At 45.2% G+C, this 230,686-nt stretch carries 231 protein-coding genes, 3 pseudogenes and 3 riboswitches (1 of these 237 running past the window's edge); of the genes and pseudogenes, 74 read left to right on the top strand and 160 right to left on the bottom strand.

The genetic code is table 11. The features are described from left to right. Positions 1-104 precede the first annotated feature (104 nt). The 4 genes from ACMX2I_RS05665 to ACMX2I_RS05650 all read right to left on the bottom strand — a co-directional run bounded on the left by ACMX2I_RS05665 (position 105) and on the right by ACMX2I_RS05650 (position 4,222). The gene (locus tag ACMX2I_RS05665; RefSeq protein WP_414956419.1) at positions 105-1,769 is read right to left on the bottom strand and encodes a glycoside hydrolase family 13 protein; all 1,665 of its coding nucleotides are present in this window, start codon (positions 1,767-1,769) and stop codon (positions 105-107) included. 126 nt (positions 1,770-1,895) lie between these two features. Further along, positions 1,896-3,188 carry a hemolysin family protein gene (locus tag ACMX2I_RS05660; RefSeq protein ID WP_202328152.1) on the bottom strand — a complete coding sequence of 431 codons (1,293 nt, stop codon included), beginning with the start codon at positions 3,186-3,188 and terminating at the stop codon, positions 1,896-1,898. A 43-nt stretch (positions 3,189-3,231) separates the two neighbouring features. Then, positions 3,232-3,909 (bottom strand): zinc metallopeptidase, encoded by a 678-nt coding sequence (locus ACMX2I_RS05655; protein WP_087993375.1) that lies wholly within the window; start codon positions 3,907-3,909, stop codon positions 3,232-3,234. A 49-nt stretch (positions 3,910-3,958) separates the two neighbouring features. Continuing rightward, entirely contained in the window at positions 3,959-4,222 is a 264-nt protein-coding gene (locus tag ACMX2I_RS05650) for a hypothetical protein (RefSeq protein ID WP_414956418.1), read from the bottom strand. Between the two features lie 46 nt (positions 4,223-4,268). Between ACMX2I_RS05650 and mstX the strand changes: the two genes are divergently transcribed. Together mstX and ACMX2I_RS05640 are read left to right on the top strand one after the other, a co-directional pair. Next, positions 4,269-4,601, top strand: coding sequence for a biofilm formation protein MstX (mstX, locus tag ACMX2I_RS05645; protein ID WP_087993377.1), 333 nt, complete (start codon positions 4,269-4,271; stop codon positions 4,599-4,601). Beyond that, positions 4,598-5,581, top strand: a complete 984-nt coding sequence (locus ACMX2I_RS05640) for a potassium channel family protein (RefSeq protein ID WP_414956417.1) — start codon at positions 4,598-4,600, stop codon at positions 5,579-5,581. The genes mstX and ACMX2I_RS05640 overlap by 4 nt, the downstream gene beginning before the upstream one ends. Here the strand turns inward: ACMX2I_RS05640 and ACMX2I_RS05635 are convergent. From ACMX2I_RS05635 to ACMX2I_RS05615, 5 genes are all read right to left on the bottom strand, one after another. After that, complete coding sequence (locus ACMX2I_RS05635) at positions 5,578-5,982, bottom strand: YugN-like family protein (RefSeq protein ID WP_333518549.1); 405 nt, start codon at positions 5,980-5,982, stop codon at positions 5,578-5,580. The genes ACMX2I_RS05640 and ACMX2I_RS05635 overlap by 4 nt on opposite strands. A 60-nt stretch (positions 5,983-6,042) precedes the next feature. Beyond that, positions 6,043-6,417: a hypothetical protein gene (locus ACMX2I_RS05630; RefSeq protein ID WP_148964108.1), complete on the bottom strand. Its 375-nt coding sequence runs from the start codon at positions 6,415-6,417 to the stop codon at positions 6,043-6,045. Positions 6,418-6,475: 58 nt separating this feature from the next. Further along, a complete protein-coding gene (locus ACMX2I_RS05625) occupies positions 6,476-7,828 on the bottom strand; it encodes a glucose-6-phosphate isomerase (RefSeq protein WP_414956416.1) in 1,353 nt (450 codons plus the stop codon). A gap of 111 nt (positions 7,829-7,939) precedes the next feature. After that, positions 7,940-9,112, bottom strand: a complete 1,173-nt coding sequence (locus ACMX2I_RS05620; protein WP_414956415.1) for an iron-containing alcohol dehydrogenase — start codon at positions 9,110-9,112, stop codon at positions 7,940-7,942. Between the two features lie 103 nt (positions 9,113-9,215). Continuing rightward, positions 9,216-10,379, bottom strand: a complete 1,164-nt coding sequence (locus tag ACMX2I_RS05615) for an iron-containing alcohol dehydrogenase (RefSeq protein WP_414956414.1) — start codon at positions 10,377-10,379, stop codon at positions 9,216-9,218. 229 nt (positions 10,380-10,608) lie between these two features. Between ACMX2I_RS05615 and ACMX2I_RS05610 the strand changes: the two genes are divergently transcribed. Further along, positions 10,609-10,845 carry a DUF378 domain-containing protein gene (locus tag ACMX2I_RS05610; protein WP_010329881.1) on the top strand — a complete coding sequence of 79 codons (237 nt, stop codon included), beginning with the start codon at positions 10,609-10,611 and terminating at the stop codon, positions 10,843-10,845. A gap of 241 nt (positions 10,846-11,086) precedes the next feature. Here the strand turns inward: ACMX2I_RS05610 and yugI are convergent, their stop codons facing one another. The 3 genes from yugI to ACMX2I_RS05595 form a co-directional block, all read right to left on the bottom strand. After that, positions 11,087-11,479, bottom strand: coding sequence for a S1 domain-containing post-transcriptional regulator GSP13 (gene yugI, locus ACMX2I_RS05605; protein WP_087993383.1), 393 nt, complete (start codon positions 11,477-11,479; stop codon positions 11,087-11,089). A 199-nt stretch (positions 11,480-11,678) separates the two neighbouring features. After that, on the bottom strand, positions 11,679-12,839 hold the full coding sequence (locus tag ACMX2I_RS05600) for an aminotransferase (protein ID WP_414956413.1): 1,161 nt from the start codon (positions 12,837-12,839) through the stop codon (positions 11,679-11,681). Continuing rightward, positions 12,840-13,340, bottom strand: a complete 501-nt coding sequence (locus ACMX2I_RS05595) for an Lrp/AsnC family transcriptional regulator (protein WP_087993385.1) — start codon at positions 13,338-13,340, stop codon at positions 12,840-12,842. Positions 13,341-13,489: 149 nt separating this feature from the next. Between ACMX2I_RS05595 and ACMX2I_RS05590 the strand changes: the two genes are divergently transcribed. After that, the gene (locus ACMX2I_RS05590; protein ID WP_414956412.1) at positions 13,490-14,311 is read left to right on the top strand and encodes an alpha/beta fold hydrolase; all 822 of its coding nucleotides are present in this window, start codon (positions 13,490-13,492) and stop codon (positions 14,309-14,311) included. A gap of 27 nt (positions 14,312-14,338) precedes the next feature. On the opposite strand, the gene ACMX2I_RS05585 is transcribed toward ACMX2I_RS05590, so the two are convergent. After that, entirely contained in the window at positions 14,339-14,599 is a 261-nt protein-coding gene (locus ACMX2I_RS05585) for a YugE family protein (RefSeq protein ID WP_087993387.1), read from the bottom strand. Between the two features lie 86 nt (positions 14,600-14,685). On the opposite strand from ACMX2I_RS05585, the gene patB reads away from it, so the two are divergent. The 3 genes from patB (at position 14,686) to kapB (ending at position 17,695) form a co-directional block, all read left to right on the top strand. Beyond that, positions 14,686-15,849: a cystathionine beta-lyase PatB gene (patB, locus tag ACMX2I_RS05580; protein WP_414956411.1), complete on the top strand. Its 1,164-nt coding sequence runs from the start codon at positions 14,686-14,688 to the stop codon at positions 15,847-15,849. Positions 15,850-15,976: 127 nt separating this feature from the next. Next, positions 15,977-17,263: an ATP-binding protein gene (locus ACMX2I_RS05575; protein WP_414956410.1), complete on the top strand. Its 1,287-nt coding sequence runs from the start codon at positions 15,977-15,979 to the stop codon at positions 17,261-17,263. Positions 17,264-17,308: 45 nt separating this feature from the next. Next, on the top strand, positions 17,309-17,695 hold the full coding sequence (gene kapB, locus ACMX2I_RS05570) for a kinase-associated lipoprotein KapB (protein WP_148963948.1): 387 nt from the start codon (positions 17,309-17,311) through the stop codon (positions 17,693-17,695). Between the two features lie 27 nt (positions 17,696-17,722). Here kapB and kapD read toward each other — a convergent pair whose 3' ends face one another. Beyond that, positions 17,723-18,340, bottom strand: a complete 618-nt coding sequence (gene kapD, locus ACMX2I_RS05565; RefSeq protein WP_087993391.1) for a 3'-5' exonuclease KapD — start codon at positions 18,338-18,340, stop codon at positions 17,723-17,725. Between the two features lie 75 nt (positions 18,341-18,415). Further along, positions 18,416-18,619, bottom strand: coding sequence for a hypothetical protein (locus ACMX2I_RS05560; protein ID WP_087993410.1), 204 nt, complete (start codon positions 18,617-18,619; stop codon positions 18,416-18,418). Here ACMX2I_RS05560 and ACMX2I_RS05555 point away from each other — a divergent pair. From ACMX2I_RS05555 to ACMX2I_RS05545, 3 genes are all read left to right on the top strand, one after another. After that, positions 18,522-19,730: a multidrug efflux MFS transporter gene (locus ACMX2I_RS05555; protein ID WP_414958298.1), complete on the top strand. Its 1,209-nt coding sequence runs from the start codon at positions 18,522-18,524 to the stop codon at positions 19,728-19,730. The genes ACMX2I_RS05560 and ACMX2I_RS05555 overlap by 98 nt on opposite strands. 92 nt (positions 19,731-19,822) lie before the next feature. Continuing rightward, positions 19,823-21,697 (top strand): transglycosylase domain-containing protein, encoded by a 1,875-nt coding sequence (locus tag ACMX2I_RS05550; protein ID WP_414956409.1) that lies wholly within the window; start codon positions 19,823-19,825, stop codon positions 21,695-21,697. A 20-nt stretch (positions 21,698-21,717) separates the two neighbouring features. Next, positions 21,718-22,131, top strand: a complete 414-nt coding sequence (locus ACMX2I_RS05545; RefSeq protein WP_087993394.1) for a thiol-disulfide oxidoreductase DCC family protein — start codon at positions 21,718-21,720, stop codon at positions 22,129-22,131. Positions 22,132-22,148: 17 nt separating this feature from the next. Here the strand turns inward: ACMX2I_RS05545 and ACMX2I_RS05540 are convergent, their stop codons facing one another. After that, complete coding sequence (locus ACMX2I_RS05540) at positions 22,149-22,706, bottom strand: YufK family protein (protein ID WP_087993395.1); 558 nt, start codon at positions 22,704-22,706, stop codon at positions 22,149-22,151. Between the two features lie 177 nt (positions 22,707-22,883). On the opposite strand from ACMX2I_RS05540, the gene maeL reads away from it, so the two are divergent. The 3 genes from maeL to maeN all read left to right on the top strand — a co-directional run bounded on the left by maeL (position 22,884) and on the right by maeN (position 26,831). Next, positions 22,884-24,485 (top strand): two-component system sensor histidine kinase MaeL, encoded by a 1,602-nt coding sequence (maeL, locus tag ACMX2I_RS05535; RefSeq protein ID WP_414956408.1) that lies wholly within the window; start codon positions 22,884-22,886, stop codon positions 24,483-24,485. After that, complete coding sequence (gene maeM / locus ACMX2I_RS05530) at positions 24,478-25,185, top strand: two-component system response regulator MaeM (protein WP_087993397.1); 708 nt, start codon at positions 24,478-24,480, stop codon at positions 25,183-25,185. The genes maeL and maeM overlap by 8 nt, the downstream gene beginning before the upstream one ends. 299 nt (positions 25,186-25,484) lie before the next feature. Next, positions 25,485-26,831: a sodium/malate symporter MaeN gene (gene maeN, locus ACMX2I_RS05525; protein ID WP_414956407.1), complete on the top strand. Its 1,347-nt coding sequence runs from the start codon at positions 25,485-25,487 to the stop codon at positions 26,829-26,831. 292 nt (positions 26,832-27,123) lie between these two features. Here maeN and ACMX2I_RS05520 read toward each other — a convergent pair whose 3' ends face one another. After that, complete coding sequence (locus ACMX2I_RS05520; RefSeq protein ID WP_148963955.1) at positions 27,124-27,339, bottom strand: hypothetical protein; 216 nt, start codon at positions 27,337-27,339, stop codon at positions 27,124-27,126. A gap of 230 nt (positions 27,340-27,569) precedes the next feature. On the opposite strand from ACMX2I_RS05520, the gene ACMX2I_RS05515 reads away from it, so the two are divergent. The 7 genes from ACMX2I_RS05515 to mnhG are packed head-to-tail and all read left to right on the top strand — an operon-like array spanning position 27,570 to position 33,338. Then, complete coding sequence (locus ACMX2I_RS05515; protein WP_414956405.1) at positions 27,570-29,975, top strand: Na+/H+ antiporter subunit A; 2,406 nt, start codon at positions 27,570-27,572, stop codon at positions 29,973-29,975. Then, positions 29,968-30,399 carry a Na(+)/H(+) antiporter subunit B gene (locus ACMX2I_RS05510; RefSeq protein WP_414956404.1) on the top strand — a complete coding sequence of 144 codons (432 nt, stop codon included), beginning with the start codon at positions 29,968-29,970 and terminating at the stop codon, positions 30,397-30,399. The genes ACMX2I_RS05515 and ACMX2I_RS05510 overlap by 8 nt, the downstream gene beginning before the upstream one ends. Further along, complete coding sequence (locus tag ACMX2I_RS05505; protein WP_010329900.1) at positions 30,399-30,740, top strand: Na(+)/H(+) antiporter subunit C; 342 nt, start codon at positions 30,399-30,401, stop codon at positions 30,738-30,740. The genes ACMX2I_RS05510 and ACMX2I_RS05505 overlap by 1 nt, the downstream gene beginning before the upstream one ends. Continuing rightward, on the top strand, positions 30,733-32,214 hold the full coding sequence (locus ACMX2I_RS05500; RefSeq protein ID WP_414956403.1) for a Na+/H+ antiporter subunit D: 1,482 nt from the start codon (positions 30,733-30,735) through the stop codon (positions 32,212-32,214). The genes ACMX2I_RS05505 and ACMX2I_RS05500 overlap by 8 nt, the downstream gene beginning before the upstream one ends. Positions 32,215-32,219: 5 nt before the next feature. Then, positions 32,220-32,696: a Na+/H+ antiporter subunit E gene (locus ACMX2I_RS05495; RefSeq protein WP_289347983.1), complete on the top strand. Its 477-nt coding sequence runs from the start codon at positions 32,220-32,222 to the stop codon at positions 32,694-32,696. Further along, positions 32,696-32,980, top strand: a complete 285-nt coding sequence (locus tag ACMX2I_RS05490) for a Na(+)/H(+) antiporter subunit F1 (protein WP_087993404.1) — start codon at positions 32,696-32,698, stop codon at positions 32,978-32,980. The genes ACMX2I_RS05495 and ACMX2I_RS05490 overlap by 1 nt, the downstream gene beginning before the upstream one ends. After that, complete coding sequence (gene mnhG, locus ACMX2I_RS05485; RefSeq protein WP_087993405.1) at positions 32,964-33,338, top strand: monovalent cation/H(+) antiporter subunit G; 375 nt, start codon at positions 32,964-32,966, stop codon at positions 33,336-33,338. Before ACMX2I_RS05490 ends, mnhG begins: the two co-directional genes overlap by 17 nt. Before the next feature lie 39 nt (positions 33,339-33,377). On the opposite strand, the gene ACMX2I_RS05480 is transcribed toward mnhG, so the two are convergent. The 7 genes from ACMX2I_RS05480 to ACMX2I_RS05450 all read right to left on the bottom strand — a co-directional run bounded on the left by ACMX2I_RS05480 (position 33,378) and on the right by ACMX2I_RS05450 (position 38,669). Beyond that, positions 33,378-33,758 (bottom strand): hotdog fold thioesterase, encoded by a 381-nt coding sequence (locus tag ACMX2I_RS05480; protein ID WP_253268529.1) that lies wholly within the window; start codon positions 33,756-33,758, stop codon positions 33,378-33,380. Positions 33,759-33,776: 18 nt separating this feature from the next. Continuing rightward, positions 33,777-34,421 (bottom strand): two-component system response regulator ComA, encoded by a 645-nt coding sequence (gene comA / locus ACMX2I_RS05475; RefSeq protein ID WP_202328144.1) that lies wholly within the window; start codon positions 34,419-34,421, stop codon positions 33,777-33,779. Between the two features lie 80 nt (positions 34,422-34,501). Beyond that, positions 34,502-36,814 (bottom strand): histidine kinase, encoded by a 2,313-nt coding sequence (locus tag ACMX2I_RS05470; protein WP_414956402.1) that lies wholly within the window; start codon positions 36,812-36,814, stop codon positions 34,502-34,504. A gap of 15 nt (positions 36,815-36,829) precedes the next feature. Continuing rightward, on the bottom strand, positions 36,830-37,051 hold the full coding sequence (comX, locus tag ACMX2I_RS05465; RefSeq protein WP_289347988.1) for a competence pheromone ComX: 222 nt from the start codon (positions 37,049-37,051) through the stop codon (positions 36,830-36,832). Next, entirely contained in the window at positions 37,048-37,917 is an 870-nt protein-coding gene (locus ACMX2I_RS05460) for a polyprenyl synthetase family protein (RefSeq protein WP_414958297.1), read from the bottom strand. Before ACMX2I_RS05460 ends, comX begins: the two co-directional genes overlap by 4 nt. A gap of 184 nt (positions 37,918-38,101) precedes the next feature. Further along, on the bottom strand, positions 38,102-38,242 hold the full coding sequence (degQ, locus tag ACMX2I_RS05455; RefSeq protein ID WP_003220708.1) for a degradation enzyme regulation protein DegQ: 141 nt from the start codon (positions 38,240-38,242) through the stop codon (positions 38,102-38,104). Between the two features lie 289 nt (positions 38,243-38,531). Next, on the bottom strand, positions 38,532-38,669 hold the full coding sequence (locus ACMX2I_RS05450; protein ID WP_176365307.1) for a hypothetical protein: 138 nt from the start codon (positions 38,667-38,669) through the stop codon (positions 38,532-38,534). A gap of 32 nt (positions 38,670-38,701) precedes the next feature. On the opposite strand from ACMX2I_RS05450, the gene ACMX2I_RS05445 reads away from it, so the two are divergent. Then, the gene (locus ACMX2I_RS05445; RefSeq protein ID WP_087993278.1) at positions 38,702-39,067 is read left to right on the top strand and encodes a hypothetical protein; all 366 of its coding nucleotides are present in this window, start codon (positions 38,702-38,704) and stop codon (positions 39,065-39,067) included. Here the strand turns inward: ACMX2I_RS05445 and pdeH are convergent. The 7 genes from pdeH to ACMX2I_RS05410 form a co-directional block, all read right to left on the bottom strand. Continuing rightward, positions 39,046-40,275, bottom strand: coding sequence for a cyclic di-GMP phosphodiesterase (pdeH, locus tag ACMX2I_RS05440; protein ID WP_087993279.1), 1,230 nt, complete (start codon positions 40,273-40,275; stop codon positions 39,046-39,048). The two genes, ACMX2I_RS05445 and pdeH, sit on opposite strands and share 22 nt — an antisense overlap. 136 nt (positions 40,276-40,411) lie before the next feature. Continuing rightward, positions 40,412-41,884 carry a nicotinate phosphoribosyltransferase gene (locus ACMX2I_RS05435; RefSeq protein WP_087993280.1) on the bottom strand — a complete coding sequence of 491 codons (1,473 nt, stop codon included), beginning with the start codon at positions 41,882-41,884 and terminating at the stop codon, positions 40,412-40,414. A gap of 15 nt (positions 41,885-41,899) precedes the next feature. Then, a complete protein-coding gene (locus tag ACMX2I_RS05430; protein WP_414956401.1) occupies positions 41,900-42,451 on the bottom strand; it encodes a cysteine hydrolase family protein in 552 nt (183 codons plus the stop codon). A 96-nt stretch (positions 42,452-42,547) separates the two neighbouring features. Next, positions 42,548-42,946 (bottom strand): YueI family protein, encoded by a 399-nt coding sequence (locus tag ACMX2I_RS05425; RefSeq protein WP_087993282.1) that lies wholly within the window; start codon positions 42,944-42,946, stop codon positions 42,548-42,550. A gap of 71 nt (positions 42,947-43,017) precedes the next feature. Next, positions 43,018-43,266 (bottom strand): YueH family protein, encoded by a 249-nt coding sequence (locus ACMX2I_RS05420; protein ID WP_394716295.1) that lies wholly within the window; start codon positions 43,264-43,266, stop codon positions 43,018-43,020. Between the two features lie 72 nt (positions 43,267-43,338). Then, positions 43,339-43,560 carry a spore germination protein gene (locus ACMX2I_RS05415; RefSeq protein WP_087993284.1) on the bottom strand — a complete coding sequence of 74 codons (222 nt, stop codon included), beginning with the start codon at positions 43,558-43,560 and terminating at the stop codon, positions 43,339-43,341. Between the two features lie 59 nt (positions 43,561-43,619). Next, complete coding sequence (locus ACMX2I_RS05410) at positions 43,620-44,729, bottom strand: AI-2E family transporter (protein ID WP_148963972.1); 1,110 nt, start codon at positions 44,727-44,729, stop codon at positions 43,620-43,622. A 113-nt stretch (positions 44,730-44,842) separates the two neighbouring features. Here ACMX2I_RS05410 and ACMX2I_RS05405 point away from each other — a divergent pair, with 113 nt between their 5' ends. Next, positions 44,843-45,232, top strand: coding sequence for a DUF2283 domain-containing protein (locus ACMX2I_RS05405; protein WP_414956400.1), 390 nt, complete (start codon positions 44,843-44,845; stop codon positions 45,230-45,232). Between the two features lie 40 nt (positions 45,233-45,272). On the opposite strand, the gene ACMX2I_RS05400 is transcribed toward ACMX2I_RS05405, so the two are convergent. From ACMX2I_RS05400 to ACMX2I_RS05360, 9 genes are all read right to left on the bottom strand, one after another. After that, positions 45,273-45,509, bottom strand: coding sequence for a YuzF family protein (locus ACMX2I_RS05400; RefSeq protein WP_087993285.1), 237 nt, complete (start codon positions 45,507-45,509; stop codon positions 45,273-45,275). A 190-nt stretch (positions 45,510-45,699) separates the two neighbouring features. Then, entirely contained in the window at positions 45,700-46,230 is a 531-nt protein-coding gene (locus ACMX2I_RS05395; protein ID WP_414956399.1) for an HD domain-containing protein, read from the bottom strand. Positions 46,231-46,426: 196 nt separating this feature from the next. Then, a complete protein-coding gene (locus ACMX2I_RS05390) occupies positions 46,427-47,158 on the bottom strand; it encodes a (S)-benzoin forming benzil reductase (RefSeq protein WP_414956398.1) in 732 nt (243 codons plus the stop codon). A 61-nt stretch (positions 47,159-47,219) separates the two neighbouring features. After that, positions 47,220-47,675, bottom strand: coding sequence for a type VII secretion protein EssA (gene essA, locus ACMX2I_RS05385; RefSeq protein ID WP_414958296.1), 456 nt, complete (start codon positions 47,673-47,675; stop codon positions 47,220-47,222). A gap of 31 nt (positions 47,676-47,706) precedes the next feature. Then, the gene (gene esaA / locus ACMX2I_RS05380) at positions 47,707-50,952 is read right to left on the bottom strand and encodes a type VII secretion protein EsaA (protein ID WP_414956397.1); all 3,246 of its coding nucleotides are present in this window, start codon (positions 50,950-50,952) and stop codon (positions 47,707-47,709) included. Further along, positions 50,949-55,436, bottom strand: coding sequence for a type VII secretion protein EssC (gene essC, locus ACMX2I_RS05375; protein ID WP_414956396.1), 4,488 nt, complete (start codon positions 55,434-55,436; stop codon positions 50,949-50,951). Before essC ends, esaA begins: the two co-directional genes overlap by 4 nt. Before the next feature lie 60 nt (positions 55,437-55,496). After that, positions 55,497-56,849 (bottom strand): type VII secretion protein EssB, encoded by a 1,353-nt coding sequence (essB, locus tag ACMX2I_RS05370; RefSeq protein ID WP_414956395.1) that lies wholly within the window; start codon positions 56,847-56,849, stop codon positions 55,497-55,499. Between the two features lie 14 nt (positions 56,850-56,863). Then, positions 56,864-57,103: an ESX secretion system protein YukD gene (yukD, locus tag ACMX2I_RS05365; protein ID WP_010329928.1), complete on the bottom strand. Its 240-nt coding sequence runs from the start codon at positions 57,101-57,103 to the stop codon at positions 56,864-56,866. Positions 57,104-57,173: 70 nt separating this feature from the next. Further along, positions 57,174-57,467 carry a WXG100 family type VII secretion target gene (locus ACMX2I_RS05360; RefSeq protein WP_003220661.1) on the bottom strand — a complete coding sequence of 98 codons (294 nt, stop codon included), beginning with the start codon at positions 57,465-57,467 and terminating at the stop codon, positions 57,174-57,176. A 548-nt stretch (positions 57,468-58,015) separates the two neighbouring features. On the opposite strand from ACMX2I_RS05360, the gene adeR reads away from it, so the two are divergent. From adeR to ACMX2I_RS05345, 3 genes are all read left to right on the top strand, one after another. Next, on the top strand, positions 58,016-59,245 hold the full coding sequence (adeR, locus tag ACMX2I_RS05355; protein WP_414956394.1) for a sporulation transcriptional activator AdeR: 1,230 nt from the start codon (positions 58,016-58,018) through the stop codon (positions 59,243-59,245). Positions 59,246-59,346: 101 nt separating this feature from the next. Continuing rightward, positions 59,347-60,483, top strand: a complete 1,137-nt coding sequence (ald, locus tag ACMX2I_RS05350) for an alanine dehydrogenase (protein WP_394716301.1) — start codon at positions 59,347-59,349, stop codon at positions 60,481-60,483. A gap of 113 nt (positions 60,484-60,596) precedes the next feature. Further along, a complete protein-coding gene (locus ACMX2I_RS05345) occupies positions 60,597-61,274 on the top strand; it encodes a DUF2278 family protein (protein ID WP_414956393.1) in 678 nt (225 codons plus the stop codon). A 158-nt stretch (positions 61,275-61,432) separates the two neighbouring features. On the opposite strand, the gene ACMX2I_RS05340 is transcribed toward ACMX2I_RS05345, so the two are convergent. The 8 genes from ACMX2I_RS05340 to ACMX2I_RS05305 form a co-directional block, all read right to left on the bottom strand. Continuing rightward, on the bottom strand, positions 61,433-61,642 hold the full coding sequence (locus tag ACMX2I_RS05340; protein ID WP_148963982.1) for an MbtH family protein: 210 nt from the start codon (positions 61,640-61,642) through the stop codon (positions 61,433-61,435). A gap of 15 nt (positions 61,643-61,657) precedes the next feature. After that, entirely contained in the window at positions 61,658-68,794 is a 7,137-nt protein-coding gene (locus tag ACMX2I_RS05335) for an amino acid adenylation domain-containing protein (protein ID WP_414956392.1), read from the bottom strand. A gap of 19 nt (positions 68,795-68,813) precedes the next feature. Further along, the gene (locus ACMX2I_RS05330) at positions 68,814-69,749 is read right to left on the bottom strand and encodes an isochorismatase family protein (protein WP_414956391.1); all 936 of its coding nucleotides are present in this window, start codon (positions 69,747-69,749) and stop codon (positions 68,814-68,816) included. Positions 69,750-69,780: 31 nt separating this feature from the next. Next, complete coding sequence (locus tag ACMX2I_RS05325; protein WP_414956390.1) at positions 69,781-71,400, bottom strand: (2,3-dihydroxybenzoyl)adenylate synthase; 1,620 nt, start codon at positions 71,398-71,400, stop codon at positions 69,781-69,783. A 28-nt stretch (positions 71,401-71,428) separates the two neighbouring features. Beyond that, positions 71,429-72,625, bottom strand: coding sequence for an isochorismate synthase DhbC (gene dhbC / locus ACMX2I_RS05320; RefSeq protein ID WP_414956389.1), 1,197 nt, complete (start codon positions 72,623-72,625; stop codon positions 71,429-71,431). Between the two features lie 25 nt (positions 72,626-72,650). Beyond that, positions 72,651-73,436, bottom strand: a complete 786-nt coding sequence (locus tag ACMX2I_RS05315; RefSeq protein ID WP_414956388.1) for a 2,3-dihydro-2,3-dihydroxybenzoate dehydrogenase — start codon at positions 73,434-73,436, stop codon at positions 72,651-72,653. Between the two features lie 198 nt (positions 73,437-73,634). Continuing rightward, positions 73,635-74,504 carry a ferri-bacillibactin esterase BesA gene (besA, locus tag ACMX2I_RS05310; RefSeq protein WP_414956387.1) on the bottom strand — a complete coding sequence of 290 codons (870 nt, stop codon included), beginning with the start codon at positions 74,502-74,504 and terminating at the stop codon, positions 73,635-73,637. 213 nt (positions 74,505-74,717) lie between these two features. Next, positions 74,718-75,314, bottom strand: coding sequence for a sulfite oxidase-like oxidoreductase (locus tag ACMX2I_RS05305; protein WP_087993301.1), 597 nt, complete (start codon positions 75,312-75,314; stop codon positions 74,718-74,720). Positions 75,315-75,416: 102 nt separating this feature from the next. On the opposite strand from ACMX2I_RS05305, the gene ACMX2I_RS05300 reads away from it, so the two are divergent. Then, positions 75,417-76,019 carry a biotin transporter BioY gene (locus ACMX2I_RS05300; RefSeq protein WP_414956386.1) on the top strand — a complete coding sequence of 201 codons (603 nt, stop codon included), beginning with the start codon at positions 75,417-75,419 and terminating at the stop codon, positions 76,017-76,019. Positions 76,020-76,089: 70 nt separating this feature from the next. Here ACMX2I_RS05300 and ACMX2I_RS05295 read toward each other — a convergent pair whose 3' ends face one another. Then, a complete protein-coding gene (locus tag ACMX2I_RS05295; RefSeq protein ID WP_087993303.1) occupies positions 76,090-77,418 on the bottom strand; it encodes a Na+/H+ antiporter family protein in 1,329 nt (442 codons plus the stop codon). A 145-nt stretch (positions 77,419-77,563) separates the two neighbouring features. Then, positions 77,564-79,066, bottom strand: a complete 1,503-nt coding sequence (locus ACMX2I_RS05290; RefSeq protein ID WP_087993304.1) for a leucyl aminopeptidase — start codon at positions 79,064-79,066, stop codon at positions 77,564-77,566. Positions 79,067-79,223: 157 nt separating this feature from the next. Here ACMX2I_RS05290 and ACMX2I_RS05285 point away from each other — a divergent pair, with 157 nt between their 5' ends. Continuing rightward, the gene (locus tag ACMX2I_RS05285; protein WP_414956385.1) at positions 79,224-79,700 is read left to right on the top strand and encodes a divergent PAP2 family protein; all 477 of its coding nucleotides are present in this window, start codon (positions 79,224-79,226) and stop codon (positions 79,698-79,700) included. 28 nt (positions 79,701-79,728) lie between these two features. Here ACMX2I_RS05285 and spsC read toward each other — a convergent pair whose 3' ends face one another. The 4 genes from spsC to ACMX2I_RS05265 all read right to left on the bottom strand — a co-directional run bounded on the left by spsC (position 79,729) and on the right by ACMX2I_RS05265 (position 82,397). Next, on the bottom strand, positions 79,729-80,385 hold the full coding sequence (gene spsC, locus ACMX2I_RS05280) for a stationary phase survival protein SpsC (RefSeq protein ID WP_148963994.1): 657 nt from the start codon (positions 80,383-80,385) through the stop codon (positions 79,729-79,731). A gap of 102 nt (positions 80,386-80,487) precedes the next feature. Then, positions 80,488-80,808: a YuiB family protein gene (locus tag ACMX2I_RS05275; RefSeq protein WP_148963995.1), complete on the bottom strand. Its 321-nt coding sequence runs from the start codon at positions 80,806-80,808 to the stop codon at positions 80,488-80,490. A gap of 52 nt (positions 80,809-80,860) precedes the next feature. Further along, positions 80,861-81,004, bottom strand: a complete 144-nt coding sequence (locus tag ACMX2I_RS05270) for a YuiA family protein (RefSeq protein ID WP_003243733.1) — start codon at positions 81,002-81,004, stop codon at positions 80,861-80,863. Between the two features lie 172 nt (positions 81,005-81,176). Then, positions 81,177-82,397: an NAD(P)/FAD-dependent oxidoreductase gene (locus tag ACMX2I_RS05265; protein ID WP_414956384.1), complete on the bottom strand. Its 1,221-nt coding sequence runs from the start codon at positions 82,395-82,397 to the stop codon at positions 81,177-81,179. 330 nt (positions 82,398-82,727) lie between these two features. Between ACMX2I_RS05265 and yumC the strand changes: the two genes are divergently transcribed. Further along, positions 82,728-83,726 (top strand): ferredoxin--NADP reductase 2, encoded by a 999-nt coding sequence (yumC, locus tag ACMX2I_RS05260; RefSeq protein ID WP_087993309.1) that lies wholly within the window; start codon positions 82,728-82,730, stop codon positions 83,724-83,726. A 39-nt stretch (positions 83,727-83,765) separates the two neighbouring features. Here yumC and ACMX2I_RS05255 read toward each other — a convergent pair whose 3' ends face one another. Beyond that, a complete protein-coding gene (locus tag ACMX2I_RS05255) occupies positions 83,766-83,906 on the bottom strand; it encodes a hypothetical protein (protein ID WP_010329949.1) in 141 nt (46 codons plus the stop codon). 277 nt (positions 83,907-84,183) lie between these two features. Between ACMX2I_RS05255 and guaC the strand changes: the two genes are divergently transcribed. Then, complete coding sequence (gene guaC, locus ACMX2I_RS05250) at positions 84,184-85,164, top strand: GMP reductase (protein WP_414956383.1); 981 nt, start codon at positions 84,184-84,186, stop codon at positions 85,162-85,164. Positions 85,165-85,217: 53 nt separating this feature from the next. Here the strand turns inward: guaC and ACMX2I_RS05245 are convergent, their stop codons facing one another. The 4 genes from ACMX2I_RS05245 to ACMX2I_RS05230 form a co-directional block, all read right to left on the bottom strand. Further along, entirely contained in the window at positions 85,218-85,580 is a 363-nt protein-coding gene (locus ACMX2I_RS05245) for a HesB/IscA family protein (protein WP_087993342.1), read from the bottom strand. Between the two features lie 78 nt (positions 85,581-85,658). Further along, on the bottom strand, positions 85,659-86,513 hold the full coding sequence (gene dapF, locus ACMX2I_RS05240) for a diaminopimelate epimerase (protein ID WP_414956382.1): 855 nt from the start codon (positions 86,511-86,513) through the stop codon (positions 85,659-85,661). 121 nt (positions 86,514-86,634) lie between these two features. Continuing rightward, entirely contained in the window at positions 86,635-87,849 is a 1,215-nt protein-coding gene (locus ACMX2I_RS05235; protein ID WP_148964001.1) for a NupC/NupG family nucleoside CNT transporter, read from the bottom strand. Positions 87,850-87,982: 133 nt separating this feature from the next. After that, on the bottom strand, positions 87,983-88,219 hold the full coding sequence (locus ACMX2I_RS05230) for a YuzB family protein (protein WP_087993317.1): 237 nt from the start codon (positions 88,217-88,219) through the stop codon (positions 87,983-87,985). A gap of 262 nt (positions 88,220-88,481) precedes the next feature. Here ACMX2I_RS05230 and ACMX2I_RS05225 point away from each other — a divergent pair, with 262 nt between their 5' ends. Then, positions 88,482-89,549: an NAD(P)/FAD-dependent oxidoreductase gene (locus ACMX2I_RS05225; protein ID WP_414956381.1), complete on the top strand. Its 1,068-nt coding sequence runs from the start codon at positions 88,482-88,484 to the stop codon at positions 89,547-89,549. A gap of 280 nt (positions 89,550-89,829) precedes the next feature. On the opposite strand, the gene ACMX2I_RS05220 is transcribed toward ACMX2I_RS05225, so the two are convergent. Continuing rightward, positions 89,830-90,156: a YuzD family protein gene (locus tag ACMX2I_RS05220; RefSeq protein WP_414956380.1), complete on the bottom strand. Its 327-nt coding sequence runs from the start codon at positions 90,154-90,156 to the stop codon at positions 89,830-89,832. 136 nt (positions 90,157-90,292) lie between these two features. On the opposite strand from ACMX2I_RS05220, the gene ACMX2I_RS05215 reads away from it, so the two are divergent. Beyond that, positions 90,293-90,589, top strand: coding sequence for a NifU family protein (locus tag ACMX2I_RS05215; protein WP_250621913.1), 297 nt, complete (start codon positions 90,293-90,295; stop codon positions 90,587-90,589). 41 nt (positions 90,590-90,630) lie between these two features. Here the strand turns inward: ACMX2I_RS05215 and ACMX2I_RS05210 are convergent, their stop codons facing one another. The 5 genes from ACMX2I_RS05210 to cotNH form a co-directional block, all read right to left on the bottom strand. Further along, positions 90,631-92,604 (bottom strand): S9 family peptidase, encoded by a 1,974-nt coding sequence (locus ACMX2I_RS05210; protein ID WP_414956379.1) that lies wholly within the window; start codon positions 92,602-92,604, stop codon positions 90,631-90,633. A 108-nt stretch (positions 92,605-92,712) separates the two neighbouring features. Further along, the gene (gene thrB, locus ACMX2I_RS05205; protein ID WP_414956378.1) at positions 92,713-93,642 is read right to left on the bottom strand and encodes a homoserine kinase; all 930 of its coding nucleotides are present in this window, start codon (positions 93,640-93,642) and stop codon (positions 92,713-92,715) included. Then, positions 93,639-94,697 carry a threonine synthase gene (thrC, locus tag ACMX2I_RS05200; RefSeq protein WP_414958295.1) on the bottom strand — a complete coding sequence of 353 codons (1,059 nt, stop codon included), beginning with the start codon at positions 94,695-94,697 and terminating at the stop codon, positions 93,639-93,641. The genes thrB and thrC overlap by 4 nt, the downstream gene beginning before the upstream one ends. Then, positions 94,697-95,998, bottom strand: coding sequence for a homoserine dehydrogenase (locus tag ACMX2I_RS05195; RefSeq protein WP_414956377.1), 1,302 nt, complete (start codon positions 95,996-95,998; stop codon positions 94,697-94,699). Before ACMX2I_RS05195 ends, thrC begins: the two co-directional genes overlap by 1 nt. 200 nt (positions 95,999-96,198) lie before the next feature. Further along, positions 96,199-97,218, bottom strand: coding sequence for a spore coat-associated protein CotNH (gene cotNH / locus ACMX2I_RS05190; RefSeq protein ID WP_414956375.1), 1,020 nt, complete (start codon positions 97,216-97,218; stop codon positions 96,199-96,201). 152 nt (positions 97,219-97,370) lie between these two features. Here cotNH and ACMX2I_RS05185 point away from each other — a divergent pair, with 152 nt between their 5' ends. After that, positions 97,371-97,871: a phosphatidylglycerophosphatase A gene (locus ACMX2I_RS05185; RefSeq protein ID WP_087993324.1), complete on the top strand. Its 501-nt coding sequence runs from the start codon at positions 97,371-97,373 to the stop codon at positions 97,869-97,871. A gap of 25 nt (positions 97,872-97,896) precedes the next feature. Here the strand turns inward: ACMX2I_RS05185 and nucF are convergent, their stop codons facing one another. From nucF to ACMX2I_RS05170, 3 genes are read right to left on the bottom strand one after another with little or no spacing between them, the layout of a single operon-like run. Beyond that, positions 97,897-98,667 carry a 5' nucleotidase NucF gene (nucF, locus tag ACMX2I_RS05180; RefSeq protein WP_414956374.1) on the bottom strand — a complete coding sequence of 257 codons (771 nt, stop codon included), beginning with the start codon at positions 98,665-98,667 and terminating at the stop codon, positions 97,897-97,899. Positions 98,668-98,695: 28 nt separating this feature from the next. Beyond that, positions 98,696-99,130, bottom strand: coding sequence for a DUF86 domain-containing protein (locus tag ACMX2I_RS05175; RefSeq protein WP_414956373.1), 435 nt, complete (start codon positions 99,128-99,130; stop codon positions 98,696-98,698). Positions 99,131-99,153: 23 nt separating this feature from the next. Beyond that, on the bottom strand, positions 99,154-99,429 hold the full coding sequence (locus ACMX2I_RS05170; RefSeq protein ID WP_087993327.1) for a YutD family protein: 276 nt from the start codon (positions 99,427-99,429) through the stop codon (positions 99,154-99,156). Positions 99,430-99,542: 113 nt separating this feature from the next. On the opposite strand from ACMX2I_RS05170, the gene ACMX2I_RS05165 reads away from it, so the two are divergent. Continuing rightward, positions 99,543-100,178 (top strand): YhcN/YlaJ family sporulation lipoprotein, encoded by a 636-nt coding sequence (locus tag ACMX2I_RS05165; RefSeq protein WP_414956372.1) that lies wholly within the window; start codon positions 99,543-99,545, stop codon positions 100,176-100,178. 15 nt (positions 100,179-100,193) lie between these two features. Here ACMX2I_RS05165 and lipA read toward each other — a convergent pair whose 3' ends face one another. Beyond that, entirely contained in the window at positions 100,194-101,090 is an 897-nt protein-coding gene (gene lipA, locus ACMX2I_RS05160; RefSeq protein ID WP_087993329.1) for a lipoyl synthase, read from the bottom strand. A 236-nt stretch (positions 101,091-101,326) separates the two neighbouring features. Here lipA and lytH point away from each other — a divergent pair, with 236 nt between their 5' ends. Then, positions 101,327-102,307: an L-Ala--D-Glu endopeptidase gene (gene lytH / locus ACMX2I_RS05155; RefSeq protein ID WP_394716330.1), complete on the top strand. Its 981-nt coding sequence runs from the start codon at positions 101,327-101,329 to the stop codon at positions 102,305-102,307. Positions 102,308-102,333: 26 nt separating this feature from the next. Here the strand turns inward: lytH and yunB are convergent, their stop codons facing one another. The 6 genes from yunB to ACMX2I_RS05125 form a co-directional block, all read right to left on the bottom strand. Then, the gene (gene yunB, locus ACMX2I_RS05150; protein WP_414956371.1) at positions 102,334-103,101 is read right to left on the bottom strand and encodes a sporulation protein YunB; all 768 of its coding nucleotides are present in this window, start codon (positions 103,099-103,101) and stop codon (positions 102,334-102,336) included. A 71-nt stretch (positions 103,102-103,172) separates the two neighbouring features. Beyond that, complete coding sequence (locus tag ACMX2I_RS05145; protein ID WP_289348040.1) at positions 103,173-103,478, bottom strand: YunC family protein; 306 nt, start codon at positions 103,476-103,478, stop codon at positions 103,173-103,175. A 64-nt stretch (positions 103,479-103,542) separates the two neighbouring features. After that, positions 103,543-104,931, bottom strand: a complete 1,389-nt coding sequence (locus ACMX2I_RS05140; RefSeq protein ID WP_414956370.1) for a bifunctional metallophosphatase/5'-nucleotidase — start codon at positions 104,929-104,931, stop codon at positions 103,543-103,545. Positions 104,932-104,950: 19 nt separating this feature from the next. Beyond that, positions 104,951-105,772 (bottom strand): sulfite exporter TauE/SafE family protein, encoded by an 822-nt coding sequence (locus tag ACMX2I_RS05135; RefSeq protein ID WP_087993333.1) that lies wholly within the window; start codon positions 105,770-105,772, stop codon positions 104,951-104,953. A 17-nt stretch (positions 105,773-105,789) separates the two neighbouring features. After that, positions 105,790-106,638, bottom strand: a complete 849-nt coding sequence (locus ACMX2I_RS05130; protein WP_414958294.1) for a DUF72 domain-containing protein — start codon at positions 106,636-106,638, stop codon at positions 105,790-105,792. Positions 106,639-106,675: 37 nt separating this feature from the next. Beyond that, the gene (locus ACMX2I_RS05125) at positions 106,676-107,023 is read right to left on the bottom strand and encodes a hypothetical protein (RefSeq protein ID WP_414956369.1); all 348 of its coding nucleotides are present in this window, start codon (positions 107,021-107,023) and stop codon (positions 106,676-106,678) included. Positions 107,024-107,131: 108 nt separating this feature from the next. Between ACMX2I_RS05125 and ACMX2I_RS05120 the strand changes: the two genes are divergently transcribed. Beyond that, complete coding sequence (locus ACMX2I_RS05120) at positions 107,132-108,400, top strand: glycosyltransferase (RefSeq protein WP_414956368.1); 1,269 nt, start codon at positions 107,132-107,134, stop codon at positions 108,398-108,400. 16 nt (positions 108,401-108,416) lie between these two features. Here the strand turns inward: ACMX2I_RS05120 and ACMX2I_RS05115 are convergent, their stop codons facing one another. Next, positions 108,417-109,760 carry an allantoinase gene (locus ACMX2I_RS05115; protein ID WP_414956367.1) on the bottom strand — a complete coding sequence of 448 codons (1,344 nt, stop codon included), beginning with the start codon at positions 109,758-109,760 and terminating at the stop codon, positions 108,417-108,419. A 174-nt stretch (positions 109,761-109,934) separates the two neighbouring features. Here ACMX2I_RS05115 and pucR point away from each other — a divergent pair, with 174 nt between their 5' ends. The 5 genes from pucR to uraH all read left to right on the top strand — a co-directional run bounded on the left by pucR (position 109,935) and on the right by uraH (position 116,171). After that, entirely contained in the window at positions 109,935-111,530 is a 1,596-nt protein-coding gene (pucR, locus tag ACMX2I_RS05110) for a purine catabolism transcriptional regulator PucR (RefSeq protein ID WP_414956366.1), read from the top strand. 146 nt (positions 111,531-111,676) lie between these two features. After that, positions 111,677-113,026 carry a nucleobase:cation symporter-2 family protein gene (locus ACMX2I_RS05105; protein ID WP_414956365.1) on the top strand — a complete coding sequence of 450 codons (1,350 nt, stop codon included), beginning with the start codon at positions 111,677-111,679 and terminating at the stop codon, positions 113,024-113,026. Positions 113,027-113,031: 5 nt separating this feature from the next. Continuing rightward, positions 113,032-114,324, top strand: coding sequence for a nucleobase:cation symporter-2 family protein (locus ACMX2I_RS05100; protein WP_414956364.1), 1,293 nt, complete (start codon positions 113,032-113,034; stop codon positions 114,322-114,324). A gap of 12 nt (positions 114,325-114,336) precedes the next feature. Further along, entirely contained in the window at positions 114,337-115,821 is a 1,485-nt protein-coding gene (gene pucL, locus ACMX2I_RS05095) for a factor-independent urate hydroxylase (protein WP_414956363.1), read from the top strand. After that, positions 115,821-116,171, top strand: a complete 351-nt coding sequence (gene uraH / locus ACMX2I_RS05090) for a hydroxyisourate hydrolase (RefSeq protein WP_414956362.1) — start codon at positions 115,821-115,823, stop codon at positions 116,169-116,171. Before pucL ends, uraH begins: the two co-directional genes overlap by 1 nt. 197 nt (positions 116,172-116,368) lie before the next feature. Here uraH and ACMX2I_RS05085 read toward each other — a convergent pair whose 3' ends face one another. Together ACMX2I_RS05085 and ACMX2I_RS05080 are read right to left on the bottom strand one after the other, a co-directional pair. Beyond that, entirely contained in the window at positions 116,369-117,061 is a 693-nt protein-coding gene (locus tag ACMX2I_RS05085; RefSeq protein ID WP_414956361.1) for an aspartate/glutamate racemase family protein, read from the bottom strand. 141 nt (positions 117,062-117,202) lie between these two features. Next, positions 117,203-117,297, bottom strand: a pseudogene (locus tag ACMX2I_RS05080) (xanthine dehydrogenase subunit E); the annotation flags it as partial. Between ACMX2I_RS05080 and ACMX2I_RS05075 the strand changes: the two are divergent. Next, positions 117,297-117,482 carry a YolD-like family protein gene (locus ACMX2I_RS05075; protein ID WP_414956360.1) on the top strand — a complete coding sequence of 62 codons (186 nt, stop codon included), beginning with the start codon at positions 117,297-117,299 and terminating at the stop codon, positions 117,480-117,482. The pseudogene ACMX2I_RS05080 and the gene ACMX2I_RS05075 sit on opposite strands and share 1 nt — an antisense overlap. Before the next feature lie 210 nt (positions 117,483-117,692). Here the strand turns inward: ACMX2I_RS05075 and ACMX2I_RS05070 are convergent, their stop codons facing one another. The 8 genes from ACMX2I_RS05070 to allC form a co-directional block, all read right to left on the bottom strand. Continuing rightward, positions 117,693-118,823 (bottom strand): aspartate phosphatase, encoded by a 1,131-nt coding sequence (locus ACMX2I_RS05070; RefSeq protein ID WP_414956359.1) that lies wholly within the window; start codon positions 118,821-118,823, stop codon positions 117,693-117,695. Between the two features lie 354 nt (positions 118,824-119,177). After that, positions 119,178-119,687, bottom strand: a complete 510-nt coding sequence (gene pucE / locus ACMX2I_RS05065; RefSeq protein ID WP_394716349.1) for a xanthine dehydrogenase subunit E — start codon at positions 119,685-119,687, stop codon at positions 119,178-119,180. Further along, a complete protein-coding gene (pucD, locus tag ACMX2I_RS05060) occupies positions 119,678-121,915 on the bottom strand; it encodes a xanthine dehydrogenase subunit D (RefSeq protein WP_414956358.1) in 2,238 nt (745 codons plus the stop codon). The genes pucE and pucD overlap by 10 nt, the downstream gene beginning before the upstream one ends. Beyond that, positions 121,912-122,748, bottom strand: a complete 837-nt coding sequence (gene pucC, locus ACMX2I_RS05055; protein WP_414956357.1) for a xanthine dehydrogenase subunit C — start codon at positions 122,746-122,748, stop codon at positions 121,912-121,914. The genes pucD and pucC overlap by 4 nt, the downstream gene beginning before the upstream one ends. Next, complete coding sequence (gene pucB / locus ACMX2I_RS05050) at positions 122,745-123,362, bottom strand: xanthine dehydrogenase accessory protein PucB (protein WP_394716353.1); 618 nt, start codon at positions 123,360-123,362, stop codon at positions 122,745-122,747. Before pucB ends, pucC begins: the two co-directional genes overlap by 4 nt. Further along, the gene (locus ACMX2I_RS05045) at positions 123,359-124,351 is read right to left on the bottom strand and encodes an XdhC family protein (RefSeq protein WP_414956356.1); all 993 of its coding nucleotides are present in this window, start codon (positions 124,349-124,351) and stop codon (positions 123,359-123,361) included. The genes pucB and ACMX2I_RS05045 overlap by 4 nt, the downstream gene beginning before the upstream one ends. A 228-nt stretch (positions 124,352-124,579) precedes the next feature. Continuing rightward, the gene (pucG, locus tag ACMX2I_RS05040) at positions 124,580-125,830 is read right to left on the bottom strand and encodes a (S)-ureidoglycine--glyoxylate transaminase (RefSeq protein WP_414956355.1); all 1,251 of its coding nucleotides are present in this window, start codon (positions 125,828-125,830) and stop codon (positions 124,580-124,582) included. Between the two features lie 17 nt (positions 125,831-125,847). Beyond that, positions 125,848-127,086, bottom strand: a complete 1,239-nt coding sequence (gene allC, locus ACMX2I_RS05035; protein WP_414956354.1) for an allantoate deiminase — start codon at positions 127,084-127,086, stop codon at positions 125,848-125,850. 201 nt (positions 127,087-127,287) lie between these two features. On the opposite strand from allC, the pseudogene ACMX2I_RS05030 reads away from it, so the two are divergent. Together ACMX2I_RS05030 and ACMX2I_RS05025 are read left to right on the top strand one after the other, a co-directional pair. Continuing rightward, a pseudogene (locus tag ACMX2I_RS05030) lies at positions 127,288-127,359 on the top strand (hypothetical protein); the annotation flags it as partial. 81 nt (positions 127,360-127,440) lie between these two features. Beyond that, positions 127,441-128,307, top strand: coding sequence for an endonuclease I family protein (locus tag ACMX2I_RS05025; RefSeq protein ID WP_289348067.1), 867 nt, complete (start codon positions 127,441-127,443; stop codon positions 128,305-128,307). A gap of 28 nt (positions 128,308-128,335) precedes the next feature. Here the strand turns inward: ACMX2I_RS05025 and ACMX2I_RS05020 are convergent, their stop codons facing one another. Together ACMX2I_RS05020 and ACMX2I_RS05015 are read right to left on the bottom strand one after the other, a co-directional pair. Beyond that, positions 128,336-129,766, bottom strand: coding sequence for an IS1182 family transposase (locus tag ACMX2I_RS05020; RefSeq protein ID WP_414956353.1), 1,431 nt, complete (start codon positions 129,764-129,766; stop codon positions 128,336-128,338). Positions 129,767-129,881: 115 nt separating this feature from the next. Then, positions 129,882-130,985: an ABC transporter ATP-binding protein gene (locus ACMX2I_RS05015; RefSeq protein ID WP_414956352.1), complete on the bottom strand. Its 1,104-nt coding sequence runs from the start codon at positions 130,983-130,985 to the stop codon at positions 129,882-129,884. Positions 130,986-131,165: 180 nt separating this feature from the next. Between ACMX2I_RS05015 and frlR the strand changes: the two genes are divergently transcribed. Beyond that, positions 131,166-131,894 (top strand): transcriptional regulator FrlR, encoded by a 729-nt coding sequence (gene frlR / locus ACMX2I_RS05010; RefSeq protein ID WP_148964033.1) that lies wholly within the window; start codon positions 131,166-131,168, stop codon positions 131,892-131,894. Between the two features lie 24 nt (positions 131,895-131,918). On the opposite strand, the gene ACMX2I_RS05005 is transcribed toward frlR, so the two are convergent. From ACMX2I_RS05005 to ACMX2I_RS04975, 7 genes are all read right to left on the bottom strand, one after another. Beyond that, positions 131,919-132,773, bottom strand: coding sequence for a fructoselysine 6-kinase (locus ACMX2I_RS05005; protein WP_087991054.1), 855 nt, complete (start codon positions 132,771-132,773; stop codon positions 131,919-131,921). Between the two features lie 13 nt (positions 132,774-132,786). Continuing rightward, the gene (locus ACMX2I_RS05000; RefSeq protein WP_414956351.1) at positions 132,787-133,689 is read right to left on the bottom strand and encodes a carbohydrate ABC transporter permease; all 903 of its coding nucleotides are present in this window, start codon (positions 133,687-133,689) and stop codon (positions 132,787-132,789) included. Between the two features lie 3 nt (positions 133,690-133,692). Further along, positions 133,693-134,571, bottom strand: a complete 879-nt coding sequence (locus ACMX2I_RS04995; protein ID WP_087991056.1) for a carbohydrate ABC transporter permease — start codon at positions 134,569-134,571, stop codon at positions 133,693-133,695. A 57-nt stretch (positions 134,572-134,628) separates the two neighbouring features. Further along, positions 134,629-135,897, bottom strand: coding sequence for an ABC transporter substrate-binding protein (locus ACMX2I_RS04990; protein WP_414956350.1), 1,269 nt, complete (start codon positions 135,895-135,897; stop codon positions 134,629-134,631). 80 nt (positions 135,898-135,977) lie between these two features. After that, positions 135,978-136,964 carry a fructosamine deglycase FrlB gene (gene frlB / locus ACMX2I_RS04985; RefSeq protein ID WP_414956349.1) on the bottom strand — a complete coding sequence of 329 codons (987 nt, stop codon included), beginning with the start codon at positions 136,962-136,964 and terminating at the stop codon, positions 135,978-135,980. A 200-nt stretch (positions 136,965-137,164) separates the two neighbouring features. After that, positions 137,165-137,539, bottom strand: coding sequence for a nucleotide excision repair endonuclease (locus ACMX2I_RS04980; RefSeq protein ID WP_087991059.1), 375 nt, complete (start codon positions 137,537-137,539; stop codon positions 137,165-137,167). A gap of 95 nt (positions 137,540-137,634) precedes the next feature. Continuing rightward, positions 137,635-138,759, bottom strand: coding sequence for an NAD(P)/FAD-dependent oxidoreductase (locus ACMX2I_RS04975; protein WP_414956348.1), 1,125 nt, complete (start codon positions 138,757-138,759; stop codon positions 137,635-137,637). Positions 138,760-138,917: 158 nt separating this feature from the next. Here ACMX2I_RS04975 and ACMX2I_RS04970 point away from each other — a divergent pair, with 158 nt between their 5' ends. Together ACMX2I_RS04970 and ACMX2I_RS04965 are read left to right on the top strand one after the other, a co-directional pair. Continuing rightward, complete coding sequence (locus ACMX2I_RS04970; RefSeq protein WP_394716369.1) at positions 138,918-139,064, top strand: spore protein; 147 nt, start codon at positions 138,918-138,920, stop codon at positions 139,062-139,064. Beyond that, positions 139,064-139,336, top strand: coding sequence for a hypothetical protein (locus ACMX2I_RS04965; RefSeq protein ID WP_414956347.1), 273 nt, complete (start codon positions 139,064-139,066; stop codon positions 139,334-139,336). The genes ACMX2I_RS04970 and ACMX2I_RS04965 overlap by 1 nt, the downstream gene beginning before the upstream one ends. A gap of 351 nt (positions 139,337-139,687) precedes the next feature. On the opposite strand, the gene ACMX2I_RS04960 is transcribed toward ACMX2I_RS04965, so the two are convergent. The 4 genes from ACMX2I_RS04960 to ACMX2I_RS04945 are packed head-to-tail and all read right to left on the bottom strand — an operon-like array spanning position 139,688 to position 146,204. Further along, the gene (locus ACMX2I_RS04960) at positions 139,688-141,304 is read right to left on the bottom strand and encodes a type I restriction-modification system subunit M (RefSeq protein WP_414956346.1); all 1,617 of its coding nucleotides are present in this window, start codon (positions 141,302-141,304) and stop codon (positions 139,688-139,690) included. Positions 141,305-141,322: 18 nt separating this feature from the next. Continuing rightward, positions 141,323-142,513 (bottom strand): restriction endonuclease subunit S, encoded by a 1,191-nt coding sequence (locus ACMX2I_RS04955; protein ID WP_414956345.1) that lies wholly within the window; start codon positions 142,511-142,513, stop codon positions 141,323-141,325. 42 nt (positions 142,514-142,555) lie between these two features. Further along, positions 142,556-145,612: a type I restriction endonuclease subunit R gene (locus ACMX2I_RS04950; RefSeq protein WP_414956344.1), complete on the bottom strand. Its 3,057-nt coding sequence runs from the start codon at positions 145,610-145,612 to the stop codon at positions 142,556-142,558. A gap of 4 nt (positions 145,613-145,616) precedes the next feature. Beyond that, positions 145,617-146,204, bottom strand: a complete 588-nt coding sequence (locus ACMX2I_RS04945; protein WP_414956343.1) for a restriction endonuclease subunit S — start codon at positions 146,202-146,204, stop codon at positions 145,617-145,619. A gap of 611 nt (positions 146,205-146,815) precedes the next feature. Here ACMX2I_RS04945 and ACMX2I_RS04940 point away from each other — a divergent pair. The 3 genes from ACMX2I_RS04940 (at position 146,816) to ACMX2I_RS04930 (ending at position 148,172) form a co-directional block, all read left to right on the top strand. After that, positions 146,816-147,064: a hypothetical protein gene (locus ACMX2I_RS04940; protein WP_414956342.1), complete on the top strand. Its 249-nt coding sequence runs from the start codon at positions 146,816-146,818 to the stop codon at positions 147,062-147,064. A 16-nt stretch (positions 147,065-147,080) separates the two neighbouring features. Next, positions 147,081-147,695: a hypothetical protein gene (locus ACMX2I_RS04935; protein WP_414956341.1), complete on the top strand. Its 615-nt coding sequence runs from the start codon at positions 147,081-147,083 to the stop codon at positions 147,693-147,695. 144 nt (positions 147,696-147,839) lie between these two features. Further along, positions 147,840-148,172 (top strand): hypothetical protein, encoded by a 333-nt coding sequence (locus ACMX2I_RS04930; protein WP_414958293.1) that lies wholly within the window; start codon positions 147,840-147,842, stop codon positions 148,170-148,172. Between the two features lie 132 nt (positions 148,173-148,304). On the opposite strand, the gene sufB is transcribed toward ACMX2I_RS04930, so the two are convergent. From sufB to ACMX2I_RS04835, 19 genes are all read right to left on the bottom strand, one after another. After that, entirely contained in the window at positions 148,305-149,702 is a 1,398-nt protein-coding gene (gene sufB / locus ACMX2I_RS04925; protein ID WP_087991063.1) for a Fe-S cluster assembly protein SufB, read from the bottom strand. Positions 149,703-149,722: 20 nt separating this feature from the next. Continuing rightward, a complete protein-coding gene (gene sufU / locus ACMX2I_RS04920; protein ID WP_019715645.1) occupies positions 149,723-150,166 on the bottom strand; it encodes a Fe-S cluster assembly sulfur transfer protein SufU in 444 nt (147 codons plus the stop codon). Further along, positions 150,156-151,376 (bottom strand): cysteine desulfurase SufS, encoded by a 1,221-nt coding sequence (gene sufS / locus ACMX2I_RS04915; RefSeq protein ID WP_289348082.1) that lies wholly within the window; start codon positions 151,374-151,376, stop codon positions 150,156-150,158. Before sufS ends, sufU begins: the two co-directional genes overlap by 11 nt. Next, a complete protein-coding gene (sufD, locus tag ACMX2I_RS04910) occupies positions 151,376-152,689 on the bottom strand; it encodes a Fe-S cluster assembly protein SufD (protein ID WP_394716375.1) in 1,314 nt (437 codons plus the stop codon). Before sufD ends, sufS begins: the two co-directional genes overlap by 1 nt. Positions 152,690-152,706: 17 nt before the next feature. Beyond that, a complete protein-coding gene (gene sufC / locus ACMX2I_RS04905; RefSeq protein WP_174228592.1) occupies positions 152,707-153,492 on the bottom strand; it encodes a Fe-S cluster assembly ATPase SufC in 786 nt (261 codons plus the stop codon). Between the two features lie 192 nt (positions 153,493-153,684). Beyond that, positions 153,685-153,822: a hypothetical protein gene (locus ACMX2I_RS04900; RefSeq protein ID WP_087991068.1), complete on the bottom strand. Its 138-nt coding sequence runs from the start codon at positions 153,820-153,822 to the stop codon at positions 153,685-153,687. A gap of 192 nt (positions 153,823-154,014) precedes the next feature. Then, the gene (locus ACMX2I_RS04895; protein WP_003222796.1) at positions 154,015-154,392 is read right to left on the bottom strand and encodes a carboxymuconolactone decarboxylase family protein; all 378 of its coding nucleotides are present in this window, start codon (positions 154,390-154,392) and stop codon (positions 154,015-154,017) included. A 285-nt stretch (positions 154,393-154,677) separates the two neighbouring features. After that, positions 154,678-155,499, bottom strand: a complete 822-nt coding sequence (gene metQ, locus ACMX2I_RS04890) for a methionine ABC transporter substrate-binding lipoprotein MetQ (RefSeq protein WP_414956340.1) — start codon at positions 155,497-155,499, stop codon at positions 154,678-154,680. Positions 155,500-155,512: 13 nt separating this feature from the next. Continuing rightward, complete coding sequence (metP, locus tag ACMX2I_RS04885; RefSeq protein ID WP_087991070.1) at positions 155,513-156,181, bottom strand: methionine ABC transporter permease MetP; 669 nt, start codon at positions 156,179-156,181, stop codon at positions 155,513-155,515. Next, complete coding sequence (gene metN / locus ACMX2I_RS04880; RefSeq protein ID WP_414956339.1) at positions 156,174-157,199, bottom strand: methionine ABC transporter ATP-binding protein MetN; 1,026 nt, start codon at positions 157,197-157,199, stop codon at positions 156,174-156,176. The genes metP and metN overlap by 8 nt, the downstream gene beginning before the upstream one ends. A 105-nt stretch (positions 157,200-157,304) precedes the next feature. Continuing rightward, a riboswitch (SAM riboswitch) is annotated at positions 157,305-157,411 on the bottom strand. Between the two features lie 114 nt (positions 157,412-157,525). After that, entirely contained in the window at positions 157,526-157,870 is a 345-nt protein-coding gene (locus ACMX2I_RS04875; RefSeq protein WP_414956338.1) for an SCP2 sterol-binding domain-containing protein, read from the bottom strand. A 107-nt stretch (positions 157,871-157,977) separates the two neighbouring features. Beyond that, positions 157,978-158,298 (bottom strand): thioredoxin family protein, encoded by a 321-nt coding sequence (locus ACMX2I_RS04870; RefSeq protein WP_148964049.1) that lies wholly within the window; start codon positions 158,296-158,298, stop codon positions 157,978-157,980. A 1-nt stretch (position 158,299) separates the two neighbouring features. Then, positions 158,300-158,662, bottom strand: coding sequence for a toprim domain-containing protein (locus tag ACMX2I_RS04865; protein ID WP_414958292.1), 363 nt, complete (start codon positions 158,660-158,662; stop codon positions 158,300-158,302). 77 nt (positions 158,663-158,739) lie between these two features. After that, positions 158,740-158,976, bottom strand: coding sequence for a YusG family protein (locus ACMX2I_RS04860; protein ID WP_414956337.1), 237 nt, complete (start codon positions 158,974-158,976; stop codon positions 158,740-158,742). Positions 158,977-159,030: 54 nt separating this feature from the next. Further along, positions 159,031-159,414 (bottom strand): glycine cleavage system protein GcvH, encoded by a 384-nt coding sequence (gene gcvH / locus ACMX2I_RS04855; protein ID WP_010330011.1) that lies wholly within the window; start codon positions 159,412-159,414, stop codon positions 159,031-159,033. 66 nt (positions 159,415-159,480) lie between these two features. Continuing rightward, the gene (locus ACMX2I_RS04850) at positions 159,481-159,837 is read right to left on the bottom strand and encodes an arsenate reductase family protein (protein ID WP_003222779.1); all 357 of its coding nucleotides are present in this window, start codon (positions 159,835-159,837) and stop codon (positions 159,481-159,483) included. A 109-nt stretch (positions 159,838-159,946) separates the two neighbouring features. Beyond that, positions 159,947-161,731: an acyl-CoA dehydrogenase FadE gene (gene fadE, locus ACMX2I_RS04845; protein WP_414956336.1), complete on the bottom strand. Its 1,785-nt coding sequence runs from the start codon at positions 161,729-161,731 to the stop codon at positions 159,947-159,949. Positions 161,732-161,745: 14 nt separating this feature from the next. Then, positions 161,746-162,921, bottom strand: coding sequence for an acetyl-CoA C-acetyltransferase (locus tag ACMX2I_RS04840; protein ID WP_414956335.1), 1,176 nt, complete (start codon positions 162,919-162,921; stop codon positions 161,746-161,748). A 10-nt stretch (positions 162,922-162,931) separates the two neighbouring features. Further along, positions 162,932-165,301 (bottom strand): 3-hydroxyacyl-CoA dehydrogenase NAD-binding domain-containing protein, encoded by a 2,370-nt coding sequence (locus tag ACMX2I_RS04835; protein ID WP_414956334.1) that lies wholly within the window; start codon positions 165,299-165,301, stop codon positions 162,932-162,934. A gap of 174 nt (positions 165,302-165,475) precedes the next feature. Between ACMX2I_RS04835 and ACMX2I_RS04830 the strand changes: the two genes are divergently transcribed. Continuing rightward, positions 165,476-165,622: a YuzL family protein gene (locus ACMX2I_RS04830; protein ID WP_087991079.1), complete on the top strand. Its 147-nt coding sequence runs from the start codon at positions 165,476-165,478 to the stop codon at positions 165,620-165,622. A gap of 24 nt (positions 165,623-165,646) precedes the next feature. Here the strand turns inward: ACMX2I_RS04830 and ACMX2I_RS04825 are convergent, their stop codons facing one another. After that, positions 165,647-166,555: a proline dehydrogenase family protein gene (locus tag ACMX2I_RS04825; protein WP_414956333.1), complete on the bottom strand. Its 909-nt coding sequence runs from the start codon at positions 166,553-166,555 to the stop codon at positions 165,647-165,649. 95 nt (positions 166,556-166,650) lie between these two features. Here ACMX2I_RS04825 and ACMX2I_RS04820 point away from each other — a divergent pair, with 95 nt between their 5' ends. The 4 genes and pseudogenes from ACMX2I_RS04820 (at position 166,651) to mdtP (ending at position 169,491) form a co-directional block, all read left to right on the top strand. Then, positions 166,651-166,896, top strand: a complete 246-nt coding sequence (locus ACMX2I_RS04820; RefSeq protein WP_414956332.1) for a hypothetical protein — start codon at positions 166,651-166,653, stop codon at positions 166,894-166,896. 12 nt (positions 166,897-166,908) lie between these two features. Next, on the top strand, positions 166,909-167,241 hold the full coding sequence (locus tag ACMX2I_RS04815; RefSeq protein ID WP_087991082.1) for a spore coat protein: 333 nt from the start codon (positions 166,909-166,911) through the stop codon (positions 167,239-167,241). Positions 167,242-167,401: 160 nt separating this feature from the next. Further along, positions 167,402-167,873 (top strand): annotated as a pseudogene (gene mdtR, locus ACMX2I_RS04810) (MarR family transcriptional regulator MdtR). Between the two features lies 1 nt (position 167,874). Further along, positions 167,875-169,491: a multidrug efflux MFS transporter MdtP gene (gene mdtP, locus ACMX2I_RS04805; protein ID WP_414956331.1), complete on the top strand. Its 1,617-nt coding sequence runs from the start codon at positions 167,875-167,877 to the stop codon at positions 169,489-169,491. A 34-nt stretch (positions 169,492-169,525) separates the two neighbouring features. On the opposite strand, the gene ACMX2I_RS04800 is transcribed toward mdtP, so the two are convergent. Both ACMX2I_RS04800 and ACMX2I_RS04795 read right to left on the bottom strand, forming a co-directional pair. Next, the gene (locus ACMX2I_RS04800) at positions 169,526-169,909 is read right to left on the bottom strand and encodes a tautomerase family protein (protein ID WP_202328063.1); all 384 of its coding nucleotides are present in this window, start codon (positions 169,907-169,909) and stop codon (positions 169,526-169,528) included. Positions 169,910-169,927: 18 nt separating this feature from the next. After that, entirely contained in the window at positions 169,928-170,668 is a 741-nt protein-coding gene (locus ACMX2I_RS04795; protein ID WP_414956330.1) for an SDR family NAD(P)-dependent oxidoreductase, read from the bottom strand. Between the two features lie 136 nt (positions 170,669-170,804). On the opposite strand from ACMX2I_RS04795, the gene ACMX2I_RS04790 reads away from it, so the two are divergent. Beyond that, on the top strand, positions 170,805-171,692 hold the full coding sequence (locus ACMX2I_RS04790; protein ID WP_414956329.1) for a LysR family transcriptional regulator: 888 nt from the start codon (positions 170,805-170,807) through the stop codon (positions 171,690-171,692). A gap of 23 nt (positions 171,693-171,715) precedes the next feature. Here ACMX2I_RS04790 and ACMX2I_RS04785 read toward each other — a convergent pair whose 3' ends face one another. The 4 genes from ACMX2I_RS04785 to ACMX2I_RS04770 form a co-directional block, all read right to left on the bottom strand. Continuing rightward, positions 171,716-172,000 (bottom strand): YusU family protein, encoded by a 285-nt coding sequence (locus ACMX2I_RS04785; protein ID WP_148964059.1) that lies wholly within the window; start codon positions 171,998-172,000, stop codon positions 171,716-171,718. Positions 172,001-172,026: 26 nt separating this feature from the next. After that, positions 172,027-172,854 carry an ABC transporter ATP-binding protein gene (locus tag ACMX2I_RS04780; protein WP_148964060.1) on the bottom strand — a complete coding sequence of 276 codons (828 nt, stop codon included), beginning with the start codon at positions 172,852-172,854 and terminating at the stop codon, positions 172,027-172,029. 217 nt (positions 172,855-173,071) lie between these two features. Then, on the bottom strand, positions 173,072-173,509 hold the full coding sequence (locus ACMX2I_RS04775; RefSeq protein WP_394716390.1) for a YusW family protein: 438 nt from the start codon (positions 173,507-173,509) through the stop codon (positions 173,072-173,074). A gap of 109 nt (positions 173,510-173,618) precedes the next feature. Then, a complete protein-coding gene (locus ACMX2I_RS04770; RefSeq protein WP_414956328.1) occupies positions 173,619-175,415 on the bottom strand; it encodes a M3 family oligoendopeptidase in 1,797 nt (598 codons plus the stop codon). 132 nt (positions 175,416-175,547) lie between these two features. On the opposite strand from ACMX2I_RS04770, the gene ACMX2I_RS04765 reads away from it, so the two are divergent. Together ACMX2I_RS04765 and mrgA are read left to right on the top strand one after the other, a co-directional pair. After that, on the top strand, positions 175,548-176,402 hold the full coding sequence (locus tag ACMX2I_RS04765; RefSeq protein ID WP_414956327.1) for an oxidoreductase: 855 nt from the start codon (positions 175,548-175,550) through the stop codon (positions 176,400-176,402). Between the two features lie 77 nt (positions 176,403-176,479). After that, positions 176,480-176,941: a metalloregulation DNA-binding stress protein MgrA gene (gene mrgA / locus ACMX2I_RS04760; protein WP_087991091.1), complete on the top strand. Its 462-nt coding sequence runs from the start codon at positions 176,480-176,482 to the stop codon at positions 176,939-176,941. Positions 176,942-176,982: 41 nt separating this feature from the next. Here the strand turns inward: mrgA and htrB are convergent, their stop codons facing one another. Further along, complete coding sequence (gene htrB, locus ACMX2I_RS04755; RefSeq protein WP_414956326.1) at positions 176,983-178,359, bottom strand: serine protease Do-like protein HtrB; 1,377 nt, start codon at positions 178,357-178,359, stop codon at positions 176,983-176,985. A 275-nt stretch (positions 178,360-178,634) separates the two neighbouring features. Here htrB and cssR point away from each other — a divergent pair, with 275 nt between their 5' ends. Both cssR and cssS read left to right on the top strand, forming a co-directional pair. After that, complete coding sequence (gene cssR / locus ACMX2I_RS04750) at positions 178,635-179,312, top strand: secretion stress-responsive two-component system response regulator CssR (RefSeq protein ID WP_148964066.1); 678 nt, start codon at positions 178,635-178,637, stop codon at positions 179,310-179,312. Further along, on the top strand, positions 179,309-180,664 hold the full coding sequence (gene cssS / locus ACMX2I_RS04745; protein WP_414956325.1) for a secretion stress-responsive two-component system sensor histidine kinase CssS: 1,356 nt from the start codon (positions 179,309-179,311) through the stop codon (positions 180,662-180,664). Before cssR ends, cssS begins: the two co-directional genes overlap by 4 nt. Before the next feature lie 29 nt (positions 180,665-180,693). Here cssS and spxO read toward each other — a convergent pair whose 3' ends face one another. Then, a complete protein-coding gene (spxO, locus tag ACMX2I_RS04740; protein ID WP_003221681.1) occupies positions 180,694-180,858 on the bottom strand; it encodes an anti-adapter protein SpxO in 165 nt (54 codons plus the stop codon). A 168-nt stretch (positions 180,859-181,026) separates the two neighbouring features. Here spxO and ACMX2I_RS04735 point away from each other — a divergent pair, with 168 nt between their 5' ends. Next, the gene (locus ACMX2I_RS04735; protein ID WP_148964068.1) at positions 181,027-181,902 is read left to right on the top strand and encodes a TetR/AcrR family transcriptional regulator; all 876 of its coding nucleotides are present in this window, start codon (positions 181,027-181,029) and stop codon (positions 181,900-181,902) included. A gap of 40 nt (positions 181,903-181,942) precedes the next feature. Here ACMX2I_RS04735 and fumC read toward each other — a convergent pair whose 3' ends face one another. Both fumC and ACMX2I_RS04725 read right to left on the bottom strand, forming a co-directional pair. Continuing rightward, positions 181,943-183,331 carry a class II fumarate hydratase gene (fumC, locus tag ACMX2I_RS04730; protein ID WP_394716397.1) on the bottom strand — a complete coding sequence of 463 codons (1,389 nt, stop codon included), beginning with the start codon at positions 183,329-183,331 and terminating at the stop codon, positions 181,943-181,945. Between the two features lie 66 nt (positions 183,332-183,397). After that, positions 183,398-183,583 carry a YvzF family protein gene (locus tag ACMX2I_RS04725; RefSeq protein WP_014115109.1) on the bottom strand — a complete coding sequence of 62 codons (186 nt, stop codon included), beginning with the start codon at positions 183,581-183,583 and terminating at the stop codon, positions 183,398-183,400. A gap of 117 nt (positions 183,584-183,700) precedes the next feature. Here ACMX2I_RS04725 and ACMX2I_RS04720 point away from each other — a divergent pair, with 117 nt between their 5' ends. Genes ACMX2I_RS04720 through ACMX2I_RS04710 form a run of 3 tightly spaced genes read left to right on the top strand, consistent with a single transcriptional unit; the run spans position 183,701 to position 187,327 of the window. Continuing rightward, positions 183,701-185,149 (top strand): spore germination protein, encoded by a 1,449-nt coding sequence (locus tag ACMX2I_RS04720; protein WP_414956324.1) that lies wholly within the window; start codon positions 183,701-183,703, stop codon positions 185,147-185,149. Then, positions 185,118-186,215: a spore germination protein gene (locus tag ACMX2I_RS04715; protein WP_414956323.1), complete on the top strand. Its 1,098-nt coding sequence runs from the start codon at positions 185,118-185,120 to the stop codon at positions 186,213-186,215. Before ACMX2I_RS04720 ends, ACMX2I_RS04715 begins: the two co-directional genes overlap by 32 nt. Continuing rightward, positions 186,212-187,327: a Ger(x)C family spore germination protein gene (locus ACMX2I_RS04710; RefSeq protein WP_414956322.1), complete on the top strand. Its 1,116-nt coding sequence runs from the start codon at positions 186,212-186,214 to the stop codon at positions 187,325-187,327. The genes ACMX2I_RS04715 and ACMX2I_RS04710 overlap by 4 nt, the downstream gene beginning before the upstream one ends. Before the next feature lie 8 nt (positions 187,328-187,335). On the opposite strand, the gene liaR is transcribed toward ACMX2I_RS04710, so the two are convergent. The 11 genes from liaR to ACMX2I_RS04655 form a co-directional block, all read right to left on the bottom strand. Further along, a complete protein-coding gene (liaR, locus tag ACMX2I_RS04705) occupies positions 187,336-187,971 on the bottom strand; it encodes a two-component system response regulator LiaR (RefSeq protein WP_202328055.1) in 636 nt (211 codons plus the stop codon). Next, on the bottom strand, positions 187,949-189,031 hold the full coding sequence (liaS, locus tag ACMX2I_RS04700) for a two-component system sensor histidine kinase LiaS (protein WP_414956321.1): 1,083 nt from the start codon (positions 189,029-189,031) through the stop codon (positions 187,949-187,951). The genes liaR and liaS overlap by 23 nt, the downstream gene beginning before the upstream one ends. After that, positions 189,028-189,753 (bottom strand): LiaRS two-component regulatory system accessory protein LiaF, encoded by a 726-nt coding sequence (gene liaF, locus ACMX2I_RS04695; protein ID WP_414956320.1) that lies wholly within the window; start codon positions 189,751-189,753, stop codon positions 189,028-189,030. Before liaF ends, liaS begins: the two co-directional genes overlap by 4 nt. A gap of 33 nt (positions 189,754-189,786) precedes the next feature. Continuing rightward, the gene (locus ACMX2I_RS04690; RefSeq protein WP_414956319.1) at positions 189,787-190,659 is read right to left on the bottom strand and encodes a DUF4097 domain-containing protein; all 873 of its coding nucleotides are present in this window, start codon (positions 190,657-190,659) and stop codon (positions 189,787-189,789) included. Between the two features lie 99 nt (positions 190,660-190,758). Beyond that, positions 190,759-191,439, bottom strand: coding sequence for a stress responsive protein LiaH (gene liaH / locus ACMX2I_RS04685; protein ID WP_414956318.1), 681 nt, complete (start codon positions 191,437-191,439; stop codon positions 190,759-190,761). 26 nt (positions 191,440-191,465) lie between these two features. Continuing rightward, on the bottom strand, positions 191,466-191,846 hold the full coding sequence (gene liaI / locus ACMX2I_RS04680) for a cell envelope stress-induced membrane anchor protein LiaI (RefSeq protein ID WP_414956317.1): 381 nt from the start codon (positions 191,844-191,846) through the stop codon (positions 191,466-191,468). Between the two features lie 160 nt (positions 191,847-192,006). After that, positions 192,007-193,275 carry an MFS transporter gene (locus tag ACMX2I_RS04675; protein WP_414956316.1) on the bottom strand — a complete coding sequence of 423 codons (1,269 nt, stop codon included), beginning with the start codon at positions 193,273-193,275 and terminating at the stop codon, positions 192,007-192,009. A gap of 175 nt (positions 193,276-193,450) precedes the next feature. Next, on the bottom strand, positions 193,451-194,032 hold the full coding sequence (locus ACMX2I_RS04670; RefSeq protein ID WP_414956315.1) for a cob(I)yrinic acid a,c-diamide adenosyltransferase: 582 nt from the start codon (positions 194,030-194,032) through the stop codon (positions 193,451-193,453). Between the two features lie 21 nt (positions 194,033-194,053). Then, positions 194,054-195,382, bottom strand: a complete 1,329-nt coding sequence (locus tag ACMX2I_RS04665) for a heme ABC transporter ATP-binding protein (protein WP_414958291.1) — start codon at positions 195,380-195,382, stop codon at positions 194,054-194,056. Next, entirely contained in the window at positions 195,382-196,443 is a 1,062-nt protein-coding gene (locus ACMX2I_RS04660; RefSeq protein WP_414956314.1) for a FecCD family ABC transporter permease, read from the bottom strand. Before ACMX2I_RS04660 ends, ACMX2I_RS04665 begins: the two co-directional genes overlap by 1 nt. Next, entirely contained in the window at positions 196,406-197,350 is a 945-nt protein-coding gene (locus ACMX2I_RS04655; protein ID WP_414956313.1) for an ABC transporter substrate-binding protein, read from the bottom strand. Before ACMX2I_RS04655 ends, ACMX2I_RS04660 begins: the two co-directional genes overlap by 38 nt. A gap of 104 nt (positions 197,351-197,454) precedes the next feature. After that, positions 197,455-197,595: riboswitch (cobalamin riboswitch) on the bottom strand. A 152-nt stretch (positions 197,596-197,747) separates the two neighbouring features. On the opposite strand from ACMX2I_RS04655, the gene ACMX2I_RS04650 reads away from it, so the two are divergent. Beyond that, the gene (locus tag ACMX2I_RS04650; RefSeq protein ID WP_414956312.1) at positions 197,748-198,539 is read left to right on the top strand and encodes an SDR family NAD(P)-dependent oxidoreductase; all 792 of its coding nucleotides are present in this window, start codon (positions 197,748-197,750) and stop codon (positions 198,537-198,539) included. A gap of 37 nt (positions 198,540-198,576) precedes the next feature. Here ACMX2I_RS04650 and ACMX2I_RS04645 read toward each other — a convergent pair whose 3' ends face one another. The 5 genes from ACMX2I_RS04645 to sigO form a co-directional block, all read right to left on the bottom strand. Beyond that, on the bottom strand, positions 198,577-199,455 hold the full coding sequence (locus ACMX2I_RS04645; RefSeq protein WP_414956311.1) for an SMP-30/gluconolactonase/LRE family protein: 879 nt from the start codon (positions 199,453-199,455) through the stop codon (positions 198,577-198,579). A gap of 68 nt (positions 199,456-199,523) precedes the next feature. Further along, complete coding sequence (locus ACMX2I_RS04640; protein WP_414956310.1) at positions 199,524-201,266, bottom strand: sensor histidine kinase; 1,743 nt, start codon at positions 201,264-201,266, stop codon at positions 199,524-199,526. After that, positions 201,263-201,976, bottom strand: a complete 714-nt coding sequence (gene yvrH, locus ACMX2I_RS04635) for a two-component system response regulator YvrH (RefSeq protein ID WP_087991174.1) — start codon at positions 201,974-201,976, stop codon at positions 201,263-201,265. The genes ACMX2I_RS04640 and yvrH overlap by 4 nt, the downstream gene beginning before the upstream one ends. A 154-nt stretch (positions 201,977-202,130) precedes the next feature. After that, positions 202,131-202,367 carry a sigma-O factor regulator RsoA gene (gene rsoA / locus ACMX2I_RS04630; RefSeq protein WP_148964084.1) on the bottom strand — a complete coding sequence of 79 codons (237 nt, stop codon included), beginning with the start codon at positions 202,365-202,367 and terminating at the stop codon, positions 202,131-202,133. After that, positions 202,364-202,900: an RNA polymerase sigma factor SigO gene (sigO, locus tag ACMX2I_RS04625; RefSeq protein ID WP_202328044.1), complete on the bottom strand. Its 537-nt coding sequence runs from the start codon at positions 202,898-202,900 to the stop codon at positions 202,364-202,366. Before sigO ends, rsoA begins: the two co-directional genes overlap by 4 nt. Positions 202,901-203,103: 203 nt before the next feature. Here sigO and ACMX2I_RS04620 point away from each other — a divergent pair, with 203 nt between their 5' ends. From ACMX2I_RS04620 to ACMX2I_RS04610, 3 genes are all read left to right on the top strand, one after another. Then, positions 203,104-203,259, top strand: coding sequence for a YvrJ family protein (locus ACMX2I_RS04620; RefSeq protein ID WP_003221632.1), 156 nt, complete (start codon positions 203,104-203,106; stop codon positions 203,257-203,259). Between the two features lie 119 nt (positions 203,260-203,378). Next, positions 203,379-204,536 (top strand): oxalate decarboxylase, encoded by a 1,158-nt coding sequence (gene oxdC, locus ACMX2I_RS04615; protein ID WP_414956309.1) that lies wholly within the window; start codon positions 203,379-203,381, stop codon positions 204,534-204,536. Between the two features lie 60 nt (positions 204,537-204,596). Beyond that, positions 204,597-205,007: a regulatory YrvL family protein gene (locus ACMX2I_RS04610; protein ID WP_087991117.1), complete on the top strand. Its 411-nt coding sequence runs from the start codon at positions 204,597-204,599 to the stop codon at positions 205,005-205,007. A 33-nt stretch (positions 205,008-205,040) separates the two neighbouring features. Here ACMX2I_RS04610 and ACMX2I_RS04605 read toward each other — a convergent pair whose 3' ends face one another. The 6 genes from ACMX2I_RS04605 to ACMX2I_RS04580 all read right to left on the bottom strand — a co-directional run bounded on the left by ACMX2I_RS04605 (position 205,041) and on the right by ACMX2I_RS04580 (position 211,182). Then, positions 205,041-206,270, bottom strand: coding sequence for an ABC transporter permease (locus ACMX2I_RS04605; RefSeq protein ID WP_414956308.1), 1,230 nt, complete (start codon positions 206,268-206,270; stop codon positions 205,041-205,043). Beyond that, positions 206,263-206,952 (bottom strand): ABC transporter ATP-binding protein, encoded by a 690-nt coding sequence (locus ACMX2I_RS04600; protein WP_087991119.1) that lies wholly within the window; start codon positions 206,950-206,952, stop codon positions 206,263-206,265. Before ACMX2I_RS04600 ends, ACMX2I_RS04605 begins: the two co-directional genes overlap by 8 nt. After that, positions 206,936-208,129 (bottom strand): efflux RND transporter periplasmic adaptor subunit, encoded by a 1,194-nt coding sequence (locus ACMX2I_RS04595; RefSeq protein ID WP_414956307.1) that lies wholly within the window; start codon positions 208,127-208,129, stop codon positions 206,936-206,938. The genes ACMX2I_RS04600 and ACMX2I_RS04595 overlap by 17 nt, the downstream gene beginning before the upstream one ends. Before the next feature lie 171 nt (positions 208,130-208,300). Continuing rightward, complete coding sequence (locus tag ACMX2I_RS04590) at positions 208,301-209,110, bottom strand: ABC transporter ATP-binding protein (protein ID WP_414956306.1); 810 nt, start codon at positions 209,108-209,110, stop codon at positions 208,301-208,303. Positions 209,111-209,125: 15 nt separating this feature from the next. Beyond that, entirely contained in the window at positions 209,126-210,136 is a 1,011-nt protein-coding gene (locus ACMX2I_RS04585) for a FecCD family ABC transporter permease (protein WP_394715072.1), read from the bottom strand. Next, on the bottom strand, positions 210,136-211,182 hold the full coding sequence (locus ACMX2I_RS04580) for a FecCD family ABC transporter permease (RefSeq protein WP_414956305.1): 1,047 nt from the start codon (positions 211,180-211,182) through the stop codon (positions 210,136-210,138). Before ACMX2I_RS04580 ends, ACMX2I_RS04585 begins: the two co-directional genes overlap by 1 nt. A 204-nt stretch (positions 211,183-211,386) precedes the next feature. On the opposite strand from ACMX2I_RS04580, the gene ACMX2I_RS04575 reads away from it, so the two are divergent. Beyond that, the gene (locus ACMX2I_RS04575; RefSeq protein ID WP_414956304.1) at positions 211,387-212,334 is read left to right on the top strand and encodes an iron-hydroxamate ABC transporter substrate-binding protein; all 948 of its coding nucleotides are present in this window, start codon (positions 211,387-211,389) and stop codon (positions 212,332-212,334) included. A 55-nt stretch (positions 212,335-212,389) separates the two neighbouring features. After that, positions 212,390-212,659, top strand: a complete 270-nt coding sequence (locus ACMX2I_RS04570; protein ID WP_176365275.1) for a hypothetical protein — start codon at positions 212,390-212,392, stop codon at positions 212,657-212,659. 37 nt (positions 212,660-212,696) lie between these two features. Here ACMX2I_RS04570 and ACMX2I_RS04565 read toward each other — a convergent pair whose 3' ends face one another. Then, a complete protein-coding gene (locus ACMX2I_RS04565) occupies positions 212,697-214,097 on the bottom strand; it encodes an amino acid permease (protein WP_414956303.1) in 1,401 nt (466 codons plus the stop codon). Between the two features lie 103 nt (positions 214,098-214,200). After that, positions 214,201-214,380, bottom strand: a riboswitch (Lysine riboswitch). A 114-nt stretch (positions 214,381-214,494) separates the two neighbouring features. Then, positions 214,495-214,635, bottom strand: a complete 141-nt coding sequence (sspJ, locus tag ACMX2I_RS04560; RefSeq protein WP_010330072.1) for a small acid-soluble spore protein SspJ — start codon at positions 214,633-214,635, stop codon at positions 214,495-214,497. A gap of 166 nt (positions 214,636-214,801) precedes the next feature. Between sspJ and ACMX2I_RS04555 the strand changes: the two genes are divergently transcribed. Together ACMX2I_RS04555 and ACMX2I_RS04550 are read left to right on the top strand one after the other, a co-directional pair. Continuing rightward, the gene (locus ACMX2I_RS04555) at positions 214,802-215,284 is read left to right on the top strand and encodes a metal-dependent hydrolase (protein WP_414956302.1); all 483 of its coding nucleotides are present in this window, start codon (positions 214,802-214,804) and stop codon (positions 215,282-215,284) included. Positions 215,285-215,383: 99 nt separating this feature from the next. After that, entirely contained in the window at positions 215,384-217,237 is a 1,854-nt protein-coding gene (locus ACMX2I_RS04550; protein WP_414956301.1) for an LTA synthase family protein, read from the top strand. 24 nt (positions 217,238-217,261) lie between these two features. Here the strand turns inward: ACMX2I_RS04550 and ACMX2I_RS04545 are convergent, their stop codons facing one another. Further along, positions 217,262-218,188: a substrate-binding domain-containing protein gene (locus ACMX2I_RS04545; RefSeq protein WP_087991175.1), complete on the bottom strand. Its 927-nt coding sequence runs from the start codon at positions 218,186-218,188 to the stop codon at positions 217,262-217,264. Between the two features lie 110 nt (positions 218,189-218,298). On the opposite strand from ACMX2I_RS04545, the gene modA reads away from it, so the two are divergent. Then, complete coding sequence (gene modA / locus ACMX2I_RS04540; RefSeq protein ID WP_414956300.1) at positions 218,299-219,081, top strand: molybdate ABC transporter substrate-binding protein; 783 nt, start codon at positions 218,299-218,301, stop codon at positions 219,079-219,081. Next, positions 219,053-219,745: a molybdate ABC transporter permease subunit gene (gene modB / locus ACMX2I_RS04535; RefSeq protein ID WP_289348164.1), complete on the top strand. Its 693-nt coding sequence runs from the start codon at positions 219,053-219,055 to the stop codon at positions 219,743-219,745. Before modA ends, modB begins: the two co-directional genes overlap by 29 nt. Positions 219,746-219,773: 28 nt before the next feature. Here modB and pgoN read toward each other — a convergent pair whose 3' ends face one another. Beyond that, positions 219,774-220,604 (bottom strand): glyoxal/methylglyoxal reductase, encoded by an 831-nt coding sequence (gene pgoN, locus ACMX2I_RS04530; RefSeq protein WP_414956299.1) that lies wholly within the window; start codon positions 220,602-220,604, stop codon positions 219,774-219,776. Positions 220,605-220,826: 222 nt separating this feature from the next. Between pgoN and yvgO the strand changes: the two genes are divergently transcribed. Further along, positions 220,827-221,312, top strand: a complete 486-nt coding sequence (gene yvgO, locus ACMX2I_RS04525) for a stress response protein YvgO (protein ID WP_414956298.1) — start codon at positions 220,827-220,829, stop codon at positions 221,310-221,312. Between the two features lie 44 nt (positions 221,313-221,356). Here the strand turns inward: yvgO and ACMX2I_RS04520 are convergent, their stop codons facing one another. The 5 genes from ACMX2I_RS04520 to ACMX2I_RS04500 form a co-directional block, all read right to left on the bottom strand. Beyond that, a complete protein-coding gene (locus tag ACMX2I_RS04520) occupies positions 221,357-223,369 on the bottom strand; it encodes a Na+/H+ antiporter (protein ID WP_414956297.1) in 2,013 nt (670 codons plus the stop codon). Between the two features lie 242 nt (positions 223,370-223,611). Continuing rightward, positions 223,612-225,327: an assimilatory sulfite reductase (NADPH) hemoprotein subunit gene (gene cysI, locus ACMX2I_RS04515; RefSeq protein WP_414956296.1), complete on the bottom strand. Its 1,716-nt coding sequence runs from the start codon at positions 225,325-225,327 to the stop codon at positions 223,612-223,614. 25 nt (positions 225,328-225,352) lie between these two features. Continuing rightward, positions 225,353-227,173 (bottom strand): assimilatory sulfite reductase (NADPH) flavoprotein subunit, encoded by a 1,821-nt coding sequence (locus tag ACMX2I_RS04510; protein WP_414956295.1) that lies wholly within the window; start codon positions 227,171-227,173, stop codon positions 225,353-225,355. 392 nt (positions 227,174-227,565) lie between these two features. After that, positions 227,566-229,890, bottom strand: coding sequence for an RNA polymerase recycling motor HelD (helD, locus tag ACMX2I_RS04505; protein WP_414956294.1), 2,325 nt, complete (start codon positions 229,888-229,890; stop codon positions 227,566-227,568). 192 nt (positions 229,891-230,082) lie between these two features. After that, positions 230,083-230,686, bottom strand: the 3' portion of a protein-coding gene (locus tag ACMX2I_RS04500) for a trimeric intracellular cation channel family protein (RefSeq protein WP_087991133.1). Its footprint extends 5 nt past the window's final position; 604 of the gene's 609 nt are visible here — the last part of the coding sequence; its start codon lies off the right edge, out of view; the stop codon is at positions 230,083-230,085.

Genomic DNA, 230,686 nt, shown 5'->3' with positions numbered 1-230,686 from the left:
TCTTTTATTCGCTCTATTTGCTAATTCGTTCTGTGTTCTTTTTTTCCTGTTAAGCCGCTCACATAAACGTGATAAAAACAAAAAACTCCAGTCTCTCGCTGGAGTTAGCGCCACACATATATCCTTGCTTCATATGGCTTTAACAGTACTGAAGTCATGTGCTGATGCGGCTCTGTTTCAACATTTGACAATACAAGTGCGTCTGATGACAACGGCAGCCCGGCGTGCTTGAAAAAGGCCGGCGTTCCTGTCAGATTGGCCGTAATCAGGGCAGTATCGCTCTCGTTTTTCCGAAGATACGCAAAGATTTGCTGATCTTCGGGCAAAATGAGCTCGTATATTCCGTTGATAAAAACATCGTATGTTTGGCGCAGCTTGACCAAGCTTTTGTAAAAGTGGTAGACGGATGTTGGGTCGTTTTTTTGCGCCTCGGCATTCAGCCATTTGTAATTTTCATTGATTCCGATCCACGGTTTGGCATCAGAGAATCCGGCATATGGATCAGCATTCCATTGCATCGGCGTTCGTGAATTGTCCCGTCCCTTTTTCCAGACCATCTTCATCACGTCCTCGTGTGAAGCGCCTTTCGCCCTTTCTATTTCGTACAGGCGCTTCATTGCGACATCATCATAGTCAGCAATAGACGGAAACGCCACGTTCGTCATGCCGAGTTCCTGTCCCTGATAAATAAACGGTGTGCCCTTCATGAGAAAATAAACAGCAGCAAGCGCTTTTGCACTTTCTTTCAGGTACACGCCGTCGTCTCCCCACACAGAAACTGAACGGGGCTGATCGTGATTCTCCATAAACAAAGCATTCCAGCCGATCCCTTCAAGACTGTCCTGCCAGTCTGTTAAAATTCGTTTGAAGGAAACGATATCAATGCTCTCATTGACCTCTACATCCCACAGCCCGAGATGCTCAAATTGAAAAATCATGCTGAAGATGCCGTTTTTTTCTCCAGCCCAATCATCCGCTTCCTTTGCAGAGACACCATTTGCCTCACCGACTGTCATAATCGGATAGCGGGAAAATGTGTTTTCTTTCAGCTCTGTTAACAAATCCATTATGCCGTCAGCATTCATGTGATAGGGGAAAGAGGGAACGACATCCAGCCCTTTTGGATTCGGCATATCGGGAAGCCCTTCTTTTTTCTTAATATGAGTAATGGCATCCACCCGAAATCCATCAATACCTTTGTCAAGCCACCAATTCACCATGTCATAAACGGCATTTCTCACCTTTTCATTCTCCCAGTTCAAATCAGGCTGTTTTTGATCAAAAAGATGAAGATAATACTGGCTTGTCTTTTGATCATACTCCCAAGCCGGCCCACCGAAAATACTTTCCCAATTATTTGGCGCTTTTTCGTTTTTGCCGTCCTTCCAAATATACCAGTCGCGTTTTTCCGAGTGTATGGATGAACGGGATTCAATGAACCACGGGTGTTCGTCGCTTGTATGGTTCACGACAAGATCCATTATCATCTTCATGCCCAGCTTATGAATGTCATCGAGCAGCTCGTCGAAGTCAGCCATAGTGCCGAAATCGCTTAATATGTTTTTATAATCCCTGATATCATAGCCGTTATCCGCATTGGGCGAATCATACAAAGGGCAAATCCAGATGACATCGGCGCCCAGCTCTTTTATGTAGGGAAGTTTGGATCTGATACCTTGAATATCCCCGATTCCGTCGCCATTTGAATCTTTAAAACTGCGGGGATAAATTTGGTACACAACCGCTTCCTTCCACCAAGCCTTTTTCATACAGCCACTCCCTTCCTCAGTGTCCCGGTCTATATATCTTATGTAGACAAAAGGCTTTACAGCATTGCTTTTTCAGAAAACCGCCAGCCATCATAAAAAAACAGCCGTTCAATCTTCGGCTGCTTTTTATAAAAAGTCGGTTTTTTTAATTTCCACAAAACGGATGTGATGATCTGCTGCATCGCGAATTTTAAATTCGCAGCCCTCCGCGTGTATCACATCCCCTGCTTTCAGCTCCATTTTTTGCGTCAGAAGCCAGCCTGCGATCGTATCGATTTCTTCATTTTCAATGGCAATGTCGAGCAGATCGTTCACTTCGTCTATTAACGCTTTTCCATCCATCACATAATGGTGCTCGCCTTTTTTCAAAATGTGCGGTGTTTCATCCTGATCATATTCATCGCGGATGTCCCCGACGATTTCCTCGATAATATCCTCGACAGTGACAAGCCCCGCCGTTCCTCCGTATTCGTCTACGAGAATCGCCATGTGAATCCGCTCCTTCTGCATACGGATCAAAAGCTGCTGAACAGGGATGCTTTCGATAACCCTGATGACGGGCCTCATGATCTGCTTTAACTTTATCGGCTTGCCGAGAAAATAGGCTTTAAACATATCTTTGCTGTTGATGATTCCTAAAATATGATCCTTGTCTTCTTTGATGACAGGGTAGCGTGTATACCGTTCATTAATAATGTGATGAATCGCTTCTTCAAGCGACTGCTCCAGCGAGATGACCGCAATTTCTGTCCGCGGGATCATGATCTCTCTCGCTACCCGGTTGTCAAATTCAAAAATCTTATTCACATAGCGGAATTCAGACTGATTGATTTCTCCTTTTTCATAGCTTTCTGAAAGGATCAGCCGCAGTTCCTCCTCGCTGATGACAACCTCATGCTCCTTCACAGAATGAAAGCCAAATAATTTCACAAAAAAACTTGCGGAGCCGTTCAATGCTTTAATAAACGGAAACATGATTTTATAAAACCAAATCAAGGGCTTTGCAACCCATAAGCTGACAGCTTCAGCCTTTTGAATGGAAACCGTTTTCGGGGCAAGCTCCCCCAGCACCACATGCAAAAAAGTGACGATGATAAACGCAATGATAAATGTGACAATGTGGTTCATCGGTTCCGGGATGCCTGTCATCTCAAATAAAGGATGAAGAATGCGTTCAAATGTCGGTTCGCCTAGCCATCCAAGGCCGAGAGCTGTAATGGTAATCCCGAGCTGGCAGGCTGATAAATACTCGTCCAGATTGGAGATGATTTTGTGTGCGGCAAGCGCCCGGCTATCGCCACTGTCAATAAGCTGATTGATTTTTGACCCTCTGATTTTGACGATTGCAAATTCCGCAGCGACGAAAAAAGCCGTAATGCCAACCAATACAAAAATAGCGACCAATTGTAAAATAAGCAAAAAAAGCCCTTACCATAAATGGTAAGGGGCCACCTCCTTAACGTTAATTCTCATTACGACCGTTTAAGAAAATCATCACAAAGCGAAGAAGCTCAAACAGGGAAACCAGGGCGGCGGCCACATATGTTAAGGCAGCAGCGCTCAGCACTTTATTAACCCCATTCTCTTCAGTGTTTCGGATGAATCCTTCTGACACAATAATTTGCTTCGCGCGTGAACTTGCATTAAATTCGACAGGCAGTGTAACCAGCTGGAAAAAGACAGCGGCTGAAAACAGAATGATGCCAAGCCCGATCAAATTAAGGCTGCCGAGAAGCATGCCTCCTAAGAAAAGAAAAGGAGCTACACCGGATGCAAAATTCACGACTGGGAAGATTTTATGTCTCAGCACAAGCGCACCATATGCTTCCTGATGCTGCAAGGCGTGTCCGACTTCATGGGAAGCTACGGAGATGGCGGAAATTGAGCGGCCGTAATAGACCGGCTCAGATAAACGCACCACCCGTCTTGTCGGGTCGTAATGGTCTGTTAAAGTGCCTCTTACCGGTTCGACCGGCACGTCGTAAAGACCGTTTATATCTAAAATCCGTCTTGCCGTTTCTGCCCCTGTACGTCCGCTTGAGGCTTCCACTTTTGAATATTTTTGAAAGTTGCTCTTCACTTTAAATTGTGCCCAAAACGACAATCCCAATGCGGCTATTGTTAAAAATATAAACAGCATTTTTCATCATCCTTTTTCTATTCTATGATCAAATCTTTCTTTGTTACGATTATTTTAATGAGTTTTCTTTCTCGTGTACAGAAATGCGCTTCTTCTTCCGGCTCGGGACACACATTCCGATCAGCAGAAAGAACAGTCCTGCGGAAAACAAATAAAAGGCAAAGCCGCCGACATTCTTCTTCAAAAAATGAAGCCAGGAGAAGCCGCCGGAAAAGTGATTATATGAATTCAAATCAAAAATAAACAAAATCACCGCGGATGCCGTAAGCTGGGTTCCGATCAAAACCACGATCGTTCTTTGAATGATCGTCATCTTTTTCATCCTTTTTGCTTTAGTTTATGGAGAAACCCGTTTTTATATGTTTTGTTCATTTTTTGAAAAACATCACCTGAAGTGGGACATACTGTTAGAAAAAAGCACGGGTGTGATGGAAGCCATGAAAGTGACGAGTGAGGAAAAGGAACAGCTGAGCACAGCAATCGACCGAATGAATGAAGGGCTGGATGCATTTATCCAGCTTTATAATGACTCGGAAATCGATGAGCCGCTTATTCAGCTTGAAGATGATACAGCCGATTTGATGAAACAGGCCCGGGATATGTACGGCCAGGAAAAACTAAATGAGAAATTAAACACGATTATTAAACAGATTTTATCCATCTCATTATCTGAAGAAGGAGAAAAAGAATGAAATCAAATCGGATATTTATTTCGTGGCTCAGGTGGCCGTTATTTATCCGAATCGGGGTTATTATTTTATTTCTGATTCTTTTGTTCGGCCAAATCATTTATATACTTGAGCCGAAACAGTTCACTTCGGTATTTGAAGGTATTTGGTGGGCTGTTGTTACCGTTTCGACAGTCGGCTATGGAGACTATGTGCCGCACACGCCGCTGGGACAGGCAGCCGGAATCCTGCTGATTTTGACTGGAGCAAGCTTTGTCACCGCCTATTTCGCCACGTTATCAGCGGCCGCATTCAGCAGACAGCACCGCTACATTGAAGGAAAAGTTGCTTACAAAGGGCGGGGCCACATTATTCTGATTGGATGGAACGAAAAAACTAACCGGCTGCTGAAGGCGCTGCAGCTTGCGAATCCTTCCAAGACGGTAGTGCTGATTGATGAATCTTTGAAAGAAGGTCCGCTTATCGAAAACCTTCATTTCATACGGGGCCATGCTGCAGATGATGAGACACTGAAACGGGCCAATATTACTGAAGCTGAATCCGTCATGATTACAGCCGATCAGTATAAAAGTGAAACTGAAGCAGATATGCTGTCAGTGTTGATTCTTTTATCTGTTAAAGGGCTTAACCCCCTTGCTTACTGCATCGTCGAGATTTTGACTGACCGTTTTGTCACCAATGCGGAGCGGGCAGGCGCTAATCAAATCATCGGAACTTCAGAATTTATCAGCCGAGCGATACTGCAGCATTACCAAGTCAAATTACAGCCGTCTAAGCAGAATGGAATCAATCTGACACTCGATAAATATGTAAAGCTTCTTTCTGTTCCTGATCATCTAAAGGGAGCCGCTTACAAAACGTGTGTCCTCTATTTCCTTGATCACAACACTACAATTATCGGCGTACAAAAAGAGGAAGGGCTGGTGATTTCCCCTCCTCTTACATATAAAGTGCTCGAAACAGACCAATTTCTTGCGATCTAATGCAGCAGAACATCCTCCAATTCTTTTACAAGAGAGGCGCCGATATCTAAATACGCAGGGTCAATTTCCGCGTCGCGCCTTTCCGGCTCGGAAAATTGATTAAACAGTGATTGAAACGGACCTCCCTCGGCATTGTCGTCAAGCCCCGACTGAAACACCTGCCTCAGCATAAATGGCGTGCCGATCCGAACGGCCGCCCCTCGTTCATCGAGACTGCCCTGTACCGCATTGACGGGTATCCTTAAAAACAAATAGCCGTCTTGATCATCAATTTTATAATCAAAGTAGCCGTGATCGTATTCCCAGCCGCCGTTTATTCCATAACCGAGCGGCTTCATGACTTGTTCCAGTTCTTGAAGCAGAAAAGACTGCCCATCTATCGCGGAAGGTATTGTAATCATCAAAATGCCCCTTTTTTCACTTATCCTGTCCTGCCGAACAAGACTTCATTCAAAGGCGAACTACATGGAAATCGTTGTTGTTTCTTTCTTACGGCCAACAGAAAAGAAAGCGCATTCAATTAAAAAGTAAACAGCCATTGCCGCTGCAAGTCCTGCAGCCGATTCCCATGAAAGATAAACAACTGCGGCATAGAGTCCTAATTTAGTGAACAGGGTATGAGATCGTTTTAATTGCATCATCCGGTGTACCGCATCGGTAAAAAGGGCAAGCGGCAAACCAATAAGAAGAAAGGCGTGGATGAAAAAGTGTAATAGCGTACCGCCATAGCTTGAAGAAAACGCTGTGTACACGGAATCGAAGGAGATAAGGAGACTTAGAACAGCTGCAGAAAAACCGGCAATGATGAGATGTTTAACCATTTGTTTCATGAACATCAGCACCTTTCTGATTTTATAAAAAGCCGACCGGCACATGCCAGTCAGCTTTCTCACATTACTCTTCCAGACGTTTTTCAAGCTCTGCTTTTTTCTCTTCAAAGCCAGGTTTGCCAAGCAACGCAAACATATTGACTTTATACGCTTCTACTCCAGGCTGGTCAAATGGATTGACGCCAAGGAGGTAACCGCTCATCGCGCAGGCTTTTTCGAAGAAATATACAAGGTATCCAAAAGTATATGCGTTCAGCTCAGGAATGTTAACGATTAAGTTCGGAACATTTCCGTCTGTATGGGCAAGCATTGTGCCCTGGAACGCTTTCTTGTTAACGAAATCGACCGTTTTTCCGGCTAAATAGTTTAAGCCGTCAAGATCGTTATCCGCTTCTTCGATTGTCAGCTCATGTTTAGGTTTCTCTACATTCAGCACCGTTTCAAATAAATCTCTGCGGCCTTCTTGTACATACTGGCCTAATGAATGAAGGTCTGTTGAATAGTTAGCTGAAGAAGGATAAATGCCCTTCTCATCTTTCCCTTCACTTTCTCCGAACAGCTGCTTCCACCATTCCGAAAAGTATTGAAGCGCCGGCTCGTAGTTGATGAGCATTTCGATTGTTTTGCCCTTATTATAAAGTACATTGCGAACAACCGCATATTGGTATGCAGGGTTTTCTTCCAATTCAGATGCTGCAAAATCTTTGCTCGCATCCAGTGCGCCTTTCATCATGTCGTCAATGTTGACGCCGCTGACAGCAATCGGCAAGAGGCCAACAGCTGTTAATACAGAATAACGGCCGCCGACATCATCAGGAATGACAAATGTTTCAAAGCCTTCTTCGTCAGAAAGCGTTTTTAATGCGCCGCGCTCTTTATCAGTTGTCGCGTAAATCCGCGCTTTCGCTTCTTCTTTGCCGTATTTCTCTTCAAGAAGCTTGCGGAAAATACGGAAAGCGATTGCAGGTTCAGTTGTCGTACCTGATTTAGAAATCACATTTATAGAGAAGTCCACATCTTTAAGAAGATCCATGACATCTCTCATATAAGATGAACTGATGTTGTTTCCGATGAAAATAACTTGCGGATTGCCGCGTTTTGCTTTTGGCAAAGTGTTATAAAACGCGTGATTAAGCGCTTCAATCGCAGCCCGCGCCCCAAGGTAAGAACCGCCGATTCCGACAACAAGCAATACATCAGAGTCAGATTTGATTTTTTCCGCGCTTTTTTTGATGCGCGCGAATTCTTCTTTATCATAATGTTCAGGGAGGTCCACCCAGCCTAGAAAATCACTGCCAGCGCCTGTTTTTTCATGAATATTATGGTGTGCTGTTTTTACAAAGTCCCGCAGGTATGTAAGTTCATGTTCGTTGAAGAAAGTCAACGCTTTTGAGTAGTCAAAGCGTACATGCGTCATTGCTTGTCCCTCCATAACGGTATAATGTTTTCATCTTTCACTTTATATGAACTTATCTGTGAAATCAAGTGAAGAAGAAAGGGCGGAATGATTGGATTCCGCCCTCTAGGTTTATAGTGACGCGCGAAGGATGGCGAGCACGTCATCTTTGTTCAGCTTTTGGAAGTTGCCGAAGCCGCCGTGTTCCATTTCTTTGGCTGCGATATCAGCAATCAGCTCAAGCTTATCTTCTCCGATATCGTAATCGGCAAGGCGGGAAGGCGCGCCGAGGCTTGTCCAGAATGCAGACAGCTTGTCGATGCCTTCAAGCGCGATTTCTTTATCTGTTTTGCCTTCAGTATCAATGGCAAACATGTTGAGCATGAGGTTTTTAAAGCGGACGACATTTGTATCAAGCGTGTATCTCATCCAGTTCGGGAACAGAATCGCCAGTCCGCCCGCATGCGGAATATCATACACAGCTGAAACGGCGTGCTCCATTGTATGAGAAGCCCAGTCGCCGAAGTAGCCCATCTGGAGCGTGCCGTTTAAAGCGATTGTTCCTGCATACAAAATCGTTTCACGATGTTCGTAGTTCTCCAGATCTTCAAGAAGCTTAGGCGCTGTTTCGATAACCGTCTGCAGAACCGCAAAGCACATTCTGTCTTGAAGCGGCGTATTTTCAACATTATGGAAGTATTGTTCAAATACGTGGCTCATCATGTCAACCATGCCGTATACGGTTTGATTTTCTGGGACAGTGAACGTATTTTTAGGATCTAATATAGAGAAACGCGGATGAGTCACATTGCTGCCCCATACATATTTCTCGTTTGTTTCCCAGTTTGTAATGACTGAATCAGGGTTCATTTCAGAGCCTGTCGCAGCAAGAGTTAAAACAGTGCCGAATGGCAGCGCATCCTCTGCTGTTGCTTTTTTGCTGAAAATATCCCAAGCGTCACCGTCATATTTGACACCGGCAGCAATTGCTTTTGTGCAGTCAATAACGCTTCCACCGCCGACAGCGAGCAGAAAATCAATGTCATGCTCTCTGCATAGGTCTATGCCTTTTTCCACTGTCGCAAGACGCGGATTCGGCTCTACACCTGACAGCTCATGAAAAACTGCGCCTTCTTCTGTTAAAATGCCTGTGACTTGATCATACAGGCCGTTGCGTTTAATGCTGCCCCCGCCGTAGACAAGCAGTACATTCTTGCCATATTGTTTTAATTCTTTTCTTAATTGTTCAATCTGACCTTTTCCGAAGATCAGCTTCGTCGGATTATAATAAGTGAAATTTTCCATTGTGAAACCTCCAAATGACGCTGATTAAAAAACAGATTTTCTATTGTAGCATAAATTCACAAAAAGAAAAGAGAAGCAGACAAACAGCTGCTTCCCCCTTGTTTTATAGAGATGCTTTTAAAATTTCCAGCACATCTTCTTTGTTGAGTGATTTAAACTGGCCGAATGTCCCATTAGCCATAGCCTTGTCAGCAATTGTATCAAGCTGCGCATCATTAATATCGTAATCAGCAAGACGGTTCGGAGCGCCAAGGCTTGTCCAGAACGCAGACAGCTTATCGATACCTTCATGTGCGATTTCTTCATCTGTTTTACCAGCTTCTTCAACATCAAACACACGAACTGCAAGCTGTTTCATGCGGGCAGGGTTCTCAGACAATGTGTGTCTCATCCAGTTCGGGAACAGAATCGCCAGTCCGCCGGCATGCGGAATATCATAAACGGCTGATACCGCATGTTCAATATTATGAGTTGCCCAATCCCCTCTTGCACCCATAGAAAGCATGCCGTTTAACGCAATTGTTCCTGTGTACAGGATTGTCTCACGCAATTCGTAATTTTCGAGATCATTGATCAGTTTAGGCGCAGTTTCAATGACTGTGCGCAGAAGTGATTCACACATACGGTCCTGATATGGCGTGTTTGATGCATGATGGAAGTATTGTTCGAAAACGTGGCTCATCATGTCAACCATACCGTAGATCGTGTGATTTTTAGGGACTGTGAATGTATTCACCGGATCGAGAATCGAGAATTTAGGGAATACAAGCGGGCTGCCCCAGCCGTATTTTTCTTTTGTTTCCCAGTTTGTAATAACCGAGCCTGAGTTCATTTCAGAACCAGTCGCAGCGAGAGTCAATACGGTTCCGAATGGCAAAGCGTCCTTCGGCTGGTATTTTTTCGTGACGATATCCCACGCATCACCATCATACTTCGCTCCTGCAGCAATCGCCTTTGTACAGTCGATGACACTTCCGCCGCCGACAGCCAGCAAGAAATCTATGTTGTGTTCTTTACAAAGGGCGACACCCTTATTAACAGTCGACACACGCGGATTCGGTTCTACGCCCGCTAATTCATGCACGGTCACTCCAGCTTTTTTCAGCTGTTCAATCACTTGATCATACAGGCCGCTGCGTTTAATGCTTCCGCCTCCATAGACAAGCAATACGTTTTTCCCGTAAGGTTTGAGTTCCTCCGGCAGTCTTTCCACTTCCCCGCGCCCGAAAATTAATTTGGTCGGATTCCAGTATGTAAAGTTTTGCATGACATCTCCTCCTTAGATTATTTATTATGCAGAATGTCCTTACTGTATGTAAAGCAATCAGCTCTCACCGGGCGGCATATCGTATGGTTTGATATTGCAACATGCTGGGAAAGAACTCATATAGGCGAGGGCAGAACAGTTTCCCTCAATATGGAGAATGCATGTATAGATTCTCCAATATGTCACAATCTATAACTGTTTTAATAATTCATGGAGGAGGTTGCAAAACATGAGTACGATCCAGAGAATTTGTCTTGTTTTAACCATCATTGGCGCCATTAACTGGGGACTGATCGGATTTTTCCAATTTGACTTAGTAGCGGCCATCTTCGGCGGCCAAGGGTCAGCCCTTTCCCGTATCATTTACGGACTTGTCGGAATCGCCGGATTAATCAACCTCGGCCTGCTGTTTAAGCCAAACGAGCAAACATCTCGTGAAGAGGCAGCAAATCCTGAGATGCGATAGGATAAAAAATCACCGGACATTTCGGTGCTTCAGCGAGTTGACAAACCTTCGCATTCGTTGTCAGGTCTGCGCGTTGGTGCTCACGAATTGTACATTCGCTGTGCTCCAATGCTCGCCCTTCCTAGACTTCAAAGGTTTTCAATCACGCTGAAAAAGGAGAAAAAGTCCCAAAACATAGTGTTTTGGGACTTTGCATTAAATCAAAAGCACCGAACATTCCTGTCCGGTGCTTTTTTCATGCTTATTTTTTGATAAGGTCTTTGCGGTTGGACATTTCGATCCACTCTTCAAGCTTATCTTTTAATGTGTTGAAACCTTGTGGTGCAGAAGCTTCTTCGCTTACGTGCGCAGCTTTAGGTTTTCTTGGTTTGCTTTCTTTTTTCTCAGGCGCAGCTTGTGTCGCACGAATTGAAAGGCTGATTTTTCCTTTTTCTTCGTCAACAGCAAGTACTTTTACTTGTACTTCGTCGCCAATTGAAAGGTGCTCATTGATATCTTTTACGAAACCATGAGTGACTTCAGAAATGTGTACTAAACCTTGAGTTTCTTCATCTAATGCAACAAACGCACCATACGCTTGTAATCCTGTAACTTTACCAGTGTAAACACTGCCCACTTCAAATTTTGCTGCCATTCATAACAACTCCTAAGTTAAATTAAATATCTGTTTATACGCAATTTAAAATTATATCACAGATGTTTTATTTCCGCAAAGAAAACTTTTATAAAAAATAAGGTTTAAGCATAGCGAAAAGGGGGTAAACTGCAAATACCAAAGGCTTTCTAGTATTCCCCCCTTTTATTGGATGCGAACAAAAGGTTCGTATCTTTTTTTATGTCGTTTTGTTCAGGAAGCGCTTCATTCTGACTAACGCTTCTTGAAGCTGCTCGATCGAGGTTGCGTATGAACAGCGAATATAGCCTTCACCGCTCGGACCAAACACACTTCCCGGAACAACAGCCACTTTTTCCTGTGTCAGAAGCTCTTCGGCAAACTGCTCCGAGCTCATCCCCGTGCTTTTAATGGATGGAAAAGCATAGAAAGCGCCGCCTGGATGATGACAGCTGAGGCCGATTTCATTGAGCGTTTCCACAAACAAATTCCGTCTTCTTCGATAACTTTTTTTCATTTTTTCTACATCTTCCATGCCGTTCTTCAGGCCTTCCAAGGCGGCAAACTGCGCCATTGCCGGCGCGCACATCATGGCATACTGGTGAATTTTAAGCATTGCATCCCGAAGCACAGGTGGCGCTGCTGCAAAACCGAGCCTCCAGCCCGTCATCGCAAACGCTTTTGAAAAGCCCGAGATGACAACCGTCCGTTCCTTCATTTCCGGTAATGCCGCTATGCTTGTGAACTCCTCATCATATGTCAGCTCCGCGTAGATCTCATCGGCTAAGACGATTACGTCATGTTTTTTGGCAAACTCCTCAATTTCATTCAGCTCTTCCTTCGAATAAACCGAACCTGTCGGATTCGATGGCGAGCAGATGAGTATGGCTTTTGTTTTTTCGGTGACAGCCGCTTCAAAATCCGCAGCCGTCGCTTTAAATCCTTTGTCTGCCGTTGTATGGACATGAACCGGGATGCCGCCTGCCAAAGAAACGAGCGCATCGTACGCCACAAAACACGGCTCAGGAATGATGACTTCCTCACCTGGATTCACAATAGCGCGGATCGCAATATCCAAAGCCTGACTCGCCCCTACGGTCACAATGAGCTCATTGTCTGGTGAATAGCGAAGGTCAAACCTGCTGCTCAAATAACGGCTGATTTCCTCACGCAATGAGTATAAACCGGCATTGGCTGTGTACGACGTATATCCTTGTTCAAGAGAAAGAATGCTTGCTTCGCGTACATTCCATGCAGTAACAAAATCAGGCTCGCCGACGCCTAAAGAAATCACGCCTTCCATCGTTGCCGCCAAATCAAAGAATTTGCGGATGCCGGACGGTTTTATTTGTTGTACATAGTCAGATAAATACGAAGTCATTTACGGTGACACCACGATTCTTTTGTCGTCGTCTCCTGTTTCAAACACTTTGCCGTCATGCTTGTATTTTTTCAGGATAAAATGGGTGGTTGTCGATACAACTGAATCAAGGGTTGACAGTTTATCTGAAACAAAACGCGCTACGTCAGACATCGAATGACCGCGAATCACGACAGATAAATCGTACACGCCTGACATCAGGTAAACTGATTCAACCTCTTGGAATCGGTAAATGCGTTCCGCCACTTCATCAAAACCGACTCCCCGCTTCGGCGTTACTTTGACGTCAATCATGGCTGTGACACCTTCATGTCCGTCGACTTTTCGCCAGTCAATCATAGCGGAATAATCGATGATAACCTTTTCTTTTTCCAGTTTGTCAATAATTGCTTTTACTTCATTGACAGGGATGCCCGCCATCTTTGCGATTGTTTCTAAATCGGCGCGGCTGTTTTCGTCTAAAATTTCTAATATTTCTGTTTCTTTTTCTGTCAATTTCATTCAATTCACACCTTTGCAATGTCAAGAAATCTTCATGACATTATATCACGTTTTTTGACGAATGCTAAGAAAAAAACAAGGAGAAACTTCCGCTAGAATTGACAATTTCAGGGCACAATACAGACATCACATGAAAGGGAGTGACACGGATGGAGGCGATTTCACCAATAAGGCGGCTTACAGTCGATGGGGTAAATGTATACTGCGAACATTATCAAAATCCGGGCAGGCAAACACTTGTCTGCGTACACGGTTTTTTATCGTCTGCCTTCAGCTTCAGAAAAGTAATCCCTCTGCTTCGGGACAAGTACGACATCATCGCACTTGATTTGCCTCCTTTCGGCCAATCTGAAAAATCAAGAACCTTTATCTATACGTATCAAAATCTCGCTAAGCTTGTCATTAGGATTTTGGAACACTTGCAAGTGAAACAGGCTGCGCTTGTCGGCCATTCTATGGGCGGGCAGATATCGTTGGCTGCTGCGCTGCAAAAGCCGGAGCTTTTTTCAAAGGTTGTACTGCTCTGCAGTTCAGGGTATTTAAAACGTTCACACCCGACGATCATTTTCGGGACCCACCTCCCGTATTTTCATCTTTATATTAAGCGCTGGCTTTCGAAAGAAGGCGTGGTGAAAAATTTATTGAATGTTGTGCATGACAAATCGCTGATTGATGAGGAGATGATTGACGGCTATGGCAGGCCGTTTCAAGACGAGGAGATTTTCAGAGCCATGACAAAGTTTATCCGCCATAGAGAAGGAGACTTAGAATCCGAGCAATTAAAGAAAATGAACAAGCCTGCTCTATTGATTTGGGGCGAGGAGGACCGAATTGTCCCTCTGGAGATTGGTAAACGGCTGCACAGGGATTTGCCTGATTCCGTGCTGTACTCACTTGGCCAGACCGGACATCTGGTGCCTGAGGAACGGCCTGAATTCGTTTCAGAACACATTGCAGAGTTCATCAAATAACAAAAAAACCGGATTGATACCGGTTTTTTAAGGCGTGCAGGAGCTGCTGTTTTTAATGAATAAAAGCTGGCCAGCCACTTCCCGGCAGCTGCCGATCGGCAGCGTTTGTTCAAAAGAAGTTTCAAATATACCCTGAATGCTTTTCGCCAGTACGTTGGGATCGTCTTCATCATAGACCGCCTGTACGACATCAACAGCCTCGGTTTCGTAAAACTCTTCTCCATATTTAAACGGGTCCCACTTGGCAATGATCTTGATCATTTCCCTGACCGCTTGACTTTCTTCCATATTGATCACCGCTTATCATAAAATTTGGAGTTTTATTTTATCATAGTTACGCTAAGATGAATAAACAAACATGAGGGGGTAACAGAATGAACTTTGATAAACGAGAAGAACGCCTTGGCACCCAATCGGTCAAATGGGACAAAACAGGCGAATTATTCGGCGTGGAAGACGCACTCCCGATGTGGGTGGCAGATATGGATTTCCGCGCGCCTGAAGCAATAACTGAAGCATTAAAAGAGCGCCTCAGCCACGGGATTTTCGGTTATACGGCTCCAGATCAAAAAACGAAGGATGCTGTGTGCGGATGGATGCAAAGCAGGCACGGCTGGAAGGTAAACCCGGAAAGCATTACATTCAGCCCGGGCGTTGTCACAGCTTTGAGCATGGCGGTACAAGCTTTCACGGAACCTGAAGATCAAGTGGTTGTCCAGCCTCCTGTTTATACGCCCTTTTACCATATGATTGAGAAAAACGGCCGGCATGTTTTACATAATCCGCTGCTCGAAAAAGAAGGCGCATATGAAATAGATTTTGAAGATTTGGAGACGAAACTTAGTGATCCAAGCGTCAAATTGTTCATTTTATGCAATCCTCATAACCCGTCAGGACGTTCATGGGGACGGGAAGATTTACTGAAGTTCGGCGAATTGTGTATTGAGCACGGCGTCACAATTGTATCAGATGAAATCCATTCCGATTTAATGCTGTACGGTCACAAACATACGCCGTTCGCTTCTCTCTCTGACGATTTCGCCGAGATTTCCGTGACATGTGCTGCGCCAAGCAAAACATTTAATATCGCCGGATTACAGGCGTCAGCCATCATTATTCCGGATCGGCTGAAGCGCGCCAAGTTTTCCGCAAGCCTGCAGCGCAACGGTTTAGGCGGGCTGAACGCGTTTGCCGTCACTGCGATCGAAGCCGCTTATTCAAAAGGCGGGCCATGGCTCGATGAATTGATCTCTTACCTTGAGAAAAACATGAACGAAGCAGAAGCCTTTTTGAGCAACGAGCTCCCAAAAGTTAAAATGATGAGACCGGATGCATCATACCTGATCTGGCTCGATTTCAGCGCTTACGGCTTGTCCGACGCGGAGCTTCAGCAAAGGATGCTGAAAAAGGGAAAAATCATTTTAGAGCCAGGGACGAAATACGGGCCTGGCGGAGAAGGGTTTATGCGCCTGAACGCGGGATGCTCTCTCGCAACCTTGCAGGACGGCCTGCGCCGCATCAAAGCGGCATTAGCGTAAATATAACTGTTGAACGCCTTTACGTCTTCATTCGTAAAGGTGTTCTTAATAAAGGAATTTTATTTTTCCCTTCTAATATTTAGTGTTATAATAGATTCATATTTTATATGAAAGGATTTCACAACGAATGGAAATTCTAAAAGACTACCTCCTGCATATCTGCTTTATTTTGTTTCCTATTCTTCTTTACCAAGTGTTTTGGCTCGGAAAGCCGGCGATCCTTGTGCCAAAAATAAACAGCGTATTGGTCACGTTGTTCGCGTGCGGCGCCTCCATTTTATGCATTGTATTCCCTATTCGGGAAATGGACTACATACAGTACGGCCTTCAGATGATTCCTATCATCATTTGTTTATTTTACATTAGTACTGCTTCCGGACTTACAGTCGCCGTATCTGTCTTATGTTTTGAACTGCTGTTTTATGAACCTTCCGCAATGTTTGTTTTCACTTTGATGCCTTTTCTTATTCTCATCCCAATTTTATTTCAGAAAAAATGGCCATTCATGTCCAAAGCGAGAAAGCTGATGCTGACTTTATTGATCGGCTGCTCGGAGATCTTCTTGGTTTTCGCCTCCAGCTTGATTTTTTCCGCCTTAAATATTTTAAATTTTCAAAATTCAGGAATTTTACTTTATGAGGCGGCTGTCTCAGGGCTGTTCCGCTCCAGCGTTCTTCTTTTAAGCATCTATATTATCGAAAGCATCGCCGAAAATATCGCCCTGCGTTCACAGCTGATCCATTCAGAAAAAATGACGATTGTGAGTGAACTGGCAGCGAGCGTCGCTCATGAAGTCAGAAATCCGCTGACTGTTGTCCGCGGGTTTGTCCAGCTGCTTTTTAATGACGAAACCCTTCAAAACCAATCGAGTGCGGATTACAAAAAGCTTGTACTGTCAGAGCTTGACCGGGCGCAAGGCATTATTACAAACTATCTCGATATGGCCAAACAGCAATTGTACGAAAAAGAAGTTTTTGATTTATCAGCGCTTATCAAAGAGACAAGCTCCCTTATGGTATCGTATGCCAATTATAAGTCTGTAACTGTCGAGGCTGAAGCAGAGCCGGGCCTTTTTATATATGGAGACGCAACAAAGCTGAAGCAGGCAGTCATCAACCTGATGAAAAACAGCATTGAAGCGGTTCCCCATGGGAAGGGAGTGATTCACATATCAGCCAAAAGAAGTGGCCATACGATTATGGTAAACATCTCAGATAACGGGGTCGGCATGACAGACCATCAGATGCAAAAACTTGGCGAACCTTATTATTCATTAAAAACAAATGGAACGGGGCTCGGGCTCTCCGTTACCTTTTCAATTATTGAACATCATCACGGGACCATTTCGTTTAACAGCAGTTTCCAAAGAGGCACCACCGTAACAATTAAACTTCCCGCCAACCTTCCTCACTAGCAAATCGAGAGGAACTTTAATAGAATAAAGGCGAGGTGATGACAAATGAGCACGTTTGAGACAGGCTCTATCGTTAAAGGATTTTATAAAACAGGTGTATACATAGGAGAAATCACCGCTTGCAGGCCGCAGCATTATTTAGTGAAAATCAAAGCGGTTCTCACCCATCCCGCTCAAGGAGACCTTCATCATCCAAAACAGGCGGATGTGCCGTTTTTTCATGAGAGAAAAGCGCTCGCATACGGTGAACAGACCAACATCCCCCATCATATGGTGAAGCCTTATGACGGTGAAGTGCCAGATTATAACGAGTCTCTGCGGGAGGCGGCAGCACAGCTGAGAGCCAAATTAAATGAGGATGGTTCGGAGTGGGCAAAGCGCTCCCTGAATAATCTGGATATTTTAGAAAAAGAGTATTTTAACCGGCCGTAACCCAGTCTGACAAAAGATTGGGTTTTTTTACGTTGCGCGCTTGAACAGTTCGGATAAATCGATTCTTTCGCCGATTGTCGGCGGTTTTGGCTTTTCGAGATACTGCTTATCCTGTTCAACAAGCTTAAAAAGCTTATGTGCTGTGAGGGCATCATCAAGCGCTTTATGATGGGTGCCCGTTCCGGCATCTCCATACTCCTCGGCAGCTTTCCACAAACCCGTCAGTGTCCGGTCTCCAAAAAAGTTTTTGTATTCGAGCGATAAATCTCTCATTTCCCCCTTAAAAGGGAATGGAATATGGTTAAACATACAGTTTTGCTTCAGTACCTTCATGTCCATGTTTCCCCACGTAATAATTGTGCTGTTTTTCTCAGGGTCCAGCTCGTTTAGTTTACGGATGAAATCCTCGAACCTCATCCCCTCGTCTACCTGCTTTTGCGTTATCTTTAAAAATGATTTGCAGCGTTTCGTCAGCTTCGGGAATTTTTTCGGTCTGACATAGCTGGAAAACGTCTCAACTACTTCATCATCAACCGACTTTACAATTCCGGCTTCAATGATTTCCGGGAAAAAGTTTTGCGGACTGTACTTCCCCTCAGGCATCGTAAATTCGAAATCAATAATGAGTAAGCTGTTTGTCGTCACCTTTTTACACCTGCCTTTCCTCCGATCAGAAAATACTATCTTTATAGTATATCAATTCACCTTCTCGACCTTTCTTCATTTTCTAAAAATAATGAATTTTCCCAGCCGCTTTGTTTCTTTTAAATCGTGAATCGTTTCTTTATAATTGGTAAGGAACCCGAAATAATAAGAAGGTGATGTTATTTCTAACCGTAAGAAGAACTTCGTCATTGTGTGGCTGGCGAACTTTTTTGTCTCAGCCAGCACAACGATGATCGTTCCTTTTCTCTCCTTATACATTGAGACGCTCAGCACTTTTTCAAACGGCTTTGTGCAAAGATGGAGCGGCTATGTGTTCGGCATTACATTTCTCATGGCGTTTTTGGTATCGCCGTTTTGGGGGCGGTTCGGAGACAAACACGGATACAAGAAAATCCTTATGGCAACCGGAACAGGCATTGCCCTCAGCATTTTATTCATGGGCTTTGTTACATCGGTGTACCAATTGTTTTTTCTGCGTATGGCGATGGGTCTTGTAACCGGATTTATTCCGACCTCTCTTGCGATGATTTCGGCACAGACTCCGAAGAACTCAGCCGGCAAAACACTCGGCACGCTGCAAATGGGGCAAGTGTCCGGAAGCTTGTTCGGCCCGCTTTTGGGAGGCTTGCTTGCTGATCGTTTCGGCTTTACGTATACCTTTTTTATCACATCCTTTGTGATTTTTTCATCTGTTCTTCTCGTGTTATTTGGGGTCAAAGAACAGCCTCTTGCAGAGAAGACAGCCAAACGTAAGACATACACGAGAAAAGAAGTGTTCTCCTATATTTTTCACCAGCCGGCGCTTTGGGTCATGATGCTGTTAACCATGCTGATTCAAACAGGCAATTTTAGTATCCAGCCGTTGCTCGCTCTATATGTAAATGAGCTGCACGGACCTGTTAATCTGGCCTTTTTCTCCGGCATGGCATTTTCAGCAACGGGACTCGGAAGTTTGCTGCTGGCTAGAAAATGGGGCGACCTGGGCGACCGCTACGGCCACCGGCGCATTTTAATCGGACTTTTACTCGCTGCCTCTTTCTTTTTTATTCCGCAGGCGCTCGCGTCCTCACTCAGCGTGCTCCTTGTGTTCAGATTTTTATTTGGAATGGCGATGGGCGGCTTGCTGCCATGCATTACGGCAGCGATCCGCGTTCAGGCTCCCGGCAGCATTCAAGGGGAAATCCTCGGCTACAATGTCAGCTTTCGCTTTTTAGGAAACGTGCTCGGGCCTCTTATCGGCGGAATCATATCGAGCCATTTTACAATTTCGGCCGTCTTTTATGTCACAGCGTTTCTCTTTTTCGCCGGCGCGTGCATGCTTTGGGTGATGCAGAAGTTCCGGAGGGATTCTTATGCCAAAGCAAGCTGATTCTCAGAAAAAACTGAGGCATCTTCTAAATTTAACCTTCTCGTAAACTCAAAAGAATGGTACGATATGGCTAGAATTTAGGAGAAAAGAGAGTGACCATGTTACGAAAAATAATCGGATGGATTTTGCTCCTTTGCATAATCCCATTGTTTGCATTTACAGTTATCGCTTCCGGAAAAGAAGTAAAACAAATGAAGTCCCTGGATCAGGTGCTTGATAAAAATATTAATCTGAAAGATATCAGCCTCGTTCAGAACAGCTACATGTATGACAGGGACGGCTCCCTTGTCTCGGAAATTGTCAGCGATCATGAAAACCGCGTGCTCGTTCCATTTGACAAGATTCCCGAGGAAGTCAAACAGATTTTCTTAACGTCTGAGGACCGGCATTTTTACGAGCATAAAGGCTTTGACTTTATGGGAATGGTGCGGGCAACCGCTTCTAATGTAAAAGACAAGAAAATTGACCAAGGCGCCAGCACCATCACGCAGCAGCTTTCAAGAAACTTGTATTTGAGCCACGAACGCTCCTTCAGCCGCAAGCTGACTGAGCTCGCGTATTCCTATCAGCTAGAGAAAAAGTATACGAAAAATGAAATACTTGAAGCTTACTTAAATACCATTTATTTCAACAATGGGGTTTACGGCGTCGGTTCAGCGGCTGAATTCTATTTCAGCAAACCGCTCAAGTCTCTCACAGTAGGTGAAATGGCTTTTATCTGCTCTATACCTAATAACCCTACATTATATGATCCTCTCAAGCATTTTGACTACACGAAAAGCCGTCAAGAACGTTTGCTTAAAGGGTTAAAAGATGCCGGGGTCATTACGGATAAAGAGCTCAAAAAAGCCGTCAAACAAAAAATCAAACTGGATGTTGAAAAGAGAGAAGACAAATATCCGGACTACGTTTCTTACGTCAGTGATGAATTCACTCAGCTAGTGTCTGAATCAGAAGGCTTTGATAAACGGCTTCAAAAAGCGTCAGGGAAACAAAAAGAAAAGATAGAAAACGAGCTCTCCGCAAAAGTCAGTACACTGATGAAAGACGGCGTAAAAATTTATACCGCACTTGATCCGTACATGCAAAATCAAGTGGTGGCACAAATGAATTCCAAACTCCCGTATGCAAACGTTCAGGGCGGAGCGGCTGTGATTAATCACCAGACGCATCAAATCATCGCTCTATCCGGCGGGAAAAACTATCAAAAATATGATTTTAACCGCGCCTATCAGGCATACAGACAGCCAGGTTCATCGATTAAGCCGCTGCTTGATTACGGGCCTTATATTGAACAGACCGGCGCGACAGCAAGCAGCTCCATTGATGCCAGCAAGTTTTGCAGCAGAGATTATTGTCCGCAAAACTACAATAACCGCACGTACGGCACAGTGACGATCGATACTGCGTTTAAAAATTCATACAATACACCGGCCATTAGAATGCTGGATCGTGTGGGCATCCAAAAAGCATTCAGTTATATCGAGCCGTACCATTTCGCCAAACTTGTCGACAGCGACTACCTTCTTCCGGCGGCGCTTGGCGGGTTTACAAACGGAATGACGCCTCTTGAGATGACAAGGGCGTATACGACATTCGGCAACAGCGGAAGCTATACGCCGAGCCATGCGATTACAAAGGTGACAGACTTAAAAGGAAAAACGCTTTATAAATGGAATGAGAAACCGACTCAAATATTCAGCGTTCGCACGAATATGCAGTTGAAGAAACTGATGAATTCCGTTGTGAAAAGCGGGACAGGAAAAAAAGCATATTTTAAAGCGCCTTACATTGGCGGGAAAACAGGAACATCAAATGATTATCACGATATGTGGTTCGTCGGCCTGACAGATACGTACACAATGGGTGTCTGGGTCGGAAAGGATACACCGAGCAGCGTTGAATATCTTCACAGCATCAGTCCTCAGCTTTCCATCTGGAAAGGAACGCTGCAAGCGGCTTATTAAAGGATCGGAGGGGATATGGCGTGACATCAGAACAAATTCCAAATCGCGTTTTGCTGTTTGACGGCGTGTGCAATTTATGCAATGGCGCCGTGCAATTTATCATTAAACGTGATCCAGACGGATTGATTTCTTTTACATCGCTGCAGTCGGAAACAGGTCAGAGCCTGCTGAAAAAAAGCGGGCTCCCGACTGATCAGTTTGACAGCTTTGTCTTTATTGAAGACGGCCAAGTGTACACAAAATCAACTGCAGCCATCAAGGTTCTCAGACATCTGCGGGGCCCATGGCGGCTCTTCGTCCTGTTTTTCGCAGTCCCGAAGCCTGTCAGAGATATGATCTATTCTTTCATTGCCAAAAACCGCTATAAGTGGTTTGGCAAAAAAAATGAATGTATGCTCCCCTCCCCTTCTATTAAAAAAAGATTTTTACCATAAACGAAAAAATGGCTAGCTTACACAGGTAAGCTAGCCATTATGCTATTATAAAGCTTGATAAATATGAACAGAATACCGATAACAAAGGTAAACCAAAACAGCAGTTCCAATAGAATGAATCCGACTAATGACATGAGAGAAAGCGTTGGATAAATCCGGTATACGATAAAAACAAAGTAAACAAGCGTAACGACCGCAAACCAGATGACAATCCAGATGACATTTTGCAAAAGCACAAAGGATAAAATCCCGCCGCCTAAATAAACCATGGAACCCATTCTGATTGTTTTCAGGTTGTTCCCTTCCGGATCATTAGCAAAAAACAGCAATGACAGTTCGGTCACGGTATTTGCAATTAATTTCAGAGCGGACAGAACCATAAAATATAAAAGTGCAAAGGCGGCAAATAACGCAAGCCTGATCCCTTTCTCTGAAAAATAGTCGAGCATTCCATCATACATTCCAAAAGAAGACAACAGCTTCAACGCGTAAAGTGAAGTGGAAATCGATAAAGACGAACTAAAAAGCAGGATCGCAATTAGCGGAAAGTATCCTGTCAAATAAGTATTTTTCATATAAAAAAGTCCCTTTCTATAATCTACCTCATTTATTATGGAGGACTTAAAACGCATTGACAAGATAAATTATTCCATTTTTCCTCCTTTTTACGAATTAAGATCCTAAATCTTCACAAAGCAGCATTTTGAGGGTAAAGTAGTACGCAGGAATCATAAAACGTAAGGAAGTTTTATATGAAAAAAACATTAAAATTGCAAACCAGACTCACCATATTTGTTTGTATCGTTGTGTTAATCGCACTGCTCATTACATTTTTCACAGTTGGTGCCCAAACCACCCAACGGATTAGAGATGAGGAGAAAACCACAGCACTGCAGACTGCTGAAATGGTGGCCGAAGCGCCGATTACAGCAGAATCTTTGGAGAGCGGAGAAAACCAGAAGGAACTGCAAAGCTACACAAAACGGGTTCAGAAAATCACCGGCACGGAATTTGTTGTCGTCATGGATATGAACGGCATTCGCAAAACCCATCCTGACACGAGCAAAATCGGAAAAAAATTCATGGGCGGCGATGAATCCGAAGCATTAAAAGGACATGTTCATATCAGCACGGCCTCTGGCACGCTCGGGAAATCACAGAGGGCATTCGTCCCTGTCTACGCGGGGAATGGAAAACAAGTCGGTGCAGTCGCGGTCGGCATCACCGTAAATGAAATTGATGAAGTGATCAGCCACAGCTTACGTCCGCTCTACTTTATTATCTGCGTCAGCATTTTCGTCGGTGTGATCGGAGCTGTTATCGTTGCCCGTACGGTGAAAAATATCATGTACGGTCTTGAACCTTATGAAATTGCGACTCTTCTCGAAGAACGAAGTGCGATGCTGGAATCGACGAAGGAAGGAATACTCGCTGTCGATGAACACGGCAAAATTAAACTCGCCAATGCGGAAGCAAAGCGCCTATTCGTGAAAATGGGCATCAACACAAATCCTTTCGATCAGGATGTCAATGACATTCTGCCGAAAAGCCGCCTGAAAAAGGTCATTGAGACAAAAAAACCTCTTCAAGACAGAGACATCCGCATTAACGGACTGGAGCTTGTGTTTAATGAAGTTCCCATCCAGCTGAAAGGACAAACCGTCGGAGCGATTGCGACATTCCGGGACAAAACCGAGGTTAAACATTTAGCTGAACAGCTTTCCGGTGTTAAAATGTATGCAAACGCACTGAGAGCGCAGTCTCATGAATTTATGAACAAATTGCATGTCATATTAGGTCTCGTCCAGCTGAAAGAGTATGACGATCTTGAAGATTATATTAAAGATATTGCCATTCAGCAAAAGTCAGAAACAAGCGAAATTATAAATGATATCAAAAGCTCCGTGCTGGCCGGTTTTCTGCTCGGAAAACAGAGCTTCATACGGGAGCAGGGCGCAAATCTTGATATTGAATGCAGCGGAGTCATCCCGAACGCGGCAGACCCTTCAGTCATTCATGAACTCATTACAATCATCGGAAATCTCATCAACAACGGGCTGGACGCCGTTGCCAATATGCCGAAAAAACAAATCACCATGTCCATGCGTTTTCATAACAGCATACTGGACATTGAAATTACCGATACAGGAGCAGGCATGTCTGAAGAAGATCAAGCCAAAGTGTTTGAACAAGGCTATTCAACAAAGGGCAAGAACCGGGGATTCGGCCTTTCTTTTACACAGCAAAGCATCGAAAATTTAAAGGGCCAAATGATTCTCACAAGCGAAAAGAATGAAGGAACAACATTCAGTCTTCGCGTCCCGTACGAACCGAAGGAGGAAAATCATGATTAATGTACTAATAGTTGAAGATGACCCCATGGTGGGTGAATTAAATAAAAGATACTTAAGCCAAATAGAAGGCTTTCAGCTGAAAGGCATCGCCTCTTCCTTTCAAAGCGCTCTGCATATTTTAGGAGAGCATCACATCGACCTCATTTTGCTCGATATTTATATGCCGGGTAAAAACGGGCTGGAACTGCTAACGGAACTGAGAGCACAAAATGAAGCAGTTGACGTGATTGTGATCTCGGCGGCCAGCGAGCTTGACGTGATCAAGAAAACACTTCGTTATGGCGCTGTCGATTATTTAATCAAACCGTTTGAATTTGAACGTTTCCAAACAGCCCTGTCTGATTACAGGCGCAAACAAAAGGTTTATTCAACACATCGCAACATGAGCCAAAAAGAACTGGACGCCGAGCTTTTTCAAAAGAAAGAAGCAACAGAAAAAGTACAGCTTCCTAAAGGCCTGACAAAAAGCACGCTGAATCTGATCTGGTCCAGTATCCAATCATTTGAAAATGAATCTTTTACGACAGAAGACTTAGCAAAGCATACAGAAATCTCTCAAGTATCCATACGAAAATACTTGAAATTTCTTGAAGATATACAAGTTCTGAATGTAGAAATGGCGTACGGAACAATCGGAAGACCTGTGTTTCAGTACAATGTCAACACAGGAAACTTTAACGGAATTAAGCAATATCTATAAGAAAACGCACTGTTCACTCTGGAGCGCCGTTAACTAAACCGTTATAAAAGCAACGGCTCACTCTAAAGACATATCTATGACTCTGATCTCTTAACAATTCTCGCTTGGCTAATGCCGGGCGTGCCTCGCATAAAAGGAAAACGATAAAATATTCTCCCTGGGAAGACGCTTCTCAGGGATTTTTTCTAATCCAAACGTCCTCATTAATTTAATTGTTTATCAGTTTTTTAACTTAAAAAAATATGATGTGTTAACGCTTTCTTGTAGACTGTAACAAACAATACATGGGGGTGTATGACATGGGAGCAATTCCAAAATCAGGGGTAAATCCACCTGAGCAAAAAGACCTACAGGAGAAAAACCTGTTTCAAAAAATATGGACTTGGGAAATCGGTGTGATTCCTTTGCCATTATACACAGTATTAGCTGTTATTATTATTCTTTCAGCATATTACAATGAGCTGCCCGCAAATATGCTTGGCGGGTTTGCTATCATCATGATTCTGGGTGTGTTTCTTGGAGACATCGGCCAGCGCATTCCGATATTGAAGGATATTGGCGGCCCTGCTATTTTATCTTTGTTTGTCCCTTCATTTTTAGTCTTTTACAATGTGCTGAATCCAACATCTTTAGACGCTGTAACCAATTTGATGAAAACGTCTAACTTCCTTTATTTCTATATCGCTTGTCTTGTTGTGGGAAGTATTCTCGGAATGAACAGAACTGTTTTAATACAAGGTTTTATCAGAATGTTCGTTCCACTCGTTGCGGGAACGGTCGCGGCGGTTACAGCCGGTATTCTTGTCGGATTTATTTTTGGCTACAGTGCCTATGATTCCTTTTTCTTTGTCGTTGTACCGATTATTGCCGGGGGAATAGGTGAAGGAATTTTGCCGCTCTCGATCGCTTATTCACAAATACTCGGTTCATCAGCTGATGTGTATGTGTCTCAGCTGGTCCCTGCCGCTATTATCGGAAACGTTTTTGCGATCATCTGCGCAGCTTTAATGAAAAAGCTTGGCGATAAGCGTCCAGATCTAAATGGAAACGGACGGCTTGTCAAATCTAAAAAAGCAAATGAGATTTTCAATCAAAAAGAAGCCGAAGTAAAAATTGATTTTAAACTGATGGGAGCCGGTGTTCTGCTCGCGTGTACATTCTTTATTTTCGGCGGGTTATTGGAGAAATTCATCTTCATCCCGGGCGCGATCTTGATGATTATTTCAGCTGCGGCTGTCAAGTATGCGAATATTCTTCCGAAAAAAATGGAAGATGGCGCCTACCAGCTTTATAAATTTGTTTCGTCCAGCTTTACATGGCCGCTGATGGTCGGTCTCGGGATCCTCTTTATTCCGTTAGATGACGTGGCGGCTGTGATTTCTATTCCGTTTGTCATCATATGTATTTCAGTTGTTGTCGCAATGATTGCTTCTGGATATTTTGTGGGCAAGCTGATGAACATGTACCCGGTTGAATCCGCAATCGTGACCTGCTGCCACAGCGGTCTCGGCGGAACGGGTGATGTTGCGATTTTATCAGCGTCAGGAAGAATGGGCCTTATGCCGTTCGCCCAAATTTCCACCCGTCTCGGCGGTGCAGGCACAGTCATTTGCGCGACAGTTCTGCTTCGTTTTTTCACTTCATAAACAGAGAAAGAGTTCCGTTCTATGCGGAACAGTCAGCGTGTCGACAAACCCTCGCATTCGTTGTCAGGCCTGCGCGTGGGTGCTCACTTGAGAAAAGATCAGCGGCTAAAAGCTGAGCGTCCTGCTCAAACGCCGCTGTCACCGCATCCTGCGGAAGTCCGCTCCGATGCTCGCCCTTCCTAGACTTCAAGGGTTTTCAATCACGCTGACAAGATGACAAAGTCCTAAAACGAAAACCGTTTTAGGACTTTGTCAACAATCTGAGAGTTCCGTTCTATGCGGAACTCTTTTTTTATCTGTTCACAATCCGAATATACTCTCGGGGAGCAAACGGCATATCCTTTGATTCCATCTCACTCATTCTGGCTGACAGGTGGTGCTCCAGTAAATACAGCTCCCACTCATCACTAGCCGCCGTACCGCTGCGCCCGTCATATTGATTTAAAATGAATGCACCCGCAAATACTGTGCAGAATAAACCCGAACATATCAAAACCTTTCTCTTCACATGACCAGCTCCTTACATTCAGCTTGAGCAGGAATGATTTTAAATATACAAATAGGTTTATTTTTGTTAGACTTATTTTAAGGTCAAAAGAACTCATAAAAGCCTATTTTGCAGTTCGAAGCATGGCGGCTTGCAGAAAAGTGCGATATAATTTGGACTAGGTCGTTTGACCGTATATTGATACATAGCGCATTTTTTTAATTGAGAACAAGAAAAAGGAGGTCTTATCTTTGCAGCTCTTACATTTTGCTATTTTATCGCCTTTTTTATTTGCTCTTTTCATTCCCATCTTGGCAAAATACGCAAAAAGAGTGCACACGGGCTGGTTTGTGTTGATCCTGCCCGTCTTGCTGTTTATATACTTTCTCCCAATGATCAGGATGACACAATCGGGAGAAACATTGCGGTCGGTATTGGAGTGGATTCCTTCACTTGGCATTAATTTCACCGTTTATATAGACGGCCTCGGATTGTTATTCGCCTTGCTGATCACAGGCATCGGCTCTTTGGTCACTCTTTACAGCATTTTTTATTTATCAAAAGAAAAAGAACAGCTTGGGCCCTTTTATGTCTATTTATTGATGTTCATGGGCGCTATGCTTGGTGTCGTTCTTGTAGACAATGTCATGGTTCTCTATATGTTTTGGGAGCTTACCAGCCTTTCATCCTTTTTGCTGATCGGCTATTGGTATAAGCGTGAAAAGTCGCGCTACGGCGCAGCCAAATCACTTTTGATTACGGTCAGCGGCGGGCTGTGCATGCTCGGCGGATTTATTCTCCTCTATCTAATAACGGATTCCTTCAGTATTAGAGAGATGATCCATCAAGTTCAATTAATTGCCGGCCACGACTTGTTTATTCCGGCGATGATTCTCATTTTATTAGGGGCATTTACGAAATCCGCGCAATTCCCTTTTTATATCTGGCTGCCTGACGCAATGGAAGCTCCGACGCCTGTCAGCGCTTATCTTCATTCAGCTACGATGGTGAAAGCCGGCATTTATATCATTGCGAGGTTCAGTCCTATTTTCGCCTTTTCAGCTCAATGGTTTTGGATCGTTTCCCTCGTCGGGCTCATTACGATGGTCTGGAGTTCTTTCCAAGCCGTGAAACAAACCGATTTAAAATCGATTTTGGCGTTTTCAACCGTCAGCCAGCTCGGCATGATCATCTCCATGCTTGGTGCCAGTGCCGCGGCTCTTCATTACGGCCATACAGAATATTATACAGTTGCCGCCATGGCTGCCATTTTCCATTTAATCAACCATGCTACCTTTAAAGGAAGCTTGTTTATGGCAGTCGGCATTATCGATCACGAAACAGGCACACGGGATATCCGGAAGCTCGGCGGCTTGATGGCGATTATGCCGATTACGTTTACCATTTCCTTAATCGGGACATTTTCAATGGCCGGCCTTCCGCCGTTTAACGGATTTTTGAGTAAAGAAATGTTTTTCACAAGCATGCTTCGCGTGACACATTTCGATCTGTTCAACGTGCAGACATGGGGCATTCTATTCCCTGTTCTCGCCTGGGTCGGAAGCGTCTTTACATTTATCTACAGCATGAAATTGCTGTTTAAAACGTTCAGGGGAAATTACCAGCCTGAGCAGCTTAAAAAACAAGCTCACGAAGCGCCTGCGGGCATGCTCATAGCACCTGTCATTCTTGCCGCTTTGGTTGTCAGTCTCTTCTTTTTCCCGAATATATTGTCGTACAGCTTGATTGAGCCGGCGATGAACTCAATCTATCCGACGCTGCTGGGCAGCCACGAGAAATTCCATGTGCACATTACACAATGGCATGGGCCGACAACAGAATTGAAAATGACGGCCGGCATCATTATTCTCGGCATCCTTGGATATGTGACATTGAATAAGTGGAAAGGATTCTATAAACTGTTTCCTTCGAAACTGACACTCAATCGGTTATACGATAAGCTTCTGGCCGTCATGGAAAAAGGCTCTTACCGAGTCACTAAACAATATATGACCGGGTTTTTAAGGGATTATTTGCTGTATATCTTCGCTGGTTTCATCATTCTGATGGGCGGAGCTATGATGATCAAAGGCGGATTTTCATTTAGAACAGAAGGCATGGCTGAAATCGGCGGATACGAAATGATTCTAACCCTTGTCATGATCAGCGCCACAGCGGCGACTGTTTTTGCCCGTTCAAGATTGACAGCGATTATCTCTCTTGGTGTGGTCGGTTATACGCTCGCATTGTTTTTTGTGATTTTCAGAGCGCCGGACTTAGCATTGACTCAGCTTGTCATTGAAACCATTTCTGTGGCGCTGTTCCTGCTTTGTTTCTACCATCTGCCGCAATTGAGGCTGAAAAGGAAAACAAGAACGTTCCGATTGACGAACTTTATCATTGCTTTAGGAGTCGGCATTATCGTTACCCTGCTTGGCATCGCATCTTCAAGCCAGCGGACAAAAGACAGCATTTCATCCTTCTTCTTAAAACACAGCCATGATCTCGGCGGAGGGGATAATGTTGTCAACGTCATCCTCGTTGATTTCAGGGGCTTTGATACAATGTTTGAAATAACGGTGCTGGCCGTTGCCGCTCTCGGCATCTACAGCATGATTAAAACAAAAGTAAAAGAGGAGGGGAGAAGCGGTGAATGAACAAAAAACAAATGACTTAATTCTTCAAACCGTGACAAAACTTGTATCCTTTATCATTTTGCTTTTCTCTTTCTATTTATTTTTATCAGGGCACAACGCGCCTGGAGGAGGCTTTGTCGGCGGGCTGATCACGTCCGCTTCCATCGTTCTGTTGCTTCTGGCATATGATTTAAAAACCGTCCGTGCGATTTTGCCGGTTAATTTCATTTACGTGGCGGGAGCCGGGCTTCTGCTCGCTGTATTAACCGGCGTTGGTTCCTTTGTATTCGGGGCTCCATTTTTAAGCCATAGATTCGGGCACTTTCATCTGCTGATATTTGGAGAAACGGAGCTCGCCACGGCGACGATATTTGATTTAGGGGTTTATCTTGTTGTCGTAGGCATTACGATGACCATTATTCAAACGATTGGAGAGGAAGAATAATGGAAATCTTGATGTCTGTTTTAGCCGGTATTATCTTTATGGCTGCCACGTATTTACTGCTTTCGAAAAGCCTGCTTCGCGTTATTATCGGAACAGCACTTTTGAGCCATGGCGTTCATTTAATGCTTTTGACTATGGGAGGATTAAAGGAAGGCGCCGCTCCGATTTTAAGCAAGCATGTCAAATCATTTGTCGATCCGCTTCCGCAAGCCCTGATTTTGACAGCCATTGTCATTTCATTTGGCGTTACATCATTCCTTCTCGTCATGGCCTTCCGCGCTTATCAGGAATTGAAAACGGACGATATGGATCAAATGAGGGGAAATGATCAACATGAATAATTTTGTTATTTTGCCAATCCTGATCCCGCTCCTGTCGGCCATTCTGCTGATTTTCATGACGAAGAATCTTATGCTCATGCGGATCTTCAGCACTGCGGCATCGGCAATCGGGATTGTGATCAGTTGCATACTCGTACAGACTGTCTTTACAAATGGCATCCAGACACTCAGTTTGGGCGGCTGGAAAGCGCCGTACGGCATTGTGCTGGCAGCAGACCAGTTCGCCAGCCTGCTCGTTCTCACAACAGCGGTCGTCGGTTTATTGGTTGTCCTTTATTCCTTCCGTTCTGTCGGTGAAAAACGGGAGCGTTCCTTTTATTACTCCGGTGTTCAGTTTTTACTTGCCGGTGTCAGCGGAGCGTTTTTAACAGGCGATTTATTTAACATGTACGTATTTTTTGAGCTTCTGCTTATCGCTTCCTATATGCTGATCGTATTAGGCGGCACAAAAATTCAGCTGCGGGAGTCCCTTAAATATATTGTGTTTAATATCGTATCGTCTGCCCTGTTTGTCATTGGCGTCGGCTATTTATACGCTGTAACCGGAACGTTAAACATGGCTGATCTAAGTGTGAAAATCAGCGAGTCAGGACAAACCGGGCTGATCACTGTAATTGGTGTCCTGCTGCTTTTGGTATTCGGCATGAAGGGCGGAATCTTCCCCCTCTACTTTTGGCTTCCAGGCTCTTATTACGCGCCTCCGGCGGCAATCTCCGCGTTGTTCGGCGCTTTGCTGACAAAAGTCGGTTTATATGCGATTACCAGGGTTTTCACATTAATTTTTATTCACGACGCAGCCTTTACCCATCAGCTGATGATTTGGCTGGCGGCGCTGACTGTGATTTTCGGTGTTATCGGTTCACTCGCTTATGCGGATGTCATGAAAATTGTGATCTACAACATTATTACAGCTGTCGGCGTGATTTTGTTCGGTGTGGCAGTTCATACCCCTGCATCCATTCAAGGCGCGATTTATTATCTGATTCACGATATGCTGATTAAAGGCGCTTTATTTATGCTGGCGGGCACGCTGATTGCGTTGACTGGAACAGCGAGCCTGCACAAAATGGGCGGGCTGATCAAACGTTATCCACTTCTCGGATGGATGTTTTTCATTTCAGCGATTTCTCTCGCGGGCATCCCGCCTCTCAGCGGATTTATCGGCAAGTTAAAAATTGCGGAGGGCGGCTTCGCAGAAGGTGAATTTACGATTTCCATGCTGATTCTGCTCTCGAGTCTGCTCGTACTGTACTCTGTACTGAGGATCTTTATGCATGCGTTTTGGGGCGAAGAAAAAGAAACACCGAAACCAAATCATAAAACAGCTAAAGGACTTCTTTATCCGGCAGCTTTTTTTCTCTTACTATCTCTTCTCTTCGGGTTGGGTACAGAGTGGGTGTCACCTTACGTTGATCAAGCGGCCGAGACATTGCTGAATCCGGAAAAATATATTGAAGCTGTTTTGAAGGAGTAGATCGCATGGCATTTCAAATTTTATTAAATGTGTTTCTCGCTTTTTGCTGGATGTTCTTGAGCAATAGTCCAAGCGCCGCAGGGTTTATCACAGGCTATATTCTGGGAATGCTCTCTCTGTTTTTCTTCCGGCGCTTTTTTACTCGCCAGTTTTATCTATGGAAACTGATTTCGATCATCAAACTCTTTTTGATTTTTTTAAAGGAACTGTATCTTGCCAACGTCAGTGTAATGAAATCCATTTTATCGCCAAAAATGAATATCAAACCGGGCATTTTCGCTTTTAAGACTGAACTGACGAAGGATTGGGAAATTACCCTGCTTTCCCTGCTCATTACATTAACGCCCGGAACCTTGGTGATGGATATTTCCGATGACCAGACAATACTTTATATTCATGCGATGGATATTGAGGATGCGGAAAAAGCCATTTTTGATATTCGTGAGTCATTTGAAAAAGCCATACAGGAGGTGAGCCGCTGATGTTTACACTGATCCTGCAACTCGCGCTCGGCATTATGGCAGTGTCTACCTTTTTGTATGTCATTCGTGTCATTAAAGGGCCGACTGTGCCTGACCGGGTAGTGGCTCTGGATGCAATCGGCATCAACCTGATTGCGATCACGGCGCTTGTCTCCATTTTGCTGAATACAAACGCGTTTCTGGATATTATTTTGCTGCTGGGCATTTTAGCATTTATCGGAACAATCGCATTTTCCAAATTCCTGGAGAAAGGAGAGATTATCGAAAATGATCGAAATCGCTAAGGTCGTTGTGGCTGTATTCATTTTGCTTGGCGCTCTTGTATGCCTTGTTGCTTCATTTGGGATACTTCGCCTTCCCGATGTGTTTACACGCTCTCATGCTGCTTCTAAAGGCTCAACGTTGGGCGTCAATATGATTCTGCTCGGTGTCTTCTTCTATTTGTGGTTTGTGACGGGGAACATTTCCGCTAAAATCCTGCTCGGGATTCTGTTTATCTTTATTACGTCGCCTGTCGGGGGACACTTGATCTGCCGTGCCGCGTACAACTCTGGCGTCAAGCTTGATAAGAGAAGTGTACAGGATGACTACAACGGAATCAGAAACTTTGTGATTAAACGCAAAGAGGATTCTTACTTATAAAAAATAAGCAGCCGGACAGGCAGAGTTCCGGCTGTTTTTTTATTTCTTGATGACAGCCAGCGTGCATCTGGATATACAGATCAGCCTTTCTTGCTCGTCATAAATGTGAATTTGATAGACAATCGTCGTTCTGCCTGTATGAACCGGCTCGGCTACCGCCTTTACCGTTCCTTCCTTGACGGGTTTCAAATGATTGGCGTTAATCTCCAAACCGACACAAGCTTGTGTTGTGTGATCAATCAGATTTTGCGCGCCTGCGCTCGCCGCGGTCTCTGCCAGCGCCACTGAAGCGCCTCCATGCAAATAGCCGAACGGCTGCACCGTCCGATGATCCACCGGCATGACCGCAACGCATCGTTCCGCTGTGTTTTCAACAATCTTAATTCCAAGCGCTTCAAGCAATGTGTGTTTCGTGTCCATCCTATACAACTCCCTTATTTAAAGTACACCGTCTGATTTCGCAATCAAAACCGCTTCCGTTCGGGAACCGACATTCAGCTTATTGAAAATCGATGTCAAGCTGTATTCGATGGACCGCTTGCTCAAATGAAGCGCATCTGCGATTTCTTGGTTTGTAAACCCCTTTTCAACTTCTTGAAGAATCAGGCATTCTCTGGGTGTGAGCACATCTTGTTCTTTTTGAGAGGAAGGAGCCGGCTTTGTTTTTTGCTGAGTCATCAGCTGTTTAAAGTAAGCAAAATCGACTAAAATTTCTCCGTTGAGTACGTGGTATATGTATTGGGTGATCTTTTCTTTAGATTCCGTTTTGCTGATGGCACCGTGCAGACCCGCACGAATCGCTTCCTCAAAATAATCCTCAACCTCGTAACCGGTATACACGATAATTTTACAATGAGGATTCTCTTGTAAAATCTGTTTAGAAAGCTCCATCCCATTGATCTCGCCGCCTAAATTCAGATCCATTAAAATGAGATCATATGACGAGAAATCATGCTGTTTGATAAACTGTTCGCTCGGTTCAGGACTGAGACAATCAACAGACAGATTCGAATCCGTTTCCAAAATTGTCTTGGTGCCTTCCATGACAGCCGGATGGTCATCAATCACTAGTATCTTTTTCATGTTTTCCTCCCTTTTACTCACTCTTTTCCATTTTATAAAAAAGACTTGGCTTGTGCCAAGTCGTTTCCGTTATAAAACCATTACAATTCGATTTCAATATCAGCCTTAAAGCCCTTTCCTTCACTTGTTTCAATCCGAAGGCGTCCATCTAAAGCCCTGACTCTCTCTTTAATGCCGGAAAGCCCCATACTCATGGAATGCTCATTATTTTTCTCTTGATCAAATCCTACACCATCGTCCTCATAATGCAGAACGATCCTGTTTTGAATACTGATGAGCATAATCAGCACATCCGTCGCCTGAGAGTGCTTGACCGCATTAGACAGAAACTCTTGAATGATCCGGTACAAATTCAGCTGCGAATCCAGATCAAGCGAAGCCGTAAATCTGCCGGTATTTAAACGGATATGAAACGGAACCCGTTCCTGCTGCTGAGCCACCAGCTTGGACAGCGCCTTCACAAGCCCAAGATCATACAGAAGCTGCGGCCGCAGTTCATGACACGTCTCCCTCGTCATCGAAATCACATCAGACATCTGCTCATTCATCTGTACAAGCTTGTCCTGCACATCTTCCCGGCACGGACTATCATCCTTCTTAAAATCAGCCAAAAACAGCTCACACTGGCGTTTTAATGAAATCAAATCCTGAAGAACGGAATCGTGGAGATCGCGGGCGAGATCAGAGCGTTGTTTTTCTTCGATGGTGTACATGAGTTTTTTGAGCCAAACTGGGTTTGATTCTTGTTGTTTTAAATCTTCAAGATGCACCATCAATTCTTCGATTTTCATCACATTTTCCAATGAAACATTTGTATAAAACGCTAATGTTTGAAGCCATGCAATTTCATCTCTTGTTAATTTAAAAGTATTATAACTTGAGAAACAGAGTACTAAAAATGACCTGTCTCCTCGTTCACCTATTTTAATAATAAAACCCTGTTTAAACTCTCTTATTTTCCCGATCTCACCTGAGAAATTTTGGACATATTGCTCAAAATTCTTATAAGTTATATCTTTGAAGTTATTCTTGCTAATAAGTGTAATTTCCCCTTTAGAATTATCATACACACAAGCATTATCTATGTTTAGTACTTCTAAGATTGTATTTTTAAAATGATTAAGTACTTGATCTACCGATGATGCTTGCTTTATTAACTGAGTAAATTTAAAAATTCCATCTTGATAATTAAATTTCTCTGTGAATCTTTTCAACTTGAAACGAAAGTCAATGATCTCTTTAAAGTAAAAAACAGCAAACATAAGCAAATATATTACAATTGTTAGTTTAACGGAATAGAAGTTATCTTTTGGTTTCTGGACATAATTAAATATGGTGACTACAATCACAGTAGGTGTAATGGCTAAAAATCCATAGTACTTAAGCCTTCCTACAACAAAGTCAATATTGTAAAGTCTATTGGTCATAAACTGATATACTAAAGAAAAAGGTATAACAAGTGTAAAAGCTGCCAAACTAAAGGGTGAAAGATACGTATTAAACAACACATATGGGATAACAAAAAAGATAATAAAAGGACTAAAAGCAAGAATATTTGTATAAGAAAGGACCTTCAAAATTGATTTTTGCTCATTTTGTTTAATTTTTCTTATCCCTTGATGGATAAGAATAGATACAGTAAGAACTAAGACAAAAAAAGAAATCAAGTTCAGGTTAGACAAAAAGGTTGAAGAATTTAATCTATTACCCATAACAGCTTCTAATAACAAGTTTATTAGTGGAAACATATACATAATGATTAAAATCTTCTTTTTGAATAACTTAGTGCCTAATTCAGCAAAGTATTTATATATAAAGTGAATATATAAAATTGGACAACTTACTAAAGTTAGGACAAGTAGGTAAGTGCTAACCTCTTCACCTTTTCTTGCCCCGCAGGCACTTACATACGCTATTGGTACAAATAACAAAAATAAAATTAAAACAAAAGCGGAAGATGATTTTCTAACTTTATTTATTCTGTAAACAAAAAATATACAAAATAAACAGATTGAATAAGAGATGATTGGAATGAGATACATAAATAAATTCTCTTCACTTATTAAGCTTACATTTTGTAAATGAAATGATTTATTATCTCTCTCAACAATTAAACTTTCTACATTGACCAATCTTCCGCTTTCTAACTGGACTTCACTGCCTTTTTCCCCATTCACTTCAAGAATGATGTCACCCTTTTTCACACCCGTATAATATTCATCTGTATAATCTACAACGTTGGTGACCTCTAACTTACCCTGTTCATTAATCTTCACATCCGCTCCTACGAAGATGTTAAAAACAGAAATATAAGAGAGGTAGATAACATAAATAAAACTTAAAATGATAAAAGCTAAAGACAAATACTTAAAGAAGTTAATATTTCTTTGCATCACATCATCCCGTAATTATATAAAACTTTTTCTTTTATCATCCTCAAAAAAACTACTGATAGCTTCTATTGGAGGCCAATTGCTTGTTCTTGGCACTTCTCCTTGTTCAAACGCATATAATAATGCTTTCTTTTCTTTCTCATTTATATTTAGCAAGGTTAAGTTACCATTCTTAAATTGATCAAACGCTTCGGGATTATTTACTAGATGGCTTATGATTTTATCAATATGTTTCAATTTATATTCCCCCTTAATAATTGAACAAATAGTTTATTCTTTCTTTGTTCATCTAATCTCAGTTTTTTAAATGCTTCCTTAAAATTTTCCAATGCTAAATTTTTAATAACATTTAAATATAGTATTACTCCTGAATCACGTAACTTCCTTTTCAATTCATTCAAATTATTTATCATATTATTTTCTTGCGCATAAAAATTTAATAAGTCAATTGATGATTGGTTATATTTATTTTTTAAATAGTAGAAGGCAAGAGTGTGTCTTGTTTTCAAGTCATTATTGTCTGGATAATAAAGCCCATAGTGATCATTCGCAATTTGCTCGACTACGCCCAAATAACGTGAATATTCATCGACTATTTCATTATATTCTTCAGTTGCCAAATAAACACCAAGGACACATGGCAATGTCACCAGCGAACCTGACTTAGATTTAATCATCTCAATATACTCTGATTCTGATGAGACTTTTAAATTCAAATCAACATGTTGCCCTTGTAAAGATTGTAGTGAATATTGTAAAGTCAGACTTAAAAGTGTTGGATTGTTAGAAACTGAATTTATTACTTGCAAACTCAATGTATAAAGTGCGGTAGCTGCATTAATGACTATAGAAGGATCTATTTTCATCCAAGAAGCCTGAAGATTGTCTTTATCTTCAATATCGTCAAAAATGTCAGCAGATAAAATTAAAAGTTCAATACCGGAAGCCAACAACTCAATTGCTGTATCATCTTTTCCGTCAAATGCTATGTAATGGTTATAAGCTAATTCAGCAAATGAAAATTGTTTTTTTTCTTCAATAAATGATATGAGTTTTGCTTTCAAGTCCTCATTTAAAATATTTTCATCTACAATCTCCTTCATTTTCTCCTTGATTCGCACAGAATCTAAACATATCTGCTCAATAACGACTTCCCCCCTCCCCTTCCATTTTACTAAATGGGCTATCCAAAGGACAGCAGGTTTTTCGTTTTTTAACAATCATATAATACTTTATCCTTTATTTGTATATGCAGAACGAAAAAAAAGACTTGTTTCCAAGTCTTTTTCACGAAATTTTCATTGCATAATTGTATTTATCGAGCTGATCAATGCTTTTGTTAATGTTTCGTAATGAATCTGTCGTTTCTTTAATATCAAGTTCGAGTCGGAATAACAATTGTTTTACTTCTTCAAGTTTCTTTTCCATCGTTTCCACACTCCTTTTTTTGAAAGATCAATGAATTGTGTATGGTGAACGAGTCCTAGGTATTTGATCTGTTACTAATAGTGTATCTGCTTTCAGGTTATTTTTCACCGAAAAGTATGCAAAAAAGTCCTGCGTGACACCGCAAATATCAATAGGTCTTTATGCTCTAAGGGATCACAACGAGAACGGGACTTTATTTCTATGTGAAGGAGCGTATATTTCTGCTGGAATTGAGAAAGATTCTTACTTCCCTTGATTTGAACGCATTTCGCATTTTAACTAAGTAAGACTATAGTCCTCCGTACTGTATTTTCAAAATTGAATACGCGATTCTTGCCGTATCCTGACCGACAAACACCGAAAAGACCGCAACGCTAAAGTTGTGGCCTTTCGCTTTGTCATATTCGGCGATTAGAAATCTATACATATAGAAACATCCCTTTTGAGTGAGGTGCTCCCATGAAATATCACTATCCTTGGTTTTACGCCTATCCTTATGAGATACGCCGCCCGCCTGCTCCTGACGGCAATACAGATACCTTTATCCGTTCAGCGAAGCAGGCCGCAGGAATGTTCGCGGATGCCCAGCTCGTTCTCAGCCGCATTGCGGGCTCGCGGGAGCTCTCACGCCGCATCCTGACCGCAGCCGAGCAGTCAGATAAACAATCTGTAAAGCGCCTGATCAAACAAATGGGCGTCCGGCATGAAGTGGATGCGGTCTTTAATCCCGACGGCATTTACATCAGCCTTATCGGGACGCAAAGCCGAATGATTCTTGCTTTGCGGTGGTCAGAAGACCGCAATCATTTTGCGTCCATCAGATGATGACACCACTCCAGAGCCTCAAGATAACACTCATACGCTTCTTCTTTATCCAGTTCTTTGCCTAATTCTGTATGAGTGTCCCAGTTGTTGCTTTCAATACATTTCACAAGCTCAAGCATGTGGTAGTAGTCGTTTTGATGGCCTAATAACGCTTTTCCGACTTCATCTTTTAAAGGCAATTCTTGAATAATCTCTTCTATTTCTCTATGCAGCAGAGTGTCTATGAGAGAAAACATTCCGATCAGCATATAAGAAGCAGGCTGCGGCCGGGCTGTTTTTCTCGCCAGCAGTTCACAAAGCTTTGCTCTCATCAAAGAAATTTTAATGATTTCGTGCTTGCTGGAATGCCCTTTTCTGCTTAAATCCTTAAAGGAAAGAATGTATATCCACCGTTTGATTTCATTAAATCCCAGCAGCATAATAGCCTGCTGAATGCTCTCAATTTTCTGGCTCAAACGGCTGTGGGATGAGTTTAAAAATTTTAAGATTTGATAGGACAGTGATAAATCCCGCTCTATGTACTCTGTCACACGCTTTATGTTAGGCTGCTCTTTGCTCAATTCGTTAAGCAGTTCATAGTATGAATAGAAATGAGTCGACAAATCATGCCCGCTGATGATGCGCGGCTCGCTGAAAAAATAGCCCTGAAATAATTGAAAGCCGTCTTGGGCCGCCTGTTTATATTCTTTTCTGGTCTCAACTTTTTCCGCTAAAAAGATCAAGCCTCTGCAGCCGTAGGTTTGCAAAATTTTTCTGCGTTCCATTCGGGTTGTTTTAAGAAAATCAATTTTCAATATATCAATATAGCTCATGAGCTTTTCCAGTAAGTCTTCATTTTGCGGGTTTATTGCATAAAAATCATCGAGCGCCAGCATATACCCCATTTTTTTCAGTTCTTTGCATCTTGAGATGAGGGCCGGCGTGATTGGTATATCTTCAAGGATTTCAATGACAAGCTGCTTCGGATTAAAGGAGGTGGGAAGATTCGAAAACATCAGGCTTTCCGTAAAATTAACAAAACAGCGTTTCCCTTCCGTCAGCTTCTCAATTCCGATGTTTAAAAAGCTGTTAATCACCAAATCTGCTGTTGCCTGATCGCCGTCTTTAGCGCTATAGACATTCTCTTCGCTTTCTCTATACAGCAGTTCATAAGCAACAACCTGTTCTTTTCTATTAAAAATAGGCTGTCTTGCAACAAACACCCTCATTGATTTATCCCCCTTACACTACGCGCGGCGTTCACTCCTAAGTATATCAAATAATTTGACGAAAATTGTCTAAACATGAAAAATAATATATTCATAAAGAAAACTGGCCTCTTCGCGAACGAAAGGCCAGTTTTCTTTATTTTTCTTCAAGTTCTTCATCAAGTCTGCTTTTCACTTCGTGAATCCGTTGCATTTTATTGCTCCAGCAGTCCTCGCTTAAATCAACCGGATATTCTTCCGGCTTGCTGATTCTCTTATATTCCTCCCACAGCAGGCTGAGGTTATCCTGTACATACTGCTGTATGTCTGATATCTCAGGGTTTTGGTAGCAAAGAATACCCTTTTCAAAAATCAGCTCATGAAGATCCTTCGCATAAAAATTGGTGACAAATTTGCTGATGAATGTATGAACCGGGTGGAACATTCTGAGCCGCTTCTGATCATTCACCTGCTCATCATAAAGCGCAATATAGTCACCTTCAGAATGATGATTGGACTGATTGATAATACGGTACACTTTCTTTCTGCCCGGTGTCGTCACTTTTTCAGGATTGGACGAAATTTTGATCGTATCGACCAGTTTCCCGTCTTCTTCAATGGCTACAAGCTTGTAAACCGCGCCGAGAGCCGGCTGGTCATAGGCTGTAATCAGCTTCGTACCGACACCCCAGACATCTATGCGCGCTCCCTGAGCCTTTAAATTCATAATGGTATGCTCATCCAAGTCACTTGACGCAATGACTTTCGCGTCTGTAAATCCCGCTTCATCGAGCATTTTCCGGGCTTTTTTTGACAGGTACGCCAAATCGCCGCTGTCAAGGCGGATGCCAATAAAGTTGATACGGTCTCCGAATTCCTTGGCAACCTTAATCGCATTCGGCATGCCTGAACGAAGCGTGTCATACGTGTCTACTAAGAAGACGCAATCCTTATGCGTTTCCGCGTATTTTTTGAAAGCTGTATATTCATCGCGGTAGGCCTGCACAAGCGCATGCGCATGAGTGCCGGAGACCGGGATATTAAAGCGCTTTCCTGCTCTTACATTGCTTGTCGCGCTGAAGCCGCCTATTAAGGCTGCTCTCGCTCCCCACATGGCCGCATCCATTTCATGCGCCCGTCTTGTTCCAAATTCAAGCGCGACTTCATCGCCGATGACGCCTTTAATCCGGGCAGCCTTTGTTGCTATTAATGTTTGGTAGTTCACAATGTTGAGCAAAGCCGTTTCAATCAGCTGCGCTTCTACAAGGGGGGCTTCCACCCTCATAATCGGCTCATTGTTAAAAACGAGTTCTCCTTCTTTCATGGAATAAAGTGAACCTGTAAACGTTAAACCGCGCAAATATTCAATAAAATCTTCATGATACCCGAGTTCTTCCTGTAAATAATTCAGATCGCTATCCGTAAACTTGAAATTTTCCAAGTATTCGATGGCTTTTTCCAAGCCCGCAAATACCGCATAGCCATTTTCAAACGGAAGCCTTCTGAAAAAAAGCTCAAAAATCGCTTTCTTTTCATGAATGCCGTCCCTCCAGTAGGTTTCGGCCATATTGATTTGATAAAGGTCTGTATGTAATGACAGGCTGTCATCTTTAAATCCATACTCTAACACTGTTTTTCCCCTTCCTTACTCTGCCACTTGCGCTCCGATGCTGTTTGCAAAATGGGAAAGAGCCCACGTGTGCCCCTCCTGATTAAAGCTGGCAACAGCCTGTTTATGCACAACAATCCGGAACCCTTTGTTGTATGCGTCAACCGCTGTATGCAACACACAAATATCTGTGCAGACGCCGGCAAGATGCAGTTCGCCAATCTGCCGCTCTCTGAGTTTAAGCTCTAAATCAGTACCCGCAAAAGCAGAATATCTCGTTTTTTCCATGTAGTATACGTTTGGTTCATATTCATGTTTATGATATAGAGGCAAAAGCTTTCCGTACAGATCTTTTCCATCCGTGCCTTTAATATTATGCGGAGGGAAAAGACGGGTTTCAGGGTGATATTGATCCCCTTCATGATGAGAATCTACTGCAAATACGGCATAATCACCGTTTGTGATGAAGTCTTCAGTCAAATTGACGATCGCCTCTTCTATCATTCTGCCAGGCTCTCCGCAAGTCAATTTTCCGTTACTCGCCACAAAATCATTCGTATAATCTATACAAATAAGTGCTTTTTTCATAGCTGGCCTCCCCGCCATCAGTATGAGAACATTATATCTTATCTCCAGTTGTAAGGGAATTGCCATGAATAAAAAGACAAACGATCCGTTTGTCTCTTAAGGTTTCAGCACTGACCGGTTAAAAATGTCGTCCTGAATATATATCAATTCACGATTTACAGCAGTGTCAGCCGCAATGACAAGGCCTAGAGGCGTATGAAACTGAAGATCCGATACGATCTTGAAGTGCACTCCGTTCCGGTTCGCCATTTGGATATAAGGAGAGTAAGACTGATACTGAAGCTCTCCATTAATCAAAAGGGTGATGTTTTTGCTGTTTTTGAGCGCACGCTCCGCTTCTTCATACGGTTTGCTTCTGAGCACCTGTCCTTTCGTCAGTGCCAAAAGCACTCTTTCCCTTAATGAGCCTAAAAACAAGTGGCGCTCGTCAGGCTTTGTTTCCAAGGGCCCATACATTCCTTGCTGCAAATACAGATCCATTTTATCATCACTCAAAAGCTCGTCCTCCCGTCTTGTTTGTCTTCATTATCACCTGATCAGGCAGGAGCTAAACTTTCAAGGGCCGCTTACATTTCTGTTACCCACTGAATGATTTTTTTGGCCAGCTCACCTGCCGTATCTTCCTCTGTATGCCGGCGCAAAGAAGCTTCCAGCCGTTCTGGCAGAGCTGCTTTATCTTCTTCATAAGAAATGATCGTGCTCCACTCCAGCTGCGGAACCGCTACAAGCGTGTGCAGTTCTTTTCTGTTTTCATGCAGATACACGTCTGTGATCATTCCGGTTTGCGTATTGATATTCGCTTTTCTTATTTTCATAACATGACCTCACTATTCAAAGACTACCCATATTATACAATAAAAAAGCAACAGCCTCCCCTGAAAAGGCTGTTACCCGTTAAACGAAACTGTTTCATCAATGATATCGGCATCTTTGAAGAGCGTTTTACTCGTTTGGTTATTGATGCTCACAAAATCACCGAGCTGAAACGCCCCCGAGCCCACGCCTGAGTGATCGACGCTTTTCGGTGAAATCGCAAACACATCTCCAAAACTGGCCGCCGCATCACCTGATATTGACATAATATAAATCGGACCTACAATCGCAGGCATTTCCCCACCTCCGCATTGATTTACAGCATCATATGCAAAGAGGCGCAAATGGTGCCCGCCTATTCAGCTGGCTTCGCGTTTTCTTCAAGGCGTGACCGCTGGCGCAGTTTGATTAGGCGAACAATATTCAGGAAGAATGCCTTCACTACCGCGTACACCGGCACCGCTAAAATCATGCCGAGAATGCCGCCGAAGCTTCCCGCTCCGATCAACAGTAAAATAATCGTAAGCGGATGCGTATTGAGCCGCTTTCCGATCACGAGAGGAGACAGCAGGTTCCCGTCGAGCTGCTGAACGACGACCACCACAATAATCGCGAACAGCGCTTTGGCCGGCGAGTCCATAAAACCGACAATGACAGCCGGCGCAGCACCGAGAAAAGGCCCGACATAAGGAATGATGTTGGTAATCGCCATGACAATCCCAAGAATCAGGGCGTATGGCACACCGGCGATTAAGTAGCCGATAAAACACGCTGTTCCGACAAAAAGACAGATTAACAGCTGTCCCTGAAAATAAGCCGCAAGCGTATCGGATAAATCTTTAAAAATCTTTAAGCCTTCTGTCCGATAAGAAGCCGGAAGAATTTTCACTGCCAGGTGCGGAAAGCGGTGTCCGTCTTTCAGCATATAAAAAAGGATAAATGGAACAGTGATAATAACAAGCGTGATATTTGTCACGACGCCAAACACCGCAGATAAACTGGACGTGATATTTTGCGGCAGGTTTTGGAGAAAGCTTGTCAACGACTGTTCAATTTTTGATATTGATACATAATCCTGGTTCATCATCCAGGTAAACCATTGGGAATGGGACAAATCGTTTGTCAGCGACTGAATCTGTTTTATATAATCAGGAAGATTGTTAAACAGCCCGGTCACTTGCGACGTAATGACAGGTCCGACTGCCGCGGAAACGAAGGCCAGCAAACCGATAAATAGTAAATAGATCAATAGAATGGATAAGGTCCGCGGAATTTTTTTTTCAAGCAGGCGGACGACCGGATTAAAAATAAAATACAAAATTCCTGCTATCAGCATCGGGAAAAACAGTGTCGAGATAAAAACAATAAACGGCTGAAACACAAATGAAACCTTTGTTGCGACATAAATAATCAGCAAAACAAATAAAATCTGCAATGTCCAAAAATGGACTTTTGATTTCAACAAGCTTTGTTCCTCCTAGTTTTTCTTTGTTTGTCAGATAAAAGGGCTTATACCCATCATTGTAACAAAAATGAACTCATATCAGAACTCTTAATGTGATGAAAGGAGTGTTGGTGATGAAGGCCGTGACATACGATAAAGAGTCAGAACTGGCGTATATCCGCCTTCTTCCTCCGAATATGCGCGGGAATGTACAGTCGGAGGAGCTTAAAGTCAATGATTGTATCCTGCTGGATATCGGCCTAGACGGCAAAATTGCCGGATTCGAATGTTTTGGTGAGGCAGCTTTGCTCTGTGCCCCGTTTGCCGGAACATCCCGGATATATGTAAAAGATGCAGACGGCTATCATTTTCGTGTCCGTCAACATGCTTCAATACGTTCCAGCTATACAGTGTACGGCGTTACTTTTTGTTTTTCAGATGCCCGCTATCAGGAATTTGCCGGATTTGATCTTGACGAAACGATGTACCACAGTGCGTTTTTGCAGCGCTTAACTGAAAAATAGGACGTCACGGTGTACGCCTATTTTTCATGCGCAAGCACTGTTAAACCCGCTCACTGTAATCTGGCGTGACGGAAATCATGTGCTGAATTCTGATCAAACAAACGGAATTTCGGGCTCCTTCAATTGTGATATGGTCAGGTTTTACATCGATCAGTCTGCCTCTGACCGTATCTCGTACTGTCTGTATAATGAACCTTGAGCCGATGAGCTTTTTAATGGTCTGATAGACATAAGGATCGACTAAAGAGACCAGTTGCGGACTACCTTGGTTGACCATACTTCAATCCCCTTTTTATGTTTTATCTCAGCTTATGCCGTTATTATGGATAATGACACAGGCTTTCCTGATAAAACCAAGGGGTGCGGAGACTATAGGAGAAGATGTTTGGAAGCGGGTGTAAAGGAAATGGCGGTGAAGCGGAGACAGCGAAGAAAGCTGGCGCTGTTCCGTGTATAACAAGCGGGACTTATACAGACTTTATCGTCGATGCCTGAGTTTGGTCGATTAATTGATCCAGCTTTTCTATTTTTTTACGTGCCGTGGAAGAATCAATCTGGCGGTAATGATGTCGGCCGCCCGGCTCTTCATCAAGTTCGTCCGCTTTTTTGACAATCTGCTGCAGCGTGTTTTTATCTAATTCGCCTTCAGGCAAATAGGAATCTGTATGAAGCAAAATGGCAAGAGCAATCTCTTTTGCCGCTTTCGGTTCCTCGCCAAGCCGAATCAGAAGCTTATGTGCCCGTTCCGCCCCTTTAATGGCATGAATGTCATTTCTTTTGTATTTCTCATAATCCCACTTGCCGTCTGTATACCATTCATAATGGCCGATGTCATGCAGCAGCGCCGCTTTCGCAGCTAAATCAGGGCTGATGTCAGCTTTTACAGACAGCCTGTACGCATGGTAAGCGCAGGCAATCGCATGTGCCACACCGGAGCGCTGCATATATTTTTGTGCAATTGGATGGGTGAAAACATCCATTAATGTAACCTTTCTCATGGAAACCCCTCCTTTAGATATTTTTAGAATCCTAACATAATTTGCAGAGAAACTCAATTCTTATGTCACATCATTTTGTCTGCTTATCATCATTGTTATACCCTAAAAGCAGCGTTTCAGTCAGTATATGCGGCTGCTCAACAAAACGCGCGGGCGATTGCCTTTTCAATCAAAAAAAGAGCAGAAAATGTCTGCTCTACAAAAACTCTTTTATATCGTAAACGCGGCCGTTCTCCGCGCCTGTTTCTAATAAAGAAAGCAGTGTGCCGGCAATAAAGGCCGGACTGCGGAGGCTTCCTGTTTCATTTAATGACCGGAATCGTTCAATGTCGTGGAAATCCTTTTTAGATGAAGAACGGATGACGGCTTGCATCCCAGTGTCCATCACACCTGGTGAAAAGGAAATCATGTTCACCGGCAATTTCTCATCCTCTTGTTCAAATCCGAATGTCCTCGTAAACATGTCGAGCCCGGCTTTTGAGCTGCAATACGCGCTCCATCCTTTGTATGGATTTTTGGCGGCGCCTGACGTAATGTTGACAATCGTTTTTTTGCCGCTGTATAAAGCAAACCGTTTTGTAAACAGCTGACTCAAAAGCACAGGCGCTGTCAGGTTCAGCTGATAATGGCGCTGCAGCTCTTCCAGAGACGCTTCGCCGGCGCGTTTGATCGGCGTTACCATTCCGGCGTTATTGATCAGGGTAATACCTGAATAACGATCTGGATTAATGGATGAAAGCAACGTTTCAAATTGCTGTTCAGCTTCTTCGAGATTGATAAGGTCTATTTGATGCTGCGTCAGTTTTTCATGAGAGATATCAGTTTTTGTTCTGGACAAGGCATGGACTTCATGGCCCTTCTCTAAAGCCTGTATTGCAATGGCTTCTCCCAGTCCTTTTGACGCTCCGGTGATGATATAAAGTTCCATTGAAACCTCCTCCTTCCGTTCCTATTGTACGTACCGCTTTTACACAACACAAGCACGCGGCCTACGCCTTTTTGTTCTCCTGCGCTGTGACTTTTGGGATGAGGAACACAATCCCTGCAATGCCGAGCAGGATCAGCACGACGTACAAAATCGGAAGCAGCAGTGAAGATGTTGCTTGTTCTTCCTTTGTTTCCGTGGATGACGTCTTTGTGATTGGTTTTTCAGTAAACGTAATCCCGAGCTGTTTCGACTGGGCCGCAATCGTGTTGGATTCTTCGGCATCTGTTGATGTAAACAAACCTTTAATCAGCTCGGCGTCCTTGTCCTCCGGCTTGTCAAAGGTAATATCCTTCTGTTCCTCAGGCAGTTCTGTTTTCTCTTCATAGTAGGAATCTTCATGCAAATAATTCGTATCGATTTCGATGTCTTTTTTCTCATATTGGTTTGGCGCGACATCTGTATTTTCTTCAGTTTCGGCAGCGGCGGCAGAGGGTATGAAAAGGGAAAAGGAGAGCATACAAATCATGATCCCCTTTTCCATACTGCGATTACGCTTCATACGTTTCATCGCTTTCTGCTGTTTTTTCCGCCATCAGCCGGATCACAAGCGGCAGAGCCGCGGCAATCACCGTAATGACCAGCAGAACCGTTATTCCCATTGTAAACAAGTGCCCTGTGCCGTACTGGATGTCGATAAATACTTTCGAAACAGGATCTTCAAATGTAAAGTTCGGCATAATCAAATCAATAAGCGGTGCGACGTAGAATAGAATCATCGCCGCTGAAGCAACCCATCCAGAAATTGATCCGAATCTGAATGCCGCCCGGATGAAGGCAGAGCTTGCAACCAGCAATAGAATCGTAAATACAGACCACTTAATCGTCTGGTCGTCCGGCAGCGAGTAAATATTCAAACCGAACAAGCTGATCATGAGCCCGACAAGGATATTCAGAATTCCGAACAGCGCTCCTTTGACGAGAAGCGGCGCGTTTTGGTAATACGAGCTGAAATAGCCGATTAACAGACTGCTGATCAATACAATCACAAGGATGACCACCGGCGGCACCGTCTGCGTTTTTTCTTCCGGAACCTCTCCGCTGATTTTAAGCGGATTCGCCAAGTAATCATATACATAGCCGTTGTTTTGCCCGTCTACTAATGTATTTCCCAATATGCCGTATACGTCACTGCGGACAAGCTTTGTGGAGGCAACATTTTTCCCCCAGTTATTGTTTAATGTGTCAGCTTTCGTCTGAACATCATTGACGCTTTGCTGCATGTTGGTTGTGTAATCAATAATGCCTGACTGGCGATCAGACAAGGACCCCATCATGTCTGACATTTGCAGCACTTCCTGGCCGACCGTATCTTGGACACTCAGTGCCATTGTGCCAGACAGCCCGTCGTTACTGAACGTCGTTGCTTCTTGCGTTGTGCCTGTTACCAGCTGTTCTGACGCTTTGGCGGCGCTGTCAGAGATTTTCGTCAGTTCGTCGAGAACACCTGCTTGAGAGTCACGGATAAAGCCGCTGTACTCGTCCGCAAATTTGGTCATGCCGTCGATGAAGCTGTTAATGTCTTCATCCGTTTGCATCATATTGTTTTTGAGATCTTCCCAGCTGGCTGATTCTTCCGGTGTGAGAGCCAGAAGTGATTTGACATTGCCCTGCTGGCCGTCAATGGCATTCGTTTTTGCCGTGCTGTCTATGGTTCCGGATAATACCGAATCATATACAGATAGATATTTATAATATCTCATTAAATCGTAGATGCTCTCTGTATTAATTTCTCCGGAGAATTGAAGCTGATCTTTATTTTCCAGCTCTCGAATTGCGCGGTAAATCCCTTCGAATTCCCGCTCCCGTTTCGCTTCGAGTCTTTTGAGTTTATCATCGAGCGTTTTCACTTGGTCTTTGAGATCATCTATTTCATCATTGAGACCATCCATTTGCTCTTTTAGTTCTTCTAATTTCTTTTTCAGCTCTTCATTATGGGCAGTTTCTTTTTCTTTGAGCTCTTCTTCAATTTGCTTAATTCGCTCAGACGCTTTGCTAAGCTGTTCTTTTGCTTTTGCGATATCAGAAACCTCATCGTTTCCTGTTTGATCTTCGTCCTCAGGCTGCGTCGTCCCGCCGTCGCCTTCGGTATCGCCTGAATCTCCGGTTCCGTCTTCATTTGCCAACTGGATCATTTGAAGGGCTGAGTCAGATGAAGCAGTCTGTTCGGCAGATGTGTCCGTTTCGGTTTGTCCGCTGTCTGACTCGCCGTTAGAGGCATCGCCGTTCTGCTCCTGACCATCTGTTCCCTGCTGGTCTTGATCCTGAGTATTGCCGTCCGTTTGACCGTCTGTTCCGGTATCACTATTGTTATCATTGTTTCCAGTGTCTCCCTCTGGTGTATCGTCGGGATTTGTATTGGTTCCGTCATCAGGATTTTGCGGAACGTCAGTGGACGGTTCGTCAGTTCCTGGATTTTCAGTTCCCGGGTCCTCTGGCGTCGGTTCTTCTTTTTCAGGCTCCTTCAGATTATCTGAAATGTCCTGAATGTCAGCGGCGATGCTTTTCAGTTCTTCCCGCTGTTTTTCAAGACCGATTTTCAGTTCTTCAGGATCCTCTTCCTTCGGTTCTTTATCTTGATCGTCATTGTCAGAGCTGTCGTCTACGACTGGATCGTCCCCTTTCTTAACAGTTAGCGCCGGTCGCGTCAAGACAAGCTGTTCATACACCTGTTCTAATGCTGTCTTCCTTGATGCGGCCTGATATTGTTCAATTAAATCACTTTGGATTTTCGCCATGCCAAGCTCCTGCTGAGGCACTTGTCCCTCTCTCAGTTGCTGTGCTTTTGCCAACACTGTACTTGTTTGTGCAAGCTGTGTTTTCGCTTGGCTGATTCCTGTTGCCAGTCCGCTCATGCGTTCGCTGAACTGATTGGCCTTTTGCTGCGCTGAAATGGCATCCAGTCCTGTCTGGATTTGCTGGTGAGTAGAATCCTGGGCTGCCAAAAGCAGCTTTTTCTGATTTTCTTGATACTCTTTGTATCTTTCAACGGTATCAACGAAATCTTTCAGCGTGTTTTTGGCTTCTTCCGCTGTTGAAGCTTTTTCTTTTGTTGTGCCTTGCGCTTCATTCATTGATTTCTTCAGCTCATCGATTAAGTCTTTTTGCTGTTTGATTTCACCTGCTAAATCATTTGAGCTAGGTTTGTAAAAGTTGTACATGACATTTTGGAATTCAGATTCTTTATTGACGATATTGTCAAATTCTCCTCTGATGTTGTCCACTTTTTGTGAAACAAAATTCCAGTATAAAGCCGACATTTTTTTATTCATTGTCTTTTGCGCATCCTCAAGCTCGCGCTGCACTTTTTCTTTGTTGACCGCATTCAGGTTATCTTGAATGCTGAATTCGAGTGTTGCTTTTTGAGGATGATCTTTGTCATAACTCAAAATGTTTTTTGAGAAATCTGAGGGAATGTAGACGATCGCATCGTATTTCTTTGATGCGAGACCTGTCTCGGCCGCGCTTCGGTTTAGGACCGTCCACGAATAATCAGGGCGTTCTCCCAGAACGGCAGCTACTTCTTTGCCGAACTGGGCGGATCTGTCCTCTTCATCAGACTTCACCTCTTCACTCAATACGCCTGTGTCTTCGTTCACCACCGCGATTTGCCGCGTTGAATTGGCTACTTTTTTCGCCGGGTCTTCTCCGATAAAACGGAAAAACAAAACCGGCAGCAGCAAAATGATGATGACGGCGGATATTAACTTGATCAAGCTTTTTCGTTGTTCTGTCATCTAGCACTCTCCCTTTCAGCAGAACATAAAGGAATTTGAACTTTTTGCTCCTTCCCGTTTTCCACAACATATCCGAAGCCCGGCTGAATCTCAGGCTCCTGTCTTTGGTACGGGAGAGGAATGACATTTTGTTCAGATTTTTTCATCAGCAGAATGGCGTGGCGGATTTGCTTCATCTCTGTCGTCAAGGAGTCATAGCCTTTTGAGAATTCACTGTGATTTCCGCCCGGGATAAAGCTGAAGCCAAGATGCGCGTATGATTTCATGAAGTTTGCCAGACGGTCTTGTATTCTCGTATCAATCGTCTGTTGGAATCTCGTAATTCCGTCAATCATCAGCACCACTTGTGAGAATTGCAGATTTTGCGCGTCTCCCTGACGGACAGCTTCTACATACATGGCTTCTCTTGTTTTGAAAATGCCTTCTGCTGTTTCGATCCACTGTTCAATATCTTCTTTCGTTTCCAAGTATGAGACATCCGATTCCTTCGCATAATGGGATAAGCCGCGGTCAATCGAGTCAAACAGGCCGATCATTTCGGTTTCATCATCAATCAGATGTTCAAGCATGACTTTTAAGACGTTTGTTTTCCCGCGCTGGGTCTGGCCTAAAATCATGCAGTGTTTATGCTTGCCCAAATCAAAATAGACTGGGCTGACTGTTTCTTCATGAAGCCCGATCGGTACAGATAACGGCTTGCGTTCCAGCTTGAAGCGGAGAGAAAATTCTTTCGTCGACAGGCTCTCAGGCAGCATCGGAATCGGTGCCGGCTGCTCCAGTGAAGCAAAGCGCTCCTGGAGACTCTGAACGTCTGCTTTCAGCCCGTTGAACATGCCGATATCATCGTCCGCGTCAACAGGAAGGAACATTTGCGCGAAATAAAGCTCTTCCTTTTGGATGATGACGCGTCCCGGAATCGGTTCAAGATTGAACTTCGGCCGTCCATAAATCGAATATCCCTCAGATTGATCCATGAGATAATGGACAACCTTGGTTTTCAGGTTATTTAACAATGATTGGCGGACAGCATTAACCCGCGTTGCTGTCATCATGAAGTAAATGCCTAAGCTCTGTCCGTCTCTGGAAAGCTGGACAAACTCCGCTTCAAGCTCATGCATTTCATCCTTGACGATGTCAAAGTTATCAATGGTGATGAAAATGAACGGAAGCTCTTCTTCGCTCAGCGCATTGTACATTTTAATGTGGCTGATTTCTTTTTCCCTGAACAGACGTTTCCGGCGGTCAATTTCTTCCTTGATTCGAATCATGAACTTTTCAATTTTTCTTGATTGGTCCATCAGGAAGTAATCCGCGGTATGCGGCAGCTTCGCTAATGGCAGAAGCGTTCCGTTTCCGAAATCAAAGATATAGACATGAAGCTCTTCAGGTGTGTATACGTCCGCAAAGCTCATCAGGAACGTTGCGGCTGCAATTGATTTTCCGTAGCCGGAAGAGCCAAATATGCCGATATTTCCGTCTTCCATCATCTTATAAGCAATTGGCGCCTGTCTTTGCAGATCAGGTTCATCAACATACGCAAAGTGGAAATGATCTTTTTCGTCTGAAGGGAAAAGAGTGCGCGGGATACGTTCCGCGAGCGGCGGCAGCCATGGACTTGACAGCTTCTCGATTCCCATTTCATCTTGGATGCGTTCAATTTCATCAACTATAGCTTCGATTTCTGTTTGAACGTCTTTTTTCGCGATATCTTCGGTATCCACTTCAGAAAGCGGGATCAGACCCGTATCCGTGACGATCGCGATTTCGTCCTCTGTTCCGTAAACTTCCTCTAAGTAAGGCGCACCGCTCCAAGCGGATTGGAACAGCTCATACACTTCATTGTTGCCGACCTGCAAATACCCGCGTCCTGTAACGGTAATGTTTGCGGCATCGCTGTTTTTCAAAATTTCTTTACTGTCGGTGGCATCCTGAACCTTCAACGCTACTTTAAAACGCGAGTTACTCCAGATCTGGTCATCAATGATGCCGCCCGGCTTCTGTGTCGCCAAAATCAAATGAACGCCGAGGCTTCGCCCGATACGCGCGGCACTGACAAGCTCCCTGATAAAATCAGGCTCCTCGCTTTTCAGCTCGGCGAACTCATCAGAAATTAAGAACAAGTGAGGCATTGCCACTTCTGCTTTCCCCTGCTTGTACAGCTTTGTATAGTCATTGATGTGATTGACTTGATACTGATCAAACAGGCGCTGTCTTTTTTTCAGCTCGCTTTTAATCGAAGCGAGCGCACGCATACTGAAGTTTTTGCTTCCTTCAATATTCGTGATGGTGCCGAGCAAATGGGGAATGTTGCGAAACGGCTGCGCCATTCCTCCGCCCTTATAGTCAATTAATAAGAAAGCCGCTTCATGCGGGTGAAAATGCACCGCAAGTGACAAAATGTAGGTCTGGAGAAATTCACTTTTCCCTGACCCCGTTGTACCCGCAAGCAGCCCGTGCGGACCGTGGGCTTTTTCGTGAAGGTTCAGATACACAATGTCATCTTTTCCCTTATAGCCGATCGGCACTGACAGCGACTTCGCCGATTCACTCGTCAGCCATTTTTGCTGAATGCCGATTTCCTTTACTTCCTTCGCATGGAAAAGCTCCAGGAACGATACCGTTTCCGGAATGGAATTCGTAATGCCGACCTGGTGATTCAGCGTCCGCAGCGTGCGTGAGAACCGTTCGTTGTCCCCGCGCTGATGATGATCGAGGCGGAACGGAATCCTTACCGCTTTTTTCTTTTGTATTAAGATGTCCCCTTCATGCTCATTGATGTAGCGGACAAGAGTCGTAATATTTTCCGACAAGCTTTCCTTTGTTTCCGCGGCAACAATTGTAGAGATGCCCAGATGTTCATGCTGTCCTTCTAAATATTCGAGAATGACGTGCTCTGAGATCAGCTGCTGATTCGTGATGACAAATACAAAATGCGGTTTGAACTGCAATTTTTCTTTGTCATCTTCGAGATCGCGCTCTCTGATCAATTCATAAAGTGAAGACAGGAGCTGATCTCGGGTTTGCTCATTATAAATAAATCCTTTCGCATAAATATGGGGCATTTGAAATTGTGGCAGCCACTTCATCCACTCCCAGTTTTTATACTCTTCTTCATGAAAAATAAATACGAAACGCAAATCGTGATAGCTATTGAAGAACGACAATTGTCCGATCAGCTGGTGAATCTCATTTTTCACAATTTGCGCTTTACCGACAAGCCCCATCGGACCTTCCGCCAAATCGACCGTAACCGGCGCATTGCGAATATCCTTATAGATACGCTGCATGTGCTGCGATTTCTCCATGAGGTCATCGATATCACGATTGGCCAAGTCTCCGCCGCTCATATTGATTTCATAGCTTGAAGGGACTGTTCCCGTCCCAAGCCGCAGCTGGAGATAATCCTTGCTTTCAAGTGATTTTTCCCAGATCCGGTCACTGATTTCACTTGTTAAGTATTTCATTTGTTCAAACGAAGGGAAATGAAACTCAAGAACCTGCTTTTGCTTTTCAGAAAGCGCCTGAAGTTCTTTCCGCTTGTTGTCTAAGTAAAGCTTATACACACGTTCCCGTTTTTCCTCGCGTTTTTTCCGTTGGTTTTTATCGCGGAAATATTGCACCGTCGAGGTAATGAGGGTCATCATAAACATCGCCAGAGAAACGAGGATGAATATGCCGCGCGGCTGGATGATGGCGACAACGCCCATCACGACCAGCATCACAAGCGGCGGCAGGATGACAAGCCACAGACCTCTGTTGGTTTGATCGCTCTCTTGAGAGGGAAAACTGAAGGACACGCGGTCATCCGGCAGGTCGTACACCATTCGCGGCGTTCTTCTGTACTGCGGATATTTTTTCTGCATCTCTGTGCTCGGTTTGACCGTTTCTGTTAATGCTGTTTCAAGCGGTGCAAAATGAACAACTTCTAAAAGGTCTTGTTCCGTCACTCTCATTTGCGTAAAGTTCCAGAAGATTTCATCTCCCGGCTGGAGCGGTGTATTGACGTTGATCTTCTCTCCGTTCAAGAAGACCGTCCCGCTTTCAGGTTGCACCGACCAGCTTTGACCGACACGAAGCAAAGAGAACGTGCTTTGTTCTGCAAAAGCAAAATCTTGCGGATTCAGATAAATATCTGCATTCGGGTTTTCTGAAGAACATATGATTTCATCCCGATTCCCCGTAAAATAAACGGTTTTCTCCGGCTCATTGCCCGTCAAGATCAAGCGTATATCCTGCTGATCCGTTTGAAGAGAAAATGATGTATCCGGCTCAATCACGCCGAGACCCTCATTTCCCAGAAAAACTTCGTATTGGCCTTCAGATTCCTTTCTTTGAAGAGAAATCACTCCGCTTTCAAACGGAATGGTGCCGATCGTAATGGAATCCTTCACATCAGGCCCAATGGTCGCCGGATGGGACGACGGGAGGTCAGACAGTTTCAGTTTTTGAACGTTATTTTGGTAAAAAACCCATAATAGACTCAAATGGCGAACCCCCTAACGGCCAAACGGCAGCATCCGATGACCCGCGCTTCATGTCTCACGTTATTTGTCATCTTTTTTCTCATCTTTCTTTTCTGTTTCTTTTTCTTTCTTCGCTTGTTCTTCTTTTTTCGCTTTTTCTTCGGCTGCGGCTTTTTCTTCTGCCGCTTTCTCTTCAGCTTGTTGTTTTTCTTTGTCTGTTTGTGTTTGTTGTTCGGTTGTATCGACTAAAGACGTATCAGTATTGGACTGTGCTTGATTTTCATCATGTTCCTTCTTTGCTTTTTCAAGCTCACTATTTACTGAATCGAGTTCTTTTTGTATGTCTTCATCATTTGTATCTTCCGATAAAAGCTGCTGTTTATATTTCGCAAGGCCAAAGTAAATGTAATCATTGTATTCCAGTTTACGGCCAATACTGATAGCTTCTTTGTAATCCCCACGGCCGTAATCAATCCAATACAAGAAATGCTGAGGATCTGATTGCAGTGTAACTAAATTATTTTCAATGTTTTTAGTTTTTGCACTCCCCAGATTCTCCACCTCAACATAAGACGTCGCAAGCTGATACTGCACCGATTCCGGCAGGCTTTCCGCATCGTACTTCGACAGCGTGCTGATCACCTCACTGTACTGCTTGTTTAAGAAAGCACGGTTGCTGTCCACTATCGCCTGGTGCTTTGGCTGCGCGAAAAATAAGGCGTACATCGAATAAATAAGAGCCGGTACCAGCAAAACAATGAGTCCCAGCCCGATGTATCGCTGGATGTTCCACTTCTTTCTCGGGATATGTATGTATGTTTTCGCTTTGGCTTCGAGCTCATCGATATGGGTTTGAATCAGCTCGAGCAGGTCATCATAGGACGCCGCATCCAATATCGCCTTAGCCTCTGCGGAGAACGTCAGCGTTTCATTGAATTTCAGGTATTCTTCAAATGCAAAAGCGCCGTCAACTGCCAAAGCCGCTGCCGCTTTCAGCTCCCGCCACACTCTTTCCTCATCATGCTCGTAAGGAGGAATGCTTTCTTTTACTCCATAATGGAGAAAATAAGGCGTCAGCCCTTTATCGAATACAATGTTTTCAGGAACGACAATTACATTCAGCCTCGACAGATTGTGCTGCTGTACAGCTTGGACAAGCTGATAGGCAAACTGCCATTTGCTTTTTTTATCTTTAGCTTTCATGAAGCGGAATGCTTTATAGGAGGGAGGAGGTTGGATTGTGATGATCACTTCATCATCCGTCACATCGATCTCTTTATGAAAAAAAGGATTTACATCTTTGATCACGTTGGCTTCGAGACCGTCCAGAAGCTTTATTGTTTCCCGCTGAAAGGTAAATGTATAGCCGGCATCTGTTTTCTCGGCAACAGCTTCTAATTGGTTTTCTAAATATGATTTTTGTTTACCTGACATTCAACCAGATCCTTTCATAATATTTCAAGCCGGTCTCCGTTTGTAATGCCGCAATCAGACAGCTTGCATTCTCCGGAAAACACCGTATCCTTATTAACCACTCTGATCCAGTGCCCTTCGCGCGGAGGTATAGCTACGCTTTGAGCCTGCCAAGCAATATCAATTACTTTTTTCACCGGGTGGTAATCTGACAATCTGAGATCAAAGACACTGCCGTTATAATGTTTCAAATCTATTGTAATATCAATATACATTTTAGGATCACCCTTACATAGAAAGAGCGCCGTCTTCTGGTGAATCAGGCGCTCCTTCCCTTTCATACTGTTATCCGCGGATTTGATTTGCGATGTCTTGGTCAGTAGACTCAAGTGTATTTGCTGTTTGATCAAGCTGCTGATTCACATCTTGAAGCAAATCTGACATTTTGATAAATGAAGGTTTGAGCTGCTCGTATTGATCTGCGAACGCTTCGCTTGAAGCACCTTCCCACATGCTTTTCAAATCAGAGATCATACGGTTTAAACGATCAACCTGATTTAATACTTCTTGGCTTTCGACGCCGTATTGCTTCGCCATCGCTCTTAGCTCTTCGGGTGTGACACGAATTAATCCTGCCATATTCCTCATTACCTCCTGTGCCATCAGCCTAAATATGGGCTAATTCACTTATTTTTAGAACGTCATTATTATAAAAACAGTTTTTCGGCACAGTCAAACAAATATGTTTTAATTTTACAAAATGAGTCCAATGGTTTATCCCGGATCACTTAAAAATGACATATATTGTTAAACAAGTAGGTTCATTTTCTTAATCTTCTCTTCATTCTTCGAATAATCCAAAAGACCCAAATGATTCTCCAACTCCCAAAAAAAACCTTTCAGAAAATTTGATGCTACAGCACCATTTCTGAAAGGTTGAGTTTTTTCTTTCCTTAATTCTCGCCTCCGATGACCTTCTTAAAAGAATAAACTTTCACATCATATAAGGCGCAAAACTGCAGGCGATTACTCTGCCAATCATATATAAGATGTTTCTCTAGTATGCCGTTTACTTTGTTGTTTGGCTTCCGCTCTTTGTTGTTGATTTTCACAAACAACAACAATCATAATAAAAGGTAGATAATGAGATGTCAAAGAGAAATCAAGCATGAAAAGTAGGGAGATTTATGACCATGCCGAATGATCCGTTTAAATACAGTTTTGACAGACTTGAAGATGTGGCTGATCATATCAGCGACGTGCTGCGGTGCCCGATCACCATAGAGGATGTTAACCACAAGCTTCTTGCCTACAGCACACACAGCGACTGCACAGACCCTGCCCGGACGTCTACTATCATTGGCAGAAGAGTACCTGAGAAGGTCATTAATAAGTTGTGGAAAGACGGGACGATTCCAGCTCTCTTAAAAACGGACCAGCCGATCAGAGTTAAGCAAATAGATGATGTCGGGCTAAGCAACCGTGTTGCCATTTCGATTTGGAAAAACAGCCAAGTGCTTGGCTTCATATGGGCGCTTGAGATCCAAAAAACATTGTCTGACGATGATCTGATGACGTTGCAAATGGCGGCAAAAGCAGTGAGAAACAAGCTTCTCAAACTCCAAATCAGAAAAACAAAAAATGAAGAACGAAGCCAAGAGTTTTTCTGGAAAATGCTGACCGGACACATTCATCAGGAGCATGACATGGCGGATGGATTTCACAAGCTTGGAATGGTTGCCCCTTCTGAGTTTTCCGTGATGATCATCCGGATAAACGGTGAGCTGACGGAAAAAATCGAACAGCAGCTGCAATATTTGCAGGAAACGACCCAGCAGGTTCACGTGCTGCTGACGACCGTAGATTCCAATGAACTCATTATTTTAACCGCTCCCAAAACAGAACACCCTTTTCAAGATTTAAAACAGTTTGCTTTGAGTACACAAAAACAGTTAAAGGAACGTTATAAAATAGAAGGCGCTTCTATCGCTTTTGGCGGAATATACAACTCTATTTCTTTTGTCTCCCGTTCGTATCAGGAAGCATTGTCCGTTTTAAAAGCGAAGGAACGGTTCGCAGAAGAGACCCAACATCTTTTCAGCTTTTCTGAGCTAGGCATTTATCAATACTTGGATGTCTTAGATGAGAAACGGAAGCAGACGGCATATTTTAATTATTCGCTATCCAAACTGGAACAGTATGACCGGAATCACCAGTCAAATATGGTAGAAACACTAGAACGTTTTATTGAAGCTGACAGCAACGTGAATACCGCTGCCAAGGTGTTAAATATACATGTTAATACATTGAATTACCGCCTCAAGCGTATCAGCCAGATCGCTGAAATCGATTTGAAAAATGTAAATCAAAAATTCACCATCTATTTAGATATTAAGCTTCGGCATATGGATTTGTGAAATTTCACAAATCCATGTTTTTTTATTTTCTTATTCAAACAAAGAATTTTCTAAAGAATCATTCTACACTAAAAACATCACGTATACAGGAGGAGACAGATATGATCATAGGGGTTCCTAAAGAGATAAAAAACAATGAAAACCGTGTCGCACTAACACCTGGAGGCGTTTCCCAGCTTATTTCAAACGGCCACCGGGTGCTGGTTGAAACAGGCGCGGGCCTTGGAAGCGGATTTGAAAATAAAGCCTATGAATCAGCAGGAGCGGAAATCATTGCCGAGCCGAAACAGGTGTGGGACGCCGAAATGGTCATGAAGGTAAAAGAACCGCTGCCGGAAGAATATGTCTACTTCCGCAAAGGACTTGTACTGTTTACGTACCTTCATTTAGCCGCCGAGCCTAAGCTTGCGCAAGCCTTGAAAGATAAAGGCGTTACGGCGATCGCATATGAAACAGTTAGTGACGGCCGGACATTGCCGCTTCTGACGCCAATGTCAGAGGTTGCAGGCAGAATGGCAGCGCAAATCGGAGCTCAATTCTTAGAGAAACCTAAGGGCGGAAAAGGCATTTTGCTTGCCGGAGTGCCAGGCGTTTCCCGCGGAAAAGTAACGATTATCGGAGGAGGCGCTGTCGGCACAAACGCGGCGAAAATGGCTGTCGGCCTTGGTGCAGACGTGACCATCATCGACTTAAACGCAGACCGCCTGCGCCAGCTTGATGACATTTTCGGCCATCAGATTAAAACGTTAATGTCTAATCCGGTCAATATTGCAGATGCTGTGGCAGAAGCGGATCTTCTCATTTGCGCAGTCTTAATTCCGGGGGCTAAAGCTCCGACTCTTGTCACCGAGGAAATGGTAAAACAAATGAAACCTGGTTCTGTGATTGTCGATGTTGCGATCGACCAAGGCGGCATCGTCGAAACTGTCGACCATATTACCACGCATGATCAGCCGACATATGAAAAACACGGCGTTGTCCACTACGCTGTGGCGAACATGCCGGGCGCTGTCCCTCGCACATCAACAATCGCGCTGACGAACGTTACTGTTCCATACGCGCTGCAAATCGCGAACAAAGGAGCAGTAAAAGCGCTCGCAGACAATGCGGCACTGAGAGCTGGTTTAAACACAGCAAACGGACACGTGACCTACGAGGCTGTGGCAAAGGATTTAGGATACGAGTATGTGCCTGCCGAGAAAGCTTTACAGGATGAGTCATCTGTAGCGGGTGCTTAATTCACATTAAGCTTGCAGAAAGATTTTCTGCAGGCTTTTTTCATCTTTTAAAAGGAAAAGAGGAACCCTTTCACGAACTAAAACGATGAACTTGATCATAAAGGAGGATTCATATGGCTGTTCAACAATATGGCGTTTTAAAAGGCATTGTCTTAGACATGAAGCGGGAAACAGATGATGACAGTCCCCATTTCCAAGTCAAAGTGCTCGGTGAAGAGAATACGTATTACAGGTGCGCCATCAATGTGATGTCCAGCTCTGAGGAATCTGAAGTATTGTATGTGGCTGACGATCAGTTTGATTCAAGCTCGATCACCATCCTTCCGAACATGCCGTATGGATATACAAAGATCAATGAAGCAAACCGTGAAATGGCGCTCGATTATGTGCGGGGCAATTTGTTTGATCCGCAGGGAATGAAACCTTTGCCTCATGAAATCACAGGGCCTGATAATGATTTAAATGATTTTATTGAAACGTATATGAAAAAAGCGCAAGAAGAGAAAGCGCCGGTTTATATATTCGGTTCAAAATTTGGGCCGGAGCAGGCTGCGGATAAAATATTCGGCTTTACTCCGACCAACGGCATGCACAATATCCATATGAATCAAGGGAATGCAATGGATAGCCGCTGGAAAAAAGACAATGGCGCTTGGCATGACGGAGGCATTCTGATACAATTTGCCGATCAATGGGCCGCTGTGTTTTTAGCATTTTTATCCCAATCTTGGTGTACGGATGAAAACGGAAACCCGGTCAGAGATTGTGATCATACCGAAACGTCTGCGTAAGATAGAAAAAGAGACTGCAGCGGCAGTCTCTTTCAGATTGCAGACAAAGTCCTAAAACGGTTTTTGTTTTAGGATTTTGTCATTTTTTCAGCGTGATTGAAAACCCTTGAAGTCTAGAAGCAAAAGAGACTGCGGCAAGCAGTCTCTTTTTTATGCTATTACACATTTCCAACAGGCTTTAAGCTGTTTGGCCTCATATCACTCCAATGCGATTGGATATAGTCCAGACAAGCTTCACGCCCTTTTTGCTCATGAACGACTGTCCAGCCGCTCGGCACATCTATAAATCCGGGCCATAGGGAATATTGGCCCTCTTCATTGATCAGCACCAAATATGTGCCATCCGCATTTTCAAAAGGATTTGCCATCTCTTTCTTCCCCCCTTATTTATTCATCTCTTCCAGTTTGACAGCGAGCACCTTGCCGATTTGAGCGAGCGGTGCCGGCTGACAAAGATCTTTATGGCGGCAGTCGATGTCGATTTGTTCAATGTGTCCGTTAATATAAGGCTTCCACGAATCCGGTTCAATCGGATCAAACCATTCAGGTATGATTGTTGATCTGAAAAACAAGACATTTCCACGGAAGGTTTTCGGCTTATATGAGCCTAAAATGCCGACAGAATTGACATACGTATTCTTCAGATTTAAAATGACCGATTCATCCAGACTCGCAAGCGCGCTGCCGTCACGGCGAAGAATCTCAATCGCCGTTTCAAAATCAAGCGGTTTGTCCCCTAAGCTGTCTGGATCGTACCCGCCTAACGCCAGAAGGGCAATAAGCGCTTCCTCATCATCCGGCGCCTCTTTTATGGGAAGGAAGTGGTTCGGATAGGCGTCCAGCATCACTAGTAGAGATACTTCTTCTCCATGATTTTGCAGCTGGGTGGCCATAGCTTGAACAACATTCCCGCCAAGGGACCAGCCCAGCAGATGATACGGGCCTTTCGGCTGGACCGTTCGGATTTGTTCAATATAATCGGCAGCCATGTCATCAAGCGATTTCGGAAGCTCCTCCCGCTCCCCGATTCCGCGTGCCTGCAAGCCGTAGATCGGATAATCTGTTCCTAAATTGGTCATCAAACCAGCATAGCACCAGCTGAGTCCGCCTGCCGGATGTACACAGAATAAAGGAAGCTTGTCTCCGCTTGTTCGGAGCGGCAGCAGAACATCGAGTGCGCTTTGGCTTGTGCCCATCTCAAGTCTTTCAGCAAGCCCGGCCACAGTCGGTGCTTCAAATAGGTTGCCGATGCTGAGTTCAACACCGAGCGCTTCACGAATGCGGCTCATCAGCTGAACAGCAAGCAAGGAATGTCCGCCTAAATCGAAGAAACGGTCATCAATACCGACACGCGGCAAGTGAAGCACTTCCATAAACAGGTCACAGAGGATTTCTTCCTGCGGTGTTCTCGGTCCGCGTCCTGTCACCGCCGCTGCGAAATCCGGAGCGGGCAGCGCTTTACGGTCAAGCTTTCCGTTCGGTGTCAGCGGCAATTCTTTCATCGTCACAAAGGCGGAAGGCACCATGTAATCCGGCAGTCTATCAGCAGCATATTTGCGCAGTTCCGCTGTATCAAACGTTTCTTTCGAAGGGATAACATAAGCTGCCAAACGTTTATCTCCCGGCTGATCCTCACGAACGATCACTGCCGCATCTTCAAGCTGTGAATGCTGAACTAGCGCGGCTTCAATTTCTCCCAGTTCAATCCGGAAGCCTCGAATTTTCACTTGGTGATCGGCACGGCCGACATAGTCGAGAGAACCGTCAGCGCGGAGGCGGGCCACATCCCCAGTGCGATACATCCGAGTGCCCGGAGGACCGAATGGATCAGCTATGAAGCGTTCCGCTGTTAAACCAGGCCGTCCCAGATAGCCTCTTGCTAATCCCGCTCCTGATACATACAGCTCTCCGGCAACACCCGGCGGAACCGGCTGCAAGCGCTCATCGAGCACATATACGCCAAGATCGGGAATCCCGCAGCCGATCAAACTGTTTGCCCGTAAAGCTGCAATGCTTCGGTCTAATTCGATATAGCTCACATGCACAGTCGTTTCAGTAATCCCATACATATTGATCAGCTTCGGTCTATTTTCAGGGTGGCGATTATACCAATCCTCTAAACGGCTGAGTTCAAGCGCTTCTCCGCCAAAAATGACATAGCGCAGACTGAGCGCCTGTCCGAAATCCGCCTGCTCCCGTTCCGCCTGCATCAATTGATAGAAAGCAGATGGTGTCTGATTCAGAACGGTCACACCTTCTTTGACAAGCAGGCGCAGAAACGCTTCCGGCGATCTGCTGACATGATGGGGCACGATCACAAGACGTCCGCCGTGCAGCAAAGGACCCCAAATCTCCCACACCGAAAAGTCAAACGCATAGGAATGGAACATGGTCCAGATATCGTCCGAGCTGAAATGGAACCAGTGGTCGGTCGCTGCAAATAAACGCGTTACGTTTTGATGAGGAATCATCACACCTTTTGGAACTCCCGTTGAACCGGATGTATAAATGACATACGCCGAATTCAAAGGAGAAAGCGGCTGAATCCGATCCGTATTATTCGGATTCTCAGAAGAGTATGTGTTTAGTTTCTCTTCCAGTTCCGGATCATCCAACACGATTTTCGGCACGTTTTCCGCTGACGGAATATGCTCCGCAACTTTTGTGTTCGTCATAATAAACGCGGGCTGTGCATCTTTCAGCATAAAAGCGATTCGGTCAGCCGGATAGTCCGGATCGAGAGGCAGATAAGCCGCGCCGGCTTTTAGAACCGCTAATAGCCCGACAGCCATCTCCAGTGATCGGGGCAGTGCTAATGCCACAAATTGCTCCGGCCCGACGCCTTCGCTGATCAGCATTCGGGCAAGCCGATTTGCTCTTTCATTCAGCTCTGCATAGCTCAGCGCCTGATCTTCATAAACAACGGCAATGGCATCTGGACTTAAAGCTGCCTGTTTCTCAAACTGCTCCGGCAAACTTACGTGCGGAATCTTTTCAGAAACACTTCGCCAATCTGTCACCATGCTGCTGCGCTCCTCCGGTGCAAGAATGTCCAGATTTCCGATTTGCTGGTCCGGATCAGACTCGGCAGCCTCCAGCAGGCGCATCAGACGGTCAGCAAGAGCCTGAGCAGTTTCCCGCTTGAAAAGATCAGTACTGTACTCGAGCAGTCCCTCCAATCCGTTTGGTGTCCCGTCAGCAAGCCGGTTTTCACTGATTTCCAGCGTCACATCAAACTTGGCAGAACCGACACTGTGGATCCGCAGGCTGCTTTCCATGTCAGGAAGATGCAGTTCAGCGTCTGGTGTGTTTTGGAACGCAAGCATAATTTGGAATAAAGGATGCGTCGCCCGTGAACGAGCCGGATTGAGCACCTCTACAAGTCTCTCGAACGGCAGGTCCTGATTTTCATAAGCTGCCAGATTCACTTCCCGTACTCTGTCAAGAAGCTGACGGAAGCTGGGGTCACCGGACGTATCGGTTCTGAGCACCAATGTATTGATAAACAGCCCCACAAGATCGCCCAGCGCATCATCATTCCGCCCCGCGATCGGACTGCCGATCGGGATATCAGTGCCCGCCCCGAGCCTTGTCAATAAAGCGGCCAGGCCGGATTGAAGCACCATAAACAGGCTCACCCTATTTGTACGAGCCAGCTCCTGCAATCGCTTGTGAAGCTCAGGCTCAATGCGAAAATGAATCGTATCCCCATCATGACTCGGCTCAGCCGGACGTGAATAATCGGTTGGCAGTTCAAGCTGATCAGGCAAATTCTTCAGGGTTTCTTTCCAGAAATCAAGCTGTCCGGCAATCAAACTATTTGGATCATCCCCGCTTCCAAGCAGTTCTTGCTGCCAAAGCGCATAGTCTGCATACTGCACAGCAAGGGGCGCCCATTCGGGATCTCTTCCGTGACAGCGAGCCGCATAAGCCGCCCCAAGATCACGGGTCAGCGGCGTTAAGGACCAGCCGTCCCCGACAATATGATGTACGAGGAGAAGCAGCACGTACTCGTCAGGACCGATGACAAAAAGCTCTGCACGAAAAGCAGGTTCAGCTGCAAGATCAAAACTGTAGCGCACAGCTTCGGCAAGCCGCTCAGAAAGCTCCTCCTCAGCAATTTCAGTAACATGTAAATCAGGCCGTGCTTGATCAGCCTCCAAAATATGCTGATAGGATGTCCCTTGTGATTCAGGGAAAATCGTCCGAAGGCTTTCATGGCGGCAGACGAGATCATATAGTGCCGCTTTCAGCACTTCTTGGTCCAGCTCACCCGACAGACGGACAGCAACCGGAATATTATAAGTAGGGCTCGGTCCTTCCAGACAATGGAGGAACCATAGCCGTCGCTGAGCAAAAGAAAGCGGGATATTATCAGGCCGCTCGGCTCTCTGCAATGCGGGCCGTGCACTCTGCGCCTGATCGAGATGTACAGCAAGTCCGGCGACTGTCGGTTCGTCAAAGAGCTTTGCGATACCGAGTTCGGCCCCCATTACCTCGCGAATACGGCTCATCAAACGGGCCGCAAGAAGAGAGTGACCGCCCAGCTCAAAGAAATTGTCATCAATGCCGACACGGGCCAAACCAAGAACCTCGGCAAACAAGTCACACAATATCTCTTCCTGAGGGGTCCGCGGTCCCCGATCGCTGACAGATGTGCTAAAATCAGGCGCTGGCAGTGCTTTTCGATCGAGCTTGCCATTCGGTGTTAATGGCAGTTCGTCCATCTCCACAAACGCCGCCGGCACCATATAATCAGGAAGACTGGCACCCACATAACGGCGAAGCTCAGCAATGTCAATAGCTGAAGCAGCGACTACATATGCGACTAACCGTTTGTCTCCCGGCTGATCTTCCCGAACGACAACAGCGGCCTGTTCGATGTCCGGATGCTTGGCAAGCACGGCATCAATTTCTCCAAGTTCAATTCGGAATCCGCGAATTTTGATTTGATGATCAGCCCGCCCGATATAATCCAAAGACCCATCAGTTCGCCAGCGGGCCTGATCTCCGGTTCGATACATCCGAGTCCCCGGCGGTCCGTATGGATCTGCGACAAAACGTTCGGCCGTTAAATCAGGCCGGTGGAAATAACCTCTAGCCAAGCCGGAGCCTGCAATATAAAGCTCTCCGACAACGCCCGGCGGCACCGGCTGCAAGCCGTTATCCAGCACATACACCTGCGTATTCCAAATCGGTTTGCCAATCGGCGGAACGCCCTTCACCCCTTTTTCAAGAAAAGCTGCGGCAGACCAAATTGTTGTTTCAGTAGGGCCGTATAAGTTCGTGACTGGACACTGAAGCTCTTGAAGCGCCTGCAAAAGACCGCTCGGCAGCGCTTCGCCTCCGACAAGCACTCTGAGCCCCCCAAGTTTCTCTGGTTCATTCGTCACTAAAGCATGCCATAGTGTCGGTGTCGCCTGCATGATATTGATATCAAAATATTCAATCATCTGAGCTAATGCCTGCGGCTCACGGATCGTTTCTTTCTTCGCGATCACGATTTGCGCCCCGCTGATAAGCGGAAGAAATAACTCCAATGCCGAAATATCAAAAGCGACAGTTGTCACAGCCAACAGTCTGTCTTCTTCTCCCAGAGAAAAAGCCTCCTGCATGGACAGCAGAAAATTGCTTAAGCTTTTCAGCGTAACAACGACACCCTTCGGCCTTCCTGTTGATCCTGAGGTATAGATGATATACGCAGGATGGGCAAGAGGAACCGATATATTCGGATTGTCAGGCGAATAGCGTTTAACAGCCTCCTGTGTAACAGCCTGATCAAGCACAAGCTGCGGTACTGCCATGTCATCAGGGAGACGGGCTGCTATTTCCTCAGTCGTTATGATGCATGAAGGTTTCGCATCCTCGAGCATGTAAGAAATTCGGTCGGCTGGAAACTCCGGATCAAGCGGAAGATACGCCGCACCAGTCTTTAATACAGCTAGCATCGAAGCTACCATCTCCGGAGAACGCGGCAGCGACAAAGCGACAAATTGCTCCGGACCAAGACCTTTTTCAATTAAAAGGTGCGCGAGGCGGTTTGCCTCCTCATTCAGTCCTTGATAGTTTACTTGAACGTCATCACATAGGAGAGCGATACGCTTTGGCGTAAGGATTGCCTGCTTCTCAAACATGTCCTGGAGGCTGAGCAGCTTCTCGGATTTTCCTGTCTCATTCCATTCACGAATGACTTGTTCTTTCTCCTCTGGTAATAGAAGCTCCATTTGCCCAATCAGCATATCCTCCCCGGCTGAAGCCGTTTGCAGCAGCTGCAAGATACGCTGCTGATGGAGCTGAATATCAAACTCGCTGTATACCTCTGGATTCGCATCAACATCTATCCGCAACCCGCTGCCGTCCGTTCTGTCATAGACATTGATTGATAGATCATCAACAGGACCGGCTGAAAGGTTATGCGTTGTTCCTCGGGCCCCGGCAAAGTCAAGACCGTAATCAAATGGCATGAGATTGATTTGCGGGCCAAACAATCTATGGTTTTCTCCTATCAATTTCAGATCGCGCCGAAGCTCTTCATGGCGATACTTATGATGTCGCCGGATACTGCGGATTTCCCGGGAAATTTGCTGAATAAGCTCTGAAAAGCTCATCGAAGAGCTGACAGACAGCCGGAGCGGGAGAAGATTCATCACCATAGCCGGCACATTCAATGATGCGGACCCTATCCGTCCCATCATAGGCAGACCGAGCACAATATCCTCAGAGCCGGTCATACGGTGCACATAAACAGCCGACACCGCAACCACGACTTCATGCCAGCTTCCTGAGAAATAGCGCGCCGCTTCTTTTAACGCGTTTACATCAGATAGAGGCAAATACGCCGTATGACGAAGAAAGCTGTTAGATGTTCTTGGGGCCCGATCAGCCAAACTCACAACTTCAGGGCCATCAGCAAAACGATCCAGCCAGAATTGACGATCCTTCTCATACTGCTCTGATGCGCGATAATCTGCATCCTCCTCTAATATGGCCTGAAGAGCCCCAAAGGAACGGCCATCAGTTGATTGTCCTTTCATAAGCGCGGCATACGTACTTGCCACGCGCTGAGCAATCAGGGAAAAGCCGAAGCCGTCGATCGCAATATGGTGAATGCGCTGATACCAAAAGAAACGATCAGGCCCGGCTATAAACAGAGCTTCATTGAACAAAGGGTCATATCCTAAATCGATCGGCTTTGCCAAATCTTTCTTCATCCAGTTTAATGCTGTTTTTTCCGGATCAGGCTCAGAGCTGACGTCAATGATGTGCAGCTGTACATCCGGAGACGGATTTATCTTTTGCCAAGGCCCATCCATCTTTTCACCGAAGCGGACATGCAGCGATTCCGCTTCCTTTATCACGTGCCGCAAAGCTTCTTCAAAAAGAGCAATATTGATTGGTCCATTGATTTCTATATATTCCGCTGTATTGTAGATTGGATTGTCCGGATCAAGCTGCTGAGCAAACCATATGCCGGTTTGCGCTCCGGTCAAAGAATATTGAAGGTCTTTTGTATCAGGCATCCGTTTGTTTACCCTCCCTTTATAAATAATCCGCGTTTGGCAGCACTTGCTGGCTGCGGGTTGTGAGCAATTTTTGCCATTCTTCGATCGTCGGGCGTTCAGCCAGTTCCACGAATGTCACCTCGGCTCCTTCGCGGCGCCATTGTTCTACTAATGTCATGATCCTTACCGAATCAAGCCCACGGTCGAGCAAATCCTCTTGATCTGCAATATCTTCAGGTGTTTCTTGAAGAAGCTCAGCGATTTGTTTACGGATATTCTCACATGTAAACACTGCTTTGCCAGTTGTCACTGACGTTTTCTGAGCAGGTTCAGGCGCATTCTTCAGCTGATCGAGAAGACTGTCGGTCATCACGGTAAACGCGCAGCGCCCAGCCGCATAGTCCAGCGCCATTTGATGTTTTTCTAATGAAAAATCAGCAACTGCATCTCCCACAAAAAATGCTTCGATATCCTCCATAAATGCTTCACATGCTGTAACGAGACAGCCAATATGGGCGTAAATCCCAGAAATGATCAGCTGATCGCGCCCCTCTTTTCTCATAATCTCAAGCAGATTCGTTCTCTTAAACGCGCTGTATCTCCATTTTGTCAGCACGATATCATCATCATCCGGTGACAGCTCGTTTACAATTTTCTCCTCATAAGGGCCGCTGTTTAATCCCGGACCCCAAAAGTCTGTCAGCAGCGCCCGATCAGCCGGATTTTGGCTTCCCGGCTGCGCAGTATAGACAACAGGAATCCTCAGCTGGGCACATTGGTCCTTCAACTTGCGTATATTCGCTGAAAGCTCTGTTACCGGAGACGCTCCCGCTGTGAAAGCATCGACAAAATAGTTTTGCATATCGTGTATTAACAAAACTGCCCGATTGGGATCAGGCACCCATGAAACTTTATTTTTCGGCATATCAGACGCTGTCGGCATTTGATACGGCTGAATGGCAGGTATAGCCATTTGAACACTTCCTCTCAACTTGTTGTTTGTTTTATTTTTTTGAACCTGCAAGAAGCTTCTCGGCAATGGCTTCACGAAGCGCTTTTTTGCTGACTTTTCCTACCCCTGTCTGCGGGAAGGATTCGACAAATTCAATGCGGTCGGGGATTTTGTATGCAGCCAGTCCGCGCTCTCTCAAAAAGGCTTTAAGCTCTGCGGCTTTCAGCCCTTCATCCCGGGGAATAATGAACACACAAGATCTTTCGCCAAGAAATTGGTCAGGCATTGAGACCATTGCGGCATCATGGACAGCCGGATGTGCCAGAAGATGATTTTCAACTTCTTCAGCCGCCACTTTTTCTCCCCCTCGGTTAATTTGATCCTTCGCTCTGCCTTCAACGACAATATAGCCGTCTGCTGTCAGCCTGACGATATCACCCGTGCGGTAAAAACCGTCCTCAGTAAAAGAAGCGGCATTATGCTCATCTGCCTTATAGTAACCCCGAATCGTATACGGCCCCCGCGTCAGCAGATGCCCTGTTTCACCAGGTTTCACGTCACGATCCTGATCATCCCAAACACGCACTTCGTCATATGGGGACATCGGTTTTCCCTGGGTGTTGACAATGACTTCCTCAGGGTCATCCAGTCTCGTATAATTGACGAGACCCTCTGCCATTCCGAACACCTGCTGCAGCGTGCAACCGAAAACAGCTTTAACCTTGCGCGCAGCTTCAGCACTGAACTTGGCGCCGCCGACCTGCAGCACTTGAAGGCTGGATAAATCGTCATCGCGTGAAGATGCGGCATCCATCCATACCATTGCAAGGGGCGGAACAAGAGCGGTAATCGTGACTTGTTCCCGTTCAATCAAAGGAAACGCGTCATCAGGACTTGGAGAAGGAGATAATACCACTCTTCCTCCGGCATACAACACGCCGAGAACCCCGGGAGAGCTCAGCGGGTAATTGTGCGCCATCGGCAATGCTGCCAAGTATACCGTACTGTGATCGAGCCAGCAGACCTCTGCACTCCGCCGCAGACTGTATATGTAGTCATCGTGAGTCCGCGGGATCAGTTTTGATAAGCCGGTGCTTCCTCCAGAAAGCTGAAGGAACGCCACATCCGAAGAGCTGACTTCAGGCAGTTTCACAGGTTCTGTATGCAAATCCTCCAGCGGCAAAAATTCCTCTGCTTCACCTGCGACAATGACGTGTTTCAAAGACGGCAGCTTGCTTTGAACCTGTCTGGCAAGTGAACGGTAGTCAAAACCGGAATAAGAGTCTGGAATGATGTAAGCAGCCGCTTCAGCAAACTCGCAAAAATATGTAATTTCACTGCTTCGATGAGAAGGCAGTGCAAAGACTGGGAGCGCCCCCAAACGGAAGAGCGCGAAAATGACCTCAAAAAACTCTGCGATATTCGGGAGCTGTACTACGACACGATCCATCTGTTGAATGCCGAGCTTTTGAAATCCGGCAGCCAGACGATCAACCCTTATGTCAAGCTCTTGATAGCTCCAATGGGTGTTTCCGCATGTAATGGCGATGCGATCACCATGTTTGGCAGCCCTGCCCCTTAACATATCTCCAAACGTCTCGCCGGCCCAGCAGCCGTTCTTCCGATATGTCTCAGCTACCCCATCAGGCCAAGGAGTAAATCCATTCAGCATGTTGTATCCCTCCAGCAATTCATTCTGATCATATATGATTCACGCCCATTGCCCGCAGCATTGTCTGAAACTTCGCGGATGTCTCCTGAAGCTCGTCCTCTGGTTTTGAGCCGGCAACAACACCTGCTCCTGCATACAGTCGAAGTGAGCGTTCTTCTGCCTCTGCGCAACGAATCGTAACGATCCATTCTCCGTCACCCGCGTCATCACACCAGCCGACCATGCCGGTAAAGAAACCGCGGTCAAACGGTTCAATGCTGAGAATCGCTTCTCTTGCAAGATCAGTCGGTGTTCCGCAGACGGCCGGCGTCGGGTGGAGCGCCGCTGCCAATTCCAGTGCGGTCACCGACGGATCGGACAGCTCTCCCTTAATCACGCTGGACAAATGCCACATCGTCTCCGTTTTGATCAGTGAAGGTTTCTCCGGAACATCCAGCGTCCGGCAGAAAGGCCGGAGCGCTGCCGCAACCGCGTCAGCCACAACCGCATGCTCATGGAGATCCTTAGCGGACGAAAGCAATTCGGCAGCCCGGCGCTGGTCTTCAGCCGGATCATCACTGCGAGGCCTTGAGCCGGCTAATGGATTGGAAACGACCTGAGTTCCCCTTCTTGAAACGAGAAGCTCCGGACTTGCACCGAGCAAAGTTCGGCTCGACGACGCTTCCGCTTGTCTGGACACGTCTGCGGCAAACGTGTAGCCATGCGTATTATGCTGCGCCAGATGTCTAAGCAGTTCATCCGTCTGAATCGGTTCAGACGATGTCAAATGCAGCGATCTGGACAGGACAATCTTGCTGAGTGTCCCATCGGCAATGCGCGCCAGTCCTTGTTCGACACCATTTTTATACCCTTCCGGTGCAGGAACAGGCTCTATGTGGTATGTATGCTCAGGCTGCTGCTCCTTCTCCGCATAATCAAATTGAAGCGGTCCAGACCAGCACACTTCTTCAGGAACAACAAGCCGCGCTGCTTTTACATGATCAAAAGGAACGGCTCCGACAACAAGCGGACGGCTTTGCCCCGACTGCTTTGCTTGACGCAGGGTCTCTGCAATACGGCCGGAAAGGGTTTCTATTTGGTTGTGCCCTTCTGCCTCCGGTACGATTTCACTAATGCCTTTCGCTAACAGCACGCGATGGGGAGAAGCTAAGAAAAAAGCACCCGGCTGATACTCATGAAGCAACTGCTCCGCTTTTGTTCCTGGTACAACGTTTTGTTCCAACATTCTCATGAACCTCCTTTAAAATGAGTTATACGCCTAAGGTCGCGCCGCCATCTACACATAAATTATGCATCGTAATATGCCCCGACTGGTCAGAAACCAAAAAGAGCACGGCATCCGCAATATCCGAAGGCTGAGCCATTTTTTTGAGCGGGATTCCCGTCTTAAATGTCTCAAGTGATCCTTTTATGACTTGCTCAGCTCCATTTTCATCGGCCCATAATGACCACTGCATGTCTGTTTCGGTTGATCCGGGAGATACAATATTGCATCGGATATGATATTCTGCAAGCTCAAGGCCAAGACATTTCGTAAACATCACAGCAGCAGCCTTTGAAGAGGCATATGCCGCCATTGATGTCCTCGGCACACCGGCAGCATTCGATCCGACCGTTACAATCGAACCCGATCTCCGGTCCATCATATATTTGCTGACTGAACGCGAGACGTTAAACACGCCGGTCGAATTCACTGAGAACGTGGCCTCCCATTCCTCATCACTAAGTGTATGGATTAGCCCCGGGCGAAGGACACCCGCTACATTCACCAAAATATCGATCGGCCCCATTTCACGTTCGATGCGGGCCGTGATGTCGTCAATCGCCGCGCTGTCTCTCACATCCGCGGGAAAGTCTTCCGCATGGCAGCCATCTGTTTTGAGACTGTCCACAACCTTTTGCAGCTTTTCAGGATGATAATCAACTGCCGCAATGTGTGCGCCTTGACTGGCAAGCGTCCTAGCAACAGCTTCACCTATCCCTTGGGCAGCTCCTGTTATCAAAGCAATTTTGCCCTCTATACCCTTTGCATTCATGTCATCAATTCCTTTCTTCGCTTATGCCGGACGGACATCCAGCGAAAAAAACTGCTGCGCCTTGAAAAGAAAAGCACAATTTAGTGATAATGATTATCATTATCAATTATAAAAATAATCATATCCAATTGTCATGTGACAGTCAAATATAATTTCAATGACGAATATTTTATATATAGAAGCGAGGCTGAGAATGTCTCAGCCCATTGACATATGCGGTCCGTCAGGGTGAAGCGCAAAACGCAGCGCCCTGCTGACCAAAACAGGAAGAACTGAAATATGCCCTTCTCCTGAAAACTCGCAAAATTCTGCCCGCATGCCTTGTTCAGATAAAGCGGCCAGCCGTTCGTAAAGCTCCCTCGCATTATCATTTATCCGGCTTTTATGATGCTGCTCCAATTCACCTGCAGCAAGCAGGATATTGATAGGCCGATTGTTTTTCTTGAAGCGGGAGGCGAAATGGCCCGTTTTCTCGAGAATAAATGGCTTATTCCAATGAATAGACGGACTTCCCGCGACATACGTATGAAACGCATCCGGCGCTGTTAACAGCACCTGCAGCACGAACAGACCGCCAAGCGAGTGGCCAAAGATCGTTTGTCTGTTTCTGTCAATCTGGTAATCTCGTTCTATCTCCGGTTTTAGATCCTCCTCAATAAATCTGAAAAAGCCCTCTGCCCCGCCATGCTCCGGCCATTCTTTGCCGTCGGGTCTTTCCGGCAGCTTCGATTGAGCCGTCGGCATTGTAAAATCCCGGTGACGCGCTGAGGAGAACGGTTCTGCTGTCTCATAACCAATGCCGACGATCACAGCAGGGATCACTCCGGTTTTTTCAGGACGGCGCCCCTGTATTCGAACAGCTTCCGCCATCGTTCCAAAGACAGAATTGGCATCCAGCAGATAAATAACCGGATAACCAGCGGGCGGCGGCGGGGTACTCGGTTTCGAAATGAAAATTTGGTAGGCACGGTTTTCATTGCGTGAAGATATCATACGCACTTCCGTCCCAGGAATGGTAAATGCGTTTTGCGTCCCGCCTTTCACTCTGTCTGTTGTTTTCTCATTCATGCAGTACGACATTCCTCTCCTTAAACTAAATCGCAATATATGATAATGATTTTCACTATCAACTAGACAACTCAAATAATAGGTTTTCTTCCAAAGAAAGTCAACTTTTTTCCAATTAAAAAAGGCACCTTCATCAAATAAGGTACCTAAAGGCTATTTATATGGAAATAAAAACCGGATAAAGATGCAGATTGTCCTACCTAAAATAGAACCTTAATCCCATGTAAATCTTTGATTTTGCCAAGGATCGCCTCTCATGTGATAGCCGTTCTGCTCCCAAAAGCCAGGGTGATTCTCTTTCGTAAATTGGATGCCGCGCAGCCACTTGGCGCTTTTCCAAAAATACAGATGCGGAAATACGCCCCGCAGCGGGAAGCCGTGTTCAGGCGTTAAAGGCTCGCCATTATGCGCATAAGCCAGGAGCGATGTTTCAGCCATGAAATCATCAAGCGGGAGATTGGTCGTCCAGCCCTCTTCCGCATGTAAAATGACGTAGCCCGCTTCTTCTTTTACACCCGCTTTTTCCGCTATATCGCGAGCCCGCACGCCTTGCCACACATTATCAAGCCTTGACCAGCCAGTGACGCAGTGAATGTCATTTTTCGATTCGTACTGAGAAAAGGCCTTAACATCTTCGAAACTCAACAGCATCGGCTGGTCAACCAATCCATATACTTGCAGATTCCATTTGGTCATATCTTCGTAATATGGGACATTTCCAGTATGAAGCACAGGAAATGAGGTTGTGACGTTTTGATTTGGCGGCACTCTCCCAGATTGGTCAGTCTGTTTTGTTTTTCCGAAATACATATAGAGCCCTCCTTTTTGTTAACCTTATTTCAATTTATGTTGACAATATATCCGTTCTTTATTACTCTATGATTGTGTATGTCAACCTAAGGGGGAACAACAATGAAACAACAAAAACTTCGTGCCGGAGATATGGCGCTGATCGGCATGTTCGCCGCACTTATGACTGTCGGCGCCAACATTACATCAGTGGCACCCTTTTTACAAGTAGCCGGCATTCCGCTTTCAATGCAGCCATTCTTCTGTATTTTGGCGGGTTTGTTGCTCGGCAGCAAACGAGCAGGGATTGCCATGATTGTATATGCGCTTGTCGGATTGGCCGGAGCGCCTGTGTTTGCTCAATTTTCAGCGGGCTTCGCACCGTTTGCCGGAAAAAGCGGCGGATTTATTCTCTCATACATCCCAGCGGCGTATGCAGCTGGATGGTTTTTAGAACGCAAAATACAGCCGAGCAACATCCGATTTTTGATGGCTTCTCTTATCGGAACCGCCATCATGTATATCATCGGGACTACCTATATGTATCTTGCGCTGAAGCTGTGGATTCATACGCCAGTGAGCTACGGCACGGCTTGGGGCTTTATGACTTGGTTTATGGTCAAAGACACGGCGCTGGCTGTGGTGCTGGCGTTTATCGCACCTGCGATCTACCGCTCTATTCAAAAAGCAACCGGCTTTAATAGAAATCACATATCGTCCACATAAAAAATCATTCTCTTGGACGGTTTTTTTATCATAACGAGAAAAGGCTCCCCAGTAAAGGAGAGCCTTTTTCCTATAAAACAATCGCCGCAATCCAGCCGAAGATGATAAGCGGAATATTATAAAATAAAAATGTCGGCACACAAGTGTCCCAAATGTGGTGATGCTGGCCGTCCGCACTCAAACCTGAAGTCGGTCCAAGTGTACTGTCGCTGGCAGGTGATCCGGCATCACCGAGCGCAGCAGCCGTTCCGATAATCGCAACCGTTGCCATCGGGCTGAAGCCGAGCTGCATGCAAAGAGGCACAAAGATCGTTGTGATAACTGGAATCGTCGCAAAAGAAGAACCGATTCCCATAGTAATAAACAAACCGACAATCAGCATCAGCAATGCGCCCACTAACTGGCTGTTCCCCATAATGCCAGCTGCTGTTTTAACCAGTGACTCTACATCTCCGGTTTTCGTCAATACATTTGAAAACCCGGCTGCAACGAGCATGACAAAACCGATAAAAGCCATTAAAACCATTCCGTCAGTAATCAGTGAGTCCGCTTCATCACGCTTCATCACACCGCTGACAAACAGAATGATCAGACCTGCCAGCGCCCCCATAATCATCCCTTCTACTCCCAAAGTCTGAGATAAATAGAGCTGAACGCCGAGTGACACTGCGATGGCAAGAACCGCGATGGCCAGGCTTTTTTTTGTATATGGAGAAGCATTCGTACTAGATATTTCTTTTGTTTCGTATGTTTTCGGTTTACGGAAGACGATGATTGAGATAATCAAACCTACAACCATACCCGCAACCGGGATCATTAAAGCGTAAGGAATATCACCGAGAGATACGTTTAATCCGGCAGCTTCTGCATTATCCTTGAGCATGCCTTGGAAGATTTGGCCGAAACCGACCGGCACTAAGATATAAGGCGCCGTTAAACCGAATGTAATCACACACGCAATCAGACGGCGGTCCATTTCAAGTTCATTAAAGATTTTCAAAAGCGGCGGAATCAGCACCGGGATAAATGCGATGTGAACCGGAACCACGTTTTGCGAAAAGCAAGATATGATTAAAATAATCAGAACAATCAGCACTTTGGACAGTGCTTTTTTGCGGGTGTCTTCTTTATTTCCGATCAATTTAACGGAGGCTTCCACCATTGCGTCCGGAAGACCTGTTTTCGTTAAAGCCGCAGCAAACGCGCCAAGCATGGCGTAGCTGACTGCAACGGTGGCATTTCCTCCGAGCCCGTCTGTAAAAGCTTTAACCGTTTCTCCAAGCCCGAGCCCGCCTGTTAACCCGCCGGCAAGGGCCCCTATGATTAATGCGATAACGATATTGACACGCAGCAGGCTTAAAACAAGCATAAGCAGCACTGCGATGACGACTGCATTCATGATAACCCTCCAAAAAAATCCTTTAGTTTGCTAATGTAGTAGATAAATAAAGTACGAACGTATCGTATCATAATCGCTACACTTTAGTCAACTAAAGATTTTGGAAGAAAAAATCCCCGCTGCATTCCGCAGCAGGGGTCCATCATTATTCGCTTTTATCTTCTTCCAATGTAAATCGCTCCGCCAGTGTGGCAAGTGTTCTGGCCATAACGCCGGTAGCCCCGGACGGCCCGAAGCAGGTTGCTTTATTTGAAGTCGCCGTGCCCGCAATATCAAGATGCACCCAAGGCGTTGCTTCGGCAAATTCACCAAGAAACGTTCCTGCCATAATCGCATGTCCTTCGCGTCCCGGCGAATTGCTGAGATCCGCCATTTGGCTGCTTTTCACACGTTTTTTATCCTTCTCTGTTATCGGCAGCTGCCAGATCGCCTCTCCGCATTCTTCCGCAGCATCAGCTACCTGCTGATAAAAGCTGTGATCATTTGTCATAGCTCCTGTCGTTTCTGTCCCTAATGCCACAACAACTCCGCCGGTTAACGTAGCTACATCCACAAGAACTGATGCCCCATGCTGTTTCGCATATGTAATGCCATCTGCAAGCACAAGCCTTCCTTCAGCATCCGTATTGAGGATTTCAATGGTTTTTCCGCTTAATGATACGATCACATCATCGGGCTTCATCGCCCCTCCGGAGATCATGTTATCGGTTGACGGAATGACAGCCAGCACGTTTTGCTCGGGACGAAGCTCTCCGATCGTTTCCATTGCGCCAAGAACCGCAGCTGCTCCTCCCATATCAGATTTCATGCCGACAATTCCAGATTTCGTTTTAATGGAGTAGCCGCCTGTGTCAAAGGTAATCCCTTTTCCGACAAGTCCGACGACATCTTCCCATTCCTTTTTGCCCTGATACTTCAAAACAAGCATTTTCGGGGGTTCGGCCGAGCCTTGGTTTACAGCAAGTATTCCGCCCATACCGAGCTCTTCCATCTCTGATTTCTCCAATATCTCACACTCAAAATCATATTTCGCCGCAAGCTCTTCTGCATAAGAAGCGAGGTCAGTCGCTGTCAGCATGTTTCCCGGCATATTCACTAGCGTTCTAGCCGAATTTGCCCCTTGCCCGTATGCCTGGCCGACGCGAAGTCCCGCCTGCACTTCTTGTGTGTCTTCATCTGTGACGGCGTACACGGCTTCGATTTGTTTGTCCGGCTCATTTGATTTGTGCTTATAATCCTGCACCTCATAGGATGCAAGCAGGCAGCTCTCAGCTAAAGCATGCGCGGCATCGGCTGCAGGCACGTCTTCCGAAATAAACGTGTCAAGCAGGACAGCCGCTTCTTGTTTCCGGTCTTTATGAATCGCTTGAAAAACATGGGCAAAACATTCCTTCGCCTGTTCAAACGAATAATTGGCTTCTCTCCCCAGACCAACGAAATAAATTCGTTTCATACCCGCAGAGGATGGAGGGAATACTTTTGATACTTGATTTGGTTTCGAAGAGACATCACCATCTTTCAAAAGCTGTGTCAGATGCCCTTCCAGCATTTCATCCATTTCCAGCGCTTTGCCTGACAGCTGGCTTTTTTGAAAAAGTCCAACCACAAGGGTTTCCGTATGCTCTAATTGCTGAATCGCATAAAACATATGCTTACACTCCTAACGTAATGGGTATTTGTTATGAACAATGGTATAATAGGAAAAACATTCTTTCCATTACACTTATTTTATCAAACAACAGTCTAAGACTTGTTTTTTTCTTTTGAAACACGAAGGATTTTTTCAAATAGAAAGGATGTCGCCAATGGAACTTTTAACAAATTTCCCTTTATTATCAAGCCTGGCCGCGATTGTTTTTGCTCAGGTCATCAAAGTGCCCATACAGTTTATCGCATCCAGAAAACTGGACTGGACGCTGGTAACAAGCACAGGCGGCATGCCGAGCTCCCACTCCGCAGCGGTTACCGCGCTTTCTACAGCTGTAGCCTTGGAGCATGGACTAAGCTCCTCTCTATTTGCAGTTTCCGCTATTTTCGCCGTCATTACCATGTTTGACGCAACTGGCGTCAGACGGCATGCCGGTGAGCAGGCAACAGTCATCAATAAGCTTGTCATTGATTTTAACCGCTTCGTGAGTGAAGCAAAGGACTTCCCGAAAGCCAAAGAAAAAGAAAAGCAAAAAAAGCTGAAGGAACTTCTCGGACACCAGCCGATCGAGGTTTTTTTCGGAGGTTTAACAGGTATCTTACTAACATTGATACTCGCTTACTTATTCATGTAAAAAGCGCTCCAGCCGTGGCTGGAGCGTTTTATTCTTTCACTGTTTTATATTGATTTCTGAACACTTGCAAAGATTTCGTTTCATTGAGCTTATCAAGCTCATCCTCGGTGACCTTTCCCGTTCCTTTTTTAATCACATATACATCAAGGGTTTTTTTGCCCCATTCATTGTACACATCTTTGACGGTTTCAAAGTACAAATCAAGGCGGTTTCCCTTAATAGCCGATCCTGTGTCTGCCACAACTCCAAGACCGTAGTTCGGAATGAATAAAATCGTGCCGATCGGGAAAACGGACGGATCTGCGGCAACCGTGGAGTATAAATCCCGTTTTACTTTCACACCTGAATATGTAAGCCCGTATAATGGGTCACCGGGCTTTTTTCCCGTCGATTCAGCTCCTGCCGTGTAGCCTGTTGCTGTTACTTTTTGGACCGGATACTCGTTCCAATCAAAAGCTTCTTCTAACGGTTTTGTTTTATCCTTGTCCGCGGACATGGTTTGTGTTTTTTTCTGCTGCAATGCTTTTAATGTCAGTCCTGCATGCTTCAAGTGCTTTTCTTGATGTTCCTGCACCCATTTCGACAAGTCCTTCGCTTCGATTCCTGACACTGATAAAAGTGTCGTGCCAAATGCAAGCAGAAATAAACAGGTCATCAGCAAACGTCTGATCATATTCAACATCATCCACCTCTCCTCCGAATCATTGTTCCCAATTGGAGAGAGCAATATTCAATATGGTGAATGAGCAAAGCACAAAAAAAGCTTTCTTTAGGAAGAAAGCGGCATTTAAAACATTTGATATCCTCTTTTTCTAAGCATGTTGATCGCGATACCGGATACGACGGCGCCAGCCAAACCGCTGGCTAAAATCAGCACATCGGCAGCCGCTAATGACACGATACGATGAAACAGGCCAGCAAATGATTCTCCCGGCGACTGGATATAGCTGATCAGCTTTTCCTTGCTGATAATGAAAAGGCATACAATTGGATATATCACAGCCATAATCCAAGACATCCTCAGCAGCATGTTTAATAAGAAACCGATTCCAAAAAACAAAACAAAAAACAGAACAATTGAGATGATGACGACTGGCAGACTAATCAACCTATTCCACCCCCTGCGTTGTTTTTAGTGTAACGCGGGGGCTGAAATAAAGTCAACGGCTGGAAAAAGAATGACTGTCTTTTCCTGTCCCCTGGCAAGATGGACAAGTCTCTGAACCGCCGAGAATCAATTGAAAGTACCCTTTCCCTGAGCAAAATGGGCATGCATGTGAAGCGGTTGTCGTTGCAGTTTTCATCTGACCATCACCTTTTTTCTTAATTTTCTGATAATATAACATATTAGGCTGTCAACAATAAAGTTAGATCATGTGACAAATCTTTTCATGTAAGCGGAAACATATTCATTTTCCTCTTATTATCTTTTTATTTTGGCGTTTTTTAATAAAGAAAACCCGCGGAAGCGGGTTTTTAGAAAAATTTAAACTTGCCTTTTTTCAACGTCAGTCCAAGTCCGCCGATCAAAAACAGCGAGCGGTTATCGATGACTTTTTTCATAAACGAAGCCGGCGTGCCTTTCAGCTTTCTGCCATACACGACCCCAACCGCGTTATGCTCGCCAAGAGAAGCAACCGTTCCCTTAATGTCCGGTTTGAATTCCTCAAGATCTCCGCCTTTAATGAGCCTGCCAAGGTTTTTAGCAACCGTTATTCCCTGCTGCATCGCAATTTGCGCAGTCGGCGGATACGGGCGCTCTGTATCTTCATTCATAAACAGCGAGCTGTCGCCGAGAATAAAGACATTGTCATGTCCGGGTGCGCGAAGATCAAGATTGACTTTGACCCGGCCGCGCATATTTTCAAAACCGGCTTCCTCTACAATCGGATGGCCGCGGACACCTGCCGCCCATATAACGGTTTGCGATTTGATTTGCTCTGGTTCCTCATCTTTTTTCCCGACTCTGACTCCTTCCGGTGTACATTCTTGCACAGCGGTGCCGATCTTAAACTCAACTCCGTTTTCCTCAAGATAATGGACGGCATAATCAACAAGCTCAGGATCAAAGCCCGGCAAAACGGTCGGCGCGGCTTCCACACATACGATTCGCACGAGGCTTCTGTCAATGTCATACTCCTTGCAGAGCTCCGGCACGCGGGCCGCCAGCTCGCCGAGAAATTCAATCCCCGTAAATCCGGCTCCGCCTACAACGATCGTTAACCTGTCCGGCCGTTTTTCCGCTTCCGTATTGTAAGTCGCAAACTGCAGCTCAATATGTTCCCGCAGCAGGCGCGACGTGTTGATGTTGGCGATCGGAAACGCATATTCTTTCAAACCTTTAATACCGAACGTCTCGGGCACCGCGCCGAGTCCGATGACTACATAATCGTACTTTAGCTCTCCATTCGCAAGCACAACTTTTTTCTCATCAATTTTGATTGCTTTTACGGTATCCTGTACAAAATTGACCCGCGACTGGTTGATTACATCTTTTATCTGATAACGGCAGCGGTCATGATGGAGCGTACCCGCGCTCGCTTCATGCATCCATGTCGTTTCATAATGATAATTGTGTTTATTGACAAGCGTAATATCAGCATCATTCGGTCCGACAAACTTTGTCAGCCTAGTTACCGTCATCAATCCGCCATATCCTGCACCTAAAATCACGATTTTGGGCTTATTCAATGCCATCACATCCACCTTCTCTTTTTTGCTTTTGTTAGACGCATAATAAAATCATCATTTGTGTTAGCTTCAGCTTATTGGCGGGATTTTATGAAATATATTGAAAAGTTTTTTGTGAAGTCCTTACGCATAGAACTACTATCATACTTATCCGACTGGCCCAAGAAACATTCAGAAAAAGATCAATTCATTTGGTTATCATCGTATCGGCCTATGGAAAATTTTTCAAGAATGAATGCGCACTTTATACACTTACGATTTTTTCTGCTGACTCGTCAATTTGAACGGCAATATGGTATAATTAATAACAATTTTCATTTAGGAGGCCATTTTCGTATGCGAGAGGATACAACGGTTTATGATATTACCATTATAGGCGGGGGACCGGTCGGCTTATTCACCGCTTTTTACGGAGGAATGAGACAGGCAAGCGTCAAAATTATCGAAAGCCTGCCTCAACTCGGCGGACAGCTTAGCGCCCTATACCCTGAAAAGTATATATATGATGTAGCGGGGTTCCCGAAAATCCGCGCACAAGAACTTATCAATAACCTAAAAGAGCAAATGGCGAAATTTGACCAAACCATTTGTCTGGAGCAAGCGGTTGAATCTGTTGAAAAACAAGCGGACGGCGTGTTTAAGCTTGTGACTAATGAAGAAATCCACTACTCCAAAACAGTGATCATCACTGCAGGAAACGGCGCATTCAAACCGAGAAAGCTGGAACTTGAAAATGCCGAGCAGTATGAAGGCAAAAACCTTCACTACTTCGTTGACGATTTGCAAAAATTCGCCGGCAGACGAGTTGCAATTCTTGGCGGCGGAGATTCAGCGGTTGACTGGGCGCTTATGCTTGAGCCAATCGCAAAAGAAGTATCCATCATTCACCGCCGCGATAAGTTCCGCGCGCACGAGCACAGTGTGGAAAACCTTCATGCGTCGAAGGTTAATGTCCTGACACCATTCGTCCCTGCGGAGCTGATCGGGGAAGACAAAATTGAACAGCTAGTGCTTGAAGAAGTGAAAGGCGATCGCAAAGAGATTTTAGAAATTGATGACTTAATCGTCAACTACGGTTTCGTGTCATCTCTTGGACCGATCAAAAACTGGGGTCTGGACATCGAAAAAAACTCCATTGTCGTCAAATCAACGATGGAAACAAACATCGAAGGCTTCTTTGCAGCAGGTGACATTTGTACATACGAAGGAAAAGTCAACCTGATCGCAAGCGGCTTCGGCGAGGCGCCGACAGCAGTGAACAACGCCAAGGCTTACATGGATCCAAAAGCCCGCGTACAGCCTCTTCACTCAACAAGTCTTTTTGAAAATAAATAATAAAAAAAGGAGTTTGTGTCAGTGACACAGCTCCTTTTTTTATTTGAAGATATTTATATAATTCAATGCAGTTCCAAGAACCAGCGCAATCACAAGGGCTGCGACGATCCAGATCATTGCCATAATAATGCGATCTTGGATCTTTTGCGACTTCGGTGTTTTTTCTTCGTTTTGAGTCATCTGATTCGCTCCTTTCACACGTTCATGTCATAAAGAAAGCCTGGTGCTGAACGACCAAGCTTTGCTGAACGTATATGATTCGCGTTTTTGATCCGCTCTCTAAGACCATTCGTTAAAACTATCATACCCAAACTCTCTGTGCATGACAAGCTTAGGCACTTGCACACACCTGCAAGCAAATAAAACGTTTGACATCCTAAATAAAACAGAGTACATTATACAAGGCGAACAATTTATATATTATTCTTTTAAATATTCGTTTTTAGGAGTGAAAATGATGGAAAATGTATTTGATTACGAAGATATTCAATTAATTCCTGCAAAATGCATTGTAAACAGCCGTTCAGAATGTGATACATCCGTACGTTTAGGCGGACGTACATTTACATTGCCCGTCGTTCCTGCCAATATGCAGACGATTATAGATGAAAAGCTGGCCATTCAATTAGCCGAAAATGGCTACTTTTATGTGATGCACCGCTTTGAACCTGAAACACGAATAGATTTTATGAAAGATATGAACGCACGCGGATTATTCTCTTCTATCAGCGTGGGCGTCAAAGATGAGGAGTATGAATTTGTCCGCCAGCTGGCAGAAGAAAACCTGACTCCCGATTACGTGACAATTGACATTGCGCACGGTCATTCAAATGCCGTTATCGAAATGATCCAGCATCTCAAAAAACATTTGCCGGACAGCTTTGTCATTGCCGGCAATGTCGGAACGCCGGAAGCGGTCAGAGAGCTTGAAAATGCGGGAGCGGATGCCACTAAGGTCGGCATCGGTCCGGGAAAAGTATGTATTACGAAAATCAAAACCGGCTTCGGCACAGGTGGCTGGCAGTTAGCGGCGCTGCGCTGGTGCGCCAAAGCAGCCAGCAAACCGATTATCGCAGATGGCGGCATCCGCACACATGGCGATATCGCAAAATCAATCAGATTCGGCGCAACGATGGTCATGATCGGTTCACTATTTGCCGGACACGAAGAATCACCAGGCCAAACGATCGAAAAAGACGGAGAGCTCTACAAAGAGTACTTCGGCTCAGCCTCTGAATTCCAAAAAGGCGAAAAGAAAAATGTAGAAGGCAAAAAAATGCACGTGGCGCATAAAGGCTCTATCAAGGATACACTGATTGAAATGGAACAGGATCTACAATCTTCTATTTCTTATGCAGGTGGAACGAAGCTTGATGCGATCCGCAATGTGGATTATGTGATTGTGAAGAATTCGATTTTTAATGGGGATAAGTATTAAAAATAAAAAACGCCAAGTCAGCGGTTCGCCGCTTGACTTGGCGTTTTCTGTTATTAGCACTCTTCAGGCTTACCTGCATTCGTCGCTGTTCTAAACGAAGAACCGCAGCCGCATGAGGCGATGGCATTTGGGTTGTCGATGGTGAAACCGCCGCCAAGCATGGATTGTTTAAAATCAATGATCGTGCCGTTCATGATATCAAGGCTGTCCTTGTCAACGAGAACAGTGATGCCATGTTCCTCAAATACACTGTCTTTTTCACCTTTTTCATGTTCAAAGCCCATACCGTATGAAAGGCCGCTGCAGCCGCCGCCTTTTACGCCTACTCGTAAAAGCGCGTTTTCTTCTTCATGCTCTTTCATCATATCTTTTATATGCAAAGCAGCTGCTTCTGTAATTGTTACCGGGTTGCTCATCATTATGAACCTCCTTTTAAAAACCGGATGTTGTCTTTTATTATAAACATGATTCGTCCAATTCTCAAACGAGGTGTTTTACAAAAAATAGACACCCTCGCAAACGGTCTCAGCCGGCCCTGTCATCATCACATGGCCGTTATCTTTCCAGTTAATCACCAAATCTCCGCCTGCTAAATGCACCGTGATGTCCTGATTTCGTTTTGATACGCCGTTTAACACAGATGCAACCGCAGCTGCACATGCTCCTGTCCCACATGCCTGAGTAACACCTGATCCCCGTTCCCAGACGCGGAAATGCAGCTCATGATCATTCACGGTTTCGACGAATTCCACATTGACGCCTTCCGGAAATCTCGGATCTTTCTCAATCTCCGGTCCCAGTGTCGTCAGAGGTGCCTGTTCAATGTCAGCGATCGGAAAAACGATATGGGGATTTCCCATTGAAACGGCAGTGCCTGTTAGTTCAACTTCACCAAATGCCATCGTTTCATTGATCGTGTGCTCTTCCCCACCGTCAAGCATCGGAAGCTCGGCTTTTGTCAGGCGCGGTTCGCCCATATCGACAGTAACCACATTCACTTTCCCATTTTCAACTTGAACCTCCGCTCTCACAAGCCCGGAGAGGGTTTCAATCAGAAAAGATGTTTCCTCAACCAGCTTATGCTCATACGCGTATTTTGCGACGCAGCGCAAACCATTGCCGCAATTTTTCCCTTCAGACCCGTCATTATTAAAAATCCGCATTTTAACAGGCGCTTGATCTGAAGGGCATATCAGGATCATTCCGTCGGAACCGATCCCTGTATAAACAGAAGAAACCTGAATTGCAATCTCAGACAGTTTTTCTTCCGGGAGCTGCTCTTCAAATTGATTCACATAGATATAGCTGTTACCCAGACCGTGCATTTTGGTAAATCGAAATGAATTCATAGGTGCCTCCAACTTTTTTTCTTTTTCTTAGTATAAAAGCTATTATAAACGGACACAATATAATTATCCCCCGTTTTTCATACATAAAAGCTCCTTGCAAATCGCAAGGAGCTTTTATCGTTTATATAAACATGCCGGCAATGGCTGCGCTGAGCAGATTGGCTAATGTTCCCGCAAGAACAGCCTTCAGGCCGAGGCGCGCGATATCCGAACGGCGGCTAGGCGCTAAACCGCCAAGCGTACCAAGCATAATCGCAATTGATGAAAAATTGGCGAATCCGCATAACGCGAAGCTGATAATCGTAGCGGTTTTCTTAGAAAACTCGCCGATGTGCGGACCGAAGTTAGAATAAGCGACAAACTCATTCAGCACCAATTTCTGGCCGATATAGCTTCCTGCCTGCAACGCTTCATGCCAAGGAACGCCAATTAAAAAGGCGATTGGAGAAAACACATAGCCGAGAATGGATTCTAATGTGACACCTTTTAAGCCGAACAAGCCGAATACTCCGCCAAGGACACCGTTTACTACGGCGATTAATGCAACGAACGCAAGAAGCATCGCTCCGACGTTTAAGGCAATTTGCAGTCCGGTTGACGCTCCCTTTGCAGCTGCGTCAATGACATTGGCTGCGCCTTCTCCTTCATCCATTTTGAAATCGCTTTTTACGGTTTGCGGTTTTTCGGTTTCGGGTATAATCAATTTACCAAAGACAAGGCCAGCCGGAGCAGCCATAAAGCTGGCCGCAAGCAAGTATTCAATCGGGATACCGAGAAGCGCGTATCCAAACAAGGTTGAACCCGCAACAGCCGATAGACCGCTCGTCATAATCGTGAACAATTCAGAGCGCGTCAGACCGGCAATCAGGGGCCTGATCACTAATGGAGATTCGGATTGTCCCACAAAAATATTAGCAGAAGCCGCAAGAGATTCCGTTTTGCTTGTCCCAAGAAGCTTCGACAATCCGCCCCCGATGACACGGAAAACGAGCTGCATGATTTTCAAGTGATATAAAACTGCAATCAGTGCTGAGAAGAAAATGATAACTGGCAGTACACTTAAGGCAAATGCCGGACTGTCGCCGACTTTTAGAAGCGGTCCAAAAATAAAGCTGATGCCTTCATTCGCATAATCAATCAGAAGCTGTACACGGCTTGAAAACCATAAAAAAACAGCGCGTCCCGCTTCCCATTTTAACACGATGTATCCAAACGCCACCTGTATGCATAAACCAACGATGACGGTTCTTATTTTAATATTGCTTTTCTTTTCTGAAAATAAAAACGCGATAGCAATGATCGCAACTGCGCCCAGCAGTCCCCAGAGAACACTCATGAATACACCTACACCCTTAAAATTTATTTAAAACAAATCTTTTATACGATAACAATAATCGTTTTTGATGTCTACACATTTTTTTAGTTCTTTTGGACGACAAAATAAAAAGGGCCTGTCCAGGCCCTTTTCTTCAAAACATTGGGTTTTCTTCAATAAATGTATATATATTCTCAACAAGCTCAGCAGGCGTTTCACCCATGACGACTTCTCCGTTTACAAGAGCGAAAAGCGACTCCATGCATTTCCCGCAGTAGCTTAAGCAGCCGTATTCGAGGACATCCAGGTTTGGATCTTTCTCTAAAATCGCCCGGGCTTCCTGAGAGCCGTGAGCCAGATTGCTGACACAAAATTCAATCATTGGATTCATGCGGTTTCACCTCACATATGTCCATTATCGCGAATTTTTCACCATTCGTCAAAGACAATGGATTCTTCAAAATTTATTATCGTAACATATCATTTCCAGAATAACGTTTTACTAATTTGCGCTTTCAGGCTAATTTGTAGGTTATTTTCAAACTATTATTGTGATTTTAGATCAAATTCGATATAATTCTAGATGTTATTTTACATAGTTCGTATTTTCTTCAATGTGTCTATCATACTCTTCGGATTAAAGGGGAATTCAAATGAAAAAATTGGTCTTGATCGGCGGAGGTTACGGGAATATGCGTGTTCTTCATCGCTTATTGCCAAACCAGCTGCCTGATGATGTTTCAATCACGTTAATTGACAGAAATCCTTATCACTGCTTGAAAACAGAATATTATGCCCTTGCCGCAGGCACAATTTCTGACCATCATATCAGAGTGTCATTCCCAGAGCACCCTCGCCTGGATGTCCAATACGGAGATATCTCATCAATTGATATTGCACAAAAACAAGTGCTGTTCCATGATCGTGAACCGATTTCTTACGATGACGCCGTGATCGGGCTCGGCTGTGAGGATAAATATCACAACGTGCCGGGAGCGCCTGAATTCACCTATAGCATTCAAACCATCGACCAGTCCCGAGAAACTTATCAAAAGCTGAATAACCTGAGCGCTAATGCCACTGTCGCCATTGTCGGCGCGGGCTTAAGCGGCGTTGAGCTTGCAAGTGAATTGAGGGAAAGCCGTGACGACCTGAACATTATTTTGTTTGACCGCGGCGATCTCATTTTATCAAGCTTTCCCGAGCGTTTGAGCAAATATGTGCAAAAATGGTTCGAAGAGCACGGTGTCCGTATTATTAACAGGGCAAATATCACCAAAGTAGAAGAAGGCGTTGTGTATAACCACGATGATCCGATTTCTGCGGACGCCATCGTATGGACAGCCGGCATACAGCCGAACAAAGTCGTCAGGGATTTAGATGTGGAGAAGGGTGCACAAGGGCGCATCGTATTAACGCCGCATCACAATCTTCCCGGTGATGAACATTTGTACGTTGTCGGTGATTGCGCCAGCCTTCCTCATGCACCGAGCGCTCAGCTTGCAGAGGCTCAAGCAGAGCAGATTGTCCAAATCTTGCAAAAACGCTGGAATGGAGAAGCCCTTCCAGAGTCAATGCCGCAGTTTAAGCTGAAAGGCGTTCTTGGCTCACTTGGAAAAAAATCCGGCTTCGGCCTTGTTGCTGACCGTCCGCTGATCGGCCGTGTTCCGCGCATGCTGAAATCCGGCTTGCTGTGGATGTATAAACACCATAACGGTTAATGATAGAGAAGACCCGCTGATCTTGTCAGCGGTTTTAATGATTACAGACGGCTGAAACGGTTTTAGTTTTAGCCGGTTTCATCTTTTCAGCGTGTTTGAAAACCCTTGAAGTCTAGGAAAGGCGAGCATTGGAGCGGACTTTCACAGGATGTGATGACGGCGGTGTTTAGGCAGGACGCCTAAGCATTTAACCCCGTTCCTTTCATAACACGTGAGCACCAACGCACAGGCTTGACAACGAATGCGAGGGTTTATCCACACGCTGGAACCGCTGATCTTGTCAGCGGTTTTCTGTATACCCATACTTCTCCATTTCCTTATAGACGTCTTTTAATGTCGGATTGCCTTCACCGACAATTTTGTCTTCTACGAGAACAAGCGGATAAAAATACTCATCATTTCTGATTTTTTCTGCAAGCTCTTTCTCTTGTTTATTGTTAGGTGGCTCATAAATATCGATATATTGCATCGCAAAAGGCTGATTTGGATATTTTCTTTTCAGCGCAGCCTCAAGCCACTCGTATGTATCTTTGGCTGTCGGCATATTGACACAGCTTGCACAAATGGTTTCTGCGCCGTAGACGCTGAGCATGACTGGTTTTGTCACTGATAAACGCCCCCTTCTCTCTGTAGTCCTTTCTTTTCAGTATACAGAGCCAAAAGACGTTTTAATAGAAAAAAACCGTTTTTGTGTTCAAGTCTGAATGTGCTATAATAGGGAAAGCAACTTTTCAAACTAAACAATAGATTTTTATTGTTACACTGAATATAATGGTTTTATGATGACGAAAGGAGCGAATGTCATGACTGAAGTTGAAATGAAAGAACAGGTGCAGGAAGTACTGGACAAACTTCGTCCGTTTTTACTTCGTGACGGCGGTGACTGTGAGCTTGTAGACATAGATGAAGGTATCGTTAAGCTTCGTCTTCTAGGCGCATGCGGCAGCTGCCCAAGTTCAACAATTACGCTGAAAGCCGGAATTGAACGCGCTCTTCTTGAAGAAGTGCCGGGTGTCGTTGAAGTAGAACAAGTCTTTTAATAAAGCAGCCAGGCTGATATTTGATCAGCCTGGCTTTTTTATTAGAGATATTGATCAAACCATGAGCTGATATAATTTAGGCGCTTGATCCGCTGCCCCGGGTGTCCGCTGCGTGACAAATTGTGCGACGCTTTTGGAAAACGGACGAGCATGGTGTCCTTGCCCATTTTTTTCAAGGCGATAAATAGCTGCTCCGCCTGCTCAATCGGGCACCGGTCATCTCGCTCGCCATGCAGAATCAATAGCGGTGTCTCCACGTTTGCTGCGTATTTTAAAGGGGAACGGTCCCAGAGCTTTTCTGTGTCTGCAAACATGTCATGCTCAAGCTGCCAGTCTGTGAAGAAATAGCCGATATCACTGACGCCGTGAAAGCTGACCCAATTTGATATCGAACGCTGGGTGACGGCGGCTTTAAAGCGATTCGTCTGTCCAACGATCCAGTTGGTCATAAAGCCTCCATAGCTTCCGCCCGTGACACCTACCCGCTCAGGATCAAGCTGCGGATCTCGTTTGATGGCCTCATCCACTGCCTGCATCACATCCTCATAATCCTTTCCTCCATAATCTCCTCTGACGGCATTCACAAATTCCTGGCCGTAGCCGTGGCTTCCTCTCGGATTGATATACACTACCGCGTATCCTTTCGCCGCCAGCACTTGAAATTCATGAAAATATGTATGCCCGTACATCATGTGCGGACCGCCGTGTATGTTGAGAATAAGAGGATATGATGTTTCCTCTTCAGCCTGTGCAGGCTTCATCAGCCAGCCGTTCACCGTCACGCCGTCTTCTGTGACATATTGAATATCTTCAGGTATTGACATCATATGCTCGCCGACAAACTTGTCATTCACGCCAGTCAGGCGTTTCTCTTTCTGACCAAGCGGGATGCTGTAAAGCTCACTCGGTCTGTCCGGCTTTGTCACACTCGCAATAAAGTGTTGTTCGTCAGGTGAAATGGAAAAACTATTGATGTACTCTTTTTCGAGACGAATCGGGTACACAAGGCCTTCAATAGATATATAGTAGATTCCCGTACTGCCTTGATCTGTGCCGATGACATAAAACCCTTGGCTGTCTTTTGTCCAAACCGGGCGCTGCTCGGCACCTCCGATCAATGAATCTCCAATGAGCGCATCCGCTAAATGAACGTCAAGCATTTCAGTCAGACATGTAAGGCGGTCTTGTTCGAGATCATAAAGCCACGCCTTTTCGAGCGTTGCATTCTGATATTCCTGTTCATGCCCAAGCAAAGCAAGATACCTTCCATCCGGTGAAAATGAACTTGGTCCGAATGAGCCGCGATGAGACGTAATCACCTTGAAATCTCCAGTCTCGAGCGACATCATCCAGACATCATGCGGCTTGCTGGCATCATCCGCTTCTGTCAGATCAGCTGAGAAAACAAGCGATTTGCCATCAGGAGAAAAAGCAAGGTCGCCATGATCGGCTTTGTGGTTTGTCAGCTGCTTTACTTCACCAGACTTCACGCTGACAAGCACAAGTTGGGCATACACACCTCTCGTCAGCCCTTTGCCGTCCCGTTTATAGGAAAGGCCTTTCACTTCAACAGGTTCAAAGCTGACCGGCTCCGTTTTCTCTTGGTCATCAACCCTTTCCTCCTGTCCCAAACTGACAGTGACAAGCACCGACTCGCCATCCGGGGACCATACCGGCTTTGACACGCCATACGGTATATTCGTCAGCTTTCTCGCTTCTCCGCCTTCAGCGCTCATGAGATAGAGCTGTGCTGTATCGTCTTCACGATCAGAAATAAAGGCAAGCGTACGCCCGTCCGGAGACCACCTTGGGTCCGTACTCTGCTTTTCTCCATATGTCCAAGGAACAGACCCGCCGGTTTTCGTTTCATAGACCCATATATTTGATGTATACGAATCTTTCTCTTGATTCACTTGCGACTGCACGTATGCGTCACGGCTGCCGTCTGGGGCGTATTGAGGATCGGTCACAGAGACAATCGCTGTGATGTCTTCTGCGGTTATCAGCTTTTTCATATTCATCTCCTCCTTTTTACATGTATTTCGTTTTTCTAAATAAAAACTCCTTTATCTCCAGCAGAAAAAAAGCGTCCTCCGCTGACGCTGAGGAACGCTTGGCATATTCTATACACTTTTTACTTGATATAAAGGATTTCGCTCTATTATACTTCCCTCTTTTGGAACGGTCAAAGCGTCTACTTCGCAATGAGGGAAATGAAGCGTGAGCTGCTCTTTCAGCTTTGCTCCCTTTCCATTTTCAGTCATCACGAGAATCGTCGGGCCTGCTCCGCTGAGAGCCGTTCCATATGCGCCCTTCATCTCGGCGACGTGTTCTACTTTTGACAATTCGGGGACAAGCATCGCCCTGTACGGCTGATGGAACATATCCTTCTTCATGATTTTCCCGACAAGCGGCCAATCCTTGGACATGATCGCAGCAATGAGCAAATTGCTGACGGCACTTGCTTTTACAGCGTCCGCATACGGAAACTCTTTCGGAAGCACGTCTCTTGCGTCCCTTGTCAGCACCTCGTAAAAAGGAATAACAACGACAATGTCAATGTCAGCATCCGGGACACGGATCATTTGTGTCTCGTCATCTTCATGCAGGCCGATGACAAGCCCGCCAACGAGAGAAGCGCCCGCATTATCCGGGTGTCCTTCTTCAAGGCTGGCTAAATGCAGCTTGTCCGCTTCAGACAGCTTTAAGCCGCATAATTCATCAGCCAGTTCAATGGCCGCTACAATCGCCGCGGCGCTGCTGCCAAGGCCGCGGGCGAGCGGGATATCGCTCCATACCTTCACATGGACAGGAGGCATTTCTTTTCCGTACAAATCTGCTGTCCGTTTTGCCACTTGATAGATCAGATTATCTGTACCCGCCGGAATTCCGGCGACTGTTTCTGTTTCAGCTTCAAAAGACCATTTGTCGCTTCCAAAGACGGTCAGCTTCAAATACCTGCTGAGCGCCATTCCGACTGAATCAAAACCCGGGCCTAGGTTAGCCGTGCTTCCGGGAACAGTGACAGTGAACAGCATGCCGGCTTCGTTCATACACGGGCCGCTCCTTTTAAATATTCAAGAATGCTGTCTTCATCCGTCGGCAATGTGACCGGCTTGATTTCTGAAATGTCGACCGCTGTGTTCGGATCTTTCAGTCCGTTTCCTGTTAAAACAGCGACGACCTTGCTCCCTTTCGGAATGTCTCCGGACTTCACCTGTTTCAGCACTCCTGCGATAGACGCGCAAGAACCCGGTTCTGCAAACACACCTTCTTCACGGGCGATCAGCTGATACGCGTGAAGGATTTCATCATCAGTGACTTCGTCAATTTTCCCGTTGGATTCCTCAGCTGCCTTTACAGCTTTGTCCCAGCTTGCAGGGTTTCCGATACGAATGGCTGTCGCTATTGTTTCCGGATTTTCAATTACTTCATTGCGCACGATTGCCGCCGCGCCTTCCGCTTCAAATCCGCGCATTTTCGGAAGGCCAGTGCCGTTTTTCTCATGATATTCCTTGAATCCCTTCCAGTATGCCGTAATGTTTCCTGCGTTTCCGACCGGGATGGCCAAAACATCCGGCGCTTCTCCCAGCTGTTCGCACACTTCGAAGGCAGCTGTTTTTTGGCCTTCAATGCGGTAAGGGTTAACTGAGTTGACAAGGGCAATTGGTGATTTCTCACAGATGGAGCGGACAATTTTAAGCGCATCGTCAAAGTTTCCGTCAATAGCGATAATTTCAGCTCCGTACATGACAGCTTGAGCCAGTTTTCCAAACGCGATTTTGCCGTTCGGAATGATCACGATGCATTTCATGTCAGCGCGGGCTGCATATGCAGCCGCAGCAGCGGAAGTGTTTCCTGTAGACGCGCACATAATCGTGTCGTTGCCTTCTTCTTTTGCTTTCGCCACAGCCATGACCATTCCGCGGTCTTTAAATGATCCTGTAGGATTGACGCCTTCCGTTTTGACATGAAGTTCAATTCCCAGCTGTTCAGACAGCTTCGGCAGGTAAATAAGAGGTGTGTTTCCTTCATGTAAAGTAAGCGCCGGTGTTTGATCTGTTACAGGTAAAAATTCTTTATATTGATGGATTAGTCCTTTCCACATTAACTCCAACCGTTCCCTTCTACACGATATGTGCTTTTGACTTCTTGAACGACTTCCAAATCATTTAGGTTTTGCAGGATATCACTGAAATCAGCTTCTGATGTATGGTGCGTGACAATCACGATTTCTGCTAACTCATCATGGCCTTTAATCGGCAGCTGCAGGATCTTTTCAAAGCTCACGCCCCGTTCTGAGAAGACAGACGTAATTTTCGAGAATGAACCGACCTGATCTTTAACATGAATTCTTAAAAATTGCTGCGCGTAAATGTCTGACGGCGACTTCATGTTTTTCTCGTATTGCGGCCCAACAAAGCTGTTGCCGGTTACGCCGAGGCGCATATTTTTCATGACGGCGACAAGATCAGAAACAACGGATGTCGCAGTCGGCATGCTTCCGGCTCCCGGTCCGTAGAACATCGTCTCACCGACAGCCTCGCCGTATACGTAAACGGCGTTAAACTCATTATGCACGGCAGAAAGCGGATGGTGGTCAGGAAGCAGTGTCGGCTGAACGCTGACTTCAATTTTGCTGCCGTCACGCTGCGCAATCCCGATCAGCTTCATCGTATAGCCAAGGCGTTTGCTGAAGCTGATGTCCTCGTCTGTAATTTGGGAGATTCCCTTTACTTTGACGTCATCGAGGTCCACGTTCATTGAGAAGCCGAGGCGCGCCAATATCGCCATTTTTCTTGCGGCGTCAAGCCCTTCCACGTCTGAAGTCGGATCAGCTTCGGCAAAACCGAGATCCTGCGCTTCCTTGAGCACTTCCTCGTAAGGGCTTTTTTCTTTGATCATTTTTGTTAAGATAAAGTTCGTTGTTCCGTTCACGATCCCCATCATTTTTGTAATCCGGTCTGATGAGAGGCCTTCCTCTAACGTGCGCAGAATCGGAATCCCGCCGGCAACACTGGCTTCAAAGAAGATGTCGCAGCCATTTTCCTTCGCTTCCGCAAGCAGCTCGGAGCCGTACACAGCCATTAAATCTTTGTTTGCTGTGACAACATGCTTTTTCGATCTGAGCGCGTCGACCAAATATTGTTTTGTCTGCTCCACTCCGCCAATTACCTCGATAACGACATCAACATCTGGATCATCGATGACATCATACACTTCTGTCGTGAGCACTTCCTTCGGCAAATCTACTTCTCTCTTTTTCTCTAGATCTTTTACAAGCACTTTTTTTATCGTAACCGGACAGCCGACTTGATGCATCAGCTTATCCTGATGGTCTTGAATAATTTTAACGACACCGCTTCCGACGGTACCTAAACCTAAAAGCCCTACACGAATCGCTTTCAAAAAAACTCCACCTTTCGTTTAATTGTCCTCTCAAAAAAGACAATTGTTAACTCAACACAGACATATAAGTTACAAACATTATATAAGCCCGCTCTTGTTTTGACAAGATAGCAATAGGCTGAATTTTACGAATGTAAACGCTTAACCTACTGATATGACAAGATTCTTTATTTTCTAATTATTTTTGTCAGATTTTCTCCTCATCCGCGGCTTCCTTTGCCGAGCCAGCTTACGCGGGGAACAAATGGCTTCTGCGCCCGCATATTCATGAATTCCTGTGCTGTATTGAGAAATTGTTCATAGCGTCCGCAATCATTCAGAATGAAGTCAAGCTGCTCTTCATAATAATGCTTTTCTGATTCTGATGACATGTAGTAGCTCTCCACGATTTCAAAATAATGAAGCGGAAAGAGCAGACGGCTGTACAGGAGACGTTTTGAAAACGAAGACAGCGGCGTGACTTTCTCGTATTCCTGTAAAAAGAGAAAGCCCTGCTGATTAAAATCTTGTCTGTGATGCAAAAACGTGTGCCTCATATACTCAGCCAAATCGCGTGAAGCATGGTCAAATACCCAATCCGCAGGAATCCTGATCAAAGATTCGGATGACCACGTATGTCTTTCCATCCGCTGATGGCATATCGTTCCAGAATCAGCGGCTTGGGGTTTGTCATCCAGCTCAGTGTCCACTAAATACTGTATCGCGTTTTCTGACAGTCCTAAATAATATGGAAATGATTCGATCATTTTTTTATCGAATGGCTCGTGCGGAGGAGTCTGAACCTTTCGCTGCCAAAACACTTCCAACTGATCAATGCGTTTTCCCCACAAATCTTTCCACTGGCCGATTCTTCCGGCTGCCTTCACTTCATACGGATACCTTCTGCCTTTTCGGTGAAATTCCGCCAGTTCCGTCCCAATGGAGAACGCCCGGTTTGAATAAGGTGGTGCCGCTTTCAGCAGAGCGTACGTTTTTCCCTCATGTTCAAATGTCAGCTCACCTTGTTTTGTAAAGATAAAAATCGGAACGTATGGGTCACTTTGTTCTTGTAAATACTGACTCATGTAATAAAGCTCCGCCAACTCTGTATCTGAGAATTGGGAAACGGGGACAATCAGAAAGAATGAATTCGGTGTCTGAAAGCATTGATATGTGTGCTGATACATGGAAAGCTGCCTGATATGAATACCGTATTTTTCTTTTATTGTGCCTTTCACCATGATCACCTGCCTATTGAATTAGGGCTCATCACATCGTAGTCATACACGTCCGGAATTATGAATACATATTTTAATCCGACGAAGACGCAAGAAAAAGTCGTAAACATCTCAAATATTTTGTATAAACTAGTAAAAAAGATTGGGTGAAATTGATGTCAGAAAACGAACAAATCAGCCAGATGGAAGCAAAAGCAAGAGCGCGGATGAAGGAGCGCGGCGTTGAGGTGTCAGACATTGCCGAGCTAGTCTTTTTCCTGCAAAAAAAATATCATCCGGATTTACACATTGATGAATGCACGTTGAACGTCAATCGCGTTCTCGCAAAACGCGAAGTGCAAAACGCGATTTTAACGGGCATTGAATTGGATGTTCTTGCTGAGCAGAAAAAACTGTCTGAACCAGTGCAAACGATGCTGGAAACAGATGAAAGTTTATATGGAGTGGATGAAGTTCTGGCATTTTCCATCGTAAATATTTACGGATCAATCGGGTTTACGAACTACGGTTACATCGATAAAGAAAAACCCGGAATCCTTAAACATTTGAATGATAAATCAACCGGCGAATGCCATACCTTTCTAGATGACATCGTCGGAGCGATTTCCGCCGCGGCCTCAAGCAGGCTCGCACACCGCGCGCGGCACACAGAATAAGGGCACCCTTTTTGGGCGCCCTTTTTTAAATGTATGGAATCCATTCAGTCAGTGAGTCAATGGCGTGAGCTGGTTTTTCCATATCGTCTGTCATATGCTCTCTTTTTGTTACACCTGTGTGCACAAGCAGCGTATCCATACCGGCGTTAATGCCGGCCATAATGTCCGTCGCGTAGTTGTCGCCGACCATGAGTGTTTCGGACACATCCGTTCCGAGAACGCGCATCGCCTGCTCCATAATGATTGATTCCGGCTTGCCGATAAATACCGGCTGTACGCCTGTGGATACGGTTAATACAGATGTCAGCGAACCGTTTCCAGGCAGGAGGCCTCTTTCAGTGGGGATTGCAATATCTCCGTTTGTGGAAATAAAGCGGGCGCCATTTCTGATGGCCAGGCAGCCGACAGCAAATTTTTCGTATGTAATGGAACGGTCAATACCAACAACGACAAAATCCGCGTTTTCCCCGCCAAACGTCAGGCCTTTTTCTTCAATCGCCTGACGGATTCCTTCTTCCCCGATGACATACACAGACGCGTCTTTTTTCTGCTGGGCGATATGCTGGGCAGTCGCCATGCTGGTCGTGAAGACCTGCTCTTCCGTTGCAGGAATATCAAAAGACACGAGCTTGTCCGCCACCTGCTTCGGTGTGCGCGAAGAGTTGTTTGTCACGAAAAGATAAGGAACGCCGCGCGCTTTCAGCGTTCTGACAAATTCACACGCTTCCTCGATTTTTTCCGTGCCATTGTACATTGTTCCGTCTAAATCAATTAAATACCCTTTATATGTTTTCATGTCCAACACTCCTGTGGCTTTCCAGTTGTTATTTAAACGCGGAAACAGGGCCAAGCTCTGTTTCCAAGTAGCTTCTGATCCGTTTCGGGAATTCTTGAAGAGCTGTCTGATGCGCCGTGATCAGCCTGTAAAGCTTGGCGCTGTCAGCGAGCAGGTACTGCTGAACCAATGTTTTGCGGTAGGCGATCAATTTCTTGAGCTCAGTTCCCTCTTTTTCCGTGACAACTTTTTCATCAACAAGTATGTCCATAATGTCATTATAGCTGCCCGGGTCCCGCATAATAAAACCGTCAATCATGTCATTGCCTGTATCCAGAATGCACTCGATTAACAGATGGCCTATACGCTCAAGCGCCAGTCTCTCGATTTCAGACTGCCAATCTCTTTGTGAGTTAAAAAGCGCCAGCTGGTGCTCAAAGAACCCGAGTGTTTGCTCGATCTTGTTTCTGTCGACAAAATACATGACAGCATCCCCTTTGTGTATGTTTATTTTCTGATCCGTTTCAAGACAAAATACGCACAGCCGAAATTGCAGTATTCGTAAATGTATTCATCTAGTGTGCTGATTTTCGTTTCGAAGGTTGCCTTTTGATTCTGGTCGTCAAAGAAGCCCTTGAGCCTGAGCTGACCGTATCCCCAGTCTCCCACAATATAATCGTATTTATTTAAAATATCGGAGTAGCGGGCTTTAAAAGCCTCTTCGTTGAAGCCTTCTTTGAAATTGTGCACCAATTCAAATTCGGCATTTTGAATAAGAATCATGATCTCACCTCTTTTTCACTCATTCCTATCATAATTCATTGCCCCGTCCCCATCAATTGCTAAAGAATAAATCATGAGATTTGGCTACCCTACATATGAGGAGGGATTTATATATGAAACGAACTGCTGTCAGTCTCTGCCTGTTGACTGGACTTTTATCCGGGTGCGGAGGTGCAGGATTTGATAATGCCGAGCAAAACGCCCAAAATCAGAAGCAGAATCAAACCAGACCCATTCATGTGTCTGACCGCAACGAGGCTTTTAACCGGCATGATAAGAACGAACAATTTGGCTATGTCCGCTATCAAAAAGAACAATTCGACGGCGAACAGCAGCAAGCACCGGTGATGAACCGGGAAGAAACCGCTCACATGATATCAAGTTTAACGGTTCAGCTCCCCCATATTCAAGAGGCTGCAACGCTGGTGACCGATCAAGAAGCGCTTGTCGTATATAAAACCGATTCCAAAAACCGCGAGCTGACGGCCGATCAGGTGAAAAAAACAGCCGCTTCAGTGATTCCGCGATACTATCATGTGTATATTTCCGATAACCCAAACCATATGCAGTCCATCGAAAATGACAGCCATATCGGCTCCGGTTCCAGAAATATCAGAGAGAACATGTCGAGGACGATTGAAGAAATGAAAACCTCTCCGCAAGGAAGCCCTGTCTCAGAGAATGAAAATGCCAACGGAGAAACCCGCCAGGACATGAAAATCAATAGGAATGACAAAAACGCCAGATGATCTGGCGTTTTGGCATTATGCTTGTGCTTGGCGCTTTTTAGATGCTTCGTTCACCTGTTCATCGGCATGGTAAGATGAACGGACAAGCGGACCGGCTTCACAGTGGCTGAAGCCTTTTTGCATCGCGATTTCCTTTAATTCTGCAAATTCGTCAGGGTGATAGTATTTTTGGACTTTCAAGTGTTTCTTCGTCGGCTGCAGATATTGGCCGATTGCCATAATATCCACGTTGTTTGCCAAGAGGTCGTCCATGACTTCAATAATTTCTTCTTTCGTTTCACCGAGTCCGATCATGATGCTTGATTTTGTCGGAATATCAGGCTGCATTTCTTTCGCACGGCGCAAAAATTCCAGTGAACGATCGTACGTCGCGCGCGCGCGGATTCTTGGCGTCAGGCGGCGAACCGTTTCGATATTGTGATTCAGGATGTCTGGGCGTGTATCCATCAAGGTTTTCAGGTTATCGTAGTTTCCGCCCATATCAGACGGGAGCACCTCAATTGTCGTGAACGGGCTTTTTCTGCGGATCGCACGGACCGTTTCCGCGAAAATGCCAGCTCCGCCGTCTTTCTGGTCGTCACGCGCAACAGCCGTAATGACCGCGTGTTTCAGATTCATAAGGGCGACAGAATCCGCTACGCGTTCCGGCTCTTGCAGATCAAGCTCAGTTGGAAGGCCCGTTTTGACAGCACAAAAACGGCATGCTCTTGTACAAACAGAACCTAAAATCATAAATGTCGCTGTACGTCTGACCGCCCAGCATTCATGAATATTCGGACATTTAGCTTCTTCGCATACGGTATGCAGGTTGTTTTCCCGCATGAGTTTTTTGAGCCCTGTATAGTTTTCATTTGTATTTAATTTGATTTTGAGCCATTCGGGCTTTCTGAGGTGTTCGTCTTTCTTTGCCAATTCCCATCATCTCCAATATCCAATATACTCAAATTTCTGGCACGAAACATTCTGAAAACGAGAAAGGTGCAGGTTTTATTTCTGCAGCATAAATCATGTTTTTCTAACTAAAGAAAGTCTTTTCTTTAGACACTTTAACATAGGAAAAATTTCTCGACAAGGGAAGATGATTACTGACATTTTTAAGCCGGCTTGCCGCAAACTATGTGTATTCAATATGAAAGGAGATTATTTTTGTGAAAGTTTTGTTATCCGCTCTTCTTCTCCTTTTGTTTGCGTTTGAGCCTTCTGCGTTTGGAAAAAAGCTTTCTGATTCAGTGCTGTCGAAACGGATGGAATTATATCATAAAGTCGAGGCTGTGACGCAGATTCCTTGGTATGCGCTCGCCGCAGTAGATCAATACGAGGAAAATGTGCGAAGCAACCGAAAAGACCTGCCTGACAAAGCGGGAATCATCAGCATCTATATACCCGATGAAATCTGGAGCGGACCTGAAAACCCGAATCCGAAAGACGATGCGCCGTTAAGCATTAAAGTGTTTGACGGAATCGGTATGGATGGTGACGGTGACGGGAAAGCCGAGGTCAGCAATGATGACGATATTTTGTATACATTCAGCCAATACTTGCTGTCGTATGGCACAGATGAAGACAACATCCGCATCGGGCTTTGGAATTATTACCGCCGGGATCAGACAGTAGGGATCATCTCTGAATTCATGAAGCTGTTTAAAACTTACGGCCATATTGATCTGGACGAGCATGCGTTTCCGCTTCCGATCAGAACCGATTACAGCTATCGAAGCACGTGGGGAGATGCACGCGGCTTCGGGGGAAGACGGATTCATGAAGGCACGGATATTTTTGCCCGTTACGGCCTTCCGGTCAGATCCACCTGTTACGGCGTAGTTGAAATGAAGGGCTGGAACCGCTTCGGCGGATGGAGAATCGGCATCAGAGACATTAACAATACGTATCATTATTTTGCCCATCTAAATGGCTTTGCCAAAGGGATAAAAGCAGGACAAATCGTTGAGCCCGGCCAAGTGATCGGGTCAGTCGGCAGCTCAGGATACGGCCCGCCGGGAACCGCCGGAAAGTTCCCGCCGCACCTTCACTACGGCATGTACAAAGATAACGGAAAAACCGAATGGTCGTTTGATCCATACCCGCATTTGAGAGCGTGGGAGCGATATGAATACAAAAAAAAGAAATAACGAAAAGCCGCCTCTCAGCAGGCGGCTTATTGACTGCCTTTTTCACTTTTCGAATCGGCACTGTCCTCTTCTTTGCTGCTTGGAAGCTGGACAGATGGGGTGACACCTGAGCCGCCGCTTCCGTTATAAAACTGCGGCACTTCGCCCTGCACTGCTTTAATCGATACAGGAACGTTATTTGTGATGACAGCGGTTTTGCTTGCAAACGGAATGATAACCTTTACTTTAATTTCGACAAAGATGCTGATATCAATAAGTGCATTATTAATGCCATACGGCTTGATTTTGGTTTTGACATCTGTAAAAGCGTCACCGATTAAATTGAACCGGACCGGTATTTTTGGCCCCAGGTTTCCAAGGAGACTGTTGCCTGTTACCTGTCCCAGCGGAATGTTGATCATTATATTCTCACTGGCCCCGCTGTGCCCGGTGTGGGTTTCCATCTCTTTCAAATGAGCCTGAAGCTGCTTTGTCACTTTTGTTTTCACACTGTTTATAACCTGTGTATTAAAATCGATTGTCGTTAATTTTCCGTTTTCATCAGAATTCATTTGAAACATATCTTTCATATTTTCACTGTCAGACATATAATCCTCAATTGAATCCTGAATCACCTCTGTCGCTATACGCTTCGTTTCCATCTCGCCGATGCTCATTAAAACAGGTTTAATCGAGCCATTGATCATCCAGAGGCTGACTGTTGTCGAAAGGATAAAAAAGGAAACCGACAAGAGCAGCACGTACCGGAAAGGCAAAGGTCCTCTCTTGCGAAAAGGGCCGCGATATCTTGGCAAGAAAATCCCCCCTTACATATCACAATGTATGCTTGTAAGAGGGGACATAGTAATAGCCGGGCCAAATTATTTTATTTCACCATTTTTAAAAGCGCTTCTCTGCCGCTCATGCCGGCATGGATGCCGAGATCTTCCGCGGCGTACGTGACGGATTCTAATGGAGCGTCTAACAGCTGGTCAATGGTGCGTACCCCAACTGCGCGCCCCGCCACAATGCCCCGCTCCTTTAATTTTTCATTCAGCAGCGCCACATCAAGCGCCCCGCACATAATGTATCCATAATCATTAGTGACCGCCATAAAATTTGTCTTTGGAAGCTTCACTGTCACAGCTGTAAAAGGCTGTCCTTCTATCATGATTGGTGTCAGATTTACCACGTCAACCACTCCCTTCATTCATCACTTTATGATGAAGGGCAAAGCTTGTTGTGGGCTGACCTCCTTATTGCGCGAGCTTCCATGCGAGCAGATCCCGCAAAAACTCCGGCATAAAATATTCTTTTTCTGCGGCGTCGCGGATGATCGGGAACAGTCTGCCGAGCGTAAACATGTCAAGCACGGCAACGGAGTATTGTTTATGTTTATCAATCTCTTCCCCGTTCAGCGTGACGCGTGTGACATGCGTGATCCCGTCATCCAGCCGTTTCGTTTCTACATCAACACCCGCGTATACCATTTTCCCCATTACTTCTCCGCGGAAACCGAGCCCTTTGATCCGGAGCTGCTCCATTTGTTCGGAAGCCGCATGGACAATGGTCTCTTTCAGTTCTTCTCCCGTCAGGCGGACAGCCACCGGGTTGATCGGATGGGGACAGATGCGGTGCAGATCCAGCTTCGTCACAGGGCCCTCTCTCAGCGGACCGAGAATGACACCGGAATTCACCATACTCATGTCCGTCCCGCACCATTCCTTTAGCGCGAATGCCAAAAGCAAAGGCAGCTCTGATTCTTCAAACCACTTCACCTCAGCATCTTGCGCAAGCTCCGCAACGGCGTCGGACAACTTATCTTCGGCTTCATGTTCTTTTTCATGAAGAAACGCTTTTGTTTCTTCGGATTCTCCTGTCCATTCCGCCATGTTCTGCACAGACGCTGTTTTGCTGATGATGCTTCGCTGTACGCTGTCGACTGTGATTTCTACACAGCCGACATAATGTCCGTATTTCTCGGCGCTGGCAAGCAATACGCCGTTTACCACTTGTCCATCTTCAAGCAAATGATGGGTGTGCGATTCGAGGATCACATCAATCTCTGGGACCGCTTCAGCCACTTTCTGATCATCAAGAATGCCTAAATGCGACAGCAGAACGATGATGTCAGCCTGCCCTCTCACTTCCCGTATGGTTTCCTTTACGCTTTCAAGGGCATCGGTTACTGTCCATCCCAGCTTGTCATAGACAGGATAATACGGCACAGTTACGCCTAAGATAGCAATGGACATACCGTTTTTTAATGATTTGATATGGTAAGGAACCGCCCAGGATGGACGGTTTCCGTTTTTGTCATACAGATTGGAGACGATAACGGGAAATTCAGCATGATGATATAAGGCAGCGAGCTCTTCATGCGGAAGCGTGATCCCTTCGTTATTGCCGATCGTCGCTCCATCAATATGAAGACGGTTTAAGAGATCGACATTCGCTTTTCCGAAAGTCGCCTCTGTCACGAAATGAAAACGATCAAGATGATCGCCAATATCAAAAACGAGCGTCTCTCCGCTGTCTGATTGACGCTCTTTTCTTTTCTGCTCGATATAATCTACAATTTTCGGCCAGTTTTCAAAATGGCTGTGCAAATCATTGGTATGATATAAGCGGAGCTTCTCTTTCATATTATCTCTCCCTAATCGTTCAGCTGAAAATGCCTTCATAAATGAGCTGGCAGCCGATCAAAATCAACACGATCCGCATGATCATCACGATCGTTTTCGTCTTCATTTTTCTGTTGATGGCGGCGCCAAGCTTTCCGCCGATCCAAGCGCCGGGCACAAGCGCGAGGGCGTACAGCCAATTGACGTGCCCGGAAATAATATGTGAAACAGACCCTGTCATTGAGGACAGGAATATAATAAACATGGACGTTGCCACCGCAACCTTCGGCGGAAACAGGAATAACAGCATCATCGCCGGAACCATGAGCGATCCGCCGCCTATTCCGAAAAGCCCGCCTAAAAAGCCGACAACAAAAGCAATCGCAATGCCGACAGGGGCCTGATATGAATACGTATAAGGCTCACCAGCCTCATCCTGAAATGTCCGAATCATTCCTTTATGAGCTTTGTTGACCGGCCGGGCTTTCGCTTTCAGCATTAAGGTTAATGAAATCAGAATCATAAAAATGCCAAACCAAATAGAAAACGAGTTTGAATTGAACAGCTTTGACACGTAAGCCCCGAGAATACTGCCGGGCCCTGAACCGATAAAGAATATGAGCCCGCTTTTATAATCAACGGTTTTATATTTAATATAAGCCAAAGTTGAAGAAAGACCCGTAAAAATAATGACCAAAAGCGAAGTTCCAATCGCAACCTGCGGCGTCACATCTTGATACAGCGGCGTCACTGTGCTCAAAAACATCAGAGACGGAACGATGACAATTCCGCCGCCAAGCCCAATCAGGCTTCCTACCGTACCTGCAACTAATCCCAGTACGGCCAAAATCACAAACGACATCAAACAAAACCTCTTTTCTAAAATAAATCGAGCTGTCTCGGAGCAAGTCCGCTATACTCGATATCAAGCAGTTCAAGCATCTGCTTGCCGTTATCCGCGGCGTCTCCGCCGGAATTGTTATTGAACAGGACAAAAACATCCTTACATTGCTGCTGTAATTCATTCAGGTGGTTTTTCCAATCCGCAAGCTCCTGTTGATTGTAGCGGTATAAGTACCTGACCTCCCGCCAGTTTTTCCCGCCATCAGGCTTCATCCAGCCCTGCTTGTTGCGCCCGTGAAACCTGACAAGCGTTTTGTTTTCATTGGTCACGCGCAGCACAGTCGGCACGCTGCCTTCTCCGATTTGCGGTTCATCACAGACACTGTGAATCCAGCCTTCCGCTTTCATAAATGAAAGCGTCTGCTCATAAAATGGCGGCGAGAACCAGGAGCGGTTTCTGAATTCAAGCGCGCATGGGATATCGCCCATTTGGTGCTTGCACCATCTCAAATAAGCGACATTCTCCTTCTTGCAGTCAAACCACGGCGGAAATTGAAACAGCACCATGGCGAGCTTATTGCTATGTAAATATGGCGTTAAAGACACCTTAAACGCGTCAAACATCTCCTCTTTTGAGTCAAAGGGAATGTCGCCGCGCTGATGCCCCGTCATGCCCTGATACGCTTTCACGATAAATTGGAAGGTTTCCGGCGTTTCCTTCACCCACTTTTCATTATTTCGCGCCGGCTGAATCGCGTAAAAGCTCGCGTCTAATTCAACGATCGGAAAATGGGAGGAATAGGCCTGCAATTTTTTCTGGCTGGCCGTTTTCGGCGGATAGATGCTGTCATGATCCCCCCATCCCGTCAGTCCGATATAAATCACAATCATTCACCTCTCTTCCAGTTTATCACACGTGTTTTCAGGTTTCCTCGGAAATGCTATTCATGTAGCGGGAAAACGCTGAACAAAGATGCTGATATTGTTTCTCATTCGTATCTAAAAACGCCTCTTCCCTTGAGGAAGGAATATGCTGATAGTCAATAGGCGCCTGGAACTGTTCACTCGTAAAGTCATACACCACGCCGTTGATCCAGTTATAAAAATGCCAGCTCTCACCGACTTTTGTTTTATAAATGGCGCCGCCGAATTGATCCTGAATCACCAAAGCCGTCACACCGCATTGGCCGCATGCCGGGCATTCTTCCGTCCATTTAGAGCTCGTATGACGCGACCATGATTGCTTGAGTATGTATTTGATATGTTCCATTGCCTCCGCCTCCTTCAAAAAAGATACCACGTTGATTGCATTTTAAAAACTGATAGGTGCTTATGTATGATAAATTAGTGGTAATGAATGACATTCCGGAGGCGAATCATGAAAATCAACCTGCTGACGATCGGGACGAGAGGCGATGTACAGCCCTTTATCGCATTGGGAAAAGAATTATCCAGACGCGGACATCATGTGACGATTTGCACTGAAGACGCGTTCAAAGATCTAGCGGAGAAAAACAGGCTCTCCTTTTCAGCCATCAGAGCCGATTACGCAGATTTGACGCAATCAGAAGAAGGGAAAAACATACTGAAAGGAAATCCGCTATCTATTGTCAGCCAGATGAAAACCGTCATTTACCCAATGATGGAACAAATGTTAGACGATATTTGGACGGTCGCTCAAGATGCCGATGCAATCATTTATCACCCTAAAGTATTTGGCGGTTATGATCTTGCCGAAGCCCTGCACATCCCTGCCTTTATTGCTCACCCCGTTCCTGTTATAGCTCCCACCCGCCATTTTACAAATCCTGTCCTGCCATTTGCCATGCGGAGCGGAACGCTTAACAGGGCCAGTTTTAAAATCAATCGATTATTAACCGCATCATTTTTTTCGCTGGTTAACAAGTGGAGACATGAGACACTCGGCCTGTCTGGTAAACGTTCTGTTTTTAAGGATGATTCCGTACTGAATGGAAAGCATATTCCTGTTCTGTATGGATGCAGCCCTTCCATCATTCCCTTTGACCAACAATGGGAAGGTCATGTTTCAATGAAAGGATTCTGGTTTTTAGACGAAGATGCCTGGACCCCTCCACCTGAGCTGTTGCATTTTTTAGAAGCGGGGCCGCCTCCTTTTACCGTTAGTTTTAGCAGTATGCCATTACGAAACCCGGATCACATTCTGAACATGCTTCAGCAAGCATTCAAAGAAGCCGGGCAGCGCGCCATTTTGCTGACGGGCTGGAGCGGGATCAAACAGACGACAGATTCACCTCATATTTTCACAGCCGGGTCCATGCCTCACAGCTGGATTTTTCCTCAATCACGAGCAGTCATTCATCATGGTGGCGCCGGGACTACAGCCGCGGCATTGAAAGCTGGCAAACCAATGATAATATGCCCATTCTCTGGGGATCAGCCTTTTTGGGCAAGAAAAATGCGAGACATCGGAGTGGCTGATGCCCCTCTGAAAGAAAAAAAGATGTCAGTTGAAGCCTTCGTTTCCAGAATCCACGAACTGGTTTCCAACCATACGTATTCTCAACGGGCTTCTGAAGCTGCAGCTCTTATTAAAAAAGAAGATGGAGTAAGACATACTGCGGACTTTATTGAAGAAAAACTAGAGGAAAAAACCCCGGCAACATAAAATCTGCCGGGGTTTTTTACGATGGAACGACCATGGCTCCGTCAATTGCTCCTTCTGCTTTGTCCCTGCCGCTGTACACGCACCGACCTTTACTGTATGTGGCCGAAATGCGGCAGGGAAATGTATGTCCTTCGTAAAGGCTTAGCTTATGCTTTGCAAACATCGATTCTCTCGTGACAGTGTACGGCTCCATGTCGACGAGGACAAAATCCGCATCACATCCCTCTTCAAGCCGCCCTTTTTGCTGCAGGCCGAATCGTCTCGCAGGGGCCGCCGCTGTCCATTCAGCGATGGTTTCAAACGGAATCTGATGCTCAAGCGCCAGTTCCAGCATTCCTAATAAAGTGAACTGCCCGCCGCTGATTCCGCCCCACGATAAAAACAAATTATCCTCCCGCTTTAAGGACGGACGGCAAGGAGAATGGTCAGAGGAGACCATGTCAATCTGCCCCGCAATGAGCGCCTCGATCAGCGCTTCCTTTGATTGCGGTGAACGGAGCGGGGGCGCGCATTTTGCGGCAGAGCCCTTTTCACGTAAATCATCGTGGCTGAACAAGAGATAATGCGGGCATGTCTCGACCGAAACATCAAGGCCTTCCTGTTTCGCCTCCCTGATCAGCCGAACCGCTTTCGCCGTGCTGATATGGACAAAATGAACCGGACACCCCGTCGCCTTCGCATACTGAATCGTGCGATACACCGCTTCAGCTTCGGCTTCCTCCGGGCGGGAGGCGGCGTACGCATCCGCATCCACCCTTCCTTTATTAGCCAAAACCATCTGCAAATAGCTTGTGATCGCGTCACTCTCCGCGTGAAGAGCGAGGATTTTTCCTGCAGCCGCGATTTCTGTCATGCCTTTGAGCAATGTCCGTTCATCAACAGAGGTGAACTCGTCTGTGCCTGATTTTGATAAAAATGCTTTAAACCCGATCGCTCCCGCCTCAGCCATTGGGCGGATGTCCTCGATATGGCCGGGGACGAGGCCGCCCCATAGCGCAAAATCAACCGCTGATTTTTGCCTGCCGAGTTCTGCTTTTGCGAGAAGATGTTCTGCCGTCACGGTTGATGGAATGCAATTGAGCGGCATATCAAAATAAGTGGTGCAGCCGCCTGCTGCCATCATCTGCGAGCCTGTTTCAATCCCCTCCCAGTCCTCTCTGCCCGGTTCATTGAAATGAACATGGCAGTCTACCGCACCCGGAAACACATATTGTCCGCTTGCCTGTACAACAGCTGCCCCGCCTGCTTCAATGGCAGATCCAATCTCGGCAATGATACCGTTTCGCACTGCAATATCAGCTTTTTTAACGCCACTTGGCGTAACTGCTTTCGCACCTTTTATCACCATATCGTAATTCATACTGATCCCCCCATGTCAGGATGACGATTTTTTATGTCAGTTTATGTCACACAATCCGTTCTATTTTGAATAGTTTACTGCTACTATGATCGTATTACATCAGCAAAACCGCTAGAATTCCTATTGAAAATTATTCATCTTAACTAATGTTTTTATAGAAAAGGAGAATGCGCTATGAATATTTTAGATGTGATGAAAATACCGGCTTATGAAAACGCCCATTTAATCGCGGGAAAAGCAGGAGGAGAAAGAGAGGTTCAGCATGTCAATATGATGGATGCTCCGGATATCGCAGACTTTCTGCATAAAAATGAATTGCTCGTCACCACCGCCTATCACCTGAAAGATCATCCGCACCAGTTATCTAAACTGATTCAGCAAATGGCAAAACGCGGCTGCGCGGGACTGGGCATTAAAACAAAGCGCTACCTAGAGGATATCCCGAAGGAAATTATCGAGCTGGCCGATTCATACGCGTTCCCGATTATTGAGCTTCCCGAACACATCCGCCTCGGGGATATTGTGAATGCGACACTCAGCCACATTCTTGATATGCGTTCTAACGAGCTGCGGCAAGCCATTTACGCGCACAAAAAATTCACAAACCACATTATGAGCGGCAAAGGGCTGCAATCTCTCCTCAAAAAGGTGTCAGACCTCCTTCAGCTTCCCGTACTGCTGCTTGACCAGCATGCTAAAATGCTGTCTGCGTCCCATCAGATTTCATTTGAAACCGAAAAGCTGAAAGGAACCCTGAATACCATATCAGGGCCGTTTTTCACTTGTTTCTCTGCGATCTCCGATCATAAAACCTATTCTGTCCTTCCTATTTATAATCACGAAAAAAACTGCGGCTACCTGCTGATACTTGACATGGTGCAGGCCAGCGACAAAGGATTGGTTCTCACGATTGAACAAGCGGCCAACGTGATTTCTTTTGAACTGCTGAAGGAAAATGCGCTGAAGCAATACGGGCGGCGGGCGCGCAATGAGTTTTTCAGCAATTTTATTGAACGGTCATTTTCTTCAGACGAGGAAATCAAAAACCGGGCGAAGGAATTTAAGCTGCGCTGGGATCAAAAATATATGTGCATCGCCGGAAAACTCGACCGAAATGACGAATCGATCAGCTTTACAGAAAATCAGCTCGCCTCCGACAATGTATTCGAGTTTCTTGAAGGCGAATTATCGGCCTTCCCTTTTCCGCCCCATCTCTTTATTAAAGGAAATGTCGGCATTATTCTGATCGAAGCGACAGACAGCTGGAGTGAAATGCACGCCTCAGTGATCAGCTTTTTAGAGCAGTTCCAAACACAAGTCAAAGCTCAATTTAAACGGACTGTGTCCTTTGGCATCAGCAATATATGCCAAAAGCTCATTGATATTCCCGACGCTTTCACAGAGGCATCTGACGCCCTGCAATCAGGGCATTTGTCAAGAAGCACGGCGTTTATTCAGGTGTATCACGCCAAAGATGTGCCTGAGCTTCTTCGCCTGCTCCCAGTTGAGGATTTGAAGAAATTTTATCACTCGACACTTCAAAGCCTCGCTGAAAAACAGCAGGAGGATCAAAGCCTGCTTCATACGCTGTCCGTCTATTTAGAGACACACTGCCAAATTTCCGAGACGGCAAAGCGTTTGTACGTTCATCGGAATACGGTTATCTACCGCCTTGAAAAATGTGAGGAACTGCTGGGCAAAAGCTTAAAAGACCCTGACACGACGATGCGTTTGCGGCTTGCCTTGCGGATGCAGCGGCTGATCAGCTAACACCCGTCATATTTTCTTACAAACTAAATCGCTTTTCGTCACTTTCAGCAATAACACCTGTCTTTTTCGGCTACTGTATCCAATGACACCCGACAATCGGCACGCTATCATGTTACTAAAGTTCACATATAAAAGGAGGGACTATGGTGAAACAAAAATCGTTTGCGGTTTTTTCTCTTGGCCTGCAGCATGTGCTGGCCATGTATGCAGGTGCGATTATGGCGCCCCTGCTTGTCGGCAGGGCGCTGAACTTAACAACAGAACAACTGTCTTACCTGTTGGCGATTGACCTGTTAACGTGCGGCGCCGCGACGCTTTTGCAAACCTTGCGCGGCGCATACATCGGCATCGGGCTTCCCGTCATGCTCGGCAGTTCATTTGTGGCCGTCACCCCGATGATTGCCATCGGCGCGAATCACGGCATTGCCGCGGTTTACGGTTCAATCATCGCGGCAGGTATGTTTATCTTCTTATTTGCGCGTTTTTTTGGCAAGCTGACCGTGTTATTCCCCCCTGTCGTAACAGGAACTGTTGTAACCTTAATCGGCCTTTCTCTTGTTCCGACAGGTGTGAAAAATATGGCTGGCGGCGAAAAAATAAACGGCAGCGCCAACCCCGAATACGGTTCACTCGAAAACCTTCTTCTCTCTGTCGGCGTCCTAGTCCTGATCTTAGCTCTCAACCGTTTTCTCAAAGGATTTGCCCGAACGCTTTCCGTTCTGATCGGAATCGCCGCCGGAACAGCGGCAGCAGCCACCATGGGCAAAGTCAGCTTTTCTTCTGTTATTGAAGCACCGTTATTTCAAATCCCGAAGCCATTTTACTTTGGAACCCCTTCATTTGAGATCGGCCCGATCTTAATGATGCTGATCGTCGGAATCGTCATTATTGTGGAATCAACCGGCGTGTTCTACGCGATCGGAAAGATATGCGGCAGACCGCTAAGCGAAAACGACCTTGTCAAAGGCTACCGGGCGGAAGGAATCGCCATTCTCATCGGCGGGCTGTTCAACGCCTTTCCCTATAACACCTTTGCGCAAAATGCCGGCTTATTGCAGCTGACAAAGGTAAAAACGAGAAATGTCATCATTACCGCAGGCTGTATCCTTATCTGCCTCGGACTGATTCCGAAGATTGCCGCCCTTGCTTCCGCCGTTCCTGCGGCTGTGCTGGGAGGCGCGACCGTTGTCATGTTCGGTATGGTCATTGCATCCGGCGTCAAAATGCTCAGTACAGCGGATCTCAAAAATCAATATCACCTCCTGACCATCGCATGCTCAATCGCACTCGGCATTGGCGCCAGCACGGTGCCCGCCATTTTCGCGGAATTCCCCGCTCCGATCCGGATTCTCGTCAGTGACGGCACCATCGCCGGAAGCCTGACCGCCATCTTTTTGAATCTATTTTTCAGCTTGCGCGGCAAAAAAGAAACAACAGCGCAGAAAACAGAACTCGCGGTATTAGACCATACACTCGCATTAGAAAAAGAGGTGTGAAAAAGATGAAGGAACAGTACAATGTCTTTCAGCTGAGCATGCTCGGACTTCAGCATATGCTTGCCATGTATGCGGGAGCGATTCTCGTTCCGCTGATCGTCGGAGCGGCGATCGGGCTGAATACGGGGCAGCTGACGTATTTAATCGCGATCGATTTGTTCATGTGCGGGGCCGCGACTCTTTTACAGCTCTGGAAAAACCGGTATTTTGGCATCGGGCTCCCCGTTGTGCTCGGATGTACGTTTACCGCAGTCGGCCCGATGATTTCCATCGGCAGCACATACGGTGTCTCAGCGATATACGGTTCTATTATCGCCGCAGGACTGATTATCGTCTTAGCCGCGGGCTTCTTCGGTAAGCTTGTCCGTTTTTTCCCGCCTGTCGTGACCGGCTCAGTTGTCATGATCATCGGCATCAGCCTGATTCCGACGGCAATGAATAACCTGGCCGGCGGTGAAGGAAGCAAAGACTTCGGCTCACTGGACAACGTGCTCCTCGGGTTTGGCGTTACAGCCTTTATCTTATTGCTGTTCTATTTCTTTAAAGGCTTTATCCGCTCCATAGCGATATTGCTCGGCCTTATCGCAGGAACAGCGGCTGCATTCTTCATGGGAAAAGTCGATTTTTCTGACGTTATGGAAGCGTCTTGGCTTCATGTTCCGTCTCTGTTTTATTTCGGACCGCCGACCTTTGAGCTGCCGGCTGTTGTCACGATGCTCCTCGTTGCGATTGTCAGTCTGGTTGAATCGACAGGTGTTTACTTTGCGCTCGCCGATATCACAAACCGCAGGCTGTCGGAGAAGGATCTCGAAAAGGGCTACCGGGCGGAAGGCCTTGCGATTATGCTTGGCGGCTTATTTAACGCGTTTCCCTATACAGCCTTCTCGCAAAATGTCGGTATCGTTCAGCTTTCAAAAATGAAAACTGTCGACGTCATCGCGATCACAGGAATGATGCTGATGGCAATCGGACTTGTTCCAAAAGCCGCAGCATTGACAACAGTGATCCCGAACCCCGTTCTCGGCGGCGCGATGATTGTCATGTTCGGCATGGTCATTTCTTACGGGATCAACATGCTTTCCAGTGTTGACCTCGATTCACAAGACAACCTGCTGATCATTGCCTCTTCCGTCAGCTTAGGGCTAGGCGCCACAACAGTTCCCGCATTGTTTTCATCTCTTCCGGGAGCGGCCTCAGTCTTGGCAGGAAGCGGAATTGTGATCGGCAGTTTGACGGCCATTGCACTGCACGCTTTTTTTCAACCGAAACAGCCGAATGGCGCTGAAATGAAAACGTAAAGGATGATGCCAATGTATACAATGAATGACCTGAACCAAATGGACACACAAACACTGACAGACACACTTGGATCTATTGTTGAACACTCTTCATGGATTGCGGAGAAAGCCGCGGCATTGCGGCCGTTTTCATCCCTTTCTGACCTTCATCACAAAATGGCCGGCATTGTAAGATTCGCGGACCGCCAGACACAGTTTGATTTAATCAACAAGCACCCCCGGCTTGGAACAAAGAAAACAATGAGCGCTGCCTCGGTAACAGAGCAGCAAAACGCTGGGCTCAGCAAACTTGAACAGCAGGAATACGAGGAATTTCTCAAGCTAAATGAGCACTATTATGAACGCTTCGGCTTTCCTTTTATTTTAGCGGTAAAGGGAAAGACGAAACAGGACATTCTCCAAGCCCTGCTGGCAAGGCTTGAGAACGAACGTGAAACGGAGTTCCAGAAGGCTCTAGAAGAAATTTACCGCATCGCCCGCTTTCGTCTGGCGGACAAGATCACTGAAAAAGGAGAGACGCAAATGAAAAGAACCATGTCTTACGGCAAAGGAAATGTATTTGCATACCGAACATTTTTAAAGCCGCTCACAGGAGTAAAGCAAATCCCAGAGTCATCTTTTACCGGGAGAGACAATACCGTTATCGGCGTTGATGTGACATGTGAAATTAGCGGAGATGCTTTCCTGCCATCATTTACAGACGGAGATAACACCCTCGTTGTGGCGACGGATTCAATGAAAAACTTTATTCAGCGCCATCTCGCTTCCTATGAAGGAACGACTACGGAAGGATTCTTACACGATGTGGCTCACCGATTTTTAGATACCTATTCTCATATGGACACCATCACTCTGACCGGCGAAGACATTCCGTTTGAAGCGATGCCTGCTTACGAAGAGCAAGGACTCGGCACAAGCCAGCTCGTCTTCAGAAGGTCACGAAATGAACGGGCGCGGTCTGTGCTGAAAGCGGAACGAACCGGAGATACCATAACAATTAAAGAGCAATACAGCGAAATCGTGGATCTTCAGCTCGTCAAAGTGAGCGGCAATTCCTTCATTGGCTTTATCCGGGACGAATATACGACTCTCCCGGAAGATGGCAACCGCCCTCTGTTTGTCCATTTAAACATCAGCTGGCATTATGAACACACAGATGACGCGTACGCTTCCGATCCCGCCCGCTACGTTGCGGCTGAGCAAGTCCGCGACTTGGCGAGCACCGTTTTTCACGAGCTCGAAACCGCTTCAATCCAAAACTTAATCTATCATATCGGCTGCAGAATATTAACGAGATTCCCGCAGCTCACTGATGTCAGCTTCCACTCTCAAAATCACACATGGGACACAGTCGTCGAAGAGATCCCGGGCTCCAAAGGAAAAGTCTACACAGAACCGCGCCCGCCATTCGGTTTCCAGCGCTTTACCGTGACCAGAGAAGACGCCGAGAAAGAAAAACAGAAAACCGAAAAAGCATTAGGAAGCCTGAAGGCCTGATGGGAAAGCTGACAACCCATATCTTGGATTTATCCTGCGGCAAACCCGCGGCGAACGTAAGAATTGAATTGAAGCGGCTGGGCGAAGACGGCGATCTTGTCAAAGAAACATTCACCAACGATGACGGCAGAGTCGATGCTCCGCTGCTGGCAGGAAAAGAGCTGGTGTCTGGTGAATATGTGATGGAGTTCCATGCACGGGATTATTTTGCGAGTCAAAAAGTGAGCATGGCAGACCAGCCGTTTTTAACCATTGTCACCGTCCGATTTCAACTTGCAGATCCAGACGCTGATTATCACATCCCGCTTTTGCTGTCGCCGTTTGGTTATCAGGTGTATAAGGGGAGTTAGAGAAGGAAGTCCGCCGATGAGGCGGGCTTCTATATGAACTTTATAAACTTTTCACGTTTGATTACGGTCAAGTGAAACAACAGCAAAAATAATGATTACGCCTTTTTTAAATTCATACAGGCATTCTCCTCTTTGAATTTGTTTTTGCGTTTCAATCATTGTTTGATGACACTTTTTTCACTTGACAAAACACACAGCTAAATCGAAAGAGATGTATTCACTGCTGTTTGAGCATGGATGAAAGCCGTATCAAATAATGGCACTTTAGAATCCTCTGCCTTTACTAATAAACCAATTTCAGTGCATCCGAGAATAATCCCTTCTGCTCCCCGATCCACCAAATGATTGATCATCTTCTTATACATGTTTCTGGACGACTGTTTGATTTCCCCCAAACATAGTTCCTGATAAATAATATGATTGATTACTTCTCTTTCCTCATCACTGGGCACAATGACATTGATATCGTGAGACTCAATACGTGATCTATAAAAATCTTGTTCCATCGTATACTTAGTACCAAGTAATCCTACCGAACGAATACCTTGTCTAGTGATTTGATCGGCAGTCGCATCTGCAATATGTAAAATAGGGATAGTGATCATTTCTTGGATATAGCCAATTACTTTATGCATGGTATTTGTACATATTACTATAAAATCTGCACCGGCTTTTTCTAATGATCTCGCAGCTTCCCCTAAAGCTGCACCGGCTTGATCCCAAGCCCCTTCGGACTGATAGTGTTCAATCTCCTTAAAATCAACACTGTATAAAAGGCATTTCGCCGAATGCAGTCCCCCTAATTTCTTTTTTATTTCCTCATTAATGATTCGATAATATTCAGCTGAAGATTCCCAACTCATCCCGCCAATAAGACCAATCGTTTTCATATAACCACCCCTGATAAAATTTTCAGAATATAATTAGTCATTCTAAAGTATAGGTCAATCTGATACAATCATTCATTTTTCAGGCGAATGGCCTGCGAGAAAAAGCAGACAGATCTTTTCTGATCCTGCAAGCAGACATAACGTCGGAACGGCTGCAACCTCCCGCTCCTGCCCATTTACGGTCATTCGGAACTGTTCCTTTTTTAAAAGCTATGGCCCAGCTCTTTTACGTCCATTGCTTCATCCCCTTTCTGTACCTACTCTGGATGAATACCATCTCGATGAAATGATGAGGATTATTTCAGAAGCAAAGGAGTTCAATACAGCTCTAACCATTAACTATTATAGAGATGGCTTTATTGAGGAAGTAAGTGGATATATTCATGACATAAAGGAAGTTAAACAACAGTTACACGTGTAAGGTTTAAAAGGGGATACAAACTTTATATCGTTTGATTCAATTATTAATGTGGGATCAAATACATAAAATAAACCCTCCGAATGAGAGGGTTTATTTTATGTTTGATTCCGGTCAGAAAGTTGATGATATGCTGTACTTTGCTCTACAGTAAAAGTAGTAACGAGACCTAAACTTAAAGTAACTGTAGTAAGAATAATGATTACGCCTTTTTTAAAATTCATACAGGCATTCTCCCCTCTGAATTTGTTTTTGCGTTTCAAGCATTTTTTGATGATAAACATAAGAAGTTTCATATTCCTTTGAATTTGCAAAAGCTTCAGCCGTATCAATTGCGATATCTTCCACATACGCATAATTCTTATTTCTTTCTAAGTAATCAATGGTTTTTTTTATTCCCACTTGATCAACTGCATTGATATAAAGTGCCTCCAAGTATTTTTGTAGGGACTCAAAAAGTTTGTCACCTTGGTATAACGCCGCTGATAAACCCTTTTTACTCATTTTTATTGCTTCGCCTGTTTTCTCCTGCTTAAAAAGAAATTTAGCGTATGTAAACAGGGAATGAGGTAAATTGCTTAACTTCGCACTTTCTGATATTTTGACAGCTTCATTCAAAAAGTAGTCTGCTTTATCATTTATTCCTAAATCTGCATAATTCTTTCCGAGATTGTAGTAAGCCGAGCTAAGAAGCCTTTCATTGCGATCTAATTGTTTGGACAAGACCAAGGCTTTTTCAAGATGCGGCAAACTCTTCTCGAAATGTTTAAAATCAACGTAATTTCCGGATATAACAAAATGACACTGGGTTTTTCGCACTTTATAAAGATCATATTGATTATAAATGTCCATCGCCTGTTTAACGTGGTGCATCGAAATATGATTTTGCTTCATAGTATAGTAAGCTTCAGCCAACTTAAAATGAAACTCAGCCTTCTCGATATCATCATTAACATGAGAAAGATGTTTTTCAGCTTCTCGATAAAAACCTATCGCTTTTACATATTCCCTTTTATCAAACTCATACATTCCACGAAAAAACAGAGAATAGTAAGACAGCAGGCCAGTTATCCCCTTGTTGGTTGCCTCTATTTTTCCAAGTAACTCGTCAATAGTTGGTCTTATACGTGTTGTTACGGGTTCCAAATAATCTAGCATGAGTTGATGACGGAATTTCATTAGGGAGAAATAAATGAGTAAATACTCATCTTCCTCCATCCGTTGGATCTCCTGCTCCACCTCTGCCTTTAAAATCTCTGCATCCGGGACACTAAATTGACGTATCATTTTATACCATTCATTGATCTTTACGCCAACTTCTGACGATGATAAAACCGGATTCACATGACCCCTCCTTATGTACTCTCTTATGTAATATTCTAACATTTCCGAAAATATGTATGACCGCAAAAAAACCGCAAACTTTTCTTCGATTCATACCAACATAACTGGATAGGGAGCAATTGTTACGAGAGCAGTAACAAAGGGCCCCTAATGACACTTGAAATCTACAACAGCTTATAGATTACACTAAGAGACAGCCTAAAAGATTCAGGTCTAAAGATTTTACTCGATGTTTCGAGGTATTCAAAATACTTAAAGAAATAACACCGGCTGCTAATAAACAGGTAATGTATGATTTAATAGAATCATGGGGTGATATAATTGACAATGAAGTCCGACTTTAAAAGCCGGACTTCATTTTTTCCCATCACACAATTCTCTTTTAATCCTCCAAGCCGACCGCATAATTCCGCCATACCCGGTACACCGGCACAAATTCCCCGCCAGCCCTTCTTCTATCTCTTCATCTGCGGGATGCGGGTTTTCCTCGAACAGCGCTTTAAGCGCAATCGTCATGCCCGGGGTGCAGTAGCCGCATTGGAAGCCGCCTTCTTCCAAGAAAGCGGTTTGGCAGATATCCAGTTCTTCTTTTTGAAGCCCTTCGATGGTGGTAATGGAGTGGCCGTCTGCTTGATAGGCCATCGTCATGCACGCATTGGCCAGCCTTCCGTCGATTAGGATGGAGCACGCTCCGCAGCGGCCGATTCCGCAGGATACCTTTGTCCCGGTCAGCTGAAATTCCTTTCTAAGCAGGTCACTCAGACGTGTCGCGGGAACGGCTGCAATCTCCCGCTCCTGCCCATTTACGGTCATCCGGAACTGTTCCTTTTTTATAGGAAATGGTCCAGCTTCTTTTATGTCCATTGCTTCATCCCCTTTCTGTCTATCGCGTCCAGAAGCTCTTCTCTTGAAATCGGCAGCTTATTTATCCAGCAGCCGACCGCATCATGCACGGCCTTTACAATGGCAGGAGTAAGGGCGATCGTTCCGATTTCGCCGACGCCGCGCGGGCCGTGGGAATCACCTTCCATCAGCTCTTCTATTGCAGTCACCTTCATGTCAGGAACATCCTTCACACCGGGAATGATATACTGGTCGAGGTTTTCCGCCGCATAACGGCCGTCCGTCATTTCGGCTTCCTCCATCAGCGTATAGCCGAGCGCCATAACAGCGCCGCCTTCAATTTGTCCCCGATAGCCCTGCGGACTGACAACCGGACCTGCTGCAATAGCGTGTTCACAATCTATCACTCTGACATTGCCTGTTAATAGATCAACCTCCACCTCAACAGCAGCCGCGCCAAATGCGTAGAGAAAATGCCCGCCGACCACAGGATCAGGCGTTGTCGGAAAATCAAATTCGGTTTCCTCTGCCAAAGGGCCTTTTTCAGCCAGCTTCTTATACGTCACCACGAGCTCCTTTGTGTTTTTGTCACGCAAGCCTGCGGCGCCTAAAATAAGGATTTCCTCCGCACAGCCGCTCCATTCTGCGGCCCGTTTTTTCAATCGAGAAAGGAATGGCTTCTTCAAACGCTGGATCGCGTGCCACACCATGCTTGTGCCACGGGATGCGGTGGAGGAACCTGACTTCGGCGCTTTTGCGGTATCCCCAATGACAATGGAAATATCCTCAGCCGCACAGCCCAGCTCCTCAATGACAATATGTTCAATCGCCGCTAGAATCCCCTGTCCGCATTCTTCAAATCCAAAAGAAGCCGTGATTTTGCCGTCACTTGAAAGGGACAAACGGCCTCCCGCCGCATCCATTCGGCCATATCCCAGCCCGCCGCCGTGCATCGTAATGGCCGCTCCCTTGCCTCTTCGTATATACCCGGAGTTCACACGTTTTCTTGTGAGAATAGGAGATTCAGAAATGACGTCCAAAACCTGCGCCGCTCCGTCAGTCGGTGCAATCCGATGCCCAAGCGGCCCCAGATCATGCGGTTGTCTGATATTTTTTCTTCTCAGCTCCAGCGGATCGATGCCGAGCAAGCCGCTGAGGCGATCAAGATGGGTTTCGAGCGCAAATGTGATTTGATTGCCGCCAAACCCCCGAAATTCTCCCGCCACCCCGTTGTTCGTAAACACAGATATCCCTTCAGTCCGAATATTTGGAATGCGGTACGGACCCGCGGCATGCTCGACAGAAAAATCAAGAACGGCCGGTCCAAGCGTAGCGTAAGCGCCTGTGTCCGCCACAATTTTCACATCATGAGCCAATAGCTTTCCTGCTTGATCCGCTCCCGTTTTTATCGTAATCTTCATCGGATGGCGCTTAATTCCAGAACGTACAGATTCCTTTCTGGTCTGATGAATGTTGACAGGAAGTCCGCTTTTCAGTGCCAAAAGCGCGGCATACGGCTGGATATTCAGCTCATCCTTTCCGCCGAACGAGCCGCCCATCGGACTAGACACAACCCTAATCTTCTCTTCGGGAATGTCAAAAATACGGGCAAGCTGGAAACGGTCTTTATAGCCGTGCTGTGTTCCTGCATACATCGTAAAGCCCCCATCTTCTTTTGGAACGGCTACGCCTCCTTCCGTTTCCATATATGTATGCATCTGCCGCGGCAGCTCGTAGGTTTCTTCAAGGACTGTGTCAGATGCTTGGAAGCCTTCTTTCACATCGCCGTGTGAAAAAAACGCACGGTGAAGGATGTTCCCGTCCTCGTGCAGTCTATGCGCGTCCGGCCGAAGCGCTTTTTCCGGTGAATCAATGATCTCCAGTTCTTTATATTCAACGCGAATCAACTCCAGCGCCGCTTCCGCGATTTCCTCCGTTTCCGCAGCCACTGCGGCGATCGCATCCCCGACATACCGCACCCTGTCCTCACATAAAACCGGCTGGTCAGGGATGACAATGCCAAAGCGGTTTGATCCGGGAACGTCTTGATGAGTGACGACCGCCCGCACACCTTCCATTTCTTCAGCTTTTTTGGTGCAAATCGACACGATCTCTGCATGAGGATAAGCGCTTCTCAGCACTTTGCCATACAGCATTCCGGGAAAGCTGAGATCGGTCATATATTTCAATTCACCTGTGACCTTTTCCCTTCCATCCGGTCTCACTCTTGACGGTTTGTTGATGATCATTTTTCTCCTCCCTCAGACAGCAGCTCTGCCATGATGACGTTAGCCGCGGCTTTTTTTCTGTATGCCGCTGACATAAAAGCATCTGCGGTAAACGGCAGCTCATGGATAATGGTTTGGTACAGCTCGTGCGGATTCCACTCTGACGCCATCCATTTTGCTTCGCTTTCCATTAATCTTTCCGGTGTGATATCGGCATGGCCAGCGGCGAGCCGAATGCCGCCGTCTTTCAAAAAACGTCCAGCTGCCACAGCAACCGCGCCTGTAAAAGCCTGCCGCCTCCCAAGCTTGCGGTAAAACACACGCTCTTTCTCCACACGCGGAATGATGATACGCGTGACGATAGCAGTTCTAAAGTCTTCATCTATGAGCCAATCGCCAAGTGACAGCCTGATCAGTTTCTTTTGGTACACGATAAGCTCAGCATCCAGAACAAGCAGGAGCGGAATCAAATCACCGATTTTACTCGCTATGTTGCCGCCAATCGTGGCCCGGCTGCGGATTCCGGGTGCGGCAACAGTGGAAGCAGCGCCGCTGAAACAACCAAGTACACTCTTGATCAGGGGATTCTTTCTGCATTCATTCAGCGTTGTGAGTGCCCCGATCGACAGGTGGGTGCCGCTGGCGGTGATCCCTCTCATCTCGTTAATTCCTTCAAGACTGACGAGGTGCTGTTTCGGAAGAATCCCTTTGTCCCACTGAAGCTGAAGCAGTGTGCTGCCCGATGCGGCACACACATCCGGGGCATGCTTCTCTAAAAGCGAATAGGCCTCATCAAGCGCTTCCGGCCTCCATAATTGAAGAGTCATTCTTGTTTTTGTCACTTGGCCGTTCAAACCATCGCCCTCCTTACCATTTCGTATTCTTCCGGTGTATCAATGTCTTTCAACTCCGCGCTTTCCTTTGCCTCCAAAACCGCTCCTGTTCCAAGCTGCCCGCTTTTCAGGAGCCTGCGAGCCCCCTCATCTCCCTTTAACTCCTTTATATAAGGAAAACAAGCTGATGAGAAATAGATTGGCGGGGTGAGCGCGCCTAAGGATGATGATACGGCAAATGACTTAGGAGCCATTGCCACAAGGGCATTAAGATGATCGACGGAAAGCTGCGGCTGGTCGGCTAACAAAATGACAACGCCGTCCGCTCCCATGCTTTCTGCTTTTCTCACCCCGCTGCTGACTGAATGCCCTTGGCCTTTTTCAGCTTCTTGACAAACGTGCAGGCTCCAGCGTTTTCGAAAAGGCGGAGCGTGATACGGCGCTCCTATCCAATCAAGGAAAGCACGTTCAGTTCGCTCGACGATCAACACATGATCAAGGAGGGATAGAAGAGCGGTTTGCAAAGAAAGCGAACCGATGGTTTGTCCTTTTAGCGGTAAAGCCAGCTTGTTTCGGCCCATCCTTTTGCTTTTGCCGGCAGCGAGAAACACGCCGATAATATAGGGGTTTCTCATACAAGTGCCATCCGTTTTCTTGTTTGAACGATTTCCGCGATAACGCTGACGGCAATTTCTGCGGGGCCTTCCGCACCGATTTTCAGCCCGACCGGACTGTAAAAGTGAGCCGGCGGCTGTTTTCCGTTCAGCAGCCGCTTCGTGCGGTTTGCCGAACCCAACAGTCCGATATAATGAAGCTTTCGAGAAAATAAGAAGTCGATGATCGTTTGATCGTGCTGAAAATGGTGGGTCGCTACAACAGCTGCATCATGTGGATAAAACTGAAATTCACTGAGCATTTGTTCTGGAAAAGCGGTGATCAGACGATCCGCTTTTGGAAAAAGAGAGGATGTGCAATAAGCGGGACGCCAATCTGTCACGGTAACAGAAAACCCTGTATCCGCCGCCAAATTAGCGAGCGGCACAATATCCGGTCCCGCCCCAAACAGAATGAGACGCGGCTTTGGCTCAATTCGCTGAATAAACAAGTTGGTTGATGAATCGAAATGCGGTAAATGAAGCGTTGAAGCGGTACATTGAATGTCTTGCAGAGGCGCGTCCGGCCAGTTCCCGAAATGCGTGTTCTCAGCCAAAAATAAATAATGGGAGGAGTCAAGCTGCGTAACGGCTGTGACAGCTTTGCCTGATTGAAGGCAGTCCCTCACTCTATCAAAATGCCGTCTTTTTCCCTGAGTGATTCGCTCCGCATGAATATGAATTACGCCGTTGCATCCGGCTCCCATACCCCAGGACATATCGTCCTCCGCCCGCATGTCATAGGGAATCAGCACTGACGTCAGCTGATCACCCAGCTCACTGATTCTGTGGCGTAAATCTTCTTCCACACACCCGCCGCTCAGCAGGCCGACCCGTTCCCCATTTTTCTTAAAGAGCATAGAGGCACCTGCTTTTCGATATGCGGAGCCTTCAACTTGAACAATTGTCGCCAGCACAGCCTCATCCCGATCTTCCCGGAGCGCATCTAATATGATATGCAAATTTCCCAAAGCTGCATCCTCCTCTCAAAAATCGCTATAAGAAACAACAAGTTCAGCGTGATTTTATAGGTAACTTGTATAAAGAATAGCTGATGGAAGAAAAAATGACTCATGCTTCGTCAGAAAATGCAACACAGGGAAAGACGATTTGTAAAAAGAGTCAAACGAAGAAAACAGATTGGAGAAAAAGCGAAATCTTATCGCTAAAAAAGCTTGCGGCATTCCGCAAGCTTTTCTTTATACCGCTGTCTGACGGCCAGCATTTTCATACACATCAAGCGCCGCTTGGAGCGCTTTTCCTGCTTCGATCCCTGCGCCATGCCTCAGCAGCACAGCTTCTAACCCGGCAAGCACGAACAGCACGTTTTCTTTTCTGCAGCTGTAGCCCATCGTGCCGATTCTCCAGATTTTTCCCGCCAGCGGACCGAATGAGCTGGCGATTTCGATGCCGAATTGCGCCAAAAGCATATGCCGGACAGACTCGCCGTCAATGCCGCCAGGGATTTCTATACAGGTGACAACAGGCATTTTGCAGCTGTCATCTCCAAAAAGCTTCAGCCCCATTGCCTTAATCCCTGCTGCTAATGCAGCCTCATGGTGGCGATGCCGCTCAAAGCGGGCTTCAAGACCTTCTTCAAGCGTCAGCCTGACACCCTCACGCAAGGCGTACAGCATCGTCGTTGCTTCAGTATGATGATTGAGCCGTCTTTCGCTCCAATAATCCTCAAGCTGGCTCAAATCAAAATAATTGCTTGTGATCGGCCGCTTCCCCGATAGCGTTGCCCTGTCAGCTTGTGTCGCAATCCCGCGCTCCACCTTTTTTCGAGCCGCAATCACATCTGCCACCCGCTCATTATATGTAATTGGTGCCATTCCCGATGGAACAGACAAGCACTTTTGCGTGCCGCCGATGGCCGCGTCAATCTTCCAATCATCGACTTTGACCTCGCAGCCGCCAATCGTCGCAACTGCATCGACGATGAACAATGCATCCTGGGCCCGGCAGGCTTCGCCGATTGCTTCCAGCGGGTGAACCCGCCCTGTCGATGTTTCCCCATGCACCATCGCCACGATTTTCGGTTTCACTTTTTTCATTTCCCGTATGATGTCCTGCGGGTTAAAAACCGTTCCCCACTCACACTCAAGCGTATGAACATTTGCTCCATACCGCTCGGCAATTTCAGTCAGCAAATAACCGAAGCGCCCGTAAATGGGGATGAGCACATCATCTTCCGGCTCAATCACACTCGCCAGCACCGCTTCGATTCCCGCCCGTGAAGTGCCGTCAATCGGGTATGCCCAGCGGTTTTTCGTTTGAAACAGCTCCCGGAGCATTTCCATCGTTTCATTCATGATACCTGTAAACGCTGGATCAAATTGGCCGACAACCGGGGTGCTCATCACTCTTAAGACACGCGGATCTACCTCCACAGGTCCCGGCGTCATAATCGTTCTTAACGGGGTGCATAATTCTTTTCTGCCTGACACAGCCATTCCTCCCTTTATCAGTAAGCCAGTCTGTATAATAAATCAGCCAATGCGCGGACGCCGTTCTCAAGCTGTCTGGCTGAGGTATATTCCTTTGGTGAGTGGCTGATGCCGCCTCGGCTTGGCACGAACAGCATACAAGCCGGATAGCGTCTTCCGATCATTTGCGCGTCATGCCCTGCTCCGCTCACTATTTCTTCACAGCTGAGACCGTTTTCTGCCGCTGATTCAAGAGCCGCAGCCTTCAGCCTTTCGTCCATTGGCACAGGCTCTATCCGCATATATTCATCATTTATGGCACGAATCCCTTTTTGATGGCAAATGCCGTTGATCAAAGCAGCCATGTCATTATGAAATTGCTCCAGCACGTACTGATGCTGATGGCGAATATCGATTGAAAACTGCACGCGGCCCGGTATGACATTGGCAACATTGGGCTCCGCGGTAATTTTTCCGCATGTCAGGCGGAGCTCATCCGGCTGCTCCTCCGACCGCAGCAGCAGCTCATGAATGATACGGCTGCTGGCTGCAAGGGGGTCTTTGCGCCATTTCATAGAGGTCGTTCCCGCGTGATTGCATTCCCCCTCCAGCGTGACGAGATATCGCCTCTGCCCCGCAATACTTGTCACAATGCCGAGATCCCGGCCTGACATTTCCAATGTCTGACCCTGTTCAATATGAAGCTCGACAAAGGCGCTGATATCTGTCCTGCAGGCTGCCTGATACTCACCTTTACCAAAACCGCACTCATACATCGCTGTTTGCAGAGAAACACCTGATTCGTCTCTCGGTTCTTCTGCATCCTGTACAGAAAAAACACCAGTCAGATTCCCCGATCCCCAATAGGTCATTGGAAAACGGCTGCCCTCCTCCTCACATAAGGAGACCGCTTCGAGTGTTTTTTTCGGTGCTCCGTACGTTTCTTTGAGCTGCTTGATCGCGAGCATTGCCGCAAGAACGCCATAGGCACCGTCATACTTTCCTCCATTGAGGACGGTATCGATATGTGAACCGGTTAAAATGACCTCATCCGGAGACTGGGTGCCCGAAAGCCTTCCAAACACATTGCCGACATCGTCGAATCTTGTTTCAAGCCCGAATGCCGACATTTCCGTCTTCACGGCAAGCTGCGCATCCATCCATTCGTTTGTATACAAAAGCCTCGTCACGCCGCCGTCCGCGGATGTGCCGTATTGGGCGAGCCATTCAATATAATCTGTGATGCTGTTTTTGACTGAAAGCCTCTGCTTTTCCATGTACTCCCCCCTCTGGCCGTTATGGTGACTTCATTATAGAAGGAGGAACACGGATAGTTCATTGGCAGATTAACCAAAAAAACGTTTATTTTTTAGTCACAGTATCTATCCAGCAGCATAACGGCCAGAAAACACTCTACCTCTCAGGGCTGTTTTCATGTAAAGTCAAAAGAAAACACGGTAAGGGAGAGAGCCAATATGCAAAAACGGGGCCTAAAGATATGGGAACAGTGGATATCTGCCTCCTCCAAAGGGACTAATTTACAATTTTAATGAAAAATATACAAAATAACACTTCTATCCTTTATTTCAATTTTAGATAATAGACATGATCTGATAAAAGGAGGGCAAGTGATGACCAAAATAGCAAGGTTTCTGCCGCTCGTCTTTGTATTACTGATTTCCGGATGGTTTGCGCCCGCCGCCTCAGCAAGCACGCAAACCGCACTGAGCCTGAATGAACGATTGGCTTCTTCCTATTCAGAAACCGGGGGGCTTCTCTCATTAGCCGCTCCCGCTGCACCCTACGCTGACACAGATACCTATTATGAAGGGGCTGAAGGAAAGTCAGGTGAATCGCTAAAAAGCGCCCTGCACCGCATCATCAGCGGACACACGACGCTGTCATACAGCGAAGTATGGAACGCGCTGAAAGAAACCGATGAAGACCCAAAAAACCCAAATAACGTCATCCTGCTCTATACGAATGAATCGCGGTCGAAAAACCTGAATGGCGGCAATGTCGGCGATTGGAACCGCGAGCACGTTTGGGCGAAATCCCATGGTAATTTTGGCACAAGCAAGGGGCCTGGCACCGACATTCACCATTTGCGCCCGGCTGATGTTCAAGTCAACAGCGCCAGAGGAAATATGGATTTTGACAACGGCGGCACAGAACATGCCAAAGCACCCGGAAATTATTATGACGGAGACTCATGGGAGCCCCGCGATGATGTAAAAGGCGATGTCGCCCGCATGCTGTTTTACATGGCTGTCCGTTACGAAGGTGATGACGGGTACCCTGATCTTGAACTGAATGATAAAACAGGCAACGGCTCAGCCCCTTATCACGGAAAACAATCTGTCCTCCTCGAATGGAATAGGCAGGATCCGGTTGACGACCGCGAGCGTAAAAGAAATGAAATCATTTATGAGAAATATCAGCACAACCGCAATCCTTTTATCGACCATCCTGAATGGGCCGACGACATTTGGCCGTAAGAAAAAGGTGCTCCTTTTTAGGAGCACCTCAGACTGTTGACAAAATAGGTCGGATCTTTATGATCCGACCTATTTTTGTCCAATTTATTTTGTTTTTCGGTCGAATAGGCTGGCGAGTTGGCCCTTTCCAAGTCCAATTCGCCAGTTTTTTTAGATTCATGGCAGCGAAAACAAGCATCGCCTGCATGGACAATTTTTTCTTTCCCCTTAGGGTTGTCCAGCGCAGGCCATGCTTGTGCTTTAAATCCGCAAAAACCCGTTCAATCGTTTCTTTGCGTTTGGCATAGATTTGCCTATTCTCGTCCGTATGCCGCAAATGATCGACCTCATCTAAATGATCCTGCCAAAGATGCCGATGGATTACTTTTTGATGATTTCGGCTTTCCGTACATTGATTCAGTAATGGGCAATGTTCACATCGTTTTGGATCTGACGCATAAACCCGGTAGCCTTCTCTGTTGGTTGTGCGATAAGTCAGAACGTGGTTTTCAGGGCAAATGTAAGCATCGTAGTATTCATCGTAAACATATTCGTGTTTTCTCATGAATCCTTTTTTCGTTTGTGGTCGGGTGTAGGGCATGACAGGGCGAACATTTTCATCACTTAAAAAATTCGCGATAAATGGTGTCTTATATCCAGCATCAACTGCGACTGTATGAGGCTTGGCAACCCGTTCTTTTATTTGTTGAAACAAACACACAAACACTTGACTGTCATGAATATTCGCCGGCTCAACAACCGTCCCCAATACAAATCCGTTCCGATCACAAGCTGTATGAAAACCATAAGCAAAGAGGCGTTCCCGTTCACCCTTCACAAAATATCCACTTTCAGGGTCTATCGTACTCACTTTGATTTCTCGTTTCTCTAAGGATGGCCTGGGCTTCAAAGGTTTTTTTCCGTTCGCTTCGCGATCAGCATTAATTTCTTGATCTAGTTGTCCCTGATACGCCCTCGTTTCTTTTCTCGCGATCTTTTTCCCAAACTTTTTCTTATTCGCATTCGCTTTGACATGTGTGCCGTCGATAAAGGCGACCGTAGGGTCGACAAGACCACTATCCATAGCTTGACGCAAGATTTTATAGAAGATGGTTTCAAATAGATCGGTGTCATGAAAACGACGTTCATAGTTTTTACTAAACGTTGAAAAATGAGGGATTTTTTCAGAGAGTCCATATCCAATAAACCAACGATAAGCGACATCGGTTTCCATTCGCTTAATGGTTTCACGCATGGAGCGATGGCCAAACACGTATTGAATCAGTACCATTTTGATCAATACAACGGGGTCAATGCTTGGACGTCCTTTTGAAGAATAAAGAGGGGCAACTTGATCATAAATAAACGAAAAATCCATGGCTTCTTCCATCTTCCTAACCAAATGATCTTCAGGGACAAGTTCACTTAAGGCAAAGACTTCGAGCTGTTCACGCTGATCTTTTGAGTGCTTGGACAACATGGTAAAACCTCCAAAATCTAGATTCATTCATATTTTAACAAAAAAGCGTGTCGATGAAGCCACTTCTTGTGACTTTGTCGACACGCTGAGGTGCTCCTTTTTAGGAGCACCTTTCCTAATAAACAGCCTCTTCCGTTTCCGCATCGAAAAAGACGACGTGATCCATTTTCACCGCCAGCTGGATCGAGTCGCCTGCGGCGATTCGCGTGTTTCCGTCCATGCGGACCGTGAGCCGCTCGTCCCCAGCCGTGACATGCACAATCAGCTCCGCTCCCAAGTTTTCATTCACTTCCGCCTTCGCTTTAAACACTGCATCAAACAACTGATCATGTCCCGTCGATTGTGTCATATGTTCTGACCTTACGCCGGCAATCATCTGTTCTCCGGCATATCCCTTTTCCTTAAGCCGCTTCGCTTTTTCTTCAGGAATATGAAGCCGGATCGAAGGGTTTATGAAAAACAGCTCGCCATGCCGCTCTTCTATCACGCCTTTCAGAAAGTTCATTCCCGGGGAGCCGATGAAGCCTGCGACAAACAGATTCGCCGGGTAATGATAAATGTCATGAGGTTTCGCCACTTGCTGGATTTCCCCTTCATTCATCACCACAATCCGATCGCCCATCGTCATCGCTTCGGTCTGGTCATGCGTGACATAAATGACGGTTGCCTCTAAACGCTGGTGCAGCTTGCTGATTTCTGTCCGCATTGTCACTCTCAGCTTTGCGTCCAGATTCGAAAGCGGCTCATCCATTAAAAAGACCTTCGGCTCCCTCACAATCGATCTGCCAAGCGCCACCCTTTGCCGCTGCCCGCCGGAGAGTGCCTTCGGTTTTCTCTTCAGCAAATGTTCAATCTCTAAAATTCTGGCTGCCGCATGAACCCGCTCTGTAATTTCCTGTTTCGGCATCTTTCTGAGCTTTAATCCAAACGCCATATTATCAAAAACCGTCATATGCGGATAAAGCGCGTAGTTTTGGAATACCATCGCAATATCACGTTCTTTCGGCGGAAGATCATTGACCCGTTCCCCATCAATGAGGAGGTGGCCTTCAGAGATGCTCTCCAGTCCCGCCACCATCCGCAGCGTGGTCGATTTTCCGCATCCTGACGGCCCCACCAGCACCAAAAGCTCCTTATCCTTTACATCTAAATCAAAGTCCTTCACCGTTAATTGAGAGTGATATACTTTTTTGACATGCTCAAATGTTAATGAAGCCATTAGACATTCCCCCTATCTTTTGATCTGTTATTTCGTCACTGGAAACAACCCGGTCTTTCTGTTATTTTTAGAGTAATCGATTCCCATTTTTGCTATATTTCTAAAATAAAAAATGTAAATTTGTATTATAACGTCATAATACATTATAATATGAATAATAGGTTCAAAGGAGGCTACCTTTTGTTAAACAACGGAAGTTCTACACCTTTATACATTCAGCTAAAACAAATCATCACTGATGACATCAAAAAGGGCGTATATTCCCCAACCGCCAAGCTGCCTACCGAAAGCGAGCTTTGCAGCAAGTATCATGTCAGCCGCATTACCGTCAGGAAAGCCATTCTTGATTTAGTCGAAGAAGGCTATCTTATCAGGCAGCAAGGAAAGGGAACGTTCGTTAAAAGCCCTAAATTAAAACGGGAGCTGATCGCAGTAAACGGCTACTCGGAATTTATGGAATCAACCGGCAAAAAACCGAAGCATCAGGTGCTGTCCCATGAAATCATTCCGGCGGCAAAACCTATTGCCGAAAAGCTGCAAATCAACCCCGAGAGCCCCGTCGTTGAATTAAAACGGATTTTATATAATGATGACCAGCCGCTCACCTTTGAAGTGACGCATTATCCGCTCGATTTGTTTCCCGGCATTGATACCTTTATAGCTGACGGCGTGTCCATGCATGATATTTTAAAGCAGCAGTATCAAGTCGTTCCTGCTCACAATACGAAACTATTAAACGTTGTATATGCCCAGCAGGAGGAAAGCAAATACCTGGATTGTGATATCGGGGATGCGCTGTTTGAAATCGATAAAACAGCTTTTACATCAAACGACCAGCCAATCTACTGCTCACTGTTTTTGATGCACACAAACCGTGTCACTTTTACCATAAACAGCCCCTACACATAATCGGCATAAAAAACGAGACACTGCTTATAGTATTCTCGTTTTTTCACTGCTTCCCCCATCCTCCAAGCGAAAAGGATGGCCGTAGCCGAATGCCCCGTACACGCCGCATGTTCTCGCAGCCGTTTCCGCCGCTTGGCGCAAAGCGTGCGTGATGTCCCGCTTCTCGCAAAAAGCAGTCAAAAAGCCTGCTATAAAAGAATCTCCCGCTCCAAGTGTATCTATTATATCAGTTTCAACAATCGGCTGATGATAGATTCGGTCTCCCGCAGACAAGATCGCTCCTTGGCCCCCGCGGGTCATACAAACGATTTTAGCTCCGTACCCATGAGCTGCTTTGGCAAGCTCACCGCACTCCGACTCACTCAAATCACTTCCTGAAAAAAACGCATGCGTCACATAAGGACAAACCTTCCTCAAATAATCATCCTCCCGATTGGTTGAAAAATCAAAGGAGACCGGGATCAGGCCGCACAGCTGCGGAAGGTCGTTCTCAAGCTTGCTGTACACACTGGTATGCAGCAGATCATGCCCGCTGACAAAGGCTAGATCTTTCTCCTGAAACACAAGACGGAGCCGGGACTGAATGCCGCCTTTATTTGATCTGACAAAGATCCGTTCCCCCTGTTCATCAAGGGTGACAATCGCCATTCCATTTTCTCCGTGCGCCTGGCGGATATAATCCGCGTTGACCTGCTCCAATTTCAGTACATTCAACAGATGCGCCGCGGCTTCATCATTGCCGACGATTCCGATATAGGAAGCCTCATGCCCGAGCCGTTTGGCAAGCACAGCGACGTTTAAGGCATTACCTCCCGGGTAGAACGTTTCTTGGTCCTGATAGTAATCGACAACATTATCTCCAACCGCAATCAATTTCATTGTGCTTCCTCCTTTATCCTTTTACACTTCCGCTTGCAATCCCGCGGACAAAATATTTTTGCATCAATAAAAATAGAATCACAATCGGCGCGGCTGAAATCGTTAATCCCGCCAACAGGATGCCCCAATCTGTTTGCAGCGCGTCTCTGAACTGCATCAGCCCCGCTGGAATGGTCCGCAAATTCTCATCATCTATGAAAATAATCGCAAACATAAACTCATTCCACGTATGGTAAGCCGTCAAAATGCCGGATGTCACCAAAATCGGCACACTCATTGGTAAGAAAATTCTGAAAAATACACCGAAACTCGTACACCCATCTAAATAAGCCGCCTCCTCCAATTCTTTAGAAATAGAAAGAAAATAAGAGCGGATCAAAATGATGGTGAATGGAATCCGGTAAGCCGCATACGGCAAGATCAAAGCCCAATACGTATTGTAAAGGCCCAGCGACTGAATAATAGAATAAAGCGGCACAAGACTGACCTGCGGCGTCAGCATCAAACCGCCAAGACAAAGCACCAAAAAGAATCCTTTTCCTTTAAACTCAAACCGGGAAAGACCGTACGCCGCCCATGCACTGATCAAGACAGTGATTACACACGTAAGCGCCGTGACGATGACACTGTTCATAAAATAAGAAGAAATCCCCTGATTCCAGGCGGACACAAAATTTTCCGGATGCCACGAAGACGGCAGCGACCAGCTGTGCTCAAAAATATCGTCCGAGTTTTTAAAAGCACTCATCACCATCCATAGAAGCGGATAGGCAATCGCAATCAGATAAAGAAACAGGAAAACCCACACAGACGTTTCTCCGATGTACCATTTCCGTCTAGTTTTTCTTTTCATCTCAATATGCCGGTCAGGCACAGGCTCCAATCTGAACGAATCTGTCTTCTTCTGAGGCAGCATCTCTTACTCCTCCTTCCCGGTTTTAAAGAGCTTCATTTGCATGAGCGACAATGTGAGTGTAATGATTAACACCACGGTGGCAATCGCTGATGCATAGCCCATCATATCCTTTGTAAAGGCGCTTTTATATAAAAACGTGCTTAAGACTTCAGAAGCGTTTCCCGGCCCGCCGCCTGTCAATATGTACGGTTCATTAAATACCGTGAAGGCGCCGGTCAGCGTCATGACCACCGCAACAAAAGACATCTCTTTCGTCTGGGGAATGGTAATGTGAAAAAACTGCTGAATTTTTCCCGCGCCGTCAAGACGCGCCGCTTCATACAGTTCATCCGGTATTTTTTGAATCGACACAATGTACAGCATCGCAATATAACCGACAGATTGCCATTGAGACACAAAAATGACAGACAGCATAGCCGTATTGTTATCACCGAGCCAAGCCCTCGTCAGCTGATCAAGACCGACCGCCTGAAGCAGCTGATTCAAAAGCCCCGTCTCAGGGTTGTAAATAAAATCAAACAAAAGCGCGATCACCGTCATTGAGATGACAACCGGCAAAAAGAAAACGGTGCGAAAAAACGGCGACCATTTTCTGACCAGCTTATCCTCAAGCACTGCCGCCAAAATCAAACCGCCAAATACCTGGCATACAATAGAAATCACTGCGTAAAGCACATTGTTGGTAAGTGCCTGATAGAAGACAGGATCATGAAATAATTCAACATAGTTTTTCAATCCGATAAACGTTTTTTCCGGAGAAAAAGAGCTCCATTGAAACAGGCTGAGAAAGACATTCTCAAAAATCGGGATATAAACGAAAAGTAAAAAAACGAGAGCAGGCACCAAAAATAAATAGGGGATTATTTTATTCTGATTGACCAAGGATATCTCATCTCCTTTATAAAAAGAAAAGGTGCGAAGCTTCACCTTCTCTTTGATTTATTCAGCTGACACCCTCACTTGCTTCGCTGCTTTTTGAACGGCTTTCATCACCTGCTCCGGTGTCATGTCGCCGCCGAGCATTTGCTGGACGCTCGTTAAGTACGCATCTGCGATTTCAACATCAACATCCATATCAAACCATGGCACCATTGATTTGGCATCAACAATTTGCTGAACCGCTTCACGCTGAATGGCTGTAGAATTTTCTTCAGTAGCCGTTCCTTGCACCGCACTGTATTTGCCGGCGTCTTTGACGAGCTTTTCACCCATTTTTTTCGACGTCAGAAACTGCAAAAATGCCACCGCTACCTTCGGATGTTTTGTTTTCGAGGCAATCATGAACCCTTCCGGCGCTCCCGTTAACGCTTCTGATGATCCTTTTTGCCCGCTGATATCAGGGAATGGGAACATCCCCAGATTCACCGGTTCAACCAGCTTGATTTCCGCTGTTTCCGCATATATCATCGCCGACTTTCCACTCTTAAATTGCTGTCTCACATATTCGTGGTCAACGGAGTTTACATGTTTATTGAAGTAAGGCATCAGCTCCTGAAGCTTTTCAAGTGCTTTTACATAGCCTTCATCAGTAAATTCACCCGTTTTGGCGTTATAGTCCTTTTCTCGCGTTTTTTCATCAACCATCCGCTGATTGAGCGTACCGATATAGTGCGAGATTGTCCAAGTCGCCTTTGTTCCGAAGCTGATCGGTGTGTAGCCATTTTCTTTCAGCTTCTTTGACACATCGATGAATTCATCCCATGTCTTCGGGGGATCAAGGTTCAGCTTTTGAAAAATGTCTTTATTATAGAAGAATGATTTAGCGTCCATTTGCCATGGCACGCCATATTGCTTGTTTTCATAAGTAAATGGTGTAACTTGCGAATGAACGAGCTGTGATGACCAATCTGTATCGTTTTTGTAGTAGGACGAAAGATCAAGTGCCTTATTGCCTCTGATGAATTTAAAAGCAAACTCGTCACTCCAAGAGAAGTAAATGTCAGGAGGGCTGGTGGTTCCCAGCATAACCTTGATTTTGTCTTTATAGGAGTCATTCAAAACCGCTTCAATTTGTATGTCGATATCCGGGTGTTCTTTTTCAAATGCCTTCACAACCTCTTCAAAATAACTTTTTTCCGGCTCCTTCGGCCATCTGTGGAAAAATTTCAATGTCACCTTTCCGTCCGCTGAACTGCCCTGGCTCGAACAGCCCGCAATGGTGAGCATACTGACAGCTGCAATGATCAAAAACAACAACATTTTCTTCAAAAGGTTGGCCTCCTCTGGACATTAGACTATAATGTTATATAACATTATAGTCTAATGCATAATGGTTCCGCATGTTCAGATCAATACTCAACTTTCCACATGTATCTTCTATGAGATAAAGGATGATGTCTCGCCTCTGCCAGCGCGTCCGCATAGCTTCTCAGCACACGGTTGAGAACGAGCGGCGCAAGATAGCCTTTAACTGAATCGTCAATTGCAGTGAAATCGTAAGATGCGGCATCAAGCACAGTGAGCTTTTTGCCATACTTTTTCGAGAAGGTAAGCGCCCGCTCTTCAAGAGGCCTTGTTTCATCTAAACCGAGAAGGATGATAAACGGCACGGATTCATCAATAATTTCAAACGGTCCGTGAAAATATTCTCCGGCATGAATGGCGTGGGAATGAATCCATTGCATTTCCATGAGAATGCAGATGCTGTAGGAGTAAGCGACACCGTAGTTTGCACCGCTTGCCATTGTATAAATAATGCTTTCTTTTTCATGTTCTTTTGCGAATTGCTGCGCGTTGTCGGCTTCCTGCTTCAGGGCTTCATCATACACAGCCTGTAATTGATCTAAGCCTTCAATTGCTTGTTCAAATGTCGTATTGTTTTCCAATACTTGCAGAGTGCCGAAAACGATTTGGTACAGAACGCCATAGTTCGTATTGATCGCCAGCGCCTCATCACCCCATTCGTACTGGGCAACATATTGCGCTTCCTGCGCTAAAGGAGACTCCGGCTCATGCGTCATCGCAATCGTAAGTGCGCCCTTGCCCCTCGCAAACGCAGCGGCTTTGACCGTTTCCGAGGTATTTCCCGAGTGTGAACACAAAATAACAAGAGACTTTTCACCAAGCTGAACGGGGTTGCGTTGAATAAATTCGTTCGAGCTGTAAAGGTCGGAGTTGATTGATTTTGACTCTCTGTCAAACACATATTTACTCGGATACATAATGGCCGAAGAGCCTCCGCATGCGACAAAAAATACATGGTCAATGGTTTTCCCTTTCAAATCCTGCAAGAAAGCTTGAACCTCACGATTTACTTTTGCTGTGGCCTGACTCAAATCCTTCACTCCCTATTTTTATTATATAACGTTATATAACATTATATATTGTTATATTAAAGTCCGGAGTTAGGATTGTCAATATTATTTTCTGAAATTTCTCAATAATTTAATTAGATATACTATGGAAAAATGTCCAAATCAAAAGCCAGAACTTAACATAAGCTCTGGCTTCGCTGTGCAATCCGCAGACTGACGTCTTATTTAAAAAATACCTTGTCTATATTGTACTTCGAGTGCTGTGTATTGATGATATACGTTTCGTAAATTTCTCTATCCATAGGTTCTTCGACGACACATACTTCAATTTTATATACTTCGTCTCTGTGCTTTTTAATTGGTGATACAGTGTCTTCAAAATGTTTTTTGATTCTTTGTCTTAACTTTCTAGCCTTGCCGACAAAAAGCAGCTCATCGTGAATGTTATAAAACATGAAGATGCCGCCTTTATCCCTTGGTATCTGGTGAAAGTCGATGAATCCGTAAATCGCCTTTATTTTCGGCTCGTTATCATTAGCTGACTGCTGTCGTTCGGTGATGGTGACATTCGGTGCGGGTATATCAATTTTTATCAAAATCAGTTCACGTCCTCTTCTTCATTAAAGATAAATGCTAACACAGACAGAAAAGAAAAGCTAGAACAGCTTTATACGATTTGTTTGTTATGCTTTTACTTATTATGCAACGCTCCGGCTGGATTATAAGGGCTAAGGTCTATTTCTGTCTGCTTTCCGAGAACTAGCTTTGCGAGCTCTGAACCCAAGAACGGTCCCATCGTTAATCCCGAGGCCCCTAAACCGTTAGCGGCGTAAAGCCCTTGAACATCCGGCACAGCGCCGACAACCGGGAGAAATCCCGGTGTAAACGGCCTGAAGCCCACTCTTGTTTCCGTAGTAGTACTGTCAGCAAGGCCCGGCGCTACTGCAAGCGCTTTGCTTAAGACTTCATGCTGTCCTCCGGCTGTTACACGCAGATCATCTAGATCGGCCTCATTTTCATGGGTGGCGCCTGCTACAATTCTTCCGTCCTCAAACGAAAGAATATACTGATCATTCGGCGGCATCACCACCGGCCACGATCCGGTATCGGCACCCGGGATTTCAAAGTGCATAATCTGCGCTTTCTGAAAGGACACTTGAAAATAAATGCCCAGAGGCTTCATCAATTCATTGGCCCATGCCCCCGCCGCCACAATCACAGCGTCAGCCGCAAACTGCTGTGTGTCTGTTTGCACGCCGGCGACCGTTCCGTTTTCAAAAAGCAGGGACGCATTTCCTTTGATGATCTTTGCGCCGCGTTTCTCTGCAGCGCTTAAAAGTGACCGGCACAGCGCTCTCCCGTTCACACGGGCGGCACCGCTGATATGAACCGATTCATAGCCATCAGCTAAAAGCGGAAACAGCTTTTTCGTTTCACTTGCGGACAAGCGGGTAATGCCGCCGATCTCCGGCGCATCCTCCCGTCTCTTATACGCCCGCTCCTCCATCTTATCAAGCTTTGACGCATCAGTATGAATACTGATGGCACCGACACGCTTATATCCTGTGTCCGTTTCTCCGTCTTCCTCCAATTGATGGATTAAATCTTTATAGTAACGTGCTCCTCCCTTAGCAAGCCGATACCAATCCTGATTGCGGCGCTGTGAGAGCCAAGGACAGACGATCCCGGCCGCCGCATCAGTCGCTTGTCCAGGTTCCTTCCGGTCAATCACCGTGACCCGGGCACCCAATTTGACAAGATGATAAGCAGCCGACGCGCCGAGAATCCCTGCGCCGACGATGATGTACGATTTCATATGCAAACACCTTTTCTATTATAATGTCTATTCATTTTACCAAATCGAGTGCTTTCCTTCGACCTTTTGCCCTAATGGGGAAAAACCGCGAAGTCCGTCCAATCTCTTTACCCTCCTATCGAATATCCTGTCACTATCAATAGAGAAAGGATGATACTATGAGCGAAAATCGTCATGAAAATGAGGAAAACAGACGTGATGCAGCTGTCGCAAACGTCCAAAACAGCGGTAATGCAAAAGTCGTGGTCAACGTGAATACTGATCAGGATCAGGCACAAGCGCAGTCACAAGACGAGGAAGAGTAATGAACGAAAATATTATTCCTATTAACAGACATGCTCAAGACATGCCCGCTAATGAATCCGTGATCAAAAATAGCGGCAACTCAGAGGTCCATATCGACATCCATATTGATACAATGCCGATCGCCTTTGCCATCTTATGCTCTGCATTAGCGGCTAAGCAGATGTCAAAAGAGGAATTTGACACGGCTTATAATCAATTACGAGAGATGAACAATGGATATCACAACGGCACATCTATAAAGCAAGTCATCAATCAGGAGACTGAAGAGTAGAAACCGCGGGCCCCTCGGCCTGCGGCTTTTCTTCTGCATACAAAAATGACGCGACTGAAAACAGTCACGTCATTTTGTATGAAACAATTAACCGATTGAACCTTCCATTTCGAACTTAATATAAATTTGCTCGAAATGGGATGGACTGATTTACAACAAAACCGCTTAAACCTTTGATATATAGCTATTTCTTTCAAATGGTTTAAAATGGATTATAATATCAAGTTGGCACGAATTTGGCATGTGCTGAAGCCGCATACAATATCAGCTAAGTCCCCCAACTTACGCTGTTCCCAAGTGTTTGTGAAAAGAGTCAAGGTTTAAATCCTTCTTAGCTCTTTTCTAACAATATTATTTACCTAAAAGACTGATAAATTTACTCAGTTCTTCTTTGGCTTCATCGGTTGTCCCGTTCAACTCGTTCAAAAGCCCAAACAATTTGTCATATGAATTCGTAATATCTGCTTTTACTTCTGTCAACTCTTGAGCCACTTGTGAAAGTGGAATAACTTCTTCTTCTTCAAACGTATCCACATAACGTGGAATATTCAAATTGTAATCATTTTCTTTGATTTCATCCAAAGATGCCACATGAGCATATTTCTCAACGTCTTTACGGTTACGGTAAGTTTCGATAATTTTGTCGATGTTTTCAGGAGAGAGTTTGTTTTGGTTCTTTCCTTTTTTAAACTCATTTGAAGCATCGATAAACAAAATATCTTTACTCTTGCGAGCTTCACGACCTTTGAATACCAGCACACAGGTTGGGATGCTTGTGCCATAAAACAAGTTAGCTGGCAATCCAATAACAGTATCTAATAGATTATTGTCGATAATATTTTTGCGGATTTTACCTTCAGAGGCACCTCGGAAGAGTACCCCATGCGGCAACACGATAGCCATTGTTCCTGCTTTATCTAAATGATAAAGTCCATGAAGAACAAAGGCATAATCAGCCTTAGATGCAGGTGCTACACCATAACCCTTGAAACGTGTGTCTTTTTCTCGATCAACGTCTTTTGTATCCCATTTATGGGAATATGGGGGGTTTGATACGACTGCGTCAAACTTCAAAGGAATTTGTGTGCCATCTTTTTCAGCAAATGGCCAGTCAGCATCAAGTGTGTCTGCGCGTTTCAACTCCATATTGCGATAATTTACCCCATGCATCATCAAGTTCATGCGAGCTAAGTTATAAGTCGTCGTATTCAACTCTTGCCCGTAAAACTCAACGCTTCCTTCTTCATCACCATTTGGTAATTCTTTTTGGACTGTTAAAAGAAGTGAACCTGAGCCCATTGTAGGGTCATAAACACGAAATTGACCGCCAGTACCATCTGCATCATTCGTGACAATTTTTGCTAGGATTTGACTAACTTGATGGGGTGTATAGAATTCCCCACCTTTTTTACCAGCATTGGCAGCAAATTGCCCAATCAAATACTCGTACACGTCACCCAAAATATCATGTCCTGAATCGTCTTTGAAAGTGAACTCGTTAATCATCAACACGATATCATTCAAAGCCTTTGCACGTTCGTTTGTACTTGAACCTAGACGTGTATCCCCAAGGTTAATATCTGAAAATACATTAGCAAAGTCCGATTCTGCGACTGCGTTACGTTTGGCATTTGTATTGAATGAGTCAAACATGTCTTGGAAGTCACTAGCTTTGATTTTGTGATTTTCAATTTTTGATACAATTTTGTCCCAAGTGTAGGCTGGGTCAATCGCATATCCGATACCTTTACTGATTTCTTCAAGGTAATCTTCTTTTTCAGTGTCATCTGTCACGACGTAGAATTCTTCCAGACCATTGACTTGCAAGTATTCATCTTGATTTTCTGATAAGTAGCGATAAAACATAAATGGCAAAATATAGTTCTTGTACTCACTTGCATCCATTGTCCCACGCAGTTTGTTAGCCATTCCCCATAGCTTTGAGGTAATATCTGTTGCATTACTCATTTGTGTGATCTCCTTTTCTTATATAAACATTTGTTTAAGTAGTGATTTTTTCAAATTTTTAAGCGAAATTAACTCACGCTGATGAAGGGTGATAGTAGTATCTAACTGTTCGAAAAATAAACCGATTGTTTGCTGTTCATCATAGCTAGGAACTGGAATGGGCATTTCGAAAAATGTCTCAGCATGGATACGTTTCGCTTTTCTAGAGCCATTCGCTATATTCCCCTGATACTTATAAAACCGTTTTAAGGAAATATATTCTAGAAAGAATCTAGAATTTATTCCGTCTCGAAAATCAAAGGCCGGAGAATCTAGTGTTGATTCGTAGCCATCTAACTCTGGCGGAACGATACCGAAAGCTTGGTTTAAGAAATCAAGTTTTCCGTACATGAACTGGCCAGATTTTCTCACATAGTATTGAGTAGCAGAACTTCCTTGATATATTTCTTCTTTTGGAACAATGCCTTTTCGCCAAAGTTTTACTGTAAGTTTTTTAGCTATTGATCCATCTGAACCTTTAATTTTGCTTTCTGTAAGGAATTCTCCAACCTTCCGCTGTTCCCAAGCATCAGTAAATCCCGCAAATCGAATTTCAGGAACATTGGCTCCATCTTTTGGAAACATTTTTTGAAGTAGACTCTTTTTCGTATCCTTCAGCAGTTCCAACTTACGCTGATGAAGTGCAATTTGCTGGTCTAGTTTTTCAAAAAAGTGTGCTATTTTAGTCTGCTCCTCATAGCTAGGTACAGCCATTTTTATGGAACTTAAAGCAGGGAACTTCAAATTCCATGTATCAGAAGTAAGCCCTTGTGAGTTTATTTGGAAAGTCCAAATCATTTCATGCCTTTTAAAGTTGTAAGCAAAGAATTTTGAATTACTATTTTCTTTCGGTGTGATAACAGTATATGCTGGACTCAAAATACCATCATACGGAGAAAAACCACTTGCCCCCTGCCACATACGCATAGAGTTATACGCAATATCTCCAACTTTTACAACTTTATAGTTTGACTTATCCGAACTAGAATTATCTTTTCTGTCTAAGTCTGATGCTTTTATAACACCAGAATTTATAGTTACAGAAATCAATTCCCCTTCAATAGAACGTTCAGACCTTTCTGTAAAGCAATCTTTTATTTTGACCTGTTCCCAATTATCTGTAAATCCTGCGAATCTGATTTGAGGTGATTTTGATATTTTATCGCTCATTCCTGATCTCCTTTTTGTAGTCTGCATAATTTTACCACTTGACTATTCTCCCTTCTTAATTTCGTCAGCCATTTCGTAAAATGCCCTACGGAATTCAATGCGATATCGTACCCAAGTTAATGCTGCAATCTTTTCAGATGCAATATCTTTATAATCAGCTTTTGCGTCATTCATGATTGCGGTTAACTCACCTTGTTTATCCATATCCTCTTGACCTAAACGGTGTTTTTTAATTAACTTTTCAAGTTCCTTAGGCTTTATGCTGTTGTCAAGCCCCCAAGTGCGGATAAAATTCGTTACAAGTTGAATATTCGTATCTTTTTGCGCTTTGTCCATCGCTCGATTCATTTTTTCAACACTTCGAGGTGCTGGATAATGATCAAATTCAAACTCTTTCGTGAAAATCTTAGATACAAAGTTGCGCATCTTAGATTTTTCTTTTTCATTGTCAGACTTGGCGATTTCAACATGGATATCATCACGTGTAATTTCCGCTTTCGACATTTCGTTCGCGTGAACTTCGTCAGCCATCCGGGCGATCAAATCAATCAAATAATCATAGTTGATGGTAACATCGTGAATATGAACCATAGAGAGATTGACTTGCGAAATATCAATGTCTTCTCTCTTCGCACGTCGTTCTTTCAACTCACCGGCGATTACAGTTGTTAAAATGACTTCCTGTTCTTCAGTAATACCTAGACGTTCATAGAACTCTTCAGGATTATCATAGGCGGAAATAGGATTCTTGTCATCGTCTTCGGTATATTGTTTCAACTGACTCAACAAGCGATTATACTCTTTCAGATTCTCAAAAACTTCATCCTGTGCTCTTTCACTTGGTGGTAATTGTACAAAATCGTCTGTGTGCGTTGAAAGCTTCTTGATGACTTCTTGCATCTCAGCTTGAACCTTGCTAAATGGTTTGGAAGTGATACCAGACTCTTCGTTGCCTTTCTTCAATTCTTCAAGTGAAAGCTGTTCGTCGGCAGATGCACGATTTGAATAGATAGCAAAAGCCTTATTCATTTCATACTCGTTTTGCTCTGGCCAACGATAGTTCACAACATTTCCCCAAGGCTTATCCACAAGGTTATGCATTCTGTTTGTACGTGAGTATGCCTGAATTAAGTTCCCACCCTTAAGCGTTCGATCAATATAGAGCGTATTCATCTCAGGAGCATCAAAACCGGTCAAAAGTTGATCCACAACGATGACCAAATCTAAATAATTTCCATCATCAGATGTCTTGTTCAAACGTCGTGCTAAGTCTTCTGTGTAGGCTTTAACTGTCGTCATATCAAATGCTGTGCCAAACATTGCGTTATAGGCTTTGATGGCTCTGTGCAAATTTTCGTTCGTTTTCAGTTGATGAATACTATTGGATGTATCCGCCGAGAAACTCACCGCAACTTTTAGTCGTTTATCTGCTGGACGATTCGCATTCTCTTCCGCAAACTTATCGAAGTATTCCATCGCTCTTGGTGTACTTGCTTTATTACCACCAACGTGGACTGTAAACAAGGCATTATACTTACGGTCATTTGAACGTTTCTTCCAGTTATCGAAGATGTCTTTAACTACTAAGTTCACATGTTCTGGGCTATAGTCGTAAACACTACCCCGAACATTATCGTCGATATCATCTTCGGTTGGATCTTCGGGAGCCTCAATCGTTTCCTTGAATTCAACGTTAAACCCTAAGACGTTTTTATCCGCAATCGCTTCTTTAATGGTATATGCATGTAGGTGTTCCCCAAAGATTTCTCGTGTTTCAGGGAATTTTGGTGTACCGGTATAACCAACCCAAGCAGAATTAGGAATAGCTTTTCGGATTGTTTCGAGCATACCTTCATTTTCAGTACCGTCGCCAGTTGAACGGTGGGCTTCATCCACGATAAAAAGAATATTTTCATTAAGTGGCTTGAAGCTGTCCCGCGCTACATAACGCGACATCTTTTGGATACTTGTCACAATGATATTCTTATCGCTTTTCTTCGTTAGTTTGCGATGGAGGTCTGAGATATTGGCTGTGTCACCCACCACACCAGTTTTCCCTTCAAAACCCGCAACAGGATCATAGGCTTTATAGGCATCAGCTGTTTGGTTGGTAAGCGCGATCCGGTCAACCAAGAAGATAACTTTATCTACATTAGATAGACGGCTTGCAAGCCACGCTGTCTTAAAACTTGTGATTGTTTTACCTGAACCTGTCGTGTGCCAAATATATCCCAATTTACCATCATCATATTTGTAGTCAAACTTTCTAACTTTATCAAGCACACGCTTTGTTGCATAGACTTGATAAGGACGCATGACTTTGATACTTTCTTTGTTTTTTGTACCATCAAGTACCATGTAACGTGTTGCCAAATCATGAGCCATTGGAATGGACAACACTTTATCCGCAAACGTCTTCCATGAACGAATAGGGCGAGCATCATCTTCGTTTTGCCAGTTGAAAGCAAAAGCTCGGTTAAAGCTCTGGAGTGGGGTATTTGCCATGTACCGAATATCAAACTTTGTCATCGCGATTAAAATCTGTAAGGTTGAAAAGATACCGCTATATTGTTTTTCAGCAATATACTGTTCCATCTGGTTTAAGGATTCTGTAGTGCTGTGAAGTGCTTTCTTTAATTCGATTTGAATAATTGGCAAACCATTAATAAGCAACGTCACGTCAAATCGACGGTTAGGCTTACCATCAATAACTTTTGGCCGTTTAATTTGATTCACCACTTGATAAACAGTGTTTCCACCCCCAACTTGAGCTTGGTCAAATACTGTCAAAAATACATGCTTACCATTGTCAAGGTCAACTTCAATTTCAGAAACACCATTAACACCATGCAAAAACTGTCCGGCATGGTAAGGTGATTCGATGCTAGTGATGATTTTCTTCACCTGGTTAAATTCAGTGACAGACAATGGTTCATCTAAACGAGCACGATTGTTTTGTTCTAGGATTATTTTAAAGTTATCCCAGAGTTGTTCGGTTGTTTTGATGTCCTTTTTGTATTCCCATTGTTTTACTCCACCGATATTGGTCAAATAATCGATAACTTCATTTTCAAATTCTAATTCCGATTGACTTTTCATTTGATTATTTCCCCTTTAATGTTTCTTCTATTATTGTGCTCGTAAACTGCTCAATCAAGTCTGCGTACTTATTTAACTTATTTTGTAGCTTCAGTGTTTCTACGTATATAGCGCCCATTTTCTTCTGTTCCTCGATCGGAGCAACAGGAACGATAATTTCCCCAAGAGCACGAAGTGGAATTCTTAAAACAGGGCCACTCCCCTGTAACTCCCTTTCTTTTTGTCGCTTCACATCTTTGTAAGCATTAAACAAGAAAAGAAAATATCTCTTATCAAGTTGTTCGCTATCAAACTCTATTTTTGTGAAGTTGAGGGACAACACTTTACCAACATTATTTTTACCGACCATTGTTGCAAGCTGTAATGAGTTACTGATAACAACATCACCTTCATTTAATGATAGGTTATTTTGAGATGAAGATTTTGACTCATCTTCAACTACTACGTCCTCATGATTATAATCAGCTTCAAAAGACAGCTGGTCATAATAATTTATTACTTGAGTACCAGACTGTTTTTGTGCCCTTGTTGGATTTATACCTGGGACGAATGTTACGAACTCTTTTAATCCTCTTTTCTCCAAATAAATCACCTCCAAAACTACAGATGTTATTTTTTGAAATATTTCTATATTACATATTAAACCACATCAAATTTGTTTCGTCAAACGATAATATGAAATATTATTATATTTCATATTATCAGTTTTGAAAAAGCCTACAGAAACTATTATGGAATCCCTGTTTTTACTTCACTCTTTTGCCAAATAGTTAAACCATCAACACAAAAATACATCCCCTATTCAAAGTCATTTCTGTTTCCACAAACAACTTCAAACCGCTAAAACCAACAACTCTCATACCAATCCCAAAGAACAAAGAACAAACAAAACCCTTGAAATCACACCATAAGCGATTCCAAAGGTTCAACTATCTTATATTTTCATCAGCAGTACGACCTTCTCCTCATGACAGGTGTGCTGATTGTTAAAACTGAATTATTGATGATTGATGTAGCTTTGTTCACCTAAAACAAGCCGTATTTTTTGTTATTTTACTATTATATGGATAAAAATGAATAATAAGGTCGTTTAACATCTTGTCCTAGACTGTTTTGTGTTAAAAAAAGGTGGAAACGTGATAAACCATCAATTGAAGTATTAATAAAGCTTCAAAAAGGTTAGAAGTTCCATACGAGGGTTTGATGAAAGCAGCAGGATATATGAATTTAAATATAACTATGCAAAGTAGAAAAACAGAAGATATTATTGAGCATATGCAGAAATTACCCAAAAAGCTTGAGCAACGGTCATTGCTACGAGTTAGAGACGAACGATTGAAACTTGATCATTTATTAGATTCTAATGATCCACTATTTTTTAAGGACAGGCTTCTGACAGCAGAAGGAAAATCAAAATTAAAAAGCCTTATCGAAATTGTTTTAAAGGATTGAAAGGGGGAAAGGCAGCATGGCAAACTTCAGAAAGCTTGCTAGCGGCAAATGGCAAGCACGTGTTCCCAAGGATGGAAAATTAGTAAGCCTTGGCACATTCAGAACAAAAAAGGAAGCAGAAATAGAAGCAGCAAAAGTTGAAGAAAGAAAATATTACGGGCAAACAATAAATGATCGAAATATGCTTTTTGATGAGGCTGTGAAAAATTGGCTTGAGTATAAAAAAGCAAATGTAAAGGAATCAACATTTATTCAGCTTGAAGTGATTGTTAGAAATCACATCATGCCCACTTTTGGAGATAAAAAAATTATGACTTTAGAAAGAACTGAAATAAAAAGATGGATTGCAACTTTCGGTGAACTACATGAAAACGGAAAAGAAAAATACTCATTTGGATCAAGGTTGAAATATCTTTCAGTTATGAAAAGTATTTTACATCACGCTGTTCATGAGCTTGAAGTGCTTGAAAAAAATCCTGCTGATAAGTTAAAGATTCCTGTACAAGATGATGTTGCTATTAAAAAAGAAAAAGTGAAATATTTCAATCTTCAGGAATTAAATCAGTTATTGGATTTTAGAAAGCATATAAGCATCAGCGTTTTCTGGAATATCAGCTTTATTACATGTTAATGCTCTTTTTAAGCAAAACCGGCTTGAGGATATCCTAAGATGGGACGATATTGAGGCTGATAAAATAAGCATCAACAAACAAGCCGTGATGATAATAATAAAGTAAAACTAACAACTTTAAAAAATGCTTCATCTTATCGCACAATCAAAATTGAAGCTGACGTTATACGTGAATTAAAGAAGTTCAAGGTGAAGCAAAATGAATTGATATTAGGGAATCCACGGTTCCGAAAAAATGAAGATGGCATTATCTTTCAAAATTATAACGGTCATTATTTAACACCTTCTATCATCCATGAAACAATGCAGGATTATTGTGAAAAAGTCAGGGTTGAATATAAAGGCACACATGTGTTTAGACATACACACGCTGTACTGCTTGAATCAGGTGTAAGCCTAAAATATGTATCAAATCGTTTGGGGCACAAACCATCAAAACAACAGGTGACATTTATCTTGATATCACAAAAAAAATAGAAGAAGACGAACTTCAAAAGTTCGCCTCCTATACTAAAAGATAAGGTCAACTTGGCACGAATTTGGCACGCCACCAAGTTGGCACGATATAAAATCCCCTCAAACCAGCAATATATAAAGGTTTTCTTGATATTAACCGATTGAACCTTCCATTTCGAACTTAATCAAACGGTTCATTTCAACTGCGTATTCCATTGGAAGCTCTTTTGTGAATGGCTCGATGAAGCCCATGACGATCATTTCTGTCGCTTCTTCTTCGGAAATGCCGCGGCTCATCAAGTAGAAGAGCTGCTCTTCAGATACTTTAGACACTTTCGCTTCGTGCTCCAATGAAATGTTATCATTTAAGATTTCATTGTAAGGAATGGTGTCAGAAGTTGATTTGTTATCCATAATGAGCGTATCGCACTCGATGTTAGAACGGGCGCCTTCCGCTTTGCGTCCGAAGTGGACGATTCCGCGGTATGTTACTTTTCCGCCTTGTTTTGAAATCGATTTTGATACGATTGTGGATGATGTGTTTGGTGCAAGGTGAACCATTTTAGCACCCGCATCCTGATGCTGGCCTTTACCCGCAAGAGCGATAGAAAGCGTCATACCGCGCGCGCCTTCGCCTTTTAGGATACAAGCCGGATATTTCATTGTCAGTTTAGAACCGATGTTGCCGTCGATCCATTCCATTGTTGCGTTTTCTTCACAGACCGTACGCTTCGTTACAAGGTTGTAAACATTGTTCGCCCAGTTTTGGATCGTTGTATAACGGCAGTAGCCGCCTTTTTTCACGATGATCTCAACAACCGCACTGTGAAGTGAGTTTGTTGTGTAGACAGGCGCAGTACAGCCTTCAACATAATGAACGCTTGCTTCTTCGTCGACGATGATCAGCGTACGTTCGAACTGTCCCATGTTTTCAGAGTTGATACGGAAGTAAGCTTGAAGCGGTGTTTCAACCTTCACGCCTTTAGGCACGTAGATGAAAGATCCGCCGGACCAAACAGCTGAGTTAAGCGCCGCAAACTTGTTATCAGTCGGCGGGATCACTTTTGCCCAGTGCTCACGGAAGATATCTTCGTTTTCTTTCAACGCGCTGTCAGTGTCTTTAAAGACGATGCCCTGCGCTTCAAGATCTTCTTTCATATTGTGGTATACAACCTCAGATTCGTACTGAGCAGAAACACCCGCAAGGTATTTTTGTTCAGCTTCAGGAATACCAAGCTTGTCGAATGTTTGCTTAATTTCGTCAGGCACTTCATCCCAAGAACGCTCTGAACGCTCAGACGGTTTTACGTAGTACGTAATTTCGTCAAAGTTCAGTGAGTTTAAATCTCCGCCCCATTGAGGCATCGGCATGTTGTAGAAATGCTCAAGTGATTTCAAGCGGAAATCAAGCATCCATTGAGGCTCTTCTTTCATGCGAGAAATTTCTTCTACGATTTCTTTTGTCAATCCGCGCTCTGAACGGAAAATGGAAACGTCCTTGTCGTGAAAACCATACTTGTATTCACCAATATCAGGCATTTTTTTAGCCATCCATTTTCACTCCAATCCTTTTAATTGCCGCCTTCTTCTTTTGCGACTCCTTTTTCAAGTGCTTTCCATGACAGGGTTGCACATTTGATACGGGCCGGGAATTTTGAAACGCCTTGAAGAGCTTCAATATCCCCGAGATCTATAGAATCATCATATTCATTCCCTTGCATCATATCCGAGAAAATCTTAGACATGGAAAGGGCTGTTTCGATATCTTTCCCTTTAATCGCCTGAGTCATCATCGAAGCGGATGCCATTGAAATGGAACAGCCTTCCCCTTCAAATTTCGCATCTTCCACGATGTCTCCGTCAAGCTTCATTGTCAGCCTGATTCGGTCGCCGCATGTCGGATTGTTCATATCCACGACGATGCTGTCATTCAAAACCCCTTTGTTGCGCGGGTTTTTGTAATGATCCATAATCACCTGTCTGTACAATGTATCTAAGTTTGCATTAAAAGACATTTGTAAAATACTCCTTTGTCTTTTGAAGAGCTTCCACAAGCTTATCAATCTCTTCCTCTGTATTATACAGATAAAAGCTTGCTCTTGCAGTAGCAGTTACATCCAGCCATTTCATCAGCGGCTGCGCGCAGTGATGGCCCGCTCTGACAGCGATCCCTTCCGCATCAAGTACGGTTGCCACATCATGAGGGTGAACATCATCAAGATTAAATGTGACAAGCCCTGCACGCTCTTCCGGCCCGTAAACCGTTACGCCGTCAAGCTGGCGGAAGCGTTCAAGCGCATAAGCTGCAAGCTTGTGCTCGTGGCGGGAAATCTCATCGAGACCGATTTCCTCGAGAAAATCAATGGCGGCGCCAAGGCCGATTGCTCCTGCAATAATCGGCGTACCCGCTTCGAATTTCCACGGAAGCTCTTTCCAAGTTGATTCATAAAGCCCGACAAAGTCGATCATTTCACCGCCGAATTCGGCAGGCTCCATGTTTTCCAGCAGGGCTTTCTTTCCGTACAGCACACCAATACCGGTAGGTCCGCACATTTTATGGGAAGAAAGCGCAAAGAAGTCGCAATCGAGATCCTGCACGTCAATTTTCATGTGAGGCGTGCTTTGCGCACCGTCCACCACAATAACAGCCCCATTGTCATGAGCGATTTTCGCCATGTCTTTAATCGGGTTGATCGTACCGAGGACGTTAGATACATGGGACACTGCAACAATCTTTGTATTGCTTGTGACCGTCGTTCTTACGTCATCCAAAGAAATCGTTCCGTCTTCCTGCAGCGGAATATATTTTAATGTGGCGCCAGTCGCTTTGACAGCCTGCTGCCACGGAATGATATTCGCATGATGCTCCATGTAGGTGATGACCACTTCATCACCCGGTTTCAGGTTGGCGCGCGCATAGCTTAACGCCACCATATTCAGTGCTGTGGTCGTGCCTTTTGTGAAAATAATCTCAGCCATTGACTTCGCGTTAATAAACTTGCGGACTTTTTCACGCGCTCCTTCATAACCGTCTGTCGCTCTGGTTCCAAGTGTATGGACGCCCCGGTGAACATTGGAATTGTATTGATTATAATACTTATCCAGTGTTTCAATGACAGCACGCGGCTTCTGGGAAGTCGCCGCGCTGTCGAGATAAACGAGATCATGTCCGTTCACTTGCTGATGAAGGATCGGGAACTGTTCACGAATATCCGTGATATTCATTACTTTACTTTCCTTTCGATAACAGAAACCAATTGTTTCTTAACGCCCTCAATCGGAAGTTCGTTTACTACCGGCGCAAGGAATCCGTAGATGACTAAACGTTCTGCTTCTTCTTTCGCAATTCCGCGGCTCATCAGGTAGTAAAGCTGAATAGGGTCCACACGGCCGACAGATGCCGCATGTCCTGCAGTTACATCGTCTTCGTCAATTAAAAGAATAGGGTTTGCGTCTCCGCGTGCTTTTTCACTGAGCATCAGCACACGTGATTCTTGCTCCGCATTCGCTTTAGAAGCGCCATGTTCGATTTTGCCGATTCCGTTAAAGATAGAAGAAGCGGAATCCTTCATCACACCGTGCTTTAAGATATATCCTTCTGAAGCTTTACCGAAATGGATAATTTGTGTTGTAAAGTTTTGTGTTTGCTCTCCTCTACCGACAACAACCGTTTTTGTATCGCCGTATGTGCCGTCACCGTAAAGGTTTGTTGTGTTTTCGGAGATCGTGTCGCCGTCGTTCATAAGGCCGAGAGCCCACTCAATTTTGCTGTCGCGCCCGCGCGCAGCACCGCGGCGGTTAACATAAGTTGTCACACCGCTGGACAGATTATCCACCGCACCGTATGTCACGCTGGCATTATCACCTGTGATGACCTCACTGATCATATTGAAGACAGCGTCTTTCGGGTTTACAGTGCTGATGTAGTTTTCAACATACGTTACAGAGCTGTGATCTTCAGCCACAATCAGCACATGGTTGAAGAGAGCCGTATCGTTGCTTTCGTGGACATAAACAGCCTGAACCGGCGTCTCCACCTGGACATTTTTCGGAACATAAAGGAATGCTCCTCCGTTAACAAGAGCCGCGTGAAGCGCAGTTAATTTATGCTCATCAACCTTCACGCCGTCCTTCATAAAGTATTTCTCCACCAAGTCGCTGTGCTCGCGTGCGGCAGTCAGAATATCAGTGAAGATGACGCCTTTGTCTTTCAATTCTTGAGAAAGAGAAAGGTATGCCGGCGTCTGGTCACGCTGTACGTATAATGTTTTATCTTCGTTTTCAACATCGATCAGCGCTTTTACTTCATCAGTCAAATCTTCCAATGAAGAAAGCGGTTCGTTATCAACTGTATGCTTCGCAAAATTCGTGAAGTTCCAGTTTGTGATTTTTGTTTTGTCAGGCTTCGGCATCGGCAGATCCTCAGCTTGTTCAAGAGCCTGTAAGCGCAGGTCTTTCAGCCAGGCAGGTTCTTGATGCTTTTCGGAAAAGCTTTTGAGATACTCCTGATCTACGGATAGTTTTGTATCTAGTGTCATGTTAATCCCCCTAACGCTTACGCTTCTTGGCCTACAGTTTCGTCTTCAATACCAAGTTCTTGTTTAATCCAGTCATAACCTTCTGCTTCGAGACGCTGTGCAAGCTCTGCACCGCCGGATTTTACAACGCGGCCTTGCATCATAACGTGAACAACATCCGGAGTGATGTAGTTTAACAGGCGCTGATAGTGCGTGATCATCAGGCAACCGAAGTTTTCGCTGCGCATTTTGTTGATCCCTTTAGATACAACTTTCAGAGCATCAATGTCAAGACCTGAGTCGATTTCATCAAGGATGGCGATTCTCGGTTCAATCATCATTAATTGAAGAATTTCGTTGCGTTTTTTCTCTCCGCCGGAGAAGCCTTCGTTAAGGTAGCGCTGAGCCATTTCAGGGTCCATTTCAAGGAACTCCATGTTTTCGTCCATTTTGCGGATGAATTTCATGAGAGAAATTTCATCGCCTTCTTCTCTGCGCGCGTTGATTGCTGAACGAAGGAAGTCGGCATTTGTCACACCGCTGATTTCACTAGGGTACTGCATCGCAAGGAATAAACCCGCCTGCGCGCGCTCGTCCACTTCCATCTCCAGTACATCTTTGCCGTCAAGCGTGATGCTGCCTTTTGTTACTTCATATTTAGGGTGCCCCATAATAGCAGCTGAAAGAGTGGATTTACCAGTTCCATTCGGTCCCATTACTGCGTGGAACTCTCCGCCTTTTATTTCAAGGTTTACACCCTTTAAGATCTCTTTCCCTTCGATTTCAACGTGAAGATCTTTGATCGTTAATGTTGAAGCAGCCATATCTATACCTCCAAAATATATAATCATTATTCTTATTTTATTCTCATTCTAATTTTATAACAAATGAAAAGTAAATACAACTTTTTATCATGCCTTGCACATTTCTCAAGTTTAACAAAGATCAGCACTTTATTAAAGCGATTGAAAAAGAAAAAGAGTGGATTCCCACCCTTTTTTAGAAGGTTGATTTTCTCAATAAGCTCCCGCAGAAATCCGCTTGCTCTTTGCATAATCAAGCTCTCTCTGCCGCTCTACTTTCAGTCTTGTTTCCAGCCGGCGTCCGTATTCCTCGTATCCAATTCCGTGAGTCAGCTGCATCGCTTTTTCCATTTCTGACGTATAATCGAGGTTCAGTCTATCCTGGCTGTTGCAAATAATGAATCAATCCCTTCATTTATTTGCTTCTATTGTATCAGCGCTCTGATGGATGCCGCAAAAAGGATATGGCTTGAAATAGCGGCAGATGAGACGAAAGCATCCTTTTAGAACAAATGAGAATCGTTTTTCGGAATATTCCTTCTCTTAATGCGTGGTGTTTCCGAATTCCTCTATGCACTGCTGGACAACTGTCACACCCTGGCTAAGAGCCGCTCCGCCTCCAAACGCCGCTGCCACACTGACTGCTTCGAGAATATTCTCTTCTGTCGCTCCCTCATCCAGACAGCCTTTTGTATGATAGATCATACAATATTCATCCTGTGCATTGATGGCGATTCCAAGGGCGATCAGCTGTTTTTCTCTTTCAGTCAGGGAGTTTCCGGCAAAGCATTGTTCAGTAAACTCGTTGAACTTTCTCCCCATCAGCGGCATCTTTTGTTCAAATGTGCCTAAACCTAATTTATATTGTTTGAGCGCGTCCTGCATGCTTCCTCTGTCTTGATTCAAAGAAAATCCCTCCATCTGTTTAACATTCCTTTTTATTATGAACAGCTTTTAGGAAAATACCCGAAAAAAACCCCGGATTTCTCATCCGGGGTTTCACCGTGTCGACAAACCCTCGCATTCGTTGTCAGACCTCCGCGTTGGTGCTCACGAATTACAACATTCGCTCCGCTCCAATGCTCGTTCAGCCTAGACTTCAAGGGTTTTCAATCACGCTGAAAAGATGACAAAGCCATAAAACGAATATCGTTTTATGGCTTTGTCAATAATTGAACCCCGGATTTCTCATCCGGGGTTTCAGTCTTATTCAGATACAGGAAGCACAGCTCCGTCGTATTTTTTCTCGATGAAGTCTTTGATCTTTTTAGAGTGAAGAACTTCCATCAGCGCTTTAATTTTGTCAGAATCTTCTTCGCCTTTTCTTACTGCGACGATGTTAGCGTATGGGTTGTTTTTCGTTGCTTCCACTTCAATCGCGTCTTTTTTAGGATTTAATTTACTTTGGATCGCATAGTTTACATTGATGAAGACCGCGTCTCCTTCTTTGTTATCATATGCTTTTGCCGTTAATTCAGGCGCTACCTTTTTGAATTCAAGGTTTTTCGGGTTTTTCTTGATGTCTTTCAATGTTGCGTCAACTGTTTCGACTTTAGAATCAAGTGTGATTAATCCAGCATTTTCAAGCATTGCAAGCATACGGCCTTGTTCAGCGACGTTGTTTGTCAGGATAATGGTCGCGCCGTCTGGAAGGTCTTTCAGTGACTTGTATTTTTTAGAGTAAATACCGAATGGCTCTAAGTGAACAGCACCGGCATTCACAAGTTTGTAATCTGTGTTTTCTTTCATTTCTTGGTCAAGGTAAGGAATGTGCTGGAAGTAGTTCGCATCCACTTCTTTATCAGCTAAAGCTTTGTTGTACATCTTGTAATCACTAAGCACTTTCACTTTCAGCGTGTAGCCTTTTTCTTTCAACAGTGGTTCAGCTTCTTTTAAAATTTCCGCATGCGGTGTTTTTGTCGCAGCAACGACAATTTCTTTCTTGCCGGATTCGGCGTTATTCGAACCGCAGGCAGCCATAACTCCTGCAAATACAAACAGTAATGCACCTAAAAATAGTTTTTTCAATGTAAATCCTCCCTTATCGTTTGTCTATAATATTTGTTATGACATCACCGATGATTTGAATAATAAACACGATGATTAAAATAAACACAGTAGCAACGAAGGTCACATCAGTATTATTCGACTGATAGCCTTCTACGTACGCAAGGTTTCCAAGACCGCCTGAACCGATGGCTCCGGCAATTGCCGTTGAGCCGATCAATGCGATCGCCGTAACCGTGATACCAGAAATAAGAGCCGGCATAGATTCCGGAAGCAGCACTTTGAAAATAATCGTAGACGTCTTAGCTCCCATTGATTTAGCGGCTTCAATAACACCTTTATCCACCTCACGGAGCGCGATTTCAGCAAGGCGCGCGTAAAACGGTGCCGAGCCGATAACCAGCGCCGGCAATGCAGCGTTTGGCCCTAAGATTGTGCCGACCAAAAACTTCGTAAATCCTAGCAGTAAAATAATTAAAATAAGGAACGGAATCGACCTGAATATGTTGACAACGGCCGCAATCACAGAGTTGATCGTTTTATTCTGCCAGAGGCTCCCTTTACTTGTCAGAAAGAGCAGCAAGCCGAGAATCACCCCGATGACAAAAGCAAACAGCAAAGAGATCAGCGTCATATAAAGGGTTTCATATGTCGCGTTCCACAATTCTGTTAAATCCACGTTCGGGAAGTATTTTTCAAACATTCGTGATCACCTCTGCTTTCACCTGTTTGTCATTAATAAACCGGATCACGTTTTGCACTTCTTCCTCGTCTCCGTCAATATGGATAAACAGTGAACCGTAGGCTCCATCCTTCGTCTGCGAGATTTTCCCTTGCAGAATATTGACGCTGACATTAAAGTTTCTGATCATCTCTGTAATCAGAGGCTGTTCAGCCGAATCACCAACAAATGTGAGCTGAACCATTTTTCCTGATGCTGTTTCATCAAGAAGGTGCTGAAGCGTTTCTTTCGTTTCTTCCGGCTCTGTCACCTGCTGAACAAACCGTTTTGTCATGTCTTCCTTCGGGTTTTTGAAGACATCGAGAACTTCGCCTTCTTCCACAACCTTTCCGTTTTCCATGACAGCGACTCTGTTGCAGATTTTGCGGATCACATGCATTTCGTGCGTGATCAGCACAATTGTCAAACCGAGTCTATCATTAATATCGGACAATAGATCCAAAATTGAATCTGTCGTTTGCGGATCTAATGCTGATGTCGCTTCATCACAAAGGAGAACCTTCGGATTGTTTGCGAGCGCTCTGGCGATTCCGACACGCTGCTTTTGTCCGCCGCTCAGCTGAGACGGATAAGATTTTTCTTTTCCTTCTAAACCTACCAGTTTAATAAGTTCATTGGCGCGCTTGATACGCTCGCTCTTTTTCACCCCGGCAATTTCCAGAGGAAACATGATATTATCTCTGACGGTCCGCGACCATAGCAAATTGAAGTGCTGGAAAATCATGCTGATGTCATGGCGTGCGTTTCTTAACCCGCGCCCGTTTACTTCATTAATCTTGGTTCCCGCCACTTCCACGGTTCCTGAGGTTGGTTTCTCAAGGCCGTTCAGCAGACGGATTAAGGAACTTTTACCAGCTCCGCTATATCCTATAATTCCAAAAATCTCACCTTTTTTAATGGAAAGCGAGACATTTTGGACAGCATTGACATCTCCATGTTTCGACTTATACACTTTTGAAACATCTTGAAGATTGATCAAAGCAATCACCTGCCTTAACACTATTCTAAGAAATCTTCCGGGGTTTTCTGCAAAAGAAAAACCTTTCTGCACACTTGAGCAGAAAGGCTTATATAAAATGCCTTTCTCTCATCTTTCAAAGCTGAACGCTTCGTGTGAATTGGCACCATTTCAACAGTGTTGATGGTTGCCGGGCTTCATAGGGCACTTCCCTCCACCTCTCTTGATAAGAGAAATATATAGTCTTTTTCGTCCGGAAATTCTTAATGTAGAATAGCATGGCGGATGTTTGCATGTCAATAAAATAAATGATGTCAACTTTTACTATTATAATAATTTGCTATTTTTCAATTCTTCACAATCCTCTGAAAAAAACCATTCGTCAGCCAGAGAATCGCTTCCAGCTTTAACAGGGCTCTGAAGGACCCCTTTACTTTTAGGCTGCCACTCTGAATCAGATGCTGAAGGGAAATGTCTCCGTGCAATAAATGAATGATTTCGGATTGGTTTCCGTAAAAGGTCAGGTTGGACGGTTGGCGCGGAGAAATTTTTTTCATTTCTCCCTGTTCGTTTATTGAGACGGTTAAGGCTTCTGTTTCTCCTTGGAAGGTAATAAGCAATGTTGAAGCGCTCAAAAGGGGTTTTAAAAACAGATGCTGATACTCATCTTCCAAAACTTCCGCTTTCTCCATATGTACAACCTCCTATTTGTTGGTCATACATAGACATTTCTCTCTCTGGCGCACGAACCCCTTTATAAAACGAACGACAATTTCATTGGAAGGCGCTGAGAAATATGTCATAAATGGGATGCGGAAGATGATTTTTGTTTGATCAGCTCATATAAATAAGAAACGGAATGAAACGCATATCCTCTCTCAACCATTTTTCCTCCTTTAAACAGCAGAAAACAAGGGACGCTTTCAATTTGATACGCTTTTGCGAATGTCGGAGAGTAATTGACATTGTTTTGATAGAAGGCGACATCAGGCAGCATTTCTTTCACCACTGTCAGCATTTTGCTTGCAAGCTGGCAAGTGCCGCAAAACGGAGTATATAAATACAGAAGATACACATCATCAGCAATGTGCTCAAGCTCGTGTTCCTGGAGTTCTTTCATGCTATACACCTCGGGACTTTCTTTCAAGAAAAATAGTATGGACATTCAGATTCGCGCGCAGCAATATAGAGGCGACGTGGTGTCTGGGCGCAGCCGCCACTTCTTTATAGGCTCTGTCGATATGCAGATGGCAGGCTTCGTTAAATTCTCTTTTCAGCTGTTTTCTCAATTTCTCGCCTGATTCGTCAGCATCCACTAATATAAAGACGTCTTTATCATAAAGCTCGTCAGCCAATTCCTCAAGCCTCAGCTGGCTGATTGTTCCGTTTGTGCAGATAATGCGCACCGGTTCATCCAGGACGCTTTCGATTTTCTCTTTATCTGATTTCCCTTCCACAATCATAACCTTTTCCAGCTCTTCCATCTTCATTTTCTTCACCTGCCGCGTCAAATTTGAAACGTTCAGATTGTAAAAGAAGGCAGTGAAATTCACCGCCAACATTAACACCAGCCGTTTTCGTAGTCACAATCCACATATTTTGCGTCGTTTCCCGAGACCACATCGGCTGTCTTATAAAATTTCTCATTTTCAAAGGAATAACCGGACTTAAGCTCATATTCATTCATGCTTGTCATTTGGCCGATCCTCTCATTTTCATGATATAACGAGAGCTGGCCATGTTGAAAGCGGCCTGTCACATCATTGGTGACATCGAGCTTTTGTTTGCTGAAAGCCATATTGGACACCTCCCATAACGTTAGCGTGTCCAATTGCCTTTACAGCTATCCTCTTTAGTCTTCCTGTGTCATCTCTTCGTATTGCTCTGCTGTCATCAGTTTTTCAATTTCAGAAGCGTCAGACGGCTCAACGACGATCATCCATGCTTTTTCGTACGGAGATTCGTTTACGAATTCCGGACTGTCATCAAGATCTTCGTTAATTTCCACAACAGTTCCGTTAATCGGCGCATAAAGCTCAGATACCGTTTTAACGGATTCAACACTGCCGAATGGCTCGTCCGCTTTGATTTCAGCGCCCACTTCAGGAAGTTCGACAAACACGATATCGCCTAGCTCGGACTGGGCAAAATGCGTAATCCCGATTCTGGCTTTTTCTCCTTCAACTTTTACCCACTCGTGTTCTCCTGAGTAACGCAAATCTTTAGGTATGCTCAATTGAATCCCTCCATTTTTTACAGCACTATAATAAGAAGATACCATACTTTTCAAAAAAAATTGACATTAAGCCCAGTTTTCTTCAAATTGGTCTTCTTTAAAACCGACTGTCACTTTTTCGCCGTCTGTTGTAAGCGGTCGTTTGATCAGCATTCCGTCTGAAGCCAGCAGTTCAAGCTGTTCGTCCTCCGACATGTGATACAGCTTTTCCTTGAGATTGAGCTCGCGGTATTTCATGCCGCTCGTGTTGAAAAATTTCTTGAGATCCAGCCCGCTTTTTTCATAAAGCGCTTTTAGTTCTTCTTTGCTTGGAGGCTGCTCTGCAATATGTATTTCGTTGATTTCTTTTCCATGCTCTTCAAGCCATTTCTTTGCTTTGCGGCACGTTCCGCATTTAGGGTACCAGTAAAAAGTTAACGACATCTTCTTCCCCCTCAATAAAATAATCGAGGTTATTTTAACACAGTTTGTTTTAAAAACCTAAAACAGTGCTTCTTAAAAAGAGCTCCGCGCATGCGGAGCTCTTCGCCGATCAAACAATATATTTTTCAGCCTCAAAAACGCCCGCTGCCGCTTCGCGTTTTTTCTGAATCACGTCTTTAGGGGTTACCCGCGTCAGCTTGCGCAGAGCGGAAAGCATCATGCGGAGTGAATCTCCTTCTTCCATTGCGATGAGGGATTCCTTCGCGTGCGCTTCAATTTCGTTAAAGGCCTCCTGAACGAAAATTTCAGTATACAGCACCTTTTGCGCCGCTTTTTCTCCGCCTTGCGCGGCAATGGCCTTTTCCGTTCTCAGCACGGCTGACTCCATTGCGTACACATTGTTGACGATGTCCGCGACGTTGACGAGAATTTCCTGTTCGCGATCGATGGCTTTCCCGTATTTTTGCGCGGCGAGACCGGCGGCGAACAGCGCGATTTTTTTAGCTTGTTTGACAATATATTTCTCCTGCTCTAAAACGCCGCTGCCAGGCTCTTCAGGCATAAGCATCATGAGTTCTTCCTGCAGCGTTTGCGCTTTTTCAAATAGAGGCAGTTCGCCTTTAAGCGCTTTTTTCAGGAAGGTGCTTGGCACGATTAACCGGTTGATTTCGTTTGTCCCTTCAAAAATCCGATTGATCCTTGAATCCCTATAGGCTCTTTCCACTTCGTACTCCTGCATAAAACCGTAGCCTCCATGAATCTGCACGCCTTCATCAACGATATAATCAAGCGTCTCGGAGCCGAATACCTTATTAAGAGAGCATTCGATGGCATATTCGGCAATCGACTTGGCAATTTGGCGGCCGTCCTTGAGATCTTCGGCCGTAAACTGGTTCATATTGTCTTCAAACAGCCCGACGGTTCTGTACACAGAGCTTTCCATCGCGTACAGCCTTGATGCCATTGTCGCGATTTTTTCCTGTGTCAGCGAAAAGCCCGCAATCGGCGTTTTAAATTGGCGGCGCTGGTTCGCGTATGCCGCGGACAGCTCGATCACCCGCTTAGATGCGCCGATTGAACCAACCGCCAGCTTGTAGCGGCCGATATTTAGAATATTAAAGGCGATAACATGCCCTTTGCCGATTTCACCAAGCAGGTTTTCCTTTGGCACTTCAGCTTGATCTAAAAGGAGGGTTCTTGTCGATGACCCTTTGATCCCCATTTTCTTTTCTTCCGGACCCGTAGATACACCCGGGAAATCTTTTTCTACAATAAAGGCTGAGAACTTTTCGCCGTCCACCTTAGCGTAAACAACAAATACATCAGCAAAGGCAGAGTTGGTAATCCACTGTTTTTCCCCGTTTAACACGTAATGCGTACCCGCTTCATTCAGCACGGCTGTTGTTTTTGCTCCAAGGGCATCAGATCCGGAGCCCGGCTCAGTCAGTGCATAAGCCGCGATCTTTTCGCCTGAAGCGAGCCCGGGCAAATATGTTTTCTTTTGTTCTTCTGACCCGAAAAAGACGATCGGCAAGGATCCAATGCCGACATGTGCGCCATAAGAAAGCGAAAAGCTTCCCGCACGCGAAAATTTTTCAGTGATGAGTGCCGAGCTGATTTTATCAAGACCGAGCCCTCCGTACTCCTCCGGCACATCGGCGCCAAGAAGTCCGAGTTCGCCCGCTTTCTTTAACAGCCTGACGGAATGCTCGAATTGATGGTTTTCGATGTCATCTATATGAGGGAGCACATCTTGCTCGATGTAGTCCTCTGTTGTTTTCGCAATCATTTTATGCTCGTCAGTGAAATCCTCCGGTGTATACATTTGATCGTATGTGATATCCTCGATTAAGAAACCGCCGCCTTTTTGTACTTCAGCCGCTTTTTTTGCCATTTATTTTTCCCCCTTTAGCATAATTCAAATACACCGGCCGCTCCCATCCCGCCGCCGATACACATTGTGACGACTCCAAATTGCTCGTTTCTCCGTTTCATTTCATGAATCAGTGAGAGTGTAAGCTTTGTTCCCGTACAGCCAAGCGGGTGTCCAAGCGCGATTGCGCCCCCGTTGACATTCACTTTTTCTTCGTCAATGCCGAGTTCTCTGATGACTTGAATGGCTTGTGATGCAAAAGCTTCGTTCAGTTCAAACAAGCCGATGTCCTGCAGTTGAAGCCCGGCTAGCTTTAAAGCACGCGGAATGGCTTCCACCGGCCCGATGCCCATCACTTCCGGAGGCACGCCGCCTACTGCAAAGGAACGGAATTTCACAAGCGGCGCCAAGCCCAGCGCATCCGCTTTTTCCCGATCCATCAGCATAACTGTCGCCGCTCCGTCACTCGTCTGCGAGGAGTTGCCCGCAGTAACCGTTCCATCAACGGAAAAAGCCGGGCGCAATGTTGATAAAATGTCTGTCGTCGTTTTCGGGCGAACGCCTTCATCTTTGGAAAAGACAAACTGTTTTTCCCGCGGCTTATGATTGTCTCCGACTTCTGTCACCGTCACTTCGACGGGCACAATCTCATCTTTAAATTTCCCCTCTGCAAGGGCTTTGGCCGCGTTCTGGTGGCTGCGAACGGCAAACGCATCCTGATCCTCGCGGGAAACGCCGTATTTTTTCGCGACCTGCTCGGCTGTGTGGCCCATGCTCATGTAATACTCCGGCGCCTTTTCTGCCAATGCGAGGTTCGGACGGGTCACATGCCCCATCATCGGTACCTGCGACATCGATTCTGCCCCGCCGGCGATCGCTGTATCGTAGGCGCCGAGCATAATTTTTTCTGCCGCATATGCGATGGTCTGAAGGCCTGAAGAGCAGTAGCGATTGACTGTGACCGCCGGGACCGTGTACGGCAGCCCCGCAAGCGCGCCGATATTTCTGGCCATATTAAGCCCCTGTTCTGCTTCAGGTGTCGCACAGCCGATAATCAAGTCGTCAATATTGCCTTCGTAGCCGCCTGCCCGTTTCAGTGTTTCTTTGACGCAAATCGCTCCCAAATCATCCGGGCGAACGGTGGCCAACGATCCTTTCTTTGCTTTCCCAACCGGTGTTCTTGCACCTGACACAATGACTGCCTCTTTCATAAGCTCCCTCCTAATTCCGTAAAGGTTTACCTTTCACAAGCATATGCTGCATTCTCGCTTGAGATTTCGCCTCTCCTGCCAAACTCAAAAACGCTTCTCTCTCGATCTCCAATAAATATTCTTCATCAACCTCTGTACCGAACGGCACTTTTCCACCGGCAATGACATAAGCGAGTTTTTTCGCGATTTTGAAATCATGCTCTGATATATAACCGGACAGCCTCATTTGCTCCGCGCCAAGCAAGAGTGCCGCATAACCGGTTTCTCCCGCCACCTTGACCTTTTCCTTTACAGGCGGCCGCCAGCCTGTATCGTATAAAGATGCGGCAAGCTGCTTCGCATCGTACAGCAGGTGGTCCTGATTCACGCTGATGGGATCCACTTCTTTTAAGATGGTCATCTCACGAGCCTCTTGGGCGGAAGCGGACACTTTTGCCATCGCAATCGTTTCAAATGTTTTCATTGCCGCATTCATCGGATCAGGTGCGCGGCGGAGATGGTTGATGTACAGCTCTTTGTTTCCTCCTCCGCCCGGGATGAGTCCGACGCCGGATTCCACAAGCCCCATATAGGTTTCGCTTGCTGCTTGAATGCGCGCCGCCGGCAGGCATACTTCGGTTCCTCCGCCGAGCGTCATGCCAAATGGAGCGGCGACAACCGGTTTCGCACTGTATTTGATCTTCATCATCGTCTCCTGGAAACGGCGTATCACGAAATCGACTTCCAGAAAATTGTCATCTTGAACTTCCATTAAGATCATGCCAAGATTGGCGCCAACGCAGAAATTTTTCCCTTGGTTGCCGATGACAAGGCCTTTGTAGTTCCGCTCTGTTTCCTCTAATGCTTTGTTGATCATTTGAATGATATCGAGGCCGATCGCATTGCTTTTTGAATGAAACTCAAGGAGGGCCACATCATCTCCAAGGTCGATCAGGCTTGCTCCGCTGTTTTTCGCAATCACGCCGTTTGTTTCCTTGAGCGTTTGTAAATGAATTCGTTTTTTGTTTTCTTTCACAGCTCTATATTCGCCGCGGTCATAATAAAATACCGTTCCGTTTTCTCTGATGTAGAAGGTTTCATTTCCTTTGTCCAGCATGTCTTTGATCCAGTCAGGCATTTTTGCTCCAAGCTGTTCAAGCTTTTCCGCCGACTGCCTGAGACCGATGGCGTCCCACATCTCGAACGGGCCCAGCTCCCAGCCGAATCCCCACTTCATGGCTTGGTCAATCGCATGAATATCATCGGCAATCTCCCCAAGCAGTTCGGCTGAGTAAAGCAGCGTTTGAGATGTGATATTCCACAGCAGTCTGCCGGCTCTGTCATCCGAGTAAATAAGCGCTTTCATTTTGGCTTTTGTTCCTTTTGCCTGTTTTGCCGCTTCAAGTGACGCTGTTTTCATTTTTGTCCGTTCGCCATAAGTAAGCGTCACTGGGTCAAGCTCATAAATCGTTTTTCCTTCTTTTTTATAAAAGCCTTGGCCGGCCTTGCTTCCGATCCACCCTTGTTGCAGCATATTGTTCATGAAACCCGGCAGGCGGAATACTTCTTTCTCGTCTCCGTCCGCTTTGTCGTACACATTTCGGGCAACGTGAGCGAATGTATCGAGTCCGACAACATCAAGCGTTCTAAAGGTCGCGCTTTTCGGTCTGCCAATCAGCGGACCTGTGACCGAATCGACTTCCCCGACCTGATAGCCGCCTTTCAGCATTTCTTGGACTGTGATGAGAAGCCCGTACGTTCCAATGCGGTTTGCGATAAAGTTCGGTGTGTCTTTTGCTGTGACGACGCCTTTACCAAGGACATTTTCACCGAAGGCTGTCATAAACTTTAAAATATCAGGGTTCGTTTCCTTAATCGGAATGACCTCCAGCAGCTTTAAATAGCGAGCGGGATTAAAAAAGTGTGTTCCGAGAAAATGGGCTTTAAAATCATCCGACCGTCCTTCAGCCATCTCCTGTACTGATATGCCGGAGGTGTTGCTTGAGACGATGCTGCCAGGCTTTCGATGTTCATCCACAAGAGCGAATATTTGCTTTTTGACTTCAAGGTTTTCGACAACGACCTCAATAATCCAATCTGCTTCTTTCAGCTTTGCTGCATCATCCTCCAGATTGCCAGGTGTGATATAGGAGGTATTTTCCGCTGATGTGAGAGGAGCGGGCTTTTGTTTCAGCAGTTTTTTCATCGCCTGCCGGCTCAGCCTGCTGCGCACCTCCGGGCAGTCCTTCGTCAGCCCCTTTTTTTCCTCTTCCTTTGTCAAATCGTTCGGCACAATATCAAGCAGCAGAACAGGAATGCCGATATTAGCCAAATGCGCAGCAATCCCGGAACCCATTACCCCCGATCCTAAAACGGCTGCCTTCCGAATGTGTTTGTGCATGAGATATCCCCCTTGAACATTGAATGAATAATCATTCATTTTTTGACCAAAAAAAATGAAACCCGTTTCTTCTTTCATCTTAAAAGATTTCCGCTTCGACTTCAATAGCTAATTTGTTATTTTTTTGCATGAAGCTTATAAAAGACGGGCAACTTAAACCCGGAGGTGAAGGGAATGGTGCGAGAGAAAAAAGATCCGTCTTCAGCGGCAGTCAGCGCGGCGAGCGTGAAGGGTGATGCCGGTCCGACTCAGCATTACGGCGGCGGAAAACGGACAAGTCAAAATCAGCAATATAAAAAACATAACATGGAACAATCATGACGCAGCTGCTTCCCGCGGCTGCTTTCATTTTTTCAAAATTCCTTTCAGCACAAACACTGCATTGGCAGGCCGTTCGCCAATTCTTCTCATAAAGTAGCTGAACCAGTCCGTTCCATATGGGACATACACTCGCATTCTGTACCCTTCCTTAGCCAGTTCCTTCTGCCGCTCCGGTCTGATGCCATATAGCATTTGAAACTCAAATTGTGACGCTGGGATCTGATGTTCACCCACGAACTGTTTTGTAAACGCAATGATGTCATCATCATGTGTGGCGACAGCCGTGTAGTTCCCGCTTAACAGCTGCAGTTTTATTAAACTCTGAAAATGAAGGTCTGTTCCTTTTTTGTCAGGGAATGCCACAGCCGCAGATTCTTTATAAGCGCCTTTCACAAGTCTGAGATTCGGCTTTAAGTCATGCATATTTCTGATATCTTCTGCCGCCCGGTACAAATAGGCCTGAATCACCGTGCCGAGCATTTCAAATTCCTGTTTGCATTGCCTGTAGATAGCGAGTGTCTGTTCATAATGAGAATAGTCTTCCATATCAATCGTCACAGCAACACCATATTGCCTCGCAGCGGATAGAATGGCACGCAAATGAGAAAGGGCAAGTTCTTCTGAAAGATCAAGCCCGATTGAAGTCAGCTTGAGTGAAAGCTCTGAGTCCAATTGATGCTGGGCAATGGCTTGAATGGCTTTCTTGCATTCCTCTGCGACTTGCTTCGCTTCTTTTTCTGAAGCTGCATACTCGCCTAAATAATCAATTGTTGCGCACAAACCGGATCTATTTAGCCTTTTGACAGCCTTAACCGCCGATTCAATTGTATCCCCCGCGACAAACCTTCGTGCCCCAAGCCGCGGCCCGTATGCTTTCGCGAACTTGGTAAGTGCTTTATTTTGAGATAAGAATAAAAATATATGTCTCAACATCCGACTCCCTCCTGCCGCCATTTTCAAAACACCTGCATATAACTCCCGGACTAAAGGAAACTATATATTGAACAGAAAACCAAAGGAGGATCACAATGGACAATCAGCAGCAATCACAAATGCCGCCTTCCGTTATTTCGACAAAAGATCATTTGTATCTGAATGACATGCTGAACTGGAATTTGCTCGCGATGAAAAAAGCGCATTTCATGGCGCAGAAGTGCCAGGATCAATCGTTAAAACAAGAACTCGACCGCGTCGGACACATGCATCATCACCACTATCAAAGAATATTAAAGCACCTGCAGCCAGGCCAGCAGCAGTCCGGCTACATCCAATAAGGAGGCGCCAGAATGAATCAGCAAAATCAGAAAATCAGCAACCCGGAGACACCTGTACCGACAACTTCGGAGATGAATGATAGAGATTTCGTCAACGAACTGCTGACAACAGAAAAATATATGACAACTGCGTATTGTACAGCCTTGAACGAATTCAGCCATGAGTCTCTCTATCAGGATATTCAAACCATTTTTGATGAGTCACAAAAAACGCAAAGAAAACTGTATGACCTCATGTTCCAATATGGATGGTATTCTGTCGAAGCGGAGGATGCCCAAAAGCTGCAGCAGTCCTATCAAAAATTCCAGCAGACCATTCAGCAGCAGTCTCCTTATCAGCAATAAAATACATGAGCAAAAAGGATACGATGTGCTTCAGGGCATCTATCCTTTTTTTATGTGAAATTGGTTGACTTTTTATTAATACTTATTTATATTTAATACACATTAACTATTTTACTATCTTAAATATAAATACAGTTTATGTAATAGAGGGGAAATGAACATGAAGAGTGCGGATCAGTTAATGTCCGATATTCAATTATCACTTCAGGCGCTCTTTCAAAAGATACAGCCTGAAATGCTGGAAAGCATGGAGAAACAAGGAATTACCCCAGCGCAGCTGTTTGTGTTGGCCAGCTTAAAAAAACACGGCAGCCTCAAAATTTCTGAAATCGCCGAGCGGATGGAGGTCAAGCCAAGCGCTGTGACGTTAATGGCAGATCGCCTTGAACAAAAAAATCTCATCACCAGAACACACAACACAAAAGACAGGCGAGTGATTGACATCAGTCTGACTGATGAAGGAGACGGAAAGTTCGAGGAGGTTTTGGCAGGCAGAAAAGCCATTATGGCGCGATACCTTTCCTTCTTGACGGAGGAGGAAATGCTTCAGGCGGCGCGTATTACAGAAAAGCTCGCACAGGCAGCAGCGGAAACGGATTGAAAAGCAAAACATGAAAAGAGGAAACGGATGAAATGAGTAATGAAGGCAAACAATCAAAACGGACGTTATTAATCACAGGCTTAATTATTGCCATGTTTTTTTCAGCTCTTGACGGTACCATTGTCGGAACGGCCATGCCGAAAATTGTCGGTGATCTGGGCGGTTTGAGCATGATGACCTGGCTGACAACTGCATATTTGTTAACATCAACAACTGTCGTTCCGATTGCCGGTAAACTGGCCGATTTGTTGGGACGGCGTATTGTCTATGTATCAGGTTTGATTATTTTTATGGCAGCTTCCGCTTTGTGCGGAATGGCCAACAATATGACAGAATTGATTATTTTCCGCGGACTGCAGGGAATCGGCGGAGGCATTATGATGCCGATGGCGATGATTGTCATCGGTGACTTGTTCACTGGAAAACAGCGTGCTAAATTCCAAGGGGTCTTTGGCGCGATTTACGGGCTGGCTTCAGTGATTGGGCCGCAAATCGGCGGTTGGATTGTAGACTCGCTAAACTGGAAATGGGTTTTCTATATTAACCTTCCAGTCGGAATTATTGCGGTTATTTTTATTGCCAGAGGATTGCAGGGCCGCCAGCAGACTGGTCCGATCAACTTCGATATCGCTGGGATTTTCACGATGATAGTCGGGATTGTCAGCCTCCTTCTCGCCTTAAGTTTTGGCGGAAAAGATTACGCGTGGGGTTCATGGCAGATTCTTGGCTTGCTCGCACTCGCGCTGATCGGCATTGTCAGCTTTATTATCGTAGAATCAAAAGCAAAAGAGCCGATCCTGCCAATGTATCTATTTAAAAACAGAACGTTTACATTTTTAAACTTGATCGGTTTCTTTATGAGTATCGGCATGTTTGGTGCAATTACATTTGTTCCTTTCTTTATGCAGGGAATTGTCGGTGTAAGCGCGTCTGAATCAGGCACGATTATGACACCGATGATGATCTCAATGATTATTACAAGTATTATCGGCGGCCAGCTGGTTTACAAAATCGGCATTAAACCGCAAATCATTACAGGCATGCTGATTATGGCCGGAGGATTCCTGCTGTTAACGACTTTGGGTCTTGATACGAGCAAGCTTGTCGCTACATCGTATATGGCGATTATTGGTCTGGGAATGGGTCTGGTTATGCCGATTCTGACACTGGCTTTACAGGAAAGCTTTTCAAAAGAAGAGCTTGGGGTTGTCACATCATCCAGCCAATTCTTCCGTTCTATCGGAGGAACATTCGGCATTACCATGCTTGGAACTGTAATGAATGCGAGATCAGGAAACTTATTAACAGATAAACTGGTGCCATATTTAGACTCACTTCCGACACAGGCAAGCTCATTTGCCAACCAGCTAAAGAGTATGATTGATACAAATCCGCAAGGGCTGCTGCAATCACTGTTCAGTCCAGACGCATTGAAACAAATCCCTGCGGCTTTCTCATCCCATATTATGCCGATTTTAAAAACATCGTTGATGGATTCGCTCCACAGCGTGTTTTATACAGGCCTAATCTTTATCGCAGTCGGAGCCGTATTTACCTTGTTCTTAAAACCTATCAAGCTATCGAATAAGAAAACGGATGAACAAGTAAAAGAGAAAGCGGCACAAGCCGTTGAATCACCTTCACATTAATAGAGCGCCCCGCGGGTCCAACCCGCGGGGTTTTTTATTCGATCATCTGAGCCCTTCCATTTCCGAAGGACCAATCCTCATCCTGATTTCCGGCCAGTATGATAAACACATCTTCTTTTCTTACACCAAGCCCGGATTGAATCCGGCTTGCGATTGAGTGGTAAAGCGCTTTTTTCTGTTCAGTTGTTCTTGAATCTTTCAACGTAAAATGAATGTATATCAATTCATCAGTACGCTCGACCCGCAGATAAGACGGATCATAAAAAAATTCGCTGTTTTCATATTGCCTGATGACTTGAAAATAGTCATCTTCCGGCACATTGATTTCTTCGATCATCGATTGATGGATCGTCCTGCTTAGTTTTTGAAGCCACGCTTCACTTCTTCCCGCCCGTAAATGAATCTGTACAAATGGCATCCCCCGCATCTCCTCTCTTTACAGCGTCTGTCCGCTGTCAATTGTGATGATTTGGCCTGTAAGTGATTCCTGTTCAACAAGCGAACAGATCAATTTGGCGACATCATCCGGTTCAGCAATACGCTGCAGCGGCAAAGCGCCGATCATGTTTTTCATTTTTTCTTCCCGGCCAGCCCACCATCTCGTTGCGACAGCTCCCGGTGCTACACCGCTCACTCTGATTTCGGGCGCTAAGGCGTGAGCCAATGATTTCGTTAAACCGTGCACCGCCGATTTTGACACTGCATAAGGCATAGATGAACCCGCCCCGGTTAACCCTGCGATGCTGCCGACATTTACGATCGCCCCAGCCTTGCTTTTTTTCATGAACGGAACCACTGCCCGCGCGCAGAAAAACATCCCTTTCACGTTGACAGCGTACAGCTCATCCCAGACATCTTCTGTCGCCGCTTCAAGATCATCCATTGGAATATGCCGTGTAATGCTGGCGTTATTGACTAAAACATCAATCGTGCCGTGCGTTTTTACGATCGAGTGAACCATGTCCTGCACTTCGGTGTTTTTTGATACATCTGCTCGTATGGCGAAGGCTTGCCCGCCATCTTTTTGAATCATTTCCACTGTTTCCTTCGCTTCGGATTGCGAACGTGAATAATTCACCGCAACAACCGCACCGCGTTTTGCCAATTCCATGCTGGCTGCTCTTCCGATTCCTGTTGCGCCCCCTGTTACGAGAGCTATTTTGTTCATGACATTCATTGCCGCCACTCCTTGCTGTTTATGAAATTATCTTGCTAATTCCATTGTAATTCAGGTTTGGTGTTACGTATAATGATTGTTAAAGATACTTGCTATCACTCAGATTGATATCAACAAACGAACGGAGGAATTCAAAATGGAAAGCGGAGATTTACGTGTGTTTCAAATGGTAGCCCGTGAAGGCTCCATTACGAAAGCAGCCCTGCAGCTTGGCTATGTGCAATCGAATGTCACAGCCAGAATTCAGCAATTGGAAGCTGAGCTGGGCACCATGCTGTTTTTGCGCCATAACCGGGGCATGACACTTTCTGCAAGCGGAAAGCTGTTGCTGGACTACGCCAATAAAATTATCGGCCTGCTGGATGAGGCGTCTAAAGCGCTCTCATCCTCTCTCGAACCAAGCGGGCCGCTTATGATCGGCTCCACTCAGACAACCGCCGCGGTAAGGCTTCCGAAGCTTCTGGCTTCTTATTATGAAGAACATCCAAACGTCCAGCTGTCTTTAACAACAGGTCATACACAATTTCTCATTGATAAAGTTCTCCGGTATGAATTGGATGGCGCCTTTATCGGATGTGAATGCAATCATCCCGAGCTCGTGTCCTATCCTGCATTTGAGGAAGAACCAGTGGTTGTTTCGGCAGCTTCCGTATCCGATGCAGAGGAAGCCATCACAAAGCCGATTCTCGTTTACAGCACAGGCTGTTCGTATCGGGAAACACTCGAAAAATGGCTGCGCGCTGCCGGCGTCACACAGCCGGTTATTATGGAATTTGGTACGCTTGAAGCGATTATCGGCGGGGTTACAGCAGGTCTTGGCATCTCGTTGCTGCCGAGAACGGTTGTGCAAAAACACGAGGCTGAAGGGTCGATTCGCGTGTACCCGCTGCCTAAAGCTCTCAGACAGATGAAAACAGAATTTATTGTCCGAAAAGATTCGTTTATCAGCAGCGCGCTGCGGACTTTTATGGATTCCTTCGCACCAGATCAAACGGCAGCATCACAAAAAAGCAGTCTGCTGTGATTGGCAGGCTGCTTTTTTAATTATTATTTGTTTCGATGTGTTTCATTCAATTCCTTAATATGCTGAATGACATCTTTAATGCCCTGCTTCGCGTCAGGATATGTCGCATTCCAATGCTTAGCAAGCGGCGGCATGCTTTTGGCTATATGCGTGTACAAAATCCATTGCTTCACTTCTTCTTTTAGCTCATTGTTTGATTCACCAAGCAGAAGCTCAGTATACTTCTCCAGCAATCCATCGAGCTGTTCCTTAAGTTTTTGTTCCATTTTCCATCTTCCTTTCGAAAAAACAGCAAGGAGCTTTCTCAAGTGAAAGCTCCTTCGCTGGCGTTTATTTATCCATGTGATGTAAAAGCCGCTTCCCGGACAATGCATCTGCCCCTGCCATGAGGGATGCAAAGAGGCGTTCCGAACAGCGGGTCCTGTGTGACCTGACAGTTCATAGAAAACACATTTTGCACAAGATCACAAGTGATGACTTCTTCCGGACGGCCTTCAGCATAAATTTGTTTATCTTTTATAGCCACAAGATGATGCGCATAGCGGCACGCCAAGTTTAAGTCATGGAGAACCATAACAATCGTCCGCTCTTCCTTTTCATTCAGCTCAAACAGCAAATCAAGAATTTCAATTTGGTGCGTCATGTCCAAATACGTCGTCGGCTCATCCAGAAGGATAATATCCGTTTCCTGCGCAAGCGTCATCGCGATCCAAGCCCGCTGGCGCTGTCCTCCTGACAAAGAATCGACGGCGCGGTCAGCCATGTCCTCAAGTTTTGTTGCTTTAAGCGCTCTCTCAACTGCTGCCTCATCCTCTTTTGACCACTGTTTCAGCCAGTTTTGATAAGGATATCTTCCTTGCTTCACCAGCTGGTGCACCGTCAGCCCCTCTGGAGCCGAAGGACCCTGCGGCAGGATTGCGAGCTCTTTTGCGACTTCCTTCGTTGGAAGCTTGGCAATCGCTCTTCCTTCCAGCAGCACTGAACCGCCTCTCGGCTTCATCAGACGCGCTAATGAACGTAAAAGTGTCGATTTTCCGCAGCCATTACTGCCAATAAATACGGTAATTTCACCTTTTGGAATGGTTAAATTCAACTCATCAATAATAACGGCATCCCCGTATCCTAAGCTCAGCGTTTCTGTAGAAATTGCACTCATACCCATAACCGCTCCTTTTTGCTGGCTTTTTAGCAGCACTATGTATTGCACGTTTTCTATATACATGCGTGTTAAGTCAATTGTCATCAATGCAAGTGATTCGATATTCAGCCATTTGATATGGTCATATATCCCTCATTGTAGCAGAAAACAATGACTTTGAAAATCATTTTCAATTAGTTTTTTGGACATAATTGGGGGTTATGGGTTTTTTATCACAGGATTATTTCTTAATTTCTCTTATTGAGCCATTCTTCAGCTTTAGTTTTAAGTCGATATGGTCATAATGGCTGTCCAAATTAAAAGCTGCCAGCACACTGTGTATCACTTCTGATTCAGCCATATGATCTGTCACGGAAAGCTCGCTCAGGATCATTTTCATCTCATCCAATGCTTCTTCCCCCTCCTGGTTTACGCCAGAGAGCTTATCCTGTATTTCCGCTATTTCACGAGTTCCATTTTTTGAATATACACCTTCATAACGATCATGCTCTCCATCCCCGTAACTCACCCGAAGCGAGAAATCGCTGTAAGGAACAGACTTCAGTTGGGTGACGGCTGTATTTTCTCCTTTTGCCTGCTGCTGGTCTTCATTGAGACGGCAGCCCGCAATCAGAACCACTGCGAGGCAAACAGCCCCGGCTGCTCTGATCAAATGCATTTGTTTCCCCCCCTGTAGGATCCCATTTGTTTTAGGTATGTCCCGAGAATGAAATCCTCATTCAGAGAAGAATTGAAAAAGCCGAGGCGTATGACGCCACGGCTTTTCTTTAAGATTCAGTCATTTGCAAAAAGATTTCCGCGTCCCGCACAGCCAGCTTGATGGCATTCTCCCAAAAATCGCGCTTCGTAATGTCAGCGCCCAAATGCTTCATCGCCAAATCCTCCACGGTCATAGAAGCCGTATCTCGCAATAGCGCGATATACTTCTCTTCGAACGCGTTTTTTTCTTCAAGCGCCAGTGCGTAAATGCCGAGAGAAAACAGATAACCGAACGTATAAGGGAAATTGTAAAACGGCACCCTCGTGATATGAAAGTGGAGCTTCGACGCCCAAAAGAGCGGATGATACTCTCCTAACGCATTGCAGTATGCCTCTTTTTGCGCCTCCTCCATCAGCTCATTCAGACGGTCTGCCGGTACTGCTCCCCGCTTTCGTTCTTCGTGAAACCTCGTTTCGAATAGGAATCTGGCATGGATATTCATGAAGAAAGCAACGCTTCTTTGCACTTTATCCTCGAGAAGGACAAGCTTTTCTTCCTTCGTCTCCGCCTGCTGAACAGTCGCGTCTGCCACGATCATCTCCGCAAACGTTGAAGCCGTTTCCGCGACGTTCATGGCATAGGACCGGTTTAACGGTCTGACATTAAGCATCGCTTCCTGATGGAACGCGTGTCCGAGCTCATGTGCAAGCGTTGAGACATTTGAGGCGCTTCCCGAAAACGTCATGAAAATCCGTGATTCTCCACTGTCCGGGAAACTCGTGCAAAAGCCGCCGACCCTTTTTCCGCTCCTGTCTTCCGCTTCAATCCAACGGTCCCGAAACGCTTTCTCAGTGAAAGCGGAAAGCTTTTTGCCAAACGTTGAAAACTGGCTGACGATAACATTTGCGGCTTCATCATATGAGTAGACCTTTCCATCAGACCCAATTGGGGCCTCAACATCGTACCAGCTGAGCTTTTCAAGACCGAGCATGGACGCTTTCCGGTTCAGAAACTGAACGAACGGCTGCTTGTTTTCGGTGATGACCTGCCACATCGTATCCAGTGTTTCTTTTTTCATCCTGTTGATTTGCAGCGGCTCCTTCAGGACATCCTCCCAGCCGCGCGCATGATAGGTTTCAAGCCGGAATCCCGCCAAATGATTCAGCGTGCTGCTAAAAATATCCTGCTTGCTTTTCCACGCTTGATGCAAATGTTCATATACTGTTTTTCTGACAGCACGGTCTTGATGAGCCAGCATATTTTCAGCCTGACCGACAGACAATGGCTTGTTCCCGCCATTTTCCTCATACGGGATCGTCATTTTCCCGACAACCATATTGTATAAGTCACTCCAAGCGTGATATCCGTCCACCGCAAGGTTTCCAATCAGTTTTTCTTTACCGGGGCCGAGCTTTTCGGCAACCCTCTGTCTTCTTTCATTTAATATGTACGATACATCGCATAATCCCGGTTTTGTTAACAATTCATTCCACACGTCTTGTTCAATGTCCACAAGCTTATGATCTAATGTGACGAGAGAGGACTGAAAATCTGCAGAAAGCTGATGCATCAGCGATTTATACTCATTAGCCTTGTGATCACTGATATTTTGAGCCTGAAGACAAGCGACAAAAGCGCCGGCCTGCTGAAGCTTGACGGATATTTGTTCGAATACATCAAGTATTGCCGTCAGCCCTTCAGCCTCTTCAGTCGATTCGGGCACCTGAAACGCATCAGTCATGTCTTGAAATGCACGCAGGCTTTGTGACAGTTTTTCGATATATCCCTTGAATTCTTCTGACTGACTCCCGCCCTTAAAAAATGAATCAAGATCCCATCTTTGGTCTACCCCTTGCAGCGCCATAACATAAAACCCCTTTCCTTCTTTCGTTTTATTATAGAATAATTCTGAATTATTGTATAAAAATTCTTTTATAAGCGTCATTTTCCGTTCATGATTGTACAATAGCTGTAGCAGTTACATAGGAGGTATATGATGAATAAAAAAATCGCAATCGTAACAGGAGCGTCAAAAGGCTTTGGCCAGCTGACAGCCGTGAAGCTCGCCAAGTCATTTTTCGTGATTGCCACAACAAGACAGCCTGAGAAAGCAGAAGAACTTCGGGTATTGGCCGCAGCACACAATGTGGCTGATTCTATTCATATTACCACTCTCGATGTCACCGATGAGCAATCCATCGCCTCATTTGGAAAAGCCGTTAGCTCTTACGCTCCCATTGATCTTCTCGTCAACAACGCAGGAACGGCTTACGGGGGATTTGTCGAGGATGTCCCGATGGAACATTTCAGACAACAATTTGAAACGAATGTCTTCGGAGTAATTCATGTGACAAAAACCGTTCTGCCTTACATAAGAAAGCATAGCGGAGCAAAGATTATAAATATGAGCAGCATCAGCGGTCTGACCGGATTCCCCGCGATGTCGCCTTATGCCTCTTCCAAGCATGCATTGGAGGGTTTTTCTGAGAGCCTGCGTGCGGAGCTGCTTCCGTTCGGTATCCAAACCGCATTGGTCGAGCCTGGCTCATACAAGACATCGATCTGGTCAACCTCATTATCACATTATATGTCGGTGCCTGCTGACGATTCAGCCTATCATCAATACTACAAAAAGATCCTTTCCTACGTTGAAAAAAACGCAGATGAAAGCGGAGATCCTCAAGAGGTTGCCGACCTCATATATCAATTGGCGACAAAACAGCATCTAGAGAAATTGCGATACCCGATCGGAAAAGGCATCAAGCTCACCTTGTTATTCCGATCGCTTTTTCCTTGGTCTGCATGGGAGTCTATCCTAAAGAAAAAACTATTCAGTTCATCTAAATTATAATCATTATAATTTAGTATTGATTTTTAATTAATACGTGTTATAATTAAATTAACAGATCACAAGGAGGACGTTATCTTATGAAAACTGAAAACGCAAAAACAAATCAAACATTAGTTGAGAATTCAATGAACACACAATTATCAAACTGGTTTCTTTTATACTCTAAGCTCCACCGTTTCCATTGGTATGTGAAAGGGCCGCATTTCTTTACATTACATGAAAAATTTGAAGAACTGTATGACCATGCGGCGGAAACACTCGATACCATTGCTGAACGCCTGCTGGCGATCGGCGGCCAGCCTGTTGCCACATTGAAAGAGTACACTGAGCATGCGTCTATTACAGACGGCGGGAACGAAACATCAGCGTCAGACATGGTACAAGCCTTGGTAAAAGACTACAAACAAATCAGCAGCGAATCTAAATTCGTGATCGGCCTGGCTGAAGAGAATCAAGACAATGCCACAGCGGACTTATTTGTCGGATTAATTGATGAAGTTGAAAAACAAGTGTGGATGCTTTCCGCTTACTTAGGATAAAAAAAGCTGAACCCTTTTCGGGTTCAGCTTTTTGATTATTCCTAGCTTGAGCTGCTTTCTGTCTGCTTGGTCAGTGTCACGTTCAAGGTTTTCGTTTTTCCGTTTCGCAGCACTTGAATTGTCGTTTTATCTCCGACTTTCAAGTCTTTATAAAGGATCTGACGGATATCCGCGCTGCTTTCCACGTCTTTACCGTTTAGTTTGACAATGACATCCTCAGATTTAATACCTGCTTTTGCCGCTGGTGAATTCGCCTGAACTTCTTTTACATAAACACCTTTGCCCAATTGATCTCCAAACAGGCCGAGCGTATTTTCCTGATACGTTTCCGGTACTTGTGACATGTCAATCATTTGCACGCCTAAAAACGGACGATCTACCTTTCCATTTTCCAGCAGACTGTCAACAATCGGCTCGACATCATTGCTCGGGATCGCAAATCCAAGTGACTCTACGCCGCTTTCGCTCACCTTCAAACTGTTGATGCCAATGACCTGTCCGCTTGCATTGATTAATGGGCCTCCGCTGTTCCCCGGATTGATCGCTGCGTCAGTTTGCAGCACGTTCATTTCCACCGTGCCTTGTGTGGTATCCACATCAATCGTCCGGTTCAATCCGCTGATGATGCCTTGTGTCACCGTACCGGAAAACTGCTGTCCGAGCGGATTTCCGATGGCGATTACTTTTTCTCCCGTACGCAGCTGTGAAGAGTCACCGAAGCTCGCCACTTTTTTGATGTTTTTGCCGCTGATTTCCAGAACAGCCAAATCCGTAATGGCGTCGCTGCCGACAAGCTTGGCAGTCTCTGTTTCTCCGTTGTATAACGTGACAGTCAGCTTATTCGCGCCTTCAACGACATGGTTATTTGTAATGATATACGCTTTATTGCTTTCTTTTTTGAAAATAACGCCTGACCCGGTTCCGCTTTCACTTTCTGAGCTGGAACCGCCTCCCGTGCCGAAAGTGTTATTTTGCGAGGTTTGGATATTTGAGATTCCGACAATCGTCGGCTCTAAATCCTCTACCATATCCGCGACGTTTGAAGCGTTCGTGATTGGTGTCGTTGTAAAATTATCTGACTGCACCTGTTTATTGGCGGAAGCGGTCTCGGTCGTCTGATCTTGATCCGACGGCAGATAAGGCGCGATCCCGAGCATCAGGCCCCCGCCGATAATCCCGCCTAAAATCGGGCTCAGCCATGCGGCTCTTCGTTTCTTTTCTTTTTTCACAGCCGTTTCTGTCTTTTCCATTTCTAAAGCGGAAGCCGTTTCTTGCCGTCCCGCTTCATACGAAGCAGGCGCGTCAAGCAATTCCTGTTCAGGATGGTTAATCTGCTGCCGGTTTTCTGTATCCTGATGTTCTGTATGTGAAGATTCTGTTTGATGTTGATCGTTTTGGTCATCACGTCGATAATCCATGTTCTTACACTCCTTTAACGGTTTTTCATTTATCGTTACATATTCATCGCATGTACAAGTTCAATTGTCCCAATGATGAGGAGAAAAGCAAAGCACCAAAATAGAATATGTTTGATCATCCTGCATCTTCCTCGCTCTTTTTCTTCCTTTCTTCCCTTATACATATCATAAACAAACATTGTGGGATAAAAATGAAAAGAATATGTGAAATTATGAAAATCGCCTGCCTTATGTTAAAACTAGTTTATAATGACGTTGAAAGGATGTGAAGAGCCTTGTCATACACCATTTATCTAGTTGAAGATGAGGATAATCTCAATGAACTGCTGACGAAGTATTTAGAGAATGAGGGCTGGAACATTACATCTTTTACGAAAGGTGAAGACGCCAGAAAGAAAATGACGCCGTCTCCCCATCTGTGGATTCTCGATATCATGCTGCCGGATACCGACGGCTATACATTAATAAAAGAAATCAAAGCGAAAGACCCTGACGTGCCGGTCATTTTCATTTCCGCCCGAGATGCAGATATTGACAGAGTGCTTGGCTTAGAGCTTGGCAGCAACGACTATATTTCAAAGCCATTCCTGCCGCGGGAGCTGATTATACGTGTACAAAAGCTGCTGGAGCTCGTTTATAAGGACGCTCCGCCTGTACAAAAACATGAAATCGCCGTCTCCTCGTATCGGGTCTCAGAAGACGCCCGTGAGGTTTATGATGAAAACGGAAATATCATCAATTTGACGGCGAAGGAATTTGATCTGCTGCTGTTATTTATCCATCATAAAGGACACCCATACTCTCGTGAGGATATTCTCATTAAAGTATGGGGATATGACTACTTTGGAACAGACCGGGTCGTTGATGACCTCGTCCGGAGACTGCGCAAAAAGATGCCTGAATTGAAGGTGGAGACGATTTACGGGTTCGGCTACAGGATGATGACATCATGAAAAACAAGCCGCTCTCGTTTCAAATATGGGTTGTCATATCCGGCATCCTGTTAGCGATATCCATTTTGCTGCTTGTTTTATTTTCAAACACGCTGCGCGATTTCTTCACCAATGAAACGTATACGACGATTGAAAATGAGCAGCATGTTCTGACGGAGTACCGCCTTCCTGGTTCAATTGAAAGGCGCTATTACAGCGAGGAAGCCACGGCGCCGACAACCGTCCGCTCCGTACAGCACGTGCTTTTGCCTGAAAATGAAAAATCTTCTTCAGACAAGGATTTAAGCATTCTATCGTCTTCGTTTATCCATAAGGTGTACAAGCTGGCCGATAAACAGAAGGACGAAAAGAAACGGTACAGCGCAGACGTCAATGGAGAGAAAGTATTTTTTGTCATCAAAAAGGGGCTTTCCGTCAATGGACAATCAGCTATGATGCTCTCTTACGCGCTTGATTCTTATCGGGACGATTTGGCCTATACCCTATTCAAACAGCTTCTGTTTATTATAGCTGTTGTCATTTTATTAAGCTGGATTCCGGCCATTTGGCTTGCGAAGTATTTATCAAGGCCTCTCGTGTCATTTGAAAAGCACGTCAAACGGATTTCCGAACAGGATTGGGATGACCCAGTGAAAGTGGATCGGAAAGATGAGATCGGCAAATTGGGCCATACCATTGAAGAGATGCGCCAAAAGCTTGTGCAAAAGGACGAAACAGAAAGAACCCTATTGCAAAATATCTCTCACGATTTAAAGACGCCGGTTATGGTCATCAGAGGCTATACGCAATCGATTAAAGATGGGATTTTTCCTAAAGGAGACCTTGAAAATACAGTAGATGTCATTGAAGGCGAAGCCCTTAAGCTGGAGAAAAAAATAAAGGATTTATTATATTTAACGAAGCTGGATTATTTAGCGAAGCAAAAAGTGCAATACGATATGTTCAGTATCGTGGAAGTGACAGAAGAAGTCATTGAAAGACTCAAGTGGGCGCGAAAAGAATTATCGTGGGAAATTAATGTAACGGAAGACATTCTGATGCCGGGCGATCCGGAGCAATGGAATAAACTTCTCGAGAATATTCTGGAAAATCAAATCCGTTATGCTGCGGCAAAAATAGAAATCAGCATGAAACAAGATGATCGGAATATCGTGATCACCATTAAAAATGACGGTCCGCATATTGAAGATGAGATGCTCTCCAGCCTCTATGAGCCTTTTAATAAGGGGAAGAAAGGCGAATTCGGCATTGGTCTCAGCATCGTAAAACGAATTTTAACTCTTCATCAGGCGTCTATCTCAATTGAAAATGACAAAACGGGTGTAACATACCGAATAGCAGTGCCTAAATAGACTGTAAATGTTTTTTGCAGTCTATTTTTTCATGTGAAAGAATAGCCGTTAAAATCTCTGTAATTTGTTTTGAGCGGCTGTTTGCATTGATGAACCCATTTTTTCTCTGACAAAGTTTGCTTTGGATATTTGACTTTTTCCACTTTAATTCCTCTGTTTCGCAAGCGGCTGATCATTTCGTCCAATTCTCTCATTTAAGATTCACCCTTTCGCTTGAGCTTTGACCGTTTGGTCATCTCAATTTATAATATAAATAATACATGATAAAAAAACAAGTTACAATAAGGTTAATTTTATAACAGAAGATGTGACTATATGGTCATATCCTATGCAAGCCTCCGGGCTCCGAAAGGGTGGAACCATTGAAGGAAAAAGAAAAGCTGATTATTGAAACAGCCTTAAAACTATTTGCCCAAAAAGGATACAACTCAACATCAGTTCAGGAAATCGCAAAAGCATGCAAAATATCTAAAGGCGCTTTTTATATTTATTTTCCTTCGAAAGAAGCGCTTCTTCTGTCTATGCTGAATTACTATTACGATAAAACGTTTACCCGAATTTTAAATATACAAACGAAGGGTGACAGCCCCAGAACAGCTTACCGCAAACAGCTGACCGTGCTCTATGAAAACATCCTTGAACACAAGGATTTTATCGGCATGCAGATGAAGGAGGGTTCTCTGCCTTACACAGCAGAAGTGGAGCAATGCGCAAAAAAAGTCCGCCAGTCCTCACTTCAATTTCATATCGACAGCCTGCTGAACATTTACGGAAAAAAGGCGGAACCGTATACTGCAGAGCTTTGTTTCTTAATAGAGGGCATCAGCCAAATTTATCTGGAATGCATGATCCTGCTCGGCCACACTGTGAAGCCTGACCAATTAGCTGATATCATGATGAATAGAATTGATGATATGGTACAAGGCATGTCTGAACGAAACGATAAGCCTTTCGTCACATTGGAAGAGGCAAGCTCTTTATTTGGGCCTCTTACGCACGGACGGCCTGACCCGCTGACTGAATCGATTGTGAAAAGCCTTCGTGACAAAATTAACAGCTTAAACACAAACTCCTCTCTTGAATTATCGGAGAGCTTGGACATACTTGAAGCAGAAATGAAGAAAAAAACACCGAAGCTGGCGATCATAAAAGGGATGATCCATAATCTGACGGAGTCTGAAACCCTCGCCAAAGATGCGGAGCAGCTTAAATATCTATTAAAACAGCAGTATATTTAGAAGAACGGCTGCTTAAACAGCAGCCGTTTTTTTCTTTCTATTACGCCTTTGGTTTTACCATATCTTCCGGCTTAACCATTTCGTTAAATTGCTCCTCTGTCAGCAATTCAAGCTTCAAAGCCGCTTCTTTCAGCGTCAATCCCTCTTTATGGGCGAGTTTGGCGATTTTCGCCGCGTTTTCATATCCGATATGCGGATTCAGCGCCGTAACGAGCATTAATGAATTTGACAGGTTTTCCTGAATGGTTTCTTTGTCAGGCTCAATACCGACAGCACATTTATCATGGAAGGAATTCATGCCGTCACTCAGCAGCTGCACAGACTGCAGGAAGTTGTAAATAATCACAGGCTTAAACACGTTCAGTTCAAAGTTCCCCTGACTCGCCGCAAAGCCGATTGTCGCATCGTTCCCCATGATTTGCGCTGCGATCATTGTCAATGCTTCACTTTGTGTCGGGTTGACTTTACCAGGCATAATGGAGCTGCCCGGTTCATTTTCAGGGATGACAATCTCCCCGATGCCGCAGCGAGGTCCGCTCGCAAGCCATCTGACATCGTTCGCGATTTTCATTAAGTCAGCCGCAAGCGCTTTTAATGCGCCATGTGCATAAGTGATTTCGTCATGGCTTGTCAGCGCGTGGAATTTATTCGGCGAGCTGGTGAACGTTTGGCCGGTCAGTTTTGTGATCTCTTCTGAGACAAGCTCTCCAAACTCTGGGTGAGCGTTGATTCCCGTTCCGACAGCCGTTCCCCCGATTGCCAGCGCACGCATTTTTTCTGTCGCTTCCAACATCATTTCCTTCGAACGATCCAGCATGTAAACCCATCCGCTGATTTCCTGTCCGAGCGTCAGAGGCGTAGCATCCTGAAGGTGCGTGCGCCCGATTTTGACAATATCGTTGTATGCTTTCGCTTTTTCATCCAATGTATTGCGAAGCTGGTCAAGCGCAGGCACAAGCTGCTCGTAAACAGCCAAAACAGCGGCAACATGCATCGCTGTCGGGAATGTGTCGTTGGAGCTTTGGCTGCGGTTCACATCATCATTTGGATGAATCGTTTGATCTGAATTCTTTTCTTTTAATAGAGCAGTCGCGCGGTTGGCTACCACTTCATTCATGTTCATATTGCTTTGTGTGCCGCTTCCTGTCTGCCATACGACAAGCGGGAAGTTGTCATCATATTTGCCTTTGAGCACATCATCACAAACCGCTGCAATCGCTTCCGCTTTTTCCGCATCCAGATTGCCGAGGCGTTTATTCGCGAGCGCTGTGCTTCGTTTTAATATTGCAAACGCCTTCACAACACGCATCGGCATTTTTTCAAAACCGATCTTGAAGTTCTCCTTGCTTCGCTGTGTTTGGGCGCCCCAAAATTTATCAGCTGGAACTTTTACTTCTCCCATGGTGTCTCGTTCAATTCTGTATTCCATTTATGTATCCCTCCATAACGGTTGCTTCAATAGATCATAATTCGCCAGTGACACAAAAAATCCTTTTTATTTTTCGATCTTGGCTGATTTTAATTTTAATTCGAGATATACGCGGGAATCCTTTGAATATTTGTACTTCGGATTCGTCCTGCCGTACTCCTTTGATGTATAAGAGACATCATAATGCTTTTCAAAAGATTTGATGAGCTGTTCGATTTCTTCTTGTTTTCCTGCAAGTCTTACCTGCGCCACTTCGTATCCTCCGCTTTCATAAAAAAACTTCTTCCATGAAATACTGTAACACAGTATATCATTTATTTAACAGGAAAAGATAACCTCTACTAAGGTTTTGGACAAGAGGTGACCTCGTTGGAACAAACAGAGTTTAAGGAATATATACACGATAATTTAGCATTGGTGCTTCCTAAATTAAAAGAAAACGATGATCTCGTAAAAAACAAAAAAATGCTCTCCAACGGGCTTGTTTTTTACTATCTCTATTTTAGTGAACTGAATGATCAGCAGCAGGTTTCAGAATCGATGCAAACCTTAATCAAAGATGAAGAGACCCTCACGCTTGATCAGGTCAAAAAACGTCTTGACCAGCTTGACGCAAGACCGGTTAAAACCGCGGAAAAAACGGTCAAGTCTATTCTTAGCGGCAATTGTGCTGTATTTATTAACGGATTGGATCATGTCTATATTCTATCTACAGGAAAGAAAAAAACAAGAAGCCTGGCAGAGCCGACAACTGAAAAAGTGGTTCGCGGACCAAAAGTTGCGTTTGTGGAAGATCTCAATACAAATCTCGCTCTGATCAGACAAAGAACCTCTCATCCGAAATTAACCACTAAAAAAATCATGATCGGCAAAAACGAGCTGAAGCCTGCGGCCATTATGTACATTGAAGGCAGAGCAAAAAAGTCCGTCATCAAAGAAGTAAAAGCGCGGCTTAAAAATGTCCAGCTGGAGGATATCCAGGACAGCGGAACGCTTGAGGAGATCATAGAAGATAATAAATATTCGCCGTTTCCGCAGATTCAAAATACGGAAAGACCTGACAAGGTATCGTCTGCCCTATATAACGGCCGGGTGGCCATTTTGGTCGACAGTTCACCATTTGTGCTGCTGGTCCCAGTTTCTCTCGGTGTACTGATGCAATCTCCGGATGACTACTATGAGCGTTGGATCTCAGCATCTCTTATCCGATTGCTGCGTTTCGCTTCTATCTTCATCACCTTGTTTTTGTCATCGATTTATATCGCACTCGTGTCCTTCCACCAAGGGCTGCTCCCGACAGCGCTTGCTGTCACGATTTCGGCAAACAGGGAGAACGTGCCGTTTCCGCCGATATTCGAAGCCCTGCTGATGGAAGTGACGATCGAGCTTCTGAGAGAAGCCGGGCTGCGCCTCCCGAATCCGCTTGGCCAAACGATCGGTCTTGTCGGGGGCGTTGTCATCGGACAGGCGGCTGTAGAGGCGAATCTCGTCAGTTCGATTATGGTCATCGTTGTCAGCGTCATTGCCCTTTCATCATTTACCGTTCCCCAATACGGAATGGGGCTTTCTTTCCGGGTGCTGCGTTTTATTTCGATGTTTTCCGCCGCTATGCTCGGGCTGTACGGGATTATTTTATTTATGCTTGTGATTTATACGCACCTAACGAGACAAACGAGCTTTGGATCTCCGTATTTTTCTCCAAACGGATTCTTCAGTTTGAAAAATACGGATGATTCCATTATCCGTCTCCCAATTAAAAACAAACCAAAAGAGGCGAATAATCCAAATGAGCCAAAAACAGACTCCACTGAAACTTAATACTTTCCAAGGAATTTCAATTATAGCGAATACGATGCTCGGGGCCGGTCTTTTAACATTGCCGCGAGCGCTGACCACTAAGGCGAATACTCCTGACGGCTGGATCGTGCTGATATTAGAAGGTGCCTTTTTTATCTTTTTTATTTATTTAAATACGCTCATTCAAAAAAAACATCAATACCCTTCTCTGTTTGAGTATTTGCGGGAAGGGCTTGGGAAATGGATTGGCAGCATCATCGGCCTTTTGATTTGCTGTTATTTTATTGGTGTGGCCAGCTTTGAAGCCCGGGCAATGGCCGAAATCGTTAAATTTTTCCTGTTAGAGAGAACGCCGATTCAAATTATTATTATTACGTTTATCTGCTGCGGGATTTATTTAATGATCGGCGGCCTGAGTGATGTATCACGGCTGTTTCCGTTTTATTTAATGGTTACGATCATTATTTTGCTGATTGTATTCGGTATCAGTTTTAAAATTTTTGATATCAATAATTTACGCCCGGTACTAGGCGAAGGCTTCGCTCCGATTGCCAATTCACTTACTATCGTTTCCATCTCCTTTTTAGGGGTGGAAATTATGCTTTTTCTTCCTGAGCATATGAAGAAAAGGAAATATACATTCAGATACGCGACGATTGGATTACTCATTCCGATTACTTTATATATCATTACGTACATCATTGTTGTCGGAGCTTTGACTGTGCCTGAGGTTAAAACGTTAATCTGGCCCACCATTTCTCTCTTTCAGTCCTTTGAGCTAAAAGGCATATTCATCGAACGGTTTGAATCGTTTTTACTGATCGTTTGGATCATTCAATTTTTCGCAACCTTCGTCATTTACGGTTATTTCGCTGCAAGCGGGTTAAAAAAGACGTTTGGCTTATCTATCAAAAAAGGATTGATTCTTGTCGGTGCGGTTACCTATTATTTTTCCCTGTGGCCGCGCGACACCAATCAGGTCATGATGTATAGCGATTACCTCGGATACACTTTCGTCTTTCTGTTTTTACTGCCCTTTATACTGTTTTTGATCGTTGCGCTCAAAAGGAGGCTAACAGAAAAATGATAAAAAGCGTTCTAATTGCTTTCGTGTGCACCCTTCTGCTTACCGGCTGCTGGGACAGCAGGAACATTGAGGAATTAAGCCTTATCGTCGGTGAAGGTCTGGACAAACCGAAAGATAAGAATTTGGAGCTGACACAGCAAATTCTTGTTCCTAAAAAAATCAGCACGAAAGAAGGCTCATCCTCAGATCCGACTAAACTCGTATCAACAAAGGGGGAAACCGTTCATCAAATACTGAGGACTTCCGCATTGAAAAACTCCCCTACTTTTTCTCAGCATTTGCGTGTTATTATGCTGTCAAAAGAGTTACTTGACGGTCATACAGGAATGGACGCGCTCATTAATCAATTTGTAAGAGACAATGGTACAAGAAGGAGCTCGTATATGTTTGTCGCTGACGGCAAAACGAAAGATCTGCTGAAGATGACTGATGAGGGAAATCCAGCATCCAATGTTATTTATGAGCTGACAGAGAATAACAGTGTGACGATCAGAATGATGGATCCCGTTACATTAGGAGAGGTCTCAGCACACTTGACCTCTGACGATACTTTTGCAATTCCTCATGTCGGCAAAGAAAACGGCAAACTTGCGATTACCGGGGCATCCATCATCAAAGATCGACTATGGCACGCGGACTTAACACCGGGCCAGGTGCAAAACATGAACTTATTTACCGGTACAGTCAAAGGCGGTGTCATCGACTTGAAGCATGACGGCTACTTCTTTTCTTATGAGGTCTATTCAAGCAATCGAAAGATCAAGACAGCGTACAAAGATGGAACGTTCAAATTCACTGTCACCCGCAACATCGAAGGCCGGCTGTCTGAGGATTGGAACCCGAAAGAAGATTCATTTAAGGATTCATATATTAAAGAAATTGAAAACACCCTCGCTAAAAGGTTACACAAAACAGTCACGGGATTTGTAAACACACTACAAAAGGATATAAAAGCCGATCCTACCGACTTAGGAAACGAAGTCAGAATCCATTATCCGCACAAGTGGAAAAAGATTTCAACCAAATGGGATGACTATTTTGCAAAGGCTGAAATCGAGTACAAGGTCAATGTGGTGATCAGAGACTTCGGGACAAAAGGAGCGACCAAATAACAGATGACCTATTTTACGAGGTGATGACGATGCGCGTAAACGGCCGCTTGCGTCCTGTCACTGACATCGAGTTTTGATAACATATTGGTGATATGGGTTTTGACTGTTTTAATAGTGATAAACAGTTCCTCGCCAATTTCTTTGTTTGTTTTTCCTTCTGCGACCAGGCAGAGAATTTCAAGCTCCCGTTTTGTCAGTGATTCATGCGGGAGCGCGTGTTCACCTGAGTGGCGCAGCCGGGATAATACTTTCCCCGCCACTTTTGATTCCAGCATCGGCTCTCCCTTGTTTGCGGCGCGGATGGCATCGGCGATTTCCGCCGCTTTTGAGGTTTTCAATAGATAGCTGAGCGCGCCCGCTTCAATGACCGGGTACACTTTGTCATCATCAATGAAGCTCGTGAGCACAATAATTTTCGGATCTGGGAGCTCCCGGCAAATTCGCTTTGTGGCTTCAATGCCATCCATGCCCTCCATGACAAGATCCATTAAAATGACATCTGGCGACAGTTCAGCAGCAAGCCGCACGCCTTCGCTGCCATCAGCCGCTTCGCCGATGACTTCAATATCGGGCTGCGCCTCCAAAAAAGCCGCGAGCCCCATTCTCACCATTTCATGATCATCAATCAATAATACTCGAATCACGTTCGTTCTCTCCTTTTTCTTCCGGGAAAATCGGAACCTTCACTTCGATTTGTGTGCCTTTTCCTTCGACTGAGATCACTTCGGCGACCCCGCCGATTTCACTTGCACGTTCTTTCATAGAGTTTAAGCCGTATGAGGATGCTTTCACCTGATTCATTTTAAAGCCTTGTCCATTATCAATGACCTTGAGCCGGAGCTGATTATTCTTTAAGCCGAGAATCACGGATACTTTTGAGGCTTTTGAATGCCTAAATACATTTGAAAGAGCCTCCTGCACGATTCTGAACAAATGGTCTTCAACACCCTTGGATATCGGGGTGTCCTGAATATCCCACTCAATTTCAAGCGTCTGTTTCTTCCGGAACTCGTCCAAAAGCTCCGTAAGCCCCTCCTTCAGCCCTTTCCCTTCTAAGGTAACAGGCCTTAAATGGAGCAGCAGGGCCCTCATTTCATTTTGGGCTTCCCCCGCCATATGCTCGACCATTTTGATCCGCTTGACTGTTTTACCGTCAGCATCTTTGACGTGTTCCAACACAGCCGATGTCATCATCGATATGGCAAAAAGCTGCTGGCTGACTGCGTCATGAAGATCTCTTGCCAATCGCTGGCGTTCTTCTGAGATGACTGACTTCTTCATTTGCGCCTGCCATTCCGCACGTTCATTGGAAAGTTTCTGCAAGGAAGCGACTTGAAGCTCCACGCGCTTCGCCATTTCATTCAGCTGATCGGCGGCCAGGCCGATTTCATCATCTCCAAGCGGCGGTATTCGATAAGCGAAATTGCCGTTTTCAAAGGTTAAAATCGATTCGACCAAGGTATCAACCCTTGTCTTCATCCGGTTGCCGTACATATACCCTGAGGCAAAGCCAACCGTCACACTGATCAGCAGCAATATCAGGATAAACGGAATTCCAAACCAGCTTGACGACAGTAAAACAAGCGGATCGAGCCGATAATAAACCATCATAAAGGAGATCATGCAGGCAAAAAGGAGCAGACTGATACCCGTAGTCATACGGATGGCACGCCACTGGAGACTGGCAAGCAGTTTTTTTCTCATACGTACTTCACATCCACATCACCGATAAATAAGGAAACGGACACTTTGATCCGGCGCTTTGACTCGCTGAAATCGGATGACGCGGCATAAACCTTCGTGCTTAATCCGCTTTTCTTCGAGCCGATCAGATTGATATCACCGATAAAAACGGCCGAGCTGACAGCCACATCAAGGTCTGATGGCACATAAATATCAACGTTTCCAATGACTCCGCTAATGACAATTGTACTTTCTCCCTCGGGAATCATCGCTTTAGACAAGTCGATTTTAATATCACCGATAAAACCAGAGATATTGAGATCATTCAGGTCAAACGGCTGCTTCATCATTTGCAGCTCTCCGATAAAAAAGCTGCGCATGTCGGGATGTTTATCATCTTTTGCCGGCTCATGCCGTTCTTTTTTATTGAGATCGACCCGTTTCTCATTCGGTTCGAATATCGGCTTTCCTTTGACAAGCCTGTACCCGGCGTAAATCAGAAATGCGGCAAACGCATAACCGAATAAATTAAAGGTGATGCTGAAGAGGTTTTTCAAAAATAAAAACGCGGCAAAGATGTACATGACGGAGCCGAGCCAATCACGGGAATATTTTTTCAAAAAATAGCCGGCAATCAGAAAAAAGAGCGGCCAAAACAGCAGATCGCCTATTCCGATAATTTGTAAAAACATACTGATGCCGAATAAAGCAATGATCAATCCGAGAAGCTGTTTTTTTGTCATTCCTGGTGTCCGCCTCCTTTCTTCTGCCTGGTGCTACCGTATCACTAGATCCCCGCTGTCCGTTTTGATATCAATTGGATGCCGGCCGCTTCCTTGCGAGCCTGTAATGTGATGATGATCTTTATGTGCTGTATCAGCAAATGAATACGGCGAACTGACGCTCCCGCTCGCTGATTTAGCCTTGACTGTAAAGCTGCCGTTTTCGGGAAGGCTCAGATCAGCATCACCGCTTGTCAGCGTGACAGATACAGGACCTGATACCTTTTTCAGTGCGGCATCTAAGTTTCCTGAAGTCAGCTTCACATCAAGAGAGCCTGATACATCAGCCAGATTCGCGTCTCCTGAAGCTAAATCAATGCCGGCTGTTTTGGAGACCGTATTGGAAATGGTGACATCGCCGGACGATCCCTTTACTTTCATGTCTTGAAGGCGGACATCCGTCACTCTCATATCTCCGCTCGCAGATGCTGCGTTCAGCTCAATAAGCGCAAGATGCTGATTCCCGTCCACAGATATGTCCCCGCTTGAGGTCCGCACCGTCAGATCACCTTTATAATCATATGGAATCCGGACGACAAGGAAAGAACGGTTAAACCCATTCAAAAGTTGAAATTCTTTTTCCTTTGCGGTCAGCTCCAGTTTCCTTTTGCTTTCAGTGACAAATAACTTTCCCGATTTTCCTGAGATACCTGCCGATATGTCATTTCGTTCTTCCTCTATGATCCGGACATTCTTGTGATCCGACTCAATGACCACGCTGTCGATATCCCCCGGCGATGCGCTGGCTGAATCGGCTTCAGTGCCGCTTACGAACCCCAAGCCCGCAGCAAACACGTCTTTTACCACGACGCCGAAAAATATAAGAATACCAGCCATGATCAACAGTTTGCCCAGCACTTTTTTCATTCGATTTCATCCTTCTCATTCATTCTATTATAAAAGAAAAGCTTGTGAATTGTACATGCGGAAGGGAAGGACTTGTCCGCAAACCCTTCCCCGTCCCGCTTATTCATTTGCTGCTTGTGGTGTCTGGTCTTGTTTTTGCAGCGAGAGCGCCCGCATGTTCTCAATCTCCGCTTCCACATCATCAGCGAATTCTTTGCGTGTGAGTTCTGTGCCGGCTTCTGCTGACTTTGAATAATTCGCGCGGATTTCCATTTCCTCAATACGATTTTCAATGCGTAAAAATTCACGATACGCGCTTTCGCTGTCAATCTTGTCAAACGTCGTATTCATATGCTCTTTTGCTTTCGCGGCATTGGCCCGGGCAATCAGCGCTTGTTTTTTATCCTTTACGTCCTGCAGCTTTGTTTCAAGTGCAGCCAGCTGTTCTTTCAGATCCGCCAGCTGACTGTTGGCTTGTTCATAGGACACTTTATGCTCAGCCGCCTTCCCTTCTAAATATTTCATTTCAGTCAGTGCCTTTTTCGCCAGTTCTTCTTCACCTGCGTCAAATGCGAGCTGTGCCTGATTTTTGCGTTTTCCAGCCACCTCAGCTGCTTCTTCATATTTTTTCTTAAATTGATAGGTAATCGTGTGCTGTTTTACAATTGTTTGTTTTGCTTTTGCGATGTCACTTTCCATATCACGGACATATTGATTGAGCATCACCTTTGGATTCTCCATTTTATCAAGACCTTCATGAACTGACGCAACAAACATGTCTCTGATTCTTTTTAATACCATACCTGATTCCTCCTCATATGCTGATATTATTTTTTCTTCAAAAATTCTTCCCATTCGTCATCAAAATGAGATTGGTAGGCAGCCGAAGCCGGTTCCGGATCAAAAGATGACACACCGTTATCAGCTGATCCGTTTTTCATGAGCTTCCAGCCGTAATACACCATAGCGGCCGCCAGCGCAATTCCGACGACAAACGGAAGTGAACATATGAGCATGATCGCTCCGATACCGCCCAAGATAATTCCTGTGATGGTTTTTCCTGCAGCAAATCTTTTGATTCCTGCGTATGTCATTATGCTCCCGATGGCGAGCGGGATGATAAAGCCGAAGCTTCCTCCTCCAAAAAAGACGGAGATCCCAAATACAATTAATAAGAATCCGCCTATTGTTCTCTTGTTTATCTTCATGCAGATCCTCCTTTCGTTTTCCTTGTCTTCATCTTAAACAAATTAGCATTTGCGCAAAACGAATCAGAGATTGATTTTTATATAAGACCGGAGTCGTATCTCGTGCCAGACCTATGGACACAAAAAAACGCCATGCACGAGGCATGGCGTTTCAAAACCCTTATAGATGAACACTTGCTTCTCTTTCTTTGATCAGGTCGGCCTGTTCTGCTTTGGCCAGCTTTGTAAAAAGCAAAATGCCGATACCCGCGATAATTTCGACAACCCCTCCGACAGCGATTACAGTTCCTGACCCAAAAGCGTTAGCAGCATACCCGCAAATGACAGCTCCGGCAGGGATGGAAATATTTGAGATCATATGTATAACGGCGTAGACCTGCGGCTGATCCTCACTATCCACAGATGTCTGGATAATCGTGTACTCAGGAACATTTACAGCACTGACTGCGGCGCCAAAGGTAAACGCAGCGAGAAAGACGAGCGGCAAAAAGGTATTCATCCCGGTAATAAAGAAAGCAAATCCTTCAATAATGCCGGCAGTTACGAATAGCAGACCGTACCTGTTTACTTTGACTTTCGCCAGCACAAATCCCAATAAAAACGCGCCTGCGGCAGTAGTGGCCTTTAAAAGCGAGTAAACGATCGGCTGACCGTTTAAATCTTCCGCAACGTAAACGGCTGAGAGCGCTTCCCAAGGGGCAGCCGCGAAATTCATAAAGATACAGTAAATGGCGAGCGGATATAAAATCTGATGTTTTCTGACGAGTGTAAACCCGCGTTTCAGCCTGCCCATATATGTGCCTCTCTGCGTAACGGCAGCAGACTCTGATTGAGATTCAACCGCAGTATATTTAATGAAAAGGACGAGAAAGCCAGAAACCAAATAGAGAACAAGTGCGATAAGCATCGTATAAGAAGGGCTGATAAATGTAAGAAAAGCGCCGCATAACGTGACAGCTCCGAGCCGGACAATTTGAGCCGAGGACTGCAGCACAGCGTTTGCTTTTTGAATGCCCTGTTCATTTACAATTTGGGGAATTAAAGCTATGGAGGCGGGATTGTAGGCAGCCCCTGTAGCAGAATGCACAATCATAAGCGACATGACAAACCACAGCGGAGAAAAGCCCGCAAAATGACAAAGAGGAATAATCAAGACAACCACTGCCCTAGTCAGGTCTGAAAAGTACATCCAAAATTTCAGCGTGTTCTGCTTCATCAAAGGGCCCGTCACAGGCGCCAGCACAGCTTCCGGCAAAAAAGTGACAGCAATCAATAATGCAGTGCCGATCGCGCCTTTGCCGTCATAAATTAAAAACCATAATATCGAATTAAATGCGAACATATCGCCGGATATCTTGACTATTCTTGAGAAAAAAAGATAATTAAAATTTCTCTTCCAGATGCTATCACTTTCAATTAAATTCACCATCTATCAGAGCCCCCTACTGCCTATTTTTTACATCTATTTGTTTCAATATCTCACTTTTCCATTTTTCAGTCAATAATTCATAAGGTTCATTTTTTGTCGTAAAATGGGTAATTGACAGAATGAAAAACAAAAAAGCCGGCATGTATGGAAACGCGCCGGCTTTCGTTTTTTCTTTTTATGATTCGCTGCTGTTTCGGTCCCGAAATACAATAGCACTTCTTTCATATTCTACATCGGCAATGCCGCTTCTCACATTCACTACACGGGCGGCGGCAAAGAAATAATCGGACAGCCGATTCAGATAACGCAGCACTGTTTCATGAATCTGCTCTGATTTCATCAGTGATACCACTCGGCGTTCCGCCCGCCTTGTAATGGTGCGCGCCGCATGGAGAAGCGAAGCCCCCTTCGATCCGCCCGGAAGAATAAATTTCTTCAGCTCTGGCGCTTCTGCTGTATAGGCATCAATGCGCTTTTCTAAGAAGGAAACGGATTCTCCCGTTAGTTTATAGTCTTTTCTTTCTGTGACTATCGCCAGATCGCCTCCGCAGTCAAACAGCTCATGCTGGATGTTCAGCAGCTCGGCTGTCAAATCTTCAAAGCCGGGCTGCCCGGAAAGCTCTGCCAAAGCAAGCCCAACAAAGCTGTTCAGTTCGTCAATCGTGCCGTAGCTTTCGACGCGAAGGCTGTCCTTGTCCGTTCTGCCTCCAACTAGGCTCGTTTGTCCCTTATCGCCTGTTTTTGTATATAGTTTCATACATATGTCTCCTTTGCAGACTTATTCAAACAGCTCTGCCGCTTCTTTTACACATTCAGCTGTTCCGATCTGTATCAATTGGTCGAGCCGCTTATCTATGTTTTCAGATTGACGAGCTTGTGTCGCAGCGATGAGAATATCCCCCTCTGCCCGTCTGTCCCCTAACACTTTCACCCGTTCTGCTTCGGCAGCCATAAGAGCTTTGACAAAGAATTGATCTGCCGCATAGCCGTTGATCAAAATCCATATCGAAAAGCCCGTCATGACGCAAATGAAAACAGATAATTCTCCATCCGCATACGTTCGATATACAATACGGTCAAGCTTTTCCGAAGAAACCATCGCACAGGTTTCCGGCAGATGAAAACCGTTTTCCGCTAGGCAGGCTGTAAGCTCTTCGATAGGATCTGCCTGAACCGTCAGCAGTTTATGGATCAGTGTCCTGCTCCATGAAAACCCTGCACCGACAGGCGCGGAGGACAGGGTACGAAGCGGAATTTCTGTCTGCAGAAGAATGTCATCGCACCCCGCTTGGAGCAAAGCTTCAAATGGGATAGGTTTATGCTTCACGCTGTTTTGTTCAGGCTGAATCGCAATCATCGGCTTAGGTGAGTTGTGATGAACCAAGGCGGTGACATCTGTATCGTACACCGCCTTTATGTGATGTTCTGTAACAGCATATTCCGGTTTTTGCTTAGGTACGGCTGTACCGTTTTTCATAAACAAGAGCTTATCACAGTACAGGCTCGCGGTGTTCAGATCATGAAAAACGCTGACAGCCGCCAATCCATTTTCTCTTGTCAGGCGTTTGATGAGATCAAGCAGGTCTTTTTGATAAGCCAGGTCGAGAAAATTGGTCGGCTCGTCCAAAAATAAAATGCGCGGCTGCTGCGCCAAAGCTTGGGCCAAATACACCCGCTGCTGTTCCCCTCCGCTTAGATCACGGATCGATTTTTGCGCAAAAGCGGCCACTCCTGTTTGCTCCATTGCTTCCTGTACAATGGCTTCATCCTTGTCAGTCTGCTGTCTGAACAGCCCTGTTTGAAATGGATATCTGCCGAAGGCTACAGTTTCTTTGACGGTAAAGGTAAAGGCTTGATCCGTTTTTTGCGGCAGGACGGCCATCATTTGCGCCAGTTCCTTCGGTTTATAGTCAGCCAGCGGTTTGCCAGCCAGATAAACGCTGCCCTCCTTAGCCCGCAGCGTACCTGTCAGCAAGTTCAAAAGCGTAGTTTTTCCGCTTCCATTAGGGCCGAGAATACCGAGAAATTCACCCTTCTCCACTGTTAAGCTGACATTGTCGATCAGCTCGGTGTCTCCATAGCCCCCCGACAGCCCTTCTGCTTTTATCATAAGCTCCTCCCCCCGCGGTGCTGCCGAATTAAAATAAGGGCGAAAACAGGCGCCCCCGCCAGGGACGTAATGATCCCAATCGGCAGTTCAACCGGCTCGATAATCGTTCTGGAAAGCAGATCGGCCAAAACAAGAAAACCTGCTCCGAGCAAAGCGGACAGCGGCAGTAAATGCCGATGGTCCGTGCCCCACAAAAGCCTTGTGATATGCGGAATGACAAGACCGACAAAGCCGATCGTGCCGGACACAGCCACAGCGCTTCCCGTCAAAAAAGAGCCCGCTATTAAAATCAGCATTTTTCTCCGCTGAACGCTGACCCCGAGAAGCTTTGCTTTGTCTTCTCCATATGTCATCACGTTCAGCTCTCTTCCGTTAATGATCAGTAAAATGGTTCCCAAAAGAAAAAACGGGAGGAACAGAACAACATAGCCCCAGCCTCTCATCGAGACGCTGCCTAGCAGCCAATGCACAATCGGCAGCAGGTTGTCTCCTGTCAGGGCAATGATAAGAGAAATAAACGCACCCAAAAATGAGTTGATGATGACTCCAGTCAAAATGAGGGTAGAGACAGACATCGAAGCATGAACGAGGCGGCTGAAGGAAAGAACCGCCGCAATCGTGGCAAGTGCCGCGGCCACACTCACAACCGGGAGTGTAAACCCTCCGATGACAGGAAGCTGCAGGCCGAAGAACAGGGTCACAACCGCTCCGACTGAAGCACCGGATGAAACACCGAGCGTGTAGGGATCAGCAAGCGGATTTTTCAACAGCCCCTGAAAAGCAGCCCCCGCGATAGAAAGAGCCGCCCCCACAAGGGCGGCCAGCACAACTCTCGGCAGTCTGATATTCATCATAATATTTGTGTACATCGGGTCATCAGGGCCGATAGAGCCGCCGAAGCCTTCATGCCAGAAGACACGAAGGATAGCGGAAATAGGAATTTGCAGGCTGCCGCAAGAAATTCCCAAGATGATGCTTACGGCTAAAAATGAAAAACCGATGACATATGCGGCAAAACGATTATTCCTTAAACGTATCCGGATAAATGCTTTCCGCAAGTTCTTCGACCCCTTCGATCAGACGGGGACCGGAACGTGTCACGAGATCAGGATCCACATCATACACGCGATGATGTTTCACAGCATTGATTTCGCTCCAGCCGGCGCGTTTTTCCACTGCTTTCGCTTTCACTCCGTCTGTTGTAACGATAGCATCAGGATTGAGTTTTACAATCGCCTCGTCTGTCATCTGCACCCAGCCTGTTTGGTTCGCTGCTGCGTTTTTAGCATGGATGACATTGAGCATTTCATTCATAAACGTGTCTTTTCCGGTTGTGTAAATGTCGGGAGCAGGAGAAACCTCGATAAATACGCTTTTCTCCTCGTCTTTTGATATGGTTTTCGCTTTTTCTTGAATATCCTGCAAATCTGATTTCATGCTTTTCACGAGCTGGTCAGCTTTTTTCTCTGACCCGGCAGCTTCTCCGATCATTTCAATTGATTTGTAGACCTCGGAAAATGATTGCGCATCATTGACAGTCAGCACGGTGATGCCCGCGTCCTTCAGCTGTTTGATGGCATCCGCTGAAGCTGACATGGAAGACTCGTGGGCAAGAACGAGATCCGGCTTTAGAGAAATGACTTTCTCAACGTTCACATTCATATCTCCGACCTTCTCAACCTTTTTGACTTCCTTTGGATATGTATCGTTTGTGGTGACACCGACCACTTTTTCACCAAGACCGAGAGCGTATGTGATTTCTGTGTTGCTCGGCATTAATGAAACAATCGTTTCCGGCTCCTTTTTGATGGTCACATCTTGATTTGATGCATCATCAATGGTGACAGGAAACGCTTCCGTCTTTTGTTTTGCCTTGGAATCCTTCTGATCTGCCGTATTGCCGCAGCCTGCTATCATAACGGCAGCCAGCAGAAGCGCAGTCCATATTCCGGCTAGTTTTTTCATCATCTTTCCTCCTAAGTAAACTAAAAAAAGCATCTCTACGATGGTAAAGATGCTGTAAACAACACAAAAAAGCCTATTGTTTACACATCATCTGTCCTCGCAGACTTCGTGCTGATCAAACAGGCAGGTATCCTGGCTCTTGGCGCTATGGCCAATTACAGTGGCGGGACCGCACCGGCTTTTACCGGTTTCCCTATTAAGCCGGCTGTTGTTCACGGACCGGCACCTATTTGACATTCGTATCCTTTTTTCGGAGTAATTATACTATATGACTGATAGGCTTGTATATGTGTCCTGAATGACTTTTCCCCGCTATGTGTATGGGAGCAAAATCCTCGTAAACACTAAATGTGTTCTTGTATACTTTATACCATCATCAATGAAAAGGAATGATCTTATGGATTTACAGCTAAAAGACAAACTTGTCATCATCACCGGCTCGACTTCCGGCATCGGGAAAGCCGCGGCAAAAAGCTTTCTGCAAGAGGGTGCGGCAGTCATTGTCAACGGACGCAAACAGGAGACTGTCAATCGCACGGTTGAAGAGCTTTCTGGATACGGAACGGTGCATGGCGTGGCTGCTGATTTGTCAAAAACAGATGAAGCAGCGGCTTTTATTGAAAAAGTAAATGAAATCGGTGATGTCGATATCCTTGTCAACAACCTTGGTTTCTTCGAGGTAAAAGACTTTGCGGATGTGACAGATGAAGAGTGGAATCAATATTTTGAAGTGAACGTGATGAGCGCGGTTCGGACAAGCCGCCACTTCCTTCCAAAAATGCTTGCCAAAAACAGCGGCCGCATTTTAAATATCGCAAGTGAAGCAGGCATCAAACCGCTTCCAACGATGATTCCGTACTCAATGACAAAAACGGCGCTGATCAGCCTTTCAAGAGGAATGGCTGAAATGACCAAAGGCACGAATGTGACGGTCAACTCAGTGCTTCCGGGACCTACTTGGACAGAGGGCGTAGCATCCTACATGGAGGGCGCCGCACAGGCAGCCGGCCAGGATACAGATACATTCATCAAAGACTATTTCAAAGTCAATGAGCCGACTTCTCTTATTCAGCGATACGCGACAGCAGAAGAAGTCGCCAACACGATCGTATTTCTCGCATCTGGCGCCGCATCCGCCATTAACGGTACGGCACAGCGTGTAGAAGGCGGCATTATCCGTTCTCTCTAATATGCCAAAAACGCATCCATGTTTCGGATGCGTTTTTTTATACGTCTCCAGCGAATGGAACGGGCTGGTATCCGCCTGTTTCCAGTTTTGCTGAAAACAGTCCTCCCGCGTGAGGCTGCTCGTATCTTTCTGTTTCTGTCATTTGTTCCGTTGCCGTTGTGATGTAAAGGGTTTTTAAGTCTCTGCCGCCGAACGCGCAGCACGTGACATATTTAGCCGGAACGCTGATTGAACCGATTTCTTTCTTCTGAAACGGGTCAATGTGAACAACGCGGCTGCCGCCAAACAGCGCCACCCACAGCATGCCATTTTGGTCGATTGTCATGCCGTCCGGCAATCCTTCTGATTGATCAAAACGATAGACAGGTTCTGGATTCGAGACATTTCCGCTTTCAGGATCAAACCTGTAGCGAACAATTTCCTGAGTCGGCGTGTCGATGTAATACATTAAATTCCGCTCGCGGTCCCAATCCAAACCGTTCGAGGTGGAGACTTGATCTTTGATTTTGACAAGACTGCTGTCTTGATCCAAACGGTATAGCGAGGCCCGTTTTTGTTCGCCTTCCATGCTCGTCGTCCCCGCCCAAAGCCTTCCGCACGGATCACATTTCGCGTCATTAAAACGCAGGCTCTCATCCATATCCTTCGGCTGTTTGATCTTTTCCAAGCTGTCATCCTGAAGATGATACAGGTAAAATCCGTCCTTCATCGTCATCATCAGTTCATCCTTGGAATATTTCGCAAGCGCCGTCACAAAGGACTTGAATTTGATCGACCGGTTGATTTTTTCTTCAGAGTCGAAGATGTGGAGCTCGCTCCCTAAGATATCAACCCAATATAAACGGCTGTTTTCTTCATCACATAACGGGCCTTCACCAATGACTGCCCGAGTGTCTGCTTCCAATACTGCATCCATGTGTTACACCTCTTTAGCTTAAGACTATATATTGTTATTCCCGTCAAAGAGGCGGTCAAACCACATGTTTATTGCTTTTTAAAAAGGATGGTAATGACCGTTCCAATGTTCATTCTGCTGTTCACGTGAATCGTCCCGTTATGCAGATGGACAAGTTCCTTGGCAATGGCGAGTCCGAGGCCCGTTCCGGCAGATGAATCTTTTGTGTTCGTCCCCCTGTAGTAACGGTTAAACAAATGGGTGATCGTTTCTTCATCCATTCCCTTCCCGTTGTCCTTAACCTTCAACGAAATATGATTTTTAGTTTGTTCCAGAATGACCTGAATCTCTGTTCCTTTGTCGTTGTGCTTCACCGCATTTCCAAGGAGGTTTTCTAATATACGCCTGAACCACCCTTCATCAAGCGCAAATTCAATATGCTCTTCTTTGGATACAAAGGAGATATCATACCCTTCAGAAAACGGATTTTTCTTAAAATCCTCAATAACGTTTTTAAAAAACGGGATCAAGCTTGTCAGATTTCTCTCTATTGGAAGGGCATCATTTTTCAGCCGATACGTTAAATTTAAGTCTTCAATCAGCTTGGACATGTATTCAGATTTTTCTCTGACAACCTGCCCCATTTCTTTCACTTCCTCCGGCGACCAGTCATATTGCTTAGACTCAAGCATCATGCTGTAGCCGTAAATGCTGCTGAGCGGTGTTTTTAAATCGTGCGACAAACCGGCAATCCATTCTTCCCTTGTCGCCTGGATTTTTTCTCTATTTCTCTTATCCCGTCTCAGCGTTTCAGTCAGCTGATCCATGGATTCAAAAATCTCACCGAAGAAGCGATACGGCTGTTTGATTTTCCCCTTTTTGTTTTTGCTGACAGGAAGGCCGCTCCGGTTTTTCGGTTCCTCAAGCTTCCCTTTTGATAGGTTGACCAGCCATTTAATCGTGTGAAAAATCGGCAGCCCGAATCGGAACATATACCAAACTGTCATCCAAATGATATACAGGAACAGAACACCCATGATCAAAAACATCGCCTTTAGAACAACCTTCAGAAATGATTTGTTAAACTCCTGATCGGTGACGTAGACAGGGTTCGGCACCGTAGCAACCATCCATCTGTCTTGATCAAGGATCTTAACAGAAATTTCCCGCTTATAGTTCCAAGGTTTGGAGCTGTATTTGAGCAGCTCCAGCTGGTTCATCGTTTTTCTTTCACTTTTTGTGCTGTTGACGCTGTCAAGGATGTTTCCATTGCTGTCTAATAGATAAATGGCACCTTTTTCCTTTTTAATATAGTCGATGGTACTCGGCTTATAATGTGCTGGAACGTCTATTTTTTGTTCGCGTTTTCCAATGGAAGCCAGCAGCTGTTCGCTCTTTAATTTCCAGCCTGATAACAAAAGGTACGACTTGTCTTCAATATTGATGGCCCAATAATTCACCTTATACTGATTAAGCTTTTTGGTTTTATAAATAGATAGAAGCTCTTTTTTGGTATGGGTGTTTGGCACGTCTTTAGGCACACTGTAGGAATAAGCGGTTTTCCCTTTGGAATCAATGATTTGCATCCATCCGTCCTGTTTATCGACAGATTTCTTCAGAAAATTATCCACTTCCCATGCCCCGTCTTCGTTTACATCGAGATATGCCTCAAGTGTGTCGGTCGTTGCCTTCGTCAGCCCTGAATTGGATTCCGCATCGCTAAAGCGCGAATCTAAATAGAAAAACGATGCAACCAGCATAACCGTGAGCAGCAGGATCACAATCAGCATCTGCCCGAAAAAGTGAAACAAAAATTTCCATCTTAACCTCATGACCGCTTGCCTTCAGGATTAGGGATAAAACGGTATCCTAGACCGCGAACCGTTACAATATACTCCGGATTGCTCGGATCGCGCTCAATTTTTTCCCTGAGCTTGCGAATATGAACCATGACGGTGTTGTTGTCGCCATAGGAAGGATAGCCCCACACTTTTTCATAAATTTGATCCTTAGAAAGCACCACATTAGGGTGTTCACAAAAATACTGCAAAAGCTGCAAAAGCTGGGCTGAACAAGCGACGGCACTTCCGCCTACAATCAGCTCGGCATTTTGCGGAGAAAATGTAAAATAATCATATGTATAGGTTTGATTTGAACTTGTTTCTTTCGACTGGTATGTGCGCTTGAGGTGGGCTCTGATTCGCGCCGCTAATTCCAGCGGATTAAATGGTTTTGTGATATAGTCATCAGCCCCAACCGCAAAGCCCGACAATTTGTCCGCGTCGGATGATCTTGCCGTCAGGAAAAAAATCGGAGCCTCTGAATACTCTCTGATCAGCGTGCAGGCTTCAAAACCGGACATCCCGCCCATCATGACATCCAGCACGATCAAATCTACCTTATTGGCCTTCACAACCGGAATCGCTGCTTCTGCGCTTGCCGCATCCAGTAAATTTCGATAACCTTCTTTTTCGAGAACGCGTTTGATCATATCCACAATCGCTTTCTCATCGTCTACGATTAAAATTGACGCATTTTCCACTTTTATGTTCCTTTCTGTCACTGTTTTTTTCATCTTATCATTATATCGTTTATTTTTGGTGCATTTTTGAATAGAAGGCGTCTTGCCAGGGTAGGAGAAGCAGAAAACGGGAACGTGGCAGTTCCCGTTTCTCGTATTTTCAGATGATAAATGGTTATGAGTTCTCGTCTACCATATACAAAATAAACTCCCAAAACCCCGGAACGTCCTGACACAAAAGCATATCAGCCTTTTCAAACATTTTGATCTTCAGCTCTTGCTCTAAATCTTCTCTTTCTTGATAGGACGTATTGCTGAGTTTTTTTCTGATCATCGGTGAAAAGCATTCAATCAGATGTTCAATGTCAAATTTATCGTCTTTTTGGTTCTTTTGTTCAAACTCGCCGTTCACAGCTTACTTTCCCCCTTTTTTTGAGCCGCTAGCTGTTTTCTGATATTCTCAAGCCCTTTTTTATGAATGTTGGAGATGTTTTGCCGTGACTCCCCTAATGAATCGGCAATCTCTTGCATCGTGGCACCGTGAAGATAGACTTTCGTCAGCACGCTTTTTTGTTTGTCAGTCAGCTTCTGGATCGCTTGGTAGAGCTGATAATCATGAACATGCTGGCTCAAGTCATCCTGCATATCTAAAAATGCTTCAAACGCATCGCTTCCTGTTTCGGAAGGAAGCCGATCTCCCGTTTCCGGATGATCGACCGTCAGCGGATACCGTTTTTGGTTTTTGCGAACCCGCTTATCAAAATCAATAGAAAAGATGCGAATCATTGAATTCATATACTTGACGATGCGGATTTCCTTATAAAATTGTTTAAATTGCTCGTCCAATGATTTTGCATCTTTTTCGTTCGGGCTTTCCATTACGTTTTTGAACAAACGGTAATGCTGAGGATTACTCAAAAAATGCTTCACGATGGGATGCTTCATTATCTCCTTACATTTTGATCGCAAAAGACCTTGATAGTCCATCAAACCGCCTCCCTACTAAATTAAATGAAGGAAAGCAAAAAAAAGTAAACTACTACTTTCTGACTAGCGCTTGTCTTAAATACGCCAGCCGCGAGTTTACGTTTTCTTGGATTTCCTTCACTTACATACATGACTTCAAAAAAAGAAGGGAGGTATTTTCCATGGATCAGGTTTTTATAGAGGAAGTTGTAAAACAGATCGGCAATCTGGGATTCCCTGCGCTGATTGCAATGTACCTGCTGACCCGATTTGAGAAAAAGTTTGATCAGCTTATCGAACTGATGACAGAACTAAAAGATCAGAAAGCAAAAAATTAATTTTCAATCGAAGTTGACTTTTCACTGTTTTTTTTCACTTAACAAGACAGAAGGGAAAACGAAAGGCCTTTCACCTTCTCTTTCTGCTATCGCATTTAAATTAAGGGAGGAAACATTTCATGAAAAAACAAAACGACATTCCGCAGCCAATCAGAGGAGACAAAGGAGCAACAGTAAAAATCCCGCGCAATATTGAAAAAGACCGCCAAAATCCTGATATGCTCGTTCCGCCGGAGACTGATCATGGTACCGTAAGCAATATGAAGTTTTCGTTCTCTGATACTCACAACCGATTAGAAAAAGGCGGATATGCCCGTGAAGTCACCGTACGTGAGCTGCCGATTTCAGAAAACCTCGCATCTGTCAATATGCGGCTGAAACCTGGCGCCATTCGCGAGCTGCATTGGCATAAGGAAGCAGAATGGGCTTATATGATTTACGGACGTGCAAGAGTCACGATTGTGGATGAACAAGGGCGCAGCTTTATTGATGATGTAGGCGAAGGAGATCTTTGGTACTTCCCGTCAGGCCTGCCGCACTCTATTCAAGCGCTGGATGAAGGAGCTGAGTTCCTGCTCGTGTTTGACGATGGATCATTCTCTGAAAACAGCACGTTCCAGCTGACAGACTGGCTTGCCCATACACCTATGGAAGTCATTGCTGCGAACTTTGGCGTAACAAAAGAAGATATTTCCAATTTTCCAGGCGAAGAGAAATATATATTTGAAGAGCCTGTCCCAGGAAATTTGAAAGATGACATTGTAGAAGGGCCGAACGGTGAAGCGCCTTATCCGTTTACCCATCGTCTTCTTGAGCAAGAGCCAATTGAATCAGAGGGAGGAAAAGTATACATTGCAGATTCAGCAAACTTCAAAGTGTCTAAAACGATCGCATCCGCACTCGTTACGGTGGAACCCGGCGCTATGAGAGAACTGCACTGGCATCCGAATACGCACGAGTGGCAATACTACATCTCCGGCCAAGCAAGAATGACCGTTTTTGCATCTGACGGCCATGCGAGAACGTTCGACTACCAAGCCGGTGATGTCGGATATGTTCCGTTTGCAATGGGGCATTATGTTGAAAACACTGGAGATGAACCGCTTGTCTTTTTAGAGATCTTCAAAGACGACCATTATGCCGATATATCTTTAAACCAATGGCTTGCCATGCTTCCTGAGACACTTGTTCAACAGCATCTTGAATTAGGCAAAGACTTTACCGATATCCTTTCAAAAGAAAAACATCCGGTTGTGAAAAAGAAATGCAGTAAATAAAAAACTGCCGGCCTGCAGAGAGCGCTCGTTCTCTGCAGGCCTTTATAAGGAGATGAACCAGTGAAACATCAAATGTCTTCAAATCGATTATTGCGGCTCTCTATAAAATACTTTTTGGCCGCGGCGGCAGTGGTGTTGACCTATTTTGCCGTCATCTATATATTGTTTTCCATAGCAGGAACGAGCTACCGCTCAGCGGCTCACGTCCTGCTTTTTGCCCTGTTATTTCTTGTCCTCGGCCTATTCTTAGAACCATTTGAACGCCTGATGATACATAGCTTTACATTTTTCAAGACAGACAAACACTTATTCATTCTTCTAGCCGGCATCGTACAGCTGCTGTTTTTGTGGATGACTGCTCATACGACAGACGAAATGATCAGCGACATCTGGCTGTCCACCACAGAAGAAATGATTGTCGCAGCCGTTTTTCTGATTTTAGACAAATGCAATTCGGCCCTTCCCACCTAAAAAAAGAACGCATTCCAAATGGATGCGTTCTTTTTATTCATAGCGCAGCGCGTCTACAGGCTGAAGCTTAGATGCCTTGATGGAAGGAAGCAAGCCGAAGATAATGCCGACTGCCATTGAAAAGATGAGTGCCCCGACAACAGCCGGAACGGAGACGATAAAAGGCATTGGAAAAACGACCGTCAGCAGCTTAGCGATGCCGAAGCCCGCCAGCACACCAAGTATTCCGCCAATGCTTGTCAGCACGACCGCCTCAGTTAAAAATTGAAATAAAATCACACGCCGCTTAGCACCGAGCGCTTTCTTAATCCCGATTTCCCTCGTGCGCTCCGTGACGGAAACGAGCATGATGTTCATGACGCCGATACCGCCGACCAAAAGTGAAATACTGGCGATTCCGCCAAGCAACAATGCAAATGACTGATTAAAGGACTCCACTTCCTGCGCGATCTCCTGAAGATCCATCACACTATACTCTGCTTTTTCCAACTCAGCATCTGACAGTCCTTGGTTTAAAAGATCAGCAGCCATTACGCCGGCTTCTTGGATATGCTCAGAAGAATCAGCCTGCACAGCAATCTGTGTCGGCGCGTCAAATCCTTCAATGAGCGGCCACACTTTTTTCGGAATGTACAAAACCGGGTTCGCATAGTCGCCTTCAAACATGCTTTCCTGCTGTTTTTTTTCTGTGAAAACACCGGCGACCTTAAACGGCACACCATTCATCTCAATGTTTTTATGCAGAGCGTCTCCGTCTGGAAACAGTTCATCTCTGGCAGCTTCATTGATCATCGCCACTTGGTGTGTGCTGTTCAATTCATTTTCCGCCAGCTTTCTCCCTTCGGTTATACGGATTGGGAACATATCAAAGTAATCACCGTCAATTCCGTATACCTGAGGGTACGAAACGTTTGTCAAATGAAAGACGCTCGCGCCTTCTGACAAGTAATATAAGGATAATCCTTTGACCATAGGATCAGATTTAATCGCCTTTACTGTTTCGTCAGCTACAGGCGGTGCAGTCGTATACGAAACCTGATAGCCGCCGCCCTCCTCTTCTCCGCCCGACGGCTGGTAGACAACATTGATCGCGTTATTTCCCATACCGATCATGCTCTGCTTTAATTGTTCGCTTTGACCCTTCAGCATCGATACAATCGCGATGATTGCCGCTATGCCGATAATGACACCGAGCATTGTCAGAATGGATCTAAGTTTATGAGAGAAAATCGATTGAAAGGAGATTCGAATATGTTCAAGCATGGCTGATATCCCCTCTCTCATCTAATACCAATTCTCCATCTCTGATAAAAACGGTTCTGTCAGCTTTTTTGGCAACGTCCGGGTCATGGGTAATCATAATAATGGTCTTGCCTTCCTGATGCAATTCAGAAAACAGCGACAAAATTTGTTCGCTTGATTTGGTATCAAGCGCCCCGGTCGGTTCATCAGCTAAAATAAACCTCGGCTGATTGACAAGGGCTCTCGCTATCGCCACCCGCTGCTTTTGCCCGCCGGACAGCTTCGGAGGCTTGTAGGAGACCCTGTTTTTCAGCCCGACCTTTTCCAGCGCTTCATAGGCTCTCTGCCTTCTCTCTTTTTTCTTCACTTTATTGTAGATCATCGGCAGCTCGACATTTTGCAGCGCGGTGAGACGCGGCAGCAGATGAAAGGTTTGAAACACAAACCCGATTGACTCGTTGCGGATTTCGGCTAAGGCACCGTCTTTCCCTTTCAATATATCTATCTGATCAAGCGTATAGGTTCCGGAGGTTGGCCTGTCCAAACAGCCGATGATATTCATTAGTGTTGACTTTCCCGAACCGGAAGGCCCCATAATCGCCAGAAACTCACCAGCTTGAACCGTCAGATTAATATGTTTTAAGATCGGAACTTCTTCTTTTCCCAGCTTGTACGATTTCGAAATATTATTCAATGTCAGCATTGACTGTAACCTGCTTTCCTTCCTTGACCGCGGGATCAGGATAGATCACATAATCTTCCGGCGTCAAGCCGCTCTTAATTTCCACCATGTCATTTTCATCAGTCTCTCCGATTTCAACAGGCTGCTTGACCGCTTTCTGCTTCTCATCCGCTTTCCACACGTACGGTTCTCCGTCATCCTGAATGACCATGTCGGAAGGCAGCTTAATCGTGTCCGCATCAGCCTCATCACTCATCACTTCGATGTTGACATGATAGCCGACTTCGAGACCTTTATGGCTGTCTAATAAAATGGTGAAAGGATAGTTAGAGGATTGAGGGTTCATTTCTTCTTCAGCAAAACTTTCTGATTCCTCACCCTCGCCTGTTCCCGCTGGAAGCTTGCCGATCGAAGTGACCTTTCCTTTCCACTCGCCTTCACCGCCTGTTTTCAGCGTGACTCTGACTTTGCTGCCTTTTTTGATTGTGTCCATTAACAGCTCGTTGATTTGGCTTTTGACTAGGTATTTGCCCGTCGAAACAATCTGGATATACGGTCCTGCTGCCTGGTCGCCCGTTGCTCCGGCGGCGATATCCTGATTGACGCTTTGAACGATCCCGTCATGCTTGCTTGTTATGACATTGGAACCTTTGTTTTTCGTCAGGGCAGCCAGCTCTTTTTGATGCTGCTTCAGCTCAAGCTGGCTTGTTTTCAAATCGAAATTGGCCTGATCAAGCTCATCTTGAAGCTGTGATTTCTCTTCTTTTCCAGCCGTTTTCAGCTGTTTTTCCGTTTCCGTTATTGATTTTTGCAAGCGGCTGATTTGCAGGTTTGTCATTTCGATTTGCAAATTGGCTTGTTCAACTTCGTCAGAATGATCCTCGCCCTCATACTCAAAAAGCTTATCGCCCTTTTTGACCTGATCGCCTTCTTTGACGTATGTTTTTTTAATGCTGCCTTTTTCAGAATCGATATATACTTTCTGCTGCTTCTCAGGTTCAACCTTTCCAGAAAACGTTTGGCCTGATTCTGATTCTCCTCCCATGTATACCGCTACCGATTCTGCATAGGGCTCCGACGATACGGCAACTTGGTTGATGTGGGTAAAAAAGTAAACACCGCCGGCGCCGATCCCAGCTAATACAAGCACACCGGCACATATCGCACCGCCAATAATCCATTTTTTCTTCTTGGACACAACGATCTCCTCTTTCTGTAAACTATGTAATATTTTCGAAACATTATAACCAATATTATCTATTAATTCAAAAAGACTTGCAATCTTTTTATTGAAATGAAGGAATCAAATAGAAAAATTGTATTTTCACGGCCGAAAATAAAAAATCCCGGCTCTCAACCGGGATTTTTCTTACACAGAAATAAGCGCTTTTTCATTTTTAATCAGGTCATAGGTCAAGCATACAGGTTTATTTGTACGGGGATCGGTCACGATTTCGGCATCAATCTGAAATACCTGCTTCAAAATGTCCGGTGTCATGACCTCCAGTGCGCCGCCCTCCTTGATAACCGTGCCGTTTTTGAGCGCGATCATATAATGAGAAAAACGGGCCGCGTGGTTCAGATCATGAATGACCATTAAAATCGTCCGCCCCTGTTCTTTGTTGAGCCTGTCAAGCAGCTGCAGAATTTCAAGCTGGTGTGCGAGATCAAGGTACGTTGTAGGTTCATCCAGCAGCAGCAGTTCCGTCCCTTGCGCAAGCGCCATGGCTATCCACACGCGCTGACGCTGTCCGCCTGACAGTGCCTCAATCGGCCGTTCAGCGTATTCAGCCATGCCTGTTTCTTCAAGCGCCGATTTGATAATCCGACGATCTTCATCATGTAATCGGCCGAATCCTGATTGATGCGGAAACCTGCCGTACGACACCAATTCATACACCGTTAAACCGCTTGGCGCTTCAGGTGTCTGCGGCAGAATCGCCATATCTTTCGCAATGTCTTTTGTAGACATTTTATGAATGGCTTTGCCGTTTAAATAGACGGCACCTTTATGTGAACGCATAATTCTGGACATTGTTTTTAATATTGTTGATTTCCCGCAGCCATTCGGGCCAATTAAGGTGGTGATTTTCCCTTTAGGAATCGAGATATTTAAACCTTCTACAATCACCGTGTCACCATAACCGATTCCAAGCTGTTCCGTTGATAATGAATTCATATTCGGCCCCCTCCTCTAATTCGCTTTCATCAATAAATAAATAAAGTAAGGCGCGCCTAGCACGGAAATGACAAGTCCGACCGGAATTTCCGAAGGTGCCAATACATTTCTCGCCAGCGTATCAGCGAGCAAAAACAGAAATGCGCCGATGAAGGCGGAGACCGGTATCAGCGTCTGGTGACGCGGACCGGTAAGCCTTCTTGCCACGTGGGGCGCAATCAATCCGAGAAACGCGATGCCCCCTGCAGCTGCCACGCATGAAGCGGCAAGAGTGACCGCCGCCAGAAGGAGAATCCGTCTTTCTCTTTCAACAGCAGTGCCCAGCCCGGTCGCTAATTGGTCTCCGAGCTGCAAAATGTTCAAATAACGTGCCTTATATAAAGTAAACGGAAGCAAGATCACAATCCAAGGAAGGATCGCCCAAATCATATTCCAGTTCGCCCCCCATATCGAGCCGGATATCCAAACCGCGGCCTGCATAAAATCATGAGGGTCCATCTTGAGCTGAAAAATCAGCAACAGAGCGTTAAAACCAGCATTCACGCCAATACCTACTAAAATCAGCCGAATCGGTGTCACGCCTTTTTTCCAAGCCAGAAGATAAATGAGAAGCGCGGCGAGAAATGCGCCAGCCAAAGCACTGAACGGCAGCATAAATGTTCCGAAAAAGCTGAGATCTGAAGCTGACCCTTGAAAAAAGTATATAAAAAGCACAACAGCAAGCGAGCCGCCGGCGTTAATTCCGAGAATGCCGGGCTCAGCCAGATCATTTTGAGAAACGCTTTGCAAAATGGCGCCGGCAACAGCGATTCCTGCCCCAACGAGCAAAGAAAGGATGATCCGGGGCAGCCTGAACTCAAATAAGACAAGTTCATCACGCGCCGTTCCTTGGCCGAAAAAGACTTGAAACGTTTTAAGCGGTGCAATTTTGATGACGCCCAAATTCAAACTGATAAAAAAGACCAGCACGATGAGCAGAAAGGTCACAGCCATCACAGCGAGCGGTTTTTTCGTTTTTGTTTTCATTACAGCCCTCTCCTTTCCCGACGTGCCAAATAAAAGAAAAAGGGAACACCGATAAGAGAGGTCAGCGCGCCGACAGGCGTTTCAAAGGGCGCGTTGACGAGTCTTGCCGCAATGTCAGCAAAAACTAGCAAAACGGCGCCAAGCACCGCCGAGCAAGGAATGATCCACCGATAATCCACACCAACCAAAAACCGGGTAATATGCGGAATGATCAGCCCGATAAATGCGATGGTGCCGGCAATGGAAACCGCAGCTCCCGTCAAAATCACAACGACAAGCATGCCAACCAGTTTCACCGCTGATGTATATTGGCCAAGCCCTTTCGCCAGCTCGTCTCCGAGACTCAACACTGTCACAGACCGGGCGATGATAAACGCAAGCGTTAAACCGACCGCCCCTGCGAGAAGCAAGAGATGAACACCTGACCATTTCACACCCGCTACCCCGCCTGCATACCAAAAACTGATATCCTGAGCGACATCAAAGCGGATTGCAACGGCGGTTGAAATGCCTGTAAAGAAATAAGAAACTGCTGATCCAGCCAGAGCAAACTTTACTGGCGTAAGTCCGCCCCTTGAAAACATGCCAATCCCCATTACTGTTGATGCCCCCAGCCCCGCTCCTGCAAAGGACCATAGCACAAGCCCCATCGTCGAAAGCCCGGGAAAAAAGGCAAATGCAATTGAAATGGCAAACGCAGAGCCTGATGTAACTCCCATAATCGAAGGCTCTGCCAAAGGGTTTCTCGTCATCCCCTGCATGATCGCTCCCGACACTGCTAACAAAGCGCCAACAAGCGCGGCGGCAGCCGTTCTCGGCAGTCGAAGATCGTGTATGATTTGGTGGGACGTCTCTGTCGGCTCAAAATGAAAGATGGCGTCCCACACCGTGCGCAAATGAATATCCGCAGCACCGAGAGATATAGATAAAAGCGCGCCAAGGCATAGTAAACACATCCCTGCAATAAGGACAATGACCGCGCCAAATGACCTTGACGTCCATTGGTTTTCTTCTGATATCGTCTGTATATTTTTACTTTGACTCAACAGCCGTACTTCCTTTCCAATAATGATAATGATTATCAATTACTGATCAAGTATATCATTTTTTTGCGCTGTTGTAATAGAGCGTTTTGAACAAAAATGAGCATATAATTGCAAAATTACCGTGTCAACTGGCTCTTGCAATGGTATAATCACATTGATAATGATTCTCTTTATCACCCATTTTCCGGAAAGAAGGTATGAGATATGACCCATATATATAAGAAACTCGGAGCCGCGTTTTTTGCCGTGTTATTGATTGCAGCATTGGCAGCCTGCGGGAATAACACAGAAAGCAAAGGCTCTTCCTCTGATTCCAAAGACGAAGAAACCGTTACATACAAGGCTGAAAACGGAAATGTGAAAATCCCTAAGCATCCAAAACGGGTGGTTGTCATGGCTGACGGCTACTACGGCTACTTCAAAACACTCGGCATCAACGTCGTCGGTGCACCTGAGAATGTATTTAAAAACCCTTATTACAAAGGAAAAACCGACGGCGTTTCAAGCATCGGAGACGGTACTTCCGTTGAAAAAATCATTGATTTGAATCCTGACTTGATTATCGTCTGGACAACGCAAGGCGCTGATATTAAAAAGCTTCAAAAAATCGCGCCGACTGTCGCGGTAACATACGATAAGCTTGACAATATCGAGCAGCTGAAAGAATTCGCAAAAATGACAGGAACTGAAGATAAAGCAGAAAAATGGCTGACTGAGTGGGGTAAAAAAGTTGCGGCGGCTAAAACAAAAATCAAAAAAGCTGTCGGTGACAAAACAGTCTCCATTATGCAAACGAATGGAAAAGACATCTACGTATTCGGTAAAGATTTCGGAAGAGGCGGAAGCATCATTTACAAAGATCTCGGCTTGCAGGCTACAAAGCTGACAAAGGAAAAAGCCATTGATCAGGGTCCCGGATATACAAGTATTTCATTAGAGAAGCTCCCTGACTTCGCGGGAGATTATATTTTCGCGGGTCCATGGCAAGCAGGCGGCGACGATGGCGGCGTATTTGACAGCTCCATTTGGAAGAACCTAGACGCCGTTAAACACGACCGTGTCTACAAGATTGACCCGATTGGCTTCTATTTCTCTGATCCGATTTCATTAGAAGGCCAGCTGAAGTTTATTACGGAAAGCTTAACAAAATAAACAAAAGAGCCGCCTGCCCGCGGCTCTTTTGCACATCTATAAGGAGCGGCTCATTTTGAACCACATCGGATATTTTCTTGCGCAATTCATATTTAGCTGCATCATCATCGCGATTAGTTTTTTTAACGGGCTCTATATCGGAAAACCTTTTTCTAGTGTGCTTCTTGTATTTATCTTAGTGCTCGTTCTGTTTGGTTTGCTGGAAAGGCTGAAAAAACGCTTTTTGCATATTCGATTATCCGTGAAGGTTTTTCTTTCTATTTCTGCTTTCCTTTCAGCTGTTTTAACGATCGGATTGCTAACACGGCAAATTGTGATTTTATAAAAAAGACACCTGATAAAACTAATCAGGTGTCTTTTGTTTATGCTTTCCGGAACTTTTTAACAACAAATGGATAAACGATCAAGCCGACAAAGAATAAACCGATGCCGAGAGTAAATGTCGTTAAATCCGCTGTGCCTGTTATGATCACAAACAATGAGTATGCGCACGCTAATATCGCGATTAATCCATCTTTTACACGGGAACCTCTCAGCTGGTCATACGTTTCACCTTTGATGACAAGCTTCAAGCTGTAAATCGCAGATACCAAATACGGAATTAAATACGCAAGTGTTGCCGCTGTCGTCAAAAACGTAAATGCGTCACTTATTGTCCGGGAAATTACCGAGAAGATGAAGACCTGTGACATGACGTTTGTAATCAATAATGCGATAATCGGACTTCCCTTTTTATTCGTTTTTGCAAAGAATGCCGGAAAATCTCCCGCTTTAGCGGCTTGATATGGAACCTCAGAGCCAAGCAAAATCCAGCCGAGCATCGTTCCGAATAAACAAAGGATAGCCAATAGCGCCATAATCACGCTTCCCGCGTTTCCAACAATCGCATACAGCACATCAACAAACGGTTTTTCAGAACCGACAAGCTTATCATGCGGCAGAACACCCATCGTAATCAAAGTCACAATAATATAAATGCTCAATGCAATCAATAATCCGGTAATTGTCGCGCGTTTCACCTCACGCTGAGAGCGCGCACGGCCTGACAGAATAACCGCTGATTCAATGCCGACAAACGCCCACAGTGTAGAAATCGCGGCGTTATGCACCTGGCCGCCAATTCCAATGCTTGTGCCGTTTTCTCCTTGAACCGGAAAATAAAAATGATCGAATAATGCCGTTTGAAACACAAACAATCCGGCAACGATAAAGAAAACAAAACCTAGTACTTTAGAAAGCGTCGTGACAAAGTTCAATTTACTTGCACCGTTAATGCTAGTAACGAGAATCGTGTGCGTGCCCCATAACAAGATCGTACATACTGCAAACGTCAGCAATTGGCCGAGTGTCACCTCTTGCCCGCCGATCGAAAACATTTCACGTTTATCAACCAAAATCGGGAAAAACGAAGTCAAGTAACCGGCGAGGCTTGTGATAATCGCCACGTTGCTGATCCAGCTCGCGACCCAGTAGCCCCACACCATTGTGAAACCGGCAGCGTTCCCCTTCTTCGGATCAGAGAACAGCGCCCTTGCATAACTTTGCGGTCCCGCCTTCAGTTCAGGCTTGCGGATGGACAAATGCCCAAAGACAAGTGCAATCATCAGCACGCCGGCACCTGTCAAAAGCCAAGCGGACGTGGCGCCAAGCGGACTCGCGATTGAAGCAAGCGAGCTTGGCAAGGAGAAAATTCCCGATCCTACCATATTTCCAACGACAAACGCCGTTAATAACCAAAAACCCCATTTTTTCGTCTGTTCCATTCCAGTACCTCCATGATTCTTTGTACGGACCAGACCCCGAGATCATGTAAACGCAAAAAAAGCCTGAACAAAAGTCCATGCTTAAAGAAACACACACCCTTGATCTCCGGATAGCCCTCCGCGAAAAAGCACGCGGCAGTCCTGCACTTATTCAGATACAGTCCCAGCATAGAGAAGGATCGGCTTTCTCCACACTTCGGCGCTGATGCCTTTTACACATGTTAAACAGCCCCTATCAGCCTGGCATGTGCTACTCATCATCCGCGCAACCTCTACCTCACTGAGAAAGAGTGAGGATTTAATAATTCAGTTACTCCCAGAAGGTTATCAAAGAAAGGATGATCTGTCAAAGGGAACAGATGGAAATACGGATAGAGCCAAGCCCTATCCGCATGGGTTATCGATTGTTTTTCTTTTTTTGCACAGCTTCTTGAAGCGGATCATCTTTTAGAGCTGAACCGGCATCTTCAAGAGCTCCCTGGATTACGTTTTTTTCTTTTTCAGAACGTTTTCCTTTATCTTTATTAAAGAAATCCATTCGTATCACCTCTTTTAGAAAATAGGTACACGATTAAGATGCCTTTTTCCTTGAAAAATTATGCGGAAAATTTTTTATCGTCCAAAGTCCTGTTGATCAAACATACATTCTCTTGATATATTTGTAATTCAGACATTTTTGCAAAAGATAAAAGGAGAAGCGAGAAATGACAGGAAAAACACACATCATGGGAGGCATCGCTTCTTGTACGGCAGCAGCTTATTATTATGGATTTGATCCAGTGGTTATGGCTGCGTCCGGCGCGGTTGGGGCATTGATTCCCGATATCTGCCACACGCAAAGCAAAATCGGGAGAAGATTTCCTATTCTATCGAAAGCGATCAGCTCCATTTTTGGCCATCGAACGTTTACGCACAGCCTGCTGTTTCTGCTCATCATGTTTTTTATCACAGCCACATATATTCCAGATAAAAACATATCAACCGGACTGATGATCGGAATGGCGAGTCACTTGATTCTTGACGCTTGGACGGTGAATGGAATTAAATTATTATTCCCTTCAACGATTCGCGTAAGGCTCCCATTTTATATGAAGACAGGCAGTTTTTCTGAGCAGCTTGTGTTAGCCAGCCTGACAATTGCATCATGTTACTACTTTTATATGCTGTTTCATGGACGCATGTTTTAAACGTGAGTGCTGACACTTGTCTGAACGGGCTATTTTTAGTAGGTTTTACATAAGAAGCATTTCATGCAGATGATCAAGAAAACGTGAGGAGTCATATTAATGAAAGGAACCTTTTTTCACAATCAGCGGTTTTTATGTATTTCGATCGTATTCATGTGGATCAAAACGTATGTAATCTATAAAATCGGGTTTGATTTGCAGATTGATTCTCTGTCGGAGGAGCTGATATTGCTGATCAATCCGCTCAGCTTTATCCTTCCTTTATTCGGGATTGGCCTGTTTCTAAAAGATAACAAGCAGCGGGTTTTTTTGCTGATTGCCAATTTGGTTCTGACTGTCATCTTGATCTCCAATACGATTTTTTACGGCTTTTATATCGATTTTATTACCATCCCGGTTTTGTTTCAGGCCAGTAACATGAGCGATATGGGCAGCAGTGTAAAAGAACTGTTCAACCCTCTGTTTATCGCCCTATTTGCGGATTTGGTTTGTCTGCTGCTGATTGCCCGTAAAGAGAAGAACCCGCAGACAAAAGCCGACCCCCGCACGATTAAACGGTACTATGCAGCTTCCTGCGGCATGATTCTATGTACTCTGGCACTTGCAGAAGTACAGCAGCCGAAGCTTTTGGCACATTCCTTTGACCGGGAAATGATCGTCAAAAGCATCGGTCTGTTTCAGTTCCATATATACGATACGATTTCTCAGACTGTGAATATAAGCGCGAAGGCATTTGCCGATGAAGACAGCATGACTGCGATTAAAAACTATACAGAGGCTGATTACAGCAAGCCTGATCAAAGCAAGTTCGGGCTGGCAAAGGGGCGCAACGTCATCTTTGTAACGCTTGAATCGACCCAAAGCTTTGTTCTGAATGAAAAGGTAAATGGAAAAGAAATCACCCCGTTTATGAATGATTTCATCAAAAAAAGCTATTCCTTCGATCATTTCTATCAGCAAACAGAACAAGGCAAAACATCTGACTCAGAATTCATCGTCGCCAACTCACTGTATCCTTCCCTTAGCGGGGCCGTCTTTTTTACGAAAAGCGATCATCAATTTCATACGATGTACAAATCGCTGAAACAACATGATTATTATTCAGCCGTCTTTCACGCCAACCATAAAACATTTTGGAACCGAGATGTGATGTACGATACATTTGGGATTGACCGCTTTTTTGATGTTGATGATTTCCACGTCACTCCCGGGACATCGACAAGCTGGGGCCTAAAGGATAAGGAATTTTTAGAGCAGTCCGCCGGCAAGCTCAATAGCCTGCCGCAGCCGTTTTACAGCAGTTTCATCACGTTAACGAACCATTTTCCGTTTGAAATTGATGAAAAGGATCAGCTGATTGATGAATACGATTCAAGCAGCGACCTGTTAAACCGCTATGTGACTACGGTGCGCTATGAAGATGAGGCATTGAAGCGTTTTATCAAAAAGCTGAAGGACGAAGGCTTATACAAAAATTCGATGATTGTATTCATGGGAGATCATTATGGCATTTCTGAAGCCCATAACGAGGCGATGGCCGAGTTTTTAGGAAAAGATGAAATCACGCCGTATGACAACGTTCAGCTCCAGCGAGTGCCGTTTATCATACATATTCCAGGAATCACAGATCAAAAGCCGGAAACCATCCCTGATACCGGAGGGCAGGTCGACGTCAAGCCGACACTGATGCATCTGCTCGGCATTGAGACAAAAGGCGATATCCAATTTGGCAATGATTTGCTGTCAAACGACCGCACTCCATTCACCGTGCTGCGAAACGGCAGTTTTATTACGAACGACTATGTATACACAAAAAACACGTGCTACAGCCAAAAAACAGGGGACGTGCTGGAAGATCAGGATGCGTGCCTCCCATATAAAGAAAAAGCAACCGAAGAGCTGTCTCTCTCTGATAAAATTTTAAACGGAGACCTGCTCAGGTTTACTCAATAAAAAAATCCCTCTTTGAGGGATTTTTTACGTTTCCAACATCACTTTGCCGGTGAGTTTTGTTTGATAGCCGTTCAAATGAGACAGATTCGCCTTGTATTCCTCAGCATTCAAGATGTCCTTCACGGCCTTCAGCAGCTGCTCATGTTTTTTCAAAACGACGATATCATATTGTTCGTCGATGAGCGGGATAAAATCAACACTGCCCATATGTGCCGCGTGCTGCGCCCCGATTCCCGCGTCAGCCTGTCCGCTTGAGACTTGTGAAGCGACAGCGTAATGATCGGTCACGATATCGCCGTATCCTTTTACATCAGCCGGTTTCACACCGAGCAAGCCAAGCTGTTCATCAAGCAGCACTCTTGCGCCAGAACCCTTTTCTCTGTTAATGATCCGGATATCTGCCCTTCTTAAGTCATCCCAGCCTTGAATGTTTTTCGGATTCCCTTTTTGAACATACAGTCCTGCTTTGCGGAGAACGACATTGATCAGACAAAACGGTTCACCTGACAAAATCCGTTTTACATAAGGCGCATTATACTGGCTGGTTTCCGCATCATACAAATGCAGGCTGACAATGTCACACTTGCCTTGATACATATCAATCAGGCTGTTTAAGCTTCCTTTGTATTTACGGAGCGGCGTCTCCTGAATCACATTCTCCAAATGCTTGCTGAGCAGATCCATCGAAATGTCCTGTCCGCTGATCATGACATTCTTTCTGCAGTCCGGCTCAGCCTCCTGCATCTGATTCGGCTCTTCGGCAGCAGAAATGGGCTGCGACATTCTCATATTCATCTTATATTGCTTTAAATCTTCTTCATCCACACGCATCTGCCTTCCGACACGGTAAGCAGGCAGCACGCCTTTTTTAATCAAATCATAAACGGTCAGCTTTGATACCTTCAGCAGACCTGCAACTTCTTCTATCGTATAGGAAGAGGTTTCATTCATCATTATCACTCTCCTATTTTATTATACCTTTTCGTCGAATGTAAAAAAACCCACATAAGCCAAACATAATCAGTTATAATTAGATATAACTAATTATAAGGGGTGCAATCATGTTTAAAAAGTATTCCATGTTAACAGCAGCCTTAACCGCTATTCTGCTTACAGCAGGCTGCTCCGCAAACCAGTCTTCATCGGATAGCGAGAAAAATGTAACGTTAACCATCTCAGCTGCCGCCAGTGCACAGGATGCCCTTGAGGAAATCCAACAAAACTACGAAAAAGAACATCAAAACATTAAAATCCAAGATAACTATGGCTCATCCGGCGCCTTGCAAAAACAGATTTCTCAAGGAGCGGGGGCAGATCTTTTCTTCTCAGCTGCTGAGGATAAATTTCAAAAGCTGTTAGATGATGGGGATATCGCCAAAAAAGACAGCACCGATTTAGTCGGCAATGAAATCGTGTTGGCCGTGCCGAAAAACGGCGATTCACCTGTGACAAGCTTCAGCAATCTGGCGGATTCAGAAAAAATCGCCCTCGGAACGCCGGAATCCGTGCCGGCGGGAGCTTACGGGAAAGAATCACTGACAAAGCTTTCTCTATGGGACAATGTGAAGGATAAGATCGTTTACGGAAAAGACGTTCGCCAAGTCCTTTCTTATGTAGAAACAGGCAATGTGGACGCAGGCGTTGTTTATAAAACTGATGCTCTGATCTCGAAAAAGGTCAAAATCATTGACGAGGCAAAAGTAAATACACACAGCCCGATTGTCTATCCATTAGGAATTGTAAACGATACAAAACACCGTAAGGAAGCGAAGGAATTTTACGATTACCTGCAATCTGATGAAGCAATGAAAGTATTTGAAAAATATGGTTTTACCGCCGAGTAGCATAAGCGTTTCAGCGTTTTTTACACCTGTTGTGCTTTCCTTTCAGGTGGCGGCAGTTGCCGGAATTGTTGTCATTATACTCGGAACCCTGGCTGGAGCACGGATGTCACGGGCATCATTTTTCGGAAAAACGGCGCTCGAAACATGTTTTATGCTTCCGCTCGTTCTTCCGCCCACTGTTGTCGGTTTTATCTTGATCGTCATTTTCGGAAAGCACAGTTTCATCGGACAAGCCATCGAGTGGATCTTTCATCAGCCTGTCATTTTCACCTGGTGGGCCGCTGTGATCGCCTCGGCTGTCGTGGCCTTTCCGCTTATGTATCAATCCGCCAAAACTGGATTTGCTGACATTGATCCCGATATACAGGGGGCTGCAATGGTAGACGGCGCCAGCAGATGGAAAGTGTTTATCCACATTTCCATCCCGCTCGCCTATCCTTCATTGCTGACCGGAAGCATCCTCAGCCTTGCACGGGCGCTCGGAGAATTCGGAGCAACACTGATGTTTGCAGGAAACATTCCCAGTGTTACGCAAACACTGCCGACGGCCATTTATGTCGCATTGGATTCCGGAAACAACACCCTTGCCTGGGCCTGGGTCGTCTGTATTGTTGTCATTTCCTTTTTGATGCTGTTTTTCATTCAACAGAAAAAACCACACTAAAAAACTCCCCGTCACGGGGAGTTTTTTATTAAAACAGAAGCTCATCAGGATTTGGACCGACGCGCTCATCTTTGTTTAACGCGTCAATTTTGTCCATGTCTTCTTGAGACAATTCGAAATCAAAAATATCAGCGTTTTCAATGATACGGTGTTCTTTAATGGATTTTGGAATCGTGACAACCTCATTCTGCAGATCCCAGCGCAAAATCACTTGAGCCACAGATTTATTGTGTTTTTCAGCAATCTGTGCGAGCACTTCGTTATCCAGCAGCTGTCCCTGCATGAGGGGAGACCATGCTTCCAGTTGGATGCCTTGTTTTTTACAATAGTCTCTTAATTCTTTTTGCGTCAAACGAGGGTGAAATTCCACTTGGTTGATCATCGGTTTGATTTCAGCATCTTTCAACAGCTCTTCTAAATGATGAACTTGGAAGTTACTGACGCCGATTGCGCGGATTTTGCCGTCTTTGTACAGCTTTTCAAGCGCGCGCCATGTATCTTTATATTTATCCTTGCCAGGCCAGTGGATCAAATATAAATCTAAGTAATCAAGCTGAAGTCTTTCCAAGCTTTTTTCAAAGGCAGCAAGCGTTGTTTCGTAGCCTTGATCTTCATTCCATACTTTGGAGGTAATGAAGAGCTCTTCTCTTGCCACACCGGATTCTTTAATCCCGATGCCAACGCCTTCTTCATTTTTGTAGATTGCTGCTGTATCAATGCTGCGATAGCCGTTTTTAATGGCAGCTTTCACAGATTCAGTCGCTTCACTTCCGTTTTCTACTTTAAAAACACCAAGACCGAACCAAGGCATTTCAACTCCGTTATGTAGTTTTACAGTATCTTTTAAACTTGTTGGCACTTGAACATCCACCCTTTCACTGAAATGTAAGCGTCTATATTATCTCACACTCCTCTTAGGCGATACCAATAATACGCTTAAGAGCCTCTTTTTGCTTCTTTTTTCACAGCATGGGGCGAGTGTTTCACTATTTTTTTCCTATTTTAACAATATTGAGATTACAAGTGGAATAAGCAGGGTATGCGATTAGTGTCACCAAATCAAAACAAAGGAGGAACCAAATTGAAACGTATGCGTATCCCGATGACACTTGCGTTAGGTGCAGCTTTGACCATCGCCCCTTTGTCCTTTGCTTCGGCTGAAGAAAATCCCGGTGCTCAGATTTCCAAGGCAACAACAGCCGGAACATCTGCCGCTGAGGTAGGTTTAAACGTCAACCTGGATGTACTTGGAATTGCCAACCAAATCGCCGATGCCATTAAATCCACACAGAACCGAGATGGATTTGTGAAAAACCTCATGGAGTCTTCCTTCTACGCATCCGGCCAAAAATATAACGTCATGGTATTTAATTTAAGCCAGGAATATGAAGATCACTTAAACGGTGTGCAATTTTACGGCTCAGCCGTTTACGACGGCATTACGTACGGCATTTGGGTATTTGAAGACGGAACCTTTACAAACAAAGGTGATGGCGGCTGGATCAACTGGGCCTTCAGAGGCTGGTTCGACCGGGATGGCAGCACTGTCGAATTCCATCGTCCCTAATATAGAAAAAAGCTGGCGCTCTAACGCCAGCTTTTTTGCTGCATCTATTCGCCGCCTTCAAGCATGGCGGCTTCCACATCATTAATGTATTGGCGAAGTTCATGGGAGATGTCCCGGGAAATTTCTCGCTTTTCGAAGAGCGTTTGAATTTCATTTCTGATCGCCTGCACAGCCTTCAGCTTCACTTCCAGCTTCTGAGTTTCAAATTGGGCGCTTGATTTCAGCTCATGATGACTGTGTTCCAGCCTGAAAATTAACTGTTTATAAAACGTAATGACAGATAAAAACACTTCTTTATGTTCTTCCGTCTTATGTTTTTCCAGATATTCAATTGCTGCTTTTGCCGTTTTCACTCTCGTTGCCTGTATCAATCCTGCTTCATTTAAAATCGGCAGCTCCGGCTTTTTATGTTCATCGAAGAAAATCCAATACATCAGCCGCTTGAGCCTTGTTTTTGATAATCCGACTTTAAATGGGTTGCCATACAAAATTTCTAATTCATTAAACCGTTCTTGCAGTACGTTTACTGTTTCTTCCGGGATGTCTCCCCGTTCCAGCATTTTCATCAATGCCTCATGCTCAGCGATAATGGCTTGCGCCCGGACTTTTCGCTCTTGTTTTTTGATACGATTAGATGAAGTATATTGCTGAAAACGAAGGTTTTTCATCTTTTCGTTGTATTCGCCTATCACCGCAAGAGAGGCTGTTTTGTTTGTATCGTTCATGTCCTCTTTAATCGTTTGGAGAGCTGTTTTAATCAATTTGCGTCTCGCCGTCAGCAGCTTTTTATTTCGTTTTTCGTCTTCTTCTTCTTTTTCAGTCAGAAGCGGCAACACAACGGCGGCAATGACAAGTGTGCATAAAATGACGCCGGCTGCCAAAAAGAGAATTAGATTTCTTTCCGGAAACGGTGTGCCATCCTCCAGAAAATACGGAATGGAGAAAGAGCCCGCAAGCGTTACAGCTCCGCGCACACCGGAAATCGAAAGTAACAGCGTCGAACGAAGACCCGGTTTATAAATGTTCTGGTCCTTATTAAAGAACCATTTTCCGTTCCAGAAGAACAGCACCCATAGAAATCTGAGGAGCATTAGCGTAAATGTGATCACAAGGATATAGCTGATTACCTTCATATTGCTAACTGCGGTGTCATTAAAGATAACGGAAATGACGTCCGGAATCTGTGCTCCGAGAATAACGAAGACCAGACCGTTCAAAATAAATAAAATAATGTTCCATGTACTCGAGGAGACGATTTGCAGTTTGGCCATCGTTGATTCCAGACGATCCTGTTCAACCGCATGGGTGATTCCACCCGCCACAACGGCTAAAATGCCGGAAACGGCGATTTCTTCCGCTGCCAAATAAATCACAAACGGCGTCAGAATTTGAATCAGCATATGCATTGTGACATCCTGCATGCCAAGACGGCGCAGGAAGAGGCGGAATCGAATAATGAAGAACGAAATGACAATCCCGCACAGCAAGCCTCCAAGAGAAATAAAGACAAAGCTGACAGCCGCTTGCGCTAATGAAAACGCACCGGTCACTGCTGCCGCAATCGCAAACTTAAAGGCCACCAGACCTGATGCGTCATTCATCAGCCCCTCTCCTTCAAGCAGGCGAAGAATGCCTTTTGGCATCTTCACTCTTCCTGATAATGCGCTGACAGCGACGACATCAGTCGGTGAAAGAATGGCCGCAAGTCCAAAAGCCGCTGCCAGCGGAATAGCAGGAATCATCCAGTGAATCGTGTATCCACCTACAATCACAGTCGCAAATACAAGGCCGAGTGCGAGCAATAAAATCGGAGCGCGTAAATTCCAAAGCTCCGCCCGCGGCGTTCTCTTCCCATCATTAAATAGAAGAGGCGCGATAAACAGAACAAAAAACAATTCGGTGTTTAATTCAAAATGAAGCCCCTGTGGAAATGAGGCCGCAAGAATCCCAAGCGCCACCTGAATCAGAGGCACGGGAATAAACGGAATAAACCGGTTCACGATATTGGATATCGCAATAATCGTTAATAAAACGAGAACAACTAAAAATATGTCCAAATACATGACCTCCTTCGTCTGAGATAGTCGATGGATCTGCTTGTCTAAAAGAGGCTGAGGCTGGGACGGCCTTGCATCCGATATGTGATGTCGGCAGGGGTTTCCTCCACACTTGTCTTCTTTTATAGTACCCTTTTTAGGGTATTATTTCTCACGATATGCTCATAGTGAATTTTTTTGCAGCAGGACAAATTTCAGGCAAAAAGAGACAGGGAGCTACCCCTGTCTCTCGTCTTTCTTTATCAGTTATGAAAATTAGTGCCGTCAGTTGTTGCTTTAATGATGCCTGCGCGAATGACAAAGTCACCGAAGTGCTCGCCTTCCTCGCGTTCTTTCGCATAACGTGAAAGAAGTACGCGCAGCTCGCTTAAAATGTCATCTTCACCGATGTTTTCACGGTACATTTTGCTTAAACGGCTACCATCAAATGCAGCACCAAGATACATATTATATTTGCCCGGCGCCTTTCCGATAAATCCAATCTCACCGAGTGCATGGCGTGCACAGCCGTTCGGGCACCCGGTCATGCGAATGGTGATTTCCTGATCACGAAGGCCGTTTTCGTCAATGATCTTTTCAACCTTATCTAAAAGGGTCGGCAAATAACGCTCTGCTTCAGCCATTGCCAATCCGCAGGTCGGAAGCGACACACACGCCATAGAGCTGCGGCGGAGCGCTGAATGGTGCTTGCCGTCAGTTAAGCCATATTGCTCAATTAATGCACTGATTTCATCTTTTTTGTCGCTTGAAACGTTCGCAATAATCAAGTTCTGATTGGATGTCAGACGGAACTCGCCTGTATGAACTTTGGCGATTTCCCGCAAGCCTGTCATCAGTTTATAATGATCGTAATCCGTCACACGGCCGCCTTCGACAAACAGCGTAAAATGCCATTTATCCTCAATGCCTTCCACCCAGCCGTAGCGGTCGCCGTTATGATCGAAATGATACGCCTTTGCTTCTTCCAAGCTCCAGCCGAGACGGTTTTCCAATTCTTCTTTTACAGTTTCTAAACCGAGGCGGTCAACGGTGTATTTGAACCGCGCATTTTTGCGGACAGAACGGTTTCCGTAATCACGCTGAATCGTAATCGTTTTTTCAGCAACGTCATACATTTGCTCAGGACGGCAGAACCCGATCACCTTGGCTAATTGCGGATATGTCGCTGTGTCGCCATGCGTCATTCCCATACCGCCGCCGATTGCCACGTTAAAACCGATCAGTTCGCCATCTTCGACAATCGCAATGAATCCGAGATCTTGTGAAAAGACGTCTATATCATTAGATGGCGGGACGGCAATACCGATTTTAAATTTCCGCGGCAGATAGAGCGGGCCGTACATTGGCTCGACTTCTTCCTCAGGCGTGCCGGCCACTTTTTCCTCATCAAGCCAGATTTCATGATAAGCTCTCGTTCGAGGCAGCAGATCGTCACTTAATTTTTTAGACCACTCATATACCTCTGAGTGGATTTCAGACTGATAAGGGTTCGATGCGCACATCACGTTGCGGTTTACGTCTCCGCAGGCTGCGATCGTATCCAAAAGAGCTGAGTGGATCGTCTGAATGGTTTTCTTCATGTTCCATTTCAGAATTCCGTGCATTTGGAATGTTTCACGTGTCGTCAGTTTTAATGTGCCGTTCCCGTATTTCTGGGATAGGTCATCCATGACAAGCCATTGTTCAGGTGTTGAGACGCCTCCTGGCATACGTACGCGCAGCATGAACTGATAGGCCGGTTCAAGTTTTTGCTTTTGGCGTTCATTGCGGAGGTCACGGTCATCCTGCAAATAACTGCCGTGGTGTTTCATCAGGCGGTTGTCATCATCCGGAATTCCGGCACTGATCCGGTCCAGCATCACTTCTTTCAGTGTGCCGCGTAAATAATCACTTTCTTCTTTAATGCGTTCAACATCACTTGGAGAGCCGTCCGGTGCTTTTAAGATTTTGGTCACCATGTTGAAAAACTCCTTTCAAGTCAAATCAGTATACATCACGCTGATAGCGTTTTTGCTGCTGCATATCGGCAAGATAAGCTTCTGCTTCTTCGCGGCTCATATTGCCTTCTTTCTCGATAATGTCAAGTAATGTGTGATGGACGTCATGCGCCATGTGTTTTTCATCACCGCAAATGTAAACAGCCGCGCCTTCTTGAAGCCATTCGAACAATGCTGCACTCTGTTCAAGCATGCGGTGCTGCACATATACTTTTTCTTCCGTATCACGTGAGAACGCCACATCCATTTTTGTCAGCACACCGTCTTTGATCCAATTCTGCCACTCTGTCTGATAAAGGAAATCCGTGACAAAATGCTGATCGCCAAAGAACATCCATGCTTTGCCTTCCACTCCTGCCTCCTCACGCTCCTGCATAAAGGAACGGAACGGCGCGACGCCTGTCCCAGGGCCGACCATGATAATCGGTGTTTCAGGATCTTTCGGAAGCTTAAAGTTTTGATTATGCTGGACATAAACAGGCAGTGTGTCTCCTGGTTGCAGACGCTCCGCGCATAAAATCGAGCAGACGCCTTTTCGTTCACGGCCGTGCGCATCGTAGCGGACTGCGCCGATCGTTACATGTACTTCATCCGGATTAGCGGATAAACTGCTCGCGATTGAATAGAGTCGGGCCGGCATTTTTCGCAGAATCGAAACAAACTCCTGCGCCGATACGCTGAACGGGCCATAATCACGAACGAGATCAAGCAAATCGCGTCCTTCAAGATATGCTTTTACGTTCCCCTCATTTCCCGGGGCTAAAAGCTCTCTAAGCCCATCGCTCCCTGACAGCTGGGCAGCCTGTTCAAGAAGCGGTTTTGTGAGAACAGTAATTTCATAGTGAGAAATCAGCGCTTCTTTAAGCGGCCGTACATCACCTTGCTTATTAAGGGTCACAATTTCTTCGGGGTTCCAATTCATTTCCTTAAGCAGCAGCTCAACAAGCTCCGGATCGTTTTCCGGATAGACGCCGAGGCTGTCACCAGGCTCATAAGTCAGGCCAGATCCTTCAAGAGACAGCTCGACATGGCGTGTTTCTTTATTTGATCCTCGGCCGTTCAAATTTAAATTTTCTAACACTTCAGCCCGAAACGGGTTTGTTCTGGAGTAAGAAGACTCACCGATTTGAGGCGAAGCTGCTCCTGGCGCAGGTGCGGCGCTTCCGCCCCCGGCTTCACTTAAGCCCTCAAATACACCCTCAAGCCATTCAGCTGCCGGCTCATCATAGTCAAGATCGCAATCAACGCGCGGAGAAATTCGTTTGCCGCCGATTTCTTCTAAGCGCTGATCAAATTCCTTCCCTGTCTGGCAGAAAAATTCGTACGAGCTGTCACCAAGCGCCAAAACAGAAAAACGAAGGTCTTCAAGCTTAGGCGCCCGTCTTCCATGCAAAAATTCATGAAACGACAGCGCGTTATCAGGCGGCTCACCTTCACCGTGCGTGCTGACGACGATCAAAAGATTGTTGATTTTCTTCAGCTGATTCGGCTTAAAATCGCTCATGGATGAGACAGTGACTTGAAAACCGCGCTCCTCAAGCTGCTTGCCGGCATTTTCTGCAAGCCCCTGTGCGTTTCCCGTCTGTGAACCATAAAGAACGGTCACTTCTTTTGAAACGGCCGGTGCCGCCGCTTCTTCAGACACAATAGCCGCAGGGGCCCCCGCGGTTTCTTGGGCGGGAACGGATTGCGCGGATAAATATCCGCTCAGCCAGATTTTCTGAGATTCGGTCAAAGTTGGCAGAAGGCGGTTAAGGAGCTCTGCCTGCTCCTGATTAAACGGACTGTTCATTACCTGAAGTTGCAACGTATCCACCTCACAAAGTTATAAACTGATCGAAAATTGCATCTAATTGAACTTTACCGGAATACTAGGTTTAAGTAAAATATATTTACATGATGATAACTATTAAGATTCCTAATGATAAAACCGCCTTGTTTCTTTCATTTAAATAGAAAAAGAGAAGGAGTCCTTCTCTACACAAATAAACGTAGCTTTAGGGTTTTGTCATCTTTAACCCTTGAATTCTAGGAAGGACGTACATTGGGGCAGACTTCTGCAGGATGGGGTGACAGCGGCGTTTGGGCAGGATCTCGAGCATTTAGCCGCTGAGTTTTTTTCAAGTGAGCACCAATACGCATGCTTGACAACAAGCGAGGGTTTGTCGGCACGCTAAAAAGAGAAGGTTCCCCTTCTCTTCACTCAGCATTCTGATATAAGTGGGGCGGCACGGCCGTTACAAAAGGACTTGCCTTACCTGTATATAACACCGCCAGCATATGCATCGCCCGGGTGCAGGCAGTGTATAAGAGCCTGCGGTCGTGCTCTGTTTGATAATGTTCTTCCGATGCATCATAGACAAGGACTGCGTCAAACTCAATTCCCTTCGCTAAATAAACCGGAATGACACAAACTCCCTTTTGAAATGTTTGATTTTCTTTATGAATCAGCCGGATATCTATATATTCGCTTATGTAAGCGTGCGCCTGTATGCATTGCTGGGCAGTCTTGCAAATGACGGCGATCGTTTCATGCCCTTGCTTCTTGAGCCGTTCCATTTCTTTCGTGAGCTTTTGACAAAGATCCTCACGCCCTTCGGTTTTGAAAACGAGAGGCATTTCCCCGTTTCTGTTAAAAGGCTCAATATCCGCTCCGTCCTGAAGCATCGCTTTTGTTAGATCGACAATCTGCCTTGTCGATCTGTACGTTCTCTTTAAACGAATATATTCAGCCGGCTCACCTTCAAAGCACGCATCCATATGCTTTGCGCCATGTATGGTATGGGCGTAGATGGACTGATTGATATCACCGAGCACTGTCATGCTGGCGGCCGGAAAAATGCTTCTCATGTAAGCCATCTGAAACGGTGAATAGTCCTGAGCTTCGTCGATAAAAAGATGTTTGATCTTCGTATTTTTCTTTCTGCCTTCGATCAAATCCTGCATATAAAGAAACGGCGCCGCATCCTCATAGAGCAATTTATTTTCCGCAAATGCCGATCGGGTCAGCGCTCCTATCGCTGCCGTCTCCGCATGCTGAAATTTCCCTCCCCAGCTGGAAAACAAATGCAAATACAGCTGTTTGACATCCAGAAACGCAAAGAGCCTGACCGCCTGTTTGAGCGGATTGAACGCCTTTTTCACAATGATGGCGGCAAGCAGTTGCTGCTCTCTTTGATAATCGTTAAACGTGCTCTCACTGAACTGTTTCCTTTCCTGGAGTTTTTTGTACACGTCCAGGTAATCCTCTTTGTCGAGCAGCTCAGCTTCCTGAACGACCCAATCCTTACGCCGTTCCTTTTTCTCAAATGTATTAAGTTCACTCAGCAGCCACTTTGCCGTTTGCTCCATCCGGTTCGGAATGGACTGGTGTTGATCCAATGAGTAAAAATAGGATTGAATTTGTTCCTTTGTAATCAGTTTTTGTCCGCGGAAGACGATATTTTTAAAGATCATTCCTTCGGAGGACAGCCGGCTGACGTATTCATCAATGAATTGCTGAAAAGATAAGCCCGCCTTCCATGTGATTGCCGTAAGCCTTGACGGAAAACCGCCTTTCTTTGATTCGCTCAGGCAATATTCGAGCTGATCAAAGGGGCTTTCACATAGGAACTTGCGGCCAAGCCGGTGCTCGATATATTCCTGAAACGTCGCCTGTTCCATATTCTCTTCCCCTAACTCAGGCAAAACAGAGGAGACATAGCTGTTAAATAAAAAGTTTGGAGAAAATAAAACGATTTGTCCGGCATCAATAACGCCGCGGTACCTGTATAACAAATAAGCGACGCGCTGGAGTGCTGCCGATGTTTTCCCGCTGCCAGCTGCTCCCTGCACGATCAGAAATTTGCTTTTTTCATTACGGATAATCTGATTTTGTTCTTTCTGAATTGTAGACACGATGTTTTTCATTTGGGTATCAGATTGATGGCTCAAGACCTCTTGCAGCATTTCATCACCGATCGTCATATCAGTATTAAACAATGCCTTGAGAGCGCCGTTTTTAATGATAAACTGGCGTTTCAGCACCATTTCGCCTTCTATCGTTTCTCCGGGCACTTCGTACTCCGCTTTTCCTGGGGAATAATTGTAGTACATACTAGATATCGGCGCCCTCCAGTCATAGATCAGAAAGTGTTCCTCCTTCTCATCCATGCAAGAAGCTAAGCCGATATAAATTCGCTCTGCCTGTTCCTCGCCGTTTTCAATAAAATCAATCCGGCCGAAATAAGGCGATGCTTTTAATTGATGAATTCGTTTGAGCTGCTGATCCATACGCCGATGATTTCGTTCCCGATCAGACAGCAGCTCCGCCTGCTGCTTAATGCTTGCCATCGTTTCAACCGCTTCATGGGTATCATCAAGATTGACCGTAACATCCTCCCAAAAGCTTTTTCTTAATCCGATAATATCATGCTTTAACCCGCCTGCAGACGTTTCCAGAAACCGCTCTTTTCGGCCGAGCTCCTGCAGTACCTCATCTATTCTTGACTGTTCTTCCTTCCATTCCTTATCCTGCTGATTCATGGACGGCACCTCCAGAAAATAGTTGACAAATTCAGATGAAATACTGTAAAATAAAATTGGATATATATTATAAATATGATAAAAACAAGCAAATACAATTTATCTTAGCACATTTACCCAATATCTATCAAGGTTTGGGTTATTTATATGCAAAAAAACCGATTTCAAATTGAAATCGGTTTTTTTATGATGTTAGTTATCTAAGCGAAAAGAACGGTTTGGCAGCTTCCAATTAAACATATAGGAACAAACGCGGCAAACAACGAGCACGAAAAACAGAACGTACAAGCCAAATGAGTTTCCCAGCCAGCCCAAGCCGACGATTAAACCGCCGAGAGCCGCCCAGACCGCATAAATTTCCGCTTTCAGCACAAGCGGTTTGCGTCCGGCAAGAAGATCGCGAATGATTCCACCGCCGCTTCCCGTCAGGACCGCAGCCACGATAACGGCACTAAGCGGATGACCCATTTTGACGGCATACAGTGCGCCTTGGATGGCGAAGGCCGCGAGACCGATCGCATCTGATAAGTTGCCCCACTTGTTCCAATGCCTCAGCAGCAGCTTCGGAAACAGAAACACAATCGTAATGGAGAGGAGGGCGATTTGAAAGTACGCGCCCTGCTCCCATAATGCCGACACCGGAACACCGATCAGCAAATTGCGGATCGCTCCTCCTCCAAAAGCTGTGACAATCCCTAATATATAAACTCCTAAAATATCATATTCCTCTTCCATCGCAACAATTGCGCCGCTGACTGCAAACGCAATGATGCCAATCACACTGAGCAGCTCCCAA

It is taken from the genome of Bacillus sp. SW14 (genome assembly GCF_047608225.1).
Taxonomy (GTDB): Bacteria; Bacillota; Bacilli; order Bacillales; family Bacillaceae; genus Bacillus; species Bacillus subtilis_G.
The sequence above is the reverse complement of the archived record's forward strand: the minus strand, read 5'-3'. Positions and strand labels throughout refer to the sequence as shown.

What these genes read in the sequence shown, in the direction of transcription:
- ACMX2I_RS05665 (WP_414956419.1), bottom strand. Translation starts at nt 1,769, where the DNA reads ATGAAAAAGGCTTGGTGGAAGGAAGCGGTTGTGTACCAAATTTATCCC.
- ACMX2I_RS05655 (WP_087993375.1), bottom strand. Translation starts at nt 3,909, where the DNA reads ATGCTGTTTATATTTTTAACAATAGCCGCATTGGGATTGTCGTTTTGG.
- ACMX2I_RS05650 (WP_414956418.1), bottom strand. Translation starts at nt 4,222, where the DNA reads ATGACGATCATTCAAAGAACGATCGTGGTTTTGATCGGAACCCAGCTT.
- mstX (WP_087993377.1), top strand. Translation starts at nt 4,269, where the DNA reads ATGTTTTGTTCATTTTTTGAAAAACATCACCTGAAGTGGGACATACTG.
- ACMX2I_RS05640 (WP_414956417.1), top strand. Translation starts at nt 4,598, where the DNA reads ATGAAATCAAATCGGATATTTATTTCGTGGCTCAGGTGGCCGTTATTT.
- ACMX2I_RS05635 (WP_333518549.1), bottom strand. Translation starts at nt 5,982, where the DNA reads ATGATTACAATACCTTCCGCGATAGATGGGCAGTCTTTTCTGCTTCAA.
- ACMX2I_RS05630 (WP_148964108.1), bottom strand. Translation starts at nt 6,417, where the DNA reads ATGTTCATGAAACAAATGGTTAAACATCTCATCATTGCCGGTTTTTCT.
- ACMX2I_RS05625 (WP_414956416.1), bottom strand. Translation starts at nt 7,828, where the DNA reads ATGACGCATGTACGCTTTGACTACTCAAAAGCGTTGACTTTCTTCAAC.
- ACMX2I_RS05620 (WP_414956415.1), bottom strand. Translation starts at nt 9,112, where the DNA reads ATGGAAAATTTCACTTATTATAATCCGACGAAGCTGATCTTCGGAAAA.
- ACMX2I_RS05615 (WP_414956414.1), bottom strand. Translation starts at nt 10,379, where the DNA reads ATGCAAAACTTTACATACTGGAATCCGACCAAATTAATTTTCGGGCGC.
- ACMX2I_RS05610 (WP_010329881.1), top strand. Translation starts at nt 10,609, where the DNA reads ATGAGTACGATCCAGAGAATTTGTCTTGTTTTAACCATCATTGGCGCC.
- yugI (WP_087993383.1), bottom strand. Translation starts at nt 11,479, where the DNA reads ATGGCAGCAAAATTTGAAGTGGGCAGTGTTTACACTGGTAAAGTTACA.
- ACMX2I_RS05600 (WP_414956413.1), bottom strand. Translation starts at nt 12,839, where the DNA reads ATGACTTCGTATTTATCTGACTATGTACAACAAATAAAACCGTCCGGC.
- ACMX2I_RS05595 (WP_087993385.1), bottom strand. Translation starts at nt 13,340, where the DNA reads ATGAAATTGACAGAAAAAGAAACAGAAATATTAGAAATTTTAGACGAA.
- ACMX2I_RS05590 (WP_414956412.1), top strand. Translation starts at nt 13,490, where the DNA reads ATGGAGGCGATTTCACCAATAAGGCGGCTTACAGTCGATGGGGTAAAT.
- ACMX2I_RS05585 (WP_087993387.1), bottom strand. Translation starts at nt 14,599, where the DNA reads ATGGAAGAAAGTCAAGCGGTCAGGGAAATGATCAAGATCATTGCCAAG.
- patB (WP_414956411.1), top strand. Translation starts at nt 14,686, where the DNA reads ATGAACTTTGATAAACGAGAAGAACGCCTTGGCACCCAATCGGTCAAA.
- ACMX2I_RS05575 (WP_414956410.1), top strand. Translation starts at nt 15,977, where the DNA reads ATGGAAATTCTAAAAGACTACCTCCTGCATATCTGCTTTATTTTGTTT.
- kapB (WP_148963948.1), top strand. Translation starts at nt 17,309, where the DNA reads ATGAGCACGTTTGAGACAGGCTCTATCGTTAAAGGATTTTATAAAACA.
- ACMX2I_RS05560 (WP_087993410.1), bottom strand. Translation starts at nt 18,619, where the DNA reads ATGTATAAGGAGAGAAAAGGAACGATCATCGTTGTGCTGGCTGAGACA.
- ACMX2I_RS05540 (WP_087993395.1), bottom strand. Translation starts at nt 22,706, where the DNA reads ATGAAAAATACTTATTTGACAGGATACTTTCCGCTAATTGCGATCCTG.
- maeL (WP_414956408.1), top strand. Translation starts at nt 22,884, where the DNA reads ATGAAAAAAACATTAAAATTGCAAACCAGACTCACCATATTTGTTTGT.
- maeM (WP_087993397.1), top strand. Translation starts at nt 24,478, where the DNA reads ATGATTAATGTACTAATAGTTGAAGATGACCCCATGGTGGGTGAATTA.
- maeN (WP_414956407.1), top strand. Translation starts at nt 25,485, where the DNA reads ATGGGAGCAATTCCAAAATCAGGGGTAAATCCACCTGAGCAAAAAGAC.
- ACMX2I_RS05505 (WP_010329900.1), top strand. Translation starts at nt 30,399, where the DNA reads ATGGAAATCTTGATGTCTGTTTTAGCCGGTATTATCTTTATGGCTGCC.
- ACMX2I_RS05500 (WP_414956403.1), top strand. Translation starts at nt 30,733, where the DNA reads ATGAATAATTTTGTTATTTTGCCAATCCTGATCCCGCTCCTGTCGGCC.
- ACMX2I_RS05495 (WP_289347983.1), top strand. Translation starts at nt 32,220, where the DNA reads ATGGCATTTCAAATTTTATTAAATGTGTTTCTCGCTTTTTGCTGGATG.
- ACMX2I_RS05490 (WP_087993404.1), top strand. Translation starts at nt 32,696, where the DNA reads ATGTTTACACTGATCCTGCAACTCGCGCTCGGCATTATGGCAGTGTCT.
- mnhG (WP_087993405.1), top strand. Translation starts at nt 32,964, where the DNA reads ATGATCGAAATCGCTAAGGTCGTTGTGGCTGTATTCATTTTGCTTGGC.
- ACMX2I_RS05480 (WP_253268529.1), bottom strand. Translation starts at nt 33,758, where the DNA reads ATGGACACGAAACACACATTGCTTGAAGCGCTTGGAATTAAGATTGTT.
- comA (WP_202328144.1), bottom strand. Translation starts at nt 34,421, where the DNA reads ATGAAAAAGATACTAGTGATTGATGACCATCCGGCTGTCATGGAAGGC.
- ACMX2I_RS05470 (WP_414956402.1), bottom strand. Translation starts at nt 36,814, where the DNA reads ATGCAAAGAAATATTAACTTCTTTAAGTATTTGTCTTTAGCTTTTATC.
- ACMX2I_RS05460 (WP_414958297.1), bottom strand. Translation starts at nt 37,917, where the DNA reads ATGAAGGAGATTGTAGATGAAAATATTTTAAATGAGGACTTGAAAGCA.
- degQ (WP_003220708.1), bottom strand. Translation starts at nt 38,242, where the DNA reads ATGGAAAAGAAACTTGAAGAAGTAAAACAATTGTTATTCCGACTCGAA.
- ACMX2I_RS05450 (WP_176365307.1), bottom strand. Translation starts at nt 38,669, where the DNA reads ATGTATAGATTTCTAATCGCCGAATATGACAAAGCGAAAGGCCACAAC.
- ACMX2I_RS05445 (WP_087993278.1), top strand. Translation starts at nt 38,702, where the DNA reads ATGAAATATCACTATCCTTGGTTTTACGCCTATCCTTATGAGATACGC.
- pdeH (WP_087993279.1), bottom strand. Translation starts at nt 40,275, where the DNA reads ATGAGGGTGTTTGTTGCAAGACAGCCTATTTTTAATAGAAAAGAACAG.
- ACMX2I_RS05430 (WP_414956401.1), bottom strand. Translation starts at nt 42,451, where the DNA reads ATGAAAAAAGCACTTATTTGTATAGATTATACGAATGATTTTGTGGCG.
- ACMX2I_RS05420 (WP_394716295.1), bottom strand. Translation starts at nt 43,266, where the DNA reads ATGAAAATAAGAAAAGCGAATATCAATACGCAAACCGGAATGATCACA.
- ACMX2I_RS05415 (WP_087993284.1), bottom strand. Translation starts at nt 43,560, where the DNA reads ATGCCTGCGATTGTAGGTCCGATTTATATTATGTCAATATCAGGTGAT.
- ACMX2I_RS05405 (WP_414956400.1), top strand. Translation starts at nt 44,843, where the DNA reads ATGAAGGCCGTGACATACGATAAAGAGTCAGAACTGGCGTATATCCGC.
- ACMX2I_RS05400 (WP_087993285.1), bottom strand. Translation starts at nt 45,509, where the DNA reads ATGGTCAACCAAGGTAGTCCGCAACTGGTCTCTTTAGTCGATCCTTAT.
- ACMX2I_RS05395 (WP_414956399.1), bottom strand. Translation starts at nt 46,230, where the DNA reads ATGAGAAAGGTTACATTAATGGATGTTTTCACCCATCCAATTGCACAA.
- ACMX2I_RS05390 (WP_414956398.1), bottom strand. Translation starts at nt 47,158, where the DNA reads ATGGAACTTTATATCATCACCGGAGCGTCAAAAGGACTGGGAGAAGCC.
- essA (WP_414958296.1), bottom strand. Translation starts at nt 47,675, where the DNA reads ATGCTCTCCTTTTCCCTTTTCATACCCTCTGCCGCCGCTGCCGAAACT.
- esaA (WP_414956397.1), bottom strand. Translation starts at nt 50,952, where the DNA reads ATGACAGAACAACGAAAAAGCTTGATCAAGTTAATATCCGCCGTCATC.
- essB (WP_414956395.1), bottom strand. Translation starts at nt 56,849, where the DNA reads ATGTCAGGTAAACAAAAATCATATTTAGAAAACCAATTAGAAGCTGTT.
- yukD (WP_010329928.1), bottom strand. Translation starts at nt 57,103, where the DNA reads ATGTATATTGATATTACAATAGATTTGAAACATTATAACGGCAGTGTC.
- ACMX2I_RS05360 (WP_003220661.1), bottom strand. Translation starts at nt 57,467, where the DNA reads ATGGCAGGATTAATTCGTGTCACACCCGAAGAGCTAAGAGCGATGGCG.
- adeR (WP_414956394.1), top strand. Translation starts at nt 58,016, where the DNA reads ATGACCATGCCGAATGATCCGTTTAAATACAGTTTTGACAGACTTGAA.
- ald (WP_394716301.1), top strand. Translation starts at nt 59,347, where the DNA reads ATGATCATAGGGGTTCCTAAAGAGATAAAAAACAATGAAAACCGTGTC.
- ACMX2I_RS05345 (WP_414956393.1), top strand. Translation starts at nt 60,597, where the DNA reads ATGGCTGTTCAACAATATGGCGTTTTAAAAGGCATTGTCTTAGACATG.
- ACMX2I_RS05340 (WP_148963982.1), bottom strand. Translation starts at nt 61,642, where the DNA reads ATGGCAAATCCTTTTGAAAATGCGGATGGCACATATTTGGTGCTGATC.
- ACMX2I_RS05335 (WP_414956392.1), bottom strand. Translation starts at nt 68,794, where the DNA reads ATGCCTGATACAAAAGACCTTCAATATTCTTTGACCGGAGCGCAAACC.
- ACMX2I_RS05330 (WP_414956391.1), bottom strand. Translation starts at nt 69,749, where the DNA reads ATGGCTATACCTGCCATTCAGCCGTATCAAATGCCGACAGCGTCTGAT.
- ACMX2I_RS05325 (WP_414956390.1), bottom strand. Translation starts at nt 71,400, where the DNA reads ATGCTGAATGGATTTACTCCTTGGCCTGATGGGGTAGCTGAGACATAT.
- dhbC (WP_414956389.1), bottom strand. Translation starts at nt 72,625, where the DNA reads ATGTTGGAACAAAACGTTGTACCAGGAACAAAAGCGGAGCAGTTGCTT.
- ACMX2I_RS05315 (WP_414956388.1), bottom strand. Translation starts at nt 73,436, where the DNA reads ATGAATGCAAAGGGTATAGAGGGCAAAATTGCTTTGATAACAGGAGCT.
- besA (WP_414956387.1), bottom strand. Translation starts at nt 74,504, where the DNA reads ATGAATGAGAAAACAACAGACAGAGTGAAAGGCGGGACGCAAAACGCA.
- ACMX2I_RS05305 (WP_087993301.1), bottom strand. Translation starts at nt 75,314, where the DNA reads ATGTATTTCGGAAAAACAAAACAGACTGACCAATCTGGGAGAGTGCCG.
- ACMX2I_RS05300 (WP_414956386.1), top strand. Translation starts at nt 75,417, where the DNA reads ATGAAACAACAAAAACTTCGTGCCGGAGATATGGCGCTGATCGGCATG.
- ACMX2I_RS05295 (WP_087993303.1), bottom strand. Translation starts at nt 77,418, where the DNA reads ATGAATGCAGTCGTCATCGCAGTGCTGCTTATGCTTGTTTTAAGCCTG.
- ACMX2I_RS05290 (WP_087993304.1), bottom strand. Translation starts at nt 79,066, where the DNA reads ATGTTTTATGCGATTCAGCAATTAGAGCATACGGAAACCCTTGTGGTT.
- ACMX2I_RS05285 (WP_414956385.1), top strand. Translation starts at nt 79,224, where the DNA reads ATGGAACTTTTAACAAATTTCCCTTTATTATCAAGCCTGGCCGCGATT.
- spsC (WP_148963994.1), bottom strand. Translation starts at nt 80,385, where the DNA reads ATGATGTTGAATATGATCAGACGTTTGCTGATGACCTGTTTATTTCTG.
- ACMX2I_RS05270 (WP_003243733.1), bottom strand. Translation starts at nt 81,004, where the DNA reads ATGAAAACTGCAACGACAACCGCTTCACATGCATGCCCATTTTGCTCA.
- ACMX2I_RS05265 (WP_414956384.1), bottom strand. Translation starts at nt 82,397, where the DNA reads ATGGCATTGAATAAGCCCAAAATCGTGATTTTAGGTGCAGGATATGGC.
- yumC (WP_087993309.1), top strand. Translation starts at nt 82,728, where the DNA reads ATGCGAGAGGATACAACGGTTTATGATATTACCATTATAGGCGGGGGA.
- ACMX2I_RS05255 (WP_010329949.1), bottom strand. Translation starts at nt 83,906, where the DNA reads ATGACTCAAAACGAAGAAAAAACACCGAAGTCGCAAAAGATCCAAGAT.
- guaC (WP_414956383.1), top strand. Translation starts at nt 84,184, where the DNA reads ATGGAAAATGTATTTGATTACGAAGATATTCAATTAATTCCTGCAAAA.
- ACMX2I_RS05245 (WP_087993342.1), bottom strand. Translation starts at nt 85,580, where the DNA reads ATGAGCAACCCGGTAACAATTACAGAAGCAGCTGCTTTGCATATAAAA.
- dapF (WP_414956382.1), bottom strand. Translation starts at nt 86,513, where the DNA reads ATGAATTCATTTCGATTTACCAAAATGCACGGTCTGGGTAACAGCTAT.
- ACMX2I_RS05235 (WP_148964001.1), bottom strand. Translation starts at nt 87,849, where the DNA reads ATGAGTGTTCTCTGGGGACTGCTGGGCGCAGTTGCGATCATTGCTATC.
- ACMX2I_RS05230 (WP_087993317.1), bottom strand. Translation starts at nt 88,219, where the DNA reads ATGAATCCAATGATTGAATTTTGTGTCAGCAATCTGGCTCACGGCTCT.
- ACMX2I_RS05225 (WP_414956381.1), top strand. Translation starts at nt 88,482, where the DNA reads ATGAAAAAATTGGTCTTGATCGGCGGAGGTTACGGGAATATGCGTGTT.
- ACMX2I_RS05210 (WP_414956379.1), bottom strand. Translation starts at nt 92,604, where the DNA reads ATGAAAAAGCTGATAACCGCAGAAGACATCACAGCGATTGTCTCTGTG.
- thrB (WP_414956378.1), bottom strand. Translation starts at nt 93,642, where the DNA reads ATGAACGAAGCCGGCATGCTGTTCACTGTCACTGTTCCCGGAAGCACG.
- thrC (WP_414958295.1), bottom strand. Translation starts at nt 94,697, where the DNA reads ATGTGGAAAGGACTAATCCATCAATATAAAGAATTTTTACCTGTAACA.
- cotNH (WP_414956375.1), bottom strand. Translation starts at nt 97,218, where the DNA reads ATGGTGAAAGGCACAATAAAAGAAAAATACGGTATTCATATCAGGCAG.
- ACMX2I_RS05185 (WP_087993324.1), top strand. Translation starts at nt 97,371, where the DNA reads ATGTCAGAAAACGAACAAATCAGCCAGATGGAAGCAAAAGCAAGAGCG.
- nucF (WP_414956374.1), bottom strand. Translation starts at nt 98,667, where the DNA reads ATGAAAACATATAAAGGGTATTTAATTGATTTAGACGGAACAATGTAC.
- ACMX2I_RS05175 (WP_414956373.1), bottom strand. Translation starts at nt 99,130, where the DNA reads ATGTATTTTGTCGACAGAAACAAGATCGAGCAAACACTCGGGTTCTTT.
- ACMX2I_RS05170 (WP_087993327.1), bottom strand. Translation starts at nt 99,429, where the DNA reads ATGATTCTTATTCAAAATGCCGAATTTGAATTGGTGCACAATTTCAAA.
- ACMX2I_RS05165 (WP_414956372.1), top strand. Translation starts at nt 99,543, where the DNA reads ATGAAACGAACTGCTGTCAGTCTCTGCCTGTTGACTGGACTTTTATCC.
- ACMX2I_RS05140 (WP_414956370.1), bottom strand. Translation starts at nt 104,931, where the DNA reads ATGAAAGAGAAGCTCCGCTTATATCATACCAATGATTTGCACAGCCAT.
- ACMX2I_RS05135 (WP_087993333.1), bottom strand. Translation starts at nt 105,772, where the DNA reads ATGTCGTTTGTGATTTTGGCCGTACTGGGATTAGTTGCAGGTACGGTA.
- ACMX2I_RS05125 (WP_414956369.1), bottom strand. Translation starts at nt 107,023, where the DNA reads ATGGAACATATCAAATACATACTCAAGCAATCATGGTCGCGTCATACG.
- ACMX2I_RS05120 (WP_414956368.1), top strand. Translation starts at nt 107,132, where the DNA reads ATGAAAATCAACCTGCTGACGATCGGGACGAGAGGCGATGTACAGCCC.
- ACMX2I_RS05115 (WP_414956367.1), bottom strand. Translation starts at nt 109,760, where the DNA reads ATGAATTACGATATGGTGATAAAAGGTGCGAAAGCAGTTACGCCAAGT.
- pucR (WP_414956366.1), top strand. Translation starts at nt 109,935, where the DNA reads ATGAATATTTTAGATGTGATGAAAATACCGGCTTATGAAAACGCCCAT.
- ACMX2I_RS05100 (WP_414956364.1), top strand. Translation starts at nt 113,032, where the DNA reads ATGAAGGAACAGTACAATGTCTTTCAGCTGAGCATGCTCGGACTTCAG.
- pucL (WP_414956363.1), top strand. Translation starts at nt 114,337, where the DNA reads ATGTATACAATGAATGACCTGAACCAAATGGACACACAAACACTGACA.
- uraH (WP_414956362.1), top strand. Translation starts at nt 115,821, where the DNA reads ATGGGAAAGCTGACAACCCATATCTTGGATTTATCCTGCGGCAAACCC.
- ACMX2I_RS05085 (WP_414956361.1), bottom strand. Translation starts at nt 117,061, where the DNA reads ATGAAAACGATTGGTCTTATTGGCGGGATGAGTTGGGAATCTTCAGCT.
- pucE (WP_394716349.1), bottom strand. Translation starts at nt 119,687, where the DNA reads ATGGACATAAAAGAAGCTGGACCATTTCCTATAAAAAAGGAACAGTTC.
- pucD (WP_414956358.1), bottom strand. Translation starts at nt 121,915, where the DNA reads ATGATCATCAACAAACCGTCAAGAGTGAGACCGGATGGAAGGGAAAAG.
- pucB (WP_394716353.1), bottom strand. Translation starts at nt 123,362, where the DNA reads ATGAGAAACCCCTATATTATCGGCGTGTTTCTCGCTGCCGGCAAAAGC.
- allC (WP_414956354.1), bottom strand. Translation starts at nt 127,086, where the DNA reads ATGGAAAAGCAGAGGCTTTCAGTCAAAAACAGCATCACAGATTATATT.
- ACMX2I_RS05025 (WP_289348067.1), top strand. Translation starts at nt 127,441, where the DNA reads ATGACCAAAATAGCAAGGTTTCTGCCGCTCGTCTTTGTATTACTGATT.
- ACMX2I_RS05020 (WP_414956353.1), bottom strand. Translation starts at nt 129,766, where the DNA reads ATGTTGTCCAAGCACTCAAAAGATCAGCGTGAACAGCTCGAAGTCTTT.
- ACMX2I_RS05015 (WP_414956352.1), bottom strand. Translation starts at nt 130,985, where the DNA reads ATGGCTTCATTAACATTTGAGCATGTCAAAAAAGTATATCACTCTCAA.
- ACMX2I_RS05005 (WP_087991054.1), bottom strand. Translation starts at nt 132,773, where the DNA reads ATGAAATTGATTGCGGTTGGAGATAATGTTGTCGATTACTATCAGGAC.
- ACMX2I_RS05000 (WP_414956351.1), bottom strand. Translation starts at nt 133,689, where the DNA reads ATGCTGCCTCAGAAGAAGACAGATTCGTTCAGATTGGAGCCTGTGCCT.
- ACMX2I_RS04975 (WP_414956348.1), bottom strand. Translation starts at nt 138,759, where the DNA reads ATGAAATCGTACATCATCGTCGGCGCAGGGATTCTCGGCGCGTCGGCT.
- ACMX2I_RS04970 (WP_394716369.1), top strand. Translation starts at nt 138,918, where the DNA reads ATGAGCGAAAATCGTCATGAAAATGAGGAAAACAGACGTGATGCAGCT.
- ACMX2I_RS04965 (WP_414956347.1), top strand. Translation starts at nt 139,064, where the DNA reads ATGAACGAAAATATTATTCCTATTAACAGACATGCTCAAGACATGCCC.
- ACMX2I_RS04960 (WP_414956346.1), bottom strand. Translation starts at nt 141,304, where the DNA reads ATGAGTAATGCAACAGATATTACCTCAAAGCTATGGGGAATGGCTAAC.
- ACMX2I_RS04955 (WP_414956345.1), bottom strand. Translation starts at nt 142,513, where the DNA reads ATGAGCGATAAAATATCAAAATCACCTCAAATCAGATTCGCAGGATTT.
- ACMX2I_RS04950 (WP_414956344.1), bottom strand. Translation starts at nt 145,612, where the DNA reads ATGAAAAGTCAATCGGAATTAGAATTTGAAAATGAAGTTATCGATTAT.
- ACMX2I_RS04940 (WP_414956342.1), top strand. Translation starts at nt 146,816, where the DNA reads ATGAAAGCAGCAGGATATATGAATTTAAATATAACTATGCAAAGTAGA.
- ACMX2I_RS04935 (WP_414956341.1), top strand. Translation starts at nt 147,081, where the DNA reads ATGGCAAACTTCAGAAAGCTTGCTAGCGGCAAATGGCAAGCACGTGTT.
- sufB (WP_087991063.1), bottom strand. Translation starts at nt 149,702, where the DNA reads ATGGCTAAAAAAATGCCTGATATTGGTGAATACAAGTATGGTTTTCAC.
- sufU (WP_019715645.1), bottom strand. Translation starts at nt 150,166, where the DNA reads ATGTCTTTTAATGCAAACTTAGATACATTGTACAGACAGGTGATTATG.
- sufS (WP_289348082.1), bottom strand. Translation starts at nt 151,376, where the DNA reads ATGAATATCACGGATATTCGTGAACAGTTCCCGATCCTTCATCAGCAA.
- sufD (WP_394716375.1), bottom strand. Translation starts at nt 152,689, where the DNA reads ATGACACTAGATACAAAACTATCCGTAGATCAGGAGTATCTCAAAAGC.
- sufC (WP_174228592.1), bottom strand. Translation starts at nt 153,492, where the DNA reads ATGGCTGCTTCAACATTAACGATCAAAGATCTTCACGTTGAAATCGAA.
- ACMX2I_RS04900 (WP_087991068.1), bottom strand. Translation starts at nt 153,822, where the DNA reads ATGGAAAAAGCGATGCAGCTGACTCACGGAATTGGATACGAGGAATAC.
- ACMX2I_RS04895 (WP_003222796.1), bottom strand. Translation starts at nt 154,392, where the DNA reads ATGGAGGGATTTTCTTTGAATCAAGACAGAGGAAGCATGCAGGACGCG.
- metP (WP_087991070.1), bottom strand. Translation starts at nt 156,181, where the DNA reads ATGTTTGAAAAATACTTCCCGAACGTGGATTTAACAGAATTGTGGAAC.
- ACMX2I_RS04875 (WP_414956338.1), bottom strand. Translation starts at nt 157,870, where the DNA reads ATGGAGAAAGCGGAAGTTTTGGAAGATGAGTATCAGCATCTGTTTTTA.
- ACMX2I_RS04870 (WP_148964049.1), bottom strand. Translation starts at nt 158,298, where the DNA reads ATGAAAGAACTCCAGGAACACGAGCTTGAGCACATTGCTGATGATGTG.
- ACMX2I_RS04865 (WP_414958292.1), bottom strand. Translation starts at nt 158,662, where the DNA reads ATGGAAGAGCTGGAAAAGGTTATGATTGTGGAAGGGAAATCAGATAAA.
- ACMX2I_RS04860 (WP_414956337.1), bottom strand. Translation starts at nt 158,976, where the DNA reads ATGGCTTTCAGCAAACAAAAGCTCGATGTCACCAATGATGTGACAGGC.
- ACMX2I_RS04850 (WP_003222779.1), bottom strand. Translation starts at nt 159,837, where the DNA reads ATGTCGTTAACTTTTTACTGGTACCCTAAATGCGGAACGTGCCGCAAA.
- fadE (WP_414956336.1), bottom strand. Translation starts at nt 161,731, where the DNA reads ATGGCAAAAAAAGCGGCTGAAGTACAAAAAGGCGGCGGTTTCTTAATC.
- ACMX2I_RS04840 (WP_414956335.1), bottom strand. Translation starts at nt 162,921, where the DNA reads ATGAAAGAGGCAGTCATTGTGTCAGGTGCAAGAACACCGGTTGGGAAA.
- ACMX2I_RS04835 (WP_414956334.1), bottom strand. Translation starts at nt 165,301, where the DNA reads ATGCACAAACACATTCGGAAGGCAGCCGTTTTAGGATCGGGGGTAATG.
- ACMX2I_RS04830 (WP_087991079.1), top strand. Translation starts at nt 165,476, where the DNA reads ATGGTGCGAGAGAAAAAAGATCCGTCTTCAGCGGCAGTCAGCGCGGCG.
- ACMX2I_RS04825 (WP_414956333.1), bottom strand. Translation starts at nt 166,555, where the DNA reads ATGTTGAGACATATATTTTTATTCTTATCTCAAAATAAAGCACTTACC.
- ACMX2I_RS04820 (WP_414956332.1), top strand. Translation starts at nt 166,651, where the DNA reads ATGGACAATCAGCAGCAATCACAAATGCCGCCTTCCGTTATTTCGACA.
- ACMX2I_RS04815 (WP_087991082.1), top strand. Translation starts at nt 166,909, where the DNA reads ATGAATCAGCAAAATCAGAAAATCAGCAACCCGGAGACACCTGTACCG.
- mdtP (WP_414956331.1), top strand. Translation starts at nt 167,875, where the DNA reads ATGAGTAATGAAGGCAAACAATCAAAACGGACGTTATTAATCACAGGC.
- ACMX2I_RS04800 (WP_202328063.1), bottom strand. Translation starts at nt 169,909, where the DNA reads ATGCCATTTGTACAGATTCATTTACGGGCGGGAAGAAGTGAAGCGTGG.
- ACMX2I_RS04795 (WP_414956330.1), bottom strand. Translation starts at nt 170,668, where the DNA reads ATGAATGTCATGAACAAAATAGCTCTCGTAACAGGGGGCGCAACAGGA.
- ACMX2I_RS04790 (WP_414956329.1), top strand. Translation starts at nt 170,805, where the DNA reads ATGGAAAGCGGAGATTTACGTGTGTTTCAAATGGTAGCCCGTGAAGGC.
- ACMX2I_RS04780 (WP_148964060.1), bottom strand. Translation starts at nt 172,854, where the DNA reads ATGGGTATGAGTGCAATTTCTACAGAAACGCTGAGCTTAGGATACGGG.
- ACMX2I_RS04775 (WP_394716390.1), bottom strand. Translation starts at nt 173,509, where the DNA reads ATGCATTTGATCAGAGCAGCCGGGGCTGTTTGCCTCGCAGTGGTTCTG.
- ACMX2I_RS04770 (WP_414956328.1), bottom strand. Translation starts at nt 175,415, where the DNA reads ATGGCGCTGCAAGGGGTAGACCAAAGATGGGATCTTGATTCATTTTTT.
- ACMX2I_RS04765 (WP_414956327.1), top strand. Translation starts at nt 175,548, where the DNA reads ATGAATAAAAAAATCGCAATCGTAACAGGAGCGTCAAAAGGCTTTGGC.
- mrgA (WP_087991091.1), top strand. Translation starts at nt 176,480, where the DNA reads ATGAAAACTGAAAACGCAAAAACAAATCAAACATTAGTTGAGAATTCA.
- htrB (WP_414956326.1), bottom strand. Translation starts at nt 178,359, where the DNA reads ATGGATTATCGACGTGATGACCAAAACGATCAACATCAAACAGAATCT.
- cssS (WP_414956325.1), top strand. Translation starts at nt 179,309, where the DNA reads ATGAAAAACAAGCCGCTCTCGTTTCAAATATGGGTTGTCATATCCGGC.
- spxO (WP_003221681.1), bottom strand. Translation starts at nt 180,858, where the DNA reads ATGAGAGAATTGGACGAAATGATCAGCCGCTTGCGAAACAGAGGAATT.
- fumC (WP_394716397.1), bottom strand. Translation starts at nt 183,331, where the DNA reads ATGGAATACAGAATTGAACGAGACACCATGGGAGAAGTAAAAGTTCCA.
- ACMX2I_RS04715 (WP_414956323.1), top strand. Translation starts at nt 185,118, where the DNA reads ATGAGCCAAAAACAGACTCCACTGAAACTTAATACTTTCCAAGGAATT.
- ACMX2I_RS04710 (WP_414956322.1), top strand. Translation starts at nt 186,212, where the DNA reads ATGATAAAAAGCGTTCTAATTGCTTTCGTGTGCACCCTTCTGCTTACC.
- liaS (WP_414956321.1), bottom strand. Translation starts at nt 189,031, where the DNA reads ATGAGAAAAAAACTGCTTGCCAGTCTCCAGTGGCGTGCCATCCGTATG.
- liaF (WP_414956320.1), bottom strand. Translation starts at nt 189,753, where the DNA reads ATGACAAAAAAACAGCTTCTCGGATTGATCATTGCTTTATTCGGCATC.
- ACMX2I_RS04690 (WP_414956319.1), bottom strand. Translation starts at nt 190,659, where the DNA reads ATGAAAAAAGTGCTGGGCAAACTGTTGATCATGGCTGGTATTCTTATA.
- liaH (WP_414956318.1), bottom strand. Translation starts at nt 191,439, where the DNA reads ATGGTATTAAAAAGAATCAGAGACATGTTTGTTGCGTCAGTTCATGAA.
- liaI (WP_414956317.1), bottom strand. Translation starts at nt 191,846, where the DNA reads ATGAAGATAAACAAGAGAACAATAGGCGGATTCTTATTAATTGTATTT.
- ACMX2I_RS04675 (WP_414956316.1), bottom strand. Translation starts at nt 193,275, where the DNA reads ATGGTGAATTTAATTGAAAGTGATAGCATCTGGAAGAGAAATTTTAAT.
- ACMX2I_RS04670 (WP_414956315.1), bottom strand. Translation starts at nt 194,032, where the DNA reads ATGAAACTATATACAAAAACAGGCGATAAGGGACAAACGAGCCTAGTT.
- ACMX2I_RS04655 (WP_414956313.1), bottom strand. Translation starts at nt 197,350, where the DNA reads ATGAAAAAACTAGCCGGAATATGGACTGCGCTTCTGCTGGCTGCCGTT.
- ACMX2I_RS04650 (WP_414956312.1), top strand. Translation starts at nt 197,748, where the DNA reads ATGGATTTACAGCTAAAAGACAAACTTGTCATCATCACCGGCTCGACT.
- ACMX2I_RS04645 (WP_414956311.1), bottom strand. Translation starts at nt 199,455, where the DNA reads ATGGATGCAGTATTGGAAGCAGACACTCGGGCAGTCATTGGTGAAGGC.
- ACMX2I_RS04640 (WP_414956310.1), bottom strand. Translation starts at nt 201,266, where the DNA reads ATGAGGTTAAGATGGAAATTTTTGTTTCACTTTTTCGGGCAGATGCTG.
- sigO (WP_202328044.1), bottom strand. Translation starts at nt 202,900, where the DNA reads ATGAAGCATCCCATCGTGAAGCATTTTTTGAGTAATCCTCAGCATTAC.
- ACMX2I_RS04620 (WP_003221632.1), top strand. Translation starts at nt 203,104, where the DNA reads ATGGATCAGGTTTTTATAGAGGAAGTTGTAAAACAGATCGGCAATCTG.
- oxdC (WP_414956309.1), top strand. Translation starts at nt 203,379, where the DNA reads ATGAAAAAACAAAACGACATTCCGCAGCCAATCAGAGGAGACAAAGGA.
- ACMX2I_RS04605 (WP_414956308.1), bottom strand. Translation starts at nt 206,270, where the DNA reads ATGCTTGAACATATTCGAATCTCCTTTCAATCGATTTTCTCTCATAAA.
- ACMX2I_RS04600 (WP_087991119.1), bottom strand. Translation starts at nt 206,952, where the DNA reads ATGCTGACATTGAATAATATTTCGAAATCGTACAAGCTGGGAAAAGAA.
- ACMX2I_RS04590 (WP_414956306.1), bottom strand. Translation starts at nt 209,110, where the DNA reads ATGAATTCATTATCAACGGAACAGCTTGGAATCGGTTATGGTGACACG.
- ACMX2I_RS04585 (WP_394715072.1), bottom strand. Translation starts at nt 210,136, where the DNA reads ATGAAAACAAAAACGAAAAAACCGCTCGCTGTGATGGCTGTGACCTTT.
- ACMX2I_RS04575 (WP_414956304.1), top strand. Translation starts at nt 211,387, where the DNA reads ATGACCCATATATATAAGAAACTCGGAGCCGCGTTTTTTGCCGTGTTA.
- ACMX2I_RS04565 (WP_414956303.1), bottom strand. Translation starts at nt 214,097, where the DNA reads ATGGAACAGACGAAAAAATGGGGTTTTTGGTTATTAACGGCGTTTGTC.
- sspJ (WP_010330072.1), bottom strand. Translation starts at nt 214,635, where the DNA reads ATGGATTTCTTTAATAAAGATAAAGGAAAACGTTCTGAAAAAGAAAAA.
- ACMX2I_RS04555 (WP_414956302.1), top strand. Translation starts at nt 214,802, where the DNA reads ATGACAGGAAAAACACACATCATGGGAGGCATCGCTTCTTGTACGGCA.
- ACMX2I_RS04550 (WP_414956301.1), top strand. Translation starts at nt 215,384, where the DNA reads ATGAAAGGAACCTTTTTTCACAATCAGCGGTTTTTATGTATTTCGATC.
- ACMX2I_RS04545 (WP_087991175.1), bottom strand. Translation starts at nt 218,188, where the DNA reads ATGAATGAAACCTCTTCCTATACGATAGAAGAAGTTGCAGGTCTGCTG.
- modA (WP_414956300.1), top strand. Translation starts at nt 218,299, where the DNA reads ATGTTTAAAAAGTATTCCATGTTAACAGCAGCCTTAACCGCTATTCTG.
- cysI (WP_414956296.1), bottom strand. Translation starts at nt 225,327, where the DNA reads ATGGTGACCAAAATCTTAAAAGCACCGGACGGCTCTCCAAGTGATGTT.
- helD (WP_414956294.1), bottom strand. Translation starts at nt 229,890, where the DNA reads ATGAATCAGCAGGATAAGGAATGGAAGGAAGAACAGTCAAGAATAGAT.